Raw genomic sequence first — 230,686 nt, 5'->3', positions numbered from 1 at the left:
GAATAAGTATAGTAGGTTTATTCATGGCGATTGCAGTACTCGCATCCATTGCCGTATTCCATTGTTTATATTTTTCTCCAAATAAAGCAATCACAATATCGGCTTTTTGCATTAACACTTGTGTTCTGAAATTATTAACATCTGACGCCGCATCGTCTTTGTATAACGCACCAGGCTGTTCCCCTAAAATGGCTTCCCCGATGTCATCAGAACGGTCATGATTCGTTTGGGGAGAAACAAATGTAAGTGGTAGATTTTTTGCTTGTGCTATTTGCTTAACTTTATCTCTCCAGTTGTCATGAATTTGTCCAGCTAAATATACAGTTAGTTCCATGCCTTCTTCCTCCTTATTATTTATCATATTTTTAATATTATATGAATCTTTACATATTTTCCAAGAAACTGCACATCATTCGTTTATTATAAAACGAATGTTTGTTATTTGAAACATATGAGAATCAACGTTATAGTAATCAAAGAAGGAGTGGATAATGAATGAAACAGTTAGAATCTGTATCTGAATATAATGAACTTATTAAAGATAGTAATGTAATTATGATGTTTTCTGCTGATTGGTGTGGTGATTGCCGTTTTATAGAACCGGAATTACCTGAAATTGAGGAAGCTTTTCCTGAATATAATTTTATTAAAATAGATCGTGATCAATTCATTGAAATATGTCAAGAACATGATATTTTAGGAATTCCAAGTTTTCTTGCCTATCGAAATGGTAAAGAAGTGGGTAGATTTGTAAGTAAAGACCGTAAAACAAAAGAAGAGATTATGGACTTTATAAAAGGTTTGCCAGCTTAAAGACGGCTACTATGCTTGATAGAATTTCAACTAGAAGGAAGGGAGGGGCTTATTGTGAAAATGACGAGTTTACAAATGAAAAAGAAATTAGAAGAACGATTAAAGAACGAAAACTGGAGAACGTCTTTTGATCGCGATAAAAACACGTTTCGAATAGAATGGAAAGATACGAAACAAGGTATGACTATCTCATTACCCAATATGATTGGTAAGTATAATCAGAGGGGTGAAGAAGCAATTGATGAGCTGGAATCCCATATTAGAGAAGCTTTAAGAATTATGAACCAAACACCAGAACTTTCTGGGATGGAGAAAAATATTTTTCCAGTTATAAGATCTACGTCTTTTCCTACTGAGACAAAGAAGGGAAAGAAACTACTTACAAAGGATCATACTGCGGAAACAAGAATCTTCTACGCTCTTGATTTAGGTAAATCCTATCAACTTTTAGATGAGGAATTATTAAAAAAAGAGGGATGGAATAAAGCACATATTGATGAAGTTGCATCATTTAACGTCCGATCTCTATCTACAGAGCCTAAAAAAGATACAGTAGCGGATAATGATTTTTATTTTATAGCCACACAAGATGGATATGATGCAAGTCGAATTCTTAACGAAGCTTTTTTGGAAGAAATGCAAGCGAATGCTAAAGGTGAGGTTGCAGTGGCTGTCCCTCATCAAGATGTTCTAATTATTGCGGATGTTCAAAATAGCACCGGTTACGATATTTTAGCGCAAATGACTATGAAGTTTTTTGCAGAGGGAAGAATTCCGATTACATCCCTTCCATTTATTTATGAAAACAAAAAACTAGAACCTATTTTCATTCTTGCAAAAAATAGACCAGAGAAATAGTAAGAGAGGAAGTTTAAAATGGATGTGTTTTATAATCCCGATGGTATAGGTGACGTATTAATCATTCCAATTGAAGATGGAGATCGTTATGATATTAAATTTGAAAAGATAGCTGATATTACAAGGATTTTATCAAGTGCTGGTAAAGTAATTGGATATAATATTTTCAATGCCAAAAGTCATTTTCAATTAAATCAAACAGGAAAAATCAAATTGACAGAAGAATTACTAAGTCAAATTAAAAATTTATTTATGGAAAATGGAATAGAAGATGGTTTGGATTTTGATTTAAGTCCTAAGTTTGTTGTAGGTTACGTTATTAGCAAAGAACAGCATGAAAATGCCGATAAATTAAGTGTATGTCAGGTAGACGTCGGTGAAGCAGAGCCGCTTCAGATCGTATGTGGTGCACCAAACATTGACAAAGGGCAAAAAGTAGTAGTAGCTAAAGTAGGTGCTACGATGCCAAGCGGATTGAAAATTAAACCTACAGAATTGCGTGGTGTAGCATCAAATGGTATGATCTGTTCCCAAAAAGAATTAGGAATGCCAAATGCGCCGAAAGAAAAAGGAATATACGTACTTGATGATTCAACCCGTGTAGGTGAGGAATTTACATTTTAAAAGCAAAAGCAACCCAAATTTATAGTAATGGGGTTGCTTTTGCTTTTTGTTCTTGTCAAGAAAATTATAAAAATTGTATGGCTATGGATAACTTAGATATAGGAATAGCCACGTCCGGCTCCAGCGCCCAGCGACTAGCGAGACTTCTTTCACCTCCGTACGATAAAGAAGACTTGCCGATTGGTGAAACCAGAGGCTTAGTCGCACTTATACCCTTGTGGTGAAAGTCAACATCGGCTCGCTTACGCTCACCGTGTTTCCTTTATCTCCTACGGCTCAGTCCAGTCCGTACGTCGCTAAACGGGCGCTTGCGCCTTTGTTCGTTAACTAAAGTCCTTTTTACCCATCTACTCGTAATACTATTAGGTACATTTTTCCTTTTAATCAATGTAAAACATGCTACAATAGAAAAGACTATAAATGTTAAAGTTGCTTTATTTAACATAAAAAGTGGCTTTCTCTGATTACTATTCAATCTTTTAGGAGATTAAAATTAAACATCCAGGTTAAGTCAACAAGACAATTGATGGAAATAGAAATGAGTGAGTTTTATGTTTGAGAAATGGAAAAATAAAATAAAAGAAATGTTTATCGAAAGTGATGAACCTATAGAGAAACCGCATGAAACAAAATCAGGATATAACCAGGAATTTCAACAAGATTTAAAGGCGAGAGTTACGTATCGATATCCAAAGGAGAAACCTTTTCGTTTTCCTGTTATTCCCGATGAAAAAACGGAGAATACGAATGTAAAAAATTCGGAAGAGGAAAAAACTTATTTCAAACAAAACAGAAATGAAAGAAAGAACGATACGAATAAACATTATAGAACTGAACAAAATAGTCCCTTTCATACAGAGACAAATATTTACAGTAATCCACCTAAATCTAATAATAAAAAAATATATAAAAAGACTGATGAACCATTTAAAGTATCTGAGGTTCCGTCGCCAATATTTGGATTTCAAAAGAGAGAACGGAAGGAAGAAAAGACGGACGATATTCCACCATACATACAACAAGAAACCGACCAAAAAGAAAAGAAATATGAGCACGAAAGCATGTCAATGGAGGTTTATTCTGAGGAAGAGACGAATCAAGACGAGAATAATGTTGCAGATAATATATTAGATACATCTTCATTATTGGAGAAGAAGAACGACTCACAAGACAACGAAAGCAAAATAATAAATGAATCCTTAATAGAACTGGAGTTACAGGATACAGATAACTCCACAGAAATAGAGAATACTAGTAGCGATGGGGAAGAGGAGTATGTAGACAAACGTATAGAGGACGTTGAGAAAGAAAAAGATAATGTACAAGAACCAAATATACAAGAAAACGAGTATAAAGAAGAAGTTGCTGTAACAGTTGAAGAAAAAGCGGAAGATGTAGATAAACAAGCGGAATCAACAGATACAAGTGAAGCATCCGAGGTTAATCCTACAAAGGTAAAAGAAAATGAAAAGTCCACGGTCATCCCGTTTAATGTAATTATGACCCCGAGCGACAAACGAAATTTGCATAGAAGGAAAATGGAAGAGCTGAAAAGTAATTTTAAGGAGGAAAAACCAAAAGAAACTAGTATAAATAATCATTCAGTTCAACCAAACGAAAAAGCGAAACCAGTTAAAACAACCCCAATTAATCATTCAAATGGGGAAAAAGAAATCTTTATACCAAATCATTTACTTAATGACAGGGTTGAAAGAAGTGATTCGGATGATGTTTGGGTGGAAGAACAACAACGGTTACTAGAGGAAACCTTAAAACATTTCAATGTAAGAGCGAAGGTAGTAAAGGCTACACAGGGACCATCTGTTACCCGATTTGAAGTTCACCCAGAACTTGGGGTGAAAGTAAGTAAAATCAAAAATTTAAGTGATGATTTGAAATTAAATATGGCGGCAAGGGATATTAGAATTGAAGCGCCAATTCCAGGGAAAAATACAGTTGGGATTGAAATTCCTAATCAAAAATCGCAAATGGTTGGACTTCAGGAAATTTTTGAAACGGAAGCTTTTAAAGATAGCAAATCACCGCTAACCGTAGCATTAGGTTTAAGTATAGAAGGGGAACCCAAAATTACGGATATTCAAAAAATGCCACATGGATTAATTGCAGGTGCAACGGGGTCAGGTAAAAGTGTTTGCATAAACACAATGCTTGTGAGTCTTTTATATAAAGCAAGTCATGAAGATGTAAAAATATTGTTAATCGATCCGAAAATGGTGGAACTTGCACCATATAATGGGATTCCTCATTTAGTGACGCCGGTGATCACAGATGTGAAAGCCGCAACACAAAGTTTAAAATGGGCAGTAACGGAAATGGAAGATCGTTATGAACGGTTTGTCCATGAAGGTGTAAGGAATATAGAGGCTTATAATAAAAAAATTAGACAGCAAAATAGAATAGATGAAAAAATGCCTTTTATTGTTATTGTGATTGATGAATTAGCTGATTTAATGATGACGTCCCCACAGGATGTAGAAGATTCAATAAGCCGAATAGCACAAAAAGCAAGAGCTTGTGGAATTCATCTCATTTTAGCAACACAAAGGCCTTCCGTTGATGTTATAACCGGGTTAATTAAAGCGAATATCCCTACCCGAATTGCATTCAGTGTATCTTCCCAGGTAGACTCACGTACTATTATTGATGTAAGTGGGGCAGAAAAATTACTTGGAAGAGGAGATATGTTATTTGTAGAAAACGGAGCCGGTAAAAGTGTACGTCTTCAAGGCCCATTTGTATCTGATGAAGAAATAGAAAGAATTACAAACTATGCAAGAAGTATTGCAGAACCAAATTACTTATTTGAACCAGAAGATTTATTAGAACAAGTTCATATGGATGAGGAAGAAGATGAACTACTACATGAAGTAATTGATTTTGTATTAAGTCAAAATAGCGCAAGTACTTCTATGATTCAACGTCGTTTTAAAATAGGTTATAACCGTGCTGCAAGACTTATGGACACATTAGAGTACAAGGGAATCATTTCCGGGCAAAATGGCAGCAAACCTAGAGAAGTATTAATTAGACAAAAACAGGAAGATATGTAAAATTTATGTTAATATTATTGAAAAAGTCACATCATTAGGGTAAATGCAATAAGTAGCCTTTATTCATGATTTTCTGAAGGAGTAGCAGACATGAAAGAAATTACATTAAAACTAAATGGTGAAATTAAAAGATTAACGAATAAAACATTTAAATTTGATGAACGTATTAAAGAGGGATGGTTTTCGGCAGTTTATTTTTTAAAAACGAAAAAGATTGTAGAAGAAAAAATCCCGGATAATCACGTTACGATGCAATTTTTTCAAAAGGAAAATGCGGTGTTATGCGGAACGGATGAAGCAATAGCTTTAGTTCATACATTCGCTGATAACCCACAGGATATAGAAATCCACTCATTAAAAGATGGAGATAAGATTGAACCTTTTGAAACAGTTCTAACTATTTCCGGCAGATATCAGGATTTTGGGTATTTGGAAGGAATCATTGATGGGATTCTAGCAAGAAGAACATCAGTAGCTACAAATGTATACAATGTGGTAAAAGCCGCGAAGTCCTCCGGTAAACAAAAACCTGTTATCTTTATGGGAGATAGAGATGACCACTATACAACCCAGGCTGGGGATGGATATGCAGCGTACATTGGAGGTTCTACTGCTCAAGCAACCCAAGCGATGAATGAGTGGTGGGGGAAAGAAGGAATGGGAACGATGCCCCACGCATTGATTCAAATGTTCCGTGGGGATGTTGTAGCAGCGACGAAAGCTTATCATGAAATTTATCCAAATGACGAAATAGCAGCTTTAGTTGATTATAACAATGATGTTATTACAGATTCACTAAGAGTGGCTAGAGAATTTGGAGATAAATTAGCTTCTGTTCGATTAGATACTTCACGAACACTAGTTGATAAATATTTTCTAAGAAATCATCATTTAATGGGTTCATTTGACCCAAGAGGTGTTAACCCGGAACTTATCTTCGCTTTAAGGAAAGCGTTAGACGATGAAGGATATAACCACGTGAAAATTATGGTTTCTGGTGGATTTAATGAAAAGCGTATTTTGGAATTTGAATCAAAAAACGTACCAGTAGATATGTATGGAGTAGGAAGAAGTCTTCTAAACCTTAATATAGGATTTACAGGGGATAATGTTTTATTGAACGGTGAACCTGAAGCAAAACAGGGAAGAAGATATCGTCCTAATCCACGTCTAGAAAGAGTAGAATATTTAAACTTTAATGAATAACTTATATTACTTTTAAATCTAACCCATTTTTTGATATAATAAATCAGTATTGTGTATTTTATGAATACATGTTAGGGGTAAAATGATAGCAAAGAAGTATTTCAACGTAGAAAAAAACACATTCACTTAAGGATGAGTGAGTGCCAAAAAAGTTTTTGGTATTTGATGAACAATGGAGGTTCGTTCTATGACAACTTACCATTTTATTGGTATAAAGGGAACAGGAATGAGTGCACTAGCACAAATACTTCATGATTCAGGAGAAAATGTGCAAGGCTCTGATGTGGAGAAACGATTCTTTACGCAGGTTGCTTTGGAGGAGAAAAACATTCCTATTCTTCCCTTTTCAGAAAAAAATATTAAAGAAGAACATACAATTATTGCAGGAAATGCATTTTCAGATGAACATGTGGAAATTAAGGAAGCCAAAAGATTAGGATGTACATTTTATCGTTATCATGAGTTTCTGGGAGAATGGTTAAAACAATATACAAGTATTGCAATCACTGGAGCCCATGGTAAAACGTCAACAACTGGTTTAATGGCCCACGTGTTAGATCAAACATTTCCAATTTCATATTTAATTGGGGATGGAACCGGTAAGGGACATGTTGATAGTGAATATTTTGTTTTTGAAGCATGTGAGTATCGACGCCATTTTTTAAACTATGAACCAGACTATGCAATAATGACAAATATTGATTTTGATCACCCTGATTATTTCACTAGTATTAATGATGTATTTAATGCTTTTCAATCAATGGCGGATCAAGTGAAAAAAGGAATTATTGCTTGCGGGGATGATGAACAACTACAACAGATTCAAGCTAAAGTACCAGTTGTATACTATGGATTTGGTGATACAAATGACTTTCAAGCACAAAATGTTCATGAATCAGAAGAAGGAACGACCTTTGATGTCTTTGTGAGGAATACTTACTATGATACATTTACAACACCACTATTCGGAAATCATAGTGTATTAAATGCATTAGCGGTTATTGCGATGTGTCATTATGAAGATATAAAGGTAGAGGATATTAAGAGAATTTCTTCATTCCAAGGAGTTAAAAGACGCTTTACCGAAAAGAAACTAGGAACTCAAGTTCTAATAGATGATTATGCACATCATCCTAAAGAAATAACTGCAACAATTGATTCAGCAAAAAAGAAATATCCTAATAAAAAAATTATTGCTATTTTTCAACCTCATACATTTACTAGAACAAAAACATTTTTACAAGAATTTGCTGACAGTTTAAGTGATGCAGATAAAGTTTATTTATGTGATATTTTTGGTTCTGCTAGAGAAGATTCAGGAAAATTGACTGTTGAAGATTTACAGAAGTTAATTGATGATAGTGAAATATTGGAACTTGATCATACGGAAGTATTAGCCGAATATAAGGATAGTGTGCTTATCTTTATGGGGGCAGGAGATATTCAGAAATTCGAAGAAGCATATGAAAGTGTGAACAATGCAATACAACATTAAATGAATAATCATTAAAAGATAATAAGTCTGATTGTTTTCAGGCTTTTTTCTTTTTATAAACAAAAGTGGAATCGCCCTTACAGGCTAAAAACGCGACGTACGGAGTGAGTCGATATTGACTTTCACCACAAGGGTATAAGTGCGACTAGACCTCTGGATTCACCAATTGGCAAGACTTCTTTATCATGTTTTTTAGGTGAGGGCAGTCTCGCTAGTTGTTGGGCATTGGAGCTGGACGTAACCTTCCCTAAGAAAGAATTTGATAAGCTTAATTATATATTTTCTTACCTTACAAAAAAGGTTTTTATTTGTTTAATGTCGAATTAATTATTAGAAAGTTATATACTAAAGCTAGGTCTGTTTTTAAATTTATTTAAAAACAGGTTTAGGTATTGATAAATAGGGAAATTATTAAAAATGAACCATTGTCATGCCTTTACATAAGTTATTATACATAAGGAGATGAAAGAGATATGGAGTTTTTACTATACATATCTGCGTTTATTGCGGCTTTAGCGTTTGTTATTCTAGTTATTTATGTAGTGATTGCAATAAAGGCAACAAAAGAGACGTTAAAAGATGTTTCCATTACAATTCAAGGTATTGAAAAACAAATGCAAGGTGTTACAACAGAAACAACTGAGTTATTATCTAAAACGAATAAATTAGCTGAAGATATGAATGAAAAAACTGGGAAGTTGGATACTTTATTTGATGGCGCTAAAGGAATTGGGGATTCCATGAAAGATTTTAGTCAATCTCTAAATGAGATATCAAATAGTATTTCTGTGGCTTCCAAGATTGACCAAGAAAAAGCTGCTCAAGCTGTAAAATGGGGGGCAGCTATAGTAGATTTTGTAAATGGAAGAAGGAACAAAAATAAGTAGGAGGTAATAATATGAGTGAAAACAACATTAACATGAAGGATTTTGTAATCGGAACATTTGTTGGTACGATAGTTGGAGCTTCTATTGCATTGGTTTTTGCACCTAAATCAGGTAAAGAACTTAGAGGTGATATTAATGAAGGTGCTCAACAAGTGAAAAACCGTGCTGGGGATTGGAAAGAAATTGCACAGGAAAAGAGTAGTGACTGGAAAGATAAAGCTTTTACAACAAGCGTTGAGTTTAAAAAACGTGCAATGGATACTACTTCTAACATTACCAAAAATGTTTCTCAAAAAACACAGGATCTAACTAAAAAAACACAAGATTTAACTAAATCAATATCTACTAAGTTCAATAATGAAGACAAAACGTTAGTTGAAGCAGCAGATTCTGAAAAGTAAAGAAAATTATTTCCTAAACTACAGTCCATTATGGGTTGTAGTTTTTTCTTTCGTGTCTAGCTCCAGCGCTAAAGCCGTAGCGACACTTCCTTCACCTCCTGGCATGGCCAGGCGCAGTCCATACGTCGCTAAACGGGCGCTTCCGCTTTTCTTTTTATTTAAGGAATGATGAAAAAAATTACATTAATCGTAAAACTAAATGGTGACAAATGTAAGAATGTTAGCTATAATTGTCACTAATTATAAATTAATTATAAATGTTATTATTTTTCTGGGGGCGCATAAAATGACGAATCAATTTGAGCAATTAAGAAATCAATTAGACGAAGTAAATTTGGAAATACTAGAATTAATCAACAAACGCGCATCACTTGTTCAAGAAATTGGACAAATAAAAACAAAGCAAAGTATTAGAAAAGAGTTTGATCCTGTTAGAGAACGTGAAATGTTAGACCTTATTACCGCAAAGAATACAGGACCATTTGAAAACTCAACCATTGTTCATATATTTAAAGAAATTTTTAAGGCTGGACTAGAATTGCAAGAGGAAGATCATCAAAAAGCGCTTCTTGTATCCCGTAAGAGACAGCCTGAAAACACAGTTATTGATATTAAAGGTGTGAAAATTGGGAACGGTAATATTAACCATGTGTTTGGTCCATGTGCAGTAGAAAGTTATGATCAAGTAGCACAGGTTGCTGAATCTATTAAAGGTAAAGGACTTAAATTATTGCGTGGGGGCGCATTTAAGCCAAGAACATCACCATATGATTTCCAAGGTCTAGGATTAGAAGGCTTACAAATCTTAAAACGTATTGCAGATGAATATGATCTAGTTACGATTAGTGAAATTGTTACACCAACAGATTTAGAAAAGGCTGTTGAATATATTGATGTTATCCAGATCGGTGCAAGAAATATGCAAAACTTCGAATTGTTAAAAGCTGCAGGTCAAATTGATAAACCAGTTTTATTAAAACGTGGTCTTTCTGCTACAATTTCTGAATATATTAATGCTGCTGAATACATTGTTTCTAGTGGTAATGGAAATGTTATTCTATGTGAACGCGGTATTAGAACTTATGAAAAAGCAACAAGAAATACATTAGATATTTCCGCGGTTCCAATTCTAAAACAAGAAACACACTTACCTGTAATGGTAGACGTTACACATTCAACTGGTCGCCGTGATTTATTACTTCCGACGGCAAGAGCAGCCCTTGCTATTGGAGCAGATGGAATTATGGCAGAGGTCCATCCAGATCCTGCTGTAGCACTTTCTGATTCAGCACAACAAATGGACATCCCAACATTCGATCGTTTCTATGAAGAACTAACAGATTTAGAGAATCGTTTAAAATAGGTATGTTTAGAAAAGACTAATCAATATTGATTAGTCTTTCTTTATCGTAAGACTATAATTAATGAATTAACTATAAAAGACGCTATGTGTAAAATAGTTCTCGGGGATTTGAAACAAAATTCTAGAAAAAAAAGAAAAGGCGCTCTATCATAAATGTATGCTGACCGGCAAATACATTTGAAAGAGGCCTTTTCATGAATACAATTATATCAAAAATCAGCGAATTATTAAAGGATACAAATGATTTAATTGACTTTGAGGAACATGTTCAAATTTATGTATATGATCTCCTTACTAAACTGATGGGGAGCGTATTTACACAACTTAATCAAACGATAAAAAGAAGAATGCAAAGTAAGGGTTGGACGGTTGAACGAGAAGATGAAAAGACAATTCAGTTTATCTTTGGGGCAGTTCGTTTTACGCATACATTAATGCACGATATCAATGGGAAAGCGCATTATCCTTTTGATGAGTGGGTTGGATTTAGAAAATATCAGCGACATAGTCCTTTAGTTGAAGTAAAAGTGGCGGAGTTGGCTAGTGAGAGTACGTACCGAGAAACTGCACGCATATTAAGTGAATGGACTGCCGTGAATCTTAGTCATACGACAGTGGGAAGTATGGTGAAGCGTGTAGGAAAAGCACAAGCGCAAGCTGATGAAGAATTGTTAGCTGAATTAGAGGAAGCTGCCTATTTACCAAAGGGGAAAGAATTGGAATTTTTATTTGCCGAGGCAGATGGTGTATTTGTGCGTGGGACTAAGGAAAAAACAAGTCATGAAGTACATCATGCAGTGATCCATGAAGGTTGGATTAAAAATGGAAAGCGCGTATCCCTAAAGAATCCACAAGTTATTATGACAACCAAACCAACAAATGATTTTTGGAAAGAAGTCCAGGCGTTTACAGCTAGTCATTATTCCTTAGAAAATACACAAGTTGTCACCAATAGTGATGGTGGTCCCGGTTATACGGCAGAACGTTTTCAAGAGGCTTTCTCACAGTCTAGTTATCCTGTTTTAAATCAATTGGATTCCTTTCACATTTCTAAAGCACTGAATCGAACTTTTGGAGTTAAAAAGAGCGAGTTTAAAGAAGGTGTACAAAAGGCAATCAAAGAACACGAACTGGATGATTTCATACGTTGGATGGATACATTGGAGAGCACTTTAGAAACGGATAAGCAGTTAGAAAAGGCCGAGGATTTTCGTAGATATATTGGCGGTAATTGGGATCGAATTTTTGATTGGAGAGAAAAAGTTGAGAATCCACCAAAAGAGGCAAGGGGCATGGGTGCAATGGAATCCAACCAACGACATATTTCATTCCGAATGAAAAAGCGTGGAATGCATTGGAGTTTAGAAGGTAGTGAGGCAATGGTGAAGATCAAACAAGGGATTCTAAATAAAACATTACGATCCGTCTATTTGAGAGACCAAAGGCGAAGTGTAAGAAAACAACGAGACGTGAAAAAAGTGGTTCGTATGACTGAATTTCTACGCCAGGAAACCCAGCCGTCAATTGGAGCAAAACAAGGTAAAATAAGCCTAAATACAGCTCATTCATCAGCTATTGGACAGTTAATAAAAAGTTTTAGATAACACCCTGATTTTTAGGTAAGGTTCTTGGTTTTTAGAACGTTACCTAAAAATTGGGGACAGCAAGCGACAAGGGTCGCGCGGTAGCCGAAAAAGTGTACAAAAATAGAGTGCCGGAAATATTGGCGTGAAAGACACACCGAGAAAAACTTGACACATACTAAAAGACGGTTATTTTTGTTTTTTTTATCATGTTAGAGTATGATATAAACAAAAGACTGGATTTATAATATAGGAGGTAAACACAGTAATGACTGTAACAATTTATGATGTAGCAAGAGAAGCAAATGTGTCTATGGCTACGGTTTCGAGAGTAGTGAATGGAAATCCAAATGTAAAGCCAACAACACGTAAAAAAGTTTTAGCGACAATAGAACGTTTAGGTTATCGACCAAACGCGGTAGCTAGAGGATTAGCTAGTAAAAAGACAACCACTGTAGGTGCAATCATTCCAGATATATCCAGTATTTTCTTTTCAGAATTAGCTCGTGGTATAGAAGATATTGCAACTATGTATAAATATAATGTTATTTTAAGTAATTCAGATCAAAATAAAGATAAAGAGTTAGCGTTAATTAATACAATGTTGGAAAAACAAGTAGATGGAATATTGTTTATGGGTGGAACCATTACTGAAGAACACTTGCAACAATTTAATACTTCGAATGTTCCAATCGTGTTAGCAGCAACTTATGATGACACAAAGGAATTAGCATCTGTAAATATTAATTATGAAGAAGCTGCTTATGAAGCAACAAAGCATTTTGTTGATAAAGGAAAGAAAAATCCGGCATATGTTGGTGGCGGAGAAGATACAAGTATTAATGAACATAAATTTGCCGGCTATAAGCGTGCATTAGCTGAGGCAAATGTTCCGATTAAGGAAGAATTCATTGTACAAGGTGATTATTCTTATGAGTCCGGGCTTGAAGCTGCCAAGCAATTAGCGGCTTTAGATGAAAAACCAGAGGCTATTTTTGTCGCTTCAGATGAAATGGCATTAGGTGTTATCCATGGTGTTCAAGATATGGGGTATAATGTTCCGAATGATGTAGAAATTTTTGGTTTTGATAATACTCGACTTGCAACCATGGTTCGTCCGACGCTTTCAACAGTTGTACAACCTATGTATGACATCGGTGCAGTTGCAATGCGCTTATTGACAAAATTTATGAATAAAGAAGAAGTTGCTGAAAAAAATGTCATATTGCCTCATAGAATTGAGTTAAGAAATTCAACTTTATAAAAATGATGCCGATAAAAGATATAGATGGATGTAAATTACATTCATCTATATCTTTTAAATGGTTGGGGAGATTTAGAAAATGAGTAAAAAAGATATATTAACTCCTATCGGCATTACATTTGGTTTTATCGTTATTATGCTAGCGATTCTTTCAAGTGGCGGTACAGAAGGTGCTGTATCATTTATTGATGTATCTAGTATTCTGATTGTAATTGGTGGCCTAATAGCCTCTATGTTAATCGCTTTTAAAATGGAACAACTCAAACTAATTTTCAAGTTATTTAAGGCGACTTCCCTTCAAAATAGTAAGCAGTTACCTGAGTTAATTGCGCTTTTTTCTCGATTAGCTGAAAGGGCGCGGAGAGAAGGTATTTTAGCTTTAGAAAATGATTTGGATGGTATTGATGATCCATTTATACGTAAAGGTTTATTACTTGTTGTAGATGGCGTTGAACCTGAAGTAATCAATGATATTCTAGAAGCAGAAATTATGGCAATGGAAGAAAGACACGCGAAAAGTAGGTCTTTGTTTGAAAAGGCAGCTGAATACGCACCTTCATGGGGAATGATAGGTACGTTGATTGGACTCGTTTTGATGTTAAATCAATTATCTGATCCGTCTACATTAGGACCTAGTATGGCTGTGGCACTATTAACGACATTATATGGAACTGTGTTAGCTAATCTTGTGTTTACGCCTATGGCAAATAAGTTAGAGGGGAAAACAGAAGAAGAGGCTTTTTATAAGCAAATAATCATTGAGGGAATTATTGGTGTACAATCCGGACAGAATCCACGTATCCTTGAGGAGAAACTAAATGCATTTCTTTCCAATGAAGATCAAGAAAAGCAAAAAGAAATCCAGACTTCTAATATCATAGGAGAAAGCATTAATGAAGCGTAGGAGAAAGAGGAAGTCCATTAAAGAAACTGGTGCACCAAAATGGATGGTTACCTATTCTGATATGGTAACCTTAATTTTAGTTTTCTTCATACTATTATTTGCTATGTCAAACCTTGACGATGAACGCTTTGAGGCGGTTCAAGAATCATTCCAAAACAGAATGATTTTTGATTTTTATCCTTCTATAGTTCCTTCCAATCAACCTGCTGAACAATCCAAAAATGAAAAAGGGGATAACTTAGAAGGAAAGTTGAATAGTGACTTGGATGAAAGTGATTTAAGTGATCAAACACCTAAGACGGAAGAAGGGAACTCTCTAGATAATCTAGTTAGTGAAGTAGAATCTTTTCTTGATAATAATAATTTAAATGGTGCTATTACGGCTAAGCGATCAGATGAAGGTGTTGTATTAGTCTTGCAGGAGAATATCTTATTTGACACTGGAGAGGCAACCGTATTAAATTCGGCTAAACCATTTTTAGATAAGATAGGTCTTCTCTTAAAAGATGTTCCAAACCAAGTGCGTGTAGAAGGGCATACTGATTCTAGGCCGATAACAAACTATAGGTATCCATCGAATTGGGAATTATCGGCAGCTCGCGCCGGTAGTGTTATTCGCTATTTAACTAATGGATTTGAATTGGATGAAAAAAGATTCTCATCAGTTGGTTATGCAGATACTAGACCTATAGCACCAAACGATTCTGAAAAACACTGGGGTAAAAATCGGAGAGTAGAAATTGTAATTATGGAATAAAAAGAGCAGTTGCTGAATATGCACCTGCTCTTTTTATTCCTCTTTATCCGACCTATACGGGCAGTAGATTCCCACCTTAAGCTTCTGGGGAACAAAGAAAGTAGGTGGGAGATCGGATGGAAGTCTACTTTATTAAGAACTGTAGATAGTTGTTATCATTTCTTTTGTGGTTTAAACGTGTATTTTAGTAATTGATTTAGTAGTTTACTATTTTTATCGTTAATTTCTGGTTTTCTAGGAATGTAAGGAAATGCTTCTTCATTTGTGTCATGCCAATGATTCGGAATATTTACAGGCGATTCCTTTTTCCACTTTTCAATCCATGTGCGTGGGAGAGGGCCGGTGCTAATTGTACCCATTTTCATGACATTCCAAATTTGAGCCCATGCTCTTGGAACAACTCGCCAAATGTCGTAGCCTCCTCCCCCAAGGGCAATCCATTTCCCGTTACAGTACTCGTGGGCTAATTCATGGGAAATCTCAGGAATACGTTCATATATTTTCATAGAAGTGCAAAGATGGGTTAGGGGGTCATATGTATGTGCATCTGCTCCGTTTTGTGTAATAATAATGTCAGGTTTAAAGAACTCCGCAATTCTTCTAATAGCCCCCTCATAAACTTCCAAAAAGGATTCGTCTTGTGTAAAAGCATCGATAGGGAGATTAAATGAATAACCAAATCCTTGTTTTATTCCCCGTTCGTTTACTTCACCTGTACCCGGAAATAAATACCTACCTGTTTCGTGGATTGAAAATGTACATACATTAGGGTCATCATAAAATGCACTTTGAACTCCATCACCATGATGGGCATCCGTGTCAACATACAATACCCTTAAATTATAATTTTTTCTTATATATCTAATAGCAATAGCCGCATCATTATAAATACAAAATCCAGAAGCTTTCCGCTTAAATCCGTGATGTAGTCCACCGCCTATATTCAACGAATGATTAACACGTTCATTTATAACTTCATCTACAGCTGTTAATGAACCTCCGACGAGCAGGGCGGATGCTTCATGCATACCATCAAAAATGGGAGTGTCTTCCGTACCAAGACCGAATTCACGTTTCTCGTCATCAGTTAATTGGTTAAAACTTGCTCTTTTAACTGCTTCTATATAATCTTCATCATGAAATAATGCTATTTCTTTATCTGACGCTTTACGAGGTAAAAGTAAGTCCTCAGAAGTTAATGCATTCGATTGTTCCAATAATTCTTTCGTTAATTGAATTCGTTTTTGATTGAAAGGGTGATTTTCATGAAAATGGTATTCTAAAAATTGATCAGAAAATATAAAAGCTGCGTTCCTTTTCATACTTTTGGCTCCGGAATATTATTAGGCCACATTAATTTGTAGCCAGCATTTCGTAAGTCTTGAATGAATGGAAGCGGATTCATTGTTTGGATTCGAAAAACAAGTATTTTATAATTTGGATCATCTTTAAATGGGTAGACCAATACGGATGCAATATTCACTTTGCGTTTTCCAAAAATAGCTGCAACCTCAGGAATAATCCCTGGGACGTCGGGAACTTTTACCTCAATTACGGAGCTTTGTACCGTTATCCCTGTTAACTGAATTAACGTATATAACATATCCTTTTCCGTCACAATACCGACCAGTTTATTTTTATTCACAACTGGTAAACAAGCAATTTCCTTATCATAAAACACACGTGCAATTTCTTCTACAAAATCAAGCGGATGGATTGTAATAACAGGTGTAGTCATAATCATTTTTATTTCATTCTCTAATTCATTTTGTTCTATGCTATCATTCTTTAACAAGACTGAAGGGCTTGCATCCCTTACATCACGGTCAGAAACAATACCAATTACTTCATTGTTATCATTGACAATAGGTATATGGCGAATACGATGATCTTGTAATAATTGTAGGGCGTTAGCAATTGTTGCATTTTGGGGTAGAGTAATCACCTCAGTTTTCATGATTTCCTGTACTAACATTTATAAACCCTCCCTCATAGAACGATCCTTATTTCTTGATAGGAATCGTAATTCATCAAATTTCTTTACAGATTCTTCCGGAACATTTTTCCCGATACGGACCATCAAACAATTTGCGGGATGAGAAATAATTTCCGGGTCATCTGTTGGAGCGGGGAGTAATCCACCGGCTGCCATCATTTTTTCCATTAATTTTCGATAATTCCAGATGCTTAATTTGGTTCCTTCTAAATCCCAATGCCAATAATATTCTGTAGAAATTATAATATAATTTTCCATAAATTCATCACGCATGGAAATTTCAAGAAGGTTAGAAGCGACTTTTTCACCACGAAATTCTGGGATGATTTCTATTGCCCCTAATTCAATCAAATCCTGCATGTTAAATTCAGACCATCTTTCAAGTGGATCAGGATGCACATAAGTGACATATCCAATAATAGTATCAAGTGTACGAGCTACTATTATTCTGCCTTCCGGAAAGTCAGCGATTTTTTGAAGCGCCTCAAATTGTTTATGTGCTGGCCTAAATGCAGTTAATTTCTCATGAAAGTGATATTGCTGTAATTCATTCGAGGAGAGTGGACCCTCAATCACAATGGGTTCTGATGAGGTCTCTCGTTGCATCTTGTAATGGGTCTTGATGTGTTCCATGTTTTCACCACCTAATTTCAGGTCATCCGTATTAACTATAGTATACAAGATAATTCGAAAAAGTTTTAGTCTTTTGTAACATTTTCATGAATGAGTTTTTCTAATGGTAGGGGCGGAGCTAATAAGTTCCGTCTCTATTAGAAAAAAGAAGATACCCGACAACGAGTACCTTCTTTAATATTAAGCACTTTCTGAGCTGTGCCTATGTTATTCTTGTTTCTCTTTTTTCTTTTCTTCTTTCTTTTTTTGTTCCTTCTCTTCTTTTGCCTTTTTCGACTCGGATTCATCAGCTGATTTAGGGTCTTTGCCAATTACAATTTCATTAGATGGACTAGACTCTAAGCCAAAATAATCAACTGCTTTTACTTGATAAGTCGCATTGTCATCTTCAACTGAGAACTCAGTATTTGAAGTGTTTCCTACAAGTTTATAATTTCCATCGGAGTTCGATTTGCGATAAATCCGGTATCCGACTATATCACTTGAGTCTGGTTTATTCCATTTAAGCTTATTATCCTTATAGTTTACTGACGTCGGCGCTAAAGGAGCTTTGCCATCATTTTCAATTTTATAGGATGCTAACCTAGTTTTAGGAGCACCAATTTGTTGCCATTTATCTGTATCGGTTCGGGGAATGAGTTGGCTAACATTGTTAATCCCTTTGCGTTCCAGCCATTCAGGATTAAACATGAGCCCATTTCCTAAAGTGAATTCCTTAGGTGTATCTGACCCAGCTGCAACAGCTTTTCCAGCTATAACAATTTGTGAACCTGCTATTAAACTATCATCTACCTTAGTAGGTACATATTTCGAATTATAGATGTCTGATTTTACTAACCCGGCTTTTTGGCATAAATCAGATGCCAAGTCACCTGAGATACTACAGTAACTTCTAGAGACAATACCATCCGGCTGTTTAAATCTTTCGGAAGGTGCTACAAGTTCCGGATTAATATCAGAAGCTGCATTAATTAATTGTGCCCATAAATTTTGCGTACGTTGACTGTAACTTAGTGAAGAAGAACTGTCGTAAATAGAATCAGGGATCTCATAACCAAGCCATGTTCCGAATGTTACGTTCGGGTTAGTAGCAATGAACCATGCATCATCATAATTTTGTGAAGTACCTGTTTTTCCTGCCCAGTCAACACCACCATATTTTAACCTTGATTTTACATAAGCACCCGTACCACTATTTATGACATCTCGCATCATATCAATTGTAAGATATGTTGTTTGTGGTGAAAAAACATCAACAGGTTTTGTTTCGTGCTCATATACAACATCACCATCAGCTGTTGTAATCTTATCTATCATATAACCATCTGCAAATTTTCCATTATTGCCAAAGGTTGCATAAGCATTAATGTTTTCTTCAACAGATATACCATTCTCAGATGCTCCAAGAGCAAAAGATAGATTTTGATGGTCAGCTTCTACTAGAGAAGTAACACCCATTTTTTCCAAATAGCTAGCAGGGTCTTGTGAAATTATTTTCTCATAGGTAATAACTGCAGGTATATTATAAGAGCTAGCTAATGCTTTTCTTACTGTTACCGTACCGTAATTTCCACCACCATAGTTTTTAGGACTCCATGATCCCCAGCTTCTAGGTTCATCGACGATAGTCGTACTAGGTTGAACTTTACCTAATTCCATTGCTGGTGCGTAAACGGCTAAAGGTTTAGCTGTACTACCTATTTGTCTTTTAGCTGTTGCATAGTTTGTTTGATTTTCCTCACTATAATTACGATTACCTAAAAAGCTAATAATTCTTCCTGTTTTATTATCAATTAAAACTGCTGCAGCTTGAATAGATTGAAGCTTTGTTTCGCCTGTTTTTTTATTTACTACCGTATTCTTATCATTTCCATAATATTGGTAATTGGCTGCAATCTCTTGGAATGCATCGTACATCTTTTTATCGATAGTCGAATGAACCTTATACCCTTCCGACTGAATAGCTTTAGATGCTAGTGCGGAATACTTTTTCTTTAATTCTTTATCTTTTTCCAGATCCTCTTTAGAATGCCCATCTTTTTCTGCCAAATGATACATAATAATATCTGTTGCCCTTGATTGAATTTCTCTAGTTAAGATTGGGTATTTTTTATGTGGAGATTTGTCTTCTTCTTTGAAATCGGCAACTACATCATAGTTTATCGCCTCTTCGTATTCTTCTTTTGTAATATAGTCCATATCGAGCATTCGGTTTAAAACAATTTTCATCCGGTTTAGGCCAGGCTTTATTCCGTCCTCGTCTTTTAAACCACCATTATTTTTAAATGGTGTATAATAGGATGGGCTTTGTGGCAAACCTGCTAAATATGCTGCTTGTGCAAGATTAACTTCATCTGCATTAATACCAAAAATACCTTGTGCAGCTGTTTGAATTCCCGCTATATTTCCACCTGAGGAATTACGTCCATATGGAACAATGTTTAAATACGCTTCTAGGATTTCATCTTTTTCAAAGAATCGTTCCAACCGTAGGGCCAAGAGAATTTCTTTCGCCTTTCTTTCAAAAGATACTTCATCTGTTAATATTTGATTTTTTATTAATTGCTGTGTGAGTGTACTACCACCGCTTTGCATATTTGAATTTGATACTTCTTGGTATAATGCTCGGAATATAGCCTTTGGCACAATACCTTGATGTTCATTAAAATATTCATCTTCCGTTGCAATAACGGCTTGAATTAAGGTAGGAGATATTTTATCTAGGGTCGTTTCTTCCCGATAAAGATCGGTTTGTACATCTCCTAAATAAATATTATCAGCAAAATATAACTTTGTCGTTTCATCGTAATTATAGATATCTTCCTTCATGTCTGCATAGCTACGTACGGGTTCATCTTTTATAAGGGAGGCAAAAAAACCTGCGCCTACCCCTCCAACAAAGAAAGCACCTATGAAACCTATAATTAAAAAGACTAATATTATATTCCAAACAACATCATATGTAATACGTGAAGTTTTCTGGATCTTACCAGTTTTCCATATGGTCGATACTTTATTGATAAATTCATAGTTTCTAAAGGTATTCCACGCTGATTTAGACTTTCTCTTTAATTGATGAAACATCTCTTTCAGTTTCATTTGCAAAACCCCCTAAAATTCTTTTATAATTATATCATAAGTATATTTTTCGAGATAGATGAATTTAGTTGCATTTTAATAATGTATATGATAAAGATTATTAGAGGATGTTCAAAAAGTCTGGTGAACATGTCATACCCTTGTGGAGGTGCAGCTTTCTCAGCTGAATCGGTCTTTTTCATCCAACTTTTTGAACATGCACTATTAGCAACATTCTATATATATGTAAGTAGCTAAGAAAGAATGAAGTAGTTTTACAAATCCCTATCAAAGAGAGCTAGTGGTCGGTGGAAACTAGTATACATTTGTAACACGAATTACGTTCTGGAGCAATTTCTTCTCTTATGAAGGAAACGGTGGAAACATCGATAACAATACCGAGTGGCACAACTGTGCAACAAGGGTGGTAACGCGTGTTTAATAACTCGTCCCTTTTTAGTTAGGGATGAGTTTTTTTATTTTTAGAAATGGCTGTTTTCTTAGAAAGATGCCAAATTAAAATAGGAGAGTGCATGTAATGGATATTTTACAAGATTTAGAAAAACGCGGACTAATTCAACAAACTACCGATCATGAAGGTCTAAAAAAACATTTAGAAACGAACCAGGTAAGTTTGTACTGTGGTTTTGACCCAACGGCAGATAGTTTACATATTGGTCATTTAGTACCATTAATTATGCTAAAACGATTCCAATTAGCTGGTCATAAACCAATTGCATTAGTCGGCGGCGGTACCGGAATGATAGGGGACCCAAGTGGACGTTCCACAGAAAGGTCATTAAATACAACAGAAACGGTACAATATTACGCTGATTCATTAAAAAAACAAATTAACAAAATTTTAGAAGTGGAGAACATTGAAAGTTCTGTAAAAGTACGAAATAATCATGATTGGTTAGGAAAATTAACTTTTATTGATGTACTAAGAGATATAGGAAAACATTTTAGTATTAATTATATGCTAGCTAAAGAATCTGTTTCAGCTCGTATAGAACAGGGACTTTCTTTTACTGAGTTTAGTTATATGCTATTGCAGTCTTTAGATTATATGAAATTATATGAAGAAGAAAACGTAACATTACAAATAGGTGGAAGTGATCAATGGGGAAATATTACCGCTGGAATGGAATTAATTCGTCGGGCAAGAGAAAATCAAGATGAGGAAATTAAAGTATACGGTTTAACTGTCCCATTAATAACAAAGGCAGATGGAACTAAATTCGGTAAAACAGCTGGTGGAGCAATTTGGCTTGATCCGGAAAAGACAACGCCATATGAATTTTATCAATTCTGGATTAATACGGACGACCGTGATGTCATTAAATTTATTAAGTACTTTACATTTTTAAACGAAGAAGAAATTGCTCAATTAGAAAGTGAGGTTACTAACCATCCGGAAAATCGTGTTGCTCAAAGACGTCTTGCAGAAGAAATGACTAAATTAGTTCATAGTGAAGAAGCGCTAGCACAAGCGAAAAAAATTACAGAAGCATTGTTTAGTGGAGATTTTAAGAAGCTATCCGCCAGTGACATTGAACAAGGTTTTAAAGATGTACCAACATTTGAAACTTCAAAAGAAGATATAGGCCTAGTTGATCTATTAGTAAATGCTAAAATTTCTTCTTCTAAGCGCCAAGCAAGGGAGGATATTTCTAATGGAGCGGTCTATATTAACGGGGAACGTCAACAAGATATTCAATATACTGTGACCGAAGAAGACCGTATTGAAGAGAAATTCACTATTATCCGCCGTGGTAAGAAAAAATATTTCTTAATTTCCTTTAATTAATATTGGAAATTGAAAAAATACATTGACTTGAGATGTCAGTGTATTTTTTTTGCCAAAAAAGTGTAAGGTACTCTCAACCTTAGTTTTTACATATAAAAATAGCCTCCAAATCTATGAAAATACCCTAAACCGAGTTGACAACTAGGTATAATATGGTTATCATTACTTATAAATTTATCCCACCTAAACGGACAGTAAGATTCCCGCCTAAAAAACAAAGAAGGTAGGTGGGAGATCAACTACCCGTAAAGGTTTGATAAGTCAGCGGGGGTTGAAGGAAGTTCCCACTGATGGGGTATTCTTTATAAAACTTACTAAATTCAAATAAAAATAGAATGCGGGGGATTTAATTGGGCTTAATTAAAGAATTTTCAACAATTATGAATAAAGTTGATGAACAGTTTTCGGAAGTTCAGAATTGGCGTAGACATTTACATAGACATCCAGAGTTATCATTTGAAGAAAAAAATACTGCATTGTTTATAGCAGAAAAATTAAGAAGCTTTGGACTTTCTGTGAAAACACAGATTGGTGGTCACGGGATTGTTGCGGAGTTAGAAGGGAAAGAACCAGGTAAAACAATTGCTTTGCGCGCGGACTTCGATGCTCTGCCTATTCATGAAGAAAATGATACTGCATATACATCCGAAAACCCAGGCGTTATGCATGCTTGTGGACATGATGGCCATACGGCAGCACTTCTTGGGACAGCACAAATGCTTAGTAAATATAAAGAACAATTAAAGGGGAAAATACTTTTTGTTTTCCAACCGGCGGAGGAGAAGCCACCAGGAGGAGCAAAATATATGATTGAGGAGGGAATTCTCGATAATGTAGATTATGTATTTGCTGCTCATCTCGCTTCAGAACTTCCATTAGGTCAAGTTGCTGTTGGTGCCGGATACCAAATGGCTGCAGTTGATAAGTTTGAAATAACGATAAAAGGGCATGGGGGACACGGTGCTAGGCCGAATGAGGCAATTGATCCAATTGTTATTGGTAGTGAAATTGTTCAATCCCTACAAAAAATTGTAAGCCGTAGGGTAGACCCATTGAAATCTGCTGTTGTTACACTGGGGGTATTCCAAGCTGGTGCTGCATTTAATGTTATTCCGGATGAAGCTAAAATTGAGGGAACGGTAAGAACCTTTGATGAAGATGTACGTGATTTAGTTGAAAAGGAAATACATTCTATTGTAAATGGAATTGCCAATGCGAATCACGCAAACTGTGAAATTGACTTTTTACGTGGTTACCCATCCCTATTTAATCATCCGGAAGAGACAGCAACTGTAAATGATATTTTAAAAGAGGTTTTTAATAAGGAAGAAGTTGTTGCACTAGAGCCAACGATGGGAGCGGAGGATTTTGCTTACTTCTTAAAAGAGAAACCTGGAACGTATTTCAGAGTTGGATCAAGAAATGAAAGCGAAAGTACCCATTATCCACACCATCATCCGAAATTTGATATAGATGAAAGGGCTTTACTTAATATTGAAAAGGCATTTATAAAAATTGTTTCACACTATTTAGTTGACTAATTACTAGGGGAGATCAGAGGAATGCGTCTAGAAAAAACATTAAAATTATTTGCTATATTAATTTTCACACTTATTTTGGTGGCTTGTAGTAATGGGAGTTCAAGCGAAGAGACGGGAGAAGGAAATTCAGCGGCAGAGGAAAAACAAACTGGTGGCACACTTGACGTCGCTTATACTAGTGAGCCAGATACATTAGACATTATGTCAAATGCTTCAAGTCCAACAAGGGATATCGCTTGGCATATTTTTGAAACATTAGTAGCGCTTGATAAAGATTTTGCTGTTAAACCGATGATAGCTGAAGATTATAGTGCCTCAGATGATCAAAAGGTTTATACCATAACCATTAGAGATGATGTGAATTTTCATAATGGCACAACTGTTGGGGCGGAAGATGTAGTAGCATCTATTGAAAGATGGAGACTTGTTTCTTCTGTAGGCAAAGTTGCAAGTGAGTATATCGAAGACGTGAAGGCAATCGATGAATTAACGGTAGAAATTACATTGAACGAAGTGTATAACGGGCTTCTAGATGATATGGCTGCTCCAAAAACAGGATTAGCTATTATTCCAAAAGAAATTGCCGAGGAAGCAGGGGAAAAACCATTAGTTCCGGAACAGCTTATTGGTACGGGACCGTATCAATTCGAAAAATGGGAAAGAGGAAATGAAATCGTTCTAACGAGGTTTGATGATTATTCACAGCGTGAAGAAGCGGATTGGGGAGGGCTTACAGGTAAAAAGGAAGCTATTCTTGATCAAATTAACTTTCTAATTGTCAAGGATCCCCAAGTGAAATTGAATGGTTTAAAAACAAACCTATATGATTATGCTCAAAACATTCCGACAGATTTATATGAAGTTATTGAAACAACACCAAATATAAATCCAGTTACGTATATCAATGGTTACTCAATGATTACACCTGATAAGTCAGAGCCGCCATTTGATGATTTGAAAGTTCGCCAAGCTTTACATTATGCTCTAGATAAAGAGGCCATCGCTCAATCGACTTATGGGAATGAAGAATTCTATGAAATGGATGGTGCTCTATTTGATCCAACTCAAACCGAATTATATACAGCAGAAGGAACAGACACTTATTTGGAGTATGATCCAGAAAAGGCAAAAGAGCTATTAAATGAATCTGATTATAATGGTGAGCCCATTACCATAATGTATTCCAACAATAATGAGGCATATAAACGTATTTCTCAAGTAGCTGAACAACAACTTGAGGAAGTAGGGTTTACAGTCGAACTAGAGCCATATGAATGGGCAACATATCTAGAAAAATGGCAAGAACCTCATAATTGGGACATTGTTGTCATTGGATATTCTACTAGATTTTCACCAAATGAGTTAGGATTTCTAGTTCAAGATACCGGTAGTAGTGGTTGGTACAACAGTGAACGTTGGTCTGAGTTAATGACACAATGGGGATTAGCAGCATCTTCTGAAGAAAGACAAAAAATATTAAAAGAAATGAACCAAACGGTATATGATGAACTTCCTTTCTTAAAAGTTGCAAATGAAACGACATTAGATATAATGAGTGACGAAATTCAAGAATATGATGCTTGGATTGGTCCACGATTCTGGAATACTTATAAGAATGAATAACCACAAAGGGAGTCATGTCTGTTTTTAACGACACTGGCTCCTTTGTTCTTTTCAAAGATTGATATAAAGGGAGGGAAAAAAGTGTTACATTACACGTTACGAAGACTTTTAGCCATTATTCCTGTTCTATTTATCGTTAGTATCATTGTATTTATGATTGTTCATCTTACTCCAGGTAACCCAGCTTACCTTATTTTGGGGGAAGATAGTTCTCCTGAGGCAATTGAACAATTAGAACAACAATTGGGACTAGATAAACCAAAAGTTGTTCAATATTTTGACTGGTTAGGCAATATATTTGTAGGGGACTTGGGACAATCGATTTATTCTGAGCAAGCAGTAACACAAATTATTGTCGAACGTCTTGGTCCGACATTTAGCTTAATGGTTATATCCATGTTATTAACCATAATTGTTGCGATACCAACTGCTATTTTTATTGTATGGAAACGGAATACAGTGTTAGATCCTCTGTTTTTATCAGGTTCTCTACTAGGAACATCAATACCTGAGTTTTGGTTAGCGTTGTTATTAGTTCTTGGTCTGGGTGTATCCGTACCTATTTTTCCTGTAGCGGGTTATATACCAATTACAGATGGATTATTGGGTTGGTTACATCATTTGCTTTTGCCGGGTATTGTTTTGGCTGCTGTAGAAATCGGGTTAATTGCTCGTATGCTCAGGGATAGCATGCTTGAATCGGTCAATCAAGATTATACGAAAACAGCACGAGGAAAAGGGGTAAAAGAAAGTACAGTTTTAATGAAGCATGTGTTTTCCAATGCGCTTATTCCAACGACAACCGTCATAGGTGTAACAGTTGCTGGTCTGCTCGGAGGAACAGTTATCATTGAAACGATTTTTACAATTCCAGGTGTTGGTCAATTGTTAATTGATTCGATTCACCGTAGGGATTACCCGGTAATTCAAGGAGTAGTATTATTTGTTGCTTTTGTTTATGTACTTATTAATTTAATTGTCGACCTTTTATATGCCTTTTTAGATCCAAGGATTCGCTATGATTGATTTAGGAACAAAGGCGCAAGCGCCCGTTTAGCGACGTACGGACTGGACTGAGCCGCAGGAGATAAAGGAAACACGACGAACGGAGTGAGTCGATGTTGACTTATCGAACGGAGGTGAAGGAAGTCTCGCTAGTCGCTGGGCGCTGGAGCCGGACGTGGCCTTTTCTGAATAATTATCCACATGCAGGAATTTTATAATTTCCTGGACAACAAAAAAGGAGATGTCTTCATGTTAAGAAGAAAACGTAATCTCATTCCTTTCGTCTTTTTAATTTTATTGTTTTTAGCAACCATGACAGCTACATGGTGGCTTCCTGTATCTCCAAGCTTTATGGATTCAAGTCTGCGATTGATGGCACCATCCGCAGAGTATTGGTTTGGTACAGACCACTTTGGCCGGGATATATTCGGTCAAACGATTATAGCTGCAAGGGTTTCACTATTAGTCGGTTTTACGGTTGCCGCGCTTTCTACGATAATGGGAACAATAACGGGTCTTATTGCAGGATACTATAAAAAGTTAGATTCTATTATTATGCGGATTATTGATGGGATGCTGGCTTTTCCTTCTTTATTATTGGCACTTGCTTTGGTTGCTGCTTTAGGTGGAAGTGTAACTAATATTATTATCGCGCTGACCTTTTCCTTTTGGCCTGTTATGACACGAGTTGTACGCTCAAGTGTTCTTCAAGTAAAAAATATTCAATATGTTGAAGCTGCCAAAACATCAGGAATTAAGGATACTGTAATTTTATCGCGATACATTCTTCCTAATGTCATGTCTCCTATCATTGTGCAAGGAACGTTTATTTTTGCAAGATCTATACTAGCAGAAGCGGCACTAAGTTTCCTAGGGGTTGGAGTTGAACCATCCATACCAACATGGGGAAATATGTTACAAGAAGCACAGATTTATATTACAACAGCGCCTTGGTTCTCCATTTTTCCTGGTATTTTTATTGTTGTTACTGTCCTAGCGTTAAATGTATTAGGAGATGGGCTTAGAGATGCTTTTGACCCTTATGCAAAAGGGAAGAAGAAAGTAAAAAAACAAATGTTCAAACAGAGAAAACAATATGCTTCATGATAATAGTAGGAGGGATAGACGGTGCTAGAAGTAAAGAATTTGAAAGCTCATATTGATACACCAGATGGGTTGGTAAAGGCAGTTGATGGAGTGACCTTTACTATTAAACCAGGTGAAACGGTCGGTATAGTAGGTGAATCTGGAAGTGGGAAAAGTGTTCTAGCTCATTCTATCATGCAACTTAATCCTAAGCCGCCAACCTTCTACCCGCAAGGTGAAATTCTATTTGAAGGAAAGAATTTGCTCCAATTACAAGAAAAGGAACTTCGGAAAATACGAGGTAACGATATAGCGATGATTTTTCAGGATCCTATGTCAAGTTTAAATCCTGTTTTTAAAATAGGAGATCAATTGATGGAAGCGATATTAACGCACCATCACATGCCAAAAAGTAAAGCAAAACAGAGAGCAATTGAATTACTAAAAGATGTAGGTATTCCAGATCCAGAAAAAAGAATGAATGCATACCCACATCAATTTTCAGGTGGAATGCGTCAGCGTGTCCTTATCGCTATTGCACTCGCATGCAATCCGAAAATTTTGATTGCGGATGAACCGACCACAGCACTTGATGTTACGATACAAGCACAAATACTAGAACTTATGAAAAATATTCAAGAAAAATATGGGATGGCTATTATTATTATCTCTCATGATTTGGGCGTTATTGCTCAAATGGCAGAGAAAGTTCTTGTTATGTACTCAGGAAGAATTGTAGAAAAGGGGAATGTGGAAGATATCTTCTTTCATACTTCTATGCCTTATACATGGTCGTTGCTTAGGTCCCTTCCACGTATCGATTCTGAATCTCGTGAACGTTTACTTAATATAGAGGGGCAACCCCCAAATTTAATTCATCCACCAAGTGGGTGTAATTTTCATCCACGATGTCCTTTTGCTACGGAACAATGTAAGTTGATTGATCCTGAATTAACGAAAAGATCTTCTAATCATTTTGTAGCTTGTCTTTTATCCGAAGTGGAGTTTAAAGAAGCGAAGAGACTTATGGAAAATGTAGAACAGGAAGGGGATTTAAAACATGTCTGAACCTTTATTGGAAATACGGGATTTGAAAATGCATTTTCCAATAAAACAAGGAGTATTTCAAAGAACGACAAACTATGTTAAAGCGGTGAATGGTGTAAACTTTACCTTAAATAAAGGAGAAACCTTAGGGATTGTTGGTGAATCCGGATGTGGGAAAAGTACCCTTGCACGTACCATTGTTGGCTTATTAAAACCAACTTCCGGGGATATTTTATTCGAAGGAGAAAGCATTTTACAATACAATTCAAAAGAATTACACCAACTTAGGCGAGATGTACAAATGGTCTATCAGGATCCTTATACAAGCCTTAATCCAAGAATGAGGGCGGGAGATATAATTGCCGCACCATTAAAAGCGTATAACCAATCAAATAATTTAAGAAAACGTGTACTAGAATTAATGGAGTTAGTAGGGTTAAAAGCAGATGATTATAAAAAGTTACCACATCAATTTTCTGGAGGACAACGTCAAAGGATTGGAATTGCGCGTGCCCTTGCACTTAATCCAAAATTAATTATTTTAGATGAACCAGTAAGTGCGTTAGATGTATCGGTGCAGGCGCAAGTAATTAATTTGTTGGAGGATCTACAAGAAGAATTAGGTTTAACCTATCTATTTATTGCACATGATCTATCAGTGATTAGGCATATATCTGATAGGGTAGGTGTCATGTATTTAGGTAAGATGATGGAGATGTCTGATAGTGAATCATTGTATAAGAATGCCCGTCACCCATATACAAATGCACTGCTTTCTGCTATACCTTTACCGTATCCAATGAAGGAAAAGAAACGGGAACGTATTGTATTAAAAGGGGAACTACCATCCCCATCCAATCCGCCAAGTGGGTGCGTATTTCACACAAGATGCCCATTTGCTACAGAATTTTGTAAAGGAAATGTACCTACCTTAGATGAAGGTAATGATGCGGGTCATTTTGTGTCTTGCTTCTATCCAATTGAAAACAAACAAGAAGAGTTCGCCCGCCAGTAAAAGGAGAGAGTGTATGGAACTACAAAAGATATCTTTAATGGATGCATATATGATAGAAACATTAAGAAGTAAGGGTGTCACGAATCGAGAATTAGTAGAACAAAAGGACATCGAGGTTTGGAATCGTCTGCATGACTCTTTTGACTTTCGTAATTTAATAAACTTAAGAGACCACAATCCTACCGCTTTTCAATCCATTATTGAAGATGGGTATCAAGTGAAATTCGTTACCTTTAATGGATTAAAAAACTTATTAAAATTAAAATTTAATAGGATTGAAGAGATAGATTATCAAACAACAGAAAGAGGTATTCGAGGATTATATCTCAACACAGAGGAACGCAATCAATTAGAAAACCTTCTTTCTAAAAATTGGACTATCTATGGGGGAAATGTAGACGTAAAGTCGATTTTTCACGTTGAGTTGGTTTAACTCCCGTTTAATAAGATTTCTTTAGAAAATATAAAACACAGAAAAGCCCTAGAACACTTGATAAACAAGGTTTCTAGGGCTTTGAAAACTGTTAAATAAAACGTACCACTATTAACGAGAGTAGAATTCAACGATAAGCGATTCGTTAATTTCAGCTGGTAGTTCGGAACGTTCAGGATAACGAGAGAAAGTTCCTACTAATTTATCCGCATCGAAAGTTAAGTATTCAGGAACGAATGTATTAACTTCTAAAGCTTCTTTAACGATATCTAGTTTTTGAGATTTTTCACGTAAACTAATGGTTTGACCAGGTTTCACACTATAAGATGGAATGTCTAAACGTTTTCCATCAACCATAACATGACCATGGTTTACTAGCTGACGAGCTTGTCTACGCGTACGAGCTAAACCTAAACGGTAAACTAAGTTATCAAGGCGAGATTCAAGTAAAATCAAGAAGTTTTCACCGTGGATACCTTTCATTTTACCAGCTTTAGTGAATAGGTTACGGAATTGACGTTCGTTTAATCCATACATGAAGCGTAATTTTTGCTTCTCTTGCATTTGTAATCCGTATTCAGATAATTTTTTACGTTGGTTTGGTCCATGTTGACCAGGAGCGTAAGGGCGTTTATCTAATTCCTTACCAGTTCCAGTTAATGATATTCCAAGACGACGGGATTTTTTCCATACCGGTCCAGTATAACGAGACATATAGAATGTCCTCCTTTTATTTATTTTATTTGCATAAAATAAAAAGAGCGTGTTCCTTACGTTGTCCATTCCGTTTTCATGTACCATCGCTCTGGCAGCAGAGAGTTACACGATACACCTTGCTTAGATTTACAAGGAACGAAATGGGTGCAAGCGTCGGTTCACTTAGGCTACCTATTATTTTACACAAAGACTAGTATAATATTTTAAAATATGGATGTCAAATTTTTTTACAGGAAACTCGGGAGTTTGACACCCTAAAATAAAAAAAACGCGCAAAAGCCTTGGTACGGCTTTATTTTTTTGTCAAATTTTTCATAATTTTATTGCGTAACATTTCGTAATATACTATAATTAAGGTAACATTAGCTGCTTTGGGGGTAATTTTATGCGTATTAAAGTGAGTCGTTCTAAAAATTCCAAGTCTTATTTTGTAATTAAAGATATTTATCGGGGCAATAAAAGGACAACCAAAGTTGTTGAAGCCTTGGGAAATGACAAAGAAATTTTAGAAAAGCATCCTGGTGTGGATCCCTATACCTGGGCAAAAGAATACGCTAAAAAGTTAACACTGGAAGAAAAGGAACGAAACTATAAAATCGTCACCAAATACAGTCCTGCCAAGCAAATACCATTGAATAAACAGACGCTATTTAATGCTGGTTACCTCTTTTTACAATCTATTTACCATGGGTTAAAACTGGATAAAATTTGCCAGAAGATATCTCAGGAGTATGAATTCAAATATGATCTGAATGAAATACTTTCGCGCCTTCTTTATTTACGGATTCTACATCCGACCTCTAAAAAAGGAACGTTTGAACATTCGAAAGACTTACTTGAACCTGCACATTTTCAGTCACATCAAATTTATCGGGCACTTGGTGTCCTCGCCGAGCAATCAGATTACATAGAGGAAATGGTGTATAAAAACAGTCTAAATGTAGTGGATAGAAACACACAGATTCTATATTATGACTGCACAAACTTTTTCTTTGAAATCGAAGAAGAAGACGGTTTAAAACAATATGGAGTTTCTAAAGAAAATCGCCCCAACCCAATTGTTCAAATGGGACTGTTCATGGATGGGTCAGGCCTTCCACTTGCTTTTAGTATGACACCTGGAAATAGAAATGAACAAACAACCTTGAAACCGTTGGAACGTCGTATTTTAAAGGACTTTAACCTTTCAAAATTTGTTGTATGTACAGATGCCGGTCTATCTTCAAATAAGAATCGGATATATAATACTCGAGGAAAACGCGCCTTTGTAACTACGCAGTCTATCAAAAAACTGAAGAAATTTTTGAAGGAATGGTCTCTGGATCCTGAAGGGTGGCGAATACCAGGAAGTAATAAAAAGATAAATTTGAATGACATTCGCAATCTCGAAAATGACCAGAGAACGTACTACAAAGAGCGTTGGATCAAGGAAAATGATCTAGAACAAAAGTTAATTGTCACCTACTCCCCTGTTTATCAGCGTTATCAATCATCCATTCGAGCTAAACAAGTTGAACGAGCGAAGAAAAAGATGGAAAATCCAAGCTCGTTGAATAAACATAATCAGAATGACCCAAAGAGATTCATTAAAGCGACACATGTAACAGACAATGGTGAAATTGCGGATAAGACGCAAGCAACTCTGAATCAGAAACAGATTGATAACGAATCCATGTATGATGGATTTTATGCCGTATGTACCAATCTAGAATCAACTATTGAGGAAATAATTAAGATAAATCATGGGCGATGGGAGATTGAGGAGACATTCCGAATACTAAAAAGTGAATTCCAGGCTCGACCAGTTTACTTGCAAAGAGAAACCCGAATAAAGGCACATTTTCTAACATGCTTTTTGTCCTTATTGATCTATCGCATTCTAGAAAAAAAGTTGGATGAAAGATTTACATGTCCTGAATTAATTAGTACGTTAAGAAATATGAACATGCTAGAATTGGATGGAGAAGGATACATACCTGTATATACTCGAACAGAAATTACGGATGCATTACATGATGCATTTGGCTTTAGAACTGACTACGAAATAGTTACTCAAAAAAATATGAAAAAAATTTTTAAACAAACCAAAAGGGAAAAATAGTACGCAGTTTTATGCCTTAAAAAAATCGCCATAAACATTGATTTAGCAGTGTTTTTGGCGATTTTTAGTGTCAAACATGAGATAATATTTTAAAATATGGATGTCAAATTTTTTTACAGGAAACTTAGAATAATGTTTTTATTTTATCCCATCTAAACGGGAGGAAGACTAACCATCTGTGGGGGGGATGAAGGTCCCTGCTTCTCTATAAATACCTTTCCAATACGTTAACAAATCTTTCTAAATACGTTTGATCTGTCTCATCAAAACGGTTCTCATTTGGGCTGTCAATGTCTAAAACCCCGAAAACTTGACCATCTTTTATAATGGGTATAACGATTTCTGATCTACTTGCGCTATCACATGCAATGTGTCCAGGAAAGGCTAGTACATCTGCTACTCTTTGAGTTTTTCTTTCTTTTACTGCTGTACCACAAACACCTTTTCCAAACCCTATTCTTACACATGCAGGAAGTCCCTGGAATGGCCCGAGAACTAACTCGCTTTCTTTCCATATGTAAAATCCTACCCAATTAATATCTGTCAAAAACTGTTTTAATAATGCTGATGCATTGGATAAATTTGCAATATGATCTGGTTCATCTTTTATTAAAGCTTCTAATTGCTTGATAGTTAATTCATAGTCTTTCGTTCTATCTCCCGAATAAAGGCTTGATTGAAACATAAGCTCTCTCCCTTTTTATCATGCTAAACTTCGACAACGCAGGCGGTATTTGTCGAGTGAAAAATGAAGGATATATTGATAAAATGTCGTATTCAACTATTAAGGAGTTGAGTCGAGATGAAACAGAATCCTTCAAAACAAAAAGTAATTAAAGCTGCGTCTACTTTGTTTTTCCAAAAAGGCTTTCATGGCACATCGGTTCGCGATATAGCAGAAAGAGCTTCCGTTAACGTGTCATCTATTAGCTATTATTTTAATAGTAAGCAAGGCCTTTTAGAATACGCCGTAACAAATTATTATGAAGATTATTTATCTTCTATTGAAAAAACGTTAAATGAAACTAATTTATTGACTCCCATGGATAAATTACATTCATTAATTTCAACAATTATACAATATAAACAAAATAACTTTCAATTAACATGCTTTATACAAAGGGAACTGTCACTAGATTCCGTGTTTGTTCGTGAAATGACAGTTACCTATCTAGCAAAAGAAAATTTTTATTTAAAGAAGACCTTTTTCGACTTATTAGGTAAACGTTTAAAAAGCGACTATAAACAGTACTTATTTATGCAATTAAAAGGGATGCTTATTACACCATATATTTTACACAATGATTGGAAAAACCAAGTAGTGGGTGATTATTCACGTCAACTATTTGTTAAAAAGTATGTAAGAGTGATAAAAGATTGGCTAGATTTCATTGTAATGAGCAGTGAAGATATAAAAAGAAAAGCAGTAAATTAAAAAAACGTGACGAAAGATGAATTTATTTGTATAATTTTAGCCAAAAATATCAATTCCATGATATCATAGATATATAATTTTCAAATTTTCATTCATGTGGATTAAATAACATAATATGTTTGTTCCATCGAAATTAATACTATCAGGCTTTTGGGTTGATATATCTAATCTCGATGAACCACATTTTTCTTATAAAGTATCCTCTTTGTTGGAATTGGTTGGGAGGCTTTTTATGGCATTATTCATCAGTTTATTACTAGTTGTTATCGTATTGTTAATTATAGGATTGATTTTAAGAAAAAGAATTTACGACACAGTTGACCGGTTGGAAACATGGAAACTGGACATTATGGAGAGGGAAGTTGCTGGACAATTAAGTCGTATAAAAAGTTTAAATCTTTCTGGTGAAACGTTAGAACGTTTTGAGGAATGGAAAGAACGATGGGAAAATATCGTTACAAAAGAATTAGCTGATATTGAAGAATATTTAATGGATGCTGAAGAAGCTGCAGATCGATTTTTTATACCGAAAGCGAAAAGAGTACTACTAACGACAGAAGATAATCTACAGTCCATCGAAAAAGAAATTGATGAGATATTAAATGGTTTAGAAGAGCTTTTAAAGTCTGAAGAAGTAAGTAGAAAAGAAATAGAAGAGCTTGAACCTAGTATAAAGGGATTAAGAAGAATTCTCTCAAAAAATCGATATCAATATGGAAAAGCAGAGTTATTTTTTGACAATGAAATTGATAAGCTTGAAGACTCCTTCAAAAAGTATTATGAACTAGTAGATGAAGGTAATTATTTTGAAGCAAAAGAACTTGTTCTAAAAATGAAACTGGAAAAAGAAGAACTAGAAAAGGTAATTGATCATTTTCCTATAACCTTCAAAAAATGCAAAAATGATATCCCTTCACAACTAGATAACCTATTGGCTGGCATTAAAGAAATGAGAGAAGATGGGTATCGAGTTGAGCATTTAGGATTGGAAAAAGAAATTCATACATATCATGGGAAGCTAAGGGATCTAGTTCAGAAACTCGAAAAAGGGGAGACTGAAGGAGCTGAACAATTTTTAGCCGATATCGAGGAAAGAATTAACGAAATGTACCAATTATTAGAAAAAGAAGCAATAGCTAAGAGCTTCACCGACTCAAAAATTCCAAGTTTTAAGCAAGCTTTTGAAAATGTTAGAAAAAAATTCCAAATTACACAAGATGAAGTAGAAGAATTAAAGCAAGCTTATTACTTTGAAGACGCGGATATGGAAAAATATTTAAACCTTGGGAAATTGATTTCTTCTATGGAAGATCAGTTAGAACAATTGGCCTTGAATATGGATAAAGAAGAAATTGGTCATTCCGAATTACGTGAAAGGTTGGAAGATGGATTTCTAAAACTTGAGGAACTAGAAGAAAATCTTGAGGAATTTAAAGAAAGTATTAAAAACCTGCGTAAAGATGAGATGGAAGCTAGGGATACACTTGCAGAAATGCGAGCTCAGCTATACAATCTAAATAGAAAACTAAAAAAGAGCAATATCCCTGGAGTCCCTACGTATATTTGGAATCGTATTGAGAATACAGCGAATAAGAATAATCAAGTTATAGTAGCGTTAGAGAAGACACCACTAGATATGTCAGCGGTTCAAGAAGCGTTATCAGAAGCTAAAGTTTCATTAGATCAAACAATAGATGATACAGACCTAATGCTTGATCAAGCATATTTAACAGAACAGGTCATTCAGTATGCGAATAGGTATCGTAGCAAGTATCCATTATTAGCTGCTAAATTAGCTGAATCGGAGCGACTATTTAGATCTTATGAATATGAATTAGCTTTAGAGACTGCTGCAAAGGCTATAGAAGAAATTGAGCCTGGTGCACTCAAAAAAATCGAAGAAACGCAAGCTGTGATTTCTATTTAAAACTAAGGGCTTACGATAAGTATAGGGATTTTTACTAACCAACTTATCGATAAGCTCTTAATTTTTTATTTTTGATATAAGGAGTTTTACAATGATTTACTTAGATAACAGTGCGACAACTAGACCAGATCCATCTGTTTTAGAAAGCTTTAATCAAGTCTCTACACAATATTATAGTAACCCATCCTCCATCCATCAGTTTGGAGGTTTAGCTGAAAAATTACTTATTACTGCTAAAACACAAGCTGCTGATTTATTACACGTTGAAAAGGAAGAAATCATTTTTACATCAGGTGGTACGGAAGGTAATAATATAGCGATAAAAGGGATAGCTCTTGAGCATCAAAATCGCGGGAAACATATTATTACATCGGAAATCGAACATCCTTCTATTTATGAAGCATGTGAAGGTTTGAAAAAATTAGGTTTTGAAATTACTTATTTACCAGTTGACGAACAAGGCATTATTTCTTTAAAGGATTTAAAAAATGCTATTCGGGAAGACACTATTTTAATCAGTATTATGCATGTTAATAATGAGATAGGATCCATACAACCAATTAAGGAAATAGGAGAAATTGCAAAACATTATCCGAAACTCTTTTTTCATGTGGATGATGTACAAGGATTAGGAAAAGTTTCTTTAAATCTTAAAAAACACGGTATTGATTTATGTACGTATTCCGGACATAAAATTCACGGTTTAAAAGGAACGGGATTGTTATACGTTAATAGAAGGACGAAACTATTTCCGCTCTTCCATGGAGGGGGCCAAGAATTAAATATACGTTCTGGTACCGAAAACCTAGCCGGTATAGTAGCAATGGTGAAAGCTTTACGTTTAATTAAAGAAAAAGAAAAAAACGAAGGCTCAAAAATGTATCAATTGCAACAGTACATTATCCAGGAGGTTAAAAAAATAGACGGTGTAACGGTCAATACTCCGAAAAATGCAGCACCACATATTGTGAATATTTCTGTTCCTGGAGTTAAACCAGAAGTTATCATTCATATGTTAGGGAAACAAGATATATTTATCTCTACTAAATCCGCATGTTCATCCAAATCAAAAGATGAAAGTAAAGTTCTAGTTGCATGTGGTTTTAAGGCGGATAGGTCGACTTCTGCATTAAGAATCAGCCTTTCCTACGATAATACAATGGAAGAAATCAAAACATTTATTACTGAATTAAAAAGGGCAATAAATGAATTTAAACAAGCACTGGAGTAGATAACAATGGAATTTGATCATATATTAATTCGTTATGGAGAAATGGCCTTAAAAGGTAAAAACATTAAGCAATTTATTACTCAATTACAACAAAATGTACAGCAAAAAGTGAAGGAATTTCCAAATGTAAAAGTGAAACGTACACAGGGTAGAATGTTTGTTATTTTAAATGGTAACGATCCAGAGCCAATTATGGAAAAATGCAAAAAAATATTTGGAATTCAAAGTTTAAGTTTAGCTATTAAGGTTGATAATGAGGTAGAGAAGGTAAAAGAAGCTGCGCTTTATGCCTTGAAACAAGCAAAAAACGTAAACACCTTTAAGGTTACTGTTAAACGTATTAATAAAGATTTTCCTGTACGTTCACAAGAAATGAATCAATTATTGGGTGGACATTTATTATCGAATACAGAAGGAATTACTGTTGATGTGCATAATCCGGATGTAGAGGTGAAAGTAGAAATTCGTAATGAAGCTACTTACATTACTTCTAGCGTCATACCTGGCCTCGGTGGACTCCCTGTAGGTACTTCTGGCAAATCGTTATTATTATTGTCTGGTGGTATAGACAGCCCAGTTGCAGGCTTTCTTGCAATGAAGCGTGGAGTGGAAATTGAAGCTATCCACTTTCATTCTCCTCCATATACTAGTGAACGTGCAAAAGAAAAAGTTCTTGATTTAGCAAAGCAGCTTACCAAATTTGGTAAATCAATAAAAGTTCACATTGTACCTTTTACAAAGTTGCAGCAAGAAATATTTAGAGAAATGCCAGATGCATATGCTATGACAATTATGCGGAGAATGATGTTTAGAATTAGTGAGGAAGTTTGTAAGAAAGAAGGAATTCTTTCTCTTGCAACTGGTGAGAATCTTGGTCAAGTCGCTAGTCAAACGATGGATAGTATGCACACGATTAATGAAGTAACCAATTATCCTATTATTAGACCTCTTGTTACAATGGATAAGCAAGAAGTAATTAATATTTCTCATGAAATTGGTACTTATGAAACGTCTATCTTACCATATGAAGATTGTTGTACTATTTTTGTACCAAGGTCACCAAAAACGAAACCAAAACGAGATAAAGTAAATTATTATGAATCAACACATGATTTCACCCCCTCTATTCAAGAAGCTTTAGAAGGGATAGAAACATTGAAAATAACCGACAAAAATAATTCCTTAAATCCATTTAGTGATTTATTGTAATTATCATTTTCACCGGATTTTTTGAACAACAGCTTGAAGATAGAACAGTGCGATGTTTGTTACTTTCATTGGTCTTTTACCAGTAATTGCCTGTTAAAAAAATGAATGGTTTCACCGAATTGTGCACAATCTACAAGTACCAAGGAGGTGAACAAATTGGCAAATAACAACAGCAACAACTCAAACCAATTATTAGTTCCTGGTGCAGAGCAAGCACTGGAACAAATGAAAGTTGAGATTGCTCAGGAATTTGGGGTTCAACTTGGTGCAGACACTACTTCTCGTGCTAACGGTTCTGTTGGTGGAGAGATTACGAAACGTTTAGTTTCAATGGCTCAACAACAATTCGGCGGCCAAATTAAATAAGTAGCCGCTTCTTTGAAAAACCAAAGGAGGTAAACAAACATGGCAAATAACAATAGTAATAATTCAAACCAATTATTAGTACCTGGTGCAGAACAAGCACTAGAACAAATGAAAGTTGAGATCGCTCAAGAATTTGGCGTAAACTTAGGTGCTGATACGACTTCTCGTGCTAACGGATCAGTTGGTGGAGAAATTACAAAACGCTTAGTATCTATGGCTCAACAACAATTTTCTGGTAAATAAAACTTAAATTGAATATAACTGGCAAGGGCTATCCACTTAAGGATAGCCCGTTAATATTTTTTAAAGACATGTAAGGGTAATCCTGATTTTGCTCTATAGAAACATTCTTTTTACCCGATCCCAATAAGAATTATTTTTTAACCGAACGGTTTTTACAACAGTATCATCCATCGTAATCTCTATTTTATCTATTTTACGAATTGGAAATGCTTCATTATCAAAACTTATAATTGGATGATCATTTCCATCCTCAATTTCCTTTAATGTTAATTTACGACTTTTATCCAAAACAAATGAAGAGCCTAATGTACGGTAGTTATTGTTATTCATTGAAGATATCTCTGATACTTGGTAACTCGGAATAAGGGGATCAATGATCGCTCCTTTATTTGATTTGTTATAAGCAGTGCTACCAGTTGGTGTTGCTATAACCATTCCATCCCCACGAAACGTTTCAAAATGGCGCTCATCAATAAAAACGTCAAGCACAATCGTCTTAACAATGGTGGATCGTATCGTTAACTCATTTAAACAATAAAAAGGACGCAAACCATTTACTTGCACCTTAATGACAGGGAATTTCCGAACCTTCATCCCTTCACGTGAAATCGTTTCGAGTAAATCATTAAAATTTTCTAAACTAAAATCACAATACAAACTTGATAAATTACCAAGGGTAAATCCAGCATAAATCGCATCTTGTCTGAAACCAGTCTTTCTAACCGCTTCGAGAAATACACCGTCACCTCCGATGCTTATGATCACATTGGCATCTTCATGGTTATCAACAATATTAAAATCATGTTTATTTACTAATTCAAATAAGGGTTCCAGTTTATTAACAATTTCTTCGCATTTATGATAGTAAAAATGAATATTATTCCTCTTCGTCATTTTTCATCCTCCAGTTTGTATGTAAAAGGTTTATCCGTACATCTATACTATCATGCTTCTATATGCTTGTCCTAAACGATGAAAAATCATGAGTAAAATTGGAAAAGAGTAGCAAAATAAAAAGAAAGGCAAAATTAGAGGTGCGTATTATGTTGCTGCTTATAGCTGGAATAGTGCTAGTCCTTTTATTCTTGATCGTCTTCCTTATTTGGTTTTTAAGAATTTATATTACGATTCATTATTCCTATGAAAGAAAAGAACAACTGTTTCATATATCATTATCATTAGCCAAAATTAAATTAATAAATAAAGATTTTCCCCTAGAGGATTTAGATAAATTACCAATTACAAAAGATCTTGAGCCTATGTTAGAAGACCCAAAAATAGATTCGATTTTAAAAACAATTAGAAAAGGATTAGAAGTAGTACAATCTATTTTACATAATACGACGCTTCACCAACTTAATTGGACAACCAACATAGGGACGGGAGAGGCCAGCACTACAGGAGTAATGAGTGGAGTTCTTTGGTCAATTAAAGGAACTATAATGGGGTATTTTGCCGAAAAGCTTATTCTTATGTGTAATCCCGATATTCAAGTTCTTCCAAAGTTTCAACAGGAATTTTTTGAAACCAACTTGAATTGCATGGTTTCCATTAGAATAGGTAAAGCTATACAAGGAATTATTAAACTTACACGCATATACAAATCTAAATATTAGGAGGTTATTACTTATGGAAGAGCATCCAATACAAGGTTTAATGACAACAGCAATGGAAAACTTAAAAGATATGGTTGAGGCCAATACAATTGTAGGGGATCCAGTAGAATCACCCGATGGAAGTATTATTATACCAGTTTCAAAAGTAGGGTTTGGATTTGCAGCAGGAGGAAGTGAATTTAACTCAGGTGGTGGCGAGGATTCCCAACTCCCATTTGGTGGCGGTAGCGGTGGTGGTGTATCGATTACACCAATTGCATTTTTAGTGTTAGGTAAAAATGGAATTAAAATGGTGCATTTGGATCAACAAACACATCTGTATGAGAAATTATTAAATAATGCCCCACAAGTCTTTCAGAAAATTCAAGAGATGTTGAAAGAATCTGGATTAAGTTTACCAAAACAAAAAGATCATAAGAAACACCATCAAGAAGAGAAGCCAAAGAGTGAATATAGGACGGAAACAGCCGAGGAATCAGAGCATGAAGAGAAAAAGGGGAAAAAAGAAGAAAATATAAATTATGATATATAATAACATTTTATGAATAAACTACCTTTTCATTGGACACAAGTAGGGGTTATATTCATAATAAGGTTGAAGGAATAATTAGAGAGGGGTTATCATATGGCAAATGTAACATTCTCGCAAGAACCGGTTACTTTAGTAGGAAATGAAGTGAAAGTCGGAGATAAGGCTCCTAATTTCACTGTATTATCTAATGAACTTAAAGAAGTAACATTGGATAACTACGAAGGAAAAGTAAAATTAATTACAGCAGTCCCTTCTGTAGATACAGGGGTATGTGCTGCTGAAACTAGACGTTTTAATGAAGAAGCAGCTAAGATGGAAAATGTACAAGTACTAACAATCAGTATGGATTTACCTTTTGCTCAAGCGCGCTGGTGTGCTGCAGAAGGGATCGAAAACGTAGATACATTATCAGATCACAAAGATGCATCTTTTGGTGAAAGTTACGGTGTACTAATGAAAGAAAATCGTTTACTAGCAAGAGCTATTTTTGTTGTAGATTCAAATAATCAAGTTACTTATGTTGAATATGTACCAGAAGTTACTGATCACCCAAATTATGAAGCTGCAATTGAAGCTGCTAAAAATGCAAAATAACTAGTGATGGCCCCCAATTTTATTGGGAGGCCATTCTTGTGTTAAAACCTTTTTCGTCTTCCCAACATTTTTAGCAATTATTATTACTTATGAAATCTTTTTACATAATTGTACTTTATTGTTACAATAAGTTAGTTGTCGAGGAAGCGATTGGAGGATTTTGTCATGGAAAAGGTGAATGTTGAAAAACTTTTTAGCTGGTTAGATCAGACAGCGTTGACCATTCAACAATATTTAAATGAACCATATCTAGATAGTTTAGCTGATACAATGGATTTATTATTCTACCAAGAAGTACATGAGGATATGGATCAACATATAACAAAGACATTACAAAATGCTTTAAATGATATAGATCTTTCAACTTTTTCAACGATTGAGATTAGAAAAGCCGTACAACTAGCTATATTAAAAGGTATGAAAGACTCTACACAACAACAGCATTTAATTACACCTGAGACAGTATCTATGATTGTTGGGTATTTAGCAGATAAGTTAATGGAGAAAAAGGAACACATTCGTTTATTTGACCCAGCAGGTGGGACAGCCAACCTGTTGACAACAGTACTCGAACATTTGAAACAACAAGTTGATGCTTATGCTAGTGAAGTGGATCCGACACTAATTCATTTAGCTGTATCCAATGCAAATTTGCAAAAGAAGCAAATTGAGTTTTTTCAACAAGATAGTTTACGACCGTTTTTGCTAGATCCAGTAGATTTGGTTGTTTCTGATTTACCAGTAGGATATTATCCTGATGATATACAAGCAAGCAAATATGAATTGGAAGCCGATAATGGACATTCATATGCGCATCACTTATTTATAGAGCAAAGTATAATGTACACAAAGGAAGCTGGATATTTAATTTTTATCATACCTGAGTTCTTGTTTGACAGTGATCAGTCAGATAAACTTAATCAATACCTTCATAAACACACCCATATTATTGGAGTTATACGTTTGCCAGAAACTGCCTTTAAATCAAAAAACAACACAAAAAGTATTTTGATTTTACAAAAGAAAGGTAGTCATACGAAAGAAGTAAAACAGCCCTTACTCGTGCAATTACCTTCATTTAAAAACGCAAACGCGATGGCTGATATTTTAGGTCAAATGAATGTATGGTTTAAAAAGTATCATACTAAATAATGAAATGAATAGTAGGAGTGACATCAATGAGTAACGTATTAGCAGTAAATGCTGGGAGTTCGTCTTTAAAGTTTCAATTGATTAAAATGCCAGAGGAATCAGTGACTGCAATCGGCTTAGTAGAAAGAATTGGCTTAAACGATTCTATTTTTTCGATTGAGGTAAATGGTAATAAAGAAGAAAAAGTAGGAGATATTCCCGATCATGGAATAGCGGTTAAAATGTTATTAGATTCCCTAATTTCTACAGGAGTTATGAAATCATTTGACGAGATTGATGCAGTTGGACACCGTGTTGTACATGGTGGTGAATATTTTAATGACTCCGTATTAATTACAGATGAAGTGATTGAAAATATCGAGAAGGTTTCAGAACTTGCACCATTGCATAATCCAGCAAACTTAACTGGTATTCATGCGTTTAAAGATATTTTACCAAATGTACCTATGGTAGCAGTATTTGACACAGCGTTCCATCAAACAATGCCACCATCATCCTATTTGTATAGCTTACCTTATGAATATTATGAAAAATATGGCATTCGTAAATATGGTTTCCACGGTACATCGCATAAATATGTTACACATCGTGCGTCAGAAATGATGGGAGTTCCTTTAGAAAATCTGCGCCTATTATCTTGTCATATTGGAAATGGGGCTAGTATAACAGCAGTACGAGGTGGAAAATCTATAGATACTTCCATGGGATTCACACCACTTGCTGGTGTAACAATGGGAACTCGTTCAGGTAATATTGACCCTGCATTAATTCCTTACATTATGGAAAAAACAGGTCAAACTGCAGAAGAAGTTGTTGATGTTTTAAATAAGAGAAGTGGACTACTTGCTTTATCTGGCTTTTCAAGTGATATACGTGATATTGAAGCTGCTGGAGCCGAAAATGAACGTGGTCAACTAGCATTAGATGTATTTGCAGGAAGAATTCATAAATATATTGGATCTTACGCTGCGAAAATGTCAGGTGTTGATGCGATTATCTTCACAGCAGGTGTTGGAGAAAACAGTATTACGATGCGTGAAAAGATTCTAACTGGATTAGAATTCATGGGCGTTTATTGGGATCCAAGCCGCAATAATGTAAGAGGAAAAGAACAGTTTATAAACTATCCACATTCCCCGGTAAAAGTCATTGTTATACCTACAAATGAGGAAGTAATGATTGCAAGAGATACAGTACGTTTAGCGAATATGTAATGTTAAAAAAGGTTTTGTTTACTTAAACAAAACCTTTTTTAAACATAATTAAGTTTTGATAAAAGGGATATAGAAATTAACGAACAACTAAAACATCACATGACGAATGTCTAGTTATACTTTCGGATACACTACCAATAATAAAGCGTTCAACAGCATTTAGGCCAGTTGCACCACAAATAATTAAATCTGCATGATAATTTTTCGCTATTGATTTTGAAATTTTTATTTTCGGGGAACCATATTCAATACATTGTATTACTTTAGAAACTCCTGAAGCTTTAGCGTCATTCGCGTAATTATTTAATAAATCTTTAGCATACTCTTCAGCCCGCTCAGCTAAAGAACGATCATAAGTTTCAGCGGTAGCAAAAGTGCGTGAATCTACGACATGCGCAAGAATTAGACGAGCATCATTTCGGATTGCTATCTCGATAGATTTCTTAAAAGCTTTTTCCGCCGCATCTGAACCATCAACTGCAACTACAATATTTTTATATTCCATTTGGATCTCCCCTTTCACTTCTCATTATAAACCCATAAAGTAAGCGCTACAATATATTGTTGGTAAAGAATGTTACAACATTAGTACAAAATATTGGGACATACTAATCATACGGAGGTGATTGTGGTGACAAAAGTAAATAAAAATAACATCGATACTCAAATGATCAATAATCAAAAACGTGTATTTATTGAAGATAAAGATGGTATTCAAGCTGTACAGAATCAACTGATGGAAAGCTATCAAAGTGGCGTCGTAGAAGATGAATTGGAAAATAATATTGGGATTCATCATTTTAATAACCGAAAAGCATGAAATGAAAAAGGAAGCCTTAAGTAGGTTTCCTTTTTTATTTAAAAAACAACACTCGACTTGCCATACAGCACTTTCTGTATGGTAAAATAAAAAGAAGAAAAAATTTTGAAACCTTTTTAAGACAGTACCGTATTACTTATTAAAGAAGATATGAAAATGAATTGAGGTGAACTTGTGGGATTATTTTCAAGACTTTTTTCTACTAAAAAAGTCGATAAAGCAGAGCCGAAAGAGAGAAATGCTTTAAACATACAAATTGGTGATATTATTACTTACGATCTAAAAGATTATGAAGTGGTAGGAAAATTAACATACCGTGATGGTGGCTATGAGTGGTTAAGCTATCAATTGCTTGAGGAAGGTGGACATCAGACAATCTGGCTAGCTGCTGAAATGGATGATGAGTTAGAACTAGGTATTTATAAAAGAGTTCAAGTTCCAATATCTAAACCATACCCTCAACAGATAACATATGAAAATAAAGCATATTATAAAGAGGAAGAAGGAACAGCAAGGGTGCTTGGTGAAGGAAGAAGTTCTAACCTTCAAGGAATGGAAACCCATTATGCGGACTATGTTGATGGGGAAGAGAAAAGTTATTTAAGTGTTGAATCATGGGGGACCGAGATTGAAGTTAGCTTTGGTTATTCGATTGAACCCTATGAATTAAAAATTATAGCAGGATCATATTAAGGAGGAAAAATAGATGTTTAAATTTTTCAAACGTGTTAAAACAGTTGTTAGTTCAGAGTTGAATTCAGTACTTGAAAAAGCGGAAGATCCAGTGAAAATGCTTGATCAATATATGCGTGATATGGCAGAGGACATTCGCGAAGTTGAAGCCGCAGTTGCCAAACAAATTGCCAATGAAAAAATGTTAAAACGTAAAGCGAATGATGCAAATGCAATGGTAGAAAAAAGACAGGAACAAGCTGTAAAAGCTATTGAAGTGGGTAATGATGAATTAGCACGTCGGGCATTACAAGATAAAAAAGACCATGAAGCAACTGCTCAAAGTTTAAACGAATCTTGGGAGCGTGCAAAACAGGATGCAGACATGCTTCGTGATAAGTTAGACGAAATGAAAAAAGAATATAATGAAATGAAACTGAAGAAGGATTCCTTAAAAGCTCGTGCAGAATCGGCAAAAACTAGAACGAAAATTAACCGTACTATGTCTTCCATAGGAAATGATGAATCTAAACAAGGATTTGAACGCATGGAAGAGAAAGTATTACGTTACGAAGCAGAAGCTGAGACAAGTGAAGATTTATCAAGAGAAAGTCGTTCCCTTGATGATGAATTTAAGGAATTAGAAACAAACGATATTGACGATGAATTAGCGGCACTAAAAGAAAAGCTTGGGAAATAATAGAATGGAGCAGTTTTTTCTGCTCCTTTCCTTTTAGTCAAGGGGGGACTACTTTTGTATAAAAAGTGGATAGTTCGGATTGGACTTATTTTGTTTTTATTACTTATTACAGCATGTTCATCCCCTATGCCAGATAGTTCGAACCGTGGAATGGAAGAAAATATGGAGATAACAGCTGAAGATATTCCAGAAGAACCATCGAAGGAAAATATTATCAACAACCTTAAAGAGAGTCCTAGTAATCAAATAGATGCACTTATTGCTTCCAACTTTCCTCAAGTAGATGTCGTAATGGAAGATGATAGTATGGCTGAAATTTATGCTACAAAACAATTTCAATTAAATGAATTAAGTTCATTGTTAACTGAAAAAGTGAAACCAAATGAGGAAAGTGAAGTTGTAGACGATTCACAAATGTTTATTTATCCTGATTACTTTATCACACTAAAACAAAGTGAAATTGATCGTGATGTTTTATTAATTGAGGTAGCTAGTGAAACATTCGTTAAGAGGAATTATTCGCCAAGTTTTTTAAGTACATATTTTACGATACGAATGCTAGACAGTTTATTTGGGAATAATTGGAGTTCAAGAAGATCCCAAGACTGTGTAAATGAAGGTTGTTATGGTGGTTACAAAGGTGGATATTATGGCGGTTCCACGTCTAGCCCACCTAAACGCGGAAACTCCACTTACCGTGGTGGTGGACCAGGAGCTGGTAAATAAGAGGAGGTTTATAAATGAACACGTTTATAGCAACAATTTTGTATTTTTTTATTTCGATAGTAATCGTACTAATTGGTTTATTTATTTTTGAAAATATTACTCGGAAATATAAAGATTATGAAGAAATTAAAAATGGGAATGTTGCAGTTGCTTTATCTGTAGCTGGAAAAATACTAGGAATTTGTTTAATTCTTGCTTTTGCGATTTATAATAGTGCACATATTTATGACACAATCATTTGGGGACTTGTTGGGGTTGTTTTACAAATGGCTGTATATGTTATTGTGGAACTATTAACACGTACATTTTCGATGGAGGAACAGTTAAAAAACAATAATATAGCTGTTGGTATATTGTCTATGAGTGTTTCGATTGGACTTGGTTTCGTAGTGGGTGCATCAATTACATAGTATCATTGGTAATGGCCAGGCAAACGCTTGGTCTTCTTTATTCGTTGATTAGTTAAAATAGTATTTTGGTTTCGGAGTGAAATAATAATGAATTATGAGGCAACAAGAAAAAGTAATATTATTTATTGGTCTAGTGGGATTGTTTCTATTTGTGGAATTATTTTTGAGGTATTATTTGGTGCATTAGGTTCATATATTTTAGGGGATGGGGTAAAACAATATACCTTAACAATCTCCTTATTTTTAACTGGGATGGGAATTGGAGCTAGTCTCAGTGAAAAGGTAATGAAAAACTTAATTTTAGCGTTCATTTGGATAGAACTTTCAGTAGGATTAATTGGTGGTTTTTCTAGCTTTATGATGTTCGGAATGACCGCATTTGCACCAGAGGGAACGGACGCCTTTTTCTTATATGCAATTACTATAATTATCGGTGCATTAACAGGGTTTGAATTACCTATTCTAATTCGTAAGGCTAACGAAATTGGTGTGCAGTTAAATCGTAGTACAGCAAGGGTTTTATTTTCCGATTATGCAGGTGGGTTAATTGGTGGTTTACTCTTCGTCTTTTTACTCCGCCCACAATTTGGTTTAGTAAAATCTGCCTTTTTAGTTGGTTGCATTAATGTAATTATTGCACTCGGTGTCCTATGGCTATTCCGTAATGAAATAAAAAGGTTTAGTATTCATATATTCTTTGGAATAGTTATCTTGGTTGCTCTCATTATTGGTATATTTTTTGGAGAAGAAGCGGCCTTTCATTTTGAACAGAAATTATATAAGGATCCGATTATACATATGGAAGAGAGTAGTTATCAAAAAATTATTCTTACCCAAGATTACCATACAAATGATGTACGTCTTTTTTTAAATGGTTCTCTACAATTTAGTTCCGCTGACGAACATCGATATCATGAGGTATTAGTCCATCCACCAATGTCTTACGTTAAACATCCAAAAAATATTCTTATTCTAGGTGGGGGGGATGGAATCGCTGCGAAAGAATTACTAAAATATGATGAGGTGGAAAAGATTACCCTCGTAGATTTAGATCCTGCAGTTATTGATTTAGCGAATACCAATCGTCTAGTTTTAGAACTAAATGAGGGTTCACTTAAAAATGAAAAAGTTGAGGTGGTAAACACCGATGCTTTTCAGTTTCTCGAAAATAGTAATGTCATATATGATGTCATTATTGTGGATTTACCGGATCCAAATGATGAAAGTTTAAATAAGTTGTATACGTGGGAGTTTTATTCATTGGTAAGGAATCATTTATCACCGGACGGGGCGGCGATGGTTCAAAGTACAAGCCCTGTATTTGCACCAGGGGTATATTGGACGATTTCAGAAACTATTGCTTCAACAGGATTACATGTAGAAAATTTCCATGTAGACATACCTAGCTTTGGTAATTGGGGGTTTGTCATGGCCTCCAGGCAGAAAATAGATGTAGATGAAATCGACATCCATGTTCCAACGCAATTTTTGACGACTGATTTATTACCTAGTTTAACCTATTTTGGAAAAGATGAAGATCAAGAGATTGAATCTACAAATGGAGAAATCGTCGAGCTTAAACCAAATACTCTAATTGATCCACATTTAATTGGTATTTATGAGAGTTCCTGGCAAAACTATTAAATATTGGCAGAATTAGTAATCTTCTAGTAGAATTAAAATATACATTCTTAAAGGAGTTGAACAAACATGAAAGTTTCTTATCATGGACATTCAGTTGTAAAAGTTGAAACAGCGAATCATACAATTTTATTTGACCCTTTTATATCTGGAAACGAAGCATGTGATTTAGATGCAAATGCTATTAATGCTGATGTTATTTTATTGACCCATGCACATAACGATCATGTTGGAGACACCTTTGAAATAGCAAAACGTAATGATGCATTAGTAGTTGCCCCAAATGAATTAGCTAATTACCTGTCCTCTAAAGGATTAAATGCGCATCCGATGCATATTGGAGGGTCACGTAAATTCGATTTCGGAAATGTAAAATTTACACAAGCCTTTCATGGTTCTTCGTACACAGAAGAAGATGGTAATGTCGTATACGGCGGTATGCCTGGAGGAATTTTACTAACGGTAGAAGGTAAGACGATTTATCATGTTGGTGATACGGCATTATTTACAGACCTAAAAATGTACGGTGAAATGAATGATATTGATGTTGCTTTTATTCCAATAGGTGATAACTTTACGATGGGGCCGGAAGATGCATTAGTAGCAGCCGATTGGATAAATGCGAAGATTGTTGTTCCTGTACATTATAATACGTTCCCAGTTATTGAGCAGGATCCGGATGATTTTGTAAGTAAGGTAAGGACTGGGGAAGGAAAAGCATTGAAGATTGGAGAAGGAATAGAATTGTAAAAAAACGTGAGCTGATTAGCTCACGTTTTTAATTTCTCTTCTATTAAAAAGTTGGTATAATGACCTAAAACTAAATTCTCATGATTATAAAATAAGGAGCAAACGAATGGACGCGATGATAACCATTTTCTTTTTTGTATTCGGAATAACTTTTGGTTCTTTTTTTAATGTAGTAGGACTACGACTACCTAAAAATGAAACATTTGCTAATGACCGTTCCTACTGTCCATCATGTAAGAAGCAACTACAGTGGTATGAATTGATTCCTGTTTTTTCTTTCTTATTTCAAGGGGGAAAGTGTCGGAATTGTAAAGCGAATATTTCTTTTATTTATCCGGTAGTTGAATTATTTACTGGATTCCTTTTTGCGTTTAGTTATTTTAAGATAGGTTTGCAAACGGAATTAATTACTGCTATTTTACTAGTTTCTATGCTTAATATTATTTTAGTTTCTGATATAACCTACATGCTCATTCCAAATAAAGTGTTATTATTTTTCTTACCTTTCTTTCTTATAATGCGTATGGTTCATCCGCTTGATCCATGGTGGTCACCGATTATTGGTTCGATTATCGGATTTGGTATTATCGCTATTATTATTCTATTTAGTCGCGGGGGTATGGGCGCTGGGGATATGAAATTGTTCGGTGTACTTGGGATTATACTTGGAACGCAGAAAGTACTGCTTGCATTTTTTTTAGCATGTCTTATTGGCGCAATTATAGGAATGCTATTCATGATATTTAAAGTAATTGCTCGAAAACAGCCTGTTCCTTTTGGTCCTTCTATCATTCTAGCTGCACTTATTTCATATTTTTATGGTGATATGTTGATTAACTGGTATTTACGTTTTTTATTATAGAAATTAATACGGGATTAGTAGAGTTTTATTATGAAAAAACTATTTTATTCTAAGTCTGCCAAAGACGAATACCAAGTTTTTATACAACTAAGTTCTAAAGAGTCATGATTTTCATAATTATAGAATAGAAAGGGGGATTTTATGAAAAACTATGCAATTTTACGTTTACTATTGGCTGCCTTTTTCCTTTATGTAGCATGGCCATATTTTCCTTATGCTGTAACAACGTTAGAACAAGTATTTTGGGGGAGCTGGCTTGTATTTCTATTCCTTGTGATAGGGGCTAATTTAGCTACACTTTTACAAATGACCAAACCACCTGTAATGGAACAGAAGGAGCTGACATCAAGGCAAGTAGATATGCATTGAGATTCTGTTGCTTCAACTGTATAATAAGATTTAAAAGTTGAGATAGTACAGTTGAAAGCTGGTGATGTAAATGGTAACAACAAAACATGAGCAAATCATTCAACATATCATTTCATTAGATGTTGGCCATAAGATTTCTGTACGGCAAATTGCCAAACAATTAAATGTAAGCGATGGAACTGCATATCGAGCGATTAAAGATGCTGAAAATCAAGGACTCGTTAGTACGATAGAACGTGTAGGGACGATTCGTATTGAGCGTAAGAAGAAAGAAAACTTTGAGAAGTTAACGTTTGCTGAAGTCGTTAATATTATTGATGGACAAGTGTTAGGTGGTAGTAATGGGCTTCATAAAACGTTAAGTAAGTTTGTTATTGGAGCAATGCAACTTGAAGCTATGATGCGTTATACGGAAGCCGGTTCATTGCTTATTGTTGGGAACCGCATCAAAGCGCATGAGTTAGCTTTAAATGAAGGGGCTGCTGTTTTAATTACTGGTGGCTTTGATACAGAAGGACATATTAAAAAATTAGCGGATGACAAAGAATTGCCAATTATATCCACAAGTTACGACACGTTTACTGTTGCAGCTATGATTAACCGTGCAATTTATGACCAATTAATTAAGAAAGAAATTATTTTTGTTGGGGATATTGCCACTACATTGGAAGAAACAAGTTATTTAAAAACAAAGGATACGGTTGGAAAATGGTATGAGCTTAATGAAAAATCGGGACATTCTCGTTTTCCGATTGTAGATGAAAAATTACGTGTAATTGGAATGGTTTCTTCAAAAGATATCGTAGGAAAAGATAAAAATATCCCTATTGACCGAGTGATGAGTAAGAAACCTTTAGTTGTAAAATCCAAAACATCTCTTGCTTCGGTTTCTCATACAATGGTTTGGGAAGGAATAGAAGTAGTGCCAGTAGTTGATAATTCCGGAATTTTAAAAGGGGTTGTCTCTAGACAAGATGTCTTAAAGGCACTTCAGCAAATACAAAGACAACCGCAAGTAGGAGAAACGATTGATGATATCGTTTCACGTAACTTGCAATTTTCAGCGGATGAAGAGGTATATACGACAGAAGTAATTCCGCAAATGACAAACCAGTTAGGAACATTATCAAATGGTGTCTTCACAGCGCTTATGACAGAGGCTAGTTCTAGATTATTACAAAAAGACAGAAAAGCGGATATTACAATAGAAAATATAACCGTTTATTTTAATAAGCCTGTGCAGATTGAAAGTATATTAACCATTAAACCGACTGTATTAGATGCAGGACGATTATACGCAAAGATAGATGTTGAAGTATTTAGTGAAAATAAATTAGTCGGAAAAGGATTAATCATGGCCCAACTCATCCATCGTTAAAATGTATGCTAAAAAAGTAAAAACCAAGCTGAATTTCAGCTTGGTTTATTCATTTGGATTTAATTTTTTCCACTCATTACGGTAATGTTTATCTTGTTTGAACCCATCATACATTTGATATAACCCAAGTAATACAAAAATAATTCCAATAAATAAAGAAATACGAGTTAAATAGAAAAAGTATTGATTAATCCCGAAACAAAAAACAAAACTTCCAAGACAGATTTTCGATCTCGCATTAAAGTAATGTTGAGTAAGTCCATCTTTACTCTTAATGATGGCAACCTTATAATAAACATAGAGTACAAGTGATAAAACAATAAGAATTGGTAAAATAATCATGATATCTCTCCTAGGTAAAATGGGATCAGTCTTATTGTATCTTTTTTTTATCTAGGATGCTAGATTTTAACAATGAATTTACTGAAAAGAGGGGGATTTACATGTCTATCAAGAAAATAATTGAATCGATCCAATCCTATGAAACCATCATTATTCACCGTCACATTCGACCCGATCCAGATGCAATAGGTTCTCAAGGTGGATTAAAAGAAATAATAAAAGCATCTTTTCCCGAAAAAAAAGTTTATGCCGTTGGTGAAGATGATCCTGATTTAACCTTTTTAAATCGAATGGATAGGGTTGACGATTCCAATTATGAAAATGCTCTAGTTATTGTTTGTGATACAGCAAACTCGCCTCGTATTGACGATCAACGATACAACATGGGTCAAAAGTTAATTAAGATTGATCATCACCCAAGTGTAGATAAATACGGTGACATTCGTTGGGAAAATACAGATGCAAGTTCAGTAAGTGAAATGATTTATGAATTTTATAAACAAGGTAAGGAATATGGTTTGAAATTAAATTCTGATGCTGCAAGACTATTGTTTGCTGGAATAGTTGGTGATACAGGAAGATTTATGTTTCCCAATACAACTGAAAAAACATTTCAATACGCTGCAGAACTAATTACATATGATTTTAATAGAACAAAACTATTTACGGATTTATATAGTGTAAAAGATAATATTTCAAGATTAAAAGGATATATCCTACAAGAATTTAATTTATATTCATCAGGATTATGTGTTATTAAATTAACAAAAGAAATCCTGGACAAATTTGGTGTCACTGCTTCCGAAACTGGACAGATGGTTAATGTGATTAGTGATGTAGAAGGAATACAGGCTTGGGTGTTTTTTATTGAGGAAGAAGAACAAATACGTGTTAGATTACGTTCAAAAGGACCTATCATTAATACCGTAGCGGCAAAATATAATGGTGGAGGCCATCCATTAGCATCCGGTGCAACGATTTATTCATGGGATGAAGCAGAAGCAGTAATTCGTGACTTAGATGAGGTATGTAAGAATCAACATAAAATGGAGTAAAAGGAGATGTATTTCCATCTCTTTTACTCCGTTAATTTAGCTTTTAACGTTAATTTTAATGTTTCTGAAATCGTCATTTTAGAAATGTTAAAATAATACGTAACGTCATTCATTTTATAACTCTTATTTTCAATGGCTCGTTCTAAAAGAAAATCACTTTCGGCAATATTGGAAACTTTTTCTCCAATTAAATGTTTAATTTCTTCTTTAACTAATTCTTCGAGTTCATATACGGTTAATCGATCCATTTTATATTTTTCCCAGTTATCAATATTTATTTCAATACTCTCAATAGTAGGAGCTTTATTTGTCTTTTCGTTAAGATCTTCGTTACTTTTTGTTAATGCATCGTTCTGTAAAGTTAATTCACTAATCTTAGACTTTAATTGTTGATTTTCTTCTAATAACGATTCATACATCGATCCATACATATAAATTAGAATGATATATGCAATGATTCCACCGAATACTGCACCAACAAAAAAACGTTGCCATGAGGGTTTCTTATGATAAGGGGGAATATGCATTACGAAATTTCTCCTTGGATAAGCCATTCTAATAGTAAGGTTGCTGATTTTACCCCTCCCATAGCAGAGAGTATTAATAGAACTTGTTTGAATAAGTCAAATGTTGATCCATCAAGCAATCCCTTTTGAAAATTTTCTATTGCGTCAAATGTTCCGCCAATTGCCGCAACAATTGCCCATATTCGTAGATTATTCGCAATTCGAGTAATGGAACTGACTGGTGCATCCCCGACTGCAAATGCTGCAATACTTCCTATTATCGCACCGCCTATAATTACACCAAATGCAATGAAGTAACAATGGATAAAAGTATCAAAAAAACGCTCTTCCATATTTCTCCTCCTTTATCGAGGGTTCTAACATATCTTATGAAAACAAAGGACAAGTTATGATATCCCCCATAGATCAAAATGGAATCCTATCTAATGCATGTTCTTCTTAAATTGGTATAATGGGGTATAGAAAGAAGGCGTGATTTTAAATGGCTTTTACACATTTACATGTTAGAAGTAGCTATAGTTTAATGGATAGTACAATAACGATTGATAAATTAATTGATAAGGCTAAAAAGCTGCAATTTGATGGACTAGCCTTAACGGATGAACATGTTCTTTATGGGGTTATTCCATTTTACAAAGCATGTGTTGAAAATGGTATAAAGCCCATTATTGGTATGACTGTATTTGTAGAACAGAATGAAAATATGTTCGAGTTAGTTTTATTAGCAAAAAATAATAAAGGTTATCAAAGCCTTACTCGATTAAGTTCACAAATACAATTAAATCAACAAAAGGTTATTTCAATAGAGAAGCTATCAGGATTCACTAATGATTTGATCGGAATATTACCAACAAATAATCCGATTTTGGAGAATTTGTTGATACATAAGTCGCATGAAGAAATAAACCAATACCTTAGAAATTGGTTGGGGTTATTCCAAAGAAATGATTTTTATTTAGGAGTTCAACCGGATGAACAACGACTCTTTCTATCATTAAAATCAATTCAAGATTTATCAGGAATTTCCGTTGTTTCTTTATGTGATGTACGGTATTTAGATGAAAAAGATGATATGGCTTTTGATATATTGCAATCCATGAAAAAAGGAAAACAATGGGATATGAAATTGTCCTCACCAAACGTAAAACGAAAACATTTAAGGTCAAGCTTGGAAATGGAACAAATTTTCCAAAATGATTGGCCTGAAGTGTTACAAGAAACAGAGATTATAAAAAATAAATGTCATGTTTCTTTTGACTTTAATCAGAAGTTATTACCGTCATTTCCTCTTCCTGAAAATATAAATGCCGATCAATACTTAGAAAAGCTTTGCTGGGAAAATGTGGGGAAGAAATATACTACGGTTACAGATGTTATTTCTCAAAGATTGGCATATGAAATACAAACCATTCAAAAGATGAAATTTAGTGATTACTTCTTAATCGTAGCTGATTTTATATGGTACGCGAAAGAAAATAATATATTGGTTGGACCGGGAAGGGGATCATCTGCCGGATCCCTTGTTGCATATCTTCTAGGTATCACGGACGTTGATCCAATTAAATATAATCTTATATTTGAACGATTTTTAAATCCCGAAAGAAAAACAATGCCCGATATCGATGTGGATTTTTCTGATGAACGTCGTGATGAAGTAATTGAATATGTACGAAATAAATACGGAGTCGAACATGTTGCGCAAATTATTACTTTTGGTACATTTGCTCACCGATCATTAATTAGGGAACTTATGAAAACGTTGAATGTGGAACAACAAGATATGTATTATATTTTAAATAAATTACCACAACAGTCATCCAAGAAATTATCCAACATTTTAAAGGAATCAGAGGAATTAAACGAGTATATTAAATCCTCTAAAAAATTAAAGATACTTTTTACAGCAGCAATAAAATTAGAAGGGATACCAAGACATATATCAACTCATGCTGCTGGTGTTGTTATAAGTAATAAACCATTACTAGAACATGTACCACTGACTATTGGTACGAACGAAACAAGATTAACTCAATTTACGATGAATGATTTGGAGTCATTAGGTTTGTTAAAAATGGATTTTTTAGGATTACGTAATCTATCCTTTATAGAAAAAATCCTAAGATCTATCCACTTTACTGAACATATAGAAGTAACTCTTGATCAACTTCCAGAACATGATCAAAAAACGTATTCTTTATTACGTAGTGGGAAAACAAATGGAATCTTTCAACTTGAATCACAGGGAATGAAAAGAGTATTAACAGAATTAAAACCAGATTCCTTTGAAGATATTGTAGCGGTAAATGCGCTTTTTCGCCCTGGTCCAATGGATTTTATTCCTGTTTATATTGCGCGTAAAGAAAAGCGTGAACCGATTCAATATCTACATCCGGACTTAGAACCTATCTTGAAACCAACATATGGTGTATTAGTGTACCAGGAACAAATTATGCAAATTGCTAATAAAATTGCTGGATTTAGTTTAGGAGAAGCGGACATTTTAAGAAGGGCTGTCAGTAAAAAGAAACAACAAGTAATGGAAGAGCAAAAGGAGGCCTTTATAGAAGGTTGTATCAGGAATGGGTATGAAAAAATAGTTGCTAACGAAATCTTTAGTTGGATTGTTAAATTCTCTAATTATGGTTTTCCTAGAAGTCATGCAGTGGCATATAGTAAAATTTCGTATTATTTAAGTTACTTAAAAGCACATTTTCCAGCAAATTTTTTTGCGGAATTATTAAATTCTTTCGGAAATCAGCAGGAAAAATGGAACCTTTACTTGAAAGAAATAAGAGAAATAAATATAACTATTCTCCCGCCTTCTATAAACAAAAGTTATGGCAGATATTCCGTAGAAAATGGACAAATTCGCATCGGTCTTGCAGCAATTAAAGGTGTTGGTAATCAAGCGATTAAGGAAATATTAAACGTTAGGAAAAATGGTGCCTTTAAACATTTATACGATTTTTGTTTACGGGTAGACCTGAAACTGGTTAATCGACAAACGATGGAGAATTTAATTATGGCCGGTGTTTTCGATGATAGTTATTCAAATCGAGCAAGTTTATTAGCATCTTTAGATCGAGCGAGAGAACAAGGAGAGTTATTTAGTGAGTTTTCTAGTCAATCTAGTTTCTTTCAAGATGAACTTTTATTCGAAATGGATTATGTACAAATGGAAGATTTTAGTATAGCGAAAAAACTAGCAGATGAGAAAGAGCTAATCGGGACATTTGTTTCGAGTCATCCACTAAAGGAACTCCGCCCAAGCCTAAGAGGGAATGGCTATATTACTATGCGGGAAGTACAGAGATTTATTGGAAAACGTCATATTTCTTCCGCTGTACTTGTTCAATCACTTAAAACAATTAGAACGAAGCGCGGAGATCCGATGGCTTTTCTAGTAATTGGTGATGAAACAGGAGAAGTGGATGCTGTCGTATTCCCGGAACTTTACCGTAACATTAACCAATGGCTTAAAGAGGAGTTAATGATTACTATTAAAGGGAAAGTAGAATATAGGAATAACAAACTCCAATGGGTTTTAGAAGATGTTCAACCATTTAGCGAAAACCAGTTAGACCAAAAATCAAGTAAAATAATGTTTGTTAAAGTTACACCAAATAAAAGAGATTCTGCTTTACAAATGATTCAACAAATTGCGAATAAATACCCAGGGAGTACACCTATCATTATTTATCATGAGGAAACGAAACGAACGTATCAACTTTCTCAGGGTTATAATACCCATGCTAATTATGATAGTTTAAAAGCATTAAGGCATTTTTTTGGTAACGAAAATGTAGTATTGAAAAATAATTAAAAAAAGTACATTTGCAAGTAGTTTTTTTGATAAATTAAATGGGCGTTACTTTACATGATTCATTCATCTGATATAATGTAGGATTATAAGTGGTCAGACCACTAGGGGTTATTGAATTTTATTTATAAAATCAAAGGGGCGAATAACAAAAATGGCAAGTCTAAAAGACGAATCACTACACATGCATAAAGTAAATCAAGGGAAATTAACGATTCAATCCAAGGTTCCGGTTAGAAATTCAAAAGATTTAAGTTTAGCATATTCACCAGGCGTTGCAGAACCTTGCAAAGAAATACATGATCGAGAAGAATCTGTATATGATTATACAATGAAAGGTAATATGGTAGCTGTAGTGAGTGATGGATCAGCGGTATTGGGTCTTGGTAACATAGGTCCAGAGGCAGCTCTTCCTGTAATGGAAGGTAAATCAGTATTATTTAAAGCATTTGCAGGTGTGGATTCATTCCCAATCTGTTTAGATACGCATGATGTAGATAAAATTGTGGAAACAGTTAAATTAATGGAACCAACCTTTGGTGGTGTTAATTTAGAAGATATTGCCGCTCCTAATTGCTTTATTATTGAAGAACGACTTAAAAATGAAACAAATATACCTATATTCCATGATGATCAACATGGTACAGCAATTGTAACTGTAGCGGGATTAATTAATGCATTGAAACTCGTGGGAAAATCTTTTTCGAATATACGTGTAGTGGCTAATGGTGCAGGAGCTGCTGGTATAGCCATTATTAAGCTACTAAACCATTTTGGTGTGCATGATGTGATTATGTGCGATTCCAAAGGTGCTATATATGAAGGTAGGCCGTATGGAATGAACAGCGTGAAGGAACAAGTAGCAAAATATACAAATAGAAATAAAATAGAAGGTAGTTTGAACGAAGTAATAGAAGGTGCCGATGTATTCATCGGGGTTTCAGTAGCTGGTGCTTTAACAAAAGAAATGATTACAAAAATGAATGATGATCCTATTATTTTTGCAATGGCAAACCCGGATCCAGAAGTAATGCCTGAAGTTGCAAAAGAAGCGGGAGCGAAAGTTATCGGTACAGGGCGTTCTGATTTTCCGAATCAAGTAAACAATGTTTTGGCATTTCCGGGAATCTTCCGTGGTGCTTTAGATGTTCGTGCTACAAGAATTAATGAGGAGATGAAAATCGCCGCTGCAGAGGCTATAGCTTCACTGGTTTCTGAAGAAGAACTTCATGATGATTATGTGATTCCAGCTCCTTTTGATGATCGTGTTGCTCCTACGGTTGCAGCAAGTGTTGCCAAAGCTGCAATGGAAACAGGCGTTGCAAGAATTACATTGAACCCGGAAGAAATTGCTGAAAAAACAAGAAGATTAACAAAAAATTAAAATTCCGTCGAATCCTTTAAAGGAGAAGTTACTGATTGTGTCAATGCTACCAAATCAGAAAGCTTACCATGGTGTACTAGAGCAAATTCGTATTTTTATTCACGAAAATCAATTGAAACCGGGAGACAAGCTCCCATCCGAAAGAGAACTAGCGGAATCTTTAGGAACAGGAAGGTCTTCCGTACGAGAAGCGCTTCGTGCACTTGAACTATTAGGAATTATCGAAACAAGACACGGGGAAGGAACTTTTCTTAGCTCGTATCGTTCTTTTCAAACAGTTAAAATATTAGCATCCTTTATTCTAGGTAATAGTAGTACGAAAGAAAGTATTATTACTACACGCAAATTAATTGAAAAAGAAGCGGCAAAACTAGCTTTACAAAAAGTTGAAGATAAAGATATTACACAATTTAAAAAGATAATTCAGGACTTAATTAATAATCCAAAGCAAATGCACATCGATTTTTTCACTCTTATTTTAAATAAAACAGAGAATGAACTACTGTTGATAATCTGGCAACTGATCTTGGAATTCTCCCAAATATTCGATAAAGGATTTTATGACTCTCCATTCTATCAACAGTTAGTTGATCTTTATGAAAAAGAAGATTATTCACGAATAGAAGATTTATTTATGAAACAGTTTTTCAGTTAAATATATTCTTATACCGGTAAATTATGACAAAATTTTTAAAAGCCCTTTGTTATACTTTAGGAAAATTTATCCCACCTAAACGGGTAGTAAGACTCCCCCTCAAACTTCTAGGGGGGATCAACAGCTCGTAAAGGTCCGATAAGTGCGACTAACCATCAGTGGCGGATGAAGGCCCCCACTAATGGAAGTCTTCTTTAAAGGATTAAAAAATATTATCTCGCTATTTTGACGACAACCTAGTTTTTAATCAACACATAACAAAGGTAAAGATGTGCAGAGCAAAGGAGGAAACATTTTGCAGCTTAAGGAAATTTTTACAAAGCGAAAGAAATATGCAACAATCCCAAATGAAAATAGTAAAATTGATGTTCCACAAGGACTCATGCAAAAATGTAAAAATTGTAACAAAATATATTATCGTAAAGAAATGAAAAAATCTTTAAATGTTTGTCCAAATTGTGGTTATCATCATCCACTTTCAGCTTGGGAACGAATTGAAAGTTTATTTGACGAAGATACCTTTAAAGAATGGGATGCAAATATAACTTCGTCTAACCCTTTAAATTTCCCGGAATATGAAGAAAAAGTATTAAAAGACTGTGAAAAAACCGGACTCAATGAAGGGGTAGTAACTGGTAAAGGAATGATTAATGGGCAAGAAACTGCATTCGCAGTAATGGACTCGTACTTTAGAATGGGGAGTATGGGTTCTGTAGTCGGCGAAAAAATTGCTAGATCAGTTGAAAATGCACGTAAAGAATCTCTTCCTTTTATCATTTTTACAGCTTCAGGTGGAGCAAGAATGCAAGAAGGAATACTTAGCCTAATGCAGATGGCAAAAACCTCTGTAGCTATTAAGAGGTTTAGCGATGATGGTGGTCTAATGATCTCTGTTATGACTCACCCAACAACTGGTGGAGTCTCAGCTAGTTTTGCATCCATTGGGGATTATAACTTTGCAGAGCCAGGAGCATTAATAGGATTTGCTGGAAGAAAAGTAATTGAACAAACCATTCGGGAAAAACTTCCTAAAGATTTCCAAACATCGGAGTTCTTAATGGAACATGGACAGTTAGACAAGATTATTCACAGACATGAAATGAAAAACCTTCTTACTACGATTCTAGAGATGCATCAAAAGGAGGTTAATTGACGTGAAGCAAATCCTTGAATTTGAAAAACCAATTATTAATTTGAAGGATAAAATTGCTGAATTAAAGAAGTTTACAGCAGATAGTGAAATTGATTTAACCGAAGAAATAAATAAATTGGAAGATAGGTTGGAACAATTAGAAGACGACATATATGGTAATTTAAAACCATGGGATCGGGTTCAAATGGCAAGGCATTCTGAACGACCAACAACTCTAGATTATATCCACCAATTATTTACCAACTTTATTGAATTTCATGGCGACCGTCGTTATGGAGATGATCAAGCTATTGTGGCAGGAATTGCCTATTATAAGGACAAACCTGTAACAGTTATAGGACACCAACGAGGAAAAGACACAAAAGAAAATATTAAACGTAATTTTGGTATGCCACATCCAGAAGGCTATCGTAAAGCTTTACGTCACATGGAACAAGCTCAAAAGTTCAATCGCCCAATCATTACATTTATTGATACAAAAGGTGCATATCCTGGAAGAGCGGCTGAAGAGCGGGGGCAAAGTGAGGCTATTGCCAAAAACCTTATGGAGATGGCTGGATTTACTGTTCCTATTGTATGTATTGTGATAGGTGAAGGTGGTAGCGGAGGGGCTCTAGGTTTAGGTATTGGTGATCATATCCATATGTTAGAGAATTCTACATATTCCGTTATTTCACCAGAAGGAGCAGCTTCTATTTTATGGAAAGATGCTAGCTTAGCTAAAAAAGCAGCAGAATCTATGAAAATCACTGCTAATGATTTGAAAGAACTAAATGTCATTGATCAAGTTATTCCGGAGCCCAAAGGTGGAGCACATCAAGACATAAAAGTACAAGCTGAAAAAATAGATGTCGTTCTCGAACAATCGATTCGAGAATTAAGTAAATATACAACTGATGAATTATTAGAAAAAAGATGGGAAAAATATAAAAATATAGGTGATTATAAACTGTTATAATCAAAATCGATTAAAGACTGATAGAGTATTTATCAGTCTTTCATTTTTCACTTTATTTCAAAAAAATATTTTTCGACCTTTTTCAATGATATTTGTTGATATTTGTGGAGTTTTAATTTATCTTAAACATATATCGATTATATGAAACAGCTGTTTAAAATGAATTAGTACAGCTTTTATAAATTAAATTTAAGTCTACTGAGGTGGAAAAAATGCTTAAAAAAATCGGTGTATTAACGAGTGGTGGAGATGCACCCGGTATGAATGCTGCAATTCGTGCTGTAGTTAGAAAAGCAATATACCATAATATTGAAGTATACGGAATTAGATATGGTTATCAAGGATTAATGGAAGGTAACATTAAAAAGATGGATCTAGGTTCTGTTGGTGATATTATTCACCGTGGTGGTACTATATTAGCTACGGCCAGAAGTCAGGAATTCAAAACAGAAGAAGGACAACAAAGGGCTATCGAGCAACTAAATAAATGGGGTATCGAAGGTCTTGTTGTTATTGGTGGAGACGGTAGCTTCCGTGGTGCACAGAAATTAACAAGTAGAGGATTTCCTTGTATCGGGGTTCCAGGAACGATTGATAACGATATACCAGGAACTGATTTTACCATTGGGTTTGATACGTCTTTAAATACAGTCTTAGAAGCAATTGATAAAGTTCGTGACACAGCAACATCTCATGAGCGTACATATATTATTGAGACTATGGGAAGAAACGCTGGTGATTTAGCATTATGGGCTGGATTAGCTGGTGGTGCAGAAAGTATTATAATTCCAGAGGTAGATGAAGAATTTTCGAATATAATTCATCGGTTGGAACGTAGTCGCGAAAGAGGTAAAAGACATAGCATTATCGTATTAGCGGAAGGTGTTGGTAATGCTTTTGAATTTAGTGAACGGATAAAGAAAGAAACTGGAATAGAAACAAGAGTTACTGTTTTAGGGTATATTCAACGTGGAGGTTCTCCGACTGCTCAAGATAGAGTTTTAGCAAGTCGTCTCGGTGCTAGGGCTGTAGAACTTTTAATTGAAAATAAATCCGACCGAATGGTTGGAATACGAAATAACGAAATAGTGGATAATGACATCGATGATATTTTATCGGGTAAACACCATTTAAATAAGGGAATGTATAATTTATCCAAAGAATTATCGATTTAATTACCGCTTAGGAGGAATACAATAATGAGAAATACTAAAATCGTTTGTACAATTGGACCTGCTTCAGAGTCTGTTGAAACATTGGAAAAGCTAATCGATGCTGGAATGAATGTGGCTCGATTAAATTTTTCACATGGGGATTTTGATGAACATGGTGCTAGAATAAAAAATATCCGTATGGCAGCTGAAAATAAAAAGAAAACAGTAGCGATCCTTTTAGATACGAAAGGTCCAGAAATAAGAACAGGTAGTTTTGTAAATGGTCAAGACGAAATCGTTGCTGGGCAAACAGTATATATTTCTATGAATGAAATGGAAGGAACTGCAGAACGTTTTTCAGTTACATACCCAGGTTTAATTGATGATGTTCACGAAGGATCTAAGATTCTCCTAGATGACGGATTGATTGAATTGGAAGTAACTGCTATAGATAAACATACTAATGAAATTAGAACAACTGCATTAAATAGCGGAACGATAAAAAATAAAAAGGGCGTAAACGTACCAAATGTTTCTGTTAAACTTCCTGGATTAACTGAAAAAGATAAAAAGGACATTGAATTTGGGATTGAACAGGATGTTGATTTTATTGCAGCTTCATTTGTTCGTCGTGCATCTGATGTGTTAGAAATTAAAGAGGTATTAGAAAATAATAACGCAACACATATCAAAATCATCCCTAAGATTGAGAATCAAGAAGGGATTGACAACATCGATCGCATTTTACAAGTTAGTGATGGTTTAATGGTAGCTAGAGGAGATTTAGGTGTTGAAATTCCTGCCGAAGATGTTCCATTAGTACAAAAAGAATTAATTAAAAAATGTAATAATGCAGGAAAGCCAGTTATAACAGCTACACAAATGTTAGATTCTATGCAACGTAACCCACGTCCTACAAGAGCTGAGGCTTCAGACGTAGCGAATGCTATTTTTGATGGGACAGATGCCATTATGTTATCTGGTGAAACAGCAGCGGGTAATTATCCAGTAGAATCGGTTCAAACAATGAATAACATTGCATTAAAAGCAGAATCAGCACTAGACTATCATGCTGTGTTAGAAGAACGCTCCAAAGAGGTAGATATGAACATTGCAGAAGCAATTACACAATCTGTTTCCCATACGGCAATGAACCTAAATATTGATACAATCATTGCCCCTACAGAAAGTGGACATACTCCAAGTATGATCTCCAAATACCGTCCGAAAGCAACTATATTAGCTGTGACAGTTAATGAAAAAGTAAATCGTCAACTTTCACTTGTGTGGGGTGTTCATGCAGTGATGGGAAGACAAACAACTTCTACTGACGAGATGTTAAGTGTTGCCATAGACAAAGGTCTTGAGTCAGGGTTATGTCATCGTGGAAATCGTGTCATTATCGCGGCAGGAGTTCCGGTTGGGGAAAGTGGAACAACCAATTTGATTAAAGTTCATGTCATTGGTGATGTTATTGCTAAAGGTCAAGGAATTGGTAAGCAAAGTGCATATGGAAAAGCAGTAAAAGTGAAAAATGCAGATGAAGCTATTTCAAAAGTTCAACAAGGTGATATTGTTGTTGCCTATGGTACGGATCGAGAAATGATGCAAGCATTAGAAAAAGCGAGCGGAATTGTTACTGTAGAAGGTGGACTAACATCACATGCTGCCGTTGTTGGCTTAAACCTTGGAATTCCAGTAATTGTAGGTGTTGATAATGCATTTGAAATAATTGAAGATGGCCAAGAACTTACAATTGATGGTTCTAAGGGTGATATTTATAAAGGTCATGCTAAAGTACTTTAAGAACTGTACAATACTTTTTGAACGACTTAAATAATATAAACAATAAAAATCGGCTGTTTTGCCGATTTTTATTGTTATAATAGGGGGACTAGGTAAATGCGATGGTTATTACTAGCTTTATTCATTCTTCCAGCTTGTGAAATTGGTGTTTTTGTTTGGATTGGTGGAAAGATTGGCCCATGGTGGGTAGTATTACTAATTTTATTGACAGGGATCATAGGTATAACGATTGCTAAGATACAAGGTACCTATACGTTACAAAAAGCAAGGATATCCATAAATAATGGGCAAGTCCCAACAGAACAAATCATGGATGGAATTTGCATTTTGATAGGTGCAGTATTTTTATTATCTCCAGGTTTTATTACAGATACCATTGGCCTTTTACTTGTTTTACCGATATTGAGAAAGCCGCTAAAAAGGGTTTTGTATCATTTTATAAAAAGAAAAATGAGTAACGGAACTTTTATTTTTCGAAGATGGTAAATGGTTTACCCTTTAACAAATGTTTTAACTAATTTAAATATACCTGTTTGATAACATACATTAATTAGAATAAGAATAAATGGGGTAATAATTAATCCAACTAGTCCCCATATTTTAAATCCAATAAAATAACCAATGAGTGCTAAAAGAGGATGTATCCCCATATTAGATGATAAAATCTTAGGTTCCAAAATTTGCCTGCTAATAATAACAATCATATAAAGGATGGATAAACCGATAGTTAGGGTGTAGTTTCCGCTAACAAATAAATAAACAATCCAAGGAATAAAGATAAAACCAATACCAACAAAAGGAATTAAATCAACAAGAGCACTAAATGCCGCAATGGTTAGGGCTTGGTCAACTTTAAGAATGAGAAGCCCGGTAAAAATGGTTATGCCAGAGATACCGATTAATGTAAACTGCGCCTTCATAAATCCCCCTATTCCTTTTTTAAAATGAATATTAAGTTGTTTGGTGATGGAATTAACTTTATTGGGTATTAATTGAATTATTTTTTTCCTTAACGAATACCATTCATTGGAAATAATAAATGTTCCAATAATAATAAAGATCAAAATGGCAATGGAATTGGGAAGATGGCTTAAGAAATTTGGAATAAAAATAAGAAAATCTTGTAAAAAGGTTGACCCTTTTGATCCAATATGGTTCATTATTTCTTCCAGGGTATTTTTTATGGTAGTTTGTTGTGTCGTGTCTAGTGACAAGAAAATTGATAGTATTTTTTGTTGAATTGGTAAAACAGAAGTATTAAAGAAATCTTTCATATAAATAACCAATTCTTGAAAATAGATTGGCAATTTTTCTGCTAGAAATAATGTTCCTTGATAAATTTCTAAAAACGCTATAAAAAGAATACCAAGTAAACTAAAAATAATGATACAAATACTGATTATTACAGAAAGAGCCCTTGGGAAATTTAGTGTTTTTTGCAAGAAATCTACTAAAGGGTTCATAAGGTATGCTATTAAAAATGCAATAATGATTGGATATATATATGGAAGTGTATTAACAAAGATAAAATAACTAGTCAACAATAAAACCATTAAAAGTAAAATACGAGAAAATTGCATCCAATATCGTTTATACATAGGTATCCCCCAATGAGCTGCATCTACAATCTCCTTTTTACTTTACTTATGCTACTAGGAAGAAAAATAGACATATAAATTACCATACTAATTTGTACTATTTTAATAGGTATTTTACGTTAAATTAAAAAGTTAAACGGTTTCAATTCACTTTCTCTTCGTTTTACTTTATAATTGATTTTGGGGGAGGCAATATTTATATAAAAATAAATGAATATTTCCTAAAAAACGAATTAATGATATACTAAGTAATATAAATATTGTCTGAAAGTTGTAAGTAACATATATAGAAAAGGAGATGTTTCATATGACAACAACTACGAAAGGGCTTGAAGGGGTAGTAGCATCAAGATCACAAATTAGTTCGATCATAGACGATCAACTAACGTATGTTGGGTATACGATTGATGACTTAGCCGAAAATGCTAGTTTTGAAGAAGTAGTTTTTTTATTATGGAATAAAAAATTACCGAATCAAAAAGAACTAGATGCTATTAAAAAAGAGCTCGCGGAGAATATGGAAGTTCCCAATGAGATTTATGAATATTTAAAATCTTACGACATGTCAAAAGTACATCCGATGGCTGCTTTAAGAACTGCTGTATCGATGCTCGCTTTATACGATGACGAAGTAGATGCTATGGAAGCGGATGCAAATAAGCGCAAAGCGATTCGTATTCAAGCTAAAATCGCAACAATTGTAACAGCGTTTTCTAGAATTCGTAAAGGGCAAGAACCGGTTAAACCTAAAAAGGACTTAAGCTATTCAGAAAACTTCTTATATATGTTGAACGGAAAACAAGCAAATTCCATTGAAGTTGAAGCAATTGAAAAAGCATTAGTATTACATGCGGATCATGAATTAAATGCTTCTACATTTACTGCAAGGGTATGTGTTGCTACATTATCTGATGTTTATTCTGGTATCACTGCCGCAATTGGTGCATTAAAAGGACCATTGCATGGTGGAGCTAACGAAGCAGTTATGAAAATGCTATTAGAAATTGGCGAAGAAGAGAATGCAATCCCATATATTGAGAAGAAAATCGCAAATAAAGAAAAAATAATGGGAATGGGACACCGTGTGTATCGTACTGGTGATCCGCGTGCTAAACATTTGAAAGAGATGTCTAAACAATTAACTAAAATAACAGGACAAGAGAAATGGTATAACATGTCTGTTAAAATAGAAGACTATATTAAGAAAAATAAAGGATTGCCTGCAAATGTTGATTTCTATAGTGCTTCTGTCTATCATAGCTTAGGTATAGACTATGATCTATTTACACCTATTTTTGCGGTGAGCCGTACTTCGGGTTGGTTAGCGCATATACTAGAACAGTATGAAGATAATCGTTTAATTCGCCCAAGAGCTGAGTATATTGGCCCACAAAAACAAAAATATATACCTTTATCACAACGTTCATAGTCTAAATATTATTAAAATCATTATTATTTTACCATTTCTTATGAATCTATTAGAATATTGAATAGTAGGTAAAAGCTATTCCTACTATTCAGTTTATATATTTGTATAATACTAGGAGGTAATTTTTTATGACACAGGGAGAAAAAATTGTAGTAGAGAATGGACAAATGAATGTACCGAATAATCCTATTATTCCGTTCATTGAAGGGGATGGAACAGGTCCAGATATTTGGGCAGCTGCGAAAAAAGTAATTGAAGCTGCAGTTGAAAAAGCATATGATGGCTCTAAAAAAATCGATTGGCTAGAAGTGTATGCCGGTGAAAAGGCTTATAATAAATTTGGGGAATGGCTCCCACAAGATACGTTAGATAAAATTAATGAGTATAAAATTGCAATTAAAGGACCTTTAACTACTCCAATCGGTGGGGGAATTCGTTCATTAAACGTTGCGCTTAGACAAGAACTTGATTTATTTACATGTCTTCGCCCAGTTCGTTACTTTGAAGGGGTACCTTCTCCAGTTAAACGTCCTGAAGATGTAGATATGGCAATTTTCCGTGAAAATACAGAAGATATTTATGCTGGTATTGAATGGCAAAATGGTACAGACGAGGTTAAAAAGGTAATCGAATTCTTACAAAATGAGATGGGTGTACATAAAATCCGTTTCCCAGAAACATCTGGAATTGGTATTAAACCTGTTTCTGAAGAAGGGACAAAACGTCTAGTTCGTTCTGCAATCCAATATGCTTTAGATGAAAATCGTAAGAGTGTTACATTAGTACATAAAGGTAACATCATGAAATTTACAGAAGGTGCATTTAAGCAATGGGGTTATGAAGTTGCTGAAGAAGAGTTCGGTGATAAAGTATTTACATGGTCCGAGTACGATCGAATTGTTGAAAAAGATGGAAAAGATGCTGCTAATAAAGCACAAGATGAAGCATTAGCTCAAGGTAAAATCCTAGTTAAAGATGCTATAGCGGATATTTTCTTACAACAAATTCTAACTCGTCCAAAAGAGTTTGATGTAGTAGCAACCATGAATTTAAATGGTGACTATATTTCTGATGCTTTAGCTGCTCAGGTAGGTGGAATTGGTATTGCTCCTGGAGCTAATATTAACTATGACACTGGACACGCTATTTTCGAAGCTACACACGGTACAGCACCTAAATATGCTGGACTTGATAAAGTAAACCCATCTTCAGTTATCTTATCCGCGTGCTTAATGCTAGATCACTTAGGATGGAGAGAGGCATCACAATTAATTATGAATTCTATGGACAAGACAATTGCATCAAAAGTTGTTACTTATGATTTTGCACGTCTTATGGATAATGCTACAGAAGTTAAATGTTCTGAATTCGCTGATGAGCTAATTAAAAATTTAGGATAATGAATCCTGAAAAATAATGGGTATCACCACGAGTTTTGTGGTGAACCCATCCTTTCTATATGGAAGGAAACCAACTGGAATTTTCAATCAAAACAAAAAGGGGTTAATCTTTTATGGGATTAAAACGTAATAAAATTTCTGTTATCGGTTCTGGATTTACCGGGGCAACTACCGCTCTAATGATTGCACAAAAAGAATTGGGAGATGTTGTATTAGTAGATATTCCAAATATGGAAAACCCTACTAAAGGTAAAGCGCTAGATATGGCTGAAGCAGCTCCAGTACAGGGGTTTGATGCAAGGGTAATAGGTACAGCTGATTATGCGGATACTAAAGATTCCGATCTTGTCATTATTACTGCAGGTATTGCACGTAAGCCAGGTATGAGCCGTGATGACTTAGTAAATACTAATGCTAAGATTATGAAAAATGTTACACAAGAAATCGTCAAGCATTCTCCAGAAACAACAATTGTTGTTTTAACGAATCCTGTTGATGCAATGACTTATACAGTTTATAAGGAATCTGGATTTCCTAAAGAACGTGTTATTGGTCAATCTGGTGTTTTGGATACAGCAAGGTTTAGGTCGTTTGTTGCGGAAGAACTGAATGTATCGGTAAAAGACGTAACTGGCTTTGTTCTTGGAGGACATGGTGACGATATGGTCCCACTCATCCGTTATTCCTATGCAGGTGGCATTCCTTTAGAGAAATTAATTTCCAAAGAGCGCCTTGAAGCGATTGTTCAGCGTACTCGAACTGGTGGAGGGGAGATTGTTAATTTACTTGGAAATGGAAGCGCCTATTATGCTCCAGCAGCATCTTTAACGGTTATGGCAGAGGCTATACTAAAGGATCAACGACGAATTCTTCCATCTATTGCTTACTTAGAGGGAGAATATGGCTACCAGAATATTTATTTAGGTGTTCCAACTATATTAGGTGGAAATGGTATTGAAGAAATTATCGAATTAGATCTAACCGAAGAAGAGAAAGCTGCACTGGATAAATCAGCCGAATCAGTAAAGAAAGTACTTAACGTTTTAGAATAAGAGATAAATGAACTTCTACTTATATATAAGTAGAAGTTTTTTTGCAGATGGGAAAGTATAAATTCTTTCCCATCTGGCGCTCCAATTATTCGCCTCTACATATTTACAACTAAGGCATACCCCCGAACTAATAGAGGATGCCAAGTTATCTAATAAAGAAAACTGCCATCAATGGGGGGAACTTCATCCACCACTGATGGTTAGTCGCACTTACGGAGCAGTTGATCTCCATAATGTAAAGAAAGTGTAAAATTCACCTAACTTTTCCCTGTTTGCTATCATTCAATGGTAATATTAGAATTAAAGAAAACTTTACTTCTATAGGGGGTATTTAGGTGGCGCAAAAAATTCTAATTGTAGATGACGAAAAGTCCATTGTAACATTATTAAATTATAATTTAGAGAAAGCTGGCTATATAACCGATACTGCATTTGATGGAAAAGAAGCTATTCAAAAAATTGAACAAAATAATGATTATAATTTGGTAGTTTTAGATTTAATGCTCCCTGAAATAGATGGGATGGAAGTTTGTAAATATTTGCGCAGTAATAAAAACGATACACCAATCCTCATGTTAACAGCTAAAGATGATGAATTTGATAAAATACTTGGTTTAGAGCTAGGAGCTGATGACTATTTAACGAAGCCTTTTAGCCCGAAAGAAGTTATTGCACGTATTAAAGCAATTTTGCGTAGATCAAATATGACTCCAGCCTCGCAATTTTCTACCATCCGCATAGGTGAGTTAATTATATACCCGGAAAGATATGAAGCGGAAATAAATTCAAATAGTATTACCTTTACAAGAAAGGAATTTGAACTCCTATATTTTCTAGCAACTAATAAAGGAAAGGTCATTTCAAGGGATCAGTTATTAAGCGGTGTTTGGGATTATGATTTTGTTGGCGATACGCGAATTGTTGATGTGCATATAAGCCATTTACGTGAGAAAATCGAACCAAATTCAAAAAAGCCAGTTTATATTAAGACGGTACGTGGTCTTGGTTATAAGCTGGAGGAACCAAGGGTATGAAAAGTCTTATTAAAAAACCACTTTCATATTATATGCTTATCATTTTTGTCCTTTCCGTGATTAATGGATTGCTTTTATTTCCTATTGTAGATAATGTAATTATACTTATTGCTATATTAATTATTAACTTTTGTATATTAACATTATTTCTGCAATTTTTTAACGTTAATCATATGAAGCCGTTGAGTAAAGCAATTACTATTCTCTCTGAAATAAATCAAGGGAACTATCGGGTAAGGTTTCACTTTTCAGGGAACAATATTATTGGAACACTAAGCAAAGAAATAAATTCTTTAGCAAGAAATATGAATGAATATTCTATCCAAGAAAAAATGCAACGGGAACAATTAACTACCATTATAGAAAATACAGAAAATGGATTAGTATTAATTGATGAAAAAGGCTATATTCATTTAGTGAACAGGAAATTTTTAACGATTTACGGTAAAACTATGAAAGAATATAAAGGTTATCTTTATTATGAAGTGCTGGAAGAAGAAGTGTTTCATAAAACGATTCAAAATGCCTTTTTATATGAAGAAAATGTTAAAAATGAATTTACGCATTATGAAGGAACAGAAAAAGTATATTACCAAATCATTGGAGTTCCAATTTTTAACGAAAAAAACCGACTAAAGGGTGCTGTTCTTGTCATTCATGATATAACAGAATTGAAAAAGTTAGAATTAATGCGAAAAGACTTTGTTGCTAATGTTTCTCATGAATTAAGAACCCCAATTACTTCTATACGCGGTTTTGCTGAAACATTATTAGAAGATGATTTAAAAAATAAAGAAGTTGCGAAAGAATTTTTAACCATTATATATAACGAAAGTGATCGAATGCAACTGCTTATTGAAGATTTGCTTACCTTGTCTCGCTTAGAGCAGGAGAATTTTCAGCTCATTGTAAATGAAATTGATGTGGAAGGGTTATTAAAAGACATCATTCCGGCTTATCAAATGAAGGCAAGGAAGAAAAAGATAAGCATTGCTTTTTCTGTGGATGAAAAATTAAAGTTTAAAGCAGATAAGGAAAAAATTAAACAAATTATTATTAATTTATTAGATAATGCCATTCATTATACACAAGAACAAGGTAAAGTCTCTCTAGCGATCAATTCAACCGAAGAATACGTACACATCCATGTTTCAGATACTGGTATGGGAATTGATAAGGCTGTTTTACCGCGTATCTTTGAACGATTCTATCGAGTGGACAAAGCGCGAAGTAGGAACACTGGTGGGACAGGATTAGGGCTTGCAATTGTTAAACACATTGTAGATGTCCATGATGGTAAAATTGAAATAGATAGTGAAATCAATAAAGGTACACATATCCATATTTATCTACCTAGGAAATAACATCTACTGACACAAAGTAGGTGTTTGTTTTTATTTCCTTCAGATTAAATGATAAAATAAGCTTTAAGCGATTGTTCACACGCATTTTAAGTGTAATGATAATTGGAGGATTATACATGACAACAAAAAAACTAGTCTTGATTGATGGAAATAGTATCATCTACCGTGCATTCTTTGCGCTTCCATTATTGAATAATGATAAAGGGGTTTATACAAATGCCGTTTATGGATTTACAACGATGTTATTAAGGATATTACAAGAAGAAAAACCCACCCATCTATTAGTAGCTTTTGATGCCGGAAAGACTACCTTTAGGCATGAAACGTATAAAGAATACAAAGGAGGGCGTCAAAAAACTCCGCCAGAACTTTCCGAACAGTTTCCGGTTTTGAAAGAATTGCTTGATGCCTTTCAGATTAAGCATTACCAATTGGAGCAATATGAGGCCGATGATATCATTGGAACACTTTCTTTACAAGGAAAGGAAAAGGGTTACGATGTAACAGTCATATCGGGTGACAAGGATATGTTGCAACTCGTATCTGATAAAGTTACCGTAAGTGTTACAAAAAAAGGGATAAGCGAAGTGGATCAATATACCCCAGAGTTTTTAATGGAAAAAATGGAGATTACTCCCGAACAAATTATTGATTTGAAAGCCTTAATGGGGGATAGTTCGGATAATATTCCAGGGGTACCCGGAGTAGGACAAAAAACAGCTACTAAACTACTTAAGCAATACCCAACTTTAGAGGAAGTTTACGAACATATCGATGATGTTAGTGGAAAGAAACTAAAAGAAAAATTGGCTACTCATAAAGATGATGCTTTTATGAGTAAAGATTTAGTGACTATTAATCGGGACTCTCCTATAGAAATAAAAATAGACGATATTGTATATGAAGGTTATTCGGAACATGAGGTAAGTACAAAGTTTAAAGAATTGGGATTTTTATCGCTTTTAGATAAAGTATCTGCAGATTCAATAGATAGTGATGCACCAACAGAATTAAAAGAGATTGAATTTACGATAGTTGATGAAGTAAAAGAGGAACTATTTACGAATCAGGATGCATTTATCGTAGAATTGGCTGGAGAAAATTATCATTCTGACGATATTTTAGGATTTAGTATTGTAAATGAAAATAAAAAATTCTTTGTACCTGTTGATGTTGCTTTACATTCAGATGTGTTTGAAAAATGGGCAGAAGATGAAACAAAGGAAAAACAAGTTTTTGACGCTAAAAAGACATTAGTTTCTTTATTACGAAATGAAATTCATATTAAAGGGATTCGTTTTGATATGTTATTAGCTTCTTACTTGTTAAACCCTTCAGAAAATAACCATGATATACCTGCCATTGCAAACCGGATGGGATATAGGGATGTCTTGTTTGATGAAGAAGTATACGGAAAAGGTGCAAAGTGGAAGGTTCCTGAACAGGAAAAACTAGCTGAGCATATTGTTCGGAAGGCAAATACATTATTTCATTTAAAAGATAAAATGGAAGAGAAATTAAAAGAAAATGAACAATTTACCTTATTAAATGAATTGGAAATGCCCATTGCACTCATTTTAGGAGAAATGGAGCATCAGGGAGTACTAATTGATACGAACAAAATTAAAGAAATGGGCGAAGATTTAAAGGCAAGACTAGATACTCTAGAAAAAGAAGTACATGAACTGGCGGGGGAAACATTTAACCTTAATTCTCCAAAACAACTAGGTCCGATTTTATTCGAGAAATTAGGGCTTCCCGTTATTAAGAAAACAAAAACAGGATATTCTACTGCTGCGGATGTTCTGGAACGACTTGTAGATGAGCATGAAATCATCCCGAAATTATTGCTTTATAGACAATTGGGCAAACTCCAATCGACTTATATTGAAGGATTATTAAAGGTAATCAATAAAGAAACAAATAAAGTTCATACCCGTTTTAATCAAGCGTTGACACAAACTGGCAGATTAAGTTCTGTTGATCCTAACTTACAAAATATTCCAATCCGATTAGAGGAAGGTAGAAAGATCCGTAAAGCATTTGTGCCGTCGGAAAAAGATTGGGTCATGTTTGCTGCGGATTATTCTCAAATTGAATTACGTGTTTTGGCCCATATATCAAAAGATGAAAAACTAATTCAAGCATTCCAAAATAATCTAGATATTCATACGCAAACCGCCATGGATGTTTTCCATGTTGAAGCGGACGAAGTGACTGCGAATATGCGTAGGCAAGCAAAAGCAGTAAACTTTGGAATTGTTTATGGAATAAGTGATTTTGGATTATCACAGAATCTAAAAATTTCTAGAAAAGAAGCAAAACAATTTATTGATCGTTATTTTGATATTTATACCGGTGTACAAAACTACATGGAAGAAATTGTTCAAGAAGCAAAATTAAATGGTTATGTAACGACAATTATGAATCGCAGAAGATATCTACCAGAAATAAACAGTAGAAATTTTAATGTGAGAAGTTTTGCTGAACGGACAGCAATGAATTCTCCTATTCAAGGAAGTGCTGCAGATATTATTAAAAAAGCAATGATTGATTTGCATACGAAATTGAAGGAAGAGAAAATGCAAGCACGCATGTTGCTACAAGTACACGATGAATTAATTCTCGAAGCTCCAAGGGAAGAAGTGGAAAAGTTAAAGGTAATCGTACCGGAAATGATGGAGGGTACTGTAGAATTAAGGGTTCCTCTTAAAGTGGATTACGCTTTTGGGGATAGTTGGTTTGATGCAAAGTAAGGAGTAGTAGCGATGCCTGAATTACCAGAAGTAGAGACGATAAGAAAAACACTTATACCACTAGTCTCTAATAAAACAATAGATAAAGTAGAAGTATACTGGCCAAAAATGGTGAAAGTCCCAGATGATGTCGAGAGATTTAAATTATTGTTGCAAGGGCAAACGATTCAAAGAATGGGAAGAAGAGGGAAATTTTTATTATTCTATTTAAATGATGTCGTTCTAATTTCTCATTTAAGGATGGAAGGCAAGTATCGAGTTGTTTCTTCAGCTGAACCGATAGAGAAACATACTCATGTTATTTTCACATTTACTAATGGTGAAGACCTTCGTTATAATGATGTTCGCAAATTCGGTACGATGCATGTTTATCCTATTGGCCAAGAGTTCGAAAGTGAACCATTAAAAAAGTTAGGACCTGAACCATTTGATGAAGGTTTTACGCTAGACTATTTATACCAGAAGTTGAAAAGGACAGAGCGCCCTATTAAGGCAGTATTATTAGATCAAACTGTCGTTACAGGTCTTGGAAATATCTATGTTGATGAGACATTATTCCGTGCCAAAATACATCCTTCAAAAAAAGCAAGTCACTTAACAAAAAAAGAAGTAGAACGAATTCGTGATGAATCCATCCATACGTTAGCCGATGCGGTTAAACAGGGCGGAACAACCATCCGTTCTTATGTTAATGGTCAGGGAGAAATGGGGATGTTTCAACAAGAGTTGTTTGTTTATGGACAGGAAAATAAAGAATGTAAACGATGTGGAAATCTAATTTTAAAAACGAAAGTTGCTGGACGTGGCACGCATATTTGTCCTAATTGCCAAAAAGAATAGAGGGATTATGAGATGGCACTAATTATTGGCCTAACAGGTAGTATTGCAAGTGGAAAGAGTACGGTTAGTTTAATGTTTGATGAATTTCGAATACCAGTTGTGGATGCTGATAAAATAGCCAGGGAGGTAGTGTATCCTGGTGAAGAAGCGTATAACAAAATTATTGAGACATTTGGAACCCATTTATTACGGGAAGATAAAACATTAAATCGTAAAAAACTTGGAGAAATTGTATTTGATGACCAAGAAAAATTAGAAACTTTAAATCAAATAGTTCATCCGGCAATACGTAAAAGGATCATAGAAAAACGTGATGGGTTTGTTCAAGATGGGGCTTCATGTGTGGTATTAGATATTCCATTATTATTTGAAAGTAACTTAACAAATTTTGTTGATAAAACAATTGTCGTTTATGTAGACGAGAACGTACAGTTACAAAGATTAATGGAACGAGATGAATTTGGTGAAAGTGAAGCATTAAAGCGTATTAAATCACAAATGCCTGTTAAAGAGAAAGCAAAATTAGCTGATGCTGTCATTAATAATAACAGTTCAAAAACAGCCACTTTTGAACAACTGGAAGATATTTTAAGGAAATGGGATGTCATATAGGAAGTCTAGACTTATTGTCTAGACTTTTTGCTTAAGTTTTTGACCTATTTTAAAGAAAATCCGAAAAAACTTATAAAAACAGAATCACATTCATCTGAAATATGTTATACTATTTATTATAAAGGGGTATTAAGTATAACATAAATAGGAGGAAGAGATTCTGATGGGGAAGACGCGTGTTGCAATTAATGGTTTTGGAAGAATTGGAAGAATGGTTTTTAGGCAGGCTATTGTAGATGAGGATGTCGAAGTGGTTGCAATTAATGCAAGATATCCTACTGAAACGCTTGCGCACTTAATTAAATATGATAGTGTTCATGGTATTTTTCACGGTGAAGTTACTGCACTTGAATCAGCTATTAAAGTAAATAACAAAATAGTTGAGGTTGTGAATTCAAGAGAACCTAATAAACTGCCATGGAAGGAATTAAACATAGATGTAGTAATTGAAGCTACAGGGAAATTTAAAACGAAAGAAAGTGCTGGATTACATATCCAAGCCGGAGCAAAAAAAGTCGTAATTACAGCACCAGGTAAAGAAATAGATAAGACAATCGTGATGGGGGTAAACGAACATACGTATCAACCAGAATTGGACCATGTCATTTCTAATGCTTCCTGTACAACGAACTGTTTAGCACCGGTAGTGAAAGTAATAGATGATCATTTTACAATTAAAAACGGATTAATGACTACTGTTCATGCATACACGAATGATCAAAATAATTTAGATAATCCTCATAAAGACTTAAGGCGTGCAAGAAGTTGTGGCCAATCCATTATACCTACATCTACAGGGGCAGCAAAAGCGTTAGGTGAGGTTTTACCACATTTAAACGGTAAATTACATGGAATGGCATTAAGGGTTCCTACACCGAATGTATCATTAGTGGATCTTGTTGTAGACGTGGAAAAGAGTGTAACGGTTGAAGAAGTGAATCGTGTATTTAAACAGTCTTCAAAACAAGAAATGAATGGCATCATTCATTATAGTGAAGAACCACTTGTTTCTATTGATTATACAACAACGGATTTTTCATCTATTATTGATGGCTTATCTACCATGGTTATAGACGGAAATAAAATAAAAGTTTTGGCTTGGTATGATAATGAATGGGGCTATTCGAAACGAGTTCTTGATCTAACCAAATTAGTTGGGATTAGTTTAAAGGAATTTGCTAGAATTTAATACTTTTAAAACCATCTATTTCCACAGTGAATAGATGGTTTTTCTAGTTGCAAAAGATTCATAAACATTATATACTTCTCATGTTACGATTTGAAAACGAAATGATGTTTTCTGCTTAAAGGGTTAGGACCTCATCCGTACTAACTTTCCCCCGTGGCAGAAAATAAAATAAAAGAAGTTTCTAATGTCTTAAGGGGGAATGTAGTAATGGATACAATGGGAAGACACGTAATAGCTGAACTATGGGGATGCAATATAGACAAATTAAATGATATGGGGTTAATCGAACGTATTTTTGTAGATGCTGCTTTAAAAGCAGGGGCAGAGATTCGTGAAGTTGCCTTTCATAAATTTGCGCCACAAGGTGTTAGTGGTGTCGTGATTATTTCGGAATCCCATTTAACGATTCATAGCTTTCCAGAACATGGATATGCAAGTATTGATGTATTTACTTGTGGAGATATTATTGATCCGAATGTTGCAGCAGATTTTATTGCTGAAGCGTTGGAATGTAAGTCTTATGATCGTGTGGAGATACCGCGGGGAATGGGCCCAATAAAAGAAAAAGACTTTGAAAAAGTATATTAATCATAATAAGTTAATCGAAAATCCGATTTTAAATAAGAATAAAAGGGCTGACTCTTCACGTCAGCCCTTTAATCATGTGATTCACTATTACTTTTTTTGTTAGAGGAAATTGTTAAAACGTGTTACAATATAGGGTAAACAATAGGTCGGGGAGAATGGATATGTCGATTAATAGCAAATTTCGTACTTTTTTTGGTAACCATTTAGAAACGGGTGAGGATCGCTTAGATAAGTCATTGAAAACACGTTATTATAAAGCAATGAAAGATAAGGTTTTTCAAACGCTTGAAAACTTCTTTCAAGCTAGTTCTGAATTCGAAATAAATTCTTTATCAAAAGAACGTGGGGAAATGAGTGTTATTACAAAAAAAGGAAAAAGAGCTTTTATTGTAGTAACAGTCATTATGGTAAGCCCTAATAAAACTGCTGTTGATTTTTCGGTATCTTTAGATTCCGCGATTCCATTGAATTTTGGATATATTACTAAATTAATTAATCGACTATATGATAATTTAAATAAAGAGTTACCGCAACTTTAAATACACCAAGTTTGATAACGATGAATGGGGTTGTAAGGATGAAGTGTCCCAACTGTCAATATAAAAACACAAAAGTTTTTGATTCGCGTCCCACTGATGAAGGAAGATCCATACGTAGACGCCGAGAATGTGAAAACTGTAATTATCGTTTCACTACTTTTGAAAGAATGGAAGAGCCACCTTTAATTGTTGTGAAAAAAGATGGAGTAAGACAAGAATTTTCAAGAGATAAATTAATAAGGGGATTAATAAGGGCTTGCGAAAAAAGACCTGTTCCGTTAGAAAAAATTGAATCAATTGCTTTAGATGTTGAAAAAGAATTGAGAAATGCAGGTTATTCTGAAGTAGATAGTAAGGATGTTGGCGAGAAAGTGATGGATCGCTTGGCGGAAATAGATGAAGTTGCTTATGTAAGGTTTGCTTCTGTTTATCGTCAATTTAAAGATATCACTGTATTTTTAGAGGAATTAAAAGACCTTATTAACGTTGACAGGAAAAATGAATAAAGAGTACTACATAGATAAGGGTGAGAAGATTTGAACTTTATTGGACAAATATTACCGGTTGATGGGTACTATGTATTATTAAAGGATCAATTAACCGCTGATTATACAACATCATTAACTCATCTGTATCAACCGTTAATAGGGATGCAAGCAGTTATGCTGTATCAAACTCTTTTACATGAATTAGAATTCCAGAAAGATTCTCCACAAACACATCATACGTTAATGAATTATTTAAACATTCCTTTGGATGAACTATATAAAGCAAGATTAAATTTAGAAGGAATTGGTTTATTAAAGACCTATAAAAAACAATTAGAGCAGTCAACTATGTTTACTTATGAAATACAATGTCCTTTTTCACCTAATGATTTCTTTCATGATGCAATGCTATCTCAATTACTATATCATCAGTTAGGGCATGAGAAGTTTTCTATGCTTAAAAATAGATATAAAGTGACTACTCATGGGGATTTAGGAGAAAATATTACGGCATCCTTTAACGATGTATTTCAAACTTTTACTCCAACGCTAGAAGTTGTAAAACCTATATCTAGTAATGATTTAAATAATGATACAACCAATTCTGTTGATTTGCATTGGATGGAACAAATGTTAAAGCAAAGAATGATCCCAGTTGGACAAGTTTTAACACCTGATAATCGGAAATTAATTTCACAAATGATGGAATTATATGATTTGGATAACTATGAAATAGAAAAATCTATTTTATGGGCATTAAACGAGGAAAACCTCTTAGATTGTGATGAATTCAAAAATGCCTGTCATGATTTATTTAAATCTAAGCATAACAATGCTACTATAAAATTAACGGAAAGAATTACTTTTCCTAAGCAGAAGGAACAAACGGAACCGAAAACCAAAGAGGAAATGTTAATTCAAAAATTAGAAACTATTTCGCCTAAACAGTTGTTAGAAGATTTGTCTGGTGGCCATCAAGCTTCCGAACAGGATATGAAGATTATACGCGATGTCATGACTTCTCAAGGATTACCTTCACCAGTAATGAATGTTCTTATACATTATGTTTTATTACAATCAGATATGAAATTATCCAAAGCCTATTTAGAAAAAATTGCTAGTCACTGGTCACGAGCGAAAATTAAGACTGCAAAAGAGGCAATGGAATTCGCTAAAAAAGAAAGAGATAAATTTCAAAAAACGAATAATAAAAAACAAAATTACAATTATACCAAAAGAAATACAAAGGAAATTATTCCGGATTGGTTTAAAGAAAGAAAGGGTAATCGTAAGGAAAGTCAAACAGAAAATCCACCAATAAATTCCAAACAACCAATAGTAAACTTAGAAGAAGAAAAGGCAAAATTACATGCTTTGTTAAATCAAAAGCAGAAAAATAATTGATCTCAAGGATGGTTTATATGGAACCTATTCAAAGCTCTTTATCAAAGTGGATGAAAGAGAATAAAAATTTTCAGGAAAATTACACTAAAATAAGGAGTGAAGTTTTAAACGACCCTGAAATTAAGGAGTTTTTATCTTTACATCCAGAAATATCAAATAGTGAACTAAATAAAAGTTTAGTAAAGCTGTATGAATATAAGACCCAATCTAAGCAATGTGATCAATGCAGCTCTTTTAATGAATGTCAAAACATGTTGCAAGGGTACTCGCCTATTCTGCAAGTGGAAAATGGCGAAATTCATCTTGCTTATGAAAAATGTCATAGCCGTATTATGATAGAAAAAGAACAATCTCAACAACAACTTGTTCAAAGTGTCCATGTGCCCAAAGAGATATTACAAGCATCGATAAATAACATTGATGATGATAAAAATCGAAATAACGGGGTTATGGAAATGTTTAATTTTTTACGTGAAGCAAGTAATAAGTTGCCACGTAAGGGTATTTACTTTTATGGACCTTTTGGGGTTGGTAAAACATATTTCCTCGGTGCATTAGCGAATGAGTTAAAGAAAATGAACATCTCATCTATGATTATTTATATGCCAGAGTTTGTCCGCGAAATTAAGTCATCTTTTAAAAATGATACAACAAATGAAAAGATAGAATACTTTAAAAAAGCAGATGTACTTATGTTGGATGATATTGGTGCAGAAATGCAGTCATCTTGGTTTCGGGATGAGATTTTAGGTTCTGTATTACAATACCGAATGATGGAACAGTTACCTGTTTGTTTTACAAGTAATTATAGTTTAGAACAGTTGGAAGGAGTTTTGGCTTCTACTAGGGATGGTGTAGAGAAAGTCAAAGCCGGAAGAATTATCGAACGAATAAGACAAGTAAGTAAAGAAGTGCCAATATATGGAGAAAATAGAAGAAACTAACGTAAACTAGTATGTAAAAGTACTAGTTTTTCCTTTTTGGCAGTAAGAAAAATACTAGTTTCTGTGGTTTAATCATTTTTTTACACCTTTGTCCATATAATGTAACAGTTTGATTGTGGATGAGGGTGATGGTATTTGCTTGGGGTATATTTTGAATCAGAAAAAGAAGTACTAATATTTTGTGAAAAATTATTCCAACGTGATAAAAATATTGAATTGCATTGGAAACATCAAGAAGAATGGGGGATTCTTCTCCAAATTGAATCAGAAATACATGATTGCAAATTCGTAAATGTAATGGCGAAATTGATGGCTGAAGTATTCATTGGACATCGATTAGGAAACATGATTAAAGACATTATTAAGAAAAAATATTATTTTTCAGATTATGAAGAGATAAAAAGGATTCATGAAATAACAAATTGGATATTGTCAGGGAATAATGCTGAAAGTTTTCTGCACCTAGAAAGAACTGAAAGGGATCACCCGAAGGATTTATTGGAAGGATTATTTTTAAATCATATAAAAGATACAGATACTATACATTATGATTCCATCGTAAAGTTTGGGCTAAAAGAATTCAGGAATGAAATGATTGATTATGTAGGACTAGCGATAGACGAATATAAGAGAGAAGAAGAACATCAAGCGTTTATCAACTCTTTACGCACTTATATTAGCAAAAAAGATCCAGGAATTCCAGTCATTCATATTTTGCAAGGAAGTTCGTTTTCTTTTTATTCAGCAGATGGAGAAGTCCTTTCAAAAATGGATTTACAAACTTTAATGCAGAAAGAACCCTTATACCTATTTGGATTAGATGAAACTGAAATGAATTTATCGCCACTAATTGCGATGGCGCCAGAGAAAGTAAAAATCTACGGTGATGATCCCGCCGAACCAAAAACATTAACCGTCATTAATGTTTTCCAAGAAAAAGCGGAATTCCAACCTACTCGAGAATTTCCTTTTTATAATATGAAAAACCAATAGCACTTGCAATTATAATTTTATAGAGCTATAATACACTTTAGATTCATTATTGAAGTTAAAAGTTACGATAAGGACATGATTATTTTGGATACATATAGATTAGAGAGGGAAGTCGTTTGGCTGAAAGCTTCCTCTATAGGCCTGAATAATTACCACCTTTGAACTCTTTTCCAGAAGTTATAGTAAGGAATAGCGTATCATCTGCGTTAAAGATGTAGAGCCGCTAATTTTAGCGGGAACTAGGGTGGAACCACGAACTATTATACTACGCTCGTCCCTTTTGCGTTATGCAATTGGGATGGGCGTTTTTTAATTTAATATATGTTTACAGATAGAAAGGAGCAAGCAACATGGCAGAAGAAATTAAAATAATATTTCCAGATGGTAATGAAAAAGGATTTCCAATTGGAACAACTGGTGAGGAGATTGCAGCATCCATTTCTCCAGGATTAAAGAAACAAGCTATAGCTATTAAATTAGATGGTGAACAAGTAGATTTAAGACGCGAACTTGATCATGGTGGGAAAATAGAAATCTTAACTTATAAAAATAATGAATCTATAGATATCATGCGCCATTCCACAGCACATTTAATGGCTCAAGCGATTAAACGATTATATAAAGACGTTCAATTTGGTGTTGGACCTGTAATTGATGAAGGATTTTATTATGATTTAGACATGGAATATAAAATCACTCCAGAGGATCTTCCTAAGATTGAAAAAGAAATGAAACGTATTGTCGATGAGAATCTTGAAATTAAGCGAGTAGAAGTTTCACGTGAAGAAGCGAAAGAACGTTTTCGCGAAATTAATGATGAACTGAAACTTGAATTAATTGATGATATTCCAGAAGGGGAACAAGTGACTATTTATGAGCAAGGTGAATACTTTGATCTATGTCGAGGAATTCACGTCCCTTCTACAAGTAAAATTAAAGCATTTAAACTTTTAAGTATTTCAGGAGCTTACTGGCGTGGGGATAGCAATAATAAGCAGCTTCAACGTATTTATGGAACTGCATTTGAAAAACAAAGTCAATTGGACGAGTATCTTCATATTTTAGAAGAACGTAAGGAACGTGATCATCGTAAGCTAGGTAAAGAATTAGGGATTTTTACCGTCTCTCAAAAAGTTGGACAAGGTCTACCGTTATGGCTTCCTAAAGGGGCAACTATTCGTCGTACAATCGAACGTTATATTGTGGATTTGGAAGAACGTTTAGGATATGATCACGTTTATACACCTGTACTGGGGAGTAAGGAGCTATATGAGACAAGTGGACATTGGGATCATTATGATGATGATATGTTCCCACCGATGGAAATGGATAATGAAACATTAGTATTGCGTCCAATGAATTGTCCACATCATATGATGGTATTTAAAAATCAACTATGGAGCTACCGTCAATTACCAGTAAGAATTGCAGAACTTGGAACGATGCATCGTTATGAAATGAGTGGTGCGTTAGCGGGACTTCAACGTGTTCGTGCAATGACTTTAAATGACGCTCATATCTTCGCTAGACCAGATCAATTAAAAGAAGAATTTACTCGTGTTGTAGAATTAATTCAACATGTATATAAAGACTTTGGAATTGAAGATTACTATTTCCGTCTTTCTTATCGTGATCCAGAGGATAAGGAAAAATATATTGACGACGATGAAATGTGGGAAAAAACACAATCCACTTTAAAACAAACAATGGACGACTTGAATTTGGATTATGTGGAAGCAGAGGGAGAAGCAGCATTCTATGGTCCAAAATTAGATGTACAAGTTAAAACTGCTTTAGGTAAGGATGAAACATTATCTACTGTTCAATTAGATGTTTTATTACCTGAGCGATTTGATTTATCTTATATTGGTGAAGACGGGAAAGAACATCGTCCTGTTGTTATTCACCGCGGTGTCGTTTCTACTATGGAACGTTTTGTTGCATTCTTAATTGAAGAATATAAGGGTGCTTTCCCAACTTGGCTTGCCCCAGTACAAGTGAAAGTAATCCCTGTTTCTCCGCAGATTCATTTAGATTATGCGAAGGAAGTTGCGGATAAATTAAGAAGACAAGGTGTTCGTATTGAAGTGGATGAAAGAGATGAGAAAATCGGCTATAAGATTCGTGAAGCACAAACTCAAAAAACACCTTTCATGCTCGTTTTAGGTGACAAAGAAATTGAAAACAACGCCGTAAATGTTCGTCGTTATGGAGAACAAAAATCAGAAACAATTTCCTATGAAGATTTTGAAAATCTTATTCAAAAGGAAATTACAGAACGCAAATTACGTAATAAATAAAGAAGACTTCCATCAAGTGTGGGCTTTTCTTTCATCCCCACTGGTGGCTAGTGGTACTTATCGGACCTTTACGGGCTGCTCGTCTAGGTGCGATAAATGCAATGGTAGGCCAAGTATGTATTTACACATACTTGGCCTTTGTCGTGAAATATGGTAAAATATAATTAATATCATTCGACTGAGAAAAATATTTGACTAGGTTTCTTAAGTGTGATATACTTTAAAAGTTGAAAAATTAAATGATCTCAAAGACAAGTAGAAGCACCCGCTTCTCACCTGTTCGACGCACGTTTCGTGTAGTTGACTGGTTCCAAATTTATTATGTGTAATTGGAATGTGTGGGTGTATTACCGACACTTTTTTCATGTATGAAGACTTGTCAAATAGATCAGTATCGAAAAAACTTTGGAGGTGTCTGACTATTAGCAAAGATATGAACGTCAATGAAAAGATTCGTGCAAGAGAAGTACGACTTATCGATTCAAATGGGGATCAACTTGGTGTGAAAACACGTCAAGAAGCGTTGGAGATTGCGCAAACTAGAAACTTGGATTTGGTTTTAGTTGCTCCAAATGCAAAACCGCCTGTATGTCGAATTATGGACTATGGGAAATATCGTTATGAGCAACAGAAAAAGGAAAAAGAAGCTCGTAAAAAACAAAAGATTATTAATATAAAAGAAGTACGGTTTACACCAGGTATTGGCGATCATGACTTCGAAACGAAGGTTAAGAACGCGAAAAAATTCCTTGAAAAGGGAGATAAATTAAAAGCATCCGTTCGTTTCCGAGGACGTGCAATCACACACAAAGAGCTAGGACAAGAGGTTTTAACTCGTCTAGCTGAAGAACTTAAAGATGTTGCGACAATTGAATCCAAACCGAAAATGGAAGGTCGTAATATGTTTATGATGCTCGCTCCGATTAGTGAAAAGAAGTAATAGATGCAACATTACGAGGAGGAAATAAATTATGCCTAAAATGAAAACTCATAAAGGGACTCAAAAACGTTTTACAAGAACTGGTTCTGGAAAATTAAAAAGATCTCATGCATACACTAGTCACTTATTTGCTAACAAATCTCAAAAGCAAAAACGTAAACTACGTAAAAGTGCTGTTGTATCTACTGGGGACTACAAACGTATCAAAACAATGTTACCTAAATAATTAGACTATTAATGATAAATATAGATTCGGAAATGTATTAGGAGGGAATTAATATGCCACGTGTAAAAGGTGGAACAGTAACGCGCCAACGTCGTAAACGCGTATTAAAATTAGCTAAAGGTTATTATGGTTCAAAGAGAACTCTATTTAAAACTGCAAAACAACAAGTAATTAAATCTGGTCAATATGCTTATCGTGACCGTAGACAAAGAAAACGTGACTTCCGTAAATTATGGATTGCACGTATTAATGCAGCTGCTCGTCTAAACGGTATCTCTTACAGCAAATTAATGCACGGACTTAAAGTAGCTGGAATTGACATTAACCGTAAAATGTTATCCGATTTAGCAGTTAACGATGAAAAAGCATTTGCTCAGTTAGTAGAACAAGCAAAAGGTGCTTTAAAATAATTTGAAATAAGCCGAATCCATTTAGACATGGGTTCGGTTTTTTATTGCAAACTAGGAGGAAAAAGTGAATTCCATCATCTATTATATTTTAGGGGTAAACATTGTTGGGTTTATTTTAATGGGAGTAGATAAACAAAAAGCAGTGAAACAAAAATACCGAATACCAGAAAGAACTTTTTGGATCATCGCTTTGTTAGGTGGAGCACCAGGAACCTATATTGGGATGCAACGATACCGTCATAAAACGAAACATAAATCTTTTACAATTGGAATGCCAATCTTCATCATTTTAAACTTCTTTTTGTTTTTCTATTTGTCAGGTCTTGCTAGTTGAACCTTATCATAAATAGCATTTAAGGTCATATAAATGAATAGAAGGTAGAAATCTGAAGTGCAGGGTACTTTTCTCAGGGAGAACAGCTAGAAACTGGCAAAAGGAGGAAAGTTATGGAGTACATTGGGAACTATGTAATGGCGTTTATCGAAATGGGAGGATTACTTTCACCGTTATTATTTATTTGTTTTCATTTAATAAGGCCATTATTCTTTCTCCCGGTAGTATTTGTATGTGTCACAGGAGGAATTTTATACGGGCCGATAGCAGGCACTATTTATTCGGTTGTAGGAATAACCTTATCTAGCGTTATATTTTATGGATTAGTTAATCGGATGCCCAAAAAATTAGATAAACTAATCCGATTGAAACAAAAACTACTAGGGAGTAGCACTACATTAAATACATCCCAAATCGCCATACTTAGACTTGTCCCTTTTATTCATTTTCATCTATTGTCTTTATGCATTATGGAAATATCTTCTGGGATGAAGCAGTACACGAAATCATCTTTATTATCTAACATTCCGTTAGCCATCGTTTATACATGTTTAGGCGGATGGATTGCGAATTTATCCCCATTTCATATTTTCATATTTTTAATTGGTTTACTACCTTTCATTTATTTGGTTAGAAGTAAAGAAATTATTATAAAGTGGCGAGACTTTTTCCAGATGAGTACTTAACAAATAAAAGCCGAAAAATCCAAGTTAATTGGTTTTTTCGGCTTAAAATGTTTTTGTGGAAGGTCTAATACTACTCCATTTTCGTAATAAGTATTTCATTTATAGGATGTTTCCATTTGATTTTTGCATGTGGGTATCTAATAAGTATTTCATTTTCTAAGAAATATAAATCCTCGCGAGTAAACCCTTTCAAATCAAATGGGTCACGAATACTAATATCAATATCCACCACTTCAAATGAATCATCCACCACGCCTATATATTTTTCGCCTTCAAAGACACATCCTTTATACACAAGCTTCAAGTTTTTCTTGCTATTATTCGCTTCATCTACCATATAAAAATGGTTAGATTGTTTTGCAATTTTTAATTGTCTTTCTGGGTTTCTAGTGTACTCGATCCATGTATAAATAAGAAAAGCTATCGCGATAAGGATAAGTATACGAAATAAAATAACTATCATTATGATCGACTCCCTATTTAATTCGTTAATCTCCATACGTATTACTTGATACAATAGTTTCACGAATACTAAAAAATCATGGTACAATCAGAACAAAGGCGCAAGCGCCCGTTTATTGACGTATAGACTGGACTGAGCCGTAGGAGATAAAGGAAACACGGTGAGCGTGAGCGAGCCGATGTTGACTTATCGAACGGAGGTGAAGGAAGTCTACTAGTCACTGGGCGCTGGAGCCGGACGTGGCTATTTCTGTATCTAAGTTATACATAGCCATACAAATTTTATAATTTCCCGACAATAAAAAAGAGAGAGTGAGGATATACATTTATGAATTGGGAAGAATTATATTCCATGCAACAAAGTTTAGACAACCATATTGAATCAAATCACCAATTAAAAAATCAAGATTTATTCCAAGAAAAATACTTAGCTTTACTAGTTGAACTTGGTGAGCTTGCTAATGAAACGAGATGTTTTAAGTTTTGGAGCAACAAATCACGAAATAATAATGATATTATTTTGGAAGAATACGTAGATGGTCTTCATTTTATTTTATCACTTGGATTAGAAAAAGGATATCGATACACTAGTAGAAACCTCAGTGAATTAACACGAGCTGCTGAAACGGAACAATTTAATATAGTATTTGAATCTTGTATAAATTTTTATAAAAATGTATCAAAGGAAACTTATGAACAGCTATTTATGAATTTCTTACTACTAGGAGAAGTATTAGGGTTCAGTGAATCTGACATACAAGTTGCTTATTATAAGAAGAATGAAATAAATTTTGAAAGACAAAATAAAGGATATTAATGTTTGCCCCGCCTAAAAGGGCAGTAAGACTCCCATCTCAAGCTTCTGGGGAAATAAAGAAGGCAGGTGGGAGATCAACTGCCCATAATGGTCCGATAAGTGCGACTAACCATCAGTGGAGGATGAAGGAACGCCCCACTGATGGGAGTCTTCTTTATACAAGGCTCACAATAATAGAAGGAGGTTATATATATGACACAATTAGATGAAACGTTAATCATGCTTAAGGATTTAACCGATGCAAGAGGAATTCCGGGGAATGAGAAAGAAGTTCGTGAAGTTTTTGAAAAATACATTTCACCATACGCGGATGAAATCGAATATGATAATTTAGGTAGTACCATTGCCAAAAAAGTAGGAGATTCCAACGGCCCCAAAATTATGATTGCTGGGCATTTAGATGAAGTTGGTTTTATGGTTACACGAATTGATGAGAAGGGTTATGTATATTTCCAAACAGTTGGTGGCTGGTGGAGTCAAGTGATGTTGGCGCAACGAGTAACCATTCTAGGAGCAAAAGGAGATATAACAGGGGTGATTGGCTCAAAACCACCTCATATTCTTCCGCCAGAAGTACGGAAAAAACCTTATGAAATTAAGGATATGTTTATTGATATTGGTGCTTCTAGTAAGAAAGAAGCAGAAGAATTTGGTGTAAAACCTGGACAATCTATCGTACCTTACTTTGAATTTACACCGTTGAAAAATGAAAAAATGCTATTAGCAAAGGCTTGGGATAATCGCATTGGATTGGCAATCGCAATTGAAGTTTTAAAACAACTGAAAGATGTAAACCATCCAAATGTTGTCTATGGTGTTGGCGATGTGCAAGAAGAGGTTGGTCTTAGAGGTGCGAAAACGGCAGCTAATAAAATACAGCCTGACATTGGCTTTGGCGTAGATGTAGGGATTGCTGGAGATACTCCAGGGATAAAACCATCTGAAGCCGACAGCAAGCTAGGTGAAGGACCTCAAATCATGTTATACGATGGTTCCATGGTTTCCCATAAAGGTCTACGTGACTTATTTATTGAAACTGCAGAAGAAAAAAATATTCCATTCCAATATGCAGCTCTATCAGGTGGTGGGACGGATTCGGGCTCAATCCATCTAACCGCAAATGGTGTTCCGTCACTTTCCATCACCATTGCAACACGTTATATTCATTCTCATGCCGGTATTCTACATCGAGATGATTTTGAGAATGCAGTAAAGCTAATTGTGGAGGTAATCAAGAAATTAGATGCTGAAACGCTTAAAAAATTAATATTTGCATAAGTATGAAACAAGGCTTAGAGAATTTTTACTCAAAGCCTTGTTTTTTGAAAAGCAGTCAAAGAGATTTGCTATATATTTAAGTGCAGTGAAGTAATCTACATAAAAAAATCAACTTTTAACCCCGTCTTAAAATCAGTACGGGGTTATGCTGTTTGAGGTTTTAAAATTAAATAATTCGATTGTCACTTTACAATTGAATATATAAGGATAAAAAATCTATAAACTCTTACCGAGTATACTTAATGTAACTGCTTTAAAGATATCATTTGGAAATTAATTATCCAGAGTACACGCTATCACATGTTCCAGCCGCGGGTTCATAAAAACAATGTTGTTTAAATTGACCAGCAAATGGTTGATTGTACCATGTGGGAGGGCATGGAGCATATGGATTAAAGTACCAAAGGGCATATTTCGCTGGTTGTTTTCTCCAATATTCCAAATTCTGTCTTGCTAACCTTCTTTCAGATTCTCTTGCTCTTTGGTAAAAAACATTGCCTTTTTGAACAGCTTCAAATGAGAAATTTCCTCCTTGCACTTGAAAAATAACATCTTCAATTGTTCTTAACTCATTAAAGTCCACACAATCTGCTACAGCACGATTAACAATTACATTTCCTACATATAGCATCCCTAGTTTACCTTCGCCTTCAGCTTCAGCTCGCATCATCCTTGCCATTAAGTTAACGTCTGCGTTTCGGTAAGCAACTCTTGCCATTTTTTCCACCTCCAGAATATAGTATGAAAAAAAGTTAAATTAATGACATTGTGTGTTAAAAAACTTGGCATTTATCCCATCTTAAGCATCTGGGGAAACAAAAAGGTAGGTGGGAGATCAACTGCCCGTAAAGATCCAATAAGTGCGATTAACTGTTATCACGGCCAAAAGAGCAAGCAATCGTCGAAGAAATGTCCGTGACACGTTGTTATTGTATCAGTAAAGTAGACAATTTTAGAAAGTGTCCTATTCATTTGATAATCTTATAGTAGAAAAAGATAGAAATTAGGGGATGAATATGGCAAGACAACTAAAAAGATACAGTTATGAATTAAAGAAAACAGTAGTTGAAAAATATTTCGAGGGGCACGCGATCCGTGATTTGATAAAAGAATATAACATTAGTGCACCTCGAGTAGCGAATCGTTGGGTTAATAAAGTACGTGAAGGAGGTTATGAAGCGTTAAAAGATACAAGAGGTATGAAAAGCATAGGTAAACAGAAACGAAAAGAAGAGGAAACCAAAGATGAAATTATCGAAAGACAAGCATTACAAATTGAATATTTAAAAAAGCTTTTGGAGCTGGAAAGGATGTGAGAAAGCAGAAAGAGGTACAATTTTCCTTTATAGAAGCGAATGAGAAAGATTATCCTGTTACGATGTTAGTTCAACTGACTGATGTATCACGATCTGGTTATTATAAATGGAAAAAACGTGGAGGGGGTAGTGTTCAGGCACAAAGGGATGAAGAATTATACAACTACATCATCAAATTACATCATAAACATCGTGGTACGTTGGGGAGAAAAAGAATGAAAATGGCATTAAAAGATGAATATGGCATTGAGGTTGGAGAGAGGCGTGTATCCAAGATCATGCGGAAATATGGTATTCGTTGTAAAATCCGTCAAAGGCGTTCTGTCAAGCGTAACGAAATAAATAAAAAAGTACCTAATCTATTAAACCGCAACTTTCAAGCGAAGAAACCTGGAATAAAGTTTGCGATTGATATTACCTATTTACCAGTGGAAAAGGGACCAAACAAATATATTTATCTGTGTGCGATTAAAGATTTATTTCATGACGAGATTGTGGCGTATGCAATTAGTCATCGTCAAGATATAGAACTTGTGTACGAAGCATTAAATCGTTTAAAAGAAAAAAAGTTTGTGAAAGGTGCCATTCTACATAGTGATCAAGGCACACAATTCACAAACGCTGGTTATCAAATGCGTGTCAAAGAGATGGGCCTCACCCCATCTATGTCTCGCAAAGGCAATTGCTGGGACAACGCATGCATTGAGAACTTCTTTAGTCATTACAAGTGTGAAATAGAATGCTTCTTTGAAAATGCAAAGAATGTATTTGAAGTTCAAAATGCGGCAAACCAATATATCCATTACTTTAATCATAATCGAATCAACACAAAATTACAAACAAGTCCCGTAAAATGTATGTGTCAAGTTTTTCTCGGTGTGTCTTTCACACCAATATCTTCGGCACTCTATTTTTGTACACTTTTTCGGCTACCGCGCGACCTCCGTCGCTTGCTGTCCCCAATTTTTAGGTAACGTTCTAAAAACCAAGAACCTTACCTAAAAATCAGGGAGTTAACTAAAACTTTTTATTAACTGTCCAATAGCTGATGAATGAGCTGTATTTAGGCTTATTTTGCCTTGTTTTACTCCTATTGATGGTTGTGTCACCTGGCGTAGGAATTCTGTCATACGAACCGTCTTTTTCACGTCACGCTGCTTTCTAACACTTCGTTTTTGATCCTTCAGATATACAGATCGTAATGTTTTATTTAGAATCCCTTGCTTAATTTTCACCATTGCTTCACTACCTTCTGAACTCCAATGCATTCCACGCTTTTTCATTCGGAATGAAATATGGCGTTGGTTGGATTCCATTGCGCCCATGCCTCTTGCGTCTTTAGGTGGATTCTCAACTTTCTTTCTCCAATCAAAAATCCGATCCCAATTACCGCCAATATATTTACGAAAAACCTCTGCTTTTTCCAGTTGTTTATCCGTTTCTAAAGTACTCTCAAATGTATCCATCCAACGTGTAAAATCATCAAGATTGTGCTCTTTGATTGCCTTTTGTACACCATCCTTAAACTGGCTCTTTTTAGCTCCAAAAGTTCGGTTCAACGCCTTGGAAATATGAAAGGAATCCAATTGATTTAAAACTGGATATTCGGACTGTGAGAAAGCTTCTTGAAAACGTTCTGCAGTATAGCCTTGGCCACCATCACTATTCGTAACCACTTGAGTCTTTTCTAAGGAATAATGATTAGCCGTATACGCTTGGACTTCTTTCCAAAAATCATTCGTTGGTTTGGTTGTCATGATGACCTGTGGATTCTTTAGTGAAATGCGCTTTCCATTTCTACACCAACCTTCGTGGAGTACCGCATGATGGACTTCGTGACTTGTCTTTTTCTTTGTTCCACGCACAAATACACCATCTGCCTCGGCAAATAAAAAGTCTAATTCTTCTCCTTTTGGTAAATAGGCAGCCTCCTCTAATTCAACTAACATTTCCTCATCGGCTTTTGCTTGTGCTTCTCCTACACGTTTCACTATACTTCCCACAGTTGTGTGACTTAGGTTTACGGCAGTCCATTCCCTTAATATACGTGCCGTTTCTCGATACGTACTCTCACTAGCCAACTCTGCCACTTTTACTTCAACCAAAGGACTGTGTCGTTGGTACTTTCTAAATCCAATCCACTCATCAAAGGGATAATGTGCCTTCCCATTCTCATCGTGCATTAATGTATGAGTAAAACGAACCGCCCCAAAGATAAACTGAATCGTCTTTTCATCCTCTCGTTCCACTGTCCAACCCTTACTTTGCAATTCTCTTTTAATTGTTTGATTAAGCTGTGTAAAAACGTTACCCATCAGTGTTGTAAGAAGATCATATAAACATATTTGAACTTGTTCCTCAAAGTCAATTAAATTATTTGTACCCTTTAATAAATCACTTATTTTTGATATAATTGTATTCATGAAAAGGCCTCTTTCTAATGTATTTGCCTGGTAGCATACATTAATGATAGAGTGCCTTTTCTTTTTTTTCTAGAATTTAGTTTCAAATCCTCGAGAACTATTTTACACATAGCCGTAAAATACATCAAGCGTTATGCCAGTTAAAAATGCATGCAGGGAGCCACAGCGGAGCTGCTTGCCCTTGCCAGGCATGCCTCTTCTTGGCGATTCGTTGTGTTGGGGATAGGGGCCCCGACCAACGAGAGCTTAGAAGAGATGGTTCGTGGTACGCTGTGTGTGCGAATAGGGAGCTTTAATAGCTTTATTTTTCCCGATTCGCCACTTTATTCACCACCACGAACCCAAATGCCTGGCAAGGGTGGTGGATATGATAAGAGCTCAAATATTTGGTAAGACAATGTATTGAGTAAAAATTTAGAGACACTTCAGTACTGTCTACTTGACAGAACCAGGTGCACGTGTTATCACGGCCAAAAGAGCAAGCAATCGTCGAAGAAATGTCCGTGACACGTTGTTATTGTATCAGTAAAGTAGACAATTTTAGAAAGTGTCCTATTCATTTGATAATCTTATAGTAGAAAAAGATAGAAATTAGGGGATGAATATGGCAAGACAACTAAAAAGATACAGTTATGAATTAAAGAAAACAGTAGTTGAAAAATATTTCGAGGGGCACGCGATCCGTGATTTGATAAAAGAATATAACATTAGTGCACCTCGAGTAGCGAATCGTTGGGTTAATAAAGTACGTGAAGGAGGTTATGAAGCGTTAAAAGATACAAGAGGTATGAAAAGCATAGGTAAACAGAAACGAAAAGAAGAGGAAACCAAAGATGAAATTATCGAAAGACAAGCATTACAAATTGAATATTTAAAAAAGCTTTTGGAGCTGGAAAGGATGTGAGAAAGCAGAAAGAGGTACAATTTTCCTTTATAGAAGCGAATGAGAAAGATTATCCTGTTACGATGTTAGTTCAACTGACTGATGTATCACGATCTGGTTATTATAAATGGAAAAAACGTGGAGGGGGTAGTGTTCAGGCACAAAGGGATGAAGAATTATACAACTACATCATCAAATTACATCATAAACATCGTGGTACGTTGGGGAGAAAAAGAATGAAAATGGCATTAAAAGATGAATATGGCATTGAGGTTGGAGAGAGGCGTGTATCCAAGATCATGCGGAAATATGGTATTCGTTGTAAAATCCGTCAAAGGCGTTCTGTCAAGCGTAACGAAATAAATAAAAAAGTACCTAATCTATTAAACCGCAACTTTCAAGCGAAGAAACCTGGAATAAAGTTTGCGATTGATATTACCTATTTACCAGTGGAAAAGGGACCAAACAAATATATTTATCTGTGTGCGATTAAAGATTTATTTCATGACGAGATTGTGGCGTATGCAATTAGTCATCGTCAAGATATAGAACTTGTGTACGAAGCATTAAATCGTTTAAAAGAAAAAAAGTTTGTGAAAGGTGCCATTCTACATAGTGATCAAGGCACACAATTCACAAACGCTGGTTATCAAATGCGTGTCAAAGAGATGGGCCTCACCCCATCTATGTCTCGCAAAGGCAATTGCTGGGACAACGCATGCATTGAGAACTTCTTTAGTCATTACAAGTGTGAAATAGAATGCTTCTTTGAAAATGCAAAGAATGTATTTGAAGTTCAAAATGCGGCAAACCAATATATCCATTACTTTAATCATAATCGAATCAACACAAAATTACAAACAAGTCCCGTAAAATACATCAAGCGTTATGCCAGTTAAAAATGCATGCAGGGAGCCACAGCGGAGCTGCTTGCCCTTGCCAGGCATGCCTCTTCTTGGCGATTCGTTGTGTTGGGGATAGGGGCCCCGACCAACGAGAGCTTAGAAGAGATGGTTCGTGGTACGCTGTGTGTGCGAATAGGGAGCTTTAATAGCTTTATTTTTCCCGATTCGCCACTTTATTCACCACCACGAACCCAAATGCCTGGCAAGGGTGGTGGATATGATAAGAGCTCAAATATTTGGTAAGACAATGTATTGAGTAAAAATTTAGAGACACTTCAGTACTGTCTACTTGACAGAACCAGGTGCACGTGCTATCACGGCCAAAAGAGCATGCAATCACAGAAGAAAAGTCCGTGATGCCATCAGTGGGGATAAATGGAACCCCACTGACGGTTATTCTTCTTTATACATTCCTAACAACGTAAAAAAACCTCAAGCAAAGACTTTCGCTTGAGGTTTAATGTATGTTTAGGCTAAGTAATGATTCATTATCTTCCGAACGTAATTTTGTGTTTCTTTAAATGGGGGGATTCCGTTATATTTATCTACATTACCGGGACCAGCATTGTAAGCTGCTAATGCTAATTCTGTATTTCCATTATACCGGGATAACATCTGGGCTAAATATCTGGTACCACCCTCGATATTTTGCTTAACATCAAAAGGATTGGTAACCCCTAATCCTTTTGCGGTTGCTGGCATTAACTGCATTAGCCCTTGGGCACCTACTGAACTTCTAGCATAAGGGTTATAGTTTGATTCTTGTTTAATAACAGAGTGAATCAATTTCTCATCTATTTTATATTTACGAGCTATTTCTGTAATTTCAGCATCGTATGAAGAGGTAGGTATGTATGCTTTCTCCATTTTATTAGGTAAGCTCGGTAAAGGATTTGGCTGTTTTTCCTTAATATTTTGATCCGCTATTAGTTCGTTCATTTTATCTTGTAATATATGCTTAAACGTTAGTTCAGCCATAGGGGAACTTTTTACTGAAGAGTTAAAGTGAGAAGTCATATTCACAATAGCTTGAAGTTGAATAAATTGTTGTAAGTCTCTTATTTCCATTTGGTATTCCCCTTTCGTATATTTACTATTTTACGTTTAATTATTGAAATTGGCAATCTCTAAATATGTATCGTAAACAGTATAGGGGGATCTTTGGAAATAAAAGAAATAGATGCAATGAAGCATCTATTTCATATGAGGAGTTTTTAGTTAGTTGCTTGTTTAACACCTTGTTCTAAAGCCTGAACCATTTCTTGTTTATCTTCCGGACTGGATTGCTGCCAAATTAGTTCAAATAATACCCCTAGACCAGGTAGCATTTTTTCTTCGCCAGCTTGTATAGCGTCTACTATTGTTTCTTCTAATTGGTTTTGATCGTTATTAGAGAGATTGTGTAAAATTGCTTTACGAATATTTAGATCCATGGTGACAACTCCTTTGTTTTTTAACTATGGATAGTTTGACCAATGAATGCAATAATATGTATGATAATATGGAGAAAATCGATGAAGGATGAACGAAATGATTACTTCTGTAAAAAATGAGCAAGTTAAAGCATGGAAAAAATTACAAAAGCGAAAAGAACGGACCAATACTCAAACATTTCTTGTTGAAGGGTACCATTTATTACAAGAAGCGAAAAATAGTAATTGGGGTATAAAGGAAATTATCGTACAAGAAGGGGTAGAACTACCATCTTGGTGCGATGATTTTCACATTATTGAAGTAAGTAATAATGTATTCGAGCATATTTCTGAAACGAGAAGTCCACAAGGTATTGCAGCTATAATCGAAATGAAGAAAATGGAAGATGTTGTGGGAAAACATATCTTATTAATTGATTCGGTACAAGATCCTGGTAATTTAGGAACAATTATACGAACTGCAGATGCAGCTGGATTTGATGGGGTCATTCTTGGGAATGGTACGGTAGATTTATACAATGATAAAGTTATACGTGCAACGCAAGGATCTATTTTTCATATTCCGATATTCGAAAAGGATTTACAAAAAGTTATACCTGAATTAAAAGCAGATGGATTTTCCATATGGGCTACAGCATTAGAAGGGGCAACATTATACCATGAAGTATCAATAGATACGAAAGTGGCTATTGTTTTAGGAAATGAAGGAGCAGGCGTTAATAAAGAAATCATTAACCAAGCAGATAAAATTGTAAAGATCCCCATATATGGACAAGCTGAATCTTTAAATGTCAGTATTGCTGCAGGGATTTTGATGTATTATGCAAAGGATAGTTGCAACAAGTGAAATAATTAACTATAATGTAATAAAATACGAAAAAATGAATGAAATATATGAACGCGTCGAAAGAGTTTGATAACATTCATGAGCGTTACAGGGAGGAAATGTCTAAGACTGTGAGCATTTCCATCGTATGGAATGTTGTCCCTTCACTCTGGAGCTGACACTTGGAGCTAAACAAAATAAAAGATGTGAGTACAAAATATTTTGTTTAAAGAAAGGTGTTCCGGATTTATCCGTTATCAAGTATTGAGTTGGGCACAATTAATGTGCCAACAAGGGTGGTACCGCGAATACAAGTCCTCGTCCCTTATTGGGAATGAGGGCTTTTTTTATTTTCATTCAAATGTAAAAAAAGGGAGGCTAAAAATAATGAAAGATCAATTAGAAGCTATTCAAAAAGAAGCTTTGGAAAAAGTAACGCAAGCTGCAAATCTGAAAGAATTACAAGATATACGTGTAAGTTACTTAGGAAAAAAAGGATCCATTACAAAAGTGTTAAAAGGGATGGGAAAATTATCTAGCGAAGAACGTCCAATTATAGGCCAAATGGCTAATGCAGTCCGTGATGCGATTACAACTTCAATTGAAGAGAAAGCGACGAGTTTAGAGCAAGCAGCCTTAGAAAAAAGACTAGAAGAAGAATCTATTGATGTCACATTACCCGGAAGACCTGTTAACATTGGTGGTCCCCATTTACTAACAAGTATTGTCGAAGAAATTGAGGATTTATTTATTGGAATGGGATATGAAGTGAAAGAAGGTCCAGAAGTAGAAACAGATTATTTTAACTTCGAAGCCCTAAACTTACCCAAAAACCATCCAGCCCGAGACATGCAGGATTCCTTTTATATAACAAATGAACTATTGTTACGTACGCATACTTCTCCGGTTCAGGCACGTACAATGCAGGAGTATGAAGGGAATCAGCCAGTAAAAATGATTTGTCCTGGTAAAGTGTACCGTCGTGATACAGATGATGCTACACATTCTCATCAATTTACACAGATTGAAGGATTATATGTAGATAAAAATGTAAGGATGAGTGATTTAAAAGGTACCTTAGATAAATTTGCTAAAAAGATGTTTGGTGAGGAGCGCAAAATCCGTTTACGTCCGAGTTTTTTCCCATTTACAGAACCATCTGTTGAGATGGATATTTCTTGTAAAGTTTGTCATGGAGAAGGATGTAGTGTTTGTAAAGGAACTGGCTGGATTGAAATTCTTGGTGGCGGAATGGTTCATCCAAAAGTTTTATCCATGGCAGGCTATGATCCAAAAGTTTATTCCGGATTTGCATTTGGAATGGGACCGGAACGAATTGCTATGCTGAAATACGGTGTCAGCGACATTCGTGGTTTTTATACGAATGATGTTCGTTTCTTAAAACAATATCATAAGGCTTAAAGGAGGGACTCGTATGTTAGTTTCATTTAATTGGTTAAAAAATTACGTTGATTTAGGAGATATTACTCCAGAAGAACTTGCTGAAAAAATTACGAAATCTGGTATTGAAGTAGAAGGCGTTGAGTATTTTGCCGAAGAAAGTACGAATGTTGTTGTTGGATATGTTGTATCGTGCGAGAAACACCCTAACGCAGATAAATTAAATTTATGTCAAGTCGATGTTGGGGATGAAACTTTACAAATCGTGTGTGGCGCTCCAAACGTCGCCGAAGGACAAAAAGTTGCGGTGGCAAAACCAGGAGCAAAACTTCCGGGTGGATTTAAAATTAAGAAAGTAAAATTACGCGGTATCGAATCCAATGGAATGATTTGCTCATTACAGGAACTTGGGGTAGATGAAAAATATATCCCAACAGATATTGCTGATGGGATCTTTGTATTCCCGGAAGATGCTGTAGTAGGTGAAAGTGTTGTTTCCCTTTTAAATTTAAATGATGCCATCTTAGACTTAGATGTTTTAGCAAACAGAGCGGATGCTTTAAGTATGCTAGGAGTGGCATATGATGTAGCTGCTATTCTTAATAAAGAAGTGAATCTCCCTGAAGAAGAATATTCTACTAGTGAAGGGAAAACGGAAGATTATATCGCTATTGAGGTAGAAGCACCGGAACTAAATCCATATTATGGTGCATTTATCATTCAGGATGTAGAAATAAAGCCATCTCCATTATGGATGCGAAACTATTTAATGGCCGTTGGTGTTCGTCCAATTAATAATGTTGTAGATATTACAAACTATGTATTAATGGAATACGGTCAACCTTTACATGCTTTTGATTATGATCGTTTTTCATCAGAGAAAATCGTAGTTCGCCGTGCTAATGAAGGGGAAACGATGGTTACTCTTGATGATCAAGAAAGAACGCTAACGACAGAACAGTTACTTATTACAAATGGAAAGGTACCAACTGCTTTGGCTGGAGTTATGGGTGGTGCTAACACAGAAGTAACATCAGAAACAAAAAATGTTTTACTTGAAGCGGCCTATTTCGATGGTGGATCGGTTCGCAAAACGGTTAAAGCGACTGGTTTACGAAGTGAATCCAGTACACGATTTGAAAAAGGCGTTGATCCAAATCGTGTGAAAAAAGCAGGTATGCGTGCAAGCTATCTTTTACAAAAATATGCAAATGGGAAAGTATTATCTGGTGTAGTTGAATTCGACGAGTTAGACAAGTCGGAAAAAGTAGTAACAATGGAGACTTCTGCTATCAATGCGAAATTAGGAACAGAAATTACTAGTGAAGAAATTGTGAATATTTTGAACAGATTACAATTCCCGTTCACACAAGATGGTGAGGCATTTACAATTCAAGTTCCGACTCGTCGCGGAGATGTTACAATATTTGAGGATATGTTAGAAGAAGTGGCAAGAATTTATGGATATGATAAGTTGCCATATACCTTACCAGAAGGTTCAAATCAAGCTGGACGTTTAACAGAAAAGCAATTATTAAAACGTAAAGTGAAACAATATATGCAATCAGCTGGTCTTTCAGAGATATTAACTTATTCGCTTACAAACGAGAAAAATATAAATCGACTAGTAAGTCCGGAAATATCGAAACAGAATCCAACTCCGATTAACCTTGCGATGCCTATGAGTGAAGACCACAAATATTTAAGATTAAGTATGTTACCTGAAATGTTAGGTACCTTAACATATAATTTGGCTAGAAATCAAAGTAATCTTGCATACTTCGAAATGGGATCTGTATTCATTTCTAATGAACAAAAGATTAGCAAACAGCCAAAAGAATTGTTAAGAATTGCAGGTGCGATAACAGGAAAATGGTTGGAGCAATCATGGCAACAAGAGGAAAAAGAAGTTGATTTCTTTGTTGTAAAAGGAATCTTGGAAGGTTTATCGGACTACTTAAAAGTATCAATAAGTTTCCATCAAGCGAAAGTTGACAATATGCATCCAGGTAGAACAGCGGTTGTCAAAATTCAAGATAAAACGATTGGGTTTGTTGGGCAGTTACACCCTAGTTTACAAAAAGAATTAGATTTAAAAGACACATACGTATTTGATTTAAATCTTGAAGAAATCCTTGATGCTTACGATGGTGAACCATCATTTGAAGAGATTTCGAAATATCCATCTGTTGCCAGAGACATTGCCTTCATTCTAGATAATGATGTTTTGGCAGGTGATGTTAAAACTGTAATAGAAGAAGTAGGTGCACCACTTGTCAAACAAGTAAGTATTTTTGACGTGTATGAAGGCGAAAATGTTCCAGATGGTAAGAAATCAGTTGCATATAGCTTGCTTTACCAAGATCCGCATAAAACATTGTTGGACGATGAAGTAGAAGCTTCATTTGAAAAAATTGTGGAAGCAGTAAATAATAAATTTAATTCTTATATACGTTCATAAAAGTTTGTACCGTTAACACATAGAATTTTCTGAAAGGAAGATTCTATGTGTTTTTTATGTGGATTCAAGTGCAACGATATACATGCAAGTCTAATAGCAAAACCGAGTTTTTTCTAATAAAATTTCATAGCAGTAAGAACCCAAATTATTATAGGTATGTTTGTCTTATAGAGAATAGAACCTATTAAACAAATTATATAGTAGTTGTAATGTATGAAATATACTCTTAAATGGAGTGTAACCGCACTAAGGTGTTAACCATGTTACGATTAGCTTGGCAGATAGGAAAGTTCAAACTTTCTTCCAGGGGCTTCATTACTCGCCCCACCGTAAAAGTCTGCAAAAGTGCAACAAAGGCTTTAATCAATTAAAAGGGGGACTACATAATGAAAAATTTAGTAGCCGTATTTTTGGGATTGATCTTGGCAAGCTTTGTGGGAATAACCGTAGCATCAGCACAACATGAAGTGCAAAAAGGGGATACACTTTGGGAAATTGCATTAGCACATAACACAACAGTAGAATCGTTAATGGAAGTGAATAACTTAAAAGGTACGTTAATCTATCCAAAACAAATTTTACAAACTGAAGGTGGCAAGGAAGTAAAACAGGAAAAACAACAAGGTCATCAAGAAGGTTATTATATTGTTAAAAAAGGGGATACATTAGGTAAGATTAGTGGAAATAACGGTTTAACCGTAACCCAACTAAAATCAATGAATAATCTATCATCTAACATGATTTATGCCGGTCAGAAACTAACTTTGAATGGTAATGTTCCAGCGGTAAACTCCAATCCTGCATCTGATGCTAAAGTAACTTCAATTGAGGTCAAGGAGGAAAAGGAAACTACACAAGAAAGTACTAATAATGATTCGACACCACAAGGGAAAACCATTTCCGTTGAAGCTACAGCATATACCGCTCATTGTACAGGATGTTCCGGTATAACAGCAACTGGTGTTGATTTAAGATCAAATCCAAATGCGAAAGTAATTGCTGTAGATCCAAATGTCATTCCTTTAGGAACTAAAGTACATGTGGAAGGATATGGTTATGCAACTGCTTCGGATACAGGTGGTGCAATTAATGGAAATAAGATTGATATCCATGTACCGACGAAAGAACAAGCAAATAATTGGGGCAGACGTACCGTTGAGGTAACTATCGTTGACTAGCTTTCTTTAAAATAAAAAGGTTGCTTATGCATGCATAAGCAACCTTTTTTTACATAATCAACTAATTTAAGTATTTTATTGCTTTTTTTGTGTTTGCAAAGTGTACTTTTGCCAACGAATCTAAGGCGTTTTCTCCCTTTGTTTTAATGATTTTTGCGATAACCTGATCTACTTTATTAGAAGCTCCTTTTGGTAATTCAATGCCAAATTCATTTGAAAGTTTTTCTATTTCCTTGACAAAACTAGTTCTAGCAACAATAGAACCTGCAGCCACAGCAATAGAGTAACTTTCTGCTTTTGTCATAAAATAGGTTTTTTCTTGTAATACTCGATTTTCTGATTTTAAATAATTGATATATACACCTGGTTCACAAAACTGATCAATTAATATACCTTCGTAAAATGCTTCTTTACCGATTTTTTTTCTCAAATGATTTATGGCTGCATGGTGTAACATTGCTTTCATTTTCCCCTGGGACCAACCTTTTCTTTGTAATCGGTTATATTTTTCATTATGTAAAATAACAAGCGAATACGGAATATTTAATTTCACAATTTCTTTAGATAAGTCCTTAATGATAGGGTCAGTTAAGTTTTTGGAGTCTCTAATTCCCAAATCCTTTAATAAATTGATTTGCTCTTTCTCTACATAGACCGCTCCCACTGTAATTGGTCCGAAATAATCTCCAGTACCAGCTTCATCAGAACCAATATGACTATTTGAAAATATTGTTGGCTCTGGTGAATAGGTATGTTTTTTGTTTGTTTTAGTTTTTATTAAGCTAGGTTGTGTCTTATTATTTACCCATTTATCAGCTTCCACTTCAGGAGATTTTCCTTGGAATAGTACTTTACCTGATTTATATGAGGTAATAACGGCACTGGAAGTCTTAGCTCGAAATACTGCTCCTTGCGGTGTAGAGGTAAGAGCATTCTGATAGTACTGTTTCATTTCTAGAATAATTTCTTTTGATAATTCAGTTACAATCTGTCCCAAGATATCTCTCCTTTAGAAATTTCCTTAACATAGGAATTTAATTAAACATTTAACAATATATATTGACTATAGCAAACTACGTAGGATAAGGAAAATCTTTTTAAAATAGCAGGTTCATGTTAATATTAGGTGTAGAATTCTTTGGCAGGGAGGCTTTTCTCGTGGCGGAAGTAAAAAAAGAACGTGTTACCGTGGAAATAAAAAATAGACCTTATACAGTAGTTGCAGATGAAGAATCCGCAAGTCATGTACGTTTAGTTGCAACTCTTGTTAATCAAAAAATGAAGGATTTGCAAAATGCTAATAGAAATCTTGATACAGAAAGTCTTGCTGTACTAACCGCTTTAAATACGATGAATGATTACTTAAAGTTAAAGGAAGATTATGCAAGATTGGTAGGTTCATTGAAAAGGAAAGAGGAATAGTAGAATATGTTTAATCTTGTATTATTATTGTTTTTAATGTTTGGCTTTTTTATGGGGCTTAAAAGAGGATTGATTTTACAAATATTACATTTAGTAGGATTTATCGTAGCTTTTGCCGTAGCAGCGATGTATTGTGATGATTTGGGGCCAAAACTAGCACTGTGGATACCGTACCCAGAATTACCTGAAAGTACTTGGGCTTCATTTCTTCAAACGTTACCATTGGAAAAAGGGTTTTATAATGCAGTAGCATTTGTACTTATTTTCATTGCTGTTAAAATTTTCATGCAGATTATAGCTTCTATGCTCGATTTTGTTGCCTCCATCCCTGTTATTAATTCTGTTAATAAATTGCTTGGTGCGGTTTTGGGATTTATAGAAGTATATTTGATTGCATTTATTATTTTATATATCTTAGCATTAACACCAGTAGAAACAGTGCAAGGATGGATAACTGGGTCACCAATTGCATTATTTATTGTTGAACAGACACCTTATTTCTCGGGTAAAATTTTAGATTTATGGTTCTCTTTTATGGAAGATAAGTAGAATTTGGACTTTATCCAGCAAATAAATTAAGACTGATTCATCTTATTAGTTATACAATTGTATCTCATGTACAATTGTATTAACATAAGAAGGATTAGTCTTTTAATTTTGTACAGTATATCATGAGCTACATGTAATTTTTCTAATGAAAAGGTGAAAATAACAATGGCAATAAATAAAAAAGATATTATAAAATTACTAGAGAAAATTGCAATATATTTAGAACTTAAGGGCGAGAATTCTTTTAAAATATCAGCCTATAGAAAAGCTGCTCAAGCTTTAGAAAAAGATGAACGATCGCTTGCTGAAATTGATGATTTCACAAAGATTAAGGGAATTGGTAAGGGGACCAATACCGTTATTTTGGAATATATAGAAAAAGGGTCATCAGAGACACTTAAACAACTTGAGCAAGAAGTTCCAAATGGTTTAATTCCATTACTGCAATTACCAGGATTAGGCGGTAAAAAGTTATCAAAGCTTTATCAGGAGCTAAACGTAACGGATGTAGAGTCATTAAGAGCGGCATGTGAGAATGGTAAGGTTGAAACTCTTCCTGGCTTCGGTAAAAAAACAGCGGAAAAAATTTTAGCAGCAATCGAGGAAGCGGGGACCCGTCCAGAACGGCTACCGATTGCTAATGTTATACCTATTGCAGAAAAAATAGAGACCTATATAAAATCGATGAAAGATGTTGAAAAGTTTTCATTGGCCGGAAGTTTAAGGCGAATGAAGGAGACGATAAAGGATATTGATTTTATTATTTCAACAAAAAATCCTGAGTCCATTAGAAATCAACTTTTGGACATGCCTGGTATAAAGGACGTTATTGCAAAAGGAGATACAAAGGTATCTGTTATCTATGATGATGTATATGATGTAAACGTGGATTTTCGAATCGTTACAGAAAAGGAATTTGCAACGACCTTACATCATTTTACTGGATCAAAAGACCATAATGTGGCTATGAGGCAATTAGCAAAGTCCCGTGGCGAGAAGATTAGCGAGTATGGTGTGGAAATCGAGGAGACAAAAGAAGTTCTAACTTTTAAAAGTGAGGAAGATTTTTTCCATCATTTTGGTTTAACGTATGTTCCTCCTGAGATACGTGAGAATACGGGGGAAGTTGAGTCTTTTGATAAAGCTTATCCCCTCTTAAAACTTGATGATATTAAAGGCGATTTACATATGCATACAACGTACAGTGATGGTGCACAATCATTGGAAGAAATGGTTAATCAAGTACGAAATAAAGGTTATTCCTATGTAGCGATTACAGATCATTCAAAGTATCTACGTGTTGCAAATGGATTAGACGAAAGTCGATTAAGAAAACAGAGGGAAGAAATTGATAAGTTAAATGAGAGATATGATGATATTCATATATTTGCTGGAGTGGAGATGGATATTTTACCGGATGGTAGTTTAGATTTTTCAGATGACTTCTTAACAGAAATGGATTTCGTTATTGGGGCGATTCATTCCAGTTTCAACCAATCTGAGGAGCAAATCATGGAAAGATTGTTTGCAGCATTGGAGAATCCGTACGTTTCATTAATTGCCCATCCCACCGGAAGACTAATTGGTAGACGGGATGGCTATCAAGTTGATGTAAATAAGTTAATTGAAAAAGCGAAAGAAACAAATACAGCTTTAGAAATTAATGCAAATCCAAACCGTTTAGATTTATCGGCTAAGTGGGCAAGGCAGGCCCAGGAGGCGGGAGTTCTTCTAGCTATAAATACTGATGCACACAGTTACCATATGCTTGAACATATGAAGTATGGCGTAGGAACAGCGAGAAAAGGTTGGGTTCGTAAAGATACTGTAATAAATACATGGGATAAAGATAAACTAATGAATTTTTTTAGCAGGAATAAGTAGAAATAAAAGGAGTTTAGAAGTATGAATGACCGTGTGCTTCAAATATTAGAATTTCCGAAAATTATTGAGCAATTAATCAATCAAGCAGCTACATCCATTGGTAAAGACTATGTTTCCAATATGAAACCTTCAACTGAAATAGAGAAAGTAAATCGAATGCAAGATGAAACGGATGAAGCAGCACAAATTATAAGACTAAATCAATCTATTCCTTTAGGCGGAATTACAGATATTCGAATGAGTCTCAAAAGAAGTGAAATAGGTGGTACTTTAACTACTGAAGAATGTTTAAACGTAGCAAATACCATTTATGGTGGAAGAAAAGTAAAGAATTTTATTGGAAGTCTAGAAGTTGATTTACCAATATTAAAAGAAATGGTAGACGAAATTATTTCTCTCCGGGAACTGGAACAAGAAATTAAAAATTGTATTGATGATCATGGCCATGTAATGGATAGTGCATCCCAGACGTTACGTGGTATACGTTCATCTATACGTTCATACGAGTCCAAAGTGAAAGAAAAATTAGAAGGTTATACAAGGTCAAATAGTAAAATGTTATCTGACTCCATCGTGACCATAAGAAATGATCGTTACGTTATACCGGTAAAACAAGAGTACCGTGCGTCTATTGGCGGAATTGTTCATGATCAATCATCGTCTGGTCAAACGTTATTTATGGAACCAAAAGCAGTAGTGGAATTAAATAATCACTTACAAGCTGCTTATATGAAAGAAAAACAAGAGATAGATCGGATTTTAAATGAATTAAGCGGATTAATTGCGGAACAGAGTGAATTTCTTCATCAGAATGTATCTATATTAGGCGAAATTGATTTTATTCATGCTAGAGCCTTATTAGGAAATCAAATGAAAGCTGCAAAACCAAAAATGAATAATCAAGGTATTATAAAAATGAAACAAGCACGTCACCCACTAATCCCTGTAGAAGAAGTTGTTCCAAACGATATTGAAATAGGCGAGTCTTATTCGTCTATTGTTATTACGGGGCCAAACACAGGTGGGAAGACAGTTACATTAAAAATGGTTGGATTATGTACATTAATGGCTCAGTCCGGATTACAAGTACCAGCATTAGACGGTTGTGAGTTAGCAGTCTTCCATGAGGTGTTTGCAGATATTGGAGATGAACAATCGATTGAACAGAACTTAAGTACTTTTTCATCTCACATGACAAATATTGTGGATATTATTAAAAATGTGGACCATCGTTCATTCGTATTATTTGATGAATTGGGTTCAGGAACAGATCCAGGTGAAGGTGCAGCACTGGCTATGGCAATATTAGATGAAGTTATTTCCAGAGGTGCTCAGGTTATTGCCACAACTCATTATCCGGAATTGAAGGCATATGGTTATAATCGTGAAAATGTAATTAATGCCTCTGTTGAATTTGATGTCGAAACATTACAACCGACGTATCGATTATTAATCGGCATTCCCGGGAGAAGTAATGCATTTGAAATATCAAGTCGGTTAGGGTTAGATCCCCAAATCATTGATAGAGCGAAAGGATTAGTTGGGGTAGATTCTAAAAATGTAGAAAATATGATTGCTTCATTAGAACAGTCTCAAATTTCAGCTGAAAAGGACTATGAAGAAGCGCACAAAGTATTATTAGAAAGCGAAAAAATCCACAATCAGCTGGAAAAAGAGTACAAACAGTTCCTGGATAAACGGGAACAACTATTTAAAAAAGCGGAAGAAAAAGCTGAAAAAGCTCTAACAAAAGCTCGTGAAGAAGCACAAATCATTGTAGATGAAATGAAAAATATGAAATCCAATGTGGAAATAAAAGAGCATGAGTGGATTGAAGCTAAAAAGATGTTGGAAGAAGCAAAACCGAATCTATTAAGAAAAAATGCTTCAACACAAAAGGTTTCTGCAAAAGAAACGAATGAACTTCACCCAGGAGATGAAGTCAAGTTGTTAACGGTAAATCAAAAGGGTGAAGTACTGGAAAAAGTTAGTGATAATGAATATTTAGTACAAGTCGGAATTATGAAAGTAAAGATGAAACGTAAAGACTTACAGTTATTAGGTAAACCTAAACAAAATGATGTAAAACCTGTTACAACGATTAAAGGTTCCAATTACCATGTTAAGACAGAATTAGATTTAAGGGGGGAGCGTTATGAAGATGCTCTACTTAAATTGGAAAAATATATAGATGACAGCCTGTTAGCTGGTTATCCGAGAGTGTCTATAATTCATGGAAAAGGAACAGGGGCTTTACGAAAAGGTGTACAGGACTTTGTGAAAAACCATCCGAATATTGCTTCATCAAGACCTGGTGCAAATGGTGAAGGTGGAAGTGGAGTTACTGTAATAGAGTTTCGTTAGTTTTAACTTAAAAGTAGCCATGCCCCGACAAGTGACGGAACATAGTCGAATCGGACTTTTGAACAACCTCTCTAAGGGTTTCAATTGCACCTGGCTACTTTTTCTTTATAAATATTCACATAAGAAGTTATTTTAAAAACATGGTATGATAGGCTTGGAATAAGGACGAAAGGGGCTTTTTCATGGAAATGTTTTGGGAAAATATTGTAGTGATAACTGCTGCAAGATATAGTGTTGTTGTACTATGTACCATGATTTTCCTAGCAATTTTTGAATTGGTTACTTCATATAAAAATTGGCAAGAAATTAAAAATGGAAATTTTGCTGTCGCAATGGCAACAGGAGGAAAGCTTTTTGGAATAGCTACTATTTTTCGTTATTCCATTGAACATAACGATACGATTCTGCAAAGTATAGGTTGGGGAGCTTTTGGATTTCTTTTATTACTCCTTGGTTATTTTATCTTTGAGTTTCTTACACCAACTATAAAAGTAGATGAAGAAATAGGTAAAGGGAATCAAGCAGTTGGATTTATATCTATGATGATATCCATTGGATTATCATTTGTTATAGGTGCAAATATTCGTTGACATAGAAGAGAGGTGGAAAATGGATGGTATTTGAAAGATTAGCTAAAATATTAATAGTTGTAGCTGCTATTTTCATGATTTGCGGAGTTGTTTATTTTCTTTAAAAATATTCAAAAAATAGCATTTAATTTGTATAATGGTCATAATAAGTAAAAAGGAGGTATGTAAGTGGATTATAAAAAGTGGCATGATCATTATCCAAGTGAAATACCAATAAGCTTATCTTATGATGAAAAACCGCTACACATGTTCTTACGGGAAAGTGCTGAACGGTACAGTGGGGATATAGCGCTTCACTTTATGGGAAAAGAAATGACATTCACCGAACTTTATTTACAATCAAAAAAAATGGCCAGTTATCTTCAATCACTAGATTTAGTGAAAGGGGATAAAGTAGCTATTATGCTTCCAAACACCCCGCAATCTGTAATTAGCTATTACGCTACACTTATGGCAGGTGGTATTGTTGTTCAAACGAATCCTTTGTACACGGAAAGAGAACTTGAGTATCAATTAGTAGATTCAGAAGCCAAATTTATTGTTTGTTTAGATATCTTATTGCCGAAAGTAAAAAATGTACGTGACAGAACAAATCTTCAACACGCTATTGTTACTAGAATTAAAGATTACCTTCCCTTTCCCAAAAATCTGATTTACCCATTTATACAAAAACGTGAATATAACATAGTTGTTAATGTTGAACAAACTCATGATACCCACGTATGGAGAGATATGTTAGACATGGCAAGTAGTGAGTATCTAGAGGTGGAAATAAATCCAAAAGAAGACTTAGCCCTTCTTCAGTATACCGGCGGAACTACTGGTAATCCAAAAGGTGTGATGCTCACTCATTATAATTTAGTTGCAAATGTTCAAATGTGTAATGCATGGCTATACAAATCAAAGAATAAGCGTCAAACAGTATTAGCGGTGTTACCGTTTTTTCATGTGTACGGAATGACAACTGTAATGAATTTTGCAGTGATGCAAGGATCTAAAATGATTTTAATGCCAAAGTTTAATCCAGATGACATTTTGAAGGCGATATCAAAACAAAGGCCTACTTTATTTCCTGGTGCGCCGACAATTTATATTGCGCTATTAAACCATCCTAATCTTAATGAGTATGATTTATTTTCTATAGAGGCTTGTTTAAGTGGATCTGCTGCTCTCCCTATAGAAGTACAAGAGAAATTTGAAAAGATAACTGGTGGAAGACTTGTTGAAGGGTATGGATTGACGGAATCTTCTCCTGTTACTCACGCTAATTTTATTTGGGGAAAACGAGTAAATGGAAGTATAGGTGTACCATGGCCAGATACAGATGCGAAAGTGTTTCGTGTAGATTCCGATTTAGAAGAAGTAGATTTGGGCGAAATTGGTGAAATTGCTGTAAAAGGTCCTCAGATTATGCAAGGTTATTGGAATAATCCAGAGGAGACAGAGAAAGTATTGAAAGATGGTTGGTTGTTAACTGGTGATTTAGGGTATATGGATGAAGATGGTTATTTCTATATCGTAGATCGGAAAAAGGATATGATAATTGCAAGTGGTTATAATATTTATCCGAGGGAAGTAGAAGAAGTTCTCTATGAGCATGAAGCGGTTCAAGAAGCAGTTGTAGCCGGTGTTCCCGACTCCTACCGAGGTGAAACCGTAAAAGCGTATATTGTATTAAAGAAAGGGTACCAAATTACAAAAGAAGAATTAGATAAATTTATGAAGGAAAATCTGGCAGTCTATAAAGTTCCTAAAATATACGAGTTTCTAGATGAATTACCGAAAACAGCTGTAGGAAAGATTTTAAGAAGAAAATTGGTGGAGGACGATAAAGAAAAAGAGAAAGTATAATTTTGTATTTCTTTTTTTACAGGTTAATAGGACACGCTATGGCATTGACTTTTTTTATTATTTTTATTACCATGGAGATATGAATGAGTATTCATTCATTATATTCTTAGCAGATTAGTAAGCATAAATTTTCTTATCCTGTTAAGCACAGTTAAGGTATTCTCCAGTCTAAAATACGAATGCCAAGTTTCCTAAGGAGTAAAATATGAAAAATAATCGACCAAAGTATTATCAAATCATAGATGCCGCAGTTAAAGTTATTGCAGAAAATGGATTCCATGGTTCCCAAGTTTCTAAAATCGCAAAAGCAGCTGGTGTAGCTGATGGAACCATTTATCTTTATTTTAAAAATAAAGAAGATATATTAATTACTGTGTTTAAAGAAAAAATGGGTCAATTTATTGATAGAACCGTTCATCAAATTAATCAAAAAAAGAATGCAAATGAAAAATTATTGACATTAATCGAAATGCATTTTACTCAACTTTCAGAAGACCGTAATTTGGCGATAGTAACACAATTGGAATTAAGACAATCCAATTATGAATTACGTTATGAAATAAATAGTGTACTAAAACCTTATTTAACGGTAATTGATAATATTCTTATGGAAGGAATAAATGATAAATTATTTCGGGATAATTTAAAAATACCTTTAGTAAGGCAGATGATATTTGGAACGCTTGATGAAATTGTTACAAATTGGGTCATGAAAGATTGCAAGTACGATTTAACCACCGAGGTTGAGCAAGTTCACCAATTGTTAATTGGAGGAATTTGTCGAATAGATAAAATAGTTTAAAATTTTGATAAATTAGTTTACAATGAAAAAAGGGGAGGAAACTTATGGGGAAAATTCAGTTTGAAATCAATAAAAATATTGCAAATCTGACCATTCAAAGCCCACCGGCAAATGCATTATCTAGTAGTCTACTATCTGAATTAGAAGGAAAGCTCAATAAAATTGAAGAAGAACCATCTGTAAAAGCAGTAGTTATTAAAGGAGATGGAAGGTTCTTCTCTGCTGGAGCGGATATTAAAGAATTTACTTCTATGCAGAACTCTAGCGATAGCCGAACCTTTTCAAATAAAGGACAAGAGCTATTTAACCGGATAGAAAATTTCTCTATTCCATTTATTGCAGCTATTCATGGCGGTGCCTTTGGTGGCGGATTGGAATTGGCGATGGCTTGTCATATTCGAATCGTCACTGAAAATTCTAAACTGGGATTACCTGAAATAACTTTAGGTATAATCCCGGGGTATGCAGGAACCCAACGTTTACCAAGGTATGTTGGTAACGCCAAAGCTTATGAAATGATGCTTACAGGTGAACCTATTTCAGGAACAGATGCTTTTGCATTTGGTCTAGCTAATAAGGTGGTGAAAGAAGAGGAATTGATTTCAGAGGCAACTAAATTGGCGGAAAAAATTGTATCCATGAGTAAACCTGTTATTAATCAAATTATGCATCTAGTTAATTTTTCTAAATCTGATTTATTTGAAAAAGGGGTACAAGAAGAGGCGATTGCATTCAGTAAAGTATTTACGAATGCCGATGCTAGAGAAGGAGTTCAAGCCTTTATAGAAAAACGTAAACCTAATTTCCAAGATAAATAGAAGGATAAGAAGATAAAGGAGGAATATTAAATGAACATTTATGTATTGTTAAAAAGAACATTTGATACAGAAGAAAAGATTGTAGTATCAAATGGTGTAATTGAAGAAGATGGTGCAGAATTCATTATTAATCCATACGACGAATACGCAGTCGAAGAAGCGATTAAACAACGTGATGAGCATGGCGGTGAAGTAACCGTTGTCACAATCGGAGATGAGGAATCTGAAAAACAATTACGGACGGCATTAGCAATGGGTGCAGATAAAGCTGTTCTAATTAATACGGAAGAAGACCTTGAAGAAGGAGATCAATTTACAACAGCAAAAATTTTGGAAGCGTTTTTCGAAGATAAAGAAGTGGATTTAATCCTCGCAGGTAACGTTGCCATTGATGAAGCTAGTGGACAAGTAGGACCACGAGTTGCTGAACTACTTGGAATACCATACGTTACAACGGTTACAAAGCTTTCTATTGATGGTAAGACGGTAAATATTGAAAAAGATGTAGAAGGTGACGTCGAAGTAATTGAAAGTTCTTTACCACTTCTTGTTACCTGTCAACAAGGTTTAAATGAACCACGTTATCCTTCCCTACCAGGAATTATGAAAGCGAAAAAGAAACCACTCGAAGAATTGGAATTAGATGATTTAGACATTGATGAGGACGATGTTGAAGCTAAAACAAAAACGATTGATATTTTCTTGCCGGCTGAAAAAGAAGCAGGAAAAGTTTTAGAAGGTGAATTAGAGGATCAGGTGAAAGAACTAGTTTCACTGCTTAAAAATGAAGCGAAAGTACTATAAATAGGTGATAAAAGAAGGGAGAGGTAGACATGAGTGAGAAAATTTTAGTTATTGCAGAAACAAAAGAAGGGGAAATTCGTAATGTATCATTTGAGGCTATAGCGGCTGCGAAAAAAATAAAACCAGATGGTGAAGTTATTGGTTTAGTATGTGCGGATGATGATTTGGAAAATTTGGCACAAGAGCTTATTTACTATGGTGCAGACCGTGCGATAACTGTTAAAAATGATAATTTGAAATCATATACCTCTGAAGCATTTGGGCAAGCGGTATTAGCTGTAGTGAAACAAGAATCTCCAGATGCAATTATCATGGGCCATACATCAATCGGAAAAGATCTTTCTCCGAAGCTAGCAAGTAAACTAAAATCTGGTTTGATTTCGGATGCAATTGATATTGAAACAGACGGTGATCAACCAGTATTTATTAGACCAATTTATTCTGGAAAAGCTTTTGAGAAAAAAGTGATTACATCTGGAATACCTTTCATTACAATTAGACCAAACAACATTGCCGCATTAGATCGTGATGATTCTCGTTCAGGAAACATTAATAATGTGGATGTTGATATCAAAGATTTACGCACAATTGTAAAAGAAGTGGTTCGTAAAACTTCGGAAGGTGTAGACTTATCAGAAGCAAAGGTAATTGTAGCTGGTGGTCGTGGAGTTAAAAGTGCAGATGGATTTAAACCATTATATGAACTTGCAGAAGTTCTTGGTGCAGTGGTTGGGGCTTCACGCGGAGCATGTGATGCGGACTATTGCGATTATTCACTTCAAATTGGGCAAACCGGTAAAGTAGTTACTCCGGATTTATATATTGCAGTTGGAATATCTGGAGCAATCCAACACCTTGCAGGAATGTCTAATTCTAAGGTTATCGTAGCCATTAATAAAGATCCTGAGGCTAATATTTTTAATATCGCGGACTATGGAATCGTTGGTGACTTATTCGAAGTTATTCCAATGTTAATAGAAGAATTCAAGAAAGTAGCAGTAAGTTAACTATACCTTTGATGATGGGTCTACTTCATTTATAGAAGAGGGCCCATTTATTCTGAATAAGCAAAGTATTAGGAAGTACAATATTAACAATGGTATACTCAACCTACGTGGTTAAAGTCATAAAAAGGAGGAATTAAGATGGCTATTGAAAATGTTACAGATAAAGATTTTGCTGAACAAACTTCAAAAGGTTTAGTTTTAGCTGACTTTTGGGCTCCATGGTGCGGTCCTTGTAAAATGATTGCTCCAGTCCTAGAAGAAATTGATGGAGAAATGAGCGAAAAAGTTCAAATTGTTAAATTAGACGTAGATGAAAATCAAGAAACAGCTAGCAAATTTGGTGTAATGAGTATTCCTACTTTATTATTATTTAAAGATGGAAACGTAGTTGACCAAGTAATTGGTTACCAACCAAAAGAGGCATTAGTTGATTTAATAAATAAGCATGCTTAATGAATAACCACGATTCAATCCCTTGTTACACGAAGTAACAAGGGATTTTCTCAGCGGACAGGTATGTTAAATTCTTTTTTCCACATAAGTGCAACGAAAGTGAATCGCCAAAAAGCTTGGCAAACCCCAAGTTTTCTAAGATAATGTTCTCGTAGAATATTTCTAAATATAAAAGGATTGTAAACATATGAATAGAACGATAAGTGAAAAATTAGCGGTATTACCGGCTAAGCCCGGCTGTTATTTGATGAGGGATAGGCATGGAACTGTTATTTATGTTGGAAAATCCAAAACATTAAGAAATAGGGTTCGTTCCTACTTTACAGGGGCACATGACCAAAAAACACAACGATTAGTACAAGAGATTGTTGACTTTGAATATGTTGTTACGTCTTCAGAGATGGAAGCATTAATTTTGGAAATGAACTTAATAAAAAAATACGATCCAAGATATAATATAATGCTGAAGGACGATAAGTCTTATCCATATTTAAAAATAACCTCGGAAAGACATCCTCGACTTTTAATTACACGGAAATTAAAAAAAGATAAAGGAAAATATTTTGGCCCATATCCAAACGTTATTGCAGCTAAGGAAACTAAAAAATTATTAGACCGATTATACCCGCTACGTAAATGTAATAATCCATCCGGACGTCCTTGCTTATATTATCATATGAATCAGTGCCGAGCATGTGGGGACAATCCACTTTCTACTGAAGAATATCAAGCTATTATTCAGGAAATAACTTCTTTTCTTCAAGGTGGATTTAAAGATATCAAACAGAATTTGAAAGAAAAAATGTTAGAAGCGAGTGAACAACTTAATTTTGAGCGGGCAAAGGAATATAGAGATCAAATTCAGCATATTGAGTCGGTTATGGAACAGCAAAAAATGACCCTTAACGATAATGTGAATCGTGATATTTTTGGGTATAGTTATGATAAAAGTTGGATGTGTGTTCAAGTATTTTTTGTAAGACAAGGAAAGCTAATCGAAAGGGATGTTTCGTTATTCCCGTTTTTCGATACTCCTGAGGAAACTTTTTTAAGCTTCATTGGAAGGTTCTATTTACACGAACAACATATTAAACCAAAGCAAATACTGGTGCCTATCGGAACAGACACAGACATCTTAAAGGAATTACTAGAAGTAGAGGTCCATACTCCGTATAGAGGGAAGAAGAAAGAACTGGTAGAGCTAGCTTCTGAAAATGCAAAAATTGCTTTAAAAGAGAAATTTTCATTAATCGAAAGAGACGAGGAACGGACTATACTTGCTGTTGAAAAATTAGGAGAAGAGCTAAATATAGCAACTCCACATCGCATTGAGGCTTTTGATAATTCAAATATTCAAGGTACAAGCCCGGTATCAGCCATGATTGTATTTGTTGATGGAAAACCAAGTAAAAAAGACTATCGAAAATACAAAATTAAAGATGTGAAAGGTCCGGATGATTACGAGACAATGCGTGAAGTCATACGCAGGAGATATACTCGAGTATTAAAAGAAGATTTGCCACTACCAGATTTGATTGTTATAGATGGCGGTAAAGGCCAAATGAGTGCGGCGCTTGATGTGTTAGAAAATGAATTAGGTCTAGATATACCTTTATGTGGATTAGCTAAAGATGATCGGCACAGAACGAGTGAATTATTGTATGGGGATCCTCCAGAAGTAGTCTCTTTATCAAGGAAGTCCCAAGAGTTTTATCTTGTACAACGAATACAAGATGAGGTCCATCGTTTTGCGATATCGTTTCACCGACAATTACGTGGAAAAAGCTTATTTCAATCTGAGTTAGATAATATTCCTGGAGTCGGAGAAAAACGAAGAAAGTTATTACTTCAACATTTTAAATCAATAGATGAAATAAAGAGATCGGATTTGAAAGAAATTACAAAACTAGGGATACCTAGTAATACTGCAAAAGAAATTATTAATTTTTTAAATAAAAGTAAAGAGGAGGAGCGATAGTTTTAAATACTAACTACCCTCCTTTTTATTTGTCTAGAAAATCATAAAATTTATATGGCTGTGAATAACTTAGATACAGAAATAGCCACGTCCGGCTCCAGCGCCCAGCGACTAGCGAGACTTCCTTCACCTCCGTGCGATAAGTCAACATCGACTCACTCCGTTCGTCGTGTTTCCTTTATCTCCTACGGCTCAGTCCAGTCCGTACGTCGCTAAACGGGCGCTTGCGCCTTTGTTCATTTATCCGTAAAGTATATAGAAAATTTGATCGTGTAAATGCGTTTATTTATTTCCTCCATACATTCGCATTCTCTACCTTCAATTTGTTGAATTGCCTCAGCTAAAAATCCTGATTCTAATCGAAAATCTGTATGAAAAGGACCATTAAGTTTTAATGCTATTGAATCATCCATTAAATGAAAGATTAGTTCCTTTTTCTTTTCTTTTATTAACTCAAGTTTTCCCCAACCAAATGTCTCAAAAATAAGTATTAGTGTTTCCAATGAATCAATTTCTATATTGCGCGCTATGTTTTTTCCCATGAAATACAATAAAGAGTCCGCTTCCTTACCAAGAATTTCCGGTAAGCCTATATATCTTAGAGCATCATAGCCGGCACCATTCGTATGTAATTTTTCTAGTTGTGAAATTGTTAGTTTATCGGCTTTATCTGACATGGATGTCATCCTTTCTATTCCTCTCGTAAGTTATGCCTAAGGTATAACCTATCGTCTTATCGTCGTTTAAAATGATAACTAAACCATATTATCTATTTTATTTCGTGATTAATCAAGCCGCGATTATGAACTTTTAATATTCCAATATTCCTTTTCTCGATAAATTTAGTGTCTCGTTTTCTTGACGCTTACAATAGTTAGAAGTACAATAAACTTGATAAAAAGATTGTACAATTTTAAAAATAGGAGCAAGTTTGTTTTAAAGCGCTTTATTTTTAATAATTGTACTACAAATTCTATTAACCTACTAAGGGGGGATAAAAATGGCAGTACATAGGGAGTTGTTTTACAGAAGATTACATTCATTACTTGGGGTAGTACCAATTGGACTTTATTTGGTGACGCATTTAGTAGTAAACCATTTTGCTGTTTATGGAGAAGAAGAGTTTAATAGAGCAGCAGGTTTTATGGGAAATCTTCCATTTTTGATCTTATTAGAGATTTTTGTTATTTATCTACCAATCTTATTTCATGCGGTGCTAGGTGTGTACATTGCTCTTACAGCAAACTACAATCTGAAGAATTATGGTTTTTTCCGAAATTGGATGTTTGCTCTGCAACGTATCACTGGGATAGTAACATTAATTTTTATTGTATGGCATGTTTGGGAGACCCGTGTTCAAAAAGCACTAGGAGTAGTAGAAGTTAACTATAGTTTGATGGAAAGTATTCTATCTAGTCCATTTATGTTCTGGTTCTACGTAGTTGGTGTAATTTCAACCGTTTTCCATTTTTCAAATGGACTATGGGGCTTCATGGTTACATGGGGAATTACACAATCTCCTAAATCACAAAAAATCACTACATATGGTGTCGTAGTAGTCTTTCTTGTGCTTAGTTATATTGGAGTAAGATCACTAATCGCATTTGCTTATGGAGTATAGAGACAGAGAAAAAAGGAGTGAGTTATTATGAGTAATCGCAAAATAGCTGTTGTTGGCGGAGGGCTTGCTGGGCTTATGGCTACGATAAAAGCTGCTGAAGCAGGAGTCAACGTAGATTTATTCTCAATTGTACCGGTTAAACGTTCTCACTCAGTATGTGCTCAAGGTGGTATTAATGGAGCGGTAAATACAAAAGGTGAAGGAGATTCACCTTGGATTCACTTTGATGATACTGTTTACGGTGGAGATTTCCTTGCAAATCAGCCTCAGGTTAAAGCAATGTGTGATGCAGCACCTGGCATCATACATATGTTTGACCGTATGGGTGTTATGTTTAACCGTACCCCGGAAGGTTTACTAGACTTTCGTCGATTTGGGGGAACGCAACACCACCGCACTGCATATGCAGGAGCTACAACTGGACAACAATTGTTGTACGCACTAGACGAACAAGTTCGCCGTTATGAAGTAGAAGGCTTAGTAACGAAATATGAAGGTTGGGAATTTGTTGGTGCTGTATTAGATGAAGAAGGAATTGCAAGGGGAATTGTGGCTCAGGATATTAAATCACATGAAATTAAAGCATTCCGTTCTGATGCAACTATCTTTGCAACAGGTGGACCTGGAATCATCTTTGGTAAATCAACGAATTCTATGATTAATACAGGATCAGCTGCAAGTACCTTATATCAACAAGGTGTTAAATATGCAAATGGAGAATTTATTCAGATTCACCCAACTGCAATTCCTGGAGACGATAAACTTCGCTTAATGAGTGAATCTGCTCGTGGTGAAGGTGGTCGTGTATGGACTTATAAAGATGGTGAACCATGGTACTTCCTTGAAGAAAGATACCCAGCATATGGTAATCTAGTTCCTCGTGACATAGCAACACGTGAAATCTTTGATGTTTGTGTGAATGAAAAATTAGGAATTAATGGGGAAAACATGGTATATCTTGATCTTTCACATAAAGATCCTAAAGAATTAGATATTAAACTTGGTGGTATTATAGAAATCTATGAAAAATTCGTCGGTGAGGACCCACGTAAAGTACCTATGAAAATTTTCCCTGCAGTTCATTATTCTATGGGTGGAATGTGGGTCGATATTAATCAAATGACAAACATTCCTGGAATATTTGCTGCTGGGGAATGTGACTACTCACAACATGGTGCGAACCGACTAGGTGCTAACTCCTTATTATCTGCAGTATTTGGTGGATCCGTAGCTGGACCTAAGGCGATTGAATATATTGATGGCCTTGATAAACATGCTGAAGATGTTTCTTCTGAACTATTTGATTCTAAAGTTAGGGAAGAAGAAGAGAAATTTAAAGAATTAATGAGTATGGACGGTAACGAAAATGCATACCAGATTCACCAAGAACTAGGGGAATGGATGACAGATAACGTTACAGTAGTACGTGAAAATACTAGACTTCTAAAAACAGATGAGAAGATACAAGAATTGCTAGAACGTTGGGGAAATATCAACATCAATGATACATCTAGTTGGTCTAACCAAGGTGTTATGTTTACTCGCCAATTAAAAAATATGCTTCATTTGGCAAGAGTAATTACACTTGGTGCTTATAATCGTAACGAGAGTCGTGGAGCACATTATAAACCTGAATTCCCGAAACGTAATGATGAGGAATTTTTAAAGACTACTATCGCTGAATTCGATGAGAAAAATCAAGCACCTAAACTGAGTTATGAAGATGTTGATATATCGTTAATTAAACCACGTGAACGTGATTATACTACAAAACATTGATTGGGGAGAGAAGTAAAATGGCTGAACAAAAGACGGTTACATTTATAATAACTCGACAAGACGGCCCAGATTCTGCTCCTTACGAGGAAACTTTCGAAGTACCTTATCGGAAGAATATGAATGTTATTTCTGGGTTAATGGAAATACGTAAAAATCCTGTTAATGCTAAAGGGGAAAAAACAACACCGGTTCAATGGGATATGAACTGTTTAGAAGAAGTATGTGGTGCTTGTTCTATGGTTATTAATGGTGTTCCGAGACAATCCTGTGCTGCATTAGTAGATGAATTGGAAACTCCAGTTCGTCTAGCGCCAATGTCAACATTCCCAGTTGTTCGTGATTTGATCATTGACCGTGAGCGTATGTTTGATGCATTGAAGCAAGTTAAAGCATGGATTCCTATCGATGGTACACACGATCTTGGTCCAGGGCCACGTATGCCTGAAAAGAAACGCCAATGGGCATATGAATTATCTAAATGTATGTCATGTGGAGTATGTTTAGAATCTTGTCCAAACGTAAATGATAAATCAAACTTTATTGGACCAGCAGCATTATCTCAGGCTCGTCTGTTTAATGCTCACCCAACAGGAGAAATGAACAAGAGTGAACGTTTAGATGGTTTAATGCAAGAAGGTGGAATTAGCGGTTGTGGGAATGCGCAAAATTGTGTACAAGTTTGTCCAAAAGGAATACCGTTAACAACCTCAATTGCAGCAATGAACCGAGCAACTAATATCCAAGCGTTTAAGAATTTCTTTGGTAGTGACAACGCACATTAAAGAAATTATACTTTTTACCTACAAACAAAAACGGTTGTACAATAAATGACGTTGGTGGGAAAAACTCACCTACGTCATTTTTGTGTTTATAAATAGAAAACAAGTGAGATTCCCTGTAGAATTAAAGTCGCTGAAAACCATTCCTAGGAGGGAACTCACTTGTCTATATCAAATGATATTAGAAATATGTTAGATATTCAAGATAAAAATATTTATATGAGCGAAAATGCAGTAACGTATGGCAAACATAAAGGGAAGTCTTGTAAATTTATTAAGGCGAAATTAACATATGATGCAGATCAATGCCCAAATTGCCAGGTGGAGAAAGTAGGCTCTTCTATTTATAAAAACGGAACACAATTATCTCGTATTACCATTCCGACCATGGGAGTTTATCCAACATATTTATTATTAAGTAAGCAGCGTTTTATGTGTAAACATTGTGGTGTTAGTTTTACTGCACAAACAAATATCGTAAAGCGTCATTGTTTTATATCCTCAAATACAGAAGCCCAAATCATGATTAAATCAGCTGGAGCGCAGTCCGTTAAAGATATTTCCCAGGATTGTGGTGTATCTGAGGCAACTGTTCAGAGAATCATTAATAAAGAAGCAAATAAATATAAACCGCATTATAAAGCCCTACCTAAGCATCTATCGTTTGATGAATTTAAGTATGCCAAGGGCAAGATGGCTTTTGAATATATCGATGTTGAAACGGGTGACATCTTAGACATTTTAAATAGTCGTGATAACCGGTCTATTACAGATCACTTCATCACAAATTATAGCTTATCAGCTAGACAACGAGTAGAAACCGTGACAATCGATATGAACGCAGGTTATGTAAGTTTGATAAAAGAGATGTTTCCAAATGCAGATATTATTATTGATCGTTTTCACTTAGTTCAACTCATATCAAGAGCGATGAACAAAACGCGTGTTAAAATCATGAACCAACTCAGAACATCTAATGGGGAAGATCAGAAAAAGTATCGCCGCCTTAAACGTTATTGGAAGCTTTTACTGAAAAAAAGATCGAGTTTATCTTATACAGAATATAAATATTACGGCTTATTTGGCCAACGTCTTGAAAGTTCAATAGTGCAAGAAATGTTGGATTATAGTGAGGAACTTAAAGTCAATTATGGTATATATCAGGACCTGTTGGAGGCAATTGACGAAAAGGACTATCATGCATTAGAGAACACATTAAACAAAAAGTGTCCAACCCAGTCATCAACCTATTTAAGAACAAGCATTAAAACATTAAGAAAGCACTTGCCCTATACGAAAAACAGTTTTCAATATACGTATAACAATGGGCGAATTGAAGGTATTAACAATAAAATCAAGGTACTCAATCGGATTGCATATGGCTATCGGAATTTTAAGCATTACAAAAACCGAATAAGATTACATTTTAAACTGAAACCCGTAGTAAACAAATCACACTCTAGAGTAGCATAGCTTCCCTAGAGTGTGATAATCAAATACATATTAAAAGTCGACTAAAATACAGTACCAACGTCACTTGACGTAGAGCCACAAAAACCGACTTCTTTATCGAAGTCGGTTTTTGACATTTACTTGCTTAATCGAGTAAATGGTTTATAAGACCTAATAATCACGTGTAGTTCGGATCTTTCTATTGGGATAAGAACTAATAATTTAAAGTTTCAATTCCCCCATACGAAGAAGTTCAACTACAGCTTGTGATCGCCCCTTAACCCCTAATTTTTGCATAGCATTTGAAATGTGGTTACGGACAGTTTTCTCTGATATAAACAATTCCTGGGCAATTTCTTTTGTTGTTTTGTCTTGTACTAATAGTTCGAATACTTCTTTTTCTCTTTTGGTTAATAACTGCTTCGGTTTATACTCGTTGTCCTTCAAGTGTTAACCCCTCCTTGCTCTTATAGAGCTGCATGTTGAAGGGAAATTATCTAGTCACTATAGCTTATGAGGACGCTGGAAATTAGTGAGTGTTTTCATTCATGAAAAGTAAAATTTCATGAATAAATTTGTATCCAAACTATTATTTGAATTTAATCTAAAACTGGTGGTAATATGTAAGTTAAATAATTTTACCTACATAAATTTTAAAAAAATGGAAACGGTAACATAGGAATAGTTGACTACATATTATGAAAAAGTAAGGACTTATAACTATTTATTTTAACATATATACACGGAATGGGTTGATATGATAAACTGTTGCTTGTATATATTGAAATAAACTAGAACCTTAAATTTTGGATAAATAACCTAAAAATAAAACAGCACAGAAGAGGCGATTTTTATTGGATAGAGCAATCGGAGTAATTGATTCTGGAGTTGGTGGCTTAACTGTTGTTCAAGAGTTGATGCGTCAATTACCAAAGGAAAAGTTAATTTATTTAGGAGATACAGCAAGATGTCCTTATGGTTCTAGACCTGCTGAAGAAGTGAAATTATTTACTTGGGAAATGGTTCGCTTTTTATTAAATAAAAATATTAAAATGTTAGTTGTGGCTTGTAATACTGCTACCGCTTTTACGCTAAAGGAATTACAGCAGTCATTAGATATTCCGGTTGTTGGTGTAATACAGCCTGGTGCCCGAGCTGCAATAAAATGTACAAATAATAATCATGTTGGTGTAATTGGGACAGAAGGTACGATTCGTAGTAGTGCTTATACGAATGCATTGGAAAAAATAAATGCAGATATTCATGTTTATGGATTGGCGTGTCCTTTATTAGCTCCAATGGTTGAAAATGGAATATTGGCAGGTATGGAAGCAAAATCAGTAGTAGAAGAATCTATTTCACCATTAAAACAAAATAAAGATATGGATACATTGATATTAGGATGTACCCACTATCCATTATTAAAAGACACGATACAAGAAGTTATAGGTAACAATGTAACCATTATTTCTTCTAGTGAAGAGACTGCTAGAGAAACAAGTACTATATTAGACGTACATGGATTATTGAATAGTAAAACAGATGAGCCTATTCATCAATTTTATACTACAGGTGAGCTGAATATATTTATTGAAATAACTAGAAAGATTTTTAAGGATTCAAATTTCAGCAAGTTAGAAATTAAAAGAGCTAGTTTACGAACAAATCAGGAGGTTTAAGCTCCTGATTTTTATTTTACCTTCTCTCCTCATCTATGCTGGTAGCGAATACCAAGTTTTCCGAAATATTTTCATGCATAATCCTGTATGAGATGATGATGAATCCATGCGGAATATGTAATGAATTATTTTTAAATAGAAGTTTCCTACGATAGGTCTATTTTTTTATGATAGCTCGTATACATTATAGTACAAACTATCGTAGGAGGTATTAGCATGAATAAGAAAGGTGCTTTAATCGTTGGCGCGGTTTCGCTTTCGCTTATTTTATCTGGGTGTTTTCAAGGAGAACAGTCATTAGAACAGGAAATGGACCCACCTCAAGATGCGGAGGCTGTAAATAGCTTAGAAGATTCAACTTCTGAGAATAAGAAAGATAATGTAGAATCTAAGGATTCAGCTGACTCCAAGGGGAAGAAAACCAAATCAGATGATGCAGTTACAGAAATGGTTCCTAGAGAATTATACTTAATGGATAAGAATGGGATGGTTGCTGCTCAAACGATTGAATTACCAGGGACATCAGAAGTTGGTAAACAACTCATGGAACATCTGGTGAAAGATGGACCAGTAACCCCTCTACTACCGAATGGGTTTCAAGCCGTGTTACCAGAGGGTACTGAAATTTTAGGACTTAATTTAAAGGAAGATGGTACGATAATTGTAGATGTATCGGAAGAATTTAAAAACTATGAGCCAAATGAGGAAATTAAAATTCTGGAGTCGATGACATACACCTTAACACAATTCGAAAATGTTAAAAAGGTACAATTGTGGATTAATGGACATCCTCAGGAGGAAATGCCAGTTAATGGAACACCAATTGGGAATGGATATGCAAGAGCAAATGGAATAAATGTTGTGGAATCCAATTCAAATGATTTATTAACTGCTACCCCTGTAACGATGTTTTATCCATCTGAACATAATGAAAACAGGTATTATGTTCCTGTAACTCAGTATGTTGATTCAAAAGAGGATGTGGAAATCTATGAAGCAATTGTAGATTCATTGATTCAAGGACCTGGTTACAATTCAAATATTGTCCACGTGTTTAATGAAGGTACTAAATTAAGTAGTGAGCCGGTAATGAAAGATGGAGTTCTTAAATTAATATTTAATGAAGGTATTTTGAAAGATAAAGAGCAGTCTGTTATTTCGGATGAAGTAATGGAGACACTAGTAAGAACTTTAACTGAACAAGCTGGTGTAAAAGCCGTTGATGTAAAAGTTGAAAATGTAGATCAACTCGTGAATGAAAACGGTGAATCATATGAAGAGCCAGTAACAAAGGATACATTTACAAAAACAGAAAAATTATAAAAAGAAAGGGGTTCGAATTTTGAACCTCTTTCTTTATTGTCAGGAAATTATAAAATTTGTATGGCTGTGAATAACATAGATACAGAGATAGCCACGTCCGGCTCCAACGCCCAGCGACTAGCGAGACTTCCTTCACCTCCGTGCGATAAGTCAACATCGACTCACTCCGTTCATCGTGTTTCCTTTATCTCCTACGGCTCAGTCCAGTCCGTACGTCGCTAAACGGGCGCTTCCGCCTTTGATAATTTAGTGCAAGTTTTCTAAAAAATGAGCCTAATGAATTCTCGTGTTGCTTTTTAGCAAAATATGATAAGCTAATGATGGAAATAAGAGGAGGATTTACGTATGAGAAATGATAATCGTGAACATAACCAATTAAGAACTATTGAAATTATTCCGAATTACATAACACATCCAGAAGGTTCGGTACTTATTACAGTTGGGAATACAAAAGTAATTTGTAACGCAAGCATCGAAGACCGTGTTCCTCCATTTATGCGAGGTCAAGGAAAAGGGTGGATTACCGCCGAATATTCAATGCTCCCTCGTGCTACTACCCAAAGAAATATAAGAGAGTCAACTAAAGGTAAGGTTAGTGGTAGAACGATGGAAATTCAACGATTGATTGGTAGAGCATTAAGATCTGTCGTGGATTTAGAAAAAATAGGTGAAAGAACCGTATGGGTAGATTGTGATGTTATTCAAGCGGATGGGGGAACAAGAACTGCATCTATCACAGGCGCATTTGTTGCGGTTGTTTTAGCTTTTGGTGAACTGCTGAAAAATAAAGCGATCAAAGAAATGCCTGTAACGGATTATCTAGCTGCAATTTCTGTGGGTATATTAAAAGAAGGAATAGAAATATTGGATTTAAATTATGAAGAAGACTCAGAAGCAGATGTTGATATGAATATCGTAATGACGGGTTCAGGGGAGTTTGTGGAAATCCAAGGGACTGGAGAAGAAGCAACATTTGGTTTAAATCAGCTAAAAATGATGTTGAAACTTGCTAGTGAGGGGTTAGAGAAAATTATAGAGGTACAAAAAGAGGCAATTGGTGCTTTATCCGAACGAATAGGTGAAACCAAAAAATAAGGAGTTTTTTTATGAAACAAATTATTATTGCCACTAAAAATCGTGGTAAGGCAAAAGAGTTTAAAGAGTTTTTTTCCCAGAAAAATATAGAGGCCCTTTCGTTATTAGATATTGAAAAACAACTTCCAGACGTGGATGAAACTGGTGATACTTTTGAAGAAAATGCATCATTAAAAGCAGAAGAGATAAGCCATATATTAAATAAAGCTGTTTTGTCTGATGATTCCGGGTTAGTTATCGATGCTCTAGACGGAAGACCAGGTGTTTATTCAGCGAGATATGCTGGGGAAGATAAAGACGATGAAGAAAATGTAAAAAAAGTTCTTAAAGAATTAGAAAATATCCCGGAACATGATAGAAATGCACGATTTGTTTGTGTTTTGGCTATAGCGAGACCAGAAGGGCAAACAAAATTAGTTAGAGGGGAATGTGAGGGAAAAATAGCTTTATTCCCTTCCGGTGATAATGGATTTGGTTATGATCCTATTTTTATTCCAGATGGTTATCAACAAACAATGGCCGAGTTAGAGCCAGAAGAAAAAAATCAGATAAGTCATCGTAAACTTGCAATGGATAAGTTAGATGACTTGATAGATATATTGTTTTAGATTTTAAACCAAAGGGGCTGTCATGCGTTATGTATGAAGTATTAATTATTAGTGATAGTCATGGACTAAAAGAAGAAATCACGGAAATTAAAAGTCGGCACCCGAATATTACCATGATTCATTGCGGTGATTCTGAATTGGAATATGATTCGGTAGAACTAGAAGGAATGTATAAAGTTCGTGGAAATTGTGATTTTGATTCAAGATATCCAGAAGAAGAAATTATTTCAATTGGGGGTTTAACGTTTTTCGTTACACATGGACACTTATTCCAGGTAAAGTCAACATTTATGAAGCTATCATATAGGGCAAAAGAACTTGGTGCAGACGTTATCTGTTTCGGCCATTCTCATATTGCTGGGGCTGAACAGAATGACGGGCAATTATTTATTAATCCTGGAAGTATTCGTTTACCTAGAAATAGACACGAAAAAACATATGCAATTGTAAAATGGGAATCCATTGATCATATAAATATTCAATTTTATTCAACGGATGGATTCGAAGTGGAAGAATTATCCTATACAGCATCTTTCTAAAAAGATCATGGGGGTTGGGACATAACGAAATGTTTAACTCAAATGACGGACAATCCCGCAGAATCTCCGGAGCGGTTTATCTACTCCATTATTTCTGTAAAGTTCGGATTTCTCTTATTATAAAACATTTTATCCCAACCTCTGTGAAAAATGACTTATCCCACCTTAATGGGCAGTAAGACTCTCACCAAGCCCCCCCCACAGATAGAAGTCTTCTTTATTTTTTTATAGAAAGTGTTGACAAAGAATGTCAATTTAACTATAATTAAATTTGTCGTTAAATTATTAATCATACTTAATTTTTAAAATCATGCGGGTGTAGTTAAATGGTATAACCTCAGCCTTCCAAGCTGATGTCGTGGGTTCGATTCCCATCACCCGCTCCATTTATGTCCCAGTAGCTCAGCTGGATAGAGCAACAGCCTTCTAAGCTGTGGGTCGGGAGTTCGAATCTCTCCTGGGACGCTTTGAATCAACTACTAGAGAGAAACCAACTGATTGGTTTCTCTTTTTATGTTTAATTTTAAATATATAGGGAATCTATATGTAATAAAAAACGATTATCTTTATGAAAGAAGGTGAATGAATGCGCATACAACAAGATGATAAAATAATTCTATTTCCGAAATGGAAGAAAGAATTGGAAAAAGCAAGCTTAATCGCTCTTAAGGAAAAAAGATATGATGAAGCTTTAATTAAATTAGATAAGTTAATTAACTATCAAGTAGACAATCATGAAATTATAACCGGAAAGTTAATTTGTCTAATGGAACTAGGTGAATTTAATGAAGCCCAGAATTTATGTGAGGATTTATTAAAACAAGAAGATGAACACTACTATCATTATGTACATATTTATTTAACAATTTTATTTCAAACGAATCAATATAATTTATTAATGGATCAAGTTGAATATGAATTTCAAAAAAAGGATATACCTAAATTACAAAAAGAACAATTTAAACAATTATATGAAATTAGTGAAAAAATGAATATTGATATGAATATGGAGAAGGAGGCAATCCTTTTTCAAGATTTGTTTACAGCTGTAGAGGAAGGTAATTTTGATGAGCAATGGCGGCAAGTGGAGAAATTAAAATCACTTCATGCAAATCCCTCAAATCAAATTATCGAACTTCTTGTAAATGATGACGTTCACCCACTTGCAAAAACAGCAATAATAGAATGGTTAAAAGAAAAGCAATGGACGACTGAAGTAGAGGTTAGTAAGTTTAATGTAACTTTAACTATAATTCCAAAAGAATTAGAATGGGTTAAGGAAAGTGAACCTATATTAGAAACTAAAGCATTACTTCGGGAATTAGAGCAAGATAACCCTTCGTTATTCCATTTGATAACAAAACTGTTATATGATTATACTTATGTCATGTATCCGATAAAACCACCGAAAGATGATTATTTACATATTGCGAAAGCACTAGAACTGATTGGAAAAGAATCTTTAGGAGTTGCATCCAATCAAGTTCCGGAAACAACTAAACAAGTAGAAAATTACATAGAGAAAATAAAATTTAGTGAATCACTTTATCTAAGCATTATTGACAGTTAAGAAGAGATATGTGATAAATGCTTGAAAGCCGAACGAATTATGTTATAATATAGTGGTTGCAAAATACTTAGTAGAGTAAAAAGTAATTATCGTAATTTACATAATTATGAAATGGATATAATAGTTTGTGGAGGGAAATAAATATGTCAGCTAAATGGGAAAAACAAGAAGGTAACAAAGGGGTACTAACATTTGAAGTACCTGCAGATGAATTTGAAAAATCGTTGGATCAAGCCTTCAAAAAAGTAGTCAAAGATGTACAGATGCCTGGATTCCGTAAAGGTAAAGTACCAAGAGGGATTTTTGAAAAACGATTTGGTGTCGAAGCCTTATATCAAGATGCAGTAGACATTGTACTTCCAAATGCATATGGAAAAGCTGTTGAAGAAACAGATATTTTCCCAATTGCACAACCTGAAATTGATATTGAACAAATTGAAAGAGGGAAAGACCTAATTTTCACAGCGAACGTTGAAGTGAAACCTGAAGTGAAACTTGGTGAATATAAAGGTCTAGAAGTAGAAGAACAGTCTGTTGAAGTAACTGACGAGGATGTAGATGCTGAAATCAATCGTCTTCGCGAACGTCATGCAGAATTAGTAGTGAAGGAAGAAGGAGAAATTGAAGAAGGCGATACAGTGGTTATCGACTTTGAAGGTTTCTTGGGTGACGAAGCATTTGAAGGTGGTAAAGGCGAAAATCACTCATTAGAAATTGGTTCCGGTCAATTCATTCCTGGATTTGAAGAACAATTAATTGGTAAAAAGTCTGGTGAAGAAACAGAGGTTAACGTAACATTCCCAGAAGATTATCATGCTGAGGATTTAGCTGGAAAAGAAGCTACTTTTAAAGTTAAAATCCACGAAGTGAAATTTAAAGAATTGCCTGAATTAGATGATGAGTTTGCTAAAGATGTTGATGATGAAGTAGAAACTCTTGAAGCATTAAAACAAAAGAAAAAAGAACAGCTTGAAGAAGAGCGTAAACAAAACGCTGAAAATGAAAAACGCCAACAATTAATTGAAAAAGCTTCTGAAAATGTAGAAGTTGATATTCCTGATGCTATGGTTGAAACTGAATTAAACCAAATGCTTCGTGAGTTTGAACAAAACCTACAAATGCAAGGTCTAACAATGGAAATGTATAGTCAATTCTCTGGTCAAGATGAAGATGCACTAAAAGAACAAATGAAAGAAGATGCAGCTAAACGCGTTCGTACTAATTTAACGCTAGAAGCAATTGCAAAAGCTGAAAATCTTGAAGTTACTGAAGAAGATATTAATGAAGAATTAGAGAAAATGGCAAGCATGTATGGCATGGATGCTAAACAAATCGTTCCATTATTAGGTGGAAATACGGAAGTAATTGAAAGTGATCTTTTAATGAGAAAAGCAATTGACTTCTTAGTGGATCAGAGTAAAGCTGTTTAATAATGATAACGTATGTACTAGAACATTATTAACCACATAATGATAAATGCAACAAGGTGCGAAATATAGGCGCACCTTGTTTTGTCTTATTTATAGTAAAATACTACTTAAAAGAAAATATCTTTCATATAGTATAAGAAATAATTAAAATAACAATAATTATTTTAAAATTATTTTTGGGAGTTTTATCTCACCTAAACGGGCAGTAAAGCTCTCACCTCAAGCTTCCGGGGACAAAGAAGGTGGGTGGGAGATCAACTACCGTAATGGTCCAAGAAGTGCGACTAACCATCAGTGGGGGATGAAGGAAAACCTCCATTGATGGAAGTCTTCTTTATTTGTTTAAGAAAAATCAGTGGTTTTTATTTTGTTTTTTGAAAGTCTTCTGATATGATGACTATAAATTGAAACCTAGATTTTAGGATATTTAGGGGTGAAAATGTATGTTTAAATTTAATGAAGAAAAAGGACAACTAAAATGTTCGTTTTGTGGGAAAAGTCAAGATCAAGTACGCAAATTAGTTGCCGGACCAGGCGTTTATATATGTGATGAATGTATTGAGCTATGTACGGAAATTGTGGAAGAAGAACTTGGTACGGACGAAGAAATGGAATTAAAAGAAATTCCAAAACCAAAAGAAATTTGTGAAATTCTTGATGACTATGTAATTGGACAAGAAAAAGCTAAAAAGAACTTATCTGTTGCAGTATACAACCATTACAAACGCATTAACTCACCAAAGGGTAATGATGATGTTGAATTGGCTAAAAGTAATATTGCGATGATTGGACCAACTGGTAGTGGTAAAACATTACTCGCACAAACGTTAGCGAGAATCATTAATGTTCCTTTTGCCATGGCTGATGCAACTTCACTTACTGAAGCAGGTTATGTTGGGGAAGATGTTGAAAACATTTTATTAAAGCTAATACAAGCTGCCGATTATGATGTTGAAAAAGCCGAAAAAGGAATCATTTATATCGATGAGATTGATAAAGTGGCTCGTAAATCCGAAAACCCATCTATTACTCGTGATGTTTCTGGGGAAGGGGTACAACAAGCACTTTTAAAAATCTTAGAAGGAACTGTTGCAAGTGTACCACCACAGGGTGGCCGTAAACATCCTCATCAAGAGTTTATACAAATTGATACAACCAACATTTTGTTTATCCTAGGTGGAGCTTTTGACGGTATTGATCAAGTTATTAAACGTCGCTTAGGTAAAAAGGTGATTGGATTTGGCTCAAATTCTAAACAAGAAGACTTAGATATGGGTCAATTACTTCAACAGGTATTACCAGAAGATTTGTTACGCTATGGTTTAATTCCTGAGTTTATAGGAAGAATTCCGGTTATCGGTGCACTTCAACCTCTCGATGAGGATGCACTAGTTGAAATTTTAACAAAACCTAAAAATGCATTGGTCAAACAATATGAAAAGCTATTTGAAATGGATAACGTGGAATTAGAAATAGACGAAGAGGCACTAATTGAAATTGCTAAGAAAGCAATCGAAAGAAAAACAGGTGCTCGAGGATTACGTTCTATTTTAGAAGGAATCATGCTGGATGTTATGTTTGAATTACCATCTAGGGAAGATATTGATAAATGTATTATTACAAAAGATACCATTGTAAATGAAAACGGAAGTCCGACATTAGTATTTAACGACGGAACGGTACAAGAGGGTATCAAAAATCATCCAAAAGAGAGTGCGTAAAAACAAGTTAAAATGATATTATGCAAAAAGAGACTACATAGCAACACGGCTCTCGTCTTTGAGCTGTTGGCTTAGGTTAGTCTCTTTTTTGCAAAAAACTTATTTAGCAGGATAGCATAAAAAGTCTTTCCACTCTGTACAAATGCAACGAAGGCATTTAAATTCCAATATTGCATGTAAGTTTTCTAAATATGTAATTTTTGTTCTAAAAAATGTTTAGTATAATAAGATACGTAAATAATAAATTTGAAGTTGATTTTAGTTTACAAATAAATGTATTAACTTTAAACTTTTAAAGCATACATATAAGTTAATAATTCACATATTTGGAGGTCACATTTCATGACGAAAGATTTAATTCAAGTCCCCCTCCTTCCACTGCGCGGTTTACTCGTATTTCCAACTATGGTTATACATTTAGATGTTGGTAGAGATAAATCTGTTCAAGCTTTAGAAAAAGCAATGATGGATGATCAGACTATATTTTTAGCAGCTCAAAAGAAAGTAAGTCTAGATGAACCAGAAACGAAAGATATTTACCAAATTGGTACATTAGTGAAAGTAAAACAAACATTAAAGCTTCCTAATGGTACAATAAGAGTATTAGTAGAGGGATTACATCGTGGGGAAATCGTACGTTTTATAGAAACGGAAAATGAATTTGTAGTAGAAATAGAAAAGTTAGAAGATATTCATGGCGATAATCATGAAGAAGAAGCGCTTATGAGATCGCTTTTAAATCAATTTGAACAATACATAAAAGTTTCAAGAAAAGTTACGGAAGATACGTTGGCAACAGTTGTTGATATTGAAGAACCAGGTAGGTTAGCGGACATCATTGCTTCTTATCTATCGTTAAAAGTGAAAGAAAAACAAGAAATTCTTGAGATACAAGATGTTAAAAAGAGAATAAAGAAATTAATTCAATATATATCAAATGAAAAAAAGGTATTAGATTTAGAAAAGAAAATTGGACAACGTGTCAAATCATCCATGGAAAAAACACAAAAAGAATACTATCTTCGTGAACAATTAAAAGCAATACAGAAAGAACTTGGGGAGAAAGATGGTAAAACAGGCGAAGTTGACAGCCTTAGAGAAAAGATTGAAGGATCGGATATGCCCGAACATGTTATGGAGGTTGCCCTAAAAGAATTAGATCGATATGAAAAGGTCCCCCAAAGTTCCGGGGAAAGCTCTGTTATTCGTAATTACTTAGAATGGTTATTAGTACTTCCATGGACGAAAAAAACGAAAGATACCATTGATATTAAAAAAGCAGAAAAGGTTTTAAATAGTGAGCACTATGGATTGGAAAAGGTAAAAGAAAGAATTTTAGAATACTTAGCCGTTCAAAAATTAACGAATACAATAAAAGGACCAATATTATGTTTGGTTGGACCACCAGGGGTAGGGAAGACATCATTAGCTAAATCAATTGCTTCCTCTGTTAACCGTAACTTTGTACGGATTTCACTGGGTGGGGTGCGTGACGAAGCAGAAATTAGAGGCCATAGAAGAACTTATATTGGTGCCATGCCAGGTAGAATCATTCAAGGAATGAAAAAAGCTGGTACCATAAATCCGGTGTTTTTACTTGATGAAATTGACAAAATGTCTAACGATTTTCGTGGCGATCCAGCTTCAGCCATGTTAGAAGTTCTTGATCCAGAGCAAAATAGTACTTTTAGTGACCATTTTATTGAAGAGAATTATGATTTATCGAATGTTTTATTTATCGCTACAGCAAATAACGTAAGTTCTATTCCAGGTCCCTTATTAGACCGAATGGAGCTAATTTCACTATCTGGATATACAGAAGTAGAGAAAATGCATATTGCAAAAAAACATTTGATACCAAAACAAGTGAAAGAAAATGGTTTAACTAAAGGAAATTTGCAAATTAGAGATGATGCTTTAATGAAGTTAATTCAAACCTATACTCGAGAAGCCGGGGTACGAGGTCTAGAGAGACAAATCGCAAAGCTTTGTAGAAAAACTGCGAAGGTTATTACGTCGGAAGAGAAAAAGCGTGTTATTATAACCGAAAAAAGTATAGAAGAGTTTCTTGGTAAGCCGATTTTTCGTTATGGATTAATGGAACAGGAAAACCAAGTAGGAACTGCAACAGGACTTGCATATACAACGGTAGGTGGAGATATTTTATCTATTGAGGTTAGTCATTATCCAGGAAAAGGAAAACTCACTTTAACCGGAAAACTAGGAGAAGTCATGCAAGAATCAGCACAGGCTGCATTTAGTTACATTCGTTCCCGTGCAAAAGAACTGAATATTGATCCTGACTTTTACGAAAAATATGACATTCATATACATGTCCCAGAAGGTGCAACTCCAAAAGATGGTCCATCCGCTGGTATTACGATGGCAACTGCTCTGGTTTCCGCTCTATCAGGCCGTGCAGTAAGAAAAGAAGTCGGTATGACCGGGGAAATTACCTTAAGAGGTAGAGTATTGCCTATTGGGGGACTAAAAGAAAAGTCTTTAGGCGCCCATCGAGCTGGATTAACAACGATTATCATTCCGGAAGATAATAGAAAAGATATAGAAAATATTCCGGACAGTGTCAAAGAGGAATTAACATTCATACCTGTAAAGCATTTAGATGAAGTGTTAAAACATGCATTAGTGGAGGAATAAAATGAAAGTAACAGATGCAGAAATAGTAATTAGTGCGGTTAGTAAAAAGCAATACCCAAATGAAGGAGTTCCGGAAATTGCATTAGCAGGTAGATCGAATGTTGGGAAATCTTCTTTTATAAATAAATTAATTAACCGAAAAAGTTTAGCTAGGACATCATCTAAACCTGGTAAAACCCAAACTCTAAATTTCTATAAAATAAATGGATCTTTTTATTTTGTAGACGTCCCAGGATATGGTTATGCGAAGGTTTCCAAAAAGGAAAGAGAAAAATGGGGAAAGATGATGGAAGAATACTTTCAAACACGTGAAACATTAAAGGCTGTTCTTCTCATTACAGATGTTCGCCATGAACCTACTAGAGATGATGTACAAATGTACGATTTTCTGAAATATTATGAATTACCAGTTATCGTTATTGCAACAAAATTAGATAAAGTTCCTAAGAATAAACGGGCACAACACATTAAACGAACAAAACAAACTTTACAAATAGATTCTAATGATGTTGTGATACCTTTTTCATCAGAAACAGGAGAAGGTAAAGACGAGGCATGGGCGCTCATACGGAGCTTCTTGAAATAAAATAGAATAGAAAAAGAAATAACCAATATAAAGATAGAGGTTATTTCTTTTTCTTTAATAAATATATACCTATAATAATTAAAATAATTGGCCAATAATTTGTAACGAAAGGGGTAACATCATTTACCCAATTAAAATAGGCGGATACTTTAGATGAAAAAATCATAAAAATACTAACCCCGATAAATAATATTCCTAAGATATATCCTTTTTTGGTTTTTGTTGCTCTAACGATAAATGCGATTCCAATAATTAACGTATACATTCCCCAATGATTGCTCCAAAAATGATAATGCTCCAAACCATAGGAGTGAATTCCAAGTCCTAATATAATAGTTCCACTAAATAAAAATTGATTATTTTTTTGTATGTAACTATAAAATAAGAATAGGATACCAGTAATGATTAAGATGGTTTGCCAGGAATAAAAATTAGTGATTAGTGGAATTTCTAATTGCTTAAGTAAGAAGAATACCCCAATTACGATTAATATGTATGCTAATAATGAATTCCTTTTCTTCAATTATAACTAATCCCTTCTATAGTTTCGTTTCCTTGCTTATAAATATATTGTATGATAAAGTACATTCGAGTTAAACTAATAACGTTCTTATATAATATTTGTTTCAAATTCTGTTCACATTTATAGAATTTGGTGTATTAAAACTATGTTACAATGTAAATAATATGTCATTTTTAAAAGATAAAGATTTTTGGGGGTAGTCAATTTGCACATTCTTAAAGTAGGACTCAATTATAAAACAGCCCCTGTAGAAATAAGGGAAAAACTAACTTTTCCAGAGAGTACCCTTGAAGAAGCAACGAACGAATTAAAAAAACAAAAAAGTATTTTGGAAAATGTTATTATTTCTACATGTAATCGTACGGAAATTTTTGCTGTTGTTGATCAACTTCATACCGGTCGATATTATATTAAAAAATTTTTAGCAGATTGGTTTGGAGTAGATAAAGAATTATTTTCTCCTTATTTACAAATAGCAGAAAATGATGGTGCCATAGAACATTTATTCCGTGTTTCCGCTGGATTAGATTCAATGGTATTAGGAGAAACTCAAATTTTAGGGCAAGTAAGAGATGCCTTTCTTAAAGCACAAAAAATAAGCACTACAGGTACTATTTTTAATGAATTATTTAAACAAGCCATTACATTTGGAAAACGTGTCCATAACGAAACAGGCATTGGAGAACATGCAGTTTCGATTAGTTATGCAGCAGTTGAATTAGCGAAGAATATTTTTGTGAATCTTAGCGAGAAACATGTTGCTGTCTTGGGTGCTGGTAAAATGGGCGAATTAGCAGCTAAAAATTTACAAGGATCAGGTGTGACGGAAATAACAGTCATTAACCGTACCATTGAAAAAGCGGAAGAATTAGCTGAGGTGTTCCATGCAAGGGCTGTTGGTCTAGATAATCTAGAAAATGTATTAGAAGAAGTTGACATCCTGATTAGCTCTACAGGCTCGAAATCTGTTATTTTAACAAAAGAAATGATTGAAAAAATTCAAATAAAAAGAAACAATAAACCTCTTGTTTTAATAGATATCGCGGTTCCAAGAGATATCGATGCCGACATCAATGGAATGGAAAATGTTTTTCTTTATGATATTGATGATTTACAGGGGGTTATCGACCATAATTTAGAAGCTAGAAAAGAAGCGGCTGAACAAATTGAGCTAATTATTGAACAGGAAATTGTCACATTTAAAGAATGGATTAAAACATTGGGAGTTGTACCGGTTATATCTGCACTTCGCAATAAAGCCTTGTCGATTCAAAAAGAAACGATGAAAAGTATCGAAAGAAAGATGCCTGATCTTACGAAACGTGAAAAAAAGGTGTTAAATAAACATACGAAAAGTATTATTAATCAACTATTGAAAGAGCCAATTACTCAGGCAAAAGAAATGGCTGGAGGAAGTCATGCAGATCACGCCCTTGAACTTTTTGTTGAAATCTTTGGTATTGAAGATGAAGTAAGGGAAGAATTTGCAAAACAGGGCGAAAAAGACGAAACGTTAATGTCTCTTCAAAAAAGTGAATATATTTCTTTTTCACATTTAGAAAAGATTTCAGGTGTAAATTAATATTTTTTCTGTTAAAAACCAGAAGGCTTTATGCTTTCTGGTTTTTACCTGCACGAATCTTATTGTTTTTCAAATAGTTTAAAAAAGGTTAAAATATATGTGTTATCACTTAATTTAATTATATCTTAGAAATGTAAAATATGTAGCTATGAGTAATTTTGTATAAGGAAAGCCACGTCCGGCTCCAGCGCCCAGCAACTAGCAAACTTCATGCTCCTCCACTACGATAAAGAAGACTTGCCGATTCGTGAAACGAGAGGCTTAGTCGCACTTATACCCTTGTGGTGAAAGTCAACATCGGTTCGCTTACAGCTCACCGTGTTTCCTTTATCTCATTGCTATAGAGGAATGTCCGATTAAGAACGCCGCTTTGCGCGGCAACATCGGACCACCTGGCATGGCCAGGCGCAGTTTGTACGTTGCTAAACGGGCGGTTACGCCTTTGTTCATGGCAACACGATTTAGGAGGATTTATTCATGCGAAAAATCGTCGTAGGATCAAGAAGAAGTAATCTAGCATTAACACAAACGAAATGGGTTATCAATGAACTTAAAAAAGCTGGTGTCCCAAACGAATTTGAGATAAAAGAAATTGTAACAAAAGGGGATCGTATTTTAGATGTCACTCTATCTAAAGTCGGCGGAAAAGGTTTATTTGTTAAAGAAATTGAACAGGCAATGTATGATAAAGAAATAGATATTGCGGTCCATAGTATGAAAGATATGCCATCCGTAATGCCAGAAGGGCTTGTTATTTCGTCTATCCCTGTTAGAGAAGATCCTCGAGATGCATTCGTATCTAAAAATAATATTACTTTAAAAAATTTACCTGAAGGAGCTAATGTTGGAACAAGTAGCTTGCGTCGTGCAGCACAAGTTCTTAAAGCAAGACCCGATATAAATATTAAATGGATTCGTGGAAATATTGAGACAAGAATTCGAAAACTTCATGAAGAAGATTATGATGCTATTATTTTAGCAGCTTCTGGATTAAAACGAGCAGGTCATGATAATGGAATTGTAACGGAGTATTTAGAACCCGAAGTAGTTGTTCCTGCAGTCGGACAAGGTGCTTTAGCAATCGAATGTAGAGAAGATGATCAGGAAATACGTGAAATATTAAATAAGATTAATGATAGTTACACAACTAGAACCGTAACTGCTGAAAGAACTTTTCTTCAATTATTAGATGGTGGTTGCCAAGTTCCGATTGGTGGATATGCCTATCTGGAAGACGATGAAATAGTGTTAACCGCATTAGTCGGTACACCTGATGGTAAAACAATATTAAAAGAGGTTGTTCGTGGTACTGATCCAAAAGCAGTTGGTGAGGAAGCAGCTACATTATTAATAAACCAAGGTGGCAAAGAAATAGTAGAAAGGGTAAAAGAGGAGCTTGATAAATGATAGCACCTCTAAGAAGTAAAAAAATTATTGTGACAAGGGAAAATGCAGGTGGAAAAATCTTCTCTAAAAAAATTAGTCAATATGGTGGTATTCCAATTGAAGTCCCCTTGTTGCGTATTGACTGTGATGATCGTGATGAAAACAGGCGAATTATGAAACAACTGGATCACTTTGATTGGTTTATTTTCACAAGTGCCAATGGTGTAGAATATTTTTTAAAATTGGCTAATAAACATCAAATTTCCCATGAAATATTAAACGCAAAAAATATTGCAGTAGTAGGTGAAAAAACAAATCAGAAATTGAAGAAATATGGTTATTCAGCTGATTTTGTACCTACTGTTTATGATGCGAACACGCTTAGCAAAGAATTCTTAGCTAAATTTCAAAATCCAGGAGAAATTCTACTCATCCGTGGTAATCTATCTAGGGATGTTTTACCAAGTGAATTGAAGAAAGCGAATCTTTCATTTACAAGTCTTTATGTTTATAAAACAACTATAAATTTCAAAAGTAAAAACTTACTAAATGAAATATTACAAAGGGAATTTGACTTTATCACATTTACAAGTCCATCCACAATTGATGCTTATTTCGAATTATCAGGGTATTTAGTAGATAAACCATGTGTTTGTATTGGAACAACTACGGAAAATAAGGCAAGGGAAAAAGGGTTTTCTACCATATTGACGCCAAAGGTTTTTACTGTAGATGCAATGATCGATATTATCATTGATTATATAAATAAAAAGGAGCATATATAATGGATTTTAAAAGACATAGAAACTTACGTTCATCCGCTTCCATGCGTTCATTAGTTCGAGAAACGCATTTACGTGTGAATGATTTTATTTATCCAATGTTTGTAATAGAAGGGAATAATATTCGTGACGAAGTTCCTTCCATGCCAGGGGTTTATCAAATATCGATGGACTTATTACTAGAAGAAGTAAAAGAAGTTTATGAATTAGGAATCAAAGCAATAATGTTTTTTGGTGTAGTTACTGCAAAGGATGAAATTGGAACAGGTGCTTTTATGGATGATGGGATTGTTCAAACGGCTACACGGATGGTGAAAGAAAACTATCCGGATTTATTAGTAGTTGCTGATACATGTCTTTGTGAATATACAGACCATGGTCATTGTGGTGTCATTCATAATCATGATGTTGATAATGATGAATCTTTGAAAGTTCTAGCTAAAACAGCAGTTTCTCAGGCAAAAGCGGGAGCGGATATTATCGCCCCATCAAATATGATGGATGGTTTTGTTGTAGCAATTCGTCAAGCTCTGGATGAAGCAGGTTTTGAAAATATTCCCATCATGTCTTATGCAGTAAAATATGCATCTGCATTTTATGGTCCATTCCGTGATGCGGCTGATAGTGCACCACAATTTGGGGATCGTAAAACCTATCAAATGGATCCAGCAAATCGTTTGGAAGCTATACGTGAGGTTGAGTCAGATATTGAAGAAGGTGCAGATTTTATTATGGTAAAACCTGCATTATCCTTTTTAGATATTATTAGAGATGTACGCAATCATGTTAATGTGCCGGTTGTCGCTTATAATGTTAGTGGAGAGTACGCAATGATTAAAGCTGCTGCACAAAATGGCTGGATTGATGAGAAAAGTATCGTTATGGAAATGTTGACATCAATGAAGCGTGCGGGTGCAGATATTATTTTGACGTATTTTGCTAAAGACGTCGCAACTTGGTTAAAAGATGATAAATAAGTGGAGGTGTATGGATTGAGAAATTTTGAAAAGTCTCATGAAATATATGAAGAAGCTGTTAATTTACTACCAGGTGGTGTTAATTCACCTGTTCGTGCTTTCAAATCAGTTAACATGGCTCCGATTGTAATGGAATCAGGAAAAGGATCAAAAATATACGATGCAGATGGTAATGAATACATTGACTATGTACTAAGTTGGGGACCTCTTATTTTAGGTCATGCAAATGATCGAGTAGTTGGAAAGTTAAAAGAAGTCGTGGAAAAAGGGACGAGCTTTGGTGCAAATACTGAAATAGAAAACAAATTAGCTAAATTAGTCATTGAACGGGTACCTTCTATAGAAATGGTTCGAATGGTAAACTCGGGTACAGAAGCAACGATGAGTGCGATAAGACTTGCTAGAGGATACACTGGTAGGGATCTTATCATGAAGTTTGAAGGTAGTTATCATGGTCATGGAGATTCCTTACTTATTAAGGCGGGTTCTGGAGTTGCTACATTAGGCTTACCAGATAGTCCCGGTGTACCAAGTTCCATTGCTAGTAACACGATTACAGTACCATTCAACGATTTAGATAGTGTTAAACTTGCTTTTGAAAAATATGGTAAAAATATTGCTGCCGTTATTATGGAGCCTGTTTGTGGTAACATGGGTGTTGTACCACCGGAAAATGCATTTTTACAAGAAATGAGAAAAATTACGGAGCAAAATGGTTCCTTACTTATTTTTGACGAAGTTATGACAGGATTCCGAGTTGGATACCATTCCGCTCAAGGATATTTTGATGTTAATCCGGATTTAACTTGTCTAGGTAAAGTTATTGGTGGTGGTTTACCTGTTGGTGCATTTGGCGGAAAACGTGAAATAATGGAACAAATTGCTCCTGTGGGTCCTATTTATCAAGCGGGAACTTTATCAGGTAACCCATTAGCAATGACAGCCGGTTTTGAAACAATTTCAGCTTTAACCAAGCAGTCCTATGAGGAAATAAATAAAAAGGCTGATCGATTAGTAGAGGGTTTTAAACAAGCGGCAGAAGATTACGAAATTCCACTACATATTAACAGAGCTGGATCCATGTTAGGTGTATTCTTTACAAATGAGAAAGTGGTTAATTTCGACGCTGCAAAAACATCCAATCTGGAGTATTTTTCTAAATATTATCAAGCAATGATTGAAGAAGGTATATTTTTACCACCTTCCCAATTTGAAGGTTTATTCCTATCAACCGAACATACGGATGCCGACATCGAAAAAACAATTGAAGCTATTCGAAAAGCATTCTCTAAACTTAAATAATTTAAAAAAGCTATTCCCAACTGAAACGGGGATAGCTTTTTTCATGCATAACCAAATACACTTTCTCATATAAATGATTAAGACACATTAAGCATATTGGGTAATGCTTAGGAGGGAGGAAGTCAGTTTGTCGGCTGATCAATCGGTATTTAGTTTTGAATTAAATGAAACTTTATATTTTGAAAAAGGACAGGAAATAGAAGAGTTACGTGGAATATCATTGGAACCTGAAATTACGATACAAACGAATGAAGATTATATTTCCATTAGAGGTGTAATAGAATTAACGGGAAATTATAAAAAAGCAACTACTATAGAAGATCGTTTAGAAGAATTCAATCATGAAGCGAAGAGGTATATAGAAAGTGTAGCTGATACGGATGACGAAAATGCAGAGTTCTCACATCGGTTTCCAGTAGAAATATCTGTGCCTACCTATCGTGTCGGTAATTTAGATGACGTAATGGTTAGTGTGCAGGCATTTGATTACGAAATACCTAAACAAACTCAACTTAAAATGTTTTCTACAATAGCTATACATGGTATTAATCAAGAAGCAGGAATTAGTAGAGTAGAAGATGATAGCGTGGAAGATACTTATCAAGAACCATTAGCTGATCAAGAAGATGTGTCAGGTATTTCAGACAAAGTGGTGGAAGAAGAACCTGTTTTATCGGAAAGAGAGGCAAAAGACACATTTGAATTTGAAATTAAACAAAAACAACAAGAGCAAGAGGAAGAACCTGAAATTGCAAGTAAAGCAGAAATACCTGCTTTAGAGGAAAGTAGAGATGAAGAAGGGCAAGCGGAAGAATCGGAAATTGCAAGTAAAGCAGAAATACCTGCTTTAGAGGAAAGTAGAGATGAAGAAGGGCAAGCGGAAGAATTGGAAATTGCAAGTAAAGCAGAAATACCTGCTTTAGAAGAAAATAGAGATGAAGAGGAGCAAACAGAAGAACCCGAAATTGCAAGTAAAGCGGAAACTCCTACTTTAGAAGAAAATAGAGATGAAGAGGAGCAAACAGAAGAACCCGAAATTGCAAGTAAAGCGGAAACTCCTACTTTAGAAGAAAATAGAGATGAAGAGGAGCAAACAGAAGAATCCGAAATTGCAAGTAAAATAGAAACTCCTACTTTAGAAGAAAATAGAACGGAAGAGGAGCAAGCAGAAGAACCCGAGATTCCGAGTATAACGGAAACCCCTACTTTAAAAACAGATAGAGATGAAGAGGAACAAATAGAAGGGGTAGAGCCCGAAAAGCCTGTAGAAGAAGGAAGATGGTCATTTAAAACTCAGACGCAAACTTTAGCTGAATTCTTTAACAATCATAAAGAAGTCTCAAATACAGAATCATCCGAATTACAAAGCGAGAATGTTGAAGAAGAGGTGGAGGCTGAGTCCTTAGAAACAGAAGGTGAACATGAATCTAGAGATAAAGGGGACATTACTTACTTATCTGATATTTTCCGTAATTCAAGTGAAGAAGAATATACAAAAATGAGGCTTTGTATCGTTCAGAAAGACGACACAATAGAAACGATATCTGAACGGTTTAAAGTAAGTCCATTACAAATCATAAAACAAAATCAGTTAGAGGATGATTTTGATGTAGCCGAAGGACAGTTACTTTATATTCCTTCTAAAAAGTAAACTCTAATTAAAATGTGAACAGAGACACCCCTTGAAATTATTCAAGGGGTATCTAATTTTAGCAGATTCAAAAGTAAATATTAAAGTCAAGTATTCTATAAGGTGGTGGTATAATGACGGATAATATTAATAATGTACTTGCTGCGTATAATATCCATCCACTAAAGATCAATCAAGTAACATCTCAACTCTATTATATTAAAGATTATAATAGAGAATACGCGTTAAAAAGAAGTGGTTTAACAGAAGACATGGTGAAACAATGGGAAACGATTTATCGATATTCAAACACCCAAAATCTTGATATGGTGCTACCAGTATATTTAACAAAAGAAGGTAATTTGTATTATCGTCATGAACAATCCATATTTTATTTGTCTCCCTGGATTAATGATACAAATAGAGAAAGGGATATGAACTGGGTTTCTAACTTCTATGAATCGTTGGCAAAATTACATTGGAAAACGAAACGGATTCAAAAAATAGATATAGAAACGGTTTCCAATCCATTTTTTTCTTTTCAAAACTATTGTAGGGAGATGGGAAAGCAATTACTCACATTTATTCACCAATTCGAAAAAAAGCAGTATATGTCTCCGTTTGAGCTGCTTGTCTGTACTCATTTTCGTGACATAGAATATGCATTTGTTGAAGTGGATAAACGAATTAATCGCTTTATAAATGACCATGAGGAAGATAATTTAACATGGAGTTCTTCACTATGTCATCATAGATTAGACCATTCACATATTAAAAAATCATACTTTATTAACTGGGAATCTGCGCGTTTTGATAATCCTGTTATGGACCTGATCTTATTTTTTCAAAATGAAATTGGTAGTTTCAATCCTTCTACTGAACTTTATATTGACAACTTTTCCTCCTACACAGATATTAATGAATTAACGTTACCAGAACTTCAATTTTTATCCATTTATTTACTTTCGCCAACGAATTATATACAAAATATTAATGACTATGTGAGTGGTGTACGTAATTTATCAATGATACAACACGTAACAAACATTCAATATGAATACAGAAAAATTATTTTTGGATTACAATGGTCGGCGTTTATAGAGAAAGAATATGAAACGTTAGATTTAGATGATTTAGAAGTTTAAATCCACCGTAAATAAAAGCATATTAAAATCCCGATTAAAATCCCTAATAATATTAAATCGAAAAAGGATGGAAAGAAAATTGTCCGAATGAGTTGAAAAAGTAAAATGGGCAATGTCACTCTTTCTAAAATAAAAACACATTTTCTTGCCCACGGTGGTAACTTATATCGATAATATCTACCCATTATAATCACCTCATTTTCCACAATAAATTGTTTATTATTTCCATGGGATAAGGGTAGTAAATACCCCACTAATGAAGAATCACTATATAATATGTATACTTACACCATATTTGTGAAAAAATAGGAATATATAATTTGACGAAAGATAAACTAAGCTATAAAATATGGATAATATATAGTATTAATCAAATGCAGTGATTGGGAAGAGTACAAAATAATACCTTCAGAGAGGGAAATCTAGTGCTGAAAATTTCCTAGGAATACTTATTTTGGAAGGTCGCCCATGATGCAGCTTCTTTGAACTTGCAGTAGAAGAAGCCGGTAATATGCCGTTATGTGAATGAAGTGTATTAATTCAATTTTTGGAATTAATAAACAAAGGTGGTACCGCGAAAATCAATCCTTTTCGTCCTTTTATGGATGGAAGGGTTTTTATTTTGCCACGAAAAGTAAGTAGAAACATTTAGTCCTACATAAGACAAAAAGTATTAGGAGGTAATACTATGAGTGATAATGAATATTCAAATCTTCCACCAAAATATAATCCTCAGGAAGTAGAAAAAGGGCGCTACCAATTTTGGCTAGACGGTAAGTTCTTTGAAGCGACAAATGATCCGGAAAAAGAACCCTATTCTATTGTTATTCCACCACCAAATGTGACTGGGAAATTACATTTAGGACATGCTTGGGATACAACGATGCAGGATACAGTATCCCGAATGAAACGTATGCAAGGGTATGATGTATTGTGGTTACCGGGAATGGACCATGCGGGGATTGCTACCCAAGCAAAAGTAGAAGCTAAATTGAAAGAACAAGGAAGAAGTCGTTATGATTTAGGTAGGGAAAAATTCTTAGAACAAGCATGGGAGTGGAAAGAAGAGTATGCTGACTTTATCCGCTCGCAATGGGAAAAGCTTGGACTTGGCCTAGATTATTCCCGTGAACGCTTTACATTAGATGAAGGATTATCAGATGCGGTAAAAGAAGTATTTGTAAAATTATATGAAAAAGGGCTTATTTATCGTGGTGAATATATTATCAATTGGGACCCAACCACTCAAACGGCTCTATCCGATATTGAGGTAATCTATGAAGAAATACATGGTAAATTCTATCATATGAAATATCCGATAAAAGATAGTGATGAGACGATTGAAATAGCTACTACTCGTCCTGAAACAATGCTAGGGGATACAGCTGTTGCTGTCCATCCTAAAGATGATAGATATAAACATTTAATTGGTAAAACAGTCATTTTACCAATTGTGGGTAGAGAAATAGAAATAGTGGCTGATGAATATGTGGATATGGAGTTAGGTTCTGGGGCAGTTAAAATTACACCTGCGCATGACCCAAATGACTTTGAAATTGGTAATCGACATAATTTACAACGTATTCTCGTGATGAATGAAGATGGTTCCATGAATGAAAATGCTGGAAAATATCAAGGATTGGATCGATTTGAATGTAGGAAACAAATCGTGAAAGATCTTCAAGATATGGGAGTACTATTCAAAATTGAGGAACGTGTCCATCAAGTTGGTCACTCTGAACGTAGCGGAGCGGTTGTAGAGCCATACTTATCGACTCAATGGTTTGTTAAAATGCAACCATTAGCAGACGAAGTTATTGAATTGCAAAAAGATCAAGATAAAAAGGTGAATTTTGTACCCGAAAGATTTGAACGAACTTATCTAGGTTGGATGGAAAATATTCGTGATTGGTGTATTTCTCGTCAATTATGGTGGGGGCATCAAATTCCTGCTTGGTACCATAAAGAAACTGGCGAAGTGTATGTCGGAAAAGAAGCTCCAGCTGATATTGAAAATTGGAGACAAGACGAAGATGTGTTAGATACTTGGTTTTCATCAGCACTTTGGCCATTTTCTACAATGGGCTGGCCTAATGAAGAATCGGAAGACTTTAAACGTTACTTCCCAACGGATGTTCTTGTAACGGGATATGATATCATTTTCTTCTGGGTAGCACGGATGATATTTCAATCTAAAGAATTTACCGGAGAAAGACCATTTAAGGATGTTTTAATTCATGGATTAATTCGTGATGCAGAGGGTCGTAAAATGAGTAAATCCTTAGGTAATGGGGTTGACCCAATGGATGTTATCGATAAATATGGTGCAGATTCGTTGAGATACTTCTTATTAACCGGTTCGACACCAGGTCAAGATTTGCGCTTTTATTGGGAAAAAGTCGAATCTACATGGAATTTCGCGAATAAAGTTTGGAATGCTTCTAGGTTCTCTTTAATGAATATGGAAGGATTCACTTATGAAGATATTGATTTATCCGGTGAAAAATCACTTGCGGATAAATGGATATTAACAAGATTGAATGAAACAATCGAACATGTAACGAAGAATACAGATAAATATGAATTTGGTGAAGCTGGCCGTCACTTGTATAATTTCATTTGGGATGAATTCTGTGACTGGTATATCGAAATGGCAAAAATACCATTATATGGATCGGATGAAGAGAAGAAAAACACAACACGCTCTGTGTTGGCATATGTACTTGATCAAATCATGCGTATGCTTCATCCATTTATGCCATTTATTACCGAGGAAATTTGGCAAAAACTTCCTCATCAAGGGGATTCCATTACAGTAGCTAGTTGGCCAGAACCAAGAGAGGACTTTCATGATGAGCAAGCTTCAAACGAGATGAAACGACTAGTTGCCATCATTAAATCTGTTCGTAATATTCGTGCTGAAGTAGATACGCCAATGTCTAAATCCATTAAGATGCTAGTTGAAGCTAAGGATGAAAATATTTTAAGAGAATTAGAACAAAATAGAATGTACTTAGAACATTTCTGTAATCCTAGTGAATTGGTTATTGCTAAAGATATTGATGTACCTGAAAAAGCAATGACTGCGGTAGTTACAGGAGCAGAAATCTATTTACCGCTCGAAGGTTTAATTGATTTTGATAAAGAAATAAAACGTTTAGAGAAAGAACTTGAAAAATGGAATAAAGAAGTAGAGCGTGTTCAGAAGAAACTTGCTAATGAAGGATTTGTAAATAAAGCTCCACAAGCAGTAGTTGACGAAGAAAAACGGAAAGAGCAGGATTATTTGGATAAGCAAGCAAAAGTAAAAACGAGACTTGAGGAATTACAAAATTAATGAGAATAGGGAATAGCGGATGTACGCTATTCCCTATTCTTTTCGTTGTCCAGGAAATTATAAAATTTGTATGGCTGTGGCTCACTTAGATATAGAAATAACCACGTCCGGCTCCAGCGCCATTGTTCTATGTCGAAAAACAGTATATTATGACATACGATTATTTGCTAGGGTGACAACATTCGTCTTACTTTTTAATTGTACTATGCTAGAGTGGGATAAACGACTCTAGCATAGGAAAGGGATACCAATGGACAAGAAGAAGCAAATCATTATCAAAGAGAACGGAAAAGTAATCAAGCAATACCCAAAACAAAATATCAATTCTTCTAAGCGTGAATCAGCTGCTACCCTTCACGAGTCAGATGATGATCCGATAAAAACATTTGAAAGAAAATCAGTCCTAACAGAAGCAACGCCGCATAAGAAAACTAGTAAAAATCCTTTATTAAAACCGATTTTAACTGCGGTTGTTTCTGCTATATTAATTGGTGGTATTTTAAGTGTAATCATGTTTCAAGTATTAATCGACGTAAAAGACGGTATTAATAATCAAGATTCATCAAGTGTTCCCTCAGCTACCCAAGCAGATAATGATAAAGAAAAAACGAATGAAGATAATTCTGCGAACACTGCAGAAACATCAAATTTCACCTTAGAATCGTTACATGGTTTTGTTTTACAAGCAGGTGTTTTTTCAGAGAAAAAGAATGCGGAAAATTGGGCGAAAAATTTTTCGAATAGTGGTTTACCAGTTATGATTTGGAACCGAGATGGTCAGTATTTCCTATTATTAGGTATCGCTGAAACAAAGGCACAGGCAGAATCTATCGTAAGTCAGCTAGATGATAAGCATGACTTGTATATAAAAGAATGGGAAACGAAACAAGGAAATGTTGGTTTAACCAAAGATGAGCAGGAATGGCTATTAGCATTTCAACAAAAATGGGAAGATAATGTAAAGCAATCGGATAACATTTCCAAAGATAATTGGGCAGAATTACCAAAAGTCAATAGTTCTGACAAATTGGAGCCACTAGTTAATCGTATCGAACAATTGAAATCTGATTCCGGGTTAAAAGGGCAAAAATATTTACTAGATTTAATGTTTGAATATGAAAAAGTAATCAATAAAGCAGGCAGTTAATAAAGATTGTCTGTTTTTTTGTTTTAACAAATATAAATGGTTCAATTTTAAAAAAACCTTCCAGTTTTTTAGTTTCTCTATAGGTGTACAACTTCAAAATTTACTTTTTAGTAACTTGTATGAAACTCCGAAAGTCAAGTATCATGGTGACTATATACTTGTAAGGGGGTTTTAAAATGTCGGGACAGACTATTATGATTAAAGATGTGCCTAAAGAAGATCGCCCACGCGAACGTTTATTAAAGCATGGAGCAGGACATTTATCTAATCAAGAATTACTTGCCATCCTATTGGGTAGTGGTACGAAGGAAGAATCGGTAATAACATTGTCTAATAGGGTATTAATGCATTTTGAAGGATTGAAATTGTTAACTGATGCTACTATCGAAGAATTGATGGCAATAAAGGGAATAGGTGTAGCAAAAGGTGTACTGCTATTAGCTACAATAGAGTTGGGTAAAAGAATGAATCAATATAAACCAGATGACAAATATATTATTCGTTCCCCAGATGACGGAGCGGATTATATTATGGAAGAAATGAGAAGCCTAAAACAAGAGCACTTTGTTGTTTTATTTCTTAATACAAAAAATCAAGTCATTCATAGACAAACTATTTTTATCGGAAGTCTAAACGCTTCAATTGTTCACCCAAGAGAAGTATTCAGAGAAGCAGTAAAAAGATCCGCAGCCTCTATCATTGTAGCGCATAATCATCCCTCGGGGGACCCCTCACCGTCACAAGAAGATATCCATGTTACTAGAAGATTAGTTGAATCCGGAAAGATGATTGGTATAGAACTTTTAGATCACTTAATTATTGGAGATAGAAAATTTATATCATTAAAAGAAAAAGGGTATTTATAACTATCCAATTTAGAATTTTTTTCGTATAATTATATAGACTAAAAATGTAGCGCCTCTTTCGATGTTATATTGAATTTGGCGCTTCTTAAGATGTAATGACGGTTTTGCATGAAAAAACAGGAATGTTTGCATCTTCCAAATTTAATCGATATAGTTAATCTGTTATACGTTGATGAAGGAACCAGAGAGGAAGATATATTTGGGACAATTGAGCTTTTCACAGGATTTCGGAATTGATTTAGGTACTGCCAATACATTAGTTTTTGTGAAGGGAAAAGAGATAGTAGTTAGAGAGCCATCTGTCGTTGCAAAAAATAATGAAACTGGTGAGGTAGAGGCAGTTGGAATAGCTGCTAAAAATATGATTGGTCGTACACCAGGGAATATTTCTGTTATTCGCCCGATGAAGGATGGTGTTATTGCTGATTACGATACGACTTCTATAATGATGAAATATTACATAAAAAAAGCGATGAAAAATCGTTCGTTATTTGCTAGAAAGCCTAATGTTATGGTTTGTGTACCTTCTGGGATAACAATGGTTGAAGAACGGGCTGTAATAGATGCTACAAAACAAGCTGGTGCAAAAGAGGCCTTTCCAATTTCTGAACCTTTTGCAGCTGCAATTGGGTCTGGCTTACCGGTTTGGGAACCAACTGGCAGTATGATTGTTGATATTGGCGGAGGAACAACTGAGGTAGCGGTTATTTCGTTAGGTGGAATTGTAACTAGTCAATCCATCCGTGTAGCTGGAGATAATATGGACGAAGCAATTATTAATTATATACGTAAACAATATAGTTTATTAATTGGAGAAAGATCTGCAGAATCCATTAAGATGGAAATTGGATCTGCAAATAATCAGTTAGAAGATGCCGAACTAGATATAAGAGGACGAGATTTAATAACTGGTTTACCAAAGACTATAACAATTACTTCAAAAGAAATTGCGACATCCCTGAAAGATACAGTGGATTCCATTGTTGAAGCCGTGAAGGCAACATTGGAAACAACCCCACCTGAATTAGCCGCGGATATAATGGATCGTGGAATTGTTTTATCTGGTGGAGGTGCATTATTAAAAAACATAGACAAAGTAATAAGCGATGAGACTAAGATGCCAATATTTATTGCGGAAAATCCTTTAGATAGTGTGGCAATTGGTACGGGAAAATCTTTAGAGTTTATGAAGCATTTTCGTTCCCATCCAAATGTATCTTCTCGTCCATCTACAAATTAAGAGGGTGTAGTAATGCCATTTTTTAGAAATAAACGTTTATTAATTTTTTTAATTGGATTTATTGTGCTAGTAGCATTAATTGGGTATTCCTTAAGAGATAGGGAAAATGTTACGATTGCTGAACAAATTATTAATGATACCGTAGGATGGGTTCAAAACATTGTTCATGTACCAGTAACATTTTTCACCAACATATTTACTAATATTGATGATATTAAAAATACGTATAGTGAAAACCAAGTATTAAGAGAGCAATTGGGAGAGTATAAAGGTTTAATTTATGAAGTTCAAGAGTTAAAAGATGAAAATAAAGAACTAAGAGATCAACTTGAATTAACGGAATCCGATTTATTAAGGGACTTTCGTACAATTCCGGCCATCGTTATTTCAAGATCTCCGGAACGCTGGTTAGACGAGGTTACTATCAACAGAGGAAAACAACATGGAGTTAGGAAAAACATGGTTGTAAGAACTGCTGAAGGAATGGTTGGAAAAATTCAAACCGTACAGCAATACACATCGAAAGTGCAATTATTAACTGGGTTTGACCAATTTAACCGTATATCCGCCATGATCTCCCGTGACAAAGGTAAAGATATTTTTGGGATGGTTGAAGGGTTCGATAAGGAGACAGGCACTTTAATGTTCCGAATTATTAAAGAGTCAGACAAAAATATTAAAAAAGATGAACTTGTCGTTTCTTCCGGTATGGGGGGAGTATTCCCAGCGGGTATTGTCATTGGAAAAGTAAAAGACGTAGTACCAGATAAATATGGATTAACTAGAACAGCATTAGTGGAACCAGCTGCTGATTTATATGATATTAACCATGTGATGGTATTAGACCGTGATGCAACAGAAACAGATGTTGGAGAGGAGGAAGAGGAATGAAACGAATATATATCCTTTTATTCCTCTTTCTGTTTCTTATTTTAGAAGGTGTGGCTATAAACTTTCTACCATCTAGTATTGTGTTAGGTGATAAAATGTTTGTACCACATTGGATTTTAATCGTTTTAATCTTAATAGAGATGTTCTTTGATAGAGGAAATTCCTATAATGCTCTTATTTATGCACTCATATTCGGCTTATTAATAGACATTGTTTATACTGGTATTTTAGGTGTATACATGTTTTCCTATGGTATAGTTATATATATGGTTCATGTTTCTAAAAAATTCCTTCATGGAAATTTTTTCGTAACTCTTCTATTCAGTATTCTTGGACTTGTTGTTAGTGACTTATTAATTACATTTATTTATGATTTAGTTGGGGTTATTACGTTCAGCTGGCAGCATTACTGGTTGAACCGTTTACTTCCAACGGTACTTTTGAATATAGTATTCTTTATTATAATATATTTCTTGTTAGTTAAAAGGTTTAATAAATGGGGAAGTGAATTAAGCTGGGATTAGTTTGATAGATATATTTATCCGCCAAAATAGATAGGCAAATGGCTAGGATTAATGAGGTGAACTTATTGTGCAAGATAAGAAACAATTAATCACAATAAAAGGAACGAGGGAAGGGCTAACTCTTTTTATTGACGAAACATGTTCTTTTAGTGAAGCCATTAAGGAGCTTCATGAGAAAATAAAAAAAAATAAACCAAAAAAAGAGGATCCCATTGTATCTGTTAAAATTAAATTAGGTAACCGTTATTTACAAGATGATCAAGATAGACAACTCAGTGAAATTATAAATGAGGTTAATGGTTTTCAAATTGATTCCATTGAATCCGAGGTAATTAGAAAAGAAGATGCTTTAAAATGGAAAGAAGATAGTGAAATAAAAGTTATTAATCGTATCGTTCGATCGGGTCAAGAATTAGAGGTAAAAGGTGATTTACTCTTAATTGGTGATGTTAATCCTGGAGGGAAGGTAATTTCGACTGGAAATATCTATATCATGGGGAGTTTATTTGGAATTGCTCATGCAGGTGTAGAAGGCGATCGTAACTCTTGTATCGTAGCTTCTTATATGAAACCGTCGCAGCTTAGAATAGCTGACTATATTAGTCGGGCTCCTGACTATGAATCCGAGGGCGTGTATATGGAGTGTGGTCTTGTAGATGAGGAACAAGACAAGATCATCATTGACAGGCTGCAAATTCTTTTACATAAGAGTAAAGAATTGGGCAGATTTGAAAGGAGAGTACAGAATGGGTGAAGCAATCGTTATTACCTCTGGCAAGGGCGGTGTTGGTAAAACTACTACATCGGCTAATATAGGAACAGCTCTAGCTTTAATGGAGAAAAAAGTGTGTTTAATAGATACGGATATTGGCTTAAGAAATCTTGATGTTATTATGGGATTAGAAAATCGCATCATCTATGATATCGTCGATGTTATAGAAGAACGTTGTAAATTAAAGCAAGCACTTATTAAGGATAAGCGTTTTGATTATTTATCATTGCTTCCTGCTGCGCAAACTAGTGATAAGTCAGCTGTTACACAAGAAGGAATGAAAAAGATAATAGCGGAATTAAAACAAGAGTATGATTACATAATTATTGATTGTCCTGCTGGTATAGAGCAAGGATTTCAAAATGCTGTTGCAGGAGCTGATCGAGCAATAGTTGTTACAACACCAGAGAAATCTAGCGTTAGGGATGCCGACCGGATTATTGGTTTACTAGAAAAAGAGGAAATGAAGGATTCGCCAAGGCTCATTATCAATCGTATTCGGAACCATATGGTGAAATCTGGTGACATGATTGATATTGATGATATAGTTCAATTACTTTCTATTGATTTAATTGGTATTGTTGTAGATGATGAAGAAGTTATTAAAGCATCCAATAGAGGGGAACCGGTTGCTTTAACCCCAAATAGGAAGGCATCCATAGCTTACCGTAATATTGCACGTAGAATTTTAGGGGAAACAGTCCCATTACAATCATTAGAAAATGAAAAAGGTATGTTTCAAAAAGTGAAGAAATTTTTTGGAATAAGATCCTAATTTAAAGGATGTAATGAATACTTTCATTGCATCTTTTTTATTTTTTCTTCATATGTCCTTTAAAGTCACATATACTTGTACAAATGTTTATGAAGGATAGTGAGGCTTATGGATAGAGGAGTAAAGAAAGTTAGAAAGGCAATTGAAAAACGTAAGAAGTTAAGGGGTTCGATTTCAAAAGGAAGTGATATGAAAAAGATTTATCCAGCATTTCCGCAAGACGAAGAAAAGCATGGTTTTTATCCTTTCTTTTCAGAAGAAGTAAGTCCATCGGAAAAAAAGGGAACCTTGGTGACTGGTTTTATTTTAAAGGGAATGTTGTCTGTTATGTTATTTTTAGGAGTAGCATTGCTTCAAAACACGGATTCCGAAGCTCTTGATGCGCCTAAACAATGGACAAGCGGTGCTCTTACAAAGGAATTTCCTTTTGCACAAGTAAATGAATGGTATCGTGATACATTTGGAAACCCTTTAGCTTTTTCACCAGAATTACCCCCGCAAACGCAAGCAGCGGAAACAATGGCGCTTCCAGTTAGTGGGAATATAACAGAGTCATTTCATGTAAACGGGAAAGGAATAAAAATTGCTCCAGAAGAAACAACGGAGGTTTCCGCATTACGTGATGGAATTGTCATATTTGCTGGAAAAGATAAAGAAACTGAGAAAACCGTGATTGTACAGCATGCAGATGGAACTACATCTAGTTATGGTTATTTAAGTGATATTGATGTTCATTTATACCAATTCGTTGTAAACAATCAACCATTGGGAACATTTCAGCCATCTAGTGATAATGAAATGGTTTATTTTTCAATCGAAAAGGATAATAAATTTATTGATCCAGTCCAGGTGATTCAGGTTGATGAAAAGCCTTAATATTTTACCTAAAATTCATTTACACCCTATATTAATTATTTTCATTATCATTTCTGTTATCACTGGAACATTTATCGATTTGTCTATTATTTTATCCATCGTTTTTATTCATGAGCTGGGCCACTTTTTGATGGCAAGGCATTTTAAATGGCGAATACGGGGAATCATGTTGTGGGTTTTTGGAGGGGTATTGGATACAGATGAACACGGCAATCGTTCTATAAAAGAAGAAGCACTTGTAACGGTAGCGGGGCCATTTCAGCACGTAATCATACACCTGCTTTTATTTTTTTTAGCCTTTACCCCATTAGTGCCAGAAAATATCATGGATACAGCAATCCATTATAATTCTATCATTCTATTGTTTAACTTAATACCGATATGGCCTTTGGATGGTGGTAAATTATTAATGTTAATCCTATCTAAATATTTACCATATAAGAAGGCTTATGAAACCACTATCATTTCATCCATCATATTAAGTATCGTTTTCCTAATCCTACAACTCGTCTTTTTTCCATTTACTTTAAGTACAATGATGATCATGCTTTTTTTAATAGTGGAAAATTGGAAAGACTGGAAACAGAGATATTTTGTATTTATTCGTTTTTTGTTGAATCGATATGAGGGCTCTTCACATGTTGCAAAGGTTGAACCTATAAAAGTACCATCCGATTTGAAATTGATGGATGTATTTTCCAAATTTAGAAGGGAAATCAAACATTCCATCTATATCAACTTTGCAAATAGTGATAGAATTGTTGTAGATGAAACGGACTGTCTGTACTCTTATTTTAATGATAAACAATATAATAGCCAGATTGGGGAAGTCTTTGTCACGTCTTAACTGGCTAAATGAAGTTATACAGTATAGCCAACTTCTTCTTGACAAGAAACTCTATAGATGATAACATCAATATGTTATTTATCGTAGCACCAGTGCTACAACCGCACAGAATAGGTGATAAAACTACTAGTTAGTACCTAAATGGCGAGTCTGAGTAATTGAGGAGGTGCAATTATGTACGCAATTATCGAAACAGGTGGTAAACAATTCAAGGTTGAAGAAGGCCAAGCAATTTATGTAGAAAAGCTTGCTGCAGGTGAAAATGAATCTGTAACTTTTGATAAAGTTCTTTTCGTAGGTGGAGATGACGCTAAAGTCGGAGCTCCTTTCGTTGAAGGTGCTACTGTTACGGCTAAAGTTGAAAAACATGGTCGACAAAAGAAAATTTCAGTAATTAAATTCAAACCTAAGAAAAACTATCATCGTAAACAAGGTCATCGTCAACCATATACTAAATTAGTAATCGAAAAAATTAATGCATAAGGATATAAGTGTATGATTCAAGTTACTGTATATCGGCTAAAAAATCAAATAAATGCATTTGAACTTTCTGGACATGCTGGAAGTGGTCCATATGGATTTGATCTGGTGTGCGCAGGAGTTTCAGCAGTTTCATTTGGTGCTGTTAATGCAGTAATGGAATTGTGTGAATTGGAATTAGGAATTGAACAAGGCTCAGAAGGTGGTTATTTATATGTAACCATACCGGATGAACTTGACTCTTCTATTATGAACAAAGTACAACTTCTCTTCGAAGGGATGCTTATTTCCTTAAAGACTATTGAGCAAGATTATGGTGATTTCATTCAAATAAAAGAGGAGGTGGAATAAATGCTACGTTTAGACTTACAGTTTTTCGCAACGAAAAAGGGTGTTGGTAGTTCTAAGAACGGTCGTGACTCTGAAGCAAAACGCCTTGGTGCAAAACGTGCTGATGGTCAATTCGTAACTGGTGGTTCAATTTTATACCGTCAACGCGGTACAAAAATTTACCCTGGTGAGAATGTAGGCCGCGGTGGGGATGATACACTTTTTGCTAAAGTTGATGGTGTTGTAAAATTCGAACGCTATGGTCGTGATCGCAAAAAGGTTAGTGTTTATCCAGCCGTATAAGAAGCGTAAAAAATAAAACTCCAGCCAAATTGTTGGTTGGAGTTTTTTGTTGGTTTAGGAAATTATAAAATTTATGCATGTGGATAATTATTCAGAAAAGGCCACGTCCGGCTCCAGCGCCTTTGTTCTTTCAATTGCTTTTTGAACAAACTCTTCATGTTAATTCTCTTCATTTTCTGCTATACTTTCATCATGGTGGGGGGAGAGAAAATGAAAGATCTTGAAGTTATACAACTGCTTCAGCATTATCGACACGATTTACTGAATCAACTTCAACTTGTTCAAGGTTACTTATCTATGGGGAAAACCAATAAAGTAGAAGAAAAGTTGGAGGAGTTATTTTCGCTCTTAAACGAGGAAAGAAAACTAACAATATTGCAAACACCAAAATTTGCATTATGGCTTATTCAATTTAATCACATTTACAAAAACTTTCGAATTACATATACAATTGATATTGAAAATCAAAACCTTGAACATCTCGATGAAATTTTATTAACAGAATGTAAAGAGTTCATGGAATACATGAAGAAAATTTCTGATGGGGATCAGTTATATGAAATGGAATTAACCATAAAAGAAACAGAAGATAAACAAAGTATTGAAACTTGCTTTTTTATTGATGGTCTTGTGAATAAGTCTCATACTTTGGATATTAATGAAGAAAATAATAAAGGAAGCATATATGAAACTGAAGATGGAATAGTAAGACGATTTATTACTCCAAAGATATAGTGAGGTGAGTCTGAATGTTTGTAGATCAGGTACGAGTATACGTAAAAGCTGGTGATGGAGGGAACGGCCTTGTCGCCTACCGCAGAGAAAAATATGTACCAAAAGGCGGCCCAGCTGGTGGTGATGGAGGAAATGGTGCTGATATTATATTTGAAGTAGATGAAGGGCTTAACACATTGATGGACTTCCGATATAACCGCCATTTCAAGGGTAAACGTGGGGAAAATGGTATGAGTAAGAATCAGCACGGAAAAAATGCTGAACCATTAGTTATTCCTGTTCCACCAGGTACTACTGTTATGGATGAAGATACAGAAGAAGTGATTGCCGATCTAACTACACAAGGTCAAAGAGCGATAATTGTACATGGTGGTCGTGGTGGTCGAGGAAACTCAAGGTTTGCTACACCGAGAAATCCTGCTCCAGACTTTGCAGAAAATGGTGAGCCAGGGGAAGAACGAAACATAAAAGTAGAGTTAAAAGTAATTGCGGATGTTGGGCTTGTTGGTTTCCCAAGTGTAGGGAAGTCAACATTTATTTCTGTAGTTAGTGCTGCAAAACCCAAAATTGCAGATTATCATTTTACAACGCTATCACCAAATTTAGGGGTTGTTGATACCGAAGACCATCGTAGTTTTGTCATGGCAGATTTACCGGGGTTGATTGAGGGTGCGCATGCGGGTGTTGGTTTAGGACATCAATTTCTTCGTCATGTAGAACGTACGAGATTAATCGTACATGTTATAGACATGGCTAGTATGGAAGGAAGAGATCCGTACGAAGATTATGTGAAAATAAATAATGAATTAAAAGAATACGATCCTAGTTTGTTAAAGCGTCCGCAAATTATTGCGGCAAACAAAATGGACATGCCAAGTGCAAAAGAAAACCTTGTTGAATTTAAGGGTAAATTAAACGAAGATATACCGATTTTTGAAATCTCTGCATTGACCAAAGAAGGCCTTCGGGAAATACTCTTTGCAATTGCAGATAAATTAGACTCGATACCGAAAGTTTCAACTGAGTTGGAAGAGACAGATAAAGAAGTTGTTTATCGATATCAAAAAGAAGAAGAACCTTTTCAAATTTCTAGAGATGACGACGGTGCATTTGTACTATCCGGTGCAAAAATAGAAAAACTCTTTAAGATGACAGATTTTGCAAGAGATGAAGCAATACAACGTTTTTCACGTCAGCTACGAACAATGGGAGTAGATGATGCCCTTAGAAAACGTGGTGCTAAAGATGGTGATACGATACGTCTATTAGATTTTGAATTTGAATTTATAGAATAAATAGAGGTTTTACTAATAGGGTTTTGGTAGTAACAAGGGGGAAGAGATTTTGACTACAATAGGATATTTAGGTCCAAAGGGAACATTTACAAAATTAGTAACCGATTTAGCATTTAATGGCGAAGAAAAAATTAGTTATAAGACAATTCCACAATGTATGGATGCTGTTGAAAAAAATGAAGTAGATATTGCTGTAGTACCTATCGAGAACGCAATCGAAGGTACAGTCCTGTTAACTTTAGATTATTTAGTTCACCAAGTAAATTTACCGGTAGAAGCAGAAGTGGTTCTTCCAATTCAACAGCATTTACTTGTTCATCCAAACTTTGAAGGTGACATTTCAGATCTTAAAGAGGTTCATTCACATAATCAAGCAATCGCCCAATGTCACCAATTTCTTCATGAAAATATGCCAAATGCAACAATCAACTTTGCTTCCTCTACTGGAGGAGCAGCGGAATTTGTTAGTAAATTAGATGATAAGCCTATTGCTGCGATTGCTAATAAACTAGCTGCCAGGGAATATGGTTTAAAGATTTTAAAAGAAAATATTCATGATTATAAAGAAAATCATACAAGATTTTTTGTCTTAACAAAAAATAAACAATTGTTGAACTTAAATCATGAAAAAAAAGGAGAGAAAACGACGCTAGTTATTACCTTGCCTGATGATTTGCCGGGGGCCTTACATCAAATACTTTCTGCTTTTGCTTGGCGTAAAATGAACTTATCTAAAATTGAGTCACGTCCAACTAAAACAGGATTAGGTAACTATTTCTTTGTAATTGATGTCGTGCAACCAGATAATGATGTTCTCATTCCAAATGTCATTCAGGAAGTGGAAGCCTTAGGATGCCAAGTGAATATATTGGGGACTTATCCTGTTTATCAAATGAATCCATAATGCTTACCGTTGACCAATAATATGGTTAACGGTTTTTCTTTTATAAAACTTAGGCAACACCAAGTTTCCCGTGTAGTGAATAAAGTATAAACTTTCTACCCGGCATAAGTGACAACTAGGACATTTGCTTCAAAACCTAGGAAACGCCCCAAGTTTTCTAATAGTATGGGTCAACATTTTATACTTTGATGCATATGTTGATATAGTAATTAGCCCAGCTATTAATGAAAGGAGTTTGGTCCGTTTTGAAAATACACATTGTTCAAAAGGGAGATACGTTGTGGGAACTATCCAAAAAATATGGGGTAGACTTTGAGGAATTAAAACAGGTAAACTCTCAATTAGCCAGTCCCGATATGATTATGCCAGGGATGAAAATTAAAATACCTAGTGCAACGAAGGCGGTGAAAAAGGAAACTAAAAAAGAGACCTTCGTAAAAGAAAAACCAAAAGAAACGCAAAAGCCATTTAAGGAAATGTCCCCTAAACCAATGCCTGTAATCCATGAAGATGAAAAGGAGAAAAAAGAATATGTAAAACCTGTAATGCCGATACAACCTCAGTTGCCAATGCAGCCATTTACACAAATGCCAATTATTGATCAAGACTTTGAGTTTAATTTTAATCAAATTGCAAAACCTAAACAGGAAGTTAAACAAGAGGTTAAAAAAGAGAAAGTAAAAAAAGAGGCAAAAGAAGTTAAGGAGCATCATAAAGAGAAGCCAGTTCAACCGCAAATGCCAGTTCAACCACAAATGCCAATTCAACCACAATTACCAATACAGCAGCCTATGATGCAACAGCCGATATTCCAACCAATGCCACAGATGATTCCTTGCTGCTATTTTGTTCCATGTCCTCCACCTTGCTTTCATCATCCGATGATGATGCCAGAAGCATTTATGCCTGCAACTACTTTACCAGCTTACCAACAACCGGATGAGTGTGGATGTGGCGGGCAGGAAATGCCGACATTTGAGAATTATCCAACATATGATATGAATGCAAATTATCAGCCCATGTTATACGCAAATCAATCAATGGATATGATGAACCCACCTAATTTTCCAAATGTAGATCCAACTGCTTCATATCCAGTCCCACCAACATTTCCAAATTTCTCCACATTTCAAAGAGAAGAAGATGAGGATGAACAATAATAACCTTTTTAAGAGACGTTATGTGTAAAACGTCTCTTTATTTTTTAAACGGGCAATAAGTCACCCACTCCGAACTTCTAGGAAACAAAGAAGGAAGGTGGAGATCAACTTGCGATAAGTCTTCTTTATCCCCTTATATGGTATAATTATTAAATGTCTGTACATATTACTTTAAAGAATGCTAAAAATTTGTTGGAAGATTGTAGTTTTGATAAAATTATCCAAAGAGATAGATTTGTTTCTTACCTAAAGGGGGATAAACTTGGAAAAGTATGTAGAGAAAATCGTCGAATGGTTAAAACAAAAACTAATTGATACAGGTGCAAAAGGCTTCGTAGTAGGTGTTAGTGGTGGAATAGATTCTGCTGTAGTTGCAAATTTAATCAAATTAGCGGCTCCAGAACATTCCCTAGGCGTATTACTACCCATTTATACAAAATCAGAGCATATGACAGATGGGATTAAAGTAATTGAAACATGCGGAATTAACTCCATGACCATTGATTTAACGGAAACCCACAAAGTAATGTATTCGCATATTAAACATCAATTGGACGAAAAAAATGAATTTAATGAATCATCAGATCAGATTGCAGGTGCTAACTTAAGAGCAAGATTACGTATGAGCGCATTATATACTGTTGCAACGAATTACAATTATTTAGTTGTTGGTACTGATAATGCGGCAGAATGGTATACGGGTTATTTCACCAAATATGGTGACGGTGGGGTAGATATACATCCACTTGTTGACTTCACTAAATCAGAGGTCCGGGAAATGGCGAAGTATTTGAATGTACCAGAAGAAGTTATAACAAAAGCACCTAGTGCAGATCTTTGGGAAGATCAAACGGATGAAAATGAAATGGGAACAACTTATGACCGTATTGATGCTTATCTAAGAGGTGAGTCTGTACCAGAAGAAGATAAGCAGATAATAGAGAGGCTTCATAAACAGTCTGAACATAAGAGAGTAGGAATACCCCAATTTAAGAGAAGTTAAAATTGGTAACCTTTTACTGTGTAATATAACCTCCCTGATACAAACTATTCGTAAGGGAGGTTGTTTCATGTTTAAAAGAAAAGTATTCATCGTTTTTGGTGCAACCCTCATGCTACTTGGATGTAGTGATAATAATGCATTAGATAATTCGAATAATGATACGAACATCGACACTGCACCAGTACGATATGAATCTCGACAAGAGCAAAATGAAAGAAGAGGGTTAACCAATCAATTATCACCAGAACAAGATGGTTCTCCACTAAATGAACAAACTAATATGGAGGATAATTTTACGGACCCATACACAAATGAAGAAGCTGTTCATATATACAATGAATTGATGAAGCGGGAAGAAATAATGCAGGCTCAAGTAGCTTCCACAGAAGATCGCATCATTGTTTCTGTCATGTTTAAAAAGCAACATTTTAACCATGAATCTAAACCAAACGGAATGGATGTAGAAAATGCTGTAAGGGAGATTGTTCCAAATACCAAAAAGGATATTGTCGTTTATACAGATAATATTGAATGGGATAAACGGAAGAATGATAATGCAAGAATGAAGGATAGACAAAATAATGAATAAGCATCCAAGTATGGGTGGCCGACCTTGAGAACCTTTGCATCTGCAAAGGTTTTGCTTTTATATATGTGCAATTTTTGATATAGTATATAGGGAAATTTCAAGAGAGGAGAATGCCCCATGGCTGGTCATTCTAAATGGAAAAATATTCAAAGCAGAAAAAACGCACAAGATGCAAAAAAAGGTAAAATTTTTATGCGACATGCAAAAAATATATACACTGCCGCTAAGTTAGGTGGCGCCGACTTAACTACTAACAATGCTTTAAGAACTGCAATCGATAAAGCGAAAGCAGATAATATGCCAAATGATAATATTGAGCGAAATATTAAAAAAGCTACTGGAGATTTAGATGGAGCTAATTATGAAGAAATTACGTATGAAGGATATGGCCCAGGTGGAGTTGCGGTAATCGTTCATGCGCTTACAGATAATAAAAATCGTACTGCTTCCGAAGTAAGACATGCATTTAAGAAAAATGGTGGAAACTTGGGGGAAACTGGTAGTGTATCCTTTATGTTTGACAGAAAAGGGTATATAGTTATTTCTAATGAAGATGGTAAGATTGATGAAGATGAGTTAACACTTGACGCACTGGAAGCGGGAGCGGAAGATATTCAAATGGAAGATGGGGCTTATGAAATATTTACAGAACCCGAGAACTTTCAGGAAGTTGTAAATCAATTATCAGAATCAGGTTATCACATCGAGGATAGTGAAGTTACATTAATTCCTCAAACCTATAATAGTGTATCTGAAGAAGATGCTGAAAAAATGCAAACTCTTATAGAAACGTTAGAAGATAATGAGGATGTTCAAGATATCCATCACAATTTAGAAGAAACGGATTGAGCAATAAACTTCTATTTCTAGTTTAGAAATAGAAGTTTATTGTGTTAGACATTGTTCAAAAAGACAATTCTAAGGACCTTCGACTAATTTTCGTCACGTCCTTGAAAAAGAAAAGCACTTTTTCAGCGTGCGATGTACAAATACTGGAGTATTCCTTTTTGAACACGCACTATTATTTCATTCATGATAAAATATAGTTGGGGGGACGTCATTGATAGCTTATATAAAAGGTAAAATGGTGAAAATACAAGAAGATTCCGTCGTTATTGATGTTAATGGAATTGGTTATGAGATTATTTGTGCCAATCCATTTTCATTTCAATCATTTATGAATAAGGAAGCAATAGTTCATACATATCATTATGTTCGTGAAGATAGTCAAATACTATATGGCTTTAAAAATGAAGATGAGAAATATTTATTTATTAAGTTAATTTCTGTGTCAGGAATTGGACCTAAAGGCGCGTTAGGTATTTTAGGATCAGTAGATATTCCTGCGTTCGTAAGTGCCATTGAACAAGAAGATGATAAATTTTTAACGACATTTCCTGGTGTTGGTAAGAAAACAGCCAGACAAATCATTTTAGATTTAAAAGGGAAACTTAATTTATCCTTCTCTATTGGAATAGATCAAGAACAGGATTCAGAGGAAGCTAAGGTAGATTATCAAACTATTAATGAAGTACAAGAAGTACTCAAATCCCTAGGATACTCAGATAAAGAGATAAGATTAATTCTACCAGAACTTAAAAAGGAACCTAATCTTAATGTAGATGAAGCTGTACGGAAAGCATTATCATTGTTAATGAAGGGCTAAGCTAAGAACAGGGGGGAATCGACGTGGATGAACGGATGGTAGCAGGTGAAATGCAAGATGACGATTTATCCATAGAACAAAGTCTTCGTCCAATACGATTAAATCAATATATTGGTCAAGATAAAGTAAAAGAAAACCTACAAATCTTTATCAAAGCTGCAAAAATGCGTGAAGAACCGTTAGATCATGTGCTACTCTATGGACCTCCTGGATTGGGAAAAACAACATTAGCTGCTATTATTGCAAATGAAATGGGTGTTCATTTTCGTTCCACATCAGGCCCCGCTATAGAGAGAGCTGGAGATTTAGCGGCTATCTTGTCTTCGTTAGAGCCTGGCGATGTTTTATTTATAGATGAAATTCATCGTTTACCACGAACGGTTGAAGAGGTTTTATATCCTGCTATGGAAGATTTCTTCCTAGATATTGTAATAGGAACTGGACCTAGTGCCAGATCAGTTCGGATAGACTTACCACCTTTTACATTAGTTGGCGCAACAACGAGAGCGGGTCTACTTTCAGCCCCATTAAGGGATAGATTTGGGGTTCTTTCTAGATTGGAATTTTATGATGCCAATCATTTACAATCTATTGTGGAACGGACTGCAGAAATTTTTCAAACATCGATAACGAAAGAAGCCGCATTCGAAGTTGCTAAACGGTCTAGAGGAACCCCTAGAATTGCAAATCGGCTGCTCAAGCGGATTCGAGATATTTCCCAGGTGAAAGGGGAAGAAGAAATAAGTTTAGAAACGACTAATCAAGCTTTAAACATGTTACAAGTGGATGAAGTTGGCTTAGATCATACCGATCATAAATTACTAAAGGGTATCATAGAAGGATTTCGGGGTGGACCAGTGGGACTAGATACAATAGCGGCGACAATTGGGGAAGAGTCACAGACCATTGAAGATGTGTATGAACCATATTTATTGCAACTTGGATTTATCCAACGGACACCAAGAGGAAGAGTAGTTACAGATAAAGCTTATCAACATTTTGGTATGAAAGGGCATGAGGATAAGTGAATTTGGGAAAACTCTTTATTATACTCGGTATTATTTTCCTAGTTATCGGCATCATATGGACCTTTATTGGCAGATTACCCGGTGATATTCATTTTAAAGTCAGGAATGTTTCCTTTTATTTTCCGATTGTAACATCCATTGTTATAAGTATTATATTAACGATAATATTCTCAATAATAGGCCGCTTTCGATAAGAAATTGTGATAAATCAACAAGAGTAAGGAGTTTTAGCATGAACATAGAAGATTTTGATTATCATTTACCAGAAGAATTAATTGCACAAACACCTTTAAAAGATCGAACTTCATCGCGCCTATTAGTATTAGATAGACAAACGAAGAATGTGAAACATGAACATTTTTCAGATATTAAAAAATATCTGAAACCAGGAGATTGCCTCGTACTTAATAATACAAAAGTACTTCCGGCAAGATTATACGGTATAAAAGAAGACACAGGGGCAAAAATCGAAGTCTTATTACTACACCAAAAAGAAGAAGATACATGGGAAGTTCTTACCAAACCAGCCAAAAAGGTGAAAAAAGGGACTGTCTTGGTTTTTGGAGATGGATTACTTCAAGCGACCTGTGTGGGCTTTAAGGAACATGGTGGAAGAATATTAGAATTTAGTTATGATGGAATTTTTTATGAAGTTTTGGATCAACTTGGTGAAATGCCATTACCTCCGTATATTAAAGAACAATTACCAGAAGAAGATAAGGATCGATATCAAACGGTATATGCAAAAGAGGAAGGATCGGCTGCAGCTCCAACAGCAGGATTACATTTCACTTCCGAATTATTAAATGAAATAAAAGAGATGGGAGTTACAATCGCTTTTATTACGTTGCATGTAGGATTAGGTACATTCAGACCAGTTAGTGTTGATAAAATAGAGGAACATGAGATGCATTCCGAATTTTATCAGATGACAAAGGAAACAGCAGATACGTTAAATAAAGTTAAAGAAAATGGTGGAAGAATTATTTCTGTTGGAACAACTTCTACAAGAACACTGGAAACGATACGAAGAGACCATGATAAATTTGTTGAAACAAGTGGATGGACTGATATTTTCATATATCCTCCATACGAATTTAAAGCAATTGATGGATTAATTACGAATTTCCATTTACCTAAATCAACACTTATTATGCTTGTCAGTGCACTAGTTGATAAGGATACCATTCTAAGAGCATATAATGAAGCGGTAGAAGAACGTTATCGTTTCTTTAGTTTTGGGGATGCAATGTTAATCTTATAGTAAGTGTTAAAAAAAAGAGGAAGTAAAGGACGTATGAAATTGACACCAATAACATATGAATTAATTAAAATAGATAAGCAAACTGGGGCAAGACTTGGGCGAGTTCATACACCCCATGGATCGTTTGATACACCTACGTTTATGCCAGTAGGAACGTTAGCGACTGTAAAAACAATGAGCCCAGAAGAATTGGAGAGTATGAATGCAAATATCATACTTTCCAATACGTATCATTTGTGGTTAAGACCTGGTGAAGATATTATTCGCGAAGCAGGTGGACTTCATAAATTTATGAACTGGGATGGTGCTATTTTAACGGATTCAGGTGGATTCCAAGTTTTTAGCTTAAGTGACATGAGGGAAATTAAAGAAGAAGGTGTACATTTCCGTAATCATTTGAATGGCGAAAAATTATTCCTTTCACCCGAAAAAGCAATGGAAATTCAGAACGCCTTAGGATCAGATATTATGATGGCTTTTGATGAATGTCCACCATATCCAGCCACCCATGAATATATGAAATCATCTGTAGAAAGAACTTCAAGATGGGCAGAAAGATGTTTAGAGGCACATAAACGAAAAGATGTACAAGGACTATTTGGTATTGTACAAGGTGGAGAATTTGAAGATTTAAGAAAACAAAGTGCAAATGATTTAATCTCTTTAGATTTCCCTGGTTATGCAATAGGTGGATTATCTGTTGGGGAACCAAAAGATGTGATGAATCGCGTTTTAGAGTTTACAACACCGTTATTACCGGCGAATAAACCACGTTATCTAATGGGAGTAGGGTCTCCAGATTCTTTAATTGATGGGGCGATACGTGGAGTAGATATGTTTGACTGTGTATTGCCAACAAGAATTGCTCGTAATGGGACATGTATGACTTCAACTGGTAGATTAGTGGTTCGGAATGCGAAGTATGCTAGAGATTTCCGACCAATTGATGAAAATTGTGATTGTCATGTATGTAAAAATTATTCCCGTGCTTATATTCGTCATTTAGTAAAATGTAATGAAACATTTGGTTTTAGACTTACGACTTATCATAACCTCTATTTTCTGTTAAAATTAATGGAGCAAGTACGATTTGCGATAAGTGAAGATCGACTTGGAGATTTTAGAGAAGAATTCTTTGAACAATATGGCTTTAATAAGCCAGATGCAAAGAACTTTTAAGTGTGTGTTCAAAAATGAGGATGAAAAGGACCGAGATCGGCTAAATGCGATAATGTCCTTGGGCTCCGATTACTTGCCCCTCCGTAGACATTTGTTGCAATGCTGCCCCTTTGTAGTGGTATGCCGACGTGTCATTTTCACTGGACTTTTTGAACAACCTCTTTAAAAATATATTAATGAAGGAGGGATATAATTATGGAAATGTTAGTTTCATTATTACCTATTATTTTAATGTTTGTTATTTTCTACTTCCTATTAATTCGGCCTCAACAAAAAAGGCAGAAGAAAGTTCAAGAGATGCAAAATAACATCCAAAAAGGTGATGACGTAGTAACTATTGGTGGTTTACATGCTAAAGTTCATGGTTTAGATGAAGAGACGGTTGTTTTAATCACCGAAAATGGTACAAAACTTACGTACGATCGTTCAGCGATTCGTGAAGTAAAACAAGGCTAAGTTTGAAATATACATAGTCAATAAAAAGAAGCTGTCATCGTTTATACGACAGCTTCTTTTTGTCCTTGTCTATGAAATTATAAAATTTGTATGGCTGTGGCTAACTCAGATACAGGAATAGCCACGTCCGGCTCCAGCGCCTTTGACCATTTATTCACTCGTATCCCCAATAATGTTAACCCCGATGACTCCACCGATTACAGCGGCGAAAATGAACCCGATGTGATGTAGGGATTGTTCCATGGAAAACCCTTGCTGATAACCTAAATACTGAACTAGAAACGTAAAAACAGTAAATCCAATCCCTGTAATAGCACCGACGATCCAACCTTTTGCTTTTCCTTTTAACCCCGTAATTAGGCCTCCTATAAATAGAGATAGAATACCAATCACTAGAGCAATCCAAGATAGTAAATTTTCATCTAAGGACGTTACTTTAAGTAAAAATGCAATGATAACGCTAGAAATAAGAATTAAACCTAATACTGTAATCCAGCCAAATAACAGTGCATGGAATAATTGTTTACGCATTCATTCTCCTCCTTAACCTTTGTCCTTGTCTAGGAAATTATAAATTTTGTATGGCTGTGACTAACTTAGATACAGAAATAGCCACGTCCGGCTCCAGCGCCCAGTGACTAGTAGACTTCCTTCACCTCCGTACGATAAGTCAACATCGGCTCGCTTACGCTCACCGTGTTTCCTTTATCTCCTACGGCTCAGTCCAGTCTATACGTCACTAAGCGGGCGCTTGCGCCTTTGTCCATCTCTATAGTAATCATATTCATGTTGATATAGAATTAGAAGAAAATTATATAAAAAAGAAAAAGCAGTACAATTTTTATGGGTGTACTGCAAAACTTTTAAAACCATTTTTGGAGGAAGGGAATTTGCTTTAACTCTTCCTTAGTTAGAAAGCGTAGAATGAATAAAAATAGGATGTATACTAGAACAAGTATAATAAGAACAGTCATGAAGGTAATAATATTGGAATTGAGTGATTCATATATGTTTTTCATAAAATCACCAACAACCCACGTTAATACCATCAATAGAATCATTTTACTTAAATCTTTAAAAGGTATATAATAATTTATCGCTTTTTGTAAGGTAATAAGATGTAATAGTGTAATTAGTACAACGCCAACACACATTGCGATAGCAACACCCATTATTCCAAAATTAGGGTTGGAAGCTAATACAAGTAAAACCGGAAATTTTACAGTAGCTCCAATTAAACTATTCCACATGGCAGGTTTAGCAAGATCCAATGCTTGTAAGGCCGCTTGTAAAGGAGATTGGATATACAATAATATATAAAAGGGTGCCATAAGCATTATAAATGTACTGGCATTTGCTGTACCATACATATAAGATAATATTTGTACAGAGAATAATGTAAGAATGACAGTTGCAATGGCACCAGAAGCAAAAGAAATACGGATCGATTGATGGATACGGTAATGGATTAATTTTTGATTATTTCTCGCTTCCGCTTCTGATATGTTTGGTACGAGAGCGATTGCTAATGAATGAGTAATAAAAGTTGGCAAAAATAATAATGGCAAAACATACCCTGTTAGCTCACCATATTGTTTGGTTGCTAAAGTTGTTGCTACACCTGCAATGGCAAGACTTTGGGCAACTAAAATGGGTTCAAGAAAATTAGAAATAGAACCAATCATTTTACTACCTGTACTTGGAAGTGCGATTGAAAACAATTCTTTTAACGTATCTTTACTTGATTTCAAGTATGAAAAGAAGTTTGTCCGAATTTTGACTACCTTTCTGCGTTTAAAGCTTCCAATCATGTATAACATGGAGATAAATTCTCCTAAGATTACACTAATCATAGCTCCAGCTGCTGCGTACTCTACGCCAAAAGGAAGTAGAAGGTTAATAAATAAAGCAACACATGTAATTCGTACAATCTGTTCAATTACTTGGGCAAAGCTCTGTGGTTTCATATTTTGTTTTCCTTGAAAATACCCTCTAAGTACAGCAGAAATAGCAGTAATTGGTACAATTGGACTGATTGCAATTAGAGGTAACATGGTACGCTCGTCCGTTAATAAAGTTTTTGCTATAAAAGGTGCACCGATAATCATAACAATTGTAAATAATATACTTGTAACACCTGTTATCACTAAAGATACGACTAAAATACGTTTTATTTTTTTATGGTCACCAATCGCATCTGCTTCTGCGACACGTTTCGAAATGGCAACAGGTAGACCTAATTGTGTTAATGTCATAACTAAAAATAAAGTGGGTAAAGCCATCATATATAAACCGATACCTTCTTCACCCATTAATCTAGCCATTACAATTCGATTGATAAATCCTAAAAATCGTGTAATCATTCCAGCTAGTATTAAAATAAGGGCACCTTGTAAAAATGTTTGTTTGGTCATTTTTTGTCGACCCGCCTTCTCAAAAAATAAAAATTCATATACAATAATGTATATGCTAGAGCAGTGGGCAAGCATGACACTAAAAATCTCCGTATAACAGGAGGGGAAGAATTGGAAGCAATACATGCTGTAAATGAATGGAAAGAGCAAGTGAAGCCAATATTAGAAAGTAAAGCTTATGAATTTCAAGCGATGGGCTATTCACAAGTAACGGCTGAAGATGTATGGAATTGTTTAGTGACAAAGGTTTGGAAGGGAAATCCTAACAAACGCATTCATGAATTGATACAAGATATTCTTCATTTAGGATCGAATGTTTATTTAAGCTATTTGACGGTTAAATCATATGAAAATGATGATTTAATGGCTTCCATCGCTGCTTTAACAGGGGCAACTAAAGAAAAATAGTAAGTAATTGAAAGGATTGTTCAAAAAGACCGGTGAAAATGACACTTTAGTTGGCAATAGTGACGGCGTTGCAACAAATCTTTACGGTGGGACGAGCAATCGTAGTCCCAGGTCGTTCCAACATTTAGCCGACCTCGGTACTTTTCATCCTCCTTTTTGAACACGACTTTAAACTATAGGAGGCAATAAATCCATGAAAAAGAGAGGCAGAATCGTTGCCTTTTTTCTAATCGTCTTACTTTTTGCGATAACGATTGGAACAACGATCACAGGAGTAACAAAAGATGTTAATTTGGGGCTTGATCTCCAAGGTGGTTTTGAAATTCTCTATGAAGTGGAACCAGTAGATTCATCCCAAGAAGTAACAAGAAGTTTGTTAGAAGGTACTGTACAGACACTCAATGATCGAGTGAATAGATTGGGGATAAGTGAATCTGTCATTGACATAGAAGGGGAAAATAGAATTCGGGTACAGCTTGCTGGTGTTGAAAATCAGAAACAAGCAAGGGAACTCATAGGAACATCTGCCCAATTATCTTTTCGTGATGTAAATGATAATGAATTATTAAGTGGAACGGATATTAAAGAAGGCAGTGCTTCCCAAGATTTTGATCCTAATACTAATGCTCCCATCGTTTCTTTGAAATTAAAAGATGCTAAAAAATTTGCCGATGTAACAACCCAAATAAAGAACATGAATGACCCAGAAACACCATATCCTGATAATTTATTAGTTATTTGGATGGATTACGAAAAAGGGGATTCATTTAGTAATGAATTCGGTAAAGAAGATCCTAAGTACATTTCTGCACCTAGTGTAAAAGAAACACTAAATACTACGGATGTCATGATTAGTGGAGACTTTACAGTAGAATCTGCTAAACAATTGGCAGACGTAATTAACTCCGGATCTTTACCAGTACATATGACTGAAGTTTATTCTAACTCAGTTGGAGCCCAATTCGGTGAGCAAGCCTTAAACGAAACAGTATATAGTGGAATTATTGCAGTAGCGATTATTATATTGTTTTTAATTGCAGTATATCGATTTGCAGGTATTATAGCATCGATTAATCTTCTTATTTACACATATATTGTAATAGTTGTGTTCGAATTAATGAATGGCGTATTAACACTCTCTGGTATTGCGGCCCTCATTTTAGGTATTGGGATGGCAGTTGATGCGAATGTTATTACGTTCGAAAGAATAAAAGAAGAATTGCGTCTAGGAAAATCTGTTAAAGCATCATTTAAAGCAGGAACCAAAAACTCTTTTATTACTATTTTTGATGCGAACTTAACAACCTTAATTGCGGCTGTAGTCTTATTTATATTTGGAAGTAGTTCTGTAAAAGGCTTTGCAACAATGTTGATGATTAGTATTTTTGTTAGTTTTCTAACTGCTGTTTTTGGTACAAGACTTCTATTAGGATTTTGGGTTGATAGTGGATTCTTAACTAAACGTAAGACTTGGTTAGCGGTTAAAGAAAGTGAAATTAAGGATATAACAAGTTCTTCACAAGAGGAACCAAAATTATTTAATCGGAATATTAATGTTGTTAAACACAGAAAGAAATTCTTTATCTTTTCTGCGATTACCGTCATTATAGGGATTGTTTCGTTTATCGTCTTCCAAATTAATCCTGGTATTGATTTTACAAGTGGTACTCGAATAGAAGTAGTTTCAGAAACTAACTTAAATGTAGAAGATGTCGAAAAAGGATTTGAAGAGCTCGGCTTAAATCCAATATCAACTGTAATATCCGGGGATAATGGAAAAACTGCAGTATCAAGGTTTGATAATGTGCTGTCGGAAAACGAAGTAAACGAAGTACAAAAATACTTTATCAATCAATATGGTAAAGAACCAACCATTAGTGTAGTTTCTCCTATTGTTGGACAAGAGTTAGTGAAAAATGCCATTTTTGCAGTTGCCTTAGCATCTATCTTTATTATTCTTTATGTTTCCATTCGTTTTGAACTGTTCTTTGCGATAACGGCTCTAATTGCTTTGTTACATGACGTATTTATTATGCTAGTGGTCTTTAGCCTAACACAGATAGAATTTGATATAACAATTGTGTCTGCTATTCTTACAATTGTAGGTTATTCGATTAATAATACGATTGTTATCTTTGATCGAATTAGAGAAAATATTCGAGCAAGAAAACAAGTTAAATCTTTTAAAGAATTAGCTACTATTGTAAATAGAAGCTTTATACAATCTTTTACTAGAAGTATAAATACATTTTTAACAACTTTTATAGCTGTTTTAGCCTTTCTATTCCTTGGAGCTCAATCTATTACTACTTTTGCTATTGCCTTAGCAGTAGGACTATTAGCAGGAACCTATTCATCGCTGTTCCTAGCAGCTCAGTTATGGCTAGTGTGGCGCGGTAAATCAATTAAGACTCGCCCACTCGATTTTAGAAAGAAAAAACGTGTGGATGGTCCACAAGTATAAATACATTTTATTAAAAACCCATGTTGCTACCTGCAATGTGGGTTTGATTTTTTAAAAAAGGGTAAATTAAGGTTACAGTCTATATAATCCATAAGGAGGAATAAAATGAAGGGACAATCCTATGTTCTATTAGCACTTATTTTTACAATTATTGTTGCAGTATTCGCCATCATGAATGTTGAACCAGTAGAAGTTAATTACTTATTCTGGTCAGGTTTCTCCCCATTAATATTGGTCATCTTATTTTCGGTACTAATGGGCGGACTAATAACAGCAACAGTTGGTGCACTCAAAATGTTTAAAATCCAAAAAGAACTAAAACGATTAAAGAAAGAGAATGTTCGCATGGAAACGATCCTAAAAGAAAATGGTCTAGTAAAGAAGGATATTGAATTGGATGAAACAGAAATAGACCGGTGAAAAAATTCTAATTTGCTACCCCTACCACACTCTAGTATAATAGTTTGGTCAGGGGTGAATGTATGTTACAAAATAGATCAAAGTGGAAATATGTAGAAATGGAAGATAAAGCAGTACCGTCCATGGACGAATTCACTGACCTATCTCCGGTTTTGAGAAAGATGTTAGCACAAAGAGGAATAACATCAAAAGAGGAAGTTAATCGATTTTTATCGCCTGATTTAAATAATTTACATAGTGCTGAACGGTTAGATTCTATTGGGAAAGCGACCCAACGAGTTCATGATGCTATTTATAATAAGGAAAAAATACTAGTCTTTGGTGATTATGATGCAGACGGTGTCAGTTCAACGACTGTCATGTTAAAAACTTTGCAAGAGCTTGGTGCAGATTGTGATTTTTATATACCAAATCGTTTTACTGAAGGTTATGGGCCTAATGAAGATGCATTTGTAAAGGCGCATGAAGAAGGATTCTCGGTGATTATTACTGTGGATACAGGTATTGCAGCAGTATATGAGGCCTTTGTTGCTAAGGAATTGGGGATTGATTTAATAATTACTGATCACCATGAGATTCAAGAAGAATTACCAGAAGCATTTGCTATTATCCATCCTAAATGTTCTCCCAATTACCCTTTTAAAGAGCTTGCGGGAGTAGGGGTGGCTTTTAAATTTGCTGAAAGTTTATTAGGATATTTTCCTAAACATTTGCTTGAATTTGTTGCAATTGGAACGATAGCGGACTTAGTGCCGCTAGTTGATGAAAATAGGATTTTTGCCTATTTTGGTTTGCATGCATTAACGATATCCAAAAATGTTGGAATCCAAGCTTTAAAAAACGTAAGCAAAATTGAGGGAAATGTCACAGAAGAGGATGTTGGCTTTTCAATAGGACCGAGACTGAATGCTGTTGGTAGATTACAGGATGCGGACTTAGCTGTACAGCTTTTAATGTCAGATGATCTAGTAGAAGCAATGGAGATTGCACAAGAAATCCAAAGTCTTAATGAAAGAAGACAAAGAATTGTTAATGAAATCGTGAAAGAAGCCGAAGAAATTATTCAAGATATCAATGGGGTAGTGGTTGTTGCAAAAGAAGGTTGGAACGAAGGAGTACTAGGGATTGTTGCTTCTAAATTAGTAAGGAAATATGATCGACCTGCTATTGTTCTAACAATTAAGCCTGAATTACAAGTAGCAAAGGGATCTGCAAGAAGTATACCAGCATTTGATCTTTTTACCCATTGTATGAAGGTTAGAGAACTTTTCACCCATTTTGGAGGACATGCTCAAGCTGCTGGAATGACATTACCGATTGAAAATATAGAACTTATAAATGAAAGATTAAATACATTTATTACAGAAGAATTAACAGAAGAAGATTTTAAACAAGAAATTGAAATAAGCAGTACATTAGATATTGCAGAAATAAATGTAGATTTAATTTATGAAATTGCTCGTCTTGCGCCATTTGGAATGAAAAATCCGAAACCTATTTTTGAGATAAAAGATATACCTACTGATGTTCGTCAAATAGGAAGTACTAAAAACCATCTTAAGCTTCATTTTAATAAGGATTCTTCACAAATAGAGAGTATTGGATTTGGCCTTGGTCACTTATATCATTTTATTTCGCCGAACACTCCTTTATCCGTTGTGGGGGAACTTGGCATAAATGAATGGAATGGAAATAAAAAAGCTCAAGTATTGATCCAAGATATGAAAATTGACACATGGCAGTTATTTGATCAAAGAGGTAGAAGACAGATTCAAATTCAACCAATCTCTAATCAAAAAATATTAGCCATAAGTAACGGACAGTTAAATATTGACCCATCCATTTATCATGAAGAATATCAAGAAATGATGAACTTAGAAGAAGTCGATATGCTCTATATATGTGATTTGCCACCGAACTTGGAAATCCTTAAGAAGGTTGTTAAGGCGACGAAACCAAAAATAATTTATGCATGTTATTCGGTCGAAGAAAGTGCTTATCTAACTTCATTTCCAAAAAGAGAAGAATTCATTTGGTATTATGCCTTCATAAAAAAGCGTAAGATTGTAGATTTAAAACAAGAATTAAAGGCAATTATGAATGTAAAGGGTTGGAGTAAAGAAAGAATCATCTTTATGTCAAAAGTGTTTTTCGAATTGGATTTTGTTAAAATAGAGAATGGTATTATTCAAATAAACCCCAACCCAGAAAAACGAGATCTTACCGAGTCAACATCATATAAGGATAGATTGAAAAGAATCGAAGTCGAAAAAACGTTATACTATTCAAATTATGAGGAATTAAGGACTTGGTTTACAAACTGTATGGAACAGTTGGAAACCACCAAGGAGGAAGTTGTCAGTGGACTATAAAAATTATATAGAAATCGTACAGAATTACCCGAAAGAAGGGATTGTATTTAAGGATATTACTCCTTTAATGAATGATGGAGATGCCTATAAGGCCGCCATAAATGATATTGTTAAATATGCAATGGATAAAGAGGTAGATATTGTAGTCGGTCCGGAAGCTAGAGGATTTATTATTGGATGTCCAGTATCATATGCTCTGGGGATTGGATTTGCTCCAGTACGGAAAGAAGGTAAATTACCTCGAGAGGTAATAAAAGTAGATTATGGGCTAGAATATGGAAAAGACATCTTAACCATTCATAAAGATGCTATCAAACCAGGTCAACGTGTATTAATTACGGATGATTTACTAGCAACAGGTGGAACCATTGAAGCGACAATTAAACTAGTAGAAGAATTAGGTGGAATCGTTGCAGGTTGTGCATTCATAATAGAGCTAAGTTACCTTAAAGGAATGGATAAATTAAAAGACTATGATGTATTCACGCTTATGAGATATTAGAAAATCTAGAGTTCGCCCAAAGCTTTAGTGAACTTAGTTGCACGTATGCTGGATAAAATTATATTTTTTTAACTAAAATAGAGGTCTGACGATAAATATATTGCGTCAGGCCTCATTAAGTTATTGCTAAATTTCATATATAAACACTTATTAAAAATTTATGGTGGACACTGCTAGAAAAAGGTCCTATAATGATGATTATATTTAAATCCTCTTTAATAGAAAGATTTTACCTAGAAAATTCGTGTTCAAAAAGGAGGATGAAAAGGACCGAGGTCGGCTAAATGCGCAACATCCTGTTGCAAAGCCGACACTCGCACGTCCTGTGCTTCGCAGTTCGAGGCGGCGTAGCTTTGAGGAACGGAGCGTATGCAATTAATACGTGAGTACCGGTGAGTCTTGTCAACGAAGAAATGCGAAGTGTCATTTTCACCGGACTTTTTGAACAACCCCTAGAAAATAAAGGTGATTATATGCCAAAAGACAGCAACTATACAATCGAAGACATTAACCAAAAAGCTAGCAAATACCTTAATCAAAAAGATATAGCTTTTATTAATCGTGCATACGAATATGCGAAAGAAGCTCATAAAGAGCAATTTAGAAAATCTGGTGAACCTTATATCATTCATCCTATTCAAGTAGCAGGGATTTTAGTTGATTTAAAAATGGATACGGAAACGATTGCTGGTGGTTTTCTTCATGATGTAGTAGAGGATACGGATATTTCCTTAGACGATATTGAGAAAGAATTTAATCATGAGGTTGCAATGCTAGTTGACGGTGTTACGAAATTAGGAAAAATTAAATATAAGTCAAAACAAGATTTGCAAGCAGAAAATCATCGTAAAATGTTTGTAGCGATGGCAAAAGATATTCGGGTTATCTTAATAAAATTGGCAGACCGTTTACACAACATGAGAACGTTAAAACATTTACCTCCAGAAAAACAACGTCTCAAGTCCAAAGAAACAATCGAAATATTTGCTCCCTTAGCTCATCGATTAGGTATCTCAACAATTAAATGGGAGTTAGAAGACACAGCTCTACGGTATTTAAATCCCCAACAATATTATCGTATCGTTCATTTAATGAAACAAAAAAGAGAAGAACGAGAGTCTTATATAAAGGAAGTAATGGAAGGGTTAACGAAGGAACTCCATGAGGTTAATATTGAAGCAGAGATATCTGGTAGACCAAAACATTTATATAGTATCTATCAAAAAATGGTAAAACAAAATAAACAATTTAATGAAATATACGATTTGCTCGCTGTGCGAATCATTGTAAATAGTATAAAGGATTGTTATGCGGCACTTGGAATTATTCACACGAACTGGAAACCTATGCCTGGCAGGTTTAAAGATTATATTGCTATGCCAAAGCAGAACCTTTATCAATCACTTCATACAACTGTTATTGGTCCAAAAGGTGATCCTCTAGAAGTTCAAATACGAACAAAAGAAATGCATGAAATTGCCGAATACGGTATAGCCGCTCATTGGGCTTACAAGGAAGGAAAACAAGTAAAGAACGGTACAAAATCTTTTGAAGAGAAACTAACACTCTTTAGGGAAATTCTTGACTGGCAAAGTGACACACATGATGCGGAGGAATTTATTGAATCTTTAAAAGTCGATTTGTTTTCTGACATGGTTTATGTGTTTACACCAAAAGGAGATGTCATTGAACTTCCTTCAGGTTCTGTACCACTTGATTTTGCTTATAAAATTCATACGGAAATTGGAAATAGAACGGTTGGGGCTAAAATCAATGGAAAGATGGAACCATTGGATTACAAATTGAAAAACGGCGATATTATTGAGGTAATGACTTCTAAACATTCTTATGGTCCATCACATGATTGGTTGAAGATAACTCAAACATCACAAGCAAAAAGTAAAATTAGAGCGTTTTTCAAAAAACAACGTAAAGAAGAAAATGTACTCAAAGGAAAAGAAGCGGTTGATAAAGAGATACGTGCATTAGGAATTCGACCTAAAGAAGTACTAACCCCGGATAATTTGCAACGAGTATTGGATCGTTTTAATTTTATTAGTGAAGAGGATATGTATGCTGCGGTAGGATATCAGGGGATAACAGCTGCTTTAGTTGCAACTCGTTTAACGGAAAAGATACGGGAAGCACAACAAAAAGAACAGGATTTAGAAAAGAAAATAAATGATTCAAAAGCAGGAACAAATGATTGGAAGTTAAATAAAAAAGACTCTGGTGTACGTGTTGAAGGTGTTGATAACCTTTTAGTTCGATTAGCTAAATGCTGTAGTCCAGTGCCTGGTGACGAAATTACTGGGTATATAACGAAGGGAAGAGGAGTTTCAGTTCATCGTGCAGACTGTCCAAATGTACAAACGGAAGAAGCTAAACAACGTTTTCTAAAGGTTGAATGGACCAATGAAAAGACAGTCGATAAGACGTATCATGTTGATTTAGAAGTATTTGCTTATGACCGTAGAGGATTACTAAATGAAGTCTTACAAGCAGTAAACGAAATGCGTACGAACATGACTCATGTGAATGGAAAGGCGGACCGTAACCGAATAGCTACCATTCAAATAACGATTTTAATTCATAATACAAAACATTTAAGAAAAATAGTAGAACGGATTAAACAGATCAAAGATGTATATAGTGTAACAAGAGTATTACATTAAAGGTAAAGAAGGTATGATTTTTTTATGAAGGCAGTAATTCAACGTGCTCGTAATGCTAATGTAAAAGTAGATGGAAAAGTCATAGGAGAAATAGATAATGGATTTGTTGTTCTTTTAGGTGTAACACATGATGACAACGAGGAAGATATGGATTACCTTGTAAAGAAGATTGTTCATTTAAGGGTGTTTGAGGACGAAAATGGGAAAATGAATGATTCTCTTTTAGACATTGGTGGCAGTATATTATCCATTTCACAATTTACCCTTTACGGTGACACAAGAAAGGGAAGAAGACCAAGTTTTACAAAAGCAGCAAATCCAGAAATCGCAAATGAGTTATATAATAAGTTTAATAAAAAACTAGAAGAACAAGGAATCTTAGTTCAAACAGGAGAGTTTGGGGCAATGATGGATGTTTCTCTTACGAATGTTGGCCCCGTAACTTTCATTATAGATACTAAGGATAAGTAATAAGAGAAGGTTGCCTTAATGGACCCATTTGAGGCAACCTTCAATGATAATTTTCTAAGGAGAAATATTTTCCTAAGCCGCTGATAATTCCATTAACAAGTTGTTTCTGGTATATATTGGTGTGTAATAATACATCCATTTCTTTATTTGAAATAAAGCCTAGCTCTATTAATACTGCTGGTTTGAAATTTTGTCTTATAACATAATAATTACCTTTGCTAGTTCCTCTGTCTATTGCATTTGTTACCTTAATCATTTCATCTTGGAGGTACTGGGCAAGTTTTTTATGTTGTTCACCATAATAAAAGGTTTCAATACCTGAAACATCTGGTCGTTTTGGAAAACTATTATAGTGAAGACTAATAAATACATGTGTATCCATCATATTAGAATAAGCCGCCCTTGATTTTAGAGAGATAAAATCGTCATTATCTCTTGTCATATATACACTGGCACCAAGGGATTCCAATTCCTTCTTTAATTCATCTGCAGTTAGATGAGTTATATTTTTTTCGAAGGATCCAGTAGCACCTATTGCACCTACATCGTGTCCTCCATGTCCTGCATCAATGACTATATTCCGATTTTTAAATACATAGGGATTTTGCTTGATTTCGTTATTTGTTTCTACAAACTCTTTAAATATAAAATTGGACTTTCCTTTATTGGAAACTTCATACCACTCCTTCGTTTCCGCTATTACTGGAAAGCTTTCACCCTTTTTTGCAAAAGAAATAATTTCATATTCATTAGACGGGCCACTTCTTAAGTGAACATGATGTTGATTTATCGTAATCGTCTTATTTCCTGATTTTACTTTATCTCCGCTATTATAGGATATATATTCTTTATGAATCCAACCTTTACTATCTTCTAATTCAATTTCAATCCATTGTCCTTGTTCATGAACTTTGTTATATTCCTCTTTCGCATGAACTTTGCCAATTGGTTTAAATTCGCTTCCAGGACCACTTCTAATATTAACGTTATCATCTGTAATGATAATTTTTTCTGCATGTATTTGCGTTGGTAATAATAAGAAAGAAATGAAGACACCTACTAAGAAACAAAATAGTTTATTAAAAAAGTGCAAATATCTAATCCTCCTATAATTATCTATTTTTTTCAGTGTGTGATGTGAAATTGGAGAAGCTATTTTTAGTACTTAAAGATACGCCGCCTTATGGTCCCTTTCATCCTTACTTTTGAACACATATTGTATAATCTTTCCCATTCGTATCATAAAATACACTTCTTTAGGCAAAGCTATAATAACTAAAGGAGGAGACGAATTGAGATTACAGGATAAACAGTGGTTTGCTGGTAATAATAAAGATATTTTTGGTGTGGATTTACATCGTTTTAATGAACTTGATGGACATGCTAATTATATGGAAATAGCAGAGGAATTCGGGATTTCTATCGGTGAAGTGAAAATATTAAAGAAAAAATTAAATCGCTCTTGACATTACAAAAATTAGAGATTATTATTATATTCATTCATGAGTAGATTAAATAGTTTACATCCATTGAGGGAAAGAGTAATTAGTGAACGACTGGAAAGAGAAAAGATGTCTTGGCTGAAAACATCTTCACAGATCGTACTGATGAATGACATTCCTTAGGATTTGTATCGAATGTAGTAGGTATGAACGTTTTGCAGGCGTTAACTGTGAAAAGCGAATGCATAAAAGCATTAACTAGGGTGGCAACGCGGGTAAACTCTCGTCCCTTCTATATTTATAGGGGACGAGAGTTTTTTTATACATAAATTAATTGGAGGAGGTATTTGAATGAGTATGAAAGCGCCAAGAGGTACTGTAGATATTCTGCCGAAAGATGTAAAGAAATGGCAGTATGTGGAATCGAAAATTAAAAATATATGTAGTAGATTTAATTATGAGGAAATTAGAACACCGGTATTTGAACATACAGAAGTATTCTCACGCGGTGTAGGGGATACCACTGATATTGTTCAAAAGGAAATGTACACGTTCAATGATCGTGGGGGAAGAAGTTTAACCCTTAGACCAGAAGGAACAGCTCCTGTTTCTCGTGCATTTGTAGAACATAAATTATTTGGCGAAGCAAATCAACCTGTCAAATTATATTATTTTGCCCAAATGTTTCGCTATGAGCGTCCTCAAAAAGGTCGAATGCGTCAATTAAACCAGTTTGGAGTGGAAGTTCTTGGGAGTGATGATCCGGCTGTAGATGCAGAGGCTATTGATTTAGCTATGACTGTATATAAGGAGCTTGGATTAAAATCATTGAAATTAGTTATTAATTCTTTAGGTGATAAAGAAAGTAGAATAAACCATAGAAATGCATTGATCAAACATTTTACACCACATAAAGAAGAACTATGTGAAGATTGTCAGCTAAGATTAGAACAAAACCCGCTACGTGTATTAGATTGTAAAAAAGATAGAGAACACCCTGCCATGGAGACTGCTCCTTCAATATTAGACTATCTAAATGAATCTTCCAAAGAATATTTTGAACAAGTAAAATCACATTTAACACGTATGGGAATTGAGTATGAAATAGACCCCAATTTAGTTCGTGGACTAGATTATTACAATCACACTGCTTTTGAAATTATGAGTAATGCAGAAGGCTTTGGTGCGATTACGACATTAGCCGGTGGTGGAAGATATAATGGTTTAATAGAGGAATTAGGTGGACCAAGTACACCGGGTATTGGCTTTGGAATGGGATTGGAAAGACTGTTAATGGCATTAGAAGCCGAAAATATTACAGTTCCAATAGATGAACAATTAGATTGTTATTTTGTTGCTGTGGGAGAACAGTCTGTTAATGAAGCAGTACGTTTGGTACATGAATTAAGAATGAATGGTATTCAGGTAGAAAAAGATTATCAGAATCGAAAAATAAAAGGACAGTTCAAATCAGCTGATCGATTAAAGGCAAGATATGTTTTAATTTTAGGTGAAAATGAATTAGAAAAAAACATCGTAAATGTCAAATCTATGGAATCTGGTGAACAAATAGAAGTTCCATTAGAAAAATTAATCGATGTAATGAAAGAGAAGCTTCAAAGGGGGCAAACAAAATGAATAAACGATTTTTAGCAGGTACATTAACAGAAGATCATATTGGTCAAAAAGTTTTACTAAAAGGTTGGGTACAAAGAAGACGTGACTTAGGGGGATTAATTTTTACTGATCTTCGTGACGTTTCTGGTATCGTCCAAGTTGTCTTTAACCCAGACTTTTCTAAAGATGCTTTAGAAGTCGCGGATAAAATCAGATCGGAATATGTAGTAGAAATTAAAGGTGAAGTGGTGGCACGTGATGAATCCACTTATAACTCAGCTATCAAAACAGGGACGATAGAAGTGATAGCTAATGATATTGAAATTCTAAATAAATCAAAAACACCGCCATTTACTATCCAAGATGAAACAGATGTTTCCGAAGATTTACGATTAAAATACCGTTATATCGATTTACGCAGAAGCGCATTACAGGATACATTTAAATTACGTCATCAAACAACACAAGCGATACGTAACTTTCTTAATGATGAAGGATTTTTAGAAATGGAAACACCAATTTTAACGAAGAGTACACCAGAAGGAGCTCGTGATTATCTTGTTCCAAGTCGTGTACATCCAGGTGAGTTTTATGCCTTACCACAATCACCGCAATTATTTAAACAATTAATCATGATGAGTGGTTTTGAAAAATATTACCAAATTGCACGATGCTTCCGTGATGAAGATCTAAGGGCTGATCGTCAACCAGAATTTACTCAGATTGATATTGAAACGTCATTTTTATCTAGTGATGAAATTATGGAAATGACAGAACGTATGATGCAACATGTGATGAAAGCAGTGAAAGGAATCGACATCGAATTACCACTACCAAGAATACCTTATCAAGAAGCGATGGATCGATATGGATCTGATAAACCGGATACGAGATTTGGACTCGAATTAGTTCACGTAACAGATGTTGTTGTTAATTCTAATTTTAAAGTATTCCGGAATGCAGTAGAAACAGATGGTAAAGTTGCGCTTCTCAACGTTCAAGGTGAGGCTAGTAATTATTCTAGAAAAGATATTGATAAGCTTACCGAATTTGTAAAGATTTACGGTGCGAAAGGGTTAGCGTGGCTTAAACTAGAAGAAGACGAATTAAAAGGACCAATCGTGAAGTTCTTGAGTGAAGATGAAAAATCAGGTATTATCGCAAGAGCTAATGCAAAAAATGGAGATCTTCTTTTATTCGTGGCAGATAAGAGTAGTGTTGTATACGATAGTTTAGGAGCTCTACGACTAAAATTAGGACATGAATTAAATCTTATTGATGAATCTAAATATAACTTTTTATGGGTAACGGATTGGCCATTACTTGAATATGATGAGGAATTAGGAAGATTTACTGCTGCACACCATCCATTTACATCGCCAGTTGAAAGTGACATGGATAAGCTTGAAACGGCACCACAAGATGTTCATGCTAACGCTTATGATATTGTCTTAAACGGTTATGAGCTTGGTGGAGGATCCGTTCGTATTCATAAACGCGAAGTACAAAATAAAATGTTTAAAGCTTTAGGGTTTACAGAAGAACAAGCACAGGAGCAATTTGGATTTTTACTTGAAGCATTAGAATATGGTGCACCACCACATGGCGGCGTTGCTCTTGGGTTAGATCGTATGATTATGTTATTGGCGGGAAGATCAAACTTACGAGATACGATATTATTCCCTAAAACTTCTTCAGCTTCTGACCTGCTTACAGAGGCTCCAAGTGAAGTAAGTAATGCACAGTTAAATGAACTTGGAATAAATCTAAATGAATAATTTTGGAAATTAAATTAAAAAAATCCATTATTTTTCTCAATTAAGAACAGATTGAATATTGCAAAAGTTTTATTCGTATGATAATATTAATTTACAAAGTCTTAACATGCTTAATCCTGATATGTTTGTTCATTTAACGTATTTTGACCGAACAATATTTTAAAAGGGAGCTTTACGTTTTTATATTGCATGGATGCCGTTACAAGACTCGGAACCATAATAAATATAAAATAGGGCACCCACCTGCTATATGCGGGATCAAAACATAAAATGGACGGCATGATCGGGATTAAGTAAATACATAAAAAAACTGTCTTCTTTGGAAGACAGTTTTTTTGTCGTTTAGCGAAATTATAAAGTTCGCTGCATGTGGATAATTATTCAGAAAAGGCCACGTCCGGCTCCAGCGCCCAGCGACTAGCGAGACTTCCTTCACCTCCGTACGATAAGTCAACATCGACTCACTCCGTTCGTCGTGTTTCCTTTATCTCCTATGGCTCAGTCCAGTCCGTACGTCGCTCAACGGGCGCTTACGCCTTTGTTCTTTAATTAGATCCATGAGCGACTTGCTCAAGATTACCATTTTTGTCCATTCTAAATGTAGGGGCTTTAATCGTTCCTTGGTCTTCAAGAACAGTCATCTTTCTAGCTCTTTCCATTATTTGAATGAAAGCTTGATAATCTTCTTTAATCGAATTCATCTCACTTTCAGTTTGTTCTAACTGTTTTTCTAAATCTTGTACTTGTGTTTTTAACATATTGTTTTCTTTTTGAGCTTGTTCTAAAGATACTTTTGATTGATTAGAAGCGTGATAATCTTTTTTTAATTCTCTTAAAAATTGTATGACCATATCTAGATTAATTGTTGGTACCTGTATTTCATTGCCGGTTTCTTCTGTTTGATAGGTAGTGTTTTCATTAGTAGCTTCTTTTAAGTTAGAAGATAACGCTATAATTGGCTTTTGGAAATGTCCAGTCCGTTTTGCTAGTGCACGTTTTTTTTCTTTTCTTTGTCTTTTGGCTAGATCAATTGCACTATCATATTTTTGCCTTACTTCTGCATTCCAACGAAATCCGCAGGCTGCTGAAGTGCGGTTTAATTTGTCTCCCACCTCTTCAAATGCGTTTAATTGAGTACTACCTTCTCTAATATGACGTAATACCGTTTCCGCTAATAATAAATCATCTTCATGTGACCAAGCATCTTGTCTAACTTTTGCCATTATTTACAACTCCTTTTCTAGCGACATAAATCAATAGATTTGTACTTTTGCAGTTACTGCTACCTGTACGGAATCATTAGTCTAATAAGATATTAATCTCACCGTGTTTAAAATGTTCTTTAGAGGTGAGGTTTTTATTATTCTTGCCGATAGAAATAGTTTTATACCTTGGCAGTTAAGAAAGTACAAACTTTCTTAACTTGAAGATGAGTGTAAATAGGGCATTCACCAGCTCAAAAGTGAATCTCAAGTTTTCTAATTTCTTTTTTCTTGATTAATTTTGTCATAGACTTGTTTTAACGCTTGTTCAAACTTACCAGATTTCTTAGGTTGGTAATAGTGTTTGTTTTTTATAGAGTCTGGTAAATATTGTTGGTTTACCCATCCGCTTTCATAATCATGTGGATAAAGATAATCTATACCTCTTCCTAGCTTTTTCGCTCCTTCATAATGTGAATCTTTAAGGTGTGCAGGTATTTCACCAGCTTTTCCACTGCGAATATCAGCTAGTGCAAGGTCCAACGCTTTATAGGCAGTATTTGATTTTGGAGAGAGACAAAGCTCAATAATAGCGACACTTAAAGGGATTCTTGCCTCTGGAAAACCTAATCTTTCTGCTGCTTGAACAGCTGCTATTGCTCTAGGTCCTGCTTGCGGATTAGCTAGACCAATATCTTCGTATGCAGTTACTATCATCCTTCTTGCAATACTATCAAGATCACCTGCTTCAATTAAGCGCCCTAAATAATGTAAAGCTGCGTCGACGTCACTACCTCGTATCGACTTTTGAAAAGCGGAAATAACATCGTAATGTGCGTCTCCATTCTTATCATGAGAGAAGCTTTTCTTTTGCATACATTCTTCCGCTATTTCTAAGGTAATTTCGATTCTATGATTTTTATCACTAGGTGTAGAAAGAACTGCCAGCTCTAATCCATTTAAAGCCGAACGTAAATCGCCCCCGGAAGCAAAAGCAAAATGATTAAGTGCATCTTCACTAATATGTACATCTCTTGAGCCGAATCCTCTTTCAGTGTGTTGAATAGCACGAGTTAAAGCTGTACGAATATCTTCTAATGTTAGTGGATGCAGTTCAAATAAATGACATCTACTTCTTATTGCAGGATTAATGGCATGATACGGATTACTTGTCGTACAACCAATTAAAGTAACTAAATTGCTTTCTAAATGGGGGAGAAGAAAATCTTGTTTTGCTTTATCAAGGCGATGAACTTCATCAAGTATTAAAACCATGTTTCCCCGCATTTTTGCTTCTTCGACAACTATTTCCATATCTTTCTTTTTATCTGTAACAGCATTTAATAATTTAACTGGAAGATTTAATGTTTTAGCTAATGCTGTTGCCATAGAGGTTTTTCCTGTACCAGGTGGACCGAACAAAATCATGGAAGATAATAGATTGGCTTTTACCATTCGATATAAAATTTTACCCTCGCCAATTAGGTGTTGTTGACCGATTACTTCTTCTATATTTGTCGGACGCATACGATAGGCCAGTGGTTCGTGATTCATTCCATACTCCCCCTTGCCAATGTGGATCAAAATAAGTTTTTTCTTAGAGATTGTTTAAAAAGTCCGGTGAACTTCGACGTTCCTTGTTGGCGATAGCGGAATTTCTACCAAAACCGCCACGTCCTGTGGGCAACGTAAAAGTCCTTTTCATCCCCCTTTTTGAACATCACCATAATATCACTTTTGATGCCACTTGATTTATGATATTTTAGTATAAAGCTTAATTCCAATTCGACATAAATGCAAGAGACATGTTATTCATGCTATAATATCAAGTATTGTGTATTCGGACATACTAGTTTAAAATGATATTTTTAAAAGATCACTTATAAAATATCCGCAGTTTTTTAATAAGGAAAATTTGTTTAAAATAAAAGGAAGAAACTAAAAATTAGATTTATTAAATAGAGGTGCTATAAAATGAAAATATCTACTAAAGGAAGATACGGATTAACGATTATGATTGATTTAGCTAAAAAGCATGGAGAGGGACCTACTTCATTAAAATCCATTGCAAAGGATAATGATTTATCTGAACACTACCTAGAACAACTTGCTTCTCCATTACGTAATGCTGGACTTATTAAAAGTATTCGTGGCGCATACGGAGGTTATGTATTAGCTAAAGACCCAAAGGATATAACAGCAGGGGATGTTGTTCGTGTATTAGAGGGACCAATTACCCTAGTCGAAGGTATTGAAGATGAACCTCCAGCTCAACAGGAATTATGGGGAAGAATTCGTGATGCGATAAAAGAGGTATTAGATAAAACAACACTAGAGGATCTTAAAAATTATGGCGACGGTGAAAAACAACAAGCTTATATGTTTTATATTTAATCGAGGTTAAAACAATGTCGAGAGTTTTGTAGGAAAGGAAAGAAGATAATGGAAGCAATTTATTTGGATCATGCTGCAACAACTCCAATGGAGAAAGAAGTAATTGATGCAATGTACCCAATTTACCAACAAACATTCGGTAATCCTTCAAGTGTCCATTCATTTGGAAGAAAGGCAAGACAATTGTTGGATGAAGCAAGACGTGTCATGGCTCAGAGTATTCATGCTAACGAAAAAGAAATTATCTTTACTAGTGGAGGAACGGAATCAGATAATCTAGCTTTAATAGGAACTGCTTTTGCTAATCGCGATAAAGGAAATCATATTATAACTACGTCTCAAGAACATCATGCAACGCTACATTCAGCTGAATTTCTTGAAAAAAGCGGATTTGATGTAACGTATTTACCTGTCTATGAAGATGGTAAAATTCTAGTTGAAGATTTGGAAAAGTCATTGCGAGACGATACTATAATCGTCTCTGTTATGTATGTGAATAATGAAACTGGTATAATTCAACCAATTCCTGAAATTGGGGAAATGTTGATAGATCATCAAGCTTATTTTCATACAGATGCTGTACAAGCTTATGGTCTATTAGACATTGATGTTAAGGATTTAGGAATTGATTTGTTATCTGTATCATCCCATAAAATATATGGTCCTAAGGGTGTGGGATTTTTATATGTAAAAGATGGGATACCCATTCATACGCTACAATTTGGTGGAGAACAAGAAAGGAAACGGCGCCCAGGAACTGAAAATGTAGTGAGTATCGTGGGCTTTCAAAAAGCGGTTGAGTTGGCAATGGAAAAGAAAGAAGAAAGAAGGAAACAATATCAATCATTTAAGGAATTGTTCTTGCAGGAACTTAAGGAAAATAATGTTGAATTTGAAATAAATGGTGATTTTGACTCTCAGATTTCTTCTATTATTAATATTAGTTTCCCTGGAACGAACGTGGAGCAGTTATTAACGAACTTTGATTTAGAGGGAATTGCTGCATCGAGTGGTAGTGCTTGTACAGCTGGTAGTGTTGAGCCCTCTCATGTACTTTCTGCTATGTTCGGTAAAGGAAATCCTTGTACAACTAATTCTATTCGATTTAGCTTTGGAAACTTTAATACAGTTGAAAATGTTAAAGACGCAGCAAAGCGTGTGGCGAAAATTGTAAATCGACTAACAAAAGGAAAGTGAAAATAAATGAAGGATAATAAAGATATACGTGTTGTAGTAGGTATGAGTGGAGGTGTAGACTCCTCTGTTGCCGCATTATTATTAAAAGAACAAGGCTACGATGTAGTTGGTATTTTTATGAAAAACTGGGATGATACGGATGAATTTGGTGTTTGTACGGCGACAGAGGATTTTGACGATGTTGTTCGAGTATGTAATCAATTGGATATCCCATATTACTCTGTTAACTTTGAAAAGGAATACTGGGATAAAGTATTTACGTATTTTCTTGATGAATATAAGGCAGGAAGAACGCCAAATCCCGATGTGATGTGTAATAAGGAAATAAAGTTTAAAGCATTTTTAGATTATGCTTTATCTCTTGGTGCAGACTACTTAGCAACCGGTCATTATGCGCGTGTAAGGGAAGTAGATGGTAAGATTCAATTGTTAAGAGGGGTTGACGATAATAAGGACCAAACTTACTTCCTTAATCAATTATCGGAGGACGTATTAAGAAAAGTAATGTTTCCTCTAGGAGAAATACCGAAACCAAAAGTACGTGAAATTGCAAAAGAGGCTGGATTAGTAACAGCAACGAAAAAAGATTCTACCGGAATTTGCTTTATCGGTGAACGAAATTTTAAACAATTTTTGAGTGAATATCTCCCCGCTCAACCGGGAGAGATGAGAACACTAGACGGAGAAGTTAAAGGTCGTCATGATGGGTTAATGTATTATACGATTGGACAAAGACAAGGACTTGGTATCGGTGGAGCCGGGGACCCGTGGTTTGTTGTAGGTAAAAATCTTAAGGAAAATGTGCTTTATGTGGAACAAGGATATTCAAACGATAAATTGTACTCCGAAGCACTTATAGCGACAAATCTAAACTGGATTAATCCGGATGATATAGAAAAATCGTTTACATGTACGGCGAAATTCCGTTATCGTCAAAAAGATAGTGGTGTTACAGTTACATTATTAGAAGATGGAAAAGTAAAAGTTGATTTTCATGAAAGCCAACGTGCCATTACACCGGGTCAAGCCGTTGTTTTTTACGATGGGGATGTATGCCTTGGTGGTGGGACGATAGATGAAATTATAAAAAATAATGAATCACTTCCGTACGTAGGTTAGTTTGAGGAGTTTTTTTATATGGATAAAAATACACAAGGCATTGCTTATATGCAAGAACAAAAATATGAAGAAGCGGCAAAGTTATTTAATGATGTAATCGAGGAAAATCCAATTGATCCATTAGGTTATATAAACTTTGGTAACCTGTTGTTGCATTTAAAAGAATATGAACGTGCCAAACGTTTTTTTAATAAAGCACTTGAATTAGATAACAATAGTGCAACAGCTTATTATGGACTTGGAAATCTTTACTTTGAACAATCTCAATTTGAGCATGCAATAACGAACTTTCAAAAAGCGGAACAGTTAGGGCTAAATGAAGCTGATGTATATTTTATGTTAGGTCTATCATTTATGAATCAAGAACAGTTTAAGCTTTCGTTACCATATTTACTAAGAGCAAGTGAACTGAACCATGAAGATGATGATATTCTTTTTCAGTATGGACTTGCCTTGGCGCAGAGTAATATTCTCAATGATGCAAAACAAGTGTTTTTGGATGTGTTAAAACTAAATCCAAATCATTCCGATGCTTACTATAATCTAGGAGTAATCGAATTATTTAATGAAAATATGGAAGATGCATTGAATTGCTTTAATAAGGCGTTAGGAATTCAACCTGATCATTTACTTGCAGCGAATGGGAAGAAGAATGTGGAAAGCTTATTAAAAGAAAACAGCAACGAATAGTGGGGGTTTACCATGGAAAGTGTTCAGAATTCAGAAGACAAAAAGTATATTAAAGGTGAACTACTATATACCATTTTTCACAATGAGCATGAACATTTTTCCATAGCCAAAATAAAAGTTATCGAGACAAATGAAGATTTTAGAGAAAAGGATGTTGTGATCAAAGGGTATTTTTCGAATTTGACAGAAGCAATGTCCTACTATTTTTATGGTGAATTCGAACGTCATCCAAAATTCGGTTTACAATATAATGTTGTCTCTTATCAAACCTTTGTACCTAATTCAGAAGATGGGCTTATAGCCTATCTTTCAAGCGATTTGTTCCATGGTATTGGTAAAAGATTAGCATCACGAATCGTAAAAAAACTAGGTTCGAATGCTATTTCCAAAATATTGGATGATCCAGAAAGTCTTCAGGATATAAAAGGTTTGAAAAAAGAAACTAGAGACAAATTAGTTCAGAGCCTTCAGGAAAATCAAGGATTCGAACACGTCGTGCTTTATTTATCAAAATATCAAATCGGTTTAAAAATGGCACAAAAAATTTTTGCCGCCTATAAAGAGTCATCGATTGAAAATATGGAAGAGGATCCATACCAGTTTGTATTTGATATTGAAGGATTTGGCTTTCAAACAGCTGATGCGATTGCAAAACAGAATGGACTTTCATTAACACATCCTAACCGGATTGGTGCAGGATGTATTTATGTATTACAAAAAAGTGTACAAGATGGTCATGTATATATACCGCTTGATCTCTGTGTGAATGAAGTGAAGGAATTACTTGCTTCAAGTGTTGAATTAACAGACAATCTTATAGCAGATAGATTAGACGAACTTAATCAAGAAAAGAAGGTAATTATTCAAAGTGGTAACGTCTATTTACCGTCCCTTTATTATGCCGAAGATGGCTTTGCAACCCACTTAAATAGAATTATCCAAAACGAAACAGAAGAACGTACCCCAGTGGCTGAATTAATGAAAATTATTGGAGACATCGAAGAACAAGAAGTATTGAGTTATGGAAAAGAACAATTTGAGGCAATTAATCAGGCGATCCATTCTAAAATAATGATTTTAACAGGTGGGCCTGGTACAGGGAAAACAACGGTAATTAAAGGGATTATTAAAGCATATGCCGCTATATTTGACCTATCTTTGAACCCAGGTGACTATAAAAACAAAGCCGATTTTCCATTTGTTTTAGCGGCTCCTACTGGAAGAGCTGCAAAACGACTAAATGAATCAACTGGGCTTCCAACTTCAACCATTCATAGACTTTTAGGTTGGAATGGTATGAACGAATTTGACAAAGGGGAAAACGAACAATTAGACGGGAAGTTTTTAATTGTTGATGAGTTTTCCATGGTAGATATCTGGTTAGCAAATAGTTTATTTAAGGCTATACCAAATGATATGCAAGTATTATTAGTTGGTGATGAGGATCAACTTCCTTCTGTTGGGCCTGGGCAGGTTCTTTCTGATTTATTAAATAGTGGTTATATTCCTTCTGTAAGCTTAAATGAAGTATACCGACAAAAAGAAGGATCAAAGATTATACAACTGGCACATGAAATAAAAAATAATAATTGTACAGTTGAATCTTTAAAAAACGCGAAGGATTTCAGTTTTATTTCATGTAATGAATATCAGATGATTCAGGCGATAACAACTATTTTTGAGAAGGCGAATGCTAAAGGTATCGATTACAATGACATGCAAGTTCTTGCACCAATGTATCGTTCACAGGCGGGGATAACCGTTATAAATGAGCAGCTCCAACAATTGATTAACCCAAGGAAAAAAGGAAAAAGAGAAGTTAGATTCCAAGACGTTATTTATCGTGTAGGCGACAGAGTCATTCAATTAGTGAATCAACCGGAAGATGGGGTTTATAATGGAGACATTGGTGAAATTGTGGCTATCTTTAAGCCTGATGAAAATAAGGAAAATGAAGAACAAATAGTGATTTCTTATGACGATAGGGAAGTAGTATATCCTAGAAAAGATTATGTGAATTTTACACATGCATATTGCATTTCCATCCATAAATCACAAGGAAGTGAATTTCCAATAGTAGTATTTCCGGTAGTTACAACCTATCATAGAATGCTAAGAAAAAATTTATTATATACCGCCATTACAAGAAGTAAGGATTCTTTAATTATTTGTGGTGAAAAAAACGCATTTTTAAAAGGTATCCAAACGATTGATACAAACAGGAGATATACATCACTAAATGAACGACTTTCTAAAAGACTGGATATTGAAAAAATGCAAGTCTTAGAATCTGAAAATACCGATGAAGAGTTATCTCCGTATGATTTTATGGATTAAATAGTATATTTTGGAAAAAAATGGGCAAGCCTATCATTGAAAACTCATCAAAAAAAGAGGTGTTTAGATGATAATGCGTTGCCCTAATTGTAATAGCAAAGATATTGGAAAAATAGGAGCACAGAATTTTTATTGTTGGTCTTGTTTCATCGAAATGACGGTAGTAAATAATGAATTAGCGGTTCATCAAATCGAAGCGGATGGTAGTTTAAGTTCATTAAATGATTTATTTTCGGAAGAAGAACTAAGATTACAATAGAACTCCTTAGTTATAAAAAATAAAGCTAAGGAGGTTCTAATTATGTTTCGTGATGAAAAGAGAATATCAATTATATACTGGCTTATTTTTGGAGTACTATTCATACTTTTTGCTTTTTTACTTATAAAAACCTTTCCTTATTATGGTAAAATCTTTGTTTTCCTATGGAAGCTATTAACCCCATTTTTAATTTCATGCTTAATCGCTTACTTACTATATCCTGTTATTGAAAAGCTTTGTAGTTATAACATTCATAGAGGAATAGCGATTTTACTTATTTATATTTTGTTTTTTGGTGGGGTTGGATATTTGGTATATAAACTTTATCCTTTAATTATCCAACAAATTCAAGATTTGGCTAATCACTTACCAGAAATGACAAAAACGTATCAAACGATGATTTATAGTTTATATGAATATACCTCATTCATGCCGGAAACCGTACACGATAAAATGGATGAATTTTTTATTAATGTAGAGGATTCACTAGATCAATTATTAACAAAAATAATTAGTGGTTATACGAAAATTTTTGATATGGTCATTACCATTACAGTGATTCCGGTACTGGTTTTTTATTTTTTAAAGGACTATGACAAAATCAAATTATTTTTGAAGAAATTCATTCCTAAAAAGTATGAAACACGAACAACCAAAATTGTTCACGCGATAGATGATAGTTTAGGGGATTACATTCGTGGACAATTTATTGTTTGCTTTTTTGTTGGCTTAACAGCATTTATTATTTTCAGGTTTTTGAATATTGATTACTCTTTGTTATTAGGCGTTATTATGGGAGTTACGAATATTATTCCTTATTTTGGACCTATTATTGGTGCAGTACCTGTTGTTATTATAGCTTTTACAACGACAAATTCTATCAAATTAGTCTTATTTGCCGTTGTTAGTATTTTCGTTATTCAAATTATAGAAGCAAATTTGTTATCTCCGTACATAGTAGGTAGGAGCGTGGCGATTCATCCTATTGCTATTATTTTTGTCCTTTTATTAGGAGGTCAACTGTTTGGTGTTATCGGAATGATTTTAGCAGTTCCCGTCATGTCAATTATTAAAGTGATTGTAACACATATTTCTACAATACCTATTCGTAATTGACAAGTACTTTAATATTTTTTATACTTTAATAAAGTCTGTCTTTTTTAAAGGATTAAAGTATAAGGAATTTCAGTTTGTTATGGACACATGACTGCCTGTAAAGGTCTGATAAGTTCGACTAACCATTAGTGGGGGATGAAGGAAATACCTCACTGATGGAAGTCTTCTTTATAATAAATTAATATAAAAACATTGAAGGTGAAAAGTACATGATTATTTGGCTTCTAGAGAAGGGTTTTCATTGGCTGAAAAAAATCCTAGTTCAAAATCATGGAAAGCTACACTGGAGTGCGATTAATACTCGCCGGTTTCATACCGTTATGATGATCTAAGTGATGAACGAAAAATTAGTTCATAAATAGGGTGGTACCGCGAAAATCTCGTCCCTGCATGCATGCAGAGAGGAGTTTTTTTTAGTTATCTAGGAATTCTAAAATTTGTATGGCTGTGGATCACTTAGATACAGAAATAGCCACGTCCGGCTCCAGCGCCCAGCGACTAGCGAGACTTCCTTCACCTCCGTACGATAAGTCAACATCGACTCACTCCGTTCGTCGTGTTTCCTTTATCTCCTACGGCTCAGTCCAGTCCGTACGTCGCTAAACGGGCGCTTGCGCCTTTGTTCTTAAAGATTTCATCATTTAATAAGTCGATATTGGAGGATTAATGTATGAAACAATTAACATCAGCAGAAATTAGACAAATGTATATTGATTTTTTTAAGGAGAAAGGTCATCGCGTGGAACCAAGTGTATCTCTAGTTCCTAAGGATGATCCCTCTCTATTATGGATTAACAGTGGAGTAGCGACTTTAAAGAAATATTTTGATGGTCGTGTTATACCGGAAAACCCACGTATGGTTAATGCCCAAAAAGCTATTCGTACCAATGATATCGAAAATGTCGGATATACAGCTAGGCATCATACGTTTTTTGAAATGCTAGGAAACTTTTCTATTGGCGATTATTTTAAAAAAGAAGCGATTGAATGGGCTTGGGAATTTTTAACGGATGAAAAATGGTTGAATCTTAATCCAGAATTATTATCCGTTACGGTTCACCCAGAAGACGATGAAGCTTATGACTTTTGGTTAAATGATATTAAATTACCGAAAGAAAGAATTATCCGTATTGAAGAAAACTTCTGGGATATTGGTGAGGGTCCGAGTGGTCCAAATACAGAGATTTTTTATGATAGAGGAGAAGAATTTGGAAATGACCCGAATGATCCTGAATTATATCCTGGTGGAGAGAATAACCGTTATTTAGAAATTTGGAACTTAGTCTTCTCTCAATTTAACCATAACCCAGATCACACCTATACGCCTTTACCAAAGAAAAACATTGATACAGGTATGGGATTAGAACGTGTAACTTCGGTAATTCAAAATACACCTACAAACTTCGAGACAGACTTATTTTTACCTATCATCCGGAAAACAGAAGAATTAGCTACTACGACGTATGGGAAATCAATGGAAGGTGATACTGCATTTAAAGTAATTGCTGACCATATTCGAACAGTTAGTTTTGCCGTTGGTGATGGTGCATTACCATCGAATGAAGGTAGAGGATATGTTTTACGAAGACTCATACGTAGAGCTGTAAGATTTGCTAAAGAAATTGGTATTAATAAGCCATTTATGTATGAATTAGTAGAAACAGTTGGGGAAATTATGAAAGATTTTTACCCAGAAGTGTTAAAACAAAAAGAATTTATTGGATCTGTTGTAAAAGTGGAAGAAGAACGATTCCATGAAACATTGAATGATGGATTAGAGATATTAACAACGATTATTGAAAAAGAGAAAGCAAATGGAAGTAAAGTATTCCCTGGGGAGGAAGTATTCCGTTTATATGATACATACGGTTTCCCTAAAGAATTAACAGAGGAATATGTGGAAGAACATGGTTTCTCTATTGATGAAGCTGGATATAACAAAGAAATGGATAAACAACGTAGCCGGGCAAGAAATGCAAGACAAAAAGTAGACTCTATGCAAGTTCAAGATACTGTATTAAGTGAAATTGAAGTTGACAGTGAATTTATCGGTTATGATAATTTAGAGATTGATACCAAGGTTGTTGCATTATTTGACGGAAGTGAAATGATTAATACTGCTAAAACAGGAGATACGGTTTTCCTATTTTTAAATAAAACTCCATTTTACGCTGAGAGTGGCGGACAAGTTGCGGATAAGGGATGGATCTATATTGATAATGCCTCTGCCCTTGTTGAGGATGTACAGAAGTCTCCAAAAGGCCAGAATATTCACCGTGTTATAGTCAAAGATGGAGAATTAAATGTAAATGATATGGTTAAAGCGGCTGTGGATTCTGAATTCCGTAATTCTATTATTAAGAACCATTCAGCAACACACTTACTTCATCAGGCGTTAAAAGATGTACTCGGTTCTCATGTGAATCAGGCGGGCTCTTTAGTAACACCAGAAAGATTACGATTCGACTTTTCTCATTTTAATCCATTATCTGATGAAGAGTTAAGAAAAGTCGAGGAAATTGTTAATGAGAAAATATGGGAAGCCATTCCAGTGGAAATAAGTCTTAAAAAACTACAAGAAGCGAAAGAAATGGGAGCAATGGCACTATTTGGTGAAAAATATGGAGACATTGTTCGTGTCGTGCAAATGGGAGATTTTAGTTTAGAATTATGTGGGGGATGCCACGTTAAAAACACATCCGAAATAGGTCTATTTAAACTTGTTTCGGAAAGCGGGATTGGAGCAGGAACTAGAAGGATTGAGGCTGTAACTAGTAAAGAAGCTTATCAGTATTTAAATGGAAAATTAAATATTTTGCATACATCAGCTAATTTATTTAAATCAAATGAAGAAAGTCTTCCAGAACGTATTGAAAATATGTTCCATGAAATGAAACAATTGCAAAAAGAAAATGAATCATTAAGTGCAAAACTTGCAAATGCAGAAAGTTCGCAGGTTATGGAACAGGTTGAAACCATAGAAGGTGTAACCTTATTAGCTCAACAAGTTCATGTAAGAGATATGAACCAGTTAAGAAATATGATTGATGATTTAAAACAAAAGTTAGGTTCTTGTATCATCTTATTAGCAACAGAAAACAACGGAAAGGTTCAACTTGCTTCTGGTGTATCGAAGGATTTAGTTGAGAAAGGTTTCCATGCAGGTAAGTTAATTAAACAGGCTGCACAAATTTGTGGCGGCGGCGGGGGAGGTCGTCCAGATATGGCTCAAGCAGGTGGTAAAGATCCTGCCAAGATCTTGGAAGCTATTCAATCCGCAAAAGATTACGTGTTGGAGACAATTAAATAAATAATAAGTTTAACTTTATATAAACATATGGTATGCTTCCAATAGTTAAAGAAAATGATAGTTTTTCTAAGAACGGGGTGTCAAAATGAGTTCAATTGATAAAACAATGAAGTTTAACTTTTCTGAAGAACCATACGAACAGGACATAAAAGAAATACTTTTCACAGTCCACGGTTCTTTAAAAGAAAAAGGTTATAATCCAATTAATCAAATTGTCGGATATTTATTATCAGGTGACCCAGCATATATTCCTAGATATAATGATGCCAGAAATCTAATAAGAAAAGTTGAACGTGACGAAGTGATAGAAGAACTAGTAAAATCTTATTTGGAACAAAAAAAGGCGGATTAAATGAAAATTATAGGATTTGATGTTGGCTCCAAAACGATTGGGGTTGCAATAAGTGATGCACTCGGTTGGACAGCACAAGGTTTAACCACCATTTATTGGGATGAAACAAATATAACATCTGCAGATGACGAACTTTCTAAAATAATAAAAGAACATGAAATTGGTAAGGCTATAGTTGGTCTTCCTAAGAACATGAATGGTACAATAGGAGAGCGGGCAGAAGCATCTGAACGTTTTGCAGAACATATTGAAGACACTTTTAACATTCCAATTGTTATGTGGGATGAAAGATTAACAACTATGGCTGCTGAAAGAATTCTGTTAGAGGCAGATGTTAGTCGAAAAAAAAGAAAAAAAGTAATTGATAAAATGGCTGCAGTTATGATATTACAAGGATATTTAGATCAAAAATGAGGTGAGAGTGTGTCGCTGGATAAAAAAGAACGTATCATTGTTCCTGACGAAAATGGAGAAGAACATTTATTTGAAGTTCTTTTTACTTTTGATGTTGATCAAACAGGAGACTCTTATATTGCGGTAGTACCTGTTGAGCAGGCCGATGATGAAGAAGTTGAGGTTTATGCTTTTAAATATGAGGAAACAGAAAAAGAGGATTTGACGTTATTTCCAATTGAATCTGATGAGGAATGGGAAATGGTTGAAGAAATGTTGAATACTCTTGCTGATGAAGAATTGGATTCATAAAATGTGAATGAAACTAAACTGATACCAATTTTGGTGTCAGTTTTTTTATGTTACATAAGTATAAGTATAGTGAAAATCATGGATAATATTAGTCTTTTTTAGTATAATAAGTCGAATGAGGGGGGAACCGAATGTCCAAAAAGAAATCCAAAGGTGAGTTTGTGGACAATCTCATTGCGACTAATGAAGAAGCAAGTAAGGTTAGAAAGATAGTATCTTTGGTAATTTTAGCAATCGTTTTAATAATAGGCATAAGTGGTATAGCAGGCTATTTTTATGTAAAATCTGCTTTAAAACCAGTAGATCCTACCAGCGATAAGAAGATTACCGTAGAAATACCTTTAGGTTCTTCTTCTTCTACTATAGCTAATATTTTAGAGGAAAACGGTGTTATCAAAAATGCAATCATTTATCTATTTTATATAAAAGTAAATAATGAATCTAATTTTCAAGCGGGTAATTATACGTTCACCCCATCTATGACTTTGGATGAAATAACAGAAAGCCTACAAAAGGGAAAAACTACAGCATTATATACTGTTACGATTCCTGAAGGGTTAAATATTGATCAAATAGCTGAAATTTATGCAAAGAACTTTAATTTTTCAAAAGAGGAATTCTTACAAGTCGCTAATGATAAAGACTTTATAGTTAAGCTGATGGAGAAATATTCTATCTTACCTAAAGATATATTAAAGGATGAAATTATTTCACCATTAGAAGGTTATTTATTTGCTGCTACTTATCGATATGATGAAGAGAAGCCTTCGATACAATCAATAATTGAAAAGATGGTTTCACAAACTCAAGATGTTGTATCACCTTATATGGACCAAATAGAAAAAAGTGAATTTAGTCTCCATGAAGTATTAACTTTTGCTTCACTAGTTGAAAAAGAGGCTAGTAATAATGAGCAAAGGAAAGAAATAGCAGGTGTATTTTACAATCGATTGAAAAAAGGAATGCGATTAGAAACAGATCCTACAGTTGCATATGCAACTGGTGAACATTTAGAAACTACTTTATACAAACATTTAGAAGTAGAATCACCGTATAATACCTACCGAATTAAAGGTCTACCGATCGGTCCAATTGCGAATTTTTCTAAAAGCTCTTTAGAGGCGGTATTGCAACCGAAGGGTTCCGACTATTTATTTTTCTTACATGACCGTAAAGGAAAAATACATTATGCGAAAACCTATGATGAACATAATGAAAATAGAAAAAAATATTTGAATTAAAATAAGAAGAAAATAAGAAGTTCATTCATATTTCTAATTTTTTTAGTGAAGAAAGTTTAAACTTTCTTCTCCTGCGTAATGCAGCTAGGGTATTCGCTAGATACTAGCGAATACCCAGTTTCTAATAATGAAAGAGGTACTTAAGATGGATGATTTAATAAATAACTATTTGTTACATACACTTCCAGATAAAAACATTTGGATTAAAGAGCTGGAAGAACAAGCCATAGAAGATAATATTCCCATTATGGATCAGGTTAGTATGCATTTTGTAACGCAAATTATTCAAATTAAAAGACCAAAAAGGATTTTGGAAATAGGAACAGCAATTGGCTATTCGGCACTACGAATGCTAGAGGCAAGTCCGAAATCTCAAATTGTAACAATGGAGAGAGATGAGGTTCGCTATAAACAAGCTATTCAAAATATTAAACTTTTAAATAAAGAAAAGAATATCGATGTTATTTTTGGAGATGCTTTAGAGAAACTCAATGAATTAATGGATACAGACGATAAGTTTGATTTAATATTTATTGATGCTGCAAAAGGCCAGTATCAACGGTTTTTTGAGCTTTCTTTACCGTTGTTGAATTCAGACGGATTAATCATTACGGATAATGTTTTGTTTAGAGGGTTTGTAGCTAACCCCGAAGCCACCCCTAAACGATATGAAAAAATGGTTGAAAAAATAATAAAGTATAATAATTTTCTAATGAATCACCCTGAATTTAATACATCTATCGTGCCAATAGGGGATGGAGTCGCTCTTAGTAGTAAGAAGGTATAAAAGGAGTTATACATATGAAAAGAAAACCAGTTATTATTGGTGTTACTGGTGGTAGTGGTAGTGGAAAAACCTCCGTGACCAAATCTATTTGTGATAAATTTTTGGATAAAACCATTTTGGTTATTGAACAAGATTATTATTATAAAGACCAAAGCCACCTTCCATTTGAAGAAAGATTAAAGACGAACTATGATCACCCTTTAGCATTTGATAATGATTTACTTATAGAGCATTTGCATGATTTATTAGACAATAAATCGATAAACAAACCGATTTATGACTATAAGTTACATACCCGTTCAAATAAAACTATTTTTGTTGAACCAAAGGATGTTATCATTATCGAAGGTATCCTGATTTTAGAAGATCAGCGATTACTTAATTTAATGGATATAAAAGTATTCGTTGATACGGATCCTGATATCCGAATGATACGAAGGCTTAGACGTGATATTAAAGAACGTGGTAGATCCTTGGATTCTGTCATTGAACAATATCTAACTGAAGTAAGACCATCCCATTTACAATTTATAGAGCCAACGAAACGTTATGCAGACATTATCATTCCAGAAGGTGGAGAAAACCATGTCGCAATTGATTTAATGGCTTCTAAAATAGAGAATTTATTATCAAAGAAGCATGAAAATAACAAATAAAACTCTTGATTATTTGTTTGAATTCTGCCATAGTTATGATTAGCATATTTATAACTACTAATATTTAGAACGTTTTGTATCGTTCATTTGATATGTTTAGTGCGAAAAGGAGTGTTTTTTAATGGCCGTAGAGAAAAGTTATTACATGACAATTGAGGGGAAAGAGAAACTTGAAAAGGAATTAGAATACTTAAAAACGGATCGCAGACAGGAAGTAGTGGAACGTATTAAAATAGCTCGCGATTTTGGTGACTTATCCGAGAACTCTGAATATGATGCAGCTAAGGATGAGCAAGCGTTTGTTGAACAACGAATTACACAGCTTGAAAAAATGATCCGAAATGCTGTTATTATTGAAAATGATGAAGCAAATGCTAATATCGTGTCATTAGGTAAATCTGTAACTTTTGCGGAACTTCCTAATGGCGAAGAAGAAACATATACAATAGTAGGGAGTGCTGAGGCAGATCCCTTTGAAGGAAAAATTTCAAATGATTCTCCAATGGCAAAAAGTTTAATTGGAAAAGAAGTTGGCTCAGAAGTAACTGTATCAACTCCTGGTGGGGACATACAGGTTAAAATAATTAAAGTAGAATAGCCAAATGAAGCAGGAGAAGTCTACTCCTGCTTTTCGTTTTGGCAGAAAGCTCTATCCTGTTTGATCAGAGTAACTAAAACATTCGCCAGCCTAAAGCGAACGCCATGTTTTTTTAATGGTACTTTAATATTAGTAATGATTTCAATTATGATAAAATAGTAGAATAAGTAGGGAGGGAGTTTAAGTGACTGCAGAACAAAAAAGCTCACGTATTAATAAATATGATAAACGTCGAAAAAGCACAAAGTTAATTTCATTTTTAATCGTTTTTGGTATTATCCTTCTTATTTCTTTAATAAGTATTTGGTTGTTTGGTGGTGGAGATAGTACTCCTACAGAAGAAACAGAACAAGCACAAAATGATACAACAACTGAAACAGGATCTAGTACGAACAATAAACAAGAAGATCCATCATCAGAAAATAAAGGAAATGATGGGGAAGAATTAGAGAAAGAGAATAAAGAGAATAAAGAGGAAAATCAAGAAGAGGATCAAGAGGTTACAACAAAAGAAGTTGATCCTTCAGATGATAATGTAGTTAAAGCATATGTGGGAGATTGGCAACCGGTTGGAACCGAACAAGAAGGACCTCATACTGTAAATTATTCAGAAGGGTCACAAGATCGAAAAGAGATGACAGATGCTATTCAATCCGCTACAGGATTGGTAGATGGTAATTATCAAGAATGGTGGATAGCAAATGGTGGCGATCAAAAAGTGGTTGCTACTGTTTCGGATTCAAATCAGTCAGAGGTATATCGTGTATATCTATCTTGGAAAGATGGGGAAGGTTGGCAACCTACAAAAATTGAATTATTAAAAGAAAATGACTGGAAAAAATATCAGTAAACGAATGTAAAATGGAGGTAACATTTTTATGACAATCGGCATAATAGGAGCGATGGATGAAGAAATAAGTTTATTACTAGAAAACATGACTAACAAAAGTGAACATACTGTTGCTGGTTGTTTCTTTGTTGAAGGTCAATTACAAGGAAAAAAAGTTGTATTATTAAAATCCGGAATTGGTAAGGTAAATGCGGCAATGGCGACAACCATCATGCATGAAAGATTTTCTCCAACTACTGTTATCAATACTGGTTCAGCGGGTGGATTTTCGGAACAATTAGAAGTTGGGGATGTTGTTATTTCCAATAGAGTTGTACATCATGATGTGGATGTTACTGCATTTGACTATGAGTATGGACAAGTTCCTGGTCAACCACCAATGTTTGAAGCTGATCAAAATTTAGTTCAATCGGCAATAGAAGCCATCAAAGAAATCGGATTGAATTATGCGGAAGGGATTATTGCAACGGGAGATTCTTTCATGGATAATTCTAAAAGGGTAGAACTCGTAAGGGAAAAATTTCCAACAATGATTGCTGCAGAAATGGAAGCTGCTGCAGTTGCTCAAGTATGTTATCAATATGGGAGACCTTTTGTTATCATTCGAGCGTTATCAGATATTGCGGGGAAAGAATCATCTATCTCTTTTGACCAATTCCTTGATAAAGCTGCTAAACATGCTGCTGAATTAATTATGTTAATGATAAAGAGACTGTAAATAAAAAGACTACCATTAATGGGGAGTTCCTTCATATCTTATTGATGGTTAGTCGTATATCGAATCTTTACGGACAGTCGGTCTCCCACCACCTTCTTTTGGGATTGATGTAGGGGGTCTTACTGCCCGTTTAGGTGTGATAAATGTTCAGATTCAACTACATTCAGTGGGGTTGAAAGAAATCCCACTGAATAAGTTTCATTATGTCTTTTAAGAGTTATCTCTTTCTTTTCGATAATACTCATGAAACACTTTCATTAATGCTCTTTTCTCAATTCGGGATACGTAACTTCGTGAAATATTTAATTTTTTTGCAATTTCTCTTTGAGTCATTTCTTTAGTATTGTTTAAGCCATATCGGTAAATGATAACCTCACGCTCACGTTTATCTAGAATAGTAAAATATTCCTGCATTTTTTCAATTTCCATATTTAACTGGATGTACTCAATGATATTCTCGTTTTCTGCCTCTAATATATCTATAAGACTAATCTCGTTTCCTTCTTTATCTTGGCCAATCGGGTCATGTAGGGAGACATCTTTTTTAACCTTTTTTAATGCCCTCAAATGCATTAGAATTTCATTTTCTATACAACGTGCTGCGTATGTTGCTAGTTTAGTACCTTTATTTAATGAAAAACTTTCTACCCCTTTGATTAATCCTATTGTACCGATTGAGATTAGATCCTCTATATCTTCCCCGGTATTTTCAAATTTTTTTACAATATGAGCTACTAGCCGTAAGTTATGCTCAATAAGTTTATTACGTGCAATTTTACTGCCATCTTGCATTTCTTTAATATACTTTAATTCTTCTTCCGGTGGTAAAGGTTGAGGAAAGGCATGATTTTTTACATAGGATACAAAAAAGAGTACTTCCTTAACAAGAAGAGCAAGAACGGTTAATATTCCAGACAAACACATGCACCTCCTAAAGTGGTAAATCCATCGATCTTGCTTGGGTATTTGCCTATATAACATCTTTATGAGGCGGTAGCTTGTTTCGTGCCTGTCCATAGAAATTAAATTAGGAACATTAATTTTGGCTCGATTAAAAAGTTTCCCGTTTGCTTTAGGTTGGGCGGATGTCTTAATCGTTCCTAAACAAACTGGAAAGATTTTAAACCTTTCCATACTTGTAAAAAAAATCCTACCTTATAAATAAGGTAGGATAATAGGAAAAGTTAACAAGAGAATTTCACGTTAAGGATTAACTAGATTTAATTCGTTTAATCTTGTGTGAAAGACTTCTTCTATGGATTTCTTCTTCAATTAAGGAAATGAAGTCAGGGCTTAAATTTAAATCGTTGGCTGTGTAGTATGATTCTAATAGTAGTTCATCAGATAAATGTTCCATTCGCAGCCCTCCTAAAAAATACTTTATTGCGCCATCCTTCAAAAAATACTCTCTTAGCAGATTGTCAAAGTAAAAGTATAAACTTTATAATCTGCATAGGTGTGCATTCGCCCAACCTAATAGCGAATAATAAGTTACTTAACTTTAAGTTAATAATAATTTAACATGTTTCTTAAACTAGGACAAGACGCAACTTATCTACAATGGACTGTAGATAAGTTGTGGGTAATAATGGATTTTTCCTTGTATTACAAAGTGTAACGACTGTTGAAAATGTTAGTAATGTTATCCACAACTCGGAATGTGTTGAAATTTGTCGAACGATTTCTTGATTTTTTATCGAAAAATTGGGTATTTTTCATGAAATTTAGCATATAATTTCTATTTTCTTCAATTATGAAATTTCATCTCCTGTATAAGTGCAACAAAGCATTCGCCAAACTTAATGACGAACGCCAAATTTTTTAATAGCTTTACAAAAAAAGGAATAGTATAGAACTTTTATTATATGGTAAATTATTGTAGGATTAGTGTATTACTTCTTAATTAGCTGTATGAACGTTAACGAGAAGAATTTGAATAAAGCGACGAGCAACAATTATATTTAAAACACGATAAGGAGAAATAAGGTGCTAAGTAGATTTTTACCAAATAAGTATGTAAAAAGTATTTTCGATATCCAACCTGAATCATTAAAAGATAAGGGAATCAAGGGGATTATTACCGACTTAGATAATACATTGGTAGCTTGGGATGTTGAACATGCGACACCTGAAGTAATCGAGTGGTTTAACTTAATGAAGGAACATGATATTAAAATAACGATTATATCAAACAATAATGTCGATCGAGTAAAGGTTTTTTCAGAACCATTAGATACGCCATTTATTTATAGTGCAAGGAAGCCATTAAAGCGAGCATTTAAAAAAGTTCAAAAAAATATGGGCTTAAAAAAAGAAGAGATTGTTGTCATTGGCGATCAAGTTTTAACAGATGTTCTTGGAGGAAATAGTGCAGGTTTATATACTATTTTAGTTGTTCCAATTGTCCAAACTGATGGTAAGATTACAAGGATAAATCGAAAAATTGAACGTATTATATTGAAAAAGTTAAGAAATCAAGGGAAAATCAGCTGGGAGGAATAGAGTTGGAAGAAATATTTTGCCAGGGTTGTGGGGCACAAATTCAAACGATAAGTCCAGACAAACCAGGGTACACGCCAAAATCATCATTAGGGAAAGAAGACATTCTTTGTAAAAGGTGTTTTCGTTTAAAACATTATAATGAAATACAAGATGTTTCCATAACGGATGATGACTTTTTAAAGATGGTTAGTTCTGTTAGGAATGCAAATGGGTTAGTTGTTCATCTCATCGACATTTTTGATGTGAATGGAAGTTTAATTAAAAGTTTACCGCGTATAACGGGTGATAACCCAATTATTTTAGTTGGTAATAAAGTGGATCTTTTACCTAAATCGACGAATCAGCGAAAATTAATACAGTGGCTGAGATCCCAAGCAAAAGATGCTGGGATTAAAGTTTTAGATGTCTTCTTAATTTCCTCCAAAAAAGGCCATGGAATAGGAGAGTTATCAGGTCAGATAGAACATTATCGCAATAACAAAGATGTATTTATTGTTGGAACGACGAATGTAGGAAAGTCAACTTTCATAAACCGTTTGATCAAACAGTCAACTGGAGCTAATGACGTCATTACAACCTCCTATTTTCCTGGAACGACATTAGGTTTTATAGAAATTCCCTTAGATGAGAAAACATCATTAGTTGATACACCTGGAATTGTTAATAGGCAACAAATTTCTCATTACATTTCTGAGGAAGATATGAAAATAATCACACCAAAAAATGAAATAAAACCAAAGGTCTATCAGTTAAATAGTGGACAAACTTTATTTTTTGGTGGATTAGCTCGATTGGATTTCATAAAGGGTGAAAGACAATCATTTATCTGTTATTTTTCCAATTTACTAGAAATACATCGAACAAAATTGGAGAATGCTGATAATTTATACAACAAGCATTTAGGGGATTTATTAACTCCACCTAATAGTAAAACGCTAGAAATTTTGCCTGAGCTAACGGAAAGTACGTTTAAAGTAGCTGGAGAAAAAACAGACATCGTATTTCCAGGATTAGGTTGGGTGAGTTTGTCTGGAGAGGGTGCGACTGTTCGAGCGCATAGTCCAAAGGGAGTAGCAGTAACTAAACGAAATTCTTTAATTTAGATATTAAATGATATAGAGGGGATGGAGGAGAAACAATGTCTTTACAATTTCAACTAATAGGTTATCCAATACAGCATTCATTATCACCATGGATACATGAACGTTTTTTAAGCAAGGCTAACTTACAAGGTACTTATGAAATTAATGAAATAGAACCGCAACATTCGTTTGAAGAAAAAATAATGGAAATGAAAAATAATAAAGAATTAAATGGATTTAATGTTACTGTTCCATACAAACAAAAAATCATACCGTATTTAGATTCGTTAGATAAGAATGCTAAGACACTTGGGGCGGTTAATACCGTTTTAAATAAGGATGGAAAGTGGATAGGTTATAATACAGATTCTATCGGTTATGTTCGTGCTTTAGAAACAAAATATCCAGAATTGACGAAGGAAAGAAAGTCTAAACATGTTTTAATATTAGGAGCCGGTGGGGCAGCTCGTGGCATATATTGTGGTTTAGACTTTGCAGGATATGTTAATATCGATATAGCGAATAGAACAACAGAGAAAGCAAGGGAAATCGCAGAGCTAAGAAGTGAATTAACGAATACAGACATATTAACGCTTAAAGAGGCAGAAAATAATTTATTGAAATACGATATTATTATTCAAACAACTTCTGTTGGTATGAAACCTAATACGGAAAACACTATTATTCATTTAAAGTCTATAAAGAAAGATGTAATTGTAAGTGATATTGTATATCAGCCAATTAAAACGAAATTCCTTAAGGAAGCTGAAAATTTAGGTGCAAGAATTCACTATGGCCATACAATGCTTTTATACCAAGGCTTATATGCATTTGAAATATGGACAGGTTTAAGTGTAGATATTAATAATATGGATGAAGAATTACAACAAGTTTTGGAAGGAAGATAATATGTTAACAGGAAAACAAAAACGTTTTTTACGATCTGAAGCACACCATCTAAAGCCTATTTTTCAAGTTGGAAAAGATGGGGTTAATGACAACATGATAACGCAAATTGGTGAAGCTTTAGAAAAGAGAGAACTATTAAAAGTAAGTATTTTACAAAATTGCATGGAAGACAAAAATACAGTTGCCGAACAGTTGGTAGATGGAACTGATTCCGAATTAGTCCAAATCATTGGAAATAATATTGTTTTATATAAAGAGTCAAAGGAAAATAAACAGTTGGAGTTACCATAAATATGAAACGAGTTGGAATTTTAGGTGGAACGTTTAACCCACCTCATTTAGGTCACTTATGGATTGCAGAAGAAGTTCGTATTGCAATGGAATTAGAAGAAATTTGGTTTATTCCAACGTATACACCACCACATAAAGACGAATCAAAAATAGATGCATCAGATCGTTTAAATATGTTGGATCTAGCAATACGTGATAATGAATATTTTAAATTAAACACAATAGAACTGGAAAGAAAAGGGAAGTCATATACCCTTCAAACTATAAAAGAATTAAAGATGAAGTATTCTGACCATGAATTTTGCTTTATCATTGGTGCAGATATGGTGGAATATTTACCAAATTGGTATAAAATAGATGAATTAATGGAATTAATTCGCTTTATCGGTGTGAAGAGATTTGGTTATAAATTGGAAACTTCTTATCCAATTATTACAGTAGATATACCAATGGTGGATATTTCATCTTCCATGATTAGAGAAAGAATTTTTAATGAGAGATCGGTAAAATATATGTTACCAGATCCTGTATATCGTTATATTAGGGAGTATAAATTGTATGAAAATAGATGAAGCAATACGGATAGTAGAGCCTCATTTAACTCAAAAAAGATTCGAACATACACTTAGAGTTAAAGATACGGCAATAAATTTGGCAAAATTATACGATGAATCTATAGAAAAAGCAGAATTAGCAGCTGTTTTTCATGATTATTGTAAGTACAGATCATTAGATGAAATGGAAAGGATTATTAAAACGACATCTTTGCCAAAAGATTTGTTAAATTTCCATCATGAACTATGGCATGGTCCTGTGGCATCCGTTTTAATCGATCAAGAGTATGGAATAGATGATGGTGAAATTAAACAAGCAATCTATTCACATACGACTGGAAGGGCAAATATGAGTAAGTTGGAAATGATTATTTTTCTAGCTGATTATATAGAACCTGGTAGAGATTTTCCTGGGGTTGTCGATGTTCGTGAAACCGCAAAGAAAGATCTAGTTCTAGCTTGCTGGATGGCATCTAAAAATACCATTTCTTTTTTAATGAAAAAAAATGCAACAATATACCCTGATACATTTTATGCATATAATGATTTAACTAAACGTACAAACGGAGGTAATGGAATATATGGAAAGTAATGAAATTGTACAAAAGATTGCAGTAGCATGTGATGATAAACGAGCAGAGGATATTATTGCTTTAGACATGAAGGATGTATCACTTGTTGCTGACTATTTCGTTATTTGTCATGGAAATAATGAAAGACAGGTACAATCAATCGCACGAGAAATTAAAGATAAAATGGATGAAATGGACATTGATGTAAAACGAATGGAAGGGTTCGAACAAGCAAGATGGATTTTAGTAGATATAGGAGATATTGTTTGTCATGTATTCCACAAAGAGGAACGAAACTACTATAATCTTGAACGTTTATGGGGCGATGCGGAAAAATTACCTTTGGAGATTGAACTTAAGGGATAAGATATGGTTTATAAACAAATGGCATATGTATACGATAAATTTATGGCAGATGCACCATATGATGAATGGGTTCATTTTACACAAAGTGTTCTAGGAGATCGTCAAATAAAACGAATTGCTGATTTAGGTTGTGGAACTGGAGAAATCTCAATTAGGTTGAGAGAGCTAGGTTTTGAAATAATTGGAATAGATTATTCAGAAGATATGTTAACGTATGCGGCAAGTAAAGCAAACGAAAAAAACGTTTCTGTCACTTGGTTACATCAAGATCTAACAGAAATGGAAGGTCTAGAAGGTATAGACTTAGCTATAAGTTATTGCGATGTCATAAATTATATTACCGGCAAAGCTCAAATTAAAGAGGTATTCAGGCGAACATATAACAGTTTAAATCAAAGTGGTATGTTTATATTTGACGTTCATTCTATTTTTCAAGTGGAACAAAATTATAAAAATCAAACCTTTGCTGACGTATTAGAAGATATGTCTTATATCTGGTTTTGCTCCGAGGGTGAGGAAACCGGGGAAATGTTTCACGATTTAACTTTTTTTGTCTTAGATCATGGTAAATATGTAAGATTTGATGAGTATCACCATGAGCGGACATATCCTATTTCGTTTTATAAAAAAACACTAAAAGAAGTGGGATTTACCAACGTCAAGGTTTATGCCGATTTTTCTTTAGAACCGGAACATCTACATGACCAATCAGAAAGAATTTTCTTTGTTGCAGAAAAAACATGAGATTTTTAATTAATCTCGTGTTTTTTTAAAGGAAATTTCTATTCGGTGTCGAATATTGTTATGTATATCCCACGTTCTATCCATTCTCATCCTCTAATAATAAAAATAGGATGTGGTTCCACTTGTTAGATCTTCTCAAAAAGAGTTCCTTCTTTATTTTAATTTCCATTGTCATTATTTTTATCTTTTTCTTCTCTAAAGACGAAAGTATACCAAAAGACGAAGAATTAATATCTTCAGCCTCTACGTTAAATAGTGAAGTTCCGATGAAAGAAGTTTTAAATGATTCAGCATCCCAGCAAGATACAATATATGTAGACGTAAAAGGTGCTGTTGAACAACCGGGAGTTTATGAAATGACTACAGAAAATAGAGTGAAAGATGTTATCGAAAAAGCTGGCGGATTAACCAAGGATGCGGATCAGTCACAAGTTAATCTAGCACAAAAGGTGCACGATGAAATGATTATAATGGTACCGGAACTTCCAGATTTTACTGTGGATTCGGGGCAGGCTGCGGAAACTATAAGTGGTAATATGGATGGTAAAGTTAGAATAAACTACGCCACCCAAGATGAAATTGAGAGTTTACCTGGCATAGGACCTTCTAAAGCACAAGCAATCATTCAACATCGGGAAGAGTTTGGATTATTTCAAACTGTGGAGGATTTACTTGAAATCTCTGGTATCGGTGAAAAAACGTTAGAAAACATGAAAGATAATATTCAAATTCCGTAATCATTTTTTTAACGACAACCTTTTTAGCAGGTGGTTTTCAAAATGATGATTGACGGGCTTTCGTAACGAAATGTAAACTTAACATGTAATATTACAGATAGAGGGGATATATATGGATAGAATTTCTTGGGATCAATATTTTATGGCTCAAAGTCATCTTCTTTCATTAAGAAGTACATGTACAAGACTAATGGTAGGTGCTACCATTGTACGGGATAAACGTATTATAGCTGGTGGTTATAATGGAAGTGTTTCAGGAGGCGTTCATTGTATTGATGAAGGGTGTCTTGTAGTAGATGGCCATTGTGTAAGAACCGTTCATGCCGAGGCTAATGCACTATTACAATGCGCTAAATTTGGAGTACCTACGGATAACGCAGATATTTATGTAACACATTTTCCTTGTTTGCAATGTTGTAAGCAAATTATACAAAGTGGGATTAAGAATGTTTATTATGCAGAAGATTATCATAATAATGAATATGCAATAACGTTATTTAAAGAAGCTGGCGTTAAGACGAGAAAAGTCGAACTAGACTATTTATTAGTCGACACTAATTTTCAGAAAAAGAATGAATTTGTTTATGAATTAATCCATAAGTTGGAAAGTAATACCGATAAAGACGAGCAAGAAATAACCTTGATAAAAGAACAAGCACAAAGACTGTTTATGAAAAAATAGAATAGGGTGAGCGGATGAAAGGTTACTGGCATATCGTTGCATTTACCGCAATATGTGCTATATTATTTATTCATTATCATCATTTTCTTTTTATTATAGTATTTTTGATCTGGATAGGAATTTTATATTATTTGAAGCGGTTAAGGAAACTCCATGTGATTGTTTCCTTAACCTTCCTCGTATTTTTTCTGCTTCACTACCCGCAAACAAGTACATTACCCTCCGAAGAAGAGACTTCTGTAACCCCTAACCCAATATATGGAGAGATAATAAGTCCCATTGACAAAACCGACAAGAAAGTCGAATTTATCCTTAAAGAATCCATTACAGGAGAGAGAATAGTTGTGATTTATTTTCCTAATGAAAAAGAACAGTTCTCTACTCATTTTTTAAAATATGGTGCAACCTGTATTGTTAATGGAAAGAAAGAAATTCCGAATGAAGGGAGAAACCCCGGAGAATTTGATTACCGGGATTTCTTGAAGAAACAGGGAATTGATGTACAAATAACGTTATCTTCCATGAATCATATTCATTGTGACGGATTTAAATTTCTCGATAAATTATATTCCGTACGTTCCAAGCTCCTTGCTAATATTCAAAATGAATTGACACCGTTTAGTGCTTCGTGGCTAAATTCTCTAGTTCTTGGGGATGATTCATCTTTAGATGATGAATCGGTACAATTGTTTCGTAAATGGGGCCTGTCGCATATTATCGCCATTTCAGGTACACATGTGTCAATCTTACTTACCTTCATGTATTTCGTATTAATTAAATTGTCCATTATAACGAAGGAAAAAGCTCAATGGTTTGTTATTTTTTTTATGCCTATATATGCTATTTTGGCAGGTGGAGAACCATCGATATGGCGTGCTAGTATAATGGCTATTATATTTATTCTTTTCCTTAAAACAAAGGGCAAATATAGTGTCACAGACGTACTAGCAATCGTTTTTATTTTATTAATTGTATGGGATCCTTTATTAATTTATCATGTTGGGTTTCAATTTTCATTTTTAGTTACGTTTAGTATTTTACTCTCCGGAAGATGGCTATCCTCCGATAAAAACCCTTTCATGCAAGCTTTGAAAATAAGTTTTGTCGCACAAATGATCATTTTACCTTTACAATTTAATTATTTTTCCTTTTTTCAACCGTTATCCATTATATTAAATGTTATAATTATTCCTTATTTCTCTTTATTTGTGATCCCATTTATGTATATTTTACTTCCCCTTACATTATTACCCTTCCCTATTGTTAAATTTTTAGATCAAGCTTTTATGTTCATCCATCAATTCGTTTTACAATTTATTTTCTGGTTTGATAAAATTGCCGATACCCCATGGGTAATTGGCACATTTTCTATAAGTATAACTTGTTTATATTTTATTCTCTTTCTAATAATGATGATGGAAGTTGAATGGAATGAATCAATAAAGGGATTTAAAATAGGAATATTAATCACTTTGTTGTTATTTTTACTTGTAGCAAAACCCTATCTATCTCCTGAAGGAAGGGTGACGATGTTGGATATTGGTCAAGGTGACGCTTATATAATTGAATTACCTTATCGAAAAGGTGTCATCATGATAGATGCTGGAGCTACATTTTCCTTCTCTGATGGTACAGTTAGCGAAAATATCTATAAACGAATTATTAAACCATATTTATATTTACAAGGCATTCAAAAAGTAGATGCATTAATTTTAACCCATGAAGATTTAGACCATGTCGGAAGTGCGCCGTTTATCGTGGAGGAGATGGATGTAGATCGAATTTATGTGCATGCTTATTATGAAATAGAAGAGGAACAATGGAAAGATAAGAAAATAGTAAAGGTCAAAGGTTCAGACGTGCTGAATATAAAAGGTCATCCGTTCCATGTCCTTGGACCGTTAAAAAATGCCAATGATCCGAATGAAAATTCTGTCGTATTGTTTACAGAAATTGGGGGTTTAACATGGTTATTTACCGGGGATATGGGGATAGAAACGGAAAAAAATTTAATTAAAAATTATCCCAATTTAAAAGCAGATGTGTTAAAAGTAGGTCATCATGGTAGTAATACATCAACAGGCGCAGAATTTTTAGATCAAATTAATCCCAAGGTCGCTTTAATTTCTGTTGGGAAAAATAACCGTTATGGACATCCATCCGATGAAATCATTCAAAGAATTAAGGATAATGAAACCATTATTTTTCGAACAGATGAGCATGGTGCCGTTCAATATCACTTTAATGGAAATTCTGGAACATTTTCAACTACTTTGCCATATTATAATAGCGAGTAATGGTTTTAAGCACTGATTTTAAAAAAAGAACAAAGGCGCTGGAGCAGGACGTGGCCTATTCTGAATAATTATCCATATGCAGCAAATTTTGTAATTCCTAAACCATGAAAAAAGAGACTGTTATTCAGTCTCTTTTCCAAACGATACGTTTATTAACCTGCTACTACACTAATAATAACTCCAATTGCAAAAATGGCTACGAAGAAAACAAATGAGCCAACAAATCCCTTGATGGAATCTACAACATCATTACTATGTTTTGATTGTGGATTATTTTCAAATTCGTTCACTTTTACCCCTCCTGTTACCATCATTAGTATAAAATAATAAGTTGAAAAAATCTACTTATCATTATAAAAATTTTCCATATATAACAATTTTAACATAATTATTACTTTATTACTTAAATTAGAAAGACTTTACATCTATATAATTTTTGAGAAGACATATGCTATAAGTGATTGAGCATCATCTTTAAACAAATATCGTTTAACATATAGTTTCTAGAGCTATATGTTAAACGTTGATATAGATTCTGGAGGGAAATTGCTTAATAATTATGGTCAAAAAATATTTCCCTCCATTTACTTCTTGATATTACTTAATATACAATTTACCATATAAGTATTCAAATAAAAACTTAAAAAGTTCAATTTTAGAAAGTAATGGTGTATATAAATGTCATATCTAGAAGTATTAAAAGAACTAAAAACGAATAAAATCGCTCCAGTATACTTGCTATATGGATCAGAGGATTTTTTTATTGAAAATATTAAAAAAGAAATTATCATTCGGGTACTTGGAGAAGATAAGGAAAATTTATCTACCTATGATTTAGAGGAAGTTCCAATTCAAGAAGTAGTAGGGGATGTTGAAACATATCCTTTTTTCGGTGAAAAAAAATTAATTATTGCTTCAAACCCGGTATTTTTAAAAGCAAAACCCGACAAAACTCCTTTTGAACATGATTTGGATAGCCTTATAACATATCTGGAAAATCCAGTTGACTATTCCATTTTTGTAATAATTGCTCCGTATGAAAAAATAGATGAACGAAAAAAAGTTAGTAAAGTACTTAAAAAACACGCTAAATATGTAAATTGTGAACCAATTAAAGAAAAAGATGTATCAAGTTGGATCCAATCTTTAGCAAGTCAATTTCATATTACAATTGAGCGTGATGCAGTAGAAATAATTGAAAACGAATTATCAACTAATTTACAATTATTGGAAAGTGAACTAAAGAAATTTTCTACGTTTGTCGGTGAGGGAGGTCTTGTTACAAAAGAAGTAGTAGAAAATCTCATTTCCCATACATCCAATATTTCCTCTTTAAGATTAGTTGATGCCGTTATAGATAGAAATTTACATAAAGCAATTTCTATTTTTAAAGATTTAGAAAAAATGAATGAAGAACCTATCGCGTTAATTGGGTTACTTGCATTCCAATTTAGAACGATATTACGCGTGAAATTGTTAAAGCAAAAAGGCTATACCCAATTTCAAATGCAGAAGCAGTTAGGGGCTCACCCTTATGTTATTAAGATTGCTTTAAGCAGGGAAAAACAATTTTCGGTTCAAAAATTAGAGAGTATTATAGATAAATTAGCGAATACAGATGCTGTGATGAAGCAAGGGAATATGGATAAACAACTTTCGTTTGAACTTCTTTTATATGATTTAATAAATGTTGCTTAACTAAAAAAACGATCCAACTGGATCGTTTTTTTAGTTAAGCAGTAATACTATTTACTTTTTTCACTAAGCGTGATTTTTGACGGTTTCCATTATTTTTATGGATAATCCCTTTTTGTACAGCTTTATCAATTTGTTTAACAGTAGCTGTAAGTGCTGTTTTTGCAGCATCAATATCTTTAGCTTCTACTAATTTTTCTACATTTTTAATAGCAGTACGCATTTCAGATTTTTGAGATTGGTTAGCTGAACGTTTTTTATTATTAATGTCAACACGTTTAATCGCAGATTTAATATTTGCCATGTATTTCACCTCCTAAATAGGACACGGTAAGACTTTCATTTTTCAATTTATGTTTATAGAGTCTACCATTTATTACTTACAGGTTAACAAATGATATTTTACCAAAGGAACTCTCTCTTTTCAATAAATTTCTTACATGCGGATAAAATTTTAATAATTATATTAAACAACCCTTCACAAGAAATCGTATTGTTTTTGCTAAATTGTTCATTCTAATAATAAGAAAATGGGAAAGGAATGTCATCGTATGCGAAATAACAATGAACAAGAACAAGAACAAGTATACCAGGTAAGAACAGATTTAGCTGTTGAAGCGAGAGATATGTATGTAAAGTCGGAGCAAAAAAAGAAACAGAAAAAAAAATCAGAAGAAATAAAAGGCGTAACGTTTAAAGAAAGAGATCAGGAGGGTGTTAAAATATCTTATGTTGATATTGATGAAGAGGGAGCAAAATTAGTAGGTAAGAAACCCGGTTCTTATGTAACTATATATGCTGATGGGGTCAAAAGACAGGATACGAAACGTCAGGAAGTTGCAGCAAAGATCCTTGCTCGCGAACTCGAAACATTAGTAGAAAAAAATGAAATCCCGAGGGATGGAACGGGATTAATTGTTGGCCTTGGTAATTGGAATGTTACACCCGATGCACTTGGACCGATGGCTGTAGAAAAAGCGTTAGTAACGAGTCATTTATTTAGACTTGAATTTGAATCTGTTGCAGAAGGGTATCGTCCAGTAGCTGCTGTAACACCAGGGGTAATGGGGGTTACAGGTATAGAAACAAGTGACATTATTTTTGGTATTGTAGAAAAGTTTCAACCAGATTTTATTATTGCGATTGATGCGTTAGCTTCCAGGTCGATTGAAAGAATTAATGAGACGATACAGCTTTCAGATTCAGGTATCCACCCCGGATCTGGTGTTGGTAATAAACGGAAGGAATTGAGTAAAGAAACTCTAGGAGTTCCGGTAATTGCGGTTGGTGTACCAACAGTAGTAGATGCCGTTACAATAACTAGTGATACGATAGATTTTATTTTAAAACATTTTGGTAGAGAGTGGAATGAAAAAGATAGACCATCTAAAGCATTAGCCCCAGCTGGAATGGCATTTGGAGGAAAGGAATTTACGGATGAGGATCTTCCAGATGAACAAAAAAGACAAACCTTTATGGGGATTGTCGGTACTTTATCGGAGGAAGAAAAACGTAAATTAATTCAAGAAGTATTAACTCCACTAGGACATAATCTTATGGTTACCCCAAAAGAAGTAGATGGTTTTATGATTGATATGGCAAATCTTATTGCAGAAGGAATTAACGCTGCATTACATGAAAAAGTAGATGTCACTAATTTCGCCCAGTACTCTAGATGATAAATGATCTCCCTATTATTTTTGATAGAAAGGATACGAAAAGTGTTCTACTTTCTAACTGGTTCTCATAGATTTTACTAGGAGTGCCATTAGAAAGAGGTGGAAGAATGAGTTCCAAAAGTAAATTTCCAAAGAACCGTCCGTTTCGCTTTTATAAAAAAGGTGGATTATATCTAACGAGTGTTATTGTTTTATTCTTGCTAATTGGATTATTAACTACTATTCAACCAGCTTATCGTATATCTTCAGGTACGATAACAAAATGGACAAACGATATAGATGGCTCTGTTTTTCTCCATTTACTTGGAATGGAAAATAGAGCTTTTAATCAGGCTTTTCCGGAAGAGACCCCATTACCTAGTTGGTCATCTTCGTTATTTCAAGTAGCAACAAGTATTAAACCAAAGGATCCGAGAAGCTTATTAGGTAATGAAATTCCTGGTTTCTCCATCTATGATAGTCAAATCTTAATTGCAGGTGAAGGAACAGATTATACAAACCTCCCTTATGAATCTTCTCCTCCATTAGAAGAAGTATTAAAAGATAGAGAGGCAATTGTAGAGACGGAAGAAGATGAGGTAAAAGAAGAGGAGAATTCACAATCAACAGGTGATAGAAAAGTCGTTTATATCTATAACTCACATAACCGAGAATCTTTTCTACCTCATTTACCAGATGTAAACGATCCTGATCAAGCACACCATTCCAAAGTGAATATTACTATGGTAAGTGACAGATTAGCTAAATCTTTAGAGGCAAAAGGAATAGGTGCAGAAGTAGAAGATAAAGATATAGGAAATCTTTTAGATGAAAAAGGAATGGAATATTGGCAATCCTATGAAGCTTCTAGAGGTGTTGTTCAAGAAGCATTTGCTGCTAATAAAGATATACAATTCTCTTTTGATTTACATCGGGATGCATTGAATAGAAAGCACACCACAAAGGAAATGGAAGGAAAAGATTACGCTAGAATTATTTTTGTTGTTGGTGAAGACCACCCTAAATTTGAAAAGAATTTACAGCTAGCAACTGAATTGCATTATTTATTAGAGGAGAAATACCCAGGATTGAGTCGCGGTGTACTTAGAAAAGGTGGATCAGGGACAAATGGAATCTTCAACCAGGACTTATCAGAAAATGCACTATTAATTGAATTTGGTGGACCGGAAAATAATTTAGATGAAATGTATCGTTCAGCTGATGCTTTTGCAGAAGTGTTTAGTAAATATTATTGGGATGCTGAGTCCGTTGAAGGGGATTCTTAAGGGGGAAGTATAAATGGTCCGTGCTCTTATAACAGTGTTACTATTGGCTGTTTTTTTCCTATCTGGAACGTTATATGGGATAAATCAAAGTGGTGAAGAAATAAGTAAGGCATCGAATGAAAATGTAATAAATGGAAATGAAATAGAAGAAAAGTTAGTAGAAGAAAAAATAATTACAGAAAAAGATATAGAAACGGTAAATCAAGAAAATGTGTCATCAACAGTAGATCAGGACCTTATGATGATGGAAAACGAATTCCACTTAACCCAGAAAACAGCTTCATTCCTTGAAACAAGCGTTCAAGGGTTTTATGAAGTAGTAGTCGGAATCATGTATCATGTAGCTGACATATTTTTTTGATAAAGCTAAAATGTATGGAGGATAATATACGTTCTTGATTGAATATCCCACATTCAATTGCTATAATCAACTTTATTGATTATTCTTGGCAAGATGGGAAAGTATAAAACTTTCTTACTGAATAAGTGCAACCAAGGCATTCGCCGAACTAAATAGCGAATGCCAAGTTTTTCAATAGTCTGATGTTTTAATAACTGTATGAAGAACCTCTATAGAATTTGTAGGAGTGAGCAATAGAATGGGGAGCAAAAGAAGAAAGGTACGTAATTTTTCAATAATAGCGCATATCGATCATGGAAAATCTACATTGGCTGATAGAATTTTAGAAAATACGCAAACTGTTTCTAAAAGAGAAATGAAGGAACAACTTCTCGATGGGATGGATCTGGAACGTGAGCGTGGTATTACCATTAAATTAAACGCAGTACAACTTAAATATCTTAGTAAAAATGGAGAAGAATATATTTTTCATTTAATTGATACACCTGGACACGTCGATTTTACTTATGAAGTATCCCGAAGCCTTGCAGCTTGCGAAGGTGCCATTCTTGTAGTCGATGCAGCACAGGGAATTGAAGCACAAACACTAGCTAACGTATATTTAGCAATGGAAAATGATTTAGAAATTATTCCTGTAATCAACAAAATTGACCTACCAAGTGCGGATCCTGATAGAGTTAAACAAGAATTAGAGGATGTTCTCGGAATTGATGGTGATGATGCCATCTTAGCATCAGCAAAAGCTAATATCGGTATTGAGGATATTTTAGAAAGAATTGTTGAAGTAGTTCCAGAGCCGGCTGGTGATGAAAATGGACCTCTAAAAGCACTTATATTTGATTCTTTATATGATTCCTACCGTGGTGTAATTGCTTATGTTTGTATAAAAGAAGGGTCCATTAAAGTTGGCGATAAAATAAAAATGATGGCGACAGATAAGGAATACGAAGTAAATGAAGTCGGAGTATTTACACCGAAAGCTACTTCACGTGATGAACTCACAGTAGGGGATGTTGGATTTATAACGGCTTCTATCAAGAGTGTAGGGGATATTCATGTAGGGGATACGATTACCAATGCCAATCGTCCCGCAGAGGAAGCTTTACCTGGGTATCGTCGTTTAAATCCCATGGTATATTGTGGCCTTTATCCTGTTGATTCAAATGATTATAACGATTTAAGAGAAGCATTAGAGCGACTAGAGTTAAATGATTCATCTCTTCAATATGAGCCTGAAACATCACAAGCGTTAGGATTTGGTTTTCGTTGTGGATTCCTAGGATTATTGCATATGGAAATCATCCAAGAGCGTATTGAAAGGGAATTTAATATTAATCTAATCACAACTGCTCCAAGCGTTATTTTCGAAGTAGAGAAGACAGACGGTGAAACGATTTCTGTAGATAACCCATCTGAAATGCCAGATCCACAAAAAATACAAGAAATTAGTGAACCATATGTTAAAGCTACAATAATGGTTCCTAATGATTATGTTGGTGCAGTAATGGAGATTTCCCAGAAAAAACGCGGGAACTTCATCGATATGCAGTATTTAGATGATATTCGTGTAAATGTTATTTACCATATTCCGCTTTCTGAAATTGTGTATGATTTCTTTGATCAATTGAAATCACAAACAAAAGGATATGCATCCTTTGATTACGAGTTAATCGGCTATCAACCATCAAAACTAGTTAAAATGGACATTTTACTAAATGGTGATACGATTGATGCTTTATCCTTTATTGTTCATCGTGATTTTGCTTATACTCGCGGGAAACAAATAGTGGATAAATTAACGGAATTAATTCCGAGGCAGCAATTTGAAGTTCCAGTTCAAGCTGCTATCGGGAATAAAATTATTGCACGTTCAACCATTAAAGCAGTAAGAAAAGATGTAACTGCTAAACTTTACGGTGGAGATATCTCACGAAAACGTAAATTGTTGGAGAAACAAAAAGAAGGTAAAAAGCGGATGAAAATGGTCGGTTCTGTTGAAGTACCGCAAGAAGCGTTTATGGCGGTACTCGAAATGGGAGAAGATTAAGGTCTAATGAAAGGGAAAACTTAGGGGACTAGGTTTTCCTTTTTGTCTTTGTTAATTAGGAGATGATAAAAATGGAACAAGAAGTTCAATCCGTATATATTCATATTCCTTTCTGTACGCAAATCTGTCATTATTGTGATTTTGTTAAGTTTTTCTATAATGAAAAGTTGGCAACGGAATATATAGATGCATTAATAAATGAAATAAATATGAATATTAAAGGGAAATATAATAACGTACGGACATTATATATAGGTGGTGGTACACCTACAGCCCTAAATTATAAACAATTGAAATTTTTACTTGAGTTTTTAAACAAAAAATTTGACATGGATTCTTGTGAGGAATTTACAATTGAAGTGAATCCAGGAGATATCGATCAAGAAAAGGCAAAATTATTAAAGGAAAATGGTGTTTCCAGAATTTCATTTGGAGTGCAAGTAATGGACGATCAACTACTAAAGGAAATTGGTAGGGTCCACCGTGTCAAAGATGTTTATAAAACCGTAGATTTGTTCCGCCAATATCATTTTAGCAATATAAGCCTTGACTTGATGTATGCATTACCACATCAATCAGTCGAACAGTTTCGACATTCATTAGATTTAGCATTACAATTTGACCTACCGCATTATGCGACTTATGGGCTACAAATTGAACCAAAAACGGTTTTTTATTTAAAACATAAAAAAGGACAACTCAACCGTCCTACCGAAGAAGCCGAAATCGAAATGTATCAGATTCTTAGGAGTACAATGAACGGAAATGGTATTCACCAATATGAGATTAGTAATTTTGCAAAGCCTGGGTTTGAAAGCAAACATAATTTAAATTATTGGAGTAATGACTATTATTATGGCTTTGGTGCAGGCGCGCATGGGTATTTGCCTGGAAGAAGAATAACCAATTTACGACCTTTGCCAGCTTATGTTAAGAAAGCAATGAAAGATGGACATCCAATTTTAGAAGAAGAACGCATTACGCTTAAGGAAAACATTGAGGAAGAAATATTTTTGGGTCTAAGAAGAATGGAAGGATTAAGTAAAAAACAATTCCAGTCTAAATTTGGGTTCACCTTAGATTCATTATTTAAAGAACAAATAAAAAAGTTTATTAAAATGGATTTATTATACGTAAATAATGAAACACTATATTTAACAGAAAGTGGTCTACTTTTAGCAAATAAAGTATTTGAAGAATTTATGTTAGAAGATTCTGATTTACAACGGATTTATTGACAAAAAATATATGATTTGATAATTTATTATTAGTATTAGCACTCAAATGATACGAGTGCTAACAGGGGTGATCAAAATGCTAACAGAAAGGCAATTATTAGTATTACAAATAATTATTGATGACTTCATCGAAACTGCCCATCCGGTTGGCTCCCGTGCCCTATCTAAAAAAGGAAGTATTCCATACAGTGCTGCTACAATAAGAAATGATATGGCAGATCTAGAGGATATGGGATTTTTAGAGAAAACACATTCATCCTCAGGGAGAATCCCTTCTGAAAAAGGGTACCGATATTATGTGGATCATCTTATTGCTCCTTTATCGAGTGAACAAAATATTAGGATTATCCGAAACATAATGAAAGAGGGTATTTATGAGTTTGAACAAATTGTTCAAATGTCTGCTGAGGTGTTATCTGAATTAACCAATTATACTTCTATTATTTTAGGTCCAGAATTAAGTGAAACGAAATTAAAACAATTGGAAATATTGCCTTTATCCACCCATACAGCTGTTGCCATATTAGTGACAGATACGGGGCATGTAGAGCATCGTTCCTTTACAGTCCCGGGGAAAATTGATTTGTCTGATCTAGAAAAAGTGGTTAATATCTTAAATGATCGATTAAAAGGTGTTCCTATTATTCGATTAGAGGAAGTTTTTCAAAAGGAGATAGTTGGTCTTTTAAAACGTTATATAGATGACTTTGGATCTTCTCAGCATTATTTACAAGCTATTATTTCACAAAGTAATCCAGTGAAAGTATATATTGGTGGAAAATCTAATATATTAATGCAACCAGAATTTAATGATGTTGATAAAATAAGATCATTCTATTCCATGATTGAAAATGAAAATGAAATAGCTAATTTATTAAAAAGTAAAAAAGATGGTATCGGTGTTTCCATTGGTAACGAAAATAAGGTTGAAGCAATAAAGGATCTAAGTTTAATAACTGCAACCTATCAACTTGGTAAAGACCAAATAGGGACTATAGCTCTATTAGGACCGACTCGAATGGAGTATAAAAAGGTTATATCACTATTATCAAGTTTATCTAAGGAATTATCAGAAGCTCTATATAAATGGTATAAGACTTCTGAATAGGATTTTTGCTTAGAATGTGGTAGGGTATACCTGCCACATTCCTTGTGGTTGCTTATGATTATTTAAATATAAAAATAAATTTGTTTTACATTAGTGTGATTTTTTGAACAAAAACAGCTGATGGAATCTTAAAAATGGAGGTGGCAATAATGGAAGAAAAGAATAATGCAGTGGATGCGGAATTAGTGGAAGAACAAGATAAACAAGTTGATAATGAACCTATTGAGACTAACAATGAACAATCTACTAATGAATTAGAAGAAAAAATTAATCTACTACAATCAGAAAAAGAAGAAATATATAATCGACTGTTAAGACTGCAAGCAGAATTTGATAATTATAAGAAACGCACGCTTAAAGAACGTGAAGCAGATAGAAAATATAAAGCTCAAGATTTAGTTCAAGAACTATTACCTGCTATTGATAATTTTGAACGTGCATTACAAGTAGAAGTTACTGAGGAAACAAAAAGCTTAATTGATGGGATTACGATGGTACACAAGCAACTCATAGAAGCATTAAAGTCCCAGGGTGTGGAAATAATTGAGACAGAAGGAAAAGACTTTGATCCGAATCTTCACCATGCTGTCATGCAAGTAGAAGATGACTCTATTGAATCGGATAAAATTGTAGAAGAATTGCAAAGAGGGTATATGTTAAATGACCGGGTGATTCGACCTGCGATGGTAAAAGTAAATAAATAAGCTTCTAGTAGTTAAGGAGGAAATATTACAATGAGCAAAATAATAGGAATTGACTTAGGAACAACAAACTCATGTGTATCTGTTATGGAGGGAGGAGAGGCGGTAGTTATTCCTAACCCTGAGGGAAACCGTACAACTCCATCTGTAGTAGCGTTTAAAAATGGAGAAAGACAAGTTGGGGAAGTTGCAAAACGTCAAGCAATAACGAATCCAAATACTATCCAATCCATTAAACGTCATATGGGAACAGATTATAAAGAAACCATTGAAGGGAAAGATTATACGCCACAAGAGGTTTCAGCTATTATCTTACAACACATTAAATCGTATGCTGAAGATTATATTGGTGAAAAAGTAGATAAAGCGGTTATTACTGTACCAGCGTATTTTAATGATTCTGAACGTCAAGCAACAAAAGATGCTGGTAGAATTGCTGGTCTTGAAGTGGAACGTATTATTAACGAACCAACTGCCGCAGCTTTAGCATATGGTATTGATAAGGATGACCAAGATCAAACAATTTTAGTTTTTGACCTTGGTGGTGGTACATTTGATGTTTCTATCCTTGATATTGGAGATGGAACTTTTGAAGTTGTAGCTACTGCTGGTGATAATCGTCTAGGTGGAGATGATTTCGACCAAGTAATCATTGATTATTTAGTGAAAGAATTTAAGAAGGAAAATGGAATTGACTTATCCCTTGATAAAATGGCTGTTCAACGTCTAAAAGATGCAGCAGAAAAGGCGAAAAAAGATTTATCTGGTGTAACCCAAACGCAAATTTCATTACCATTTATTACGGCTGGAGAAGCTGGACCTTTACACTTGGAAATGAGTCTATCTCGTGCAAAATTTGAAGAATTATCTTCTGAATTGGTAGAGCGTACGATGGTCCCTACTCGCAAAGCTTTATCTGATGCTGGTTATTCAAATAGTGATATTGATAAAGTTATTCTTGTAGGTGGTTCAACTCGTATCCCTGCAGTGCAAGAAGCAATTAAGAATGAGATTGGGAAAGAGCCATCTAAAGGAGTTAACCCTGATGAAGTTGTAGCATTAGGAGCTGCTATTCAAGGTGGAGTACTTCAAGGTGATGTGAAAGACGTATTATTACTAGATGTTACACCACTTTCACTTGGTATTGAAACAATGGGTGGAGTATTTACAAAATTAATTGAACGTAATACAACAATCCCAACAAGCCATTCACAAGTATTCTCAACTGCTGCAGATAATCAAACGGCTGTTGATATCCATGTGTTGCAAGGGGAACGTGAAATGGCAGCTAATAACAAAACGCTTGGTCGCTTCCAATTAACTGATATTCCACCTGCACCAAGAGGTGTACCTCAAATTGAAGTATCTTTTGATATTGATGCTAATGGTATTGTTAATGTCCGTGCGAAAGATTTAGGAACAAACAAAGAACAATCTATTACTATCCAATCATCTTCTGGTCTTTCTGATGAAGAAATTGATCGTATGGTAAAAGAAGCAGAAGAAAATGCAGAAGAAGATAAAAAACGTCGCGAAGAAGTAGATCTTCGTAACGAGGCTGATCAACTTGTATTTACAACAGATAAGACATTAAAAGACCTTGGAGATAAAGTTTCCGACAGTGAAAAACAAGAAGCTGAAACTGCTAAGGAAGAGTTGAAAAAAGCTTTAGAAGGAAATGATTTGGAACAAATTAAAGCGAAGAAAGAATCGTTACAAGAAAAAGTACAACAACTCTCTGTAAAATTATATGAGCAAGCTCAAGCACAAGCGGCTCAAGGTCAAGGTGAACAAACCTCAAATAACGCAGATGACGATGTTGTAGATGCGGATTATCAAGAAGTTGATGATGATAAAGACAATAAGTAATTTGTAATATATTTATTTTAAATAAAAGTCAAAGTCAGGGCTATCTTGGCTTTGACTTTTTTAGGCAGATAGGAAAGTATAAAAACTTTCCCGTTTGGGGCTCCGGTTACACGCCCTACCGTAATGATCTGCATAAGTCCAACTTTGGCATTAGCTAAAGCCTAATAGCGAAGCCAAGTTTTATAAATAGGATATTTGCCATTATAAGCAAAATGATGATAATATAAAATCTATGCTAAAGTGTGTCGGGAGAGTGAATTACTGTGAGTAAGCGAGATTATTATGAGGTATTAGGAATTGATAAAGGCGCATCAAAAGAAGAAATAAAAAAGGCTTATCGGAAGTTAGCGAGAAAATATCACCCTGATGTAAGTAAAGAAGAAGATGCTGAAGAAAAATTCAAGGAAGTAAAAGAGGCATATGAAGTTTTAAGTGATGAAAATAAACGTGCCCAATATGATCAATTCGGCCATTCTGCCACTAACAGTCAAGGTTTTGGAGGCTTTGGAGGAGCAGAAGACTTTGGTGGTTTTGGTGATATTTTTGATATGTTCTTTGGTGGTGGAAGAAGACGAGATCCTAATGCGCCACAACAAGGAAATGATTTACAGTACTCCATCGTGTTAGAATTCCATGAAGCAATTTTTGGTAAAGAAATGGATATACATGTTCCAAAAGAAGAAACTTGCGAAACGTGCCATGGATCAGGTGCAAAACCTGGGACAAAAGTTGAAACTTGTTCTCATTGTCATGGTAGCGGTCAATTGAACCAAGAACAGAATACACCTTTTGGCAGAGTCGTAAACCGCAGAGTTTGTCATTATTGTAATGGTTCTGGGAAGTTGATTAAGGAAAAATGTAATACTTGTGGTGGAAACGGCCGTGTGAAGAAAAATAAAAAAATCCATATCAATATCCCCGCAGGTATAGATGAAGGACAACAAATACGTGTAGCTGGAAAAGGGGAACCAGGAATTAATGGTGGTCCTGCAGGTGACTTATTTGTCGTTATTCAT

At 34.7% G+C, this 230,686-nt stretch carries 221 protein-coding genes, 2 tRNA genes, 1 other RNA gene and 7 other annotated features (2 of these 231 only partly in view); of the genes, 193 read left to right on the top strand and 31 right to left on the bottom strand.

Annotated features, from left to right (window positions below; genetic code table 11):
• Positions 1 to 334: the 5' portion of a YtoQ family protein gene (locus tag MHI02_RS13425; protein ID WP_060667997.1), read on the bottom strand. 107 nt of this gene lie to the left of the window's left edge; the window shows 334 of its 441 coding nt (coding positions 1–334); it begins with the start codon at positions 332 to 334; its stop codon lies off the left edge, out of view.
• Between the two features lie 161 nt (positions 335 to 495).
• Between MHI02_RS13425 and MHI02_RS13420 the strand changes: the two genes are divergently transcribed.
• The 13 genes from MHI02_RS13420 (at position 496) to motS (ending at position 15,226) form a co-directional block, all read left to right on the top strand.
• On the top strand, positions 496 to 813 hold the full coding sequence (locus tag MHI02_RS13420) for a thioredoxin family protein (RefSeq protein WP_047186788.1): 318 nt from the start codon (positions 496 to 498) through the stop codon (positions 811 to 813).
• 60 nt (positions 814 to 873) lie between these two features.
• Positions 874 to 1,671: a DUF1444 domain-containing protein gene (locus MHI02_RS13415; RefSeq protein WP_083452508.1), complete on the top strand. Its 798-nt coding sequence runs from the start codon at positions 874 to 876 to the stop codon at positions 1,669 to 1,671.
• 18 nt (positions 1,672 to 1,689) lie between these two features.
• Positions 1,690 to 2,295 carry a YtpR family tRNA-binding protein gene (gene ytpR / locus MHI02_RS13410; RefSeq protein WP_047186786.1) on the top strand — a complete coding sequence of 202 codons (606 nt, stop codon included), beginning with the start codon at positions 1,690 to 1,692 and terminating at the stop codon, positions 2,293 to 2,295.
• 551 nt (positions 2,296 to 2,846) lie between these two features.
• Positions 2,847 to 5,366, top strand: coding sequence for a DNA translocase FtsK (locus tag MHI02_RS13405; protein WP_341165973.1), 2,520 nt, complete (start codon positions 2,847 to 2,849; stop codon positions 5,364 to 5,366).
• Between the two features lie 90 nt (positions 5,367 to 5,456).
• Positions 5,457 to 6,572: a nicotinate phosphoribosyltransferase gene (locus tag MHI02_RS13400; protein WP_047186785.1), complete on the top strand. Its 1,116-nt coding sequence runs from the start codon at positions 5,457 to 5,459 to the stop codon at positions 6,570 to 6,572.
• A gap of 187 nt (positions 6,573 to 6,759) precedes the next feature.
• Complete coding sequence (murC, locus tag MHI02_RS13395) at positions 6,760 to 8,067, top strand: UDP-N-acetylmuramate--L-alanine ligase (RefSeq protein ID WP_060667995.1); 1,308 nt, start codon at positions 6,760 to 6,762, stop codon at positions 8,065 to 8,067.
• Positions 8,068 to 8,540: 473 nt separating this feature from the next.
• The gene (locus MHI02_RS13390; RefSeq protein WP_047186783.1) at positions 8,541 to 8,954 is read left to right on the top strand and encodes a DUF948 domain-containing protein; all 414 of its coding nucleotides are present in this window, start codon (positions 8,541 to 8,543) and stop codon (positions 8,952 to 8,954) included.
• 11 nt (positions 8,955 to 8,965) lie between these two features.
• Positions 8,966 to 9,355, top strand: a complete 390-nt coding sequence (locus MHI02_RS13385; protein ID WP_047186782.1) for a YtxH domain-containing protein — start codon at positions 8,966 to 8,968, stop codon at positions 9,353 to 9,355.
• A gap of 286 nt (positions 9,356 to 9,641) precedes the next feature.
• Positions 9,642 to 10,718 (top strand): bifunctional 3-deoxy-7-phosphoheptulonate synthase/chorismate mutase, encoded by a 1,077-nt coding sequence (locus tag MHI02_RS13380; protein WP_047186781.1) that lies wholly within the window; start codon positions 9,642 to 9,644, stop codon positions 10,716 to 10,718.
• A 194-nt stretch (positions 10,719 to 10,912) separates the two neighbouring features.
• Positions 10,913 to 12,322, top strand: a complete 1,410-nt coding sequence (locus MHI02_RS13375; protein WP_047183902.1) for an ISLre2 family transposase — start codon at positions 10,913 to 10,915, stop codon at positions 12,320 to 12,322.
• Between the two features lie 247 nt (positions 12,323 to 12,569).
• A complete protein-coding gene (ccpA, locus tag MHI02_RS13370; protein WP_047186780.1) occupies positions 12,570 to 13,565 on the top strand; it encodes a catabolite control protein A in 996 nt (331 codons plus the stop codon).
• Between the two features lie 79 nt (positions 13,566 to 13,644).
• Entirely contained in the window at positions 13,645 to 14,469 is an 825-nt protein-coding gene (gene motP, locus MHI02_RS13365; RefSeq protein WP_047186779.1) for a flagellar motor protein MotP, read from the top strand.
• A complete protein-coding gene (gene motS, locus MHI02_RS13360; RefSeq protein ID WP_047186778.1) occupies positions 14,459 to 15,226 on the top strand; it encodes a flagellar motor protein MotS in 768 nt (255 codons plus the stop codon). Before motP ends, motS begins: the two co-directional genes overlap by 11 nt.
• 155 nt (positions 15,227 to 15,381) lie before the next feature.
• Here the strand turns inward: motS and MHI02_RS13355 are convergent, their stop codons facing one another.
• The 4 genes from MHI02_RS13355 to MHI02_RS13340 form a co-directional block, all read right to left on the bottom strand.
• Positions 15,382 to 16,548, bottom strand: coding sequence for an acetoin utilization protein AcuC (locus tag MHI02_RS13355; RefSeq protein WP_047186777.1), 1,167 nt, complete (start codon positions 16,546 to 16,548; stop codon positions 15,382 to 15,384).
• Positions 16,545 to 17,201 carry an acetoin utilization AcuB family protein gene (locus tag MHI02_RS13350; RefSeq protein ID WP_047186776.1) on the bottom strand — a complete coding sequence of 219 codons (657 nt, stop codon included), beginning with the start codon at positions 17,199 to 17,201 and terminating at the stop codon, positions 16,545 to 16,547. Before MHI02_RS13350 ends, MHI02_RS13355 begins: the two co-directional genes overlap by 4 nt.
• On the bottom strand, positions 17,202 to 17,855 hold the full coding sequence (locus MHI02_RS13345) for a GNAT family N-acetyltransferase (protein ID WP_047186775.1): 654 nt from the start codon (positions 17,853 to 17,855) through the stop codon (positions 17,202 to 17,204).
• A gap of 207 nt (positions 17,856 to 18,062) precedes the next feature.
• Positions 18,063 to 20,954 carry a transglycosylase domain-containing protein gene (locus tag MHI02_RS13340; protein ID WP_084824131.1) on the bottom strand — a complete coding sequence of 964 codons (2,892 nt, stop codon included), beginning with the start codon at positions 20,952 to 20,954 and terminating at the stop codon, positions 18,063 to 18,065.
• Between the two features lie 226 nt (positions 20,955 to 21,180).
• Positions 21,181 to 21,390 (top strand) — a binding site (T-box leader).
• 81 nt (positions 21,391 to 21,471) lie between these two features.
• Here MHI02_RS13340 and tyrS point away from each other — a divergent pair.
• The 8 genes from tyrS to MHI02_RS13300 all read left to right on the top strand — a co-directional run bounded on the left by tyrS (position 21,472) and on the right by MHI02_RS13300 (position 30,493).
• Positions 21,472 to 22,743: a tyrosine--tRNA ligase gene (tyrS, locus tag MHI02_RS13335; protein WP_047186774.1), complete on the top strand. Its 1,272-nt coding sequence runs from the start codon at positions 21,472 to 21,474 to the stop codon at positions 22,741 to 22,743.
• 380 nt (positions 22,744 to 23,123) lie between these two features.
• A complete protein-coding gene (locus MHI02_RS13330; RefSeq protein WP_341166113.1) occupies positions 23,124 to 24,284 on the top strand; it encodes a M20 metallopeptidase family protein in 1,161 nt (386 codons plus the stop codon).
• Positions 24,285 to 24,305: 21 nt separating this feature from the next.
• On the top strand, positions 24,306 to 25,907 hold the full coding sequence (locus MHI02_RS13325) for an ABC transporter substrate-binding protein (RefSeq protein WP_047185425.1): 1,602 nt from the start codon (positions 24,306 to 24,308) through the stop codon (positions 25,905 to 25,907).
• An 81-nt stretch (positions 25,908 to 25,988) separates the two neighbouring features.
• Positions 25,989 to 26,933, top strand: a complete 945-nt coding sequence (locus tag MHI02_RS13320; protein WP_060667991.1) for an ABC transporter permease — start codon at positions 25,989 to 25,991, stop codon at positions 26,931 to 26,933.
• 228 nt (positions 26,934 to 27,161) lie between these two features.
• A complete protein-coding gene (locus tag MHI02_RS13315) occupies positions 27,162 to 28,019 on the top strand; it encodes an ABC transporter permease (RefSeq protein WP_341165972.1) in 858 nt (285 codons plus the stop codon).
• 21 nt (positions 28,020 to 28,040) lie between these two features.
• Positions 28,041 to 29,066, top strand: coding sequence for an ABC transporter ATP-binding protein (locus tag MHI02_RS13310; protein WP_341165971.1), 1,026 nt, complete (start codon positions 28,041 to 28,043; stop codon positions 29,064 to 29,066).
• A complete protein-coding gene (locus MHI02_RS13305; protein WP_047185421.1) occupies positions 29,059 to 30,060 on the top strand; it encodes an ABC transporter ATP-binding protein in 1,002 nt (333 codons plus the stop codon). Before MHI02_RS13310 ends, MHI02_RS13305 begins: the two co-directional genes overlap by 8 nt.
• A gap of 13 nt (positions 30,061 to 30,073) precedes the next feature.
• Complete coding sequence (locus tag MHI02_RS13300) at positions 30,074 to 30,493, top strand: hypothetical protein (RefSeq protein ID WP_052771723.1); 420 nt, start codon at positions 30,074 to 30,076, stop codon at positions 30,491 to 30,493.
• A 111-nt stretch (positions 30,494 to 30,604) separates the two neighbouring features.
• On the opposite strand, the gene rpsD is transcribed toward MHI02_RS13300, so the two are convergent.
• Entirely contained in the window at positions 30,605 to 31,207 is a 603-nt protein-coding gene (gene rpsD, locus MHI02_RS13295) for a 30S ribosomal protein S4 (protein WP_047185420.1), read from the bottom strand.
• A 388-nt stretch (positions 31,208 to 31,595) separates the two neighbouring features.
• Between rpsD and MHI02_RS13290 the strand changes: the two genes are divergently transcribed.
• Positions 31,596 to 33,311: an IS1634 family transposase gene (locus MHI02_RS13290; protein ID WP_047184088.1), complete on the top strand. Its 1,716-nt coding sequence runs from the start codon at positions 31,596 to 31,598 to the stop codon at positions 33,309 to 33,311.
• Between the two features lie 205 nt (positions 33,312 to 33,516).
• Here the strand turns inward: MHI02_RS13290 and MHI02_RS13285 are convergent, their stop codons facing one another.
• Positions 33,517 to 33,996, bottom strand: coding sequence for a GAF domain-containing protein (locus MHI02_RS13285; protein WP_047185419.1), 480 nt, complete (start codon positions 33,994 to 33,996; stop codon positions 33,517 to 33,519).
• A 117-nt stretch (positions 33,997 to 34,113) separates the two neighbouring features.
• Between MHI02_RS13285 and refZ the strand changes: the two genes are divergently transcribed.
• The 6 genes from refZ (at position 34,114) to MHI02_RS13255 (ending at position 39,722) form a co-directional block, all read left to right on the top strand.
• Positions 34,114 to 34,746 carry a forespore capture DNA-binding protein RefZ gene (gene refZ / locus MHI02_RS13280; protein WP_047185418.1) on the top strand — a complete coding sequence of 211 codons (633 nt, stop codon included), beginning with the start codon at positions 34,114 to 34,116 and terminating at the stop codon, positions 34,744 to 34,746.
• A 232-nt stretch (positions 34,747 to 34,978) separates the two neighbouring features.
• A complete protein-coding gene (gene ezrA, locus MHI02_RS13275) occupies positions 34,979 to 36,673 on the top strand; it encodes a septation ring formation regulator EzrA (protein ID WP_047185417.1) in 1,695 nt (564 codons plus the stop codon).
• A 91-nt stretch (positions 36,674 to 36,764) separates the two neighbouring features.
• Positions 36,765 to 37,904, top strand: a complete 1,140-nt coding sequence (locus tag MHI02_RS13270) for a cysteine desulfurase family protein (RefSeq protein WP_341165970.1) — start codon at positions 36,765 to 36,767, stop codon at positions 37,902 to 37,904.
• 6 nt (positions 37,905 to 37,910) lie between these two features.
• Positions 37,911 to 39,113, top strand: a complete 1,203-nt coding sequence (gene thiI, locus MHI02_RS13265) for a tRNA uracil 4-sulfurtransferase ThiI (protein WP_047185415.1) — start codon at positions 37,911 to 37,913, stop codon at positions 39,111 to 39,113.
• A 156-nt stretch (positions 39,114 to 39,269) separates the two neighbouring features.
• A complete protein-coding gene (locus MHI02_RS13260; protein WP_047185414.1) occupies positions 39,270 to 39,479 on the top strand; it encodes an alpha/beta-type small acid-soluble spore protein in 210 nt (69 codons plus the stop codon).
• A gap of 39 nt (positions 39,480 to 39,518) precedes the next feature.
• Entirely contained in the window at positions 39,519 to 39,722 is a 204-nt protein-coding gene (locus MHI02_RS13255) for an alpha/beta-type small acid-soluble spore protein (protein WP_047185413.1), read from the top strand.
• Between the two features lie 93 nt (positions 39,723 to 39,815).
• Here MHI02_RS13255 and MHI02_RS13250 read toward each other — a convergent pair whose 3' ends face one another.
• Positions 39,816 to 40,616, bottom strand: a complete 801-nt coding sequence (locus tag MHI02_RS13250) for an NAD kinase (protein ID WP_047185412.1) — start codon at positions 40,614 to 40,616, stop codon at positions 39,816 to 39,818.
• A 149-nt stretch (positions 40,617 to 40,765) separates the two neighbouring features.
• Here MHI02_RS13250 and MHI02_RS13245 point away from each other — a divergent pair, with 149 nt between their 5' ends.
• The 5 genes from MHI02_RS13245 to MHI02_RS13225 all read left to right on the top strand — a co-directional run bounded on the left by MHI02_RS13245 (position 40,766) and on the right by MHI02_RS13225 (position 44,830).
• Positions 40,766 to 41,338 (top strand): DUF2953 domain-containing protein, encoded by a 573-nt coding sequence (locus MHI02_RS13245; protein ID WP_341165969.1) that lies wholly within the window; start codon positions 40,766 to 40,768, stop codon positions 41,336 to 41,338.
• Between the two features lie 13 nt (positions 41,339 to 41,351).
• On the top strand, positions 41,352 to 41,870 hold the full coding sequence (gene ytfJ / locus MHI02_RS13240) for a GerW family sporulation protein (RefSeq protein ID WP_047185410.1): 519 nt from the start codon (positions 41,352 to 41,354) through the stop codon (positions 41,868 to 41,870).
• A 93-nt stretch (positions 41,871 to 41,963) separates the two neighbouring features.
• Positions 41,964 to 42,464 carry a thiol peroxidase gene (gene tpx / locus MHI02_RS13235; protein WP_047185409.1) on the top strand — a complete coding sequence of 167 codons (501 nt, stop codon included), beginning with the start codon at positions 41,964 to 41,966 and terminating at the stop codon, positions 42,462 to 42,464.
• 165 nt (positions 42,465 to 42,629) lie between these two features.
• Positions 42,630 to 43,616: a class I SAM-dependent methyltransferase gene (locus MHI02_RS13230; RefSeq protein ID WP_341165968.1), complete on the top strand. Its 987-nt coding sequence runs from the start codon at positions 42,630 to 42,632 to the stop codon at positions 43,614 to 43,616.
• A gap of 26 nt (positions 43,617 to 43,642) precedes the next feature.
• A complete protein-coding gene (locus tag MHI02_RS13225) occupies positions 43,643 to 44,830 on the top strand; it encodes an acetate kinase (RefSeq protein WP_047185407.1) in 1,188 nt (395 codons plus the stop codon).
• Between the two features lie 76 nt (positions 44,831 to 44,906).
• Here the strand turns inward: MHI02_RS13225 and MHI02_RS13220 are convergent, their stop codons facing one another.
• Complete coding sequence (locus tag MHI02_RS13220) at positions 44,907 to 45,335, bottom strand: universal stress protein (protein ID WP_341165967.1); 429 nt, start codon at positions 45,333 to 45,335, stop codon at positions 44,907 to 44,909.
• 126 nt (positions 45,336 to 45,461) lie between these two features.
• Here MHI02_RS13220 and MHI02_RS13215 point away from each other — a divergent pair, with 126 nt between their 5' ends.
• The 10 genes from MHI02_RS13215 to MHI02_RS13170 all read left to right on the top strand — a co-directional run bounded on the left by MHI02_RS13215 (position 45,462) and on the right by MHI02_RS13170 (position 53,158).
• Positions 45,462 to 45,650, top strand: coding sequence for a hypothetical protein (locus MHI02_RS13215; RefSeq protein WP_047185406.1), 189 nt, complete (start codon positions 45,462 to 45,464; stop codon positions 45,648 to 45,650).
• 174 nt (positions 45,651 to 45,824) lie between these two features.
• Positions 45,825 to 46,343, top strand: coding sequence for a DUF4178 domain-containing protein (locus MHI02_RS13210; RefSeq protein ID WP_047185405.1), 519 nt, complete (start codon positions 45,825 to 45,827; stop codon positions 46,341 to 46,343).
• Between the two features lie 13 nt (positions 46,344 to 46,356).
• Positions 46,357 to 47,022, top strand: coding sequence for a PspA/IM30 family protein (locus tag MHI02_RS13205; protein WP_047185404.1), 666 nt, complete (start codon positions 46,357 to 46,359; stop codon positions 47,020 to 47,022).
• Between the two features lie 54 nt (positions 47,023 to 47,076).
• Positions 47,077 to 47,748: a DUF4247 domain-containing protein gene (locus MHI02_RS13200; RefSeq protein ID WP_341165966.1), complete on the top strand. Its 672-nt coding sequence runs from the start codon at positions 47,077 to 47,079 to the stop codon at positions 47,746 to 47,748.
• 14 nt (positions 47,749 to 47,762) lie between these two features.
• On the top strand, positions 47,763 to 48,158 hold the full coding sequence (locus MHI02_RS13195; RefSeq protein WP_047185402.1) for a DUF350 domain-containing protein: 396 nt from the start codon (positions 47,763 to 47,765) through the stop codon (positions 48,156 to 48,158).
• A gap of 87 nt (positions 48,159 to 48,245) precedes the next feature.
• Positions 48,246 to 49,802 carry a polyamine aminopropyltransferase gene (locus MHI02_RS13190; protein WP_244986881.1) on the top strand — a complete coding sequence of 519 codons (1,557 nt, stop codon included), beginning with the start codon at positions 48,246 to 48,248 and terminating at the stop codon, positions 49,800 to 49,802.
• Between the two features lie 66 nt (positions 49,803 to 49,868).
• Positions 49,869 to 50,549, top strand: coding sequence for a metal-dependent hydrolase (locus tag MHI02_RS13185; RefSeq protein ID WP_257456125.1), 681 nt, complete (start codon positions 49,869 to 49,871; stop codon positions 50,547 to 50,549).
• A gap of 106 nt (positions 50,550 to 50,655) precedes the next feature.
• Entirely contained in the window at positions 50,656 to 51,411 is a 756-nt protein-coding gene (locus MHI02_RS13180) for a prepilin peptidase (RefSeq protein ID WP_257456124.1), read from the top strand.
• A gap of 141 nt (positions 51,412 to 51,552) precedes the next feature.
• Entirely contained in the window at positions 51,553 to 51,780 is a 228-nt protein-coding gene (locus MHI02_RS13175) for a hypothetical protein (RefSeq protein ID WP_047185398.1), read from the top strand.
• 70 nt (positions 51,781 to 51,850) lie between these two features.
• Entirely contained in the window at positions 51,851 to 53,158 is a 1,308-nt protein-coding gene (locus tag MHI02_RS13170) for a DRTGG domain-containing protein (protein ID WP_047185397.1), read from the top strand.
• A 45-nt stretch (positions 53,159 to 53,203) separates the two neighbouring features.
• Here MHI02_RS13170 and MHI02_RS13165 read toward each other — a convergent pair whose 3' ends face one another.
• Complete coding sequence (locus MHI02_RS13165) at positions 53,204 to 53,500, bottom strand: YtpI family protein (protein ID WP_047185396.1); 297 nt, start codon at positions 53,498 to 53,500, stop codon at positions 53,204 to 53,206.
• A gap of 101 nt (positions 53,501 to 53,601) precedes the next feature.
• Between MHI02_RS13165 and MHI02_RS13160 the strand changes: the two genes are divergently transcribed.
• On the top strand, positions 53,602 to 54,555 hold the full coding sequence (locus MHI02_RS13160) for a DHH family phosphoesterase (protein WP_341165965.1): 954 nt from the start codon (positions 53,602 to 53,604) through the stop codon (positions 54,553 to 54,555).
• A 23-nt stretch (positions 54,556 to 54,578) separates the two neighbouring features.
• On the opposite strand, the gene ytrI is transcribed toward MHI02_RS13160, so the two are convergent.
• A complete protein-coding gene (ytrI, locus tag MHI02_RS13155) occupies positions 54,579 to 55,082 on the bottom strand; it encodes a sporulation membrane protein YtrI (RefSeq protein WP_047185394.1) in 504 nt (167 codons plus the stop codon).
• Complete coding sequence (locus MHI02_RS13150; protein ID WP_047185393.1) at positions 55,082 to 55,414, bottom strand: YtrH family sporulation protein; 333 nt, start codon at positions 55,412 to 55,414, stop codon at positions 55,082 to 55,084. Before MHI02_RS13150 ends, ytrI begins: the two co-directional genes overlap by 1 nt.
• 149 nt (positions 55,415 to 55,563) lie before the next feature.
• Here MHI02_RS13150 and dnaE point away from each other — a divergent pair, with 149 nt between their 5' ends.
• The 8 genes from dnaE to MHI02_RS13110 all read left to right on the top strand — a co-directional run bounded on the left by dnaE (position 55,564) and on the right by MHI02_RS13110 (position 66,498).
• Complete coding sequence (dnaE, locus tag MHI02_RS13145) at positions 55,564 to 58,905, top strand: DNA polymerase III subunit alpha (protein ID WP_257456122.1); 3,342 nt, start codon at positions 55,564 to 55,566, stop codon at positions 58,903 to 58,905.
• 151 nt (positions 58,906 to 59,056) lie between these two features.
• The gene (locus tag MHI02_RS13140; protein WP_257456121.1) at positions 59,057 to 60,286 is read left to right on the top strand and encodes an NAD(P)-dependent malic enzyme; all 1,230 of its coding nucleotides are present in this window, start codon (positions 59,057 to 59,059) and stop codon (positions 60,284 to 60,286) included.
• Between the two features lie 43 nt (positions 60,287 to 60,329).
• On the top strand, positions 60,330 to 60,941 hold the full coding sequence (locus MHI02_RS13135; protein WP_225344046.1) for a FadR/GntR family transcriptional regulator: 612 nt from the start codon (positions 60,330 to 60,332) through the stop codon (positions 60,939 to 60,941).
• Between the two features lie 295 nt (positions 60,942 to 61,236).
• Entirely contained in the window at positions 61,237 to 62,094 is an 858-nt protein-coding gene (gene accD / locus MHI02_RS13130; RefSeq protein ID WP_047185389.1) for an acetyl-CoA carboxylase, carboxyltransferase subunit beta, read from the top strand.
• A 1-nt stretch (position 62,095) separates the two neighbouring features.
• Positions 62,096 to 63,052, top strand: coding sequence for an acetyl-CoA carboxylase carboxyl transferase subunit alpha (gene accA / locus MHI02_RS13125; RefSeq protein ID WP_047185388.1), 957 nt, complete (start codon positions 62,096 to 62,098; stop codon positions 63,050 to 63,052).
• A gap of 212 nt (positions 63,053 to 63,264) precedes the next feature.
• Positions 63,265 to 64,227, top strand: coding sequence for a 6-phosphofructokinase (gene pfkA / locus MHI02_RS13120; RefSeq protein ID WP_047185387.1), 963 nt, complete (start codon positions 63,265 to 63,267; stop codon positions 64,225 to 64,227).
• Positions 64,228 to 64,251: 24 nt separating this feature from the next.
• Positions 64,252 to 66,012: a pyruvate kinase gene (gene pyk / locus MHI02_RS13115; RefSeq protein WP_047185386.1), complete on the top strand. Its 1,761-nt coding sequence runs from the start codon at positions 64,252 to 64,254 to the stop codon at positions 66,010 to 66,012.
• Positions 66,013 to 66,108: 96 nt separating this feature from the next.
• Positions 66,109 to 66,498 (top strand): FxsA family protein, encoded by a 390-nt coding sequence (locus MHI02_RS13110; protein WP_047185385.1) that lies wholly within the window; start codon positions 66,109 to 66,111, stop codon positions 66,496 to 66,498.
• 5 nt (positions 66,499 to 66,503) lie between these two features.
• On the opposite strand, the gene ytvI is transcribed toward MHI02_RS13110, so the two are convergent.
• The gene (ytvI, locus tag MHI02_RS13105) at positions 66,504 to 67,610 is read right to left on the bottom strand and encodes a sporulation integral membrane protein YtvI (RefSeq protein ID WP_341165964.1); all 1,107 of its coding nucleotides are present in this window, start codon (positions 67,608 to 67,610) and stop codon (positions 66,504 to 66,506) included.
• 307 nt (positions 67,611 to 67,917) lie between these two features.
• On the opposite strand from ytvI, the gene citZ reads away from it, so the two are divergent.
• The 21 genes from citZ to MHI02_RS13000 all read left to right on the top strand — a co-directional run bounded on the left by citZ (position 67,918) and on the right by MHI02_RS13000 (position 89,138).
• On the top strand, positions 67,918 to 69,039 hold the full coding sequence (gene citZ / locus MHI02_RS13100) for a citrate synthase (protein ID WP_341165963.1): 1,122 nt from the start codon (positions 67,918 to 67,920) through the stop codon (positions 69,037 to 69,039).
• A gap of 128 nt (positions 69,040 to 69,167) precedes the next feature.
• A complete protein-coding gene (gene icd / locus MHI02_RS13095; protein ID WP_257456106.1) occupies positions 69,168 to 70,439 on the top strand; it encodes an NADP-dependent isocitrate dehydrogenase in 1,272 nt (423 codons plus the stop codon).
• Positions 70,440 to 70,552: 113 nt separating this feature from the next.
• On the top strand, positions 70,553 to 71,491 hold the full coding sequence (mdh, locus tag MHI02_RS13090) for a malate dehydrogenase (RefSeq protein WP_047185381.1): 939 nt from the start codon (positions 70,553 to 70,555) through the stop codon (positions 71,489 to 71,491).
• A gap of 335 nt (positions 71,492 to 71,826) precedes the next feature.
• Positions 71,827 to 72,525 (top strand): response regulator transcription factor, encoded by a 699-nt coding sequence (locus tag MHI02_RS13085; protein WP_047185380.1) that lies wholly within the window; start codon positions 71,827 to 71,829, stop codon positions 72,523 to 72,525.
• Positions 72,522 to 73,889 (top strand): two-component system histidine kinase PnpS, encoded by a 1,368-nt coding sequence (gene pnpS, locus MHI02_RS13080; RefSeq protein WP_257456103.1) that lies wholly within the window; start codon positions 72,522 to 72,524, stop codon positions 73,887 to 73,889. The genes MHI02_RS13085 and pnpS overlap by 4 nt, the downstream gene beginning before the upstream one ends.
• A gap of 116 nt (positions 73,890 to 74,005) precedes the next feature.
• Positions 74,006 to 76,645 (top strand): DNA polymerase I, encoded by a 2,640-nt coding sequence (polA, locus tag MHI02_RS13075; protein WP_341165962.1) that lies wholly within the window; start codon positions 74,006 to 74,008, stop codon positions 76,643 to 76,645.
• A gap of 12 nt (positions 76,646 to 76,657) precedes the next feature.
• Entirely contained in the window at positions 76,658 to 77,485 is an 828-nt protein-coding gene (gene mutM / locus MHI02_RS13070; protein WP_060668949.1) for a DNA-formamidopyrimidine glycosylase, read from the top strand.
• Between the two features lie 12 nt (positions 77,486 to 77,497).
• Positions 77,498 to 78,097, top strand: a complete 600-nt coding sequence (gene coaE / locus MHI02_RS13065) for a dephospho-CoA kinase (RefSeq protein ID WP_047185376.1) — start codon at positions 77,498 to 77,500, stop codon at positions 78,095 to 78,097.
• Between the two features lie 163 nt (positions 78,098 to 78,260).
• Complete coding sequence (locus MHI02_RS13060) at positions 78,261 to 79,286, top strand: glyceraldehyde-3-phosphate dehydrogenase (protein ID WP_060668947.1); 1,026 nt, start codon at positions 78,261 to 78,263, stop codon at positions 79,284 to 79,286.
• Between the two features lie 207 nt (positions 79,287 to 79,493).
• On the top strand, positions 79,494 to 79,874 hold the full coding sequence (gene speD / locus MHI02_RS13055) for an adenosylmethionine decarboxylase (protein ID WP_047185374.1): 381 nt from the start codon (positions 79,494 to 79,496) through the stop codon (positions 79,872 to 79,874).
• Between the two features lie 161 nt (positions 79,875 to 80,035).
• Positions 80,036 to 80,413, top strand: coding sequence for a hypothetical protein (locus MHI02_RS13050; RefSeq protein WP_047185373.1), 378 nt, complete (start codon positions 80,036 to 80,038; stop codon positions 80,411 to 80,413).
• Between the two features lie 38 nt (positions 80,414 to 80,451).
• Positions 80,452 to 80,919 (top strand): transcriptional regulator NrdR, encoded by a 468-nt coding sequence (nrdR, locus tag MHI02_RS13045; protein ID WP_047185372.1) that lies wholly within the window; start codon positions 80,452 to 80,454, stop codon positions 80,917 to 80,919.
• A 30-nt stretch (positions 80,920 to 80,949) separates the two neighbouring features.
• The gene (locus MHI02_RS13040; protein WP_047185371.1) at positions 80,950 to 82,305 is read left to right on the top strand and encodes a replication initiation and membrane attachment family protein; all 1,356 of its coding nucleotides are present in this window, start codon (positions 80,950 to 80,952) and stop codon (positions 82,303 to 82,305) included.
• A gap of 17 nt (positions 82,306 to 82,322) precedes the next feature.
• Positions 82,323 to 83,249, top strand: coding sequence for a primosomal protein DnaI (dnaI, locus tag MHI02_RS13035; RefSeq protein ID WP_047185370.1), 927 nt, complete (start codon positions 82,323 to 82,325; stop codon positions 83,247 to 83,249).
• A gap of 135 nt (positions 83,250 to 83,384) precedes the next feature.
• Entirely contained in the window at positions 83,385 to 84,242 is an 858-nt protein-coding gene (ytxC, locus tag MHI02_RS13030) for a sporulation protein YtxC (protein ID WP_341165961.1), read from the top strand.
• Positions 84,243 to 84,297: 55 nt separating this feature from the next.
• Positions 84,298 to 84,524: a binding site (T-box leader), on the top strand.
• A gap of 68 nt (positions 84,525 to 84,592) precedes the next feature.
• Positions 84,593 to 86,542, top strand: coding sequence for a threonine--tRNA ligase (gene thrS / locus MHI02_RS13025; protein WP_341165960.1), 1,950 nt, complete (start codon positions 84,593 to 84,595; stop codon positions 86,540 to 86,542).
• Positions 86,543 to 86,789: 247 nt separating this feature from the next.
• Positions 86,790 to 86,911, top strand: a sequence feature (ribosomal protein L20 leader region).
• A 64-nt stretch (positions 86,912 to 86,975) separates the two neighbouring features.
• Positions 86,976 to 87,482: a translation initiation factor IF-3 gene (gene infC / locus MHI02_RS13020; protein ID WP_047185366.1), complete on the top strand. Its 507-nt coding sequence runs from the start codon at positions 86,976 to 86,978 to the stop codon at positions 87,480 to 87,482.
• 31 nt (positions 87,483 to 87,513) lie between these two features.
• Entirely contained in the window at positions 87,514 to 87,708 is a 195-nt protein-coding gene (rpmI, locus tag MHI02_RS13015; protein ID WP_047185365.1) for a 50S ribosomal protein L35, read from the top strand.
• A gap of 53 nt (positions 87,709 to 87,761) precedes the next feature.
• Positions 87,762 to 88,118, top strand: coding sequence for a 50S ribosomal protein L20 (gene rplT / locus MHI02_RS13010; protein ID WP_047185364.1), 357 nt, complete (start codon positions 87,762 to 87,764; stop codon positions 88,116 to 88,118).
• 64 nt (positions 88,119 to 88,182) lie between these two features.
• Positions 88,183 to 88,452 carry a DUF1294 domain-containing protein gene (locus tag MHI02_RS13005; protein ID WP_225344043.1) on the top strand — a complete coding sequence of 90 codons (270 nt, stop codon included), beginning with the start codon at positions 88,183 to 88,185 and terminating at the stop codon, positions 88,450 to 88,452.
• Between the two features lie 113 nt (positions 88,453 to 88,565).
• Positions 88,566 to 89,138, top strand: a complete 573-nt coding sequence (locus tag MHI02_RS13000; RefSeq protein ID WP_047185362.1) for a TVP38/TMEM64 family protein — start codon at positions 88,566 to 88,568, stop codon at positions 89,136 to 89,138.
• A gap of 70 nt (positions 89,139 to 89,208) precedes the next feature.
• On the opposite strand, the gene MHI02_RS12995 is transcribed toward MHI02_RS13000, so the two are convergent.
• Positions 89,209 to 89,601: a hypothetical protein gene (locus MHI02_RS12995; RefSeq protein ID WP_060668699.1), complete on the bottom strand. Its 393-nt coding sequence runs from the start codon at positions 89,599 to 89,601 to the stop codon at positions 89,209 to 89,211.
• 327 nt (positions 89,602 to 89,928) lie between these two features.
• Here MHI02_RS12995 and MHI02_RS12990 point away from each other — a divergent pair, with 327 nt between their 5' ends.
• Complete coding sequence (locus tag MHI02_RS12990) at positions 89,929 to 90,417, top strand: dUTP diphosphatase (protein WP_047185360.1); 489 nt, start codon at positions 89,929 to 89,931, stop codon at positions 90,415 to 90,417.
• 192 nt (positions 90,418 to 90,609) lie between these two features.
• Positions 90,610 to 91,695, top strand: a complete 1,086-nt coding sequence (locus MHI02_RS12985; protein WP_204797697.1) for a M42 family metallopeptidase — start codon at positions 90,610 to 90,612, stop codon at positions 91,693 to 91,695.
• Between the two features lie 277 nt (positions 91,696 to 91,972).
• On the opposite strand, the gene MHI02_RS12980 is transcribed toward MHI02_RS12985, so the two are convergent.
• Positions 91,973 to 92,413 carry a cell wall hydrolase gene (locus tag MHI02_RS12980; RefSeq protein WP_204797696.1) on the bottom strand — a complete coding sequence of 147 codons (441 nt, stop codon included), beginning with the start codon at positions 92,411 to 92,413 and terminating at the stop codon, positions 91,973 to 91,975.
• A 298-nt stretch (positions 92,414 to 92,711) separates the two neighbouring features.
• Here MHI02_RS12980 and MHI02_RS12975 point away from each other — a divergent pair, with 298 nt between their 5' ends.
• Together MHI02_RS12975 and MHI02_RS12970 are read left to right on the top strand one after the other, a co-directional pair.
• Positions 92,712 to 93,011, top strand: coding sequence for a helix-turn-helix domain-containing protein (locus MHI02_RS12975; RefSeq protein ID WP_052771711.1), 300 nt, complete (start codon positions 92,712 to 92,714; stop codon positions 93,009 to 93,011).
• Positions 93,008 to 93,985, top strand: coding sequence for an IS3 family transposase (locus MHI02_RS12970; protein ID WP_341165959.1), 978 nt, complete (start codon positions 93,008 to 93,010; stop codon positions 93,983 to 93,985). The genes MHI02_RS12975 and MHI02_RS12970 overlap by 4 nt, the downstream gene beginning before the upstream one ends.
• A 39-nt stretch (positions 93,986 to 94,024) precedes the next feature.
• Here the strand turns inward: MHI02_RS12970 and MHI02_RS12965 are convergent, their stop codons facing one another.
• Complete coding sequence (locus MHI02_RS12965; protein ID WP_341165774.1) at positions 94,025 to 95,434, bottom strand: ISLre2 family transposase; 1,410 nt, start codon at positions 95,432 to 95,434, stop codon at positions 94,025 to 94,027.
• Between the two features lie 604 nt (positions 95,435 to 96,038).
• Between MHI02_RS12965 and MHI02_RS12960 the strand changes: the two genes are divergently transcribed.
• Both MHI02_RS12960 and MHI02_RS12955 read left to right on the top strand, forming a co-directional pair.
• Positions 96,039 to 96,338, top strand: coding sequence for a helix-turn-helix domain-containing protein (locus MHI02_RS12960; RefSeq protein ID WP_052771711.1), 300 nt, complete (start codon positions 96,039 to 96,041; stop codon positions 96,336 to 96,338).
• Positions 96,335 to 97,216, top strand: a complete 882-nt coding sequence (locus MHI02_RS12955; protein ID WP_052771788.1) for an IS3 family transposase — start codon at positions 96,335 to 96,337, stop codon at positions 97,214 to 97,216. The genes MHI02_RS12960 and MHI02_RS12955 overlap by 4 nt, the downstream gene beginning before the upstream one ends.
• A 474-nt stretch (positions 97,217 to 97,690) precedes the next feature.
• Here MHI02_RS12955 and MHI02_RS12950 read toward each other — a convergent pair whose 3' ends face one another.
• The gene (locus tag MHI02_RS12950) at positions 97,691 to 98,290 is read right to left on the bottom strand and encodes a lytic transglycosylase domain-containing protein (protein ID WP_047185356.1); all 600 of its coding nucleotides are present in this window, start codon (positions 98,288 to 98,290) and stop codon (positions 97,691 to 97,693) included.
• Between the two features lie 146 nt (positions 98,291 to 98,436).
• The gene (gene sspI, locus MHI02_RS12945) at positions 98,437 to 98,655 is read right to left on the bottom strand and encodes a small acid-soluble spore protein SspI (RefSeq protein ID WP_047185355.1); all 219 of its coding nucleotides are present in this window, start codon (positions 98,653 to 98,655) and stop codon (positions 98,437 to 98,439) included.
• Between the two features lie 97 nt (positions 98,656 to 98,752).
• On the opposite strand from sspI, the gene MHI02_RS12940 reads away from it, so the two are divergent.
• The 4 genes from MHI02_RS12940 (at position 98,753) to MHI02_RS12925 (ending at position 104,521) form a co-directional block, all read left to right on the top strand.
• Positions 98,753 to 99,502: a TrmH family RNA methyltransferase gene (locus MHI02_RS12940; protein WP_047185354.1), complete on the top strand. Its 750-nt coding sequence runs from the start codon at positions 98,753 to 98,755 to the stop codon at positions 99,500 to 99,502.
• 366 nt (positions 99,503 to 99,868) lie between these two features.
• Positions 99,869 to 100,903 carry a phenylalanine--tRNA ligase subunit alpha gene (pheS, locus tag MHI02_RS12935; protein ID WP_047185353.1) on the top strand — a complete coding sequence of 345 codons (1,035 nt, stop codon included), beginning with the start codon at positions 99,869 to 99,871 and terminating at the stop codon, positions 100,901 to 100,903.
• A gap of 13 nt (positions 100,904 to 100,916) precedes the next feature.
• Positions 100,917 to 103,343 carry a phenylalanine--tRNA ligase subunit beta gene (pheT, locus tag MHI02_RS12930; RefSeq protein ID WP_341165958.1) on the top strand — a complete coding sequence of 809 codons (2,427 nt, stop codon included), beginning with the start codon at positions 100,917 to 100,919 and terminating at the stop codon, positions 103,341 to 103,343.
• 386 nt (positions 103,344 to 103,729) lie between these two features.
• Positions 103,730 to 104,521, top strand: a complete 792-nt coding sequence (locus MHI02_RS12925; RefSeq protein ID WP_047185351.1) for a LysM peptidoglycan-binding and 3D domain-containing protein — start codon at positions 103,730 to 103,732, stop codon at positions 104,519 to 104,521.
• Positions 104,522 to 104,582: 61 nt separating this feature from the next.
• Here MHI02_RS12925 and rnhC read toward each other — a convergent pair whose 3' ends face one another.
• A complete protein-coding gene (gene rnhC, locus MHI02_RS12920; protein ID WP_084823993.1) occupies positions 104,583 to 105,518 on the bottom strand; it encodes a ribonuclease HIII in 936 nt (311 codons plus the stop codon).
• Between the two features lie 116 nt (positions 105,519 to 105,634).
• On the opposite strand from rnhC, the gene zapA reads away from it, so the two are divergent.
• The 12 genes from zapA to uvrC all read left to right on the top strand — a co-directional run bounded on the left by zapA (position 105,635) and on the right by uvrC (position 119,043).
• Positions 105,635 to 105,943, top strand: a complete 309-nt coding sequence (gene zapA / locus MHI02_RS12915; RefSeq protein ID WP_244986880.1) for a cell division protein ZapA — start codon at positions 105,635 to 105,637, stop codon at positions 105,941 to 105,943.
• A 6-nt stretch (positions 105,944 to 105,949) separates the two neighbouring features.
• Positions 105,950 to 106,492: a CvpA family protein gene (locus MHI02_RS12910; protein ID WP_047183678.1), complete on the top strand. Its 543-nt coding sequence runs from the start codon at positions 105,950 to 105,952 to the stop codon at positions 106,490 to 106,492.
• 165 nt (positions 106,493 to 106,657) lie between these two features.
• On the top strand, positions 106,658 to 108,376 hold the full coding sequence (polX, locus tag MHI02_RS12905) for a DNA polymerase/3'-5' exonuclease PolX (RefSeq protein ID WP_047183679.1): 1,719 nt from the start codon (positions 106,658 to 106,660) through the stop codon (positions 108,374 to 108,376).
• Between the two features lie 21 nt (positions 108,377 to 108,397).
• A complete protein-coding gene (locus tag MHI02_RS12900; RefSeq protein ID WP_047183680.1) occupies positions 108,398 to 110,740 on the top strand; it encodes an endonuclease MutS2 in 2,343 nt (780 codons plus the stop codon).
• A gap of 182 nt (positions 110,741 to 110,922) precedes the next feature.
• Positions 110,923 to 111,330 carry a DUF350 domain-containing protein gene (locus tag MHI02_RS12895; protein WP_047183681.1) on the top strand — a complete coding sequence of 136 codons (408 nt, stop codon included), beginning with the start codon at positions 110,923 to 110,925 and terminating at the stop codon, positions 111,328 to 111,330.
• A gap of 168 nt (positions 111,331 to 111,498) precedes the next feature.
• A complete protein-coding gene (locus MHI02_RS12890) occupies positions 111,499 to 113,181 on the top strand; it encodes an AMP-binding protein (RefSeq protein ID WP_341165957.1) in 1,683 nt (560 codons plus the stop codon).
• 205 nt (positions 113,182 to 113,386) lie between these two features.
• Positions 113,387 to 113,983: a TetR/AcrR family transcriptional regulator gene (locus tag MHI02_RS12885; RefSeq protein WP_341165956.1), complete on the top strand. Its 597-nt coding sequence runs from the start codon at positions 113,387 to 113,389 to the stop codon at positions 113,981 to 113,983.
• A 44-nt stretch (positions 113,984 to 114,027) separates the two neighbouring features.
• On the top strand, positions 114,028 to 114,801 hold the full coding sequence (locus MHI02_RS12880; protein ID WP_341165955.1) for an enoyl-CoA hydratase: 774 nt from the start codon (positions 114,028 to 114,030) through the stop codon (positions 114,799 to 114,801).
• Positions 114,802 to 114,831: 30 nt separating this feature from the next.
• Entirely contained in the window at positions 114,832 to 115,605 is a 774-nt protein-coding gene (locus MHI02_RS12875) for an electron transfer flavoprotein subunit beta/FixA family protein (RefSeq protein ID WP_341165954.1), read from the top strand.
• Between the two features lie 29 nt (positions 115,606 to 115,634).
• A complete protein-coding gene (locus MHI02_RS12870) occupies positions 115,635 to 116,612 on the top strand; it encodes an electron transfer flavoprotein subunit alpha/FixB family protein (RefSeq protein WP_341165953.1) in 978 nt (325 codons plus the stop codon).
• Between the two features lie 138 nt (positions 116,613 to 116,750).
• On the top strand, positions 116,751 to 117,065 hold the full coding sequence (trxA, locus tag MHI02_RS12865) for a thioredoxin (RefSeq protein WP_047183687.1): 315 nt from the start codon (positions 116,751 to 116,753) through the stop codon (positions 117,063 to 117,065).
• Positions 117,066 to 117,252: 187 nt separating this feature from the next.
• Positions 117,253 to 119,043, top strand: coding sequence for an excinuclease ABC subunit UvrC (gene uvrC, locus MHI02_RS12860; protein WP_204797695.1), 1,791 nt, complete (start codon positions 117,253 to 117,255; stop codon positions 119,041 to 119,043).
• Positions 119,044 to 119,279: 236 nt separating this feature from the next.
• Here uvrC and MHI02_RS12855 read toward each other — a convergent pair whose 3' ends face one another.
• Positions 119,280 to 119,720, bottom strand: coding sequence for a DUF2507 domain-containing protein (locus tag MHI02_RS12855; protein ID WP_047183689.1), 441 nt, complete (start codon positions 119,718 to 119,720; stop codon positions 119,280 to 119,282).
• Between the two features lie 323 nt (positions 119,721 to 120,043).
• Between MHI02_RS12855 and MHI02_RS12850 the strand changes: the two genes are divergently transcribed.
• From MHI02_RS12850 to MHI02_RS12835, 4 genes are all read left to right on the top strand, one after another.
• Entirely contained in the window at positions 120,044 to 120,664 is a 621-nt protein-coding gene (locus MHI02_RS12850; RefSeq protein ID WP_047183690.1) for a succinate dehydrogenase cytochrome b558 subunit, read from the top strand.
• Between the two features lie 27 nt (positions 120,665 to 120,691).
• Positions 120,692 to 122,443 (top strand): succinate dehydrogenase flavoprotein subunit, encoded by a 1,752-nt coding sequence (gene sdhA / locus MHI02_RS12845; protein WP_047183691.1) that lies wholly within the window; start codon positions 120,692 to 120,694, stop codon positions 122,441 to 122,443.
• A gap of 17 nt (positions 122,444 to 122,460) precedes the next feature.
• Positions 122,461 to 123,225 (top strand): succinate dehydrogenase iron-sulfur subunit, encoded by a 765-nt coding sequence (sdhB, locus tag MHI02_RS12840; RefSeq protein WP_047183692.1) that lies wholly within the window; start codon positions 122,461 to 122,463, stop codon positions 123,223 to 123,225.
• Positions 123,226 to 123,384: 159 nt separating this feature from the next.
• Positions 123,385 to 124,695 carry an ISL3 family transposase gene (locus MHI02_RS12835; RefSeq protein WP_047185367.1) on the top strand — a complete coding sequence of 437 codons (1,311 nt, stop codon included), beginning with the start codon at positions 123,385 to 123,387 and terminating at the stop codon, positions 124,693 to 124,695.
• A 201-nt stretch (positions 124,696 to 124,896) separates the two neighbouring features.
• Here MHI02_RS12835 and MHI02_RS12830 read toward each other — a convergent pair whose 3' ends face one another.
• Positions 124,897 to 125,121, bottom strand: coding sequence for a helix-turn-helix domain-containing protein (locus MHI02_RS12830; RefSeq protein WP_010651078.1), 225 nt, complete (start codon positions 125,119 to 125,121; stop codon positions 124,897 to 124,899).
• A gap of 407 nt (positions 125,122 to 125,528) precedes the next feature.
• On the opposite strand from MHI02_RS12830, the gene racE reads away from it, so the two are divergent.
• The 12 genes from racE to yihA all read left to right on the top strand — a co-directional run bounded on the left by racE (position 125,529) and on the right by yihA (position 137,883).
• On the top strand, positions 125,529 to 126,353 hold the full coding sequence (gene racE / locus MHI02_RS12825; RefSeq protein WP_047183693.1) for a glutamate racemase: 825 nt from the start codon (positions 125,529 to 125,531) through the stop codon (positions 126,351 to 126,353).
• 216 nt (positions 126,354 to 126,569) lie between these two features.
• Positions 126,570 to 127,676, top strand: a complete 1,107-nt coding sequence (locus MHI02_RS12820; protein WP_047183694.1) for a GerMN domain-containing protein — start codon at positions 126,570 to 126,572, stop codon at positions 127,674 to 127,676.
• 345 nt (positions 127,677 to 128,021) lie between these two features.
• The gene (rph, locus tag MHI02_RS12815; protein WP_047183695.1) at positions 128,022 to 128,771 is read left to right on the top strand and encodes a ribonuclease PH; all 750 of its coding nucleotides are present in this window, start codon (positions 128,022 to 128,024) and stop codon (positions 128,769 to 128,771) included.
• An 11-nt stretch (positions 128,772 to 128,782) separates the two neighbouring features.
• Complete coding sequence (locus tag MHI02_RS12810; RefSeq protein WP_047183696.1) at positions 128,783 to 129,379, top strand: XTP/dITP diphosphatase; 597 nt, start codon at positions 128,783 to 128,785, stop codon at positions 129,377 to 129,379.
• A 29-nt stretch (positions 129,380 to 129,408) separates the two neighbouring features.
• Positions 129,409 to 129,918 (top strand): metallophosphoesterase, encoded by a 510-nt coding sequence (locus MHI02_RS12805; RefSeq protein WP_047183697.1) that lies wholly within the window; start codon positions 129,409 to 129,411, stop codon positions 129,916 to 129,918.
• A 312-nt stretch (positions 129,919 to 130,230) separates the two neighbouring features.
• A tRNA-Gly gene (locus tag MHI02_RS12800) sits at positions 130,231 to 130,304 on the top strand.
• A 5-nt stretch (positions 130,305 to 130,309) separates the two neighbouring features.
• Positions 130,310 to 130,383 (top strand) — tRNA-Arg (locus MHI02_RS12795).
• Between the two features lie 121 nt (positions 130,384 to 130,504).
• Positions 130,505 to 131,488: a tetratricopeptide repeat protein gene (locus tag MHI02_RS12790; RefSeq protein ID WP_047183698.1), complete on the top strand. Its 984-nt coding sequence runs from the start codon at positions 130,505 to 130,507 to the stop codon at positions 131,486 to 131,488.
• Positions 131,489 to 131,631: 143 nt separating this feature from the next.
• The gene (tig, locus tag MHI02_RS12785; RefSeq protein ID WP_047183699.1) at positions 131,632 to 132,918 is read left to right on the top strand and encodes a trigger factor; all 1,287 of its coding nucleotides are present in this window, start codon (positions 131,632 to 131,634) and stop codon (positions 132,916 to 132,918) included.
• A gap of 443 nt (positions 132,919 to 133,361) precedes the next feature.
• A complete protein-coding gene (clpX, locus tag MHI02_RS12780; RefSeq protein ID WP_047183700.1) occupies positions 133,362 to 134,639 on the top strand; it encodes an ATP-dependent protease ATP-binding subunit ClpX in 1,278 nt (425 codons plus the stop codon).
• A 342-nt stretch (positions 134,640 to 134,981) separates the two neighbouring features.
• On the top strand, positions 134,982 to 137,297 hold the full coding sequence (lon, locus tag MHI02_RS12775) for an endopeptidase La (protein WP_047183701.1): 2,316 nt from the start codon (positions 134,982 to 134,984) through the stop codon (positions 137,295 to 137,297).
• Position 137,298: 1 nt separating this feature from the next.
• On the top strand, positions 137,299 to 137,883 hold the full coding sequence (gene yihA / locus MHI02_RS12770) for a ribosome biogenesis GTP-binding protein YihA/YsxC (protein WP_047183702.1): 585 nt from the start codon (positions 137,299 to 137,301) through the stop codon (positions 137,881 to 137,883).
• Between the two features lie 40 nt (positions 137,884 to 137,923).
• Here yihA and MHI02_RS12765 read toward each other — a convergent pair whose 3' ends face one another.
• Complete coding sequence (locus MHI02_RS12765; RefSeq protein WP_047183703.1) at positions 137,924 to 138,406, bottom strand: LiaI-LiaF-like domain-containing protein; 483 nt, start codon at positions 138,404 to 138,406, stop codon at positions 137,924 to 137,926.
• 205 nt (positions 138,407 to 138,611) lie between these two features.
• Between MHI02_RS12765 and hemA the strand changes: the two genes are divergently transcribed.
• From hemA to yajC, 33 genes are all read left to right on the top strand, one after another.
• Complete coding sequence (hemA, locus tag MHI02_RS12760; RefSeq protein ID WP_047183704.1) at positions 138,612 to 139,988, top strand: glutamyl-tRNA reductase; 1,377 nt, start codon at positions 138,612 to 138,614, stop codon at positions 139,986 to 139,988.
• Positions 139,989 to 140,465: 477 nt separating this feature from the next.
• Entirely contained in the window at positions 140,466 to 141,395 is a 930-nt protein-coding gene (gene hemC, locus MHI02_RS12755) for a hydroxymethylbilane synthase (protein WP_047183705.1), read from the top strand.
• Positions 141,392 to 142,159, top strand: coding sequence for a uroporphyrinogen-III synthase (locus MHI02_RS12750; RefSeq protein WP_047183706.1), 768 nt, complete (start codon positions 141,392 to 141,394; stop codon positions 142,157 to 142,159). The genes hemC and MHI02_RS12750 overlap by 4 nt, the downstream gene beginning before the upstream one ends.
• Entirely contained in the window at positions 142,159 to 143,133 is a 975-nt protein-coding gene (gene hemB, locus MHI02_RS12745; RefSeq protein WP_047183707.1) for a porphobilinogen synthase, read from the top strand. Before MHI02_RS12750 ends, hemB begins: the two co-directional genes overlap by 1 nt.
• Before the next feature lie 15 nt (positions 143,134 to 143,148).
• Positions 143,149 to 144,435, top strand: a complete 1,287-nt coding sequence (gene hemL / locus MHI02_RS12740) for a glutamate-1-semialdehyde 2,1-aminomutase (RefSeq protein WP_047183708.1) — start codon at positions 143,149 to 143,151, stop codon at positions 144,433 to 144,435.
• Between the two features lie 127 nt (positions 144,436 to 144,562).
• Positions 144,563 to 146,086, top strand: a complete 1,524-nt coding sequence (locus tag MHI02_RS12735) for a LysM peptidoglycan-binding domain-containing protein (protein WP_328149907.1) — start codon at positions 144,563 to 144,565, stop codon at positions 146,084 to 146,086.
• A 113-nt stretch (positions 146,087 to 146,199) separates the two neighbouring features.
• On the top strand, positions 146,200 to 147,210 hold the full coding sequence (locus MHI02_RS12730; protein WP_047183710.1) for a hypothetical protein: 1,011 nt from the start codon (positions 146,200 to 146,202) through the stop codon (positions 147,208 to 147,210).
• Between the two features lie 370 nt (positions 147,211 to 147,580).
• Positions 147,581 to 147,812: a binding site (T-box leader), on the top strand.
• Between the two features lie 86 nt (positions 147,813 to 147,898).
• Positions 147,899 to 150,547 carry a valine--tRNA ligase gene (locus MHI02_RS12725; protein ID WP_047183711.1) on the top strand — a complete coding sequence of 883 codons (2,649 nt, stop codon included), beginning with the start codon at positions 147,899 to 147,901 and terminating at the stop codon, positions 150,545 to 150,547.
• Between the two features lie 250 nt (positions 150,548 to 150,797).
• A complete protein-coding gene (locus MHI02_RS12720; RefSeq protein ID WP_047183712.1) occupies positions 150,798 to 151,694 on the top strand; it encodes an SPOR domain-containing protein in 897 nt (298 codons plus the stop codon).
• Between the two features lie 176 nt (positions 151,695 to 151,870).
• Positions 151,871 to 152,560 carry a RadC family protein gene (radC, locus tag MHI02_RS12715; RefSeq protein ID WP_047183713.1) on the top strand — a complete coding sequence of 230 codons (690 nt, stop codon included), beginning with the start codon at positions 151,871 to 151,873 and terminating at the stop codon, positions 152,558 to 152,560.
• Between the two features lie 199 nt (positions 152,561 to 152,759).
• Positions 152,760 to 153,800, top strand: coding sequence for a rod shape-determining protein (locus MHI02_RS12710; protein WP_047183714.1), 1,041 nt, complete (start codon positions 152,760 to 152,762; stop codon positions 153,798 to 153,800).
• 12 nt (positions 153,801 to 153,812) lie between these two features.
• A complete protein-coding gene (mreC, locus tag MHI02_RS12705; protein WP_047183715.1) occupies positions 153,813 to 154,691 on the top strand; it encodes a rod shape-determining protein MreC in 879 nt (292 codons plus the stop codon).
• The gene (gene mreD, locus MHI02_RS12700; RefSeq protein WP_047183716.1) at positions 154,688 to 155,215 is read left to right on the top strand and encodes a rod shape-determining protein MreD; all 528 of its coding nucleotides are present in this window, start codon (positions 154,688 to 154,690) and stop codon (positions 155,213 to 155,215) included. Before mreC ends, mreD begins: the two co-directional genes overlap by 4 nt.
• A 67-nt stretch (positions 155,216 to 155,282) precedes the next feature.
• Complete coding sequence (gene minC / locus MHI02_RS12695) at positions 155,283 to 155,969, top strand: septum site-determining protein MinC (protein ID WP_047183717.1); 687 nt, start codon at positions 155,283 to 155,285, stop codon at positions 155,967 to 155,969.
• Positions 155,962 to 156,762, top strand: a complete 801-nt coding sequence (gene minD, locus MHI02_RS12690; protein WP_047183718.1) for a septum site-determining protein MinD — start codon at positions 155,962 to 155,964, stop codon at positions 156,760 to 156,762. Before minC ends, minD begins: the two co-directional genes overlap by 8 nt.
• Positions 156,763 to 156,870: 108 nt before the next feature.
• Positions 156,871 to 157,638 (top strand): M23 family metallopeptidase, encoded by a 768-nt coding sequence (locus MHI02_RS12685; RefSeq protein WP_047183719.1) that lies wholly within the window; start codon positions 156,871 to 156,873, stop codon positions 157,636 to 157,638.
• A complete protein-coding gene (locus MHI02_RS12680; RefSeq protein WP_047183720.1) occupies positions 157,625 to 158,485 on the top strand; it encodes a site-2 protease family protein in 861 nt (286 codons plus the stop codon). Before MHI02_RS12685 ends, MHI02_RS12680 begins: the two co-directional genes overlap by 14 nt.
• A gap of 89 nt (positions 158,486 to 158,574) precedes the next feature.
• Positions 158,575 to 158,647 (top strand) — a sequence feature (ribosomal protein L21 leader region).
• Between the two features lie 12 nt (positions 158,648 to 158,659).
• Positions 158,660 to 158,968 carry a 50S ribosomal protein L21 gene (gene rplU, locus MHI02_RS12675; protein ID WP_047183721.1) on the top strand — a complete coding sequence of 103 codons (309 nt, stop codon included), beginning with the start codon at positions 158,660 to 158,662 and terminating at the stop codon, positions 158,966 to 158,968.
• 12 nt (positions 158,969 to 158,980) lie between these two features.
• Positions 158,981 to 159,316 (top strand): ribosomal-processing cysteine protease Prp, encoded by a 336-nt coding sequence (locus tag MHI02_RS12670; protein ID WP_047183722.1) that lies wholly within the window; start codon positions 158,981 to 158,983, stop codon positions 159,314 to 159,316.
• Positions 159,317 to 159,598, top strand: a complete 282-nt coding sequence (rpmA, locus tag MHI02_RS12665; RefSeq protein ID WP_047183723.1) for a 50S ribosomal protein L27 — start codon at positions 159,317 to 159,319, stop codon at positions 159,596 to 159,598.
• A 210-nt stretch (positions 159,599 to 159,808) separates the two neighbouring features.
• A complete protein-coding gene (locus MHI02_RS12660; RefSeq protein WP_060667947.1) occupies positions 159,809 to 160,333 on the top strand; it encodes a Spo0B domain-containing protein in 525 nt (174 codons plus the stop codon).
• Positions 160,334 to 160,347: 14 nt separating this feature from the next.
• A complete protein-coding gene (gene obgE, locus MHI02_RS12655; protein ID WP_047183725.1) occupies positions 160,348 to 161,628 on the top strand; it encodes a GTPase ObgE in 1,281 nt (426 codons plus the stop codon).
• Positions 161,629 to 161,677: 49 nt separating this feature from the next.
• Complete coding sequence (gene pheA / locus MHI02_RS12650; RefSeq protein WP_047183726.1) at positions 161,678 to 162,532, top strand: prephenate dehydratase; 855 nt, start codon at positions 161,678 to 161,680, stop codon at positions 162,530 to 162,532.
• 245 nt (positions 162,533 to 162,777) lie between these two features.
• The gene (gene safA, locus MHI02_RS12645) at positions 162,778 to 163,692 is read left to right on the top strand and encodes a SafA/ExsA family spore coat assembly protein (RefSeq protein ID WP_052771606.1); all 915 of its coding nucleotides are present in this window, start codon (positions 162,778 to 162,780) and stop codon (positions 163,690 to 163,692) included.
• Between the two features lie 262 nt (positions 163,693 to 163,954).
• Positions 163,955 to 164,695: an NAD(+) synthase gene (gene nadE, locus MHI02_RS12640; RefSeq protein WP_047183727.1), complete on the top strand. Its 741-nt coding sequence runs from the start codon at positions 163,955 to 163,957 to the stop codon at positions 164,693 to 164,695.
• A gap of 67 nt (positions 164,696 to 164,762) precedes the next feature.
• The gene (locus MHI02_RS12635; RefSeq protein ID WP_047183728.1) at positions 164,763 to 165,284 is read left to right on the top strand and encodes a YhcN/YlaJ family sporulation lipoprotein; all 522 of its coding nucleotides are present in this window, start codon (positions 164,763 to 164,765) and stop codon (positions 165,282 to 165,284) included.
• Positions 165,285 to 165,401: 117 nt separating this feature from the next.
• A complete protein-coding gene (locus MHI02_RS12630) occupies positions 165,402 to 166,133 on the top strand; it encodes a YebC/PmpR family DNA-binding transcriptional regulator (protein WP_047183729.1) in 732 nt (243 codons plus the stop codon).
• 211 nt (positions 166,134 to 166,344) lie between these two features.
• Positions 166,345 to 166,950, top strand: coding sequence for a Holliday junction branch migration protein RuvA (ruvA, locus tag MHI02_RS12625; protein WP_047183730.1), 606 nt, complete (start codon positions 166,345 to 166,347; stop codon positions 166,948 to 166,950).
• Between the two features lie 23 nt (positions 166,951 to 166,973).
• The gene (gene ruvB, locus MHI02_RS12620) at positions 166,974 to 167,978 is read left to right on the top strand and encodes a Holliday junction branch migration DNA helicase RuvB (protein WP_047183731.1); all 1,005 of its coding nucleotides are present in this window, start codon (positions 166,974 to 166,976) and stop codon (positions 167,976 to 167,978) included.
• A gap of 2 nt (positions 167,979 to 167,980) precedes the next feature.
• Positions 167,981 to 168,172 carry a DUF2905 family protein gene (locus MHI02_RS12615; RefSeq protein WP_167507315.1) on the top strand — a complete coding sequence of 64 codons (192 nt, stop codon included), beginning with the start codon at positions 167,981 to 167,983 and terminating at the stop codon, positions 168,170 to 168,172.
• Positions 168,173 to 168,210: 38 nt separating this feature from the next.
• Positions 168,211 to 169,242 carry a tRNA preQ1(34) S-adenosylmethionine ribosyltransferase-isomerase QueA gene (gene queA / locus MHI02_RS12610; RefSeq protein ID WP_047183732.1) on the top strand — a complete coding sequence of 344 codons (1,032 nt, stop codon included), beginning with the start codon at positions 168,211 to 168,213 and terminating at the stop codon, positions 169,240 to 169,242.
• 33 nt (positions 169,243 to 169,275) lie between these two features.
• Complete coding sequence (gene tgt, locus MHI02_RS12605; protein WP_047183733.1) at positions 169,276 to 170,421, top strand: tRNA guanosine(34) transglycosylase Tgt; 1,146 nt, start codon at positions 169,276 to 169,278, stop codon at positions 170,419 to 170,421.
• 195 nt (positions 170,422 to 170,616) lie between these two features.
• A complete protein-coding gene (gene yajC / locus MHI02_RS12600; protein WP_047183734.1) occupies positions 170,617 to 170,877 on the top strand; it encodes a preprotein translocase subunit YajC in 261 nt (86 codons plus the stop codon).
• Positions 170,878 to 171,027: 150 nt separating this feature from the next.
• On the opposite strand, the gene MHI02_RS12595 is transcribed toward yajC, so the two are convergent.
• Together MHI02_RS12595 and spoVB are read right to left on the bottom strand one after the other, a co-directional pair.
• Positions 171,028 to 171,408 (bottom strand): TIGR04086 family membrane protein, encoded by a 381-nt coding sequence (locus tag MHI02_RS12595; protein ID WP_047183735.1) that lies wholly within the window; start codon positions 171,406 to 171,408, stop codon positions 171,028 to 171,030.
• 332 nt (positions 171,409 to 171,740) lie between these two features.
• On the bottom strand, positions 171,741 to 173,291 hold the full coding sequence (spoVB, locus tag MHI02_RS12590; RefSeq protein WP_047183736.1) for a stage V sporulation protein B: 1,551 nt from the start codon (positions 173,289 to 173,291) through the stop codon (positions 171,741 to 171,743).
• A gap of 111 nt (positions 173,292 to 173,402) precedes the next feature.
• Between spoVB and MHI02_RS12585 the strand changes: the two genes are divergently transcribed.
• The 7 genes from MHI02_RS12585 to dtd all read left to right on the top strand — a co-directional run bounded on the left by MHI02_RS12585 (position 173,403) and on the right by dtd (position 182,603).
• On the top strand, positions 173,403 to 173,699 hold the full coding sequence (locus MHI02_RS12585; RefSeq protein ID WP_047183737.1) for a post-transcriptional regulator: 297 nt from the start codon (positions 173,403 to 173,405) through the stop codon (positions 173,697 to 173,699).
• A 193-nt stretch (positions 173,700 to 173,892) separates the two neighbouring features.
• A complete protein-coding gene (secDF, locus tag MHI02_RS12580) occupies positions 173,893 to 176,163 on the top strand; it encodes a protein translocase subunit SecDF (RefSeq protein ID WP_047183738.1) in 2,271 nt (756 codons plus the stop codon).
• A gap of 105 nt (positions 176,164 to 176,268) precedes the next feature.
• A complete protein-coding gene (locus tag MHI02_RS12575; protein WP_047183739.1) occupies positions 176,269 to 176,583 on the top strand; it encodes a LapA family protein in 315 nt (104 codons plus the stop codon).
• Between the two features lie 62 nt (positions 176,584 to 176,645).
• On the top strand, positions 176,646 to 178,955 hold the full coding sequence (gene recJ, locus MHI02_RS12570; RefSeq protein ID WP_047183740.1) for a single-stranded-DNA-specific exonuclease RecJ: 2,310 nt from the start codon (positions 176,646 to 176,648) through the stop codon (positions 178,953 to 178,955).
• Positions 178,945 to 179,457 (top strand): adenine phosphoribosyltransferase, encoded by a 513-nt coding sequence (locus MHI02_RS12565; protein ID WP_047183741.1) that lies wholly within the window; start codon positions 178,945 to 178,947, stop codon positions 179,455 to 179,457. The genes recJ and MHI02_RS12565 overlap by 11 nt, the downstream gene beginning before the upstream one ends.
• A gap of 473 nt (positions 179,458 to 179,930) precedes the next feature.
• The gene (locus MHI02_RS12560; protein ID WP_204797701.1) at positions 179,931 to 182,132 is read left to right on the top strand and encodes a RelA/SpoT family protein; all 2,202 of its coding nucleotides are present in this window, start codon (positions 179,931 to 179,933) and stop codon (positions 182,130 to 182,132) included.
• Positions 182,133 to 182,156: 24 nt separating this feature from the next.
• Positions 182,157 to 182,603, top strand: coding sequence for a D-aminoacyl-tRNA deacylase (dtd, locus tag MHI02_RS12555; RefSeq protein ID WP_047183743.1), 447 nt, complete (start codon positions 182,157 to 182,159; stop codon positions 182,601 to 182,603).
• 40 nt (positions 182,604 to 182,643) lie between these two features.
• On the opposite strand, the gene MHI02_RS12550 is transcribed toward dtd, so the two are convergent.
• Positions 182,644 to 183,696 carry an N-acetylmuramoyl-L-alanine amidase gene (locus MHI02_RS12550; RefSeq protein WP_060667932.1) on the bottom strand — a complete coding sequence of 351 codons (1,053 nt, stop codon included), beginning with the start codon at positions 183,694 to 183,696 and terminating at the stop codon, positions 182,644 to 182,646.
• 199 nt (positions 183,697 to 183,895) lie between these two features.
• On the opposite strand from MHI02_RS12550, the gene MHI02_RS12545 reads away from it, so the two are divergent.
• From MHI02_RS12545 to ssrS, 4 genes are all read left to right on the top strand, one after another.
• Positions 183,896 to 184,069, top strand: a complete 174-nt coding sequence (locus MHI02_RS12545; protein ID WP_167507316.1) for a hypothetical protein — start codon at positions 183,896 to 183,898, stop codon at positions 184,067 to 184,069.
• A 54-nt stretch (positions 184,070 to 184,123) separates the two neighbouring features.
• Positions 184,124 to 184,339 (top strand) — a binding site (T-box leader).
• Between the two features lie 57 nt (positions 184,340 to 184,396).
• Positions 184,397 to 185,683, top strand: coding sequence for a histidine--tRNA ligase (gene hisS, locus MHI02_RS12540; protein WP_216883474.1), 1,287 nt, complete (start codon positions 184,397 to 184,399; stop codon positions 185,681 to 185,683).
• On the top strand, positions 185,680 to 187,440 hold the full coding sequence (gene aspS, locus MHI02_RS12535; protein WP_341165952.1) for an aspartate--tRNA ligase: 1,761 nt from the start codon (positions 185,680 to 185,682) through the stop codon (positions 187,438 to 187,440). The genes hisS and aspS overlap by 4 nt, the downstream gene beginning before the upstream one ends.
• Before the next feature lie 110 nt (positions 187,441 to 187,550).
• Positions 187,551 to 187,734: non-coding RNA, 6S RNA (gene ssrS / locus MHI02_RS12530), on the top strand.
• 251 nt (positions 187,735 to 187,985) lie between these two features.
• Here the strand turns inward: ssrS and MHI02_RS12525 are convergent.
• Complete coding sequence (locus tag MHI02_RS12525; RefSeq protein WP_060667931.1) at positions 187,986 to 188,663, bottom strand: RsfA family transcriptional regulator; 678 nt, start codon at positions 188,661 to 188,663, stop codon at positions 187,986 to 187,988.
• 255 nt (positions 188,664 to 188,918) lie between these two features.
• A complete protein-coding gene (locus MHI02_RS12520) occupies positions 188,919 to 190,196 on the bottom strand; it encodes a replication-associated recombination protein A (protein WP_145542726.1) in 1,278 nt (425 codons plus the stop codon).
• Positions 190,197 to 190,616: 420 nt separating this feature from the next.
• Here MHI02_RS12520 and cymR point away from each other — a divergent pair, with 420 nt between their 5' ends.
• The 17 genes from cymR (at position 190,617) to mtnN (ending at position 206,971) form a co-directional block, all read left to right on the top strand.
• Positions 190,617 to 191,036, top strand: a complete 420-nt coding sequence (cymR, locus tag MHI02_RS12515; protein ID WP_047183749.1) for a cysteine metabolism transcriptional regulator CymR — start codon at positions 190,617 to 190,619, stop codon at positions 191,034 to 191,036.
• A gap of 48 nt (positions 191,037 to 191,084) precedes the next feature.
• Positions 191,085 to 192,233 (top strand): cysteine desulfurase family protein, encoded by a 1,149-nt coding sequence (locus tag MHI02_RS12510; protein WP_047183750.1) that lies wholly within the window; start codon positions 191,085 to 191,087, stop codon positions 192,231 to 192,233.
• 6 nt (positions 192,234 to 192,239) lie between these two features.
• Positions 192,240 to 193,352, top strand: coding sequence for a tRNA 2-thiouridine(34) synthase MnmA (gene mnmA / locus MHI02_RS12505; protein WP_047183751.1), 1,113 nt, complete (start codon positions 192,240 to 192,242; stop codon positions 193,350 to 193,352).
• An 18-nt stretch (positions 193,353 to 193,370) separates the two neighbouring features.
• A complete protein-coding gene (locus MHI02_RS12500) occupies positions 193,371 to 194,042 on the top strand; it encodes a tetratricopeptide repeat protein (protein WP_060667926.1) in 672 nt (223 codons plus the stop codon).
• Between the two features lie 12 nt (positions 194,043 to 194,054).
• Positions 194,055 to 196,379 (top strand): SF1B family DNA helicase RecD2, encoded by a 2,325-nt coding sequence (gene recD2, locus MHI02_RS12495; RefSeq protein WP_047183753.1) that lies wholly within the window; start codon positions 194,055 to 194,057, stop codon positions 196,377 to 196,379.
• Positions 196,380 to 196,452: 73 nt separating this feature from the next.
• Positions 196,453 to 196,638 (top strand): hypothetical protein, encoded by a 186-nt coding sequence (locus MHI02_RS12490; RefSeq protein WP_047183906.1) that lies wholly within the window; start codon positions 196,453 to 196,455, stop codon positions 196,636 to 196,638.
• A 42-nt stretch (positions 196,639 to 196,680) separates the two neighbouring features.
• Positions 196,681 to 197,754 carry an AI-2E family transporter gene (locus MHI02_RS12485; protein ID WP_047183754.1) on the top strand — a complete coding sequence of 358 codons (1,074 nt, stop codon included), beginning with the start codon at positions 196,681 to 196,683 and terminating at the stop codon, positions 197,752 to 197,754.
• Positions 197,755 to 197,937: 183 nt separating this feature from the next.
• Positions 197,938 to 198,145, top strand: a binding site (T-box leader).
• Positions 198,146 to 198,424: 279 nt separating this feature from the next.
• On the top strand, positions 198,425 to 201,064 hold the full coding sequence (gene alaS, locus MHI02_RS12480; protein WP_047183755.1) for an alanine--tRNA ligase: 2,640 nt from the start codon (positions 198,425 to 198,427) through the stop codon (positions 201,062 to 201,064).
• An 85-nt stretch (positions 201,065 to 201,149) separates the two neighbouring features.
• Positions 201,150 to 201,416 carry an IreB family regulatory phosphoprotein gene (locus MHI02_RS12475; RefSeq protein ID WP_047183756.1) on the top strand — a complete coding sequence of 89 codons (267 nt, stop codon included), beginning with the start codon at positions 201,150 to 201,152 and terminating at the stop codon, positions 201,414 to 201,416.
• A complete protein-coding gene (gene ruvX, locus MHI02_RS12470) occupies positions 201,417 to 201,830 on the top strand; it encodes a Holliday junction resolvase RuvX (protein ID WP_341165951.1) in 414 nt (137 codons plus the stop codon). It abuts the gene before it with no gap.
• Between the two features lie 9 nt (positions 201,831 to 201,839).
• Entirely contained in the window at positions 201,840 to 202,121 is a 282-nt protein-coding gene (locus MHI02_RS12465; protein WP_047183758.1) for a DUF1292 domain-containing protein, read from the top strand.
• A 131-nt stretch (positions 202,122 to 202,252) separates the two neighbouring features.
• Complete coding sequence (gene mltG / locus MHI02_RS12460) at positions 202,253 to 203,362, top strand: endolytic transglycosylase MltG (protein ID WP_341165950.1); 1,110 nt, start codon at positions 202,253 to 202,255, stop codon at positions 203,360 to 203,362.
• 145 nt (positions 203,363 to 203,507) lie between these two features.
• A complete protein-coding gene (locus MHI02_RS12455; protein ID WP_204797682.1) occupies positions 203,508 to 204,149 on the top strand; it encodes an O-methyltransferase in 642 nt (213 codons plus the stop codon).
• 14 nt (positions 204,150 to 204,163) lie between these two features.
• Positions 204,164 to 204,805: a uridine kinase gene (udk, locus tag MHI02_RS12450; RefSeq protein WP_341165949.1), complete on the top strand. Its 642-nt coding sequence runs from the start codon at positions 204,164 to 204,166 to the stop codon at positions 204,803 to 204,805.
• A 121-nt stretch (positions 204,806 to 204,926) separates the two neighbouring features.
• A complete protein-coding gene (greA, locus tag MHI02_RS12445) occupies positions 204,927 to 205,403 on the top strand; it encodes a transcription elongation factor GreA (protein WP_047183762.1) in 477 nt (158 codons plus the stop codon).
• 184 nt (positions 205,404 to 205,587) lie between these two features.
• Positions 205,588 to 206,253 (top strand): YrrS family protein, encoded by a 666-nt coding sequence (locus MHI02_RS12440; protein WP_341165948.1) that lies wholly within the window; start codon positions 205,588 to 205,590, stop codon positions 206,251 to 206,253.
• 28 nt (positions 206,254 to 206,281) lie between these two features.
• Positions 206,282 to 206,971 carry a 5'-methylthioadenosine/S-adenosylhomocysteine nucleosidase gene (gene mtnN / locus MHI02_RS12435; RefSeq protein WP_060667920.1) on the top strand — a complete coding sequence of 230 codons (690 nt, stop codon included), beginning with the start codon at positions 206,282 to 206,284 and terminating at the stop codon, positions 206,969 to 206,971.
• 210 nt (positions 206,972 to 207,181) lie between these two features.
• Here the strand turns inward: mtnN and sigK are convergent, their stop codons facing one another.
• Both sigK and MHI02_RS12425 read right to left on the bottom strand, forming a co-directional pair.
• Positions 207,182 to 207,889, bottom strand: a complete 708-nt coding sequence (gene sigK / locus MHI02_RS12430; protein ID WP_047183765.1) for an RNA polymerase sporulation sigma factor SigK — start codon at positions 207,887 to 207,889, stop codon at positions 207,182 to 207,184.
• Between the two features lie 292 nt (positions 207,890 to 208,181).
• On the bottom strand, positions 208,182 to 208,328 hold the full coding sequence (locus MHI02_RS12425; RefSeq protein ID WP_047183766.1) for a sporulation histidine kinase inhibitor Sda: 147 nt from the start codon (positions 208,326 to 208,328) through the stop codon (positions 208,182 to 208,184).
• Between the two features lie 629 nt (positions 208,329 to 208,957).
• Here MHI02_RS12425 and MHI02_RS12420 point away from each other — a divergent pair.
• From MHI02_RS12420 to MHI02_RS12370, 11 genes are all read left to right on the top strand, one after another.
• Complete coding sequence (locus MHI02_RS12420) at positions 208,958 to 209,473, top strand: YqeG family HAD IIIA-type phosphatase (protein WP_047183767.1); 516 nt, start codon at positions 208,958 to 208,960, stop codon at positions 209,471 to 209,473.
• Between the two features lie 2 nt (positions 209,474 to 209,475).
• A complete protein-coding gene (gene yqeH, locus MHI02_RS12415) occupies positions 209,476 to 210,576 on the top strand; it encodes a ribosome biogenesis GTPase YqeH (RefSeq protein WP_341165947.1) in 1,101 nt (366 codons plus the stop codon).
• Positions 210,577 to 210,611: 35 nt separating this feature from the next.
• On the top strand, positions 210,612 to 211,463 hold the full coding sequence (gene aroE, locus MHI02_RS12410; RefSeq protein ID WP_047183769.1) for a shikimate dehydrogenase: 852 nt from the start codon (positions 210,612 to 210,614) through the stop codon (positions 211,461 to 211,463).
• Position 211,464: 1 nt separating this feature from the next.
• A complete protein-coding gene (yhbY, locus tag MHI02_RS12405; protein ID WP_047183770.1) occupies positions 211,465 to 211,755 on the top strand; it encodes a ribosome assembly RNA-binding protein YhbY in 291 nt (96 codons plus the stop codon).
• A gap of 2 nt (positions 211,756 to 211,757) precedes the next feature.
• Positions 211,758 to 212,327: a nicotinate-nucleotide adenylyltransferase gene (locus MHI02_RS12400; RefSeq protein WP_047183771.1), complete on the top strand. Its 570-nt coding sequence runs from the start codon at positions 211,758 to 211,760 to the stop codon at positions 212,325 to 212,327.
• Positions 212,314 to 212,901 carry a bis(5'-nucleosyl)-tetraphosphatase (symmetrical) YqeK gene (yqeK, locus tag MHI02_RS12395; RefSeq protein WP_047183772.1) on the top strand — a complete coding sequence of 196 codons (588 nt, stop codon included), beginning with the start codon at positions 212,314 to 212,316 and terminating at the stop codon, positions 212,899 to 212,901. Before MHI02_RS12400 ends, yqeK begins: the two co-directional genes overlap by 14 nt.
• Positions 212,891 to 213,247 carry a ribosome silencing factor gene (gene rsfS, locus MHI02_RS12390; protein WP_047183773.1) on the top strand — a complete coding sequence of 119 codons (357 nt, stop codon included), beginning with the start codon at positions 212,891 to 212,893 and terminating at the stop codon, positions 213,245 to 213,247. Before yqeK ends, rsfS begins: the two co-directional genes overlap by 11 nt.
• 3 nt (positions 213,248 to 213,250) lie before the next feature.
• The gene (locus tag MHI02_RS12385; protein ID WP_341165946.1) at positions 213,251 to 213,991 is read left to right on the top strand and encodes a class I SAM-dependent DNA methyltransferase; all 741 of its coding nucleotides are present in this window, start codon (positions 213,251 to 213,253) and stop codon (positions 213,989 to 213,991) included.
• 122 nt (positions 213,992 to 214,113) lie between these two features.
• On the top strand, positions 214,114 to 214,728 hold the full coding sequence (locus tag MHI02_RS12380) for a helix-hairpin-helix domain-containing protein (protein ID WP_341165945.1): 615 nt from the start codon (positions 214,114 to 214,116) through the stop codon (positions 214,726 to 214,728).
• A 112-nt stretch (positions 214,729 to 214,840) separates the two neighbouring features.
• Positions 214,841 to 215,410: a ComE operon protein 2 gene (locus tag MHI02_RS12375; RefSeq protein ID WP_047183776.1), complete on the top strand. Its 570-nt coding sequence runs from the start codon at positions 214,841 to 214,843 to the stop codon at positions 215,408 to 215,410.
• Between the two features lie 14 nt (positions 215,411 to 215,424).
• On the top strand, positions 215,425 to 217,707 hold the full coding sequence (locus tag MHI02_RS12370; protein WP_341165944.1) for a DNA internalization-related competence protein ComEC/Rec2: 2,283 nt from the start codon (positions 215,425 to 215,427) through the stop codon (positions 217,705 to 217,707).
• Between the two features lie 152 nt (positions 217,708 to 217,859).
• On the opposite strand, the gene MHI02_RS12365 is transcribed toward MHI02_RS12370, so the two are convergent.
• Positions 217,860 to 217,997: a YqzM family protein gene (locus MHI02_RS12365; protein WP_047183778.1), complete on the bottom strand. Its 138-nt coding sequence runs from the start codon at positions 217,995 to 217,997 to the stop codon at positions 217,860 to 217,862.
• Between the two features lie 388 nt (positions 217,998 to 218,385).
• On the opposite strand from MHI02_RS12365, the gene holA reads away from it, so the two are divergent.
• Entirely contained in the window at positions 218,386 to 219,405 is a 1,020-nt protein-coding gene (holA, locus tag MHI02_RS12360; RefSeq protein WP_204798683.1) for a DNA polymerase III subunit delta, read from the top strand.
• 34 nt (positions 219,406 to 219,439) lie between these two features.
• On the opposite strand, the gene rpsT is transcribed toward holA, so the two are convergent.
• Complete coding sequence (gene rpsT, locus MHI02_RS12355; RefSeq protein ID WP_060668327.1) at positions 219,440 to 219,706, bottom strand: 30S ribosomal protein S20; 267 nt, start codon at positions 219,704 to 219,706, stop codon at positions 219,440 to 219,442.
• A 247-nt stretch (positions 219,707 to 219,953) separates the two neighbouring features.
• On the opposite strand from rpsT, the gene gpr reads away from it, so the two are divergent.
• From gpr to dnaJ, 9 genes are all read left to right on the top strand, one after another.
• Positions 219,954 to 221,081: a GPR endopeptidase gene (gpr, locus tag MHI02_RS12350; RefSeq protein WP_341165943.1), complete on the top strand. Its 1,128-nt coding sequence runs from the start codon at positions 219,954 to 219,956 to the stop codon at positions 221,079 to 221,081.
• A 107-nt stretch (positions 221,082 to 221,188) separates the two neighbouring features.
• Positions 221,189 to 222,346: a stage II sporulation protein P gene (spoIIP, locus tag MHI02_RS12345; RefSeq protein ID WP_341165942.1), complete on the top strand. Its 1,158-nt coding sequence runs from the start codon at positions 221,189 to 221,191 to the stop codon at positions 222,344 to 222,346.
• Between the two features lie 13 nt (positions 222,347 to 222,359).
• Positions 222,360 to 222,707: a hypothetical protein gene (locus tag MHI02_RS12340; protein ID WP_204798685.1), complete on the top strand. Its 348-nt coding sequence runs from the start codon at positions 222,360 to 222,362 to the stop codon at positions 222,705 to 222,707.
• Between the two features lie 238 nt (positions 222,708 to 222,945).
• The gene (gene lepA, locus MHI02_RS12335) at positions 222,946 to 224,754 is read left to right on the top strand and encodes a translation elongation factor 4 (RefSeq protein WP_341165941.1); all 1,809 of its coding nucleotides are present in this window, start codon (positions 222,946 to 222,948) and stop codon (positions 224,752 to 224,754) included.
• 71 nt (positions 224,755 to 224,825) lie between these two features.
• Positions 224,826 to 225,992 carry a radical SAM family heme chaperone HemW gene (hemW, locus tag MHI02_RS12330; RefSeq protein WP_341165940.1) on the top strand — a complete coding sequence of 389 codons (1,167 nt, stop codon included), beginning with the start codon at positions 224,826 to 224,828 and terminating at the stop codon, positions 225,990 to 225,992.
• A 76-nt stretch (positions 225,993 to 226,068) separates the two neighbouring features.
• Entirely contained in the window at positions 226,069 to 227,100 is a 1,032-nt protein-coding gene (hrcA, locus tag MHI02_RS12325; RefSeq protein ID WP_060668332.1) for a heat-inducible transcriptional repressor HrcA, read from the top strand.
• A 149-nt stretch (positions 227,101 to 227,249) separates the two neighbouring features.
• Positions 227,250 to 227,804 (top strand): nucleotide exchange factor GrpE, encoded by a 555-nt coding sequence (gene grpE, locus MHI02_RS12320; protein WP_341165939.1) that lies wholly within the window; start codon positions 227,250 to 227,252, stop codon positions 227,802 to 227,804.
• A 30-nt stretch (positions 227,805 to 227,834) separates the two neighbouring features.
• Positions 227,835 to 229,670: a molecular chaperone DnaK gene (gene dnaK, locus MHI02_RS12315; protein ID WP_341165938.1), complete on the top strand. Its 1,836-nt coding sequence runs from the start codon at positions 227,835 to 227,837 to the stop codon at positions 229,668 to 229,670.
• A gap of 263 nt (positions 229,671 to 229,933) precedes the next feature.
• Positions 229,934 to 230,686, top strand: partial view of a molecular chaperone DnaJ gene (gene dnaJ, locus MHI02_RS12310; RefSeq protein WP_341165937.1) — the 5' portion only. It continues 366 nt past the right edge of the window; only the first 753 of its 1,119 coding nucleotides appear in the window; it begins with the start codon at positions 229,934 to 229,936; its stop codon lies beyond the right edge, outside the window.

The organism is Oceanobacillus sp. FSL K6-0118, assembly GCF_038006665.1.
Taxonomy (GTDB): domain Bacteria; phylum Bacillota; class Bacilli; order Bacillales; family Amphibacillaceae; genus Oceanobacillus; species Oceanobacillus caeni.
The sequence above is the reverse complement of the archived record's forward strand: the minus strand, read 5'-3'. Positions and strand labels throughout refer to the sequence as shown.

Bases quoted from the DNA above. Each gene is read 5' to 3' on its own strand.
- MHI02_RS13420 (WP_047186788.1), top strand. From the start codon at position 496: ATGAAACAGTTAGAATCTGTATCTGAATATAATGAACTTATTAAAGAT.
- MHI02_RS13415 (WP_083452508.1), top strand. From the start codon at position 874: ATGACGAGTTTACAAATGAAAAAGAAATTAGAAGAACGATTAAAGAAC.
- ytpR (WP_047186786.1), top strand. From the start codon at position 1,690: ATGGATGTGTTTTATAATCCCGATGGTATAGGTGACGTATTAATCATT.
- MHI02_RS13405 (WP_341165973.1), top strand. From the start codon at position 2,847: ATGTTTGAGAAATGGAAAAATAAAATAAAAGAAATGTTTATCGAAAGT.
- MHI02_RS13400 (WP_047186785.1), top strand. From the start codon at position 5,457: ATGAAAGAAATTACATTAAAACTAAATGGTGAAATTAAAAGATTAACG.
- murC (WP_060667995.1), top strand. From the start codon at position 6,760: ATGACAACTTACCATTTTATTGGTATAAAGGGAACAGGAATGAGTGCA.
- MHI02_RS13390 (WP_047186783.1), top strand. From the start codon at position 8,541: ATGGAGTTTTTACTATACATATCTGCGTTTATTGCGGCTTTAGCGTTT.
- MHI02_RS13385 (WP_047186782.1), top strand. From the start codon at position 8,966: ATGAGTGAAAACAACATTAACATGAAGGATTTTGTAATCGGAACATTT.
- MHI02_RS13380 (WP_047186781.1), top strand. From the start codon at position 9,642: ATGACGAATCAATTTGAGCAATTAAGAAATCAATTAGACGAAGTAAAT.
- MHI02_RS13375 (WP_047183902.1), top strand. From the start codon at position 10,913: ATGAATACAATTATATCAAAAATCAGCGAATTATTAAAGGATACAAAT.
- ccpA (WP_047186780.1), top strand. From the start codon at position 12,570: ATGACTGTAACAATTTATGATGTAGCAAGAGAAGCAAATGTGTCTATG.
- motP (WP_047186779.1), top strand. From the start codon at position 13,645: ATGAGTAAAAAAGATATATTAACTCCTATCGGCATTACATTTGGTTTT.
- motS (WP_047186778.1), top strand. From the start codon at position 14,459: ATGAAGCGTAGGAGAAAGAGGAAGTCCATTAAAGAAACTGGTGCACCA.
- MHI02_RS13355 (WP_047186777.1), bottom strand. From the start codon at position 16,548: ATGAAAAGGAACGCAGCTTTTATATTTTCTGATCAATTTTTAGAATAC.
- MHI02_RS13350 (WP_047186776.1), bottom strand. From the start codon at position 17,201: ATGTTAGTACAGGAAATCATGAAAACTGAGGTGATTACTCTACCCCAA.
- MHI02_RS13345 (WP_047186775.1), bottom strand. From the start codon at position 17,855: ATGGAACACATCAAGACCCATTACAAGATGCAACGAGAGACCTCATCA.
- MHI02_RS13340 (WP_084824131.1), bottom strand. From the start codon at position 20,954: ATGAAACTGAAAGAGATGTTTCATCAATTAAAGAGAAAGTCTAAATCA.
- tyrS (WP_047186774.1), top strand. From the start codon at position 21,472: ATGGATATTTTACAAGATTTAGAAAAACGCGGACTAATTCAACAAACT.
- MHI02_RS13330 (WP_341166113.1), top strand. From the start codon at position 23,124: ATGAATAAAGTTGATGAACAGTTTTCGGAAGTTCAGAATTGGCGTAGA.
- MHI02_RS13325 (WP_047185425.1), top strand. From the start codon at position 24,306: ATGCGTCTAGAAAAAACATTAAAATTATTTGCTATATTAATTTTCACA.
- MHI02_RS13315 (WP_341165972.1), top strand. From the start codon at position 27,162: ATGTTAAGAAGAAAACGTAATCTCATTCCTTTCGTCTTTTTAATTTTA.
- MHI02_RS13305 (WP_047185421.1), top strand. From the start codon at position 29,059: ATGTCTGAACCTTTATTGGAAATACGGGATTTGAAAATGCATTTTCCA.
- MHI02_RS13300 (WP_052771723.1), top strand. From the start codon at position 30,074: ATGGAACTACAAAAGATATCTTTAATGGATGCATATATGATAGAAACA.
- rpsD (WP_047185420.1), bottom strand. From the start codon at position 31,207: ATGTCTCGTTATACTGGACCGGTATGGAAAAAATCCCGTCGTCTTGGA.
- MHI02_RS13290 (WP_047184088.1), top strand. From the start codon at position 31,596: ATGCGTATTAAAGTGAGTCGTTCTAAAAATTCCAAGTCTTATTTTGTA.
- MHI02_RS13285 (WP_047185419.1), bottom strand. From the start codon at position 33,996: ATGTTTCAATCAAGCCTTTATTCGGGAGATAGAACGAAAGACTATGAA.
- refZ (WP_047185418.1), top strand. From the start codon at position 34,114: ATGAAACAGAATCCTTCAAAACAAAAAGTAATTAAAGCTGCGTCTACT.
- ezrA (WP_047185417.1), top strand. From the start codon at position 34,979: ATGGCATTATTCATCAGTTTATTACTAGTTGTTATCGTATTGTTAATT.
- MHI02_RS13270 (WP_341165970.1), top strand. From the start codon at position 36,765: ATGATTTACTTAGATAACAGTGCGACAACTAGACCAGATCCATCTGTT.
- thiI (WP_047185415.1), top strand. From the start codon at position 37,911: ATGGAATTTGATCATATATTAATTCGTTATGGAGAAATGGCCTTAAAA.
- MHI02_RS13255 (WP_047185413.1), top strand. From the start codon at position 39,519: ATGGCAAATAACAATAGTAATAATTCAAACCAATTATTAGTACCTGGT.
- MHI02_RS13250 (WP_047185412.1), bottom strand. From the start codon at position 40,616: ATGACGAAGAGGAATAATATTCATTTTTACTATCATAAATGCGAAGAA.
- MHI02_RS13245 (WP_341165969.1), top strand. From the start codon at position 40,766: ATGTTGCTGCTTATAGCTGGAATAGTGCTAGTCCTTTTATTCTTGATC.
- ytfJ (WP_047185410.1), top strand. From the start codon at position 41,352: ATGGAAGAGCATCCAATACAAGGTTTAATGACAACAGCAATGGAAAAC.
- tpx (WP_047185409.1), top strand. From the start codon at position 41,964: ATGGCAAATGTAACATTCTCGCAAGAACCGGTTACTTTAGTAGGAAAT.
- MHI02_RS13230 (WP_341165968.1), top strand. From the start codon at position 42,630: ATGGAAAAGGTGAATGTTGAAAAACTTTTTAGCTGGTTAGATCAGACA.
- MHI02_RS13225 (WP_047185407.1), top strand. From the start codon at position 43,643: ATGAGTAACGTATTAGCAGTAAATGCTGGGAGTTCGTCTTTAAAGTTT.
- MHI02_RS13220 (WP_341165967.1), bottom strand. From the start codon at position 45,335: ATGGAATATAAAAATATTGTAGTTGCAGTTGATGGTTCAGATGCGGCG.
- MHI02_RS13205 (WP_047185404.1), top strand. From the start codon at position 46,357: ATGTTTAAATTTTTCAAACGTGTTAAAACAGTTGTTAGTTCAGAGTTG.
- MHI02_RS13195 (WP_047185402.1), top strand. From the start codon at position 47,763: ATGAACACGTTTATAGCAACAATTTTGTATTTTTTTATTTCGATAGTA.
- MHI02_RS13190 (WP_244986881.1), top strand. From the start codon at position 48,246: ATGAATTATGAGGCAACAAGAAAAAGTAATATTATTTATTGGTCTAGT.
- MHI02_RS13185 (WP_257456125.1), top strand. From the start codon at position 49,869: ATGAAAGTTTCTTATCATGGACATTCAGTTGTAAAAGTTGAAACAGCG.
- MHI02_RS13180 (WP_257456124.1), top strand. From the start codon at position 50,656: ATGGACGCGATGATAACCATTTTCTTTTTTGTATTCGGAATAACTTTT.
- MHI02_RS13175 (WP_047185398.1), top strand. From the start codon at position 51,553: ATGAAAAACTATGCAATTTTACGTTTACTATTGGCTGCCTTTTTCCTT.
- MHI02_RS13170 (WP_047185397.1), top strand. From the start codon at position 51,851: ATGGTAACAACAAAACATGAGCAAATCATTCAACATATCATTTCATTA.
- MHI02_RS13165 (WP_047185396.1), bottom strand. From the start codon at position 53,500: ATGATTATTTTACCAATTCTTATTGTTTTATCACTTGTACTCTATGTT.
- MHI02_RS13160 (WP_341165965.1), top strand. From the start codon at position 53,602: ATGTCTATCAAGAAAATAATTGAATCGATCCAATCCTATGAAACCATC.
- ytrI (WP_047185394.1), bottom strand. From the start codon at position 55,082: ATGCATATTCCCCCTTATCATAAGAAACCCTCATGGCAACGTTTTTTT.
- MHI02_RS13150 (WP_047185393.1), bottom strand. From the start codon at position 55,414: ATGGAAGAGCGTTTTTTTGATACTTTTATCCATTGTTACTTCATTGCA.
- dnaE (WP_257456122.1), top strand. From the start codon at position 55,564: ATGGCTTTTACACATTTACATGTTAGAAGTAGCTATAGTTTAATGGAT.
- MHI02_RS13140 (WP_257456121.1), top strand. From the start codon at position 59,057: ATGGCAAGTCTAAAAGACGAATCACTACACATGCATAAAGTAAATCAA.
- MHI02_RS13135 (WP_225344046.1), top strand. From the start codon at position 60,330: ATGCTACCAAATCAGAAAGCTTACCATGGTGTACTAGAGCAAATTCGT.
- pfkA (WP_047185387.1), top strand. From the start codon at position 63,265: ATGCTTAAAAAAATCGGTGTATTAACGAGTGGTGGAGATGCACCCGGT.
- pyk (WP_047185386.1), top strand. From the start codon at position 64,252: ATGAGAAATACTAAAATCGTTTGTACAATTGGACCTGCTTCAGAGTCT.
- MHI02_RS13110 (WP_047185385.1), top strand. From the start codon at position 66,109: ATGCGATGGTTATTACTAGCTTTATTCATTCTTCCAGCTTGTGAAATT.
- ytvI (WP_341165964.1), bottom strand. From the start codon at position 67,610: ATGTATAAACGATATTGGATGCAATTTTCTCGTATTTTACTTTTAATG.
- citZ (WP_341165963.1), top strand. From the start codon at position 67,918: ATGACAACAACTACGAAAGGGCTTGAAGGGGTAGTAGCATCAAGATCA.
- icd (WP_257456106.1), top strand. From the start codon at position 69,168: ATGACACAGGGAGAAAAAATTGTAGTAGAGAATGGACAAATGAATGTA.
- mdh (WP_047185381.1), top strand. From the start codon at position 70,553: ATGGGATTAAAACGTAATAAAATTTCTGTTATCGGTTCTGGATTTACC.
- pnpS (WP_257456103.1), top strand. From the start codon at position 72,522: ATGAAAAGTCTTATTAAAAAACCACTTTCATATTATATGCTTATCATT.
- polA (WP_341165962.1), top strand. From the start codon at position 74,006: ATGACAACAAAAAAACTAGTCTTGATTGATGGAAATAGTATCATCTAC.
- mutM (WP_060668949.1), top strand. From the start codon at position 76,658: ATGCCTGAATTACCAGAAGTAGAGACGATAAGAAAAACACTTATACCA.
- coaE (WP_047185376.1), top strand. From the start codon at position 77,498: ATGGCACTAATTATTGGCCTAACAGGTAGTATTGCAAGTGGAAAGAGT.
- MHI02_RS13060 (WP_060668947.1), top strand. From the start codon at position 78,261: ATGGGGAAGACGCGTGTTGCAATTAATGGTTTTGGAAGAATTGGAAGA.
- speD (WP_047185374.1), top strand. From the start codon at position 79,494: ATGGATACAATGGGAAGACACGTAATAGCTGAACTATGGGGATGCAAT.
- MHI02_RS13050 (WP_047185373.1), top strand. From the start codon at position 80,036: ATGTCGATTAATAGCAAATTTCGTACTTTTTTTGGTAACCATTTAGAA.
- nrdR (WP_047185372.1), top strand. From the start codon at position 80,452: ATGAAGTGTCCCAACTGTCAATATAAAAACACAAAAGTTTTTGATTCG.
- dnaI (WP_047185370.1), top strand. From the start codon at position 82,323: ATGGAACCTATTCAAAGCTCTTTATCAAAGTGGATGAAAGAGAATAAA.
- thrS (WP_341165960.1), top strand. From the start codon at position 84,593: ATGGCAGAAGAAATTAAAATAATATTTCCAGATGGTAATGAAAAAGGA.
- infC (WP_047185366.1), top strand. From the start codon at position 86,976: ATGAACGTCAATGAAAAGATTCGTGCAAGAGAAGTACGACTTATCGAT.
- rpmI (WP_047185365.1), top strand. From the start codon at position 87,514: ATGCCTAAAATGAAAACTCATAAAGGGACTCAAAAACGTTTTACAAGA.
- rplT (WP_047185364.1), top strand. From the start codon at position 87,762: ATGCCACGTGTAAAAGGTGGAACAGTAACGCGCCAACGTCGTAAACGC.
- MHI02_RS13000 (WP_047185362.1), top strand. From the start codon at position 88,566: ATGGAGTACATTGGGAACTATGTAATGGCGTTTATCGAAATGGGAGGA.
- MHI02_RS12995 (WP_060668699.1), bottom strand. From the start codon at position 89,601: ATGATAGTTATTTTATTTCGTATACTTATCCTTATCGCGATAGCTTTT.
- MHI02_RS12990 (WP_047185360.1), top strand. From the start codon at position 89,929: ATGAATTGGGAAGAATTATATTCCATGCAACAAAGTTTAGACAACCAT.
- MHI02_RS12985 (WP_204797697.1), top strand. From the start codon at position 90,610: ATGACACAATTAGATGAAACGTTAATCATGCTTAAGGATTTAACCGAT.
- MHI02_RS12980 (WP_204797696.1), bottom strand. From the start codon at position 92,413: ATGGCAAGAGTTGCTTACCGAAACGCAGACGTTAACTTAATGGCAAGG.
- MHI02_RS12975 (WP_052771711.1), top strand. From the start codon at position 92,712: ATGGCAAGACAACTAAAAAGATACAGTTATGAATTAAAGAAAACAGTA.
- MHI02_RS12965 (WP_341165774.1), bottom strand. From the start codon at position 95,434: ATGAATACAATTATATCAAAAATAAGTGATTTATTAAAGGGTACAAAT.
- MHI02_RS12960 (WP_052771711.1), top strand. From the start codon at position 96,039: ATGGCAAGACAACTAAAAAGATACAGTTATGAATTAAAGAAAACAGTA.
- MHI02_RS12950 (WP_047185356.1), bottom strand. From the start codon at position 98,290: ATGGAAATAAGAGACTTACAACAATTTATTCAACTTCAAGCTATTGTG.
- sspI (WP_047185355.1), bottom strand. From the start codon at position 98,655: ATGGATCTAAATATTCGTAAAGCAATTTTACACAATCTCTCTAATAAC.
- MHI02_RS12940 (WP_047185354.1), top strand. From the start codon at position 98,753: ATGATTACTTCTGTAAAAAATGAGCAAGTTAAAGCATGGAAAAAATTA.
- pheS (WP_047185353.1), top strand. From the start codon at position 99,869: ATGAAAGATCAATTAGAAGCTATTCAAAAAGAAGCTTTGGAAAAAGTA.
- pheT (WP_341165958.1), top strand. From the start codon at position 100,917: ATGTTAGTTTCATTTAATTGGTTAAAAAATTACGTTGATTTAGGAGAT.
- MHI02_RS12925 (WP_047185351.1), top strand. From the start codon at position 103,730: ATGAAAAATTTAGTAGCCGTATTTTTGGGATTGATCTTGGCAAGCTTT.
- zapA (WP_244986880.1), top strand. From the start codon at position 105,635: ATGTTAATATTAGGTGTAGAATTCTTTGGCAGGGAGGCTTTTCTCGTG.
- MHI02_RS12910 (WP_047183678.1), top strand. From the start codon at position 105,950: ATGTTTAATCTTGTATTATTATTGTTTTTAATGTTTGGCTTTTTTATG.
- polX (WP_047183679.1), top strand. From the start codon at position 106,658: ATGGCAATAAATAAAAAAGATATTATAAAATTACTAGAGAAAATTGCA.
- MHI02_RS12900 (WP_047183680.1), top strand. From the start codon at position 108,398: ATGAATGACCGTGTGCTTCAAATATTAGAATTTCCGAAAATTATTGAG.
- MHI02_RS12895 (WP_047183681.1), top strand. From the start codon at position 110,923: ATGGAAATGTTTTGGGAAAATATTGTAGTGATAACTGCTGCAAGATAT.
- MHI02_RS12885 (WP_341165956.1), top strand. From the start codon at position 113,387: ATGAAAAATAATCGACCAAAGTATTATCAAATCATAGATGCCGCAGTT.
- MHI02_RS12880 (WP_341165955.1), top strand. From the start codon at position 114,028: ATGGGGAAAATTCAGTTTGAAATCAATAAAAATATTGCAAATCTGACC.
- MHI02_RS12875 (WP_341165954.1), top strand. From the start codon at position 114,832: ATGAACATTTATGTATTGTTAAAAAGAACATTTGATACAGAAGAAAAG.
- MHI02_RS12870 (WP_341165953.1), top strand. From the start codon at position 115,635: ATGAGTGAGAAAATTTTAGTTATTGCAGAAACAAAAGAAGGGGAAATT.
- trxA (WP_047183687.1), top strand. From the start codon at position 116,751: ATGGCTATTGAAAATGTTACAGATAAAGATTTTGCTGAACAAACTTCA.
- uvrC (WP_204797695.1), top strand. From the start codon at position 117,253: ATGAATAGAACGATAAGTGAAAAATTAGCGGTATTACCGGCTAAGCCC.
- MHI02_RS12855 (WP_047183689.1), bottom strand. From the start codon at position 119,720: ATGTCAGATAAAGCCGATAAACTAACAATTTCACAACTAGAAAAATTA.
- MHI02_RS12850 (WP_047183690.1), top strand. From the start codon at position 120,044: ATGGCAGTACATAGGGAGTTGTTTTACAGAAGATTACATTCATTACTT.
- sdhA (WP_047183691.1), top strand. From the start codon at position 120,692: ATGAGTAATCGCAAAATAGCTGTTGTTGGCGGAGGGCTTGCTGGGCTT.
- sdhB (WP_047183692.1), top strand. From the start codon at position 122,461: ATGGCTGAACAAAAGACGGTTACATTTATAATAACTCGACAAGACGGC.
- MHI02_RS12820 (WP_047183694.1), top strand. From the start codon at position 126,570: ATGAATAAGAAAGGTGCTTTAATCGTTGGCGCGGTTTCGCTTTCGCTT.
- rph (WP_047183695.1), top strand. From the start codon at position 128,022: ATGAGAAATGATAATCGTGAACATAACCAATTAAGAACTATTGAAATT.
- MHI02_RS12810 (WP_047183696.1), top strand. From the start codon at position 128,783: ATGAAACAAATTATTATTGCCACTAAAAATCGTGGTAAGGCAAAAGAG.
- MHI02_RS12805 (WP_047183697.1), top strand. From the start codon at position 129,409: ATGTATGAAGTATTAATTATTAGTGATAGTCATGGACTAAAAGAAGAA.
- MHI02_RS12790 (WP_047183698.1), top strand. From the start codon at position 130,505: ATGCGCATACAACAAGATGATAAAATAATTCTATTTCCGAAATGGAAG.
- tig (WP_047183699.1), top strand. From the start codon at position 131,632: ATGTCAGCTAAATGGGAAAAACAAGAAGGTAACAAAGGGGTACTAACA.
- clpX (WP_047183700.1), top strand. From the start codon at position 133,362: ATGTTTAAATTTAATGAAGAAAAAGGACAACTAAAATGTTCGTTTTGT.
- lon (WP_047183701.1), top strand. From the start codon at position 134,982: ATGACGAAAGATTTAATTCAAGTCCCCCTCCTTCCACTGCGCGGTTTA.
- yihA (WP_047183702.1), top strand. From the start codon at position 137,299: ATGAAAGTAACAGATGCAGAAATAGTAATTAGTGCGGTTAGTAAAAAG.
- hemC (WP_047183705.1), top strand. From the start codon at position 140,466: ATGCGAAAAATCGTCGTAGGATCAAGAAGAAGTAATCTAGCATTAACA.
- MHI02_RS12750 (WP_047183706.1), top strand. From the start codon at position 141,392: ATGATAGCACCTCTAAGAAGTAAAAAAATTATTGTGACAAGGGAAAAT.
- hemB (WP_047183707.1), top strand. From the start codon at position 142,159: ATGGATTTTAAAAGACATAGAAACTTACGTTCATCCGCTTCCATGCGT.
- MHI02_RS12730 (WP_047183710.1), top strand. From the start codon at position 146,200: ATGACGGATAATATTAATAATGTACTTGCTGCGTATAATATCCATCCA.
- MHI02_RS12725 (WP_047183711.1), top strand. From the start codon at position 147,899: ATGAGTGATAATGAATATTCAAATCTTCCACCAAAATATAATCCTCAG.
- MHI02_RS12720 (WP_047183712.1), top strand. From the start codon at position 150,798: ATGGACAAGAAGAAGCAAATCATTATCAAAGAGAACGGAAAAGTAATC.
- radC (WP_047183713.1), top strand. From the start codon at position 151,871: ATGTCGGGACAGACTATTATGATTAAAGATGTGCCTAAAGAAGATCGC.
- mreC (WP_047183715.1), top strand. From the start codon at position 153,813: ATGCCATTTTTTAGAAATAAACGTTTATTAATTTTTTTAATTGGATTT.
- mreD (WP_047183716.1), top strand. From the start codon at position 154,688: ATGAAACGAATATATATCCTTTTATTCCTCTTTCTGTTTCTTATTTTA.
- minD (WP_047183718.1), top strand. From the start codon at position 155,962: ATGGGTGAAGCAATCGTTATTACCTCTGGCAAGGGCGGTGTTGGTAAA.
- MHI02_RS12685 (WP_047183719.1), top strand. From the start codon at position 156,871: ATGGATAGAGGAGTAAAGAAAGTTAGAAAGGCAATTGAAAAACGTAAG.
- MHI02_RS12680 (WP_047183720.1), top strand. From the start codon at position 157,625: ATGAAAAGCCTTAATATTTTACCTAAAATTCATTTACACCCTATATTA.
- rplU (WP_047183721.1), top strand. From the start codon at position 158,660: ATGTACGCAATTATCGAAACAGGTGGTAAACAATTCAAGGTTGAAGAA.
- MHI02_RS12670 (WP_047183722.1), top strand. From the start codon at position 158,981: ATGATTCAAGTTACTGTATATCGGCTAAAAAATCAAATAAATGCATTT.
- rpmA (WP_047183723.1), top strand. From the start codon at position 159,317: ATGCTACGTTTAGACTTACAGTTTTTCGCAACGAAAAAGGGTGTTGGT.
- MHI02_RS12660 (WP_060667947.1), top strand. From the start codon at position 159,809: ATGAAAGATCTTGAAGTTATACAACTGCTTCAGCATTATCGACACGAT.
- obgE (WP_047183725.1), top strand. From the start codon at position 160,348: ATGTTTGTAGATCAGGTACGAGTATACGTAAAAGCTGGTGATGGAGGG.
- MHI02_RS12635 (WP_047183728.1), top strand. From the start codon at position 164,763: ATGTTTAAAAGAAAAGTATTCATCGTTTTTGGTGCAACCCTCATGCTA.
- MHI02_RS12630 (WP_047183729.1), top strand. From the start codon at position 165,402: ATGGCTGGTCATTCTAAATGGAAAAATATTCAAAGCAGAAAAAACGCA.
- queA (WP_047183732.1), top strand. From the start codon at position 168,211: ATGAACATAGAAGATTTTGATTATCATTTACCAGAAGAATTAATTGCA.
- tgt (WP_047183733.1), top strand. From the start codon at position 169,276: ATGAAATTGACACCAATAACATATGAATTAATTAAAATAGATAAGCAA.
- yajC (WP_047183734.1), top strand. From the start codon at position 170,617: ATGGAAATGTTAGTTTCATTATTACCTATTATTTTAATGTTTGTTATT.
- MHI02_RS12595 (WP_047183735.1), bottom strand. From the start codon at position 171,408: ATGCGTAAACAATTATTCCATGCACTGTTATTTGGCTGGATTACAGTA.
- spoVB (WP_047183736.1), bottom strand. From the start codon at position 173,291: ATGACCAAACAAACATTTTTACAAGGTGCCCTTATTTTAATACTAGCT.
- secDF (WP_047183738.1), top strand. From the start codon at position 173,893: ATGAAAAAGAGAGGCAGAATCGTTGCCTTTTTTCTAATCGTCTTACTT.
- MHI02_RS12575 (WP_047183739.1), top strand. From the start codon at position 176,269: ATGAAGGGACAATCCTATGTTCTATTAGCACTTATTTTTACAATTATT.
- recJ (WP_047183740.1), top strand. From the start codon at position 176,646: ATGTTACAAAATAGATCAAAGTGGAAATATGTAGAAATGGAAGATAAA.
- MHI02_RS12560 (WP_204797701.1), top strand. From the start codon at position 179,931: ATGCCAAAAGACAGCAACTATACAATCGAAGACATTAACCAAAAAGCT.
- dtd (WP_047183743.1), top strand. From the start codon at position 182,157: ATGAAGGCAGTAATTCAACGTGCTCGTAATGCTAATGTAAAAGTAGAT.
- hisS (WP_216883474.1), top strand. From the start codon at position 184,397: ATGAGTATGAAAGCGCCAAGAGGTACTGTAGATATTCTGCCGAAAGAT.
- aspS (WP_341165952.1), top strand. From the start codon at position 185,680: ATGAATAAACGATTTTTAGCAGGTACATTAACAGAAGATCATATTGGT.
- MHI02_RS12525 (WP_060667931.1), bottom strand. From the start codon at position 188,663: ATGGCAAAAGTTAGACAAGATGCTTGGTCACATGAAGATGATTTATTA.
- MHI02_RS12520 (WP_145542726.1), bottom strand. From the start codon at position 190,196: ATGAATCACGAACCACTGGCCTATCGTATGCGTCCGACAAATATAGAA.
- cymR (WP_047183749.1), top strand. From the start codon at position 190,617: ATGAAAATATCTACTAAAGGAAGATACGGATTAACGATTATGATTGAT.
- MHI02_RS12510 (WP_047183750.1), top strand. From the start codon at position 191,085: ATGGAAGCAATTTATTTGGATCATGCTGCAACAACTCCAATGGAGAAA.
- mnmA (WP_047183751.1), top strand. From the start codon at position 192,240: ATGAAGGATAATAAAGATATACGTGTTGTAGTAGGTATGAGTGGAGGT.
- MHI02_RS12500 (WP_060667926.1), top strand. From the start codon at position 193,371: ATGGATAAAAATACACAAGGCATTGCTTATATGCAAGAACAAAAATAT.
- recD2 (WP_047183753.1), top strand. From the start codon at position 194,055: ATGGAAAGTGTTCAGAATTCAGAAGACAAAAAGTATATTAAAGGTGAA.
- MHI02_RS12490 (WP_047183906.1), top strand. From the start codon at position 196,453: ATGCGTTGCCCTAATTGTAATAGCAAAGATATTGGAAAAATAGGAGCA.
- MHI02_RS12485 (WP_047183754.1), top strand. From the start codon at position 196,681: ATGTTTCGTGATGAAAAGAGAATATCAATTATATACTGGCTTATTTTT.
- alaS (WP_047183755.1), top strand. From the start codon at position 198,425: ATGAAACAATTAACATCAGCAGAAATTAGACAAATGTATATTGATTTT.
- MHI02_RS12475 (WP_047183756.1), top strand. From the start codon at position 201,150: ATGAGTTCAATTGATAAAACAATGAAGTTTAACTTTTCTGAAGAACCA.
- ruvX (WP_341165951.1), top strand. From the start codon at position 201,417: ATGAAAATTATAGGATTTGATGTTGGCTCCAAAACGATTGGGGTTGCA.
- mltG (WP_341165950.1), top strand. From the start codon at position 202,253: ATGTCCAAAAAGAAATCCAAAGGTGAGTTTGTGGACAATCTCATTGCG.
- MHI02_RS12455 (WP_204797682.1), top strand. From the start codon at position 203,508: ATGGATGATTTAATAAATAACTATTTGTTACATACACTTCCAGATAAA.
- udk (WP_341165949.1), top strand. From the start codon at position 204,164: ATGAAAAGAAAACCAGTTATTATTGGTGTTACTGGTGGTAGTGGTAGT.
- greA (WP_047183762.1), top strand. From the start codon at position 204,927: ATGGCCGTAGAGAAAAGTTATTACATGACAATTGAGGGGAAAGAGAAA.
- mtnN (WP_060667920.1), top strand. From the start codon at position 206,282: ATGACAATCGGCATAATAGGAGCGATGGATGAAGAAATAAGTTTATTA.
- MHI02_RS12425 (WP_047183766.1), bottom strand. From the start codon at position 208,328: ATGGAACATTTATCTGATGAACTACTATTAGAATCATACTACACAGCC.
- aroE (WP_047183769.1), top strand. From the start codon at position 210,612: ATGTCTTTACAATTTCAACTAATAGGTTATCCAATACAGCATTCATTA.
- yhbY (WP_047183770.1), top strand. From the start codon at position 211,465: ATGTTAACAGGAAAACAAAAACGTTTTTTACGATCTGAAGCACACCAT.
- MHI02_RS12400 (WP_047183771.1), top strand. From the start codon at position 211,758: ATGAAACGAGTTGGAATTTTAGGTGGAACGTTTAACCCACCTCATTTA.
- yqeK (WP_047183772.1), top strand. From the start codon at position 212,314: ATGAAAATAGATGAAGCAATACGGATAGTAGAGCCTCATTTAACTCAA.
- rsfS (WP_047183773.1), top strand. From the start codon at position 212,891: ATGGAAAGTAATGAAATTGTACAAAAGATTGCAGTAGCATGTGATGAT.
- MHI02_RS12385 (WP_341165946.1), top strand. From the start codon at position 213,251: ATGGTTTATAAACAAATGGCATATGTATACGATAAATTTATGGCAGAT.
- MHI02_RS12375 (WP_047183776.1), top strand. From the start codon at position 214,841: ATGGATAGAATTTCTTGGGATCAATATTTTATGGCTCAAAGTCATCTT.
- MHI02_RS12370 (WP_341165944.1), top strand. From the start codon at position 215,425: ATGAAAGGTTACTGGCATATCGTTGCATTTACCGCAATATGTGCTATA.
- holA (WP_204798683.1), top strand. From the start codon at position 218,386: ATGTCATATCTAGAAGTATTAAAAGAACTAAAAACGAATAAAATCGCT.
- rpsT (WP_060668327.1), bottom strand. From the start codon at position 219,706: ATGGCAAATATTAAATCTGCGATTAAACGTGTTGACATTAATAATAAA.
- gpr (WP_341165943.1), top strand. From the start codon at position 219,954: ATGCGAAATAACAATGAACAAGAACAAGAACAAGTATACCAGGTAAGA.
- spoIIP (WP_341165942.1), top strand. From the start codon at position 221,189: ATGAGTTCCAAAAGTAAATTTCCAAAGAACCGTCCGTTTCGCTTTTAT.
- MHI02_RS12340 (WP_204798685.1), top strand. From the start codon at position 222,360: ATGGTCCGTGCTCTTATAACAGTGTTACTATTGGCTGTTTTTTTCCTA.
- lepA (WP_341165941.1), top strand. From the start codon at position 222,946: ATGGGGAGCAAAAGAAGAAAGGTACGTAATTTTTCAATAATAGCGCAT.
- hemW (WP_341165940.1), top strand. From the start codon at position 224,826: ATGGAACAAGAAGTTCAATCCGTATATATTCATATTCCTTTCTGTACG.
- hrcA (WP_060668332.1), top strand. From the start codon at position 226,069: ATGCTAACAGAAAGGCAATTATTAGTATTACAAATAATTATTGATGAC.
- grpE (WP_341165939.1), top strand. From the start codon at position 227,250: ATGGAAGAAAAGAATAATGCAGTGGATGCGGAATTAGTGGAAGAACAA.
- dnaK (WP_341165938.1), top strand. From the start codon at position 227,835: ATGAGCAAAATAATAGGAATTGACTTAGGAACAACAAACTCATGTGTA.